The sequence below is a fragment of the Streptomyces sp. NPDC111744 genome (assembly GCF_055634995.1).
Window position 1 is genome coordinate 427,942 of sequence record NZ_JBVKCG010000003.1, and the last position, 210,650, is coordinate 638,591.

The following is a 210,650-nucleotide window of genomic DNA, read 5'->3' on the forward strand; positions in this document are numbered from 1 at the left end:
CGGCTGGAGTTGTGGCGCAAGGGCCCGGTGACCGATCTGCTGGCGCTGGCGCCCGACCCGCATACCCTGCGGGTTCTCGCGGAGCTCAACTCCTAGATCGTCAGCAGAAGACGGCGAACGGGTCCAGGGTGACTCCCCGGGCCCGGCGGTCACGCGTTCCCGGATCATGCCCTGGGTCGCTCCCCCCGCCACCGAGTCCGAGCCGGCCCTTGAGCCCGGTACTGGTGGCCATGCCGCGGGAGCCGAGGCCGAGCGGGGCGCGGCAGGGAAATTGGCGCCGGGGTCTTCGGCCGGGCTCCGGCCGAGCGAGCCGAACACCGGGCGAACGGCACTCAGACACTCCGGCGCCGAACCCGAACCACCTTTCTCAGTGGGTGAGTTGAGACGTCGCGGGCACCTGGTTGGTGACCGGGGCCCCTGCGCTCTTCCCCGCGTCCTTCACGTTGTTGATGACGTCGTTGAACGAAGCGGCCGCGTTGCCGTCGCCCTTGCGGAGCTTGGACGGCAGGTCCTTGAGCCCGTCGATGCCGGACGAGAGCGGCGCGACGGCCTTGGACAGCAGCGGATCGCCCTGGGCGTTCCGTTTGGCGGCCTGGAGCCGGTTGTAGGCGAAGGTGCCCGCGAGAGCGGCCTTGGTCAGGGCGGAGGCGCGGCCGTGGGCGCCCTTCTTGAACTTGCCGGCCTTCCAGGGCTTCACGATCCACTGGTAGGTGGCACCGGCCGCGAGGGACGCGTTGGTGACGAACCGCGTCTTCGCGAACTTCTGCCGTTCGGCGGACGTACTCGGACTGGGCGTGTCGGCCACGGGCACCGCGGCCATGCCGGTGTCGGTGGACTTGCTCTGAGTGCTGCTGCATGCGGTCACACCGGCGACGAGTGCGCAGCAGAGGGTCAGCGCGACGACAAGGCGCCGTATCGGTACGGGCACGGGGTCCTCCCGTGTGTCTCGATGTCCTCCCCGAGCGGGTGCTTCCTCCTGCAGCGTCACCCAGATGGCGGCGCTGCGCCACTCCGGGGGAACCCCGTTCAGGTTTCAAGGACCGATCGGCGGCAACACGCAGGGTATGTCCCCTGAATCCCGTCACGGTGCCAATCAGGCCGGCACGGTCGTCGCGGTCGTCGCCGACATCATGGCCCTGATACTGGGCCTCTGGATACTGATGTACCTGCTGGACGCGAACCGGGCGAACAGCCTGGTCCAGTTCGTCCACGACGCGGCCACCTGGCTGGCCGGCTGGTCACACGACCTGTTCACGTTCAACGACGCGTGGGCGAGGGTGGTGGCAGGGTACGGCCTGGCGGCCGTCGTCTACCTGTTCATCGGCCACGCGATCGCCAACCGGATGCACCGCCACTGAAAACACCTGCCGGTCGGCTCCCCGGACGGGGCGCCGACCGGCAGGGTCCCTTCAGGCGCAGCAGTCCACCTCAAGCCCAGAGGGGAGATGCTCTCCCCCGAACACCGCACAGGTGGCGTCATGCCCACCCAGCGCGGCCACCGCCAGCAGCAGCGACCCCGCCGTCCACGTGGTCAGCTCCCGCGGCCAGATCGCGTCGTCCTCGAAGACGTAACCGGTCCAGTACAGCCCCGACTCCGCGTCCCGCAGATGCTGGATGGACTGAAGGACCTCCAACGCCCGGTCGGACTCCCCCACCGCCCAAAGCGCCAGGGCGAGTTCGGCCGACTCCCCGCCCGTCACCCACGGGTTGGGTACGACACAACGCACGCCGAACCCGGGCACGACGAACCGCTCCCAGTCCTTCTCGATCCGCGCACCCGCCTCCGCGCCCGTCAACGCCCCGCCCAGCACCGGGTAGTACCAGTCCATCGAGTAGCGGTCCTTGTCGAGGAACCGCTCCGGGTGGCGTCGTATCGCATGGCGCAGCGCACCCACCGCCAACTCCCAGTCGGGTTGCGGCTCTTCCCGCTGCTCGGCGATGGCGAGCGCGCAGCGCAGTGCGTGGTGGATCGACGAACTCCCGGTCAGCAGCGCGTCGTCGGTGGCCGTTCCGTCGTCCTCGCGCCGCCAGCCGATCTCGCCGCCCGGCTGCTGCAACCGCAGCACCCACTCGACGGCCGCGTACACGGCGGGCCACATCCGGTCGAGGAAGGTGTCGTCGCCGGTGGAGAGGTAGTGGTGCCAGACGCCTACGGCTATGTAGGCGACGAAGTTGGACTCGCGGGCGCGGTCGGTGACGTCGTCGTGCGTGCCGTCGGCGTAGGCCGCGTACCAGGAGCCGTCCTCGTTCTGGTGATCGGCGAGCCAGTTGTAGGCCCGCTCGGCGGCGGTGTGCTCCCCGGCCGCGTCCAGCGCCATCGCGGCCTCGGTGTGGTCCCAGGGGTCGAGGTGGTGACCCCGGAACCACGGGATCGCGCCGTCCTCCCGCTGTACGGCGAGGATGCCGCGGACGGTCGCGGCGGCCTGCTCGGCGGTGAGGACCCCGGGCAGGACGAGGTGTTCTGTCCGGGGGGTGGTCACTTGGCGGCCACCTCGGTGTTCGTGTCGTCCCCGGTCCGGGGCAGGTGCGGCTTGGTGGCGTAGACGACGAAGCTCTTGCCCATGACCGGGTTCAGCGCCTGCTCGGCGACGCGCGTGGCCAGCGGCTTCTTCATGATGTCCCAGACGAGCAGCTTGTGGTACGCCCGTACCGGCAGCGCCTTGTCGTTGTCGACGCCGAACGCGCACTTCAGCCACCAGTACGGCGAGTGCAGCGCGTGCGCGTGATGCGTGCCGTACGGCCGCAGACCGGCTTCCCTGATCTTCCCGATCAGCTCGTCGGCCTTGTAGATGCGGATGTGCCCGCCCTCGACCTCGTGATAGGCGTCGGAGAGGGTCCAGCAGACCTTCTCGGGGCCGTAGCGCGGCACGGTGACGGCTATCCGCCCGCCGGGCCTGAGTACGCGCACCATCTCGGCGAGCACGCCCTTGTCGTCGGGGATGTGCTCCATGACCTCGGAGATGATGACGACGTCGAAGGACTCGTCGGGGAAGGGAAGGGCCAGCGCGTCGCCCTCCATGGCGGTGGCGGTCGCCCCGGCCGGGGCCTCACCGGCCTCCTCCATCGCCGCGAACCACTTGGCGACCTCGCGGATCTCCTCGCCGTTCTGGTCGAGGGCCACGACCTGGGCGCCACGCCGGTAGCACTCGAAGGCGTGGCGGCCGGCCCCGCAGCCGAGGTCCAGGACGCGATCGCCCGGGGCGAGCGGGAACCGGGAGAAGTCGACGGTCAGCACGTGGCCCTGCCTTCGGAATTGACAACCTCTGAAGAGACAAAGTCTGGTGACACGACCTCGGAGTCGGCGGAGCGGCCGGGATACGGGGTCGTGGGGCGGGGCTCCGGTCGGCTCGTGGAGGTGGCGATCGCCTCGCGGTACCGGGTCACCGTGCCCTCCGCGGCGCGGGCCCAGGTGAAGTGCCGTAGTACGCGCTCTCGGCCGGCCCGGCCGAGCCGTAGCCGCAGCTCCGGGTCGCCCAGGAGTCGGCTCAGGCCGGCGGCCAGCGCGTCGGCGTCGCCCGGCGGCACGGCCAGGCAGGTCTCGCCGTCCCGTCCGGCGACCTCGGGAATCGCGCCGCCCGTCGTCGCGAGCAGCGGGGTGCCGGTCGCCATCGCCTCGGCGGCGGGCAGCGAGAAGCCCTCGTAGAGCGACGGTACGCAGGCGACCTCGGCGGAACGGACCAGGTCGACGAGTTCGGCGTCGGAGATGCCCTTCACGAACTCGACGGCGCCGCTGACGCCGTACCGCTGCATGGCCTGCGCGACGGGCCCCTCGGCGGGCCGCTTGCCGACGACGACGAGGTGGGCGGCGGGGTGCTCGGTCCGTACCTTGGCGAGGGCCTCGACGAGGAAGACCAGCCCCTTCAGGGGGACGTCCGCGCTGGAGGTGGTGACGATCCGGCCGGGCACCTGCGGTACGGCGGGATTCGGCGCGAAGAGGTCGGTGTCGGCGCCGATGTGGACCACATGGACGCGGTCCTCACGTACGCCGAGATGGTCGACGATCTCCTGGCGGGAGGTGCCCGAGACGGTGAGCACGGAGGGCAGCCGGCGGGCGACCCGCTTCTGCATCCGGGTGAAGGCGTACCAGCGCCGAACGGAGAAGCGCCGCTTCCACCCCTCGGCCGCGTCCAGCTCCAACTGCCGGTCGACGGTGATGGGGTGGTGGATGGTGGTGACGAGTGGCGCGCCGATGTCCCCCAGCAGGCCGTATCCCAGCGTCTGGTTGTCGTGGACGACGTCGAACTCCCCGGCGCGGGCGCGCAGATGGCGGCGGGCGCGGAGCGAGAAGGTCAGCGGTTCGGGAAAGCCGCCGGTCCACATGGTGGCCACTTCGAGCGCGTCGACCCAGTCCCGGTACTCGTCACGCCCGGGCGTCCGGAAGGGGTCCGGGGAGCGGTACAGATCGAGGCTCGGCAGCTCGGTGAGGCTGAGCCGGGAGTAGCCCTCGTCGAGGACGGGGTACGGCTGTGAGCCGATCACCTCGACACGGTGACCGAGCCGGGCCAGCTCGCGGGAGAGGTGCCGTACGTAGACGCCCTGGCCGCCGCAGAACGGGTTCCCTTTATAGGTGAGGAGCGCGATGTCGAGCGGTCGCTCTCCCCCACGCTCGGCTGCGCTCCCGCGGGAGGGGCCCCCACCGGCGGCGGGTTCCTGGTCGGCACCCGCCCGCCTGGCCTCAGCGGTCACTCCAGGCCCCCTTCTCCCTGCACTTTCCCGCGAGGTTACGCCGGGACGCTAATCTAGAACAAGTTTCAGACTTGATCGTTCAAGAGGCTCTGAATCTACCGGCAGGTAGGGGCGGAGTGAGCAGTGGATCAGGTGATTCGCGCCACGACGCGACCCCTGCCATGCTGTCTGATCACTCGCCCTGAGTCTGCCCTCACCGAATGTCACGGACGGGACCCATGCCTGCGGAAGCCAAGGTGGACATCGGCGCCAGATCGGCCACCCCGCCGCTCACCGAGCGGCAGGAGGCCCGGCGCCGCCGGATCCTGCACGCGAGCGCCCAGCTGGCCAGCCGGGGCGGTTTCGACGCGGTGCAGATGCGTGAGGTGGCCGAGTCCTCCCAGGTGGCCCTGGGCACCCTCTACCGCTACTTCCCGTCCAAGGTCCATCTGCTGGTCGCGACCATGCAGGACCAGCTGGAGCACATGCACGGCACACTGCGCAAGAAGCCCCCGGCGGGCGAGACGGCGTCGGAGCGGGTCGCGGAGACCCTGATGCGGGCCTTCCGGGCCCTGCAGCGCGAGCCGCACCTGGCCGACGCGATGGTCCGCGCCCTCACCTTCGCCGACCGCAGCGTCTCCCCCGAGGTGGACCAGGTCTCCCGCCAGACGACGGCGATCATCCTGGACGCGATGGGCCTGACCGACCCGACCCCCGCCCAGCTCTCCGCCGTCCGCGTCATCGAGCACACCTGGCACTCGGCCCTGATCACCTGGCTCTCGGGCCGTGCCTCCATCGCCCAGGTGAAGATCGACATCGAGACGGTGTGCCGACTGATCGATCTGACGGAGCCGGGCGAGCGGCGGTAAGCGAGCCCCATCAAGCAGGTGTTGGCATGCGAAGACCTACGAGACGGGTTCCCTTCGCCGGTATTGCCCGGATCAGGTGATAGGGGTCGTCGTCCGGCTTTGCTACTGCCTTTCGACCTCTCAGCCCGACCGTCGACGTCGGCACTGGCGGATGCTTCTGCATCTGCGTCACGCCTGAGTCGGCTACTACGCTCGGACTCCCTCACTCGCCTCGTAGGCTGATTCCAGGATAGAACGCGCGGAGCGGAAGACAACACCCCAATGGTGGATTTTTTCGGCTTTTTCTGATACGCGGCATCTGCGAGCCGCTCGGACCGTCTGCCGCCCCTCTGGACCCACGGGGGACCCCGGTCCCCGGGCCCTACCCCACCGCCCCCAGCCCGCTCCAGCTCCGCCCGATCGCGGTCTCCCCCGCCCACCGCTCCAGCAGCCGCCGGGCCTCCGTCTCCGGAGCCGCCAGGGACACCCGCTGGGCCCCGGCGTGGACCTTGCGCGACTGTTCGTGGGTGCCCTCGCTGCAGCAGGAGCAGAGCATCTGCAGGCTGCTCGCGGGCTCCGCGCCGAAGTCGTGCTCGACGAACAGGGCGATCAGCGCGTCCAGGTCGGCGGTCTCGCCGGCGTTCACCGTCACCTCCAGGGTCGGCAGCTCGGAGGCCCGGAAGAGGAGCAACTCGTCGAAGACGGGGAACTCGTGGCCGTCGACCACCCGGCGTCCCGTGGGCTCGCCGTCGTGCACGACGATCTCCCCGAACCGCCGCCCCGCCGTCACCGGCACGTTCATCACCCTGCCGCGCGTCGGGCACAACCGGTCGATCCACACGACCTCCCGCTCGCCACCGGTGTCCAGCCGCACGCAGGCCACCCCGAACCGGCCGTCGATCTCCCCCTCCCCCTCCGGAAGGTCGATGCCGAAGCCGGCCCAGGCGTCCCGGGCGGTGGCCCAGTCGCCCTGGATGGTGGCCGCGATACCGAGGTTCCAGAACGCCGGGTCGCCCGCACCGCGCGGAGCACGGGCGGCGGCCTCGCGGCCCAGGGCGCAGGCCTTGGCCCAGTTGCGCAGGAACTTGTGGGCGAGCGCGGCGTCGTACCACCACACCGCGCTCCGCTCCTCGTCCGGGAACCGCGCGAGAACCTGTTCGAAGAGCCCGGCCGCGGTCAGCCACTCCTCGGCCTCCCACGCCTCGTAGGCTTCGTTGATCAGGCCCTTGGCCTCGGACTTGCGCACGTTCCCCACCCTGGTCGGCCCGCCGGACCGCAGGAGCGTATCCCAGGGCACCGACAGGCCAACGCCAGGTCACCGGCAGGCCGGCGACAAGCCGGCGCCAAGTCACCGGATCGGCCGCCGGGGTCGAGGAGCCTCTGGCGAGGCCCCCGCGCGAGATTGGAGAATCTCCTCATGGCACTCATCCACAACACCACCCTCAAGCCCACCAAGGTGGAACTCATCGCCGCCTGGCTCCCCACCCGCCCCTGGTACCGGGGCCCCGCAGCACCGGAGTTGGTGAAGGCCGGCGGGTTCCGGCTCGACGATCCGGAGGGCGAGGTCGGGATCGAGTTCATGGTCGTCTCCGAGGGCTCGGACACGTACCTCGTACCGCTCACCTATCGCGGCGCTCCGCTGGACGGCGCCGAGCACGCGCTCGTCGGCACCATGGAGCACGGTGTGCTCGGTACCCGCTGGGCCTACGACGGCTGCCACGACCCGGTGCTGACGGCCGGGTTGGCGGCCCTGATCGAGGGGCGTGCCGCGGCGCAGGCGCAGAGCATCACCGACACCCCGGACCGGGAGGTCGCCCGTGGGTACGCCGGAACGGGCCCGCTCCCCGGCCTCGGTGCCCCCGTCGACACCGACGAGAGCACCGAGTTCGCCGTAGCGGACGAGGGCCTGGTGCTGCGGCTGCGGCGCGTACTGACCCCCGGGTCGCTGCCGCCCGCCGACGCGGCCGGGCATGTCACCGGAGCCTGGCAGCAGCCGGACGGCACCCGCGCCAGGGGGTTGTTCGCCGCTCTCCAGCCCCGATAGTCCTCGGGCGAGGGTTACTCCTCGGGTTACTCCTCGGGCGGGAAGACGGGTTCCCCACTGCCCAGCAAGGTGATCGTGATCGCCTCCACCGGGCAGTTCTCCGCCGCGTCGAGGATCCTGCCGTTGGCGTCCGCCTCCGGGTCCACGGGGTGGGACTGCATGGCGGAGTCGAGACGGAAGGCCCCGGTGGCGCGGTTGACGCACTGCGCCGAGCCGATGCAGATCGAACGGTCGACCTCGACGTGCCAGCGGTCACCCGCCCCCACGCTCGAATACGCTCGCGCGGGAGGTACCCCCATCTCTCACGCCTCCCAGCCGGCCGGGAGGTGGATCATCTTGTGTTCGAGGAACTCGCTGTAGCCCTCGGGCCCGAACTCCCGCCCCAGACCGGAGTTCTTGTAGCCGCCGAACGGCCCGAGCATGTCGAGGCTGAAGGTGTTGACGGAGTAGGTGCCCGTACGGACCTGACGCGCGACCTCGATGCCGTGCTCCACGTCCGCCGTCCACACGCTTCCGCTCAGCCCGTAGTCCGAGTCGTTCGCGATCTTCAGGGCCTCGGACTCGTCGCCGTAGGGGAGGAGGCAGATCACCGGACCGAAGATCTCCTCCCTGGCTATCCGCATGGAGTTGTCGACGTCGCCGAAGAGGGTCGGTTCGACGTACCAGCCCTTGTCCAGACCCGCCGGACGGCCGCCGCCCGTGAGGATCTTCGCGCCCTCCTCCTGCCCGATCCGGATGTAGTCCAGATTCCGTTGCTGCTGGCGGCGGGCGACGAGGGGGCCCACCTGGGTGGCCGGGTCGAGCGGGTCGCCGACCTTCAGGGCGCTCGCCGCGGCCGCGAAGGCGTCGGCGAACTCTTCGTAGCGGGAGCGCGGGACGAGGATGCGGGTCTGGGCGACGCACGCCTGGCCGTTGTTCATCCAGGCCGCGGGGACGATCCCGGCGACGGAGGCGGCCACGTCCGCGTCCGGCAGCACGACCGCCGCCGACTTGCCGCCGAGTTCCAGGGTCACGCGGGTGAGGTTCCGTGCGGCGACCTCCATCACCCGCTTGCCGGCCGCGACCGAACCGGTGAAGGAGACCTTGTCGACACCCGGATGCGAGACCAGGTACTCACTCACCTCGCGGTCCGCCGGGAGGATGGACAGGACGCCGTCCGGCAGTCCGGCCTCTTTGGTGATCTCCCCCAGGATGTACGCGTCCAGCGGCGACTCCGGGGACGGTTTGAGCACCACCGTGCAACCGGCGAGCAGCGCGGGGGCGAGCTTGGCGGCGGCGACGAACTGCGGCACGTTCCACGGCACCACGGCCGCCACGACCCCGACCGGCTCCCGCCGCAACAGGATCTTCCCCAGCACCCCGTCGCGCGTCTGCTCGTACGTGAAGTCGCGTGCCACCCTGATCGCCGCGTCCCACACCATCATCGCGCCGAGCGCCTGCGCGAGAACGCTCCACGAGTACGGCGAACCGTTCTCGGAGGAGATCACCCGGGCGATCTCCTCATGCCGTACGGCGATCGCGTCCTTGATCCGCGTGACGACCTCGACCCGCTCGTCAAGGCTCATACGCGGCCAGGGGCCCTCGTCGAAGGCCCGCCGCGCGACCCCGACCGCCCGGTCCACATCCTCGCGCGAGGCATGCGGCACCCGCCCGAAGACCTCCTCGGTATGCGGCGAGACCACCTCGATGACGTCTTTGCCCAGAGGGTCGGTCAACTCCCCGCCGATGAAAAGCTGCCCATGTTCCAGGAACTCGGTCATGGCGCCCCGCCACCCTTCCTGACGATGTTTCAGAACTGATACCAGTTCTAGTTGAACTAAGCCAGGGATGGGACCGAATAGGCCCCCACCAGCGGTTTTCCCGCTGGTTGGGGGGTGCCGTTACCCCGCGTGGGCCGTCTGTGGGCCGTCATGGCCTCCACGGGCCGCCCGGTACCTGCCGTCGAAGTGCCTGAGCGCGTGCACGCCGTCCCCGCGGGACTCCGCGGTCCGCTTGGTCGTGCGCCCTACTGCGGTGCCTGGAAGCCGCCGATCTGCTCCTCGAGCAGTTCGGCCAGCCGCAGCGGGGTGCGGTCCTCGAACAGCGGACCGATGAGCTGCACTCCCACCGGCAGACCCTCGGGGGACCGCCCCGCCGGTATGGCGGTGGCCGGCAGGCCGGGCATGGTGGCCAGACCGGCCCAGACGAGCTGGTCGAAGTACGGGTACTCGTCGCCGTCGATGTCGATCCGGCGTTCCAGCGGATCGGGGTTGTGGTCGTGCGGGAACGCGGGAGTGGGCGTGATCGGGCACACCACGGCGTCGAACTCGGCGAACAGTTGCCGCCAGCCGTGGCGGTGCAGTTCGCGGCGGTCGTTCGCTTGGAGCCAGTCGCGGTGGCTGAACACCATGGCGCGCAGCCGTGCCGCGTCGAGACTCCGGTCGTCCGCGCTCAGTCCGGCGGCGCGGGTCCGCAGCCGATCGTACGGTTCGACGGGAAAACGTGCGACGGAGCCCGAAACCAGCAACTGGCTGTAGAGCGTCCCGGCCTCGGTCAGATCGGGTAGCAGCGGACTGTGCCGTTCGACGTGGGCGCCGCCGTCGACAAGCGCGTCGGCGACTCGGTTCACGCCCGCCCGCACCGCCGACCCGGTTGGAATGAGCGGATGTTCGTCGAGGATCAAGACCCGGAAGTCGCGGAGCCGTTCGTGGCGCGCGGGCGGCAACCTCAAGTGGTGCGCCACGCCGAGCGTCAACGGATCCGGTCCGGCCATGACGTCGAGCAGGAGCGTGAGGTCGCGGGCGGTGCGCGCCATCGGACCGACGACGGCGAGGTCGAGGTCGACCGGCAAGGCCGGTGCGGACGGCGGGACCATACCGCGGTTGGCCGCCAGCCCGAGTGTCGGCTTGTGTGCGTAGACACCACAGAAATGCGCGGGGTGCGCAGTGAACCGGCGAGGTCGGAGCCGATGGACAGCGCGCCGAATCCGCACGCCAGGGCCGCCGCTGATCCTCCGGAGGATCCGCCCGGCGTGCGGCCGTGGTCCCACGGGTTGTTGGTGGTGCCGTGGATTTCGTTGAAGCTCTGGATATCTTGCAGCCCCAAGGGCACATTGGTCTTGCCGAGCACCACCGCGCCTGCGGCCTTGAGCCGCGAAACCTGTACCGCGTCCTCGGTCGGCACATAGTCCCGGTGGTGCGGCATGCCCCAGGTCGTGGGCAGCCCGGCGATGTTGTAGGAATCCTTGACCGTCACCGGGATGCCGAGCAGCGGCCGGTCCTCACCGCGGGCCCGCGCCCGGTCGGCACCGCGCGCGGCGGCCCGTGCACGGTCGAAGTCCGGCACACAGATCGCGTTGATCGCCTTGTCCTCCCGCTCGATACGGGCGATCGCCTCGTCGGTCAATTCAGCCGAGGTCACTTCACCGGCACGCAAGGCAGCCGCGAGTTCTTCGGCCGTCCGAAAATTCCACTCCATGAATCGGACGGTACGGGTCTCTGTGAGAGGTCACGAAATGCCGTTTCGCGCAACGGATGGACGCCTCTTGCCAAAGCCGATTCTTCCGCCGATGGCGATGGCGATGCCCGTCCAGCCCGCTCGTGACATGCCGATCTTGCATGACCTGGGCGTTCTTGGCTGTCTCACGTCTCAAAGCCGTGGCATTTCTTCGCGAGGGCGAGGTCGAGATCAGGCGACTTGCCCGTGTCGGCCGAGCACACCACGCTGAGCCCCGAGCACGAGGACCACCGGCGAGCCCAGATCGCGCACCGATGAGTTTCCTGCGCCGCGCCGGTCTGTACGCCGGACACCCACGGACGGAAGCTGGGCCATGCGGAAACTGATCTACGGCATGAACCTGACCCTGGACGGCTACATCGCCGCGGCCGGCGACGACATCGGCTGGAGCGGACGGCCGAGCCACGAGCTGTTCCAGTGGTGGCTCGACCACGAGCAGGCGAGTGGCCTGTCGCTGTACGGGCGCAAGCTGTGGGAGACGATGAGCTCCTACTGGCCGACCGGCGACCAGCAGCCGGGCGCCACCGGGGCGGAGATCGAGTTCGCGCGGAACTGGCGGGACACGCCGAAGGTGGTGTTCTCCTCGACGATCGACAAGGTCGACTGGAACACCCGCCTGGTCACCGGCGACGCGATCGCCGAGATCACCCGGCTCAAGGCCGAGGACGGCGGCCCGATGAACATCGGCGGCGCAACGCTCGCCGGGGCGGCCATGCGCGCCGGGCTGATCGACGAGTACGCGATCGCCGCCCATCCGGTCCTGGTGGGCGGGGGCACGCCGTTCTTCACCGCGCTGGACAGCTGGGTGAACCTGAACCTGGTGGAGACGCGGACGATTCCCGGCGGCGTGGTCCTGACCAGGTACGAGACGAGGCGCTGAGCAGCAGCACCCGACACGCTTCAGTCTCACGGTGATGTCGTGTACGGCATCGGTACGACACGGCCCGTGAGATTACGACATCAGCGGCGAGACCCTACACTGATGCTGCTCGGGGCCTGCTGCGGAGGTCTGCCATGCCCCGAACCATCTGGTCAGGTGCCATCTCGTTCGGCCTGGTGACCGTTCCTTGCAACGTGGTCAGTGCCACGGAGGATCACAGCGTGCGCTTCCACCAGTACCACTTGGCGGACATGGGCCGGGTGCGGGTGCGGAAGTACTGCGAGATCGAGGAGCGTGAGGTCTCCCCCGAGGAGATCGGCAAGGGCTACGAGGTGACCAAGGACCAGGTCATCCCGATCACCGACGAGGAGCTGCGGAACCTGCCGCTGCCGACCGCGAAGGCGATCGAGATCGAGGGCTTCGTGTCGCTGGAGTCCATCGACCCCCTTTACATCAGTGCCGGTCACTACCTCCAGCCGAAAGGGGCGGTCGCGGCCAAGCCGTACCGGTTGCTGGTCGAGGCCCTGGGGCGCTCGTCGCGGGTGGGCATCGTCAAGTTCGCCTGGTCCGGCCGTGAGCGGCTCGGCATGCTCCGGGTGCGGGACGACGTGATCGTTCTGCATCAGCTGTTGTGGCCGGACGAGATCCGCAGCCCCGACGAGATCACCCCGCCGCCCGTGGAGGTCCACGAGGACGAGGTGCGCGGAGCGCTCGCCCTGATGGACACCCTGACCCGCGACGACCTCGAAGGGCCCGAGTTCCGGGACACGTACACCGAGGCGCTGGAGGAGATCATCGAGGCGAAGCGGGAGCACAAGCCGCTTCCGGAGGCGCCGGAGCCGCAGAAGCCGGCGAAGGTGCTCGACCTGATGGCCGCGCTGAACGAGTCCGTGCAGCAGGCGAAGGCCTCCCGCGGCGAGACGACCGGGGAGGCAGACGTGCACGAGATGCCGAAGAAGAAGGCGGCCGCGAAGAAGCAGCCGGCGAAGAAGGCCACGGCGAAGAAGACGACCCGGCGGCCGCGGAGCGCCTGAGGTGCCCGGCCCCGGAACGTGCGGATCCCCCGCTCAAGCGAGATCACGGGCGAGAACAGGTCCGGCAGCGACGGCTCTGTCCGCGCCCACTGCAGGTCAGTCAACGCAGGCCACGCCGGCGATCAGATGATCTGAAAGAAACGGCGAACCGTCAGTCCTTGGTGAGCGCGAACCTCGCCTGCTCGGCCTGAGGCCAGGGACCGGGGTCACCTCTCCCGCTCCTTGCGGATCCGGCGCAGCCGGGGCCCACACCCGGGAGAACGTCGTCCGTGGTCATGGCTGGTGTTGCGGTTTCGGCAACGCCGTTTGTCATTCCAGCAGCGTCGTCGCCGTGCGGGGGCGGGCCGCCGGGGGTACGGTCGCCGGAGCGTGTCCGACCGCCGGGCACGGAAACCGGGACCGTGGCGACAGCAGGACCCAGGGAGACGATGTGGACGCTCCAAGGCGGCAGGCAGCGTTGCCGGTCCCCGGGTCCGGGACCGCGCGCAGGCGGTTCCTCGGGCTGTGCGCGGGCGTCGGGCTGGGGGCTGCGGCCGCCTGCGACAAGACGGCCCCGGCCCACCGGTCCACCGGCCCCGCCAACCGGCTGCCCGAGGCGGAGCGGGACCGGCCGGGGACCGACGACTGGCGCATCGGCTCCCTCGGCGCGCTGGACGCGATCGCCGGCTACACCGACCGGGTGAGCGTGACACCGGGCGAGGAGGTCGGTCTGGCCGTCTCCACCACGGCCGCCGCCTTCCGGGTCTCGGCGCTGCGCGTCGGCTGGTACGGCGGGAAGCGGGCCCGCCGCGTCTGGTGGTCGCCGCGCATACCGGGCCGCGCCCAGCGGCCCCCCGGGGTCGTTCCCGGTACCCGCACCGTGCACGCCGACTGGCGGCGCACGCTCACCATGGACACCACCGACTGGCCGGAGGGCGCCTATCTGCTCCGGCTGGAGGCCGAGAGCGGCCACCAGCGGTACGTGCCGCTGATCGTGCGCTCCGCCCACGGCGCGGGCCGTACCGTCCTGCTGCACGCCCCGGCGACCTGGCAGGCATACAACAGGTGGGGTGGGCTCAGCCTCTACGCCGGCGCCGACGGCAGCTACGCCGGCCGCTCGCTGGCCGTCACCTTCGACCGCCCCTACGACCAGAACGGCGCGGAGAAGTTCCTGGTGTACGAGTGGGCGGCGGTCGTACTGGCCGAGCGGCTGGGCATACCGCTCGCCTACACCACCGGGACGGACGTGCACGCCGACCCCGGCGTGCTGGCCGGAGCCGCCGCCGTCGTCTGTCTGGGCCACGACGAGTACTGGACGCCCGAGCAGCGCCGGCACGTCACGGCCGCCCGCGACGCCGGCGCCAACATCGCCTTCCTCGGCGCCAACACCTGCTTCCGGCGGATCCGGGTGGAGGCCTCGGACACCGGCCCCGGCCGTACCGTCGTCTGCTACAAGTCCGCCTACACCGCCGACCCCTGTTTCCCCTCCCGGCCCGCCCTGGTCACCACGGACTTCCGCGCGGCCCCGGGTGCCGACCCGGAGTCCTCGCTCACCGGCGTGCTGTACGAGGGCTACCCCGTGGACGCCCCCTATGTCGTCACAGCGCCTGACCACTGGCTGTACGAGGGCACCGGAGTCCGCGCCGGCGAGCGCTTCGACCATCTCGTGGGCGTCGAGTACGACCGAGTCGTCCCCGGCGCCACCGCTCCCGGCCCGCTGGAGATCACGGCCCACTCCCCCCTCGTGTGCACCGGCCGGCGCAGCCACAGCGACTCGGCGTACTACACCGTGGCAAGCGGGGCCGGGGTCTTCGCGACCGGCACCATGCGCTGGGTGGAGGCCCTGATGGCGGCCACCGGCGACGGCAGCCGGCACCACGGCATGAACGCCGCCACCCGTGCCTTCGTGACCCGCACCACGGAGAACCTGCTGCGCGCCTTCGCCGAGGGCCCGGCGGCCCACCAGCGCCCGGCGCCACGCCCCAACACCCGCCAGGTGTACGGAACCGACTCGGCGTGACCCCGGCGCCAACGCCGTCCGGGTGTCGCGGGGCAGCACCCGTAGCACCATGGCTGCGTGCTGCCGACCCGGCGACCAACAACGACTCCCCCGCTGGTCGGACCGTCCCCCAAGTGAACTTCTCCGCGGACCATCCGATGTGAAACCAGTTCTAGTTATAGTGAGCGACGGCCGTGCGGCGGTGCGGGGGCGGAGGGCGCGGAATGATGGACGGACAGGGCGGGCAGGAGCGGTCGGCGGCGGTGCCGCCCGTGGTGAACGTGCACGACCACGGCGGGGGCGTGCGGTCCGTCGAGGTTCCCATCCCGGACAATCCCCTTGGGTACACGCTGGTGTACGTCGTGGACACGGATCGCGGGCCGGTGCTGGTCGATACCGGGTGGGACGATCCCGGGTCGTGGGACGTGCTGGTTGCGGGGCTGGACGCGTGCGGTACCGGCGTCGGTGAGGTGCACGGGGTCGTCATCACTCACCATCACCCCGATCACCACGGGCTGTCGGGACGGGTGCGGGACACCTCCGGGGCCTGGATTGCCATGCACGCCGCCGACGCGGCCATCGTGCGGCGGGCCCGGGAGACCCGGCCCGAGCGCTGGTTCACCTACATGGCGGCGAAGCTGACGGCCGCCGGTGCGCCCGAGGAACATGTGGCGCCGCTGCGGGGCGGACCCCGGCGACGAAACTCCCCGCCGGGTCTGTCCCCCGCCCTTCCCGACCGCGAGATCCTCCCCGGCGAGCTGCTCGACCTGCCTGGTCGCCGGCTGCGTGCCGTCTGGACGCCGGGACACACGCCCGGCCATGTCTGCCTGCACCTGGAGGAGGACCACCCGGCCCGACTCCCCGGGCGTGGGCGGCTGTTCTCCGGCGACCATCTCCTCCCTGGGATCACCCCGCACGTCGGCCTGTACGAGGACCCCGACGACGCGACCGTCACCGACCCCCTCGGCGACTACCTCGACTCCCTGGAACGCATCGGCCGCCTCGCCCCCGCCGAGGTCCTCCCGGCCCACCAGCACACCTTCACCGACGCACCGGCACGGGTACGGGAGCTTCTGGCCCACCACGAGGAACGCCTCACCGCCCTTCTCTCCCTCCTCCGGCAGCCCCTCACCCTGTGGGAGTTGGCCGTACGGATGGAGTGGAACCGGCCCTGGGAGCAGATCCCCTACGGATCGAGGAACATCGCCGTCTCGGAGGCGGAGGCGCATCTACGGCGCCTGGTGAAACTGGGGCTCGTGGAGCCGGTGGCGGGGAGTGAACCGGTGACGTACGCGGCGGTGTAGTAAGGAGCGCATGGACTCCTTGGAGCGGCTTCTCGCCGAACGTGCCTGCGAGCGTCTCGTCGTCGACTTCGTCCGTCGGCTGGATCTCGGCGAACCGTCCTCCGTCGCCGGGTTGTTCACCGAGGACGGGTGGTGGGAGTGGCCGCCGCCGGGAGACGGGCGGCGGGTGGAAGGGCGGGATGCGCTGGCCGTGTACTTCGGGTCCAGGCCGGCGGATCGGCTCTCCCGCCGGGTCATGTCCAACATCCTGGTCACGGTGAGCGGTCCGGAGACGGCGACGGCGACGTCGTACTTCCAGACGTATCGTGTCGACGGTTACCAGGGGGGCATGGTCCCGGCCGGGCCGCCCGCCCAGATCGGCCACTACGAGGACACGTTCCGCAGAGTCGACGGCCGGTGGCTGCTGGCCTCCCGCTCCCTTGTTCTGCCGTTCGCCGGCTGAATTCGGTTGCGCTGCGCGCCGTCCCGCGAACCACCCGCCCGCCGCCACTGCCTTGTCGACGTACGCGGTGAGGAGGCGTTCCATCGGTGTCGGCGGTTCCGGGGCCGCCCCGGGGTAGTACGCGTCCTGTACACCGGTCAGCGGGGCATGGGCGTCACCAAGGTCCCCCTGGACAAACGGCGTTGACCGGTCGGTCAGCCGAACCTTCCCCGTCACCAGACATGACAATGGTCACTGCCGGATTGTGCAGTAATCGTTGACATATGACGGTTCGCCGGGAAAGGATCCGGAAAGGATCACGTCACCAGGCCACGGTCGCACCGACCCGCCCCGGGTGCCGTCTGTGGGGGAGCGGCGTCGGGGGCGACCAGCCGCCCCGCCTCCTCCCGGAAGGTGAGGCGAACCGATGTCACAGCCCGTCCTGCTCCTCGGCGCCGGTCGCCGGCGGGCCTACGACGAGTTCGTGCTGACCCGTGTCGCCGCGGCCCGTCCGGTGGTGCTGGTGGACGCGGCACCGCCTGCCTGGGCACGACCGAGCCTGGCCGGCCATCTCGCGGCGGACCCCGGCAAGGACGGGGCGACGGCATCGGCGGTGGCGCGGTTCGCGGCCCGGCACCGGGTCCGCGGTGTGCTGACCCACTCGGGCGAGTACACGGTCGCCGCCGCCAAAATCGCCGGGCAGTTGGGGCTGCCCGGTCCCTCCCTCGCCGCGGCCGCCGCCTGTGCCGACCCGGCCGCGCTGCGCACCCTGCCGGCCGCCGGCACGGTCCCCGTCGACGACCCCGGCACGCCCCGGGTCTGCGCCGAGACCGTCGTCCTGGACGGCGAGATCCGCATCGTCGCCATCACCCGTACGACCCTGGGCCCGGCGCCCGCCCGGCAGCCGCTCCGGCACACCGTGCACGCCCATGACGGCCTGCTGCACAACCGTTTCCTGCGCCTGGCCGTCGACCGCACCGTGCACGCCCTCGGTCTCACCCGGGGTGTGCTGCACATCGGGTTACGGCTCACCGACCGCGGCCCCCGGGTCACCGACGTCACCCCGTGTCTGCCGGGCGATCTGATCCCGCTCCTCGTCAAAAGGGCCACCGGCGTGGACCTCGCCCAGGCCGCCGCCGCGCTGGCCACCGGCGAGGTGCCGGACACCACGCCCACCCGGCAGCGGGCGGCCTCGATCCGGTTCGCCTACCCGGCCGCCACCGGCCGCCTCGACCACCTGGACCTCTCCCCCGACGCGGCCCACGAGCCCGGCGCCGACCGCATGATCCTCACCCAGCACGCCGGCAACCACGTCACCGCCGGGCCGCACGCGACCGTCGACGACCGGCTGGCGCTCTGGGTGGCCGTCGGCGAGGATCCCGCCGACTGCGACGACGCCCTGCGCCGCATGGGCCGCCACCTGTCCGCGGGCATCGCCCCGGTCGCGACAGCGGCCTAAGGCACGTGGGTCCGTATCAACTTCTCCGCCGCACCGAGCAGTTCGACCTCCCGGCGGCTCATCGTCGGATTGGCCGCCCGCCGCCGCAGGGCCTCCGCCAGCCCCTCCTCCGTCAGTTCGCCCGGATCGGCCAGCAGGGCAGTGAGCAGTTCGCGGGCCAACGGCATCTCCCCCACCGCGACCTGGGCGAGGATCACCGCGGACATGGCCCAGTCGAGGCCGGGCGGCCCGTCCTCGGCGTTGGACCAGTCGATGCCCCGCGGACCCTCGGGGGTCATCTCCCCCAACTCTCAACTTCGTTCGAGCCGGGGCCCCCATCGTTGTCCGGATGCAGGTCGAGGTGCAGGACGCGAGAGCCGGGGTCGGCCGGGTCCCGCCCGGGCACCGTGTGCAGCCGCCGTAGCAGCGAGGCGAGCAACTCACCGCCCTCCGCCGCGCCCATCTCGCCCGCCAGGAGTGCCGCCGGCATGGTCGGCCCGGACAGCCGTTCCATCACCAGGTCGGTACGGGACCCGGAGGTCCGCACCCGGGGCACCGGATACCCGTGCTCCCGTACGTACGTCATCACCGCGCCCTCGGCGGCCGTGTCCCCCCAGCCGTCCCGGTCACGGCGCAGCACCCACGCCTCGTCGGTCTCGTACACATCGGCCGAACGCCCCGAGCCGAGCAGTCTCCCCGTCATGGCATGACCATAACCAGCGGCTACGATCCACAGCCGCCCCTCAGCCTCGATCCGGCGGCCGGTAAAGTAGCCGGGTCGTCATCACCCGTACGGGGGAAAGCCGGTGCAAACCCGGCGCTGACCCCTCCCCACTTCTCGGCTTCGCTCGAACCGGGGAGACACCTGTCCGTGAACCGTCCCAGCAGTGACGGTGAGCCGGACCGCCCCGTGCGGGACGTTGATCGGCTCATGTGCGCCGGCACCCGCCGTCGCACGGCACCGTCGAGGTTCACGGAGCCGAGCCGCCGGGGTGACCCGTGCCGCCCGGCTCCCCCGCAGGGAGAGGCACCCGCCGATCATGACCGTCCTCCGCCGCAGCGCCGCGGTGCTGGCCGCCACCGCCGTCATCGGCGCCGCCACGCCGGCCATGACCGCGCTGGCCGCCGACGACCCGTCCCCGTCCGCTTCGACGGTGCTCCCGTCGGGCCTGTTCGGCAGCACGGACCCCAAGTTCGACGGCGTCTGGCGCCAGTCGCTCGCCCTGCTCGCCCAGCACACGGTGGGGGTGACCCCGGCCGTGAAGGCGGTGGACTGGCTGGCCGGGCAGCAGTGCGCGAACGGCTCGTACGCGATGTTCCGTGCCGAGCCGACAGCGGCCTGTGACACCAAGCTGACGGTCGACACGAACAGCACGGCGGCAGCCGTCCAGGCGCTGACGGCGCTCGGCGGCCACGACGACGCCGTCGGCAAGGCGGTGACGTGGCTGAAGTCGCAGCAGAACAAGGACGGCGGCTGGGGCTACACCCCCGGCTCGCCCAGCGACACGAACTCCACCGGCGTGGTGATCGGCGCGCTCACGGCGGCCGGCGAGAGCCCGGACAAGGCGACGGGCGAGCTCCTCGCCAAGTGGTCCATCCGCTGCCGCGAGGACGGTGGCGGCGCCCTCGCCTACCAGCCGGACAAGAAGGGGAAGCTGGCCGCCAACGCGGACGCGACGGCCGCCGGGGTGCTCGGCGCCCTCGGCAAGGGGTTCGTGACGACGGCCGGGAAGGCCCCGGCGGACAACCCCGTCTGCGCCGACTCCGACAAGGCGCTGACGCGAGCGGACGTGGCCCGAAACGGCGCCGCTTATCTGGCGCGGGCGATGGACGACCAGGGGCACCTCGTCTCCACGCTCGCCGGTGCCACGCCCCAGCCGGACTACGGCAACACCGCCGACGCGGTCGTGGCCCTGGCCGCGCAGGGCTGGACCAAGCCGGCGCAAAAGCCCTACACCTGGCTTGAGACCCATGCCGTGCAGTGGGCGAAGCAGAGCGGGCCCGCGGCCTACGCCGAGCTGATCTTCGCCGCGCATGCGATGGGCGCGGACCCGCGCGACTTCGGCGGTACGAACCTGGTGACGGCCCTCAACGCGACGGGCCCGGCGCCCGAGGCTGCCGCCAAGCACAGAGAGGAGAAGAAGTCGTCGGGGACCAGCGTCTGGTGGATCGTCGGCGCGGGGCTCGTCGCCGGCATCGGCATCGGCTTCCTGTTCAGCGGGCGCCGGAAGCAGCGGCAGCCGTGACCGCGGCCCGCCGTGCGGCGCTGCTGCTCATGGCCACGCTGACCTTGCTGGCGACCGCCGCGCCGGCGGAGGCCGCCGGTTACCGCTACTGGTCCTTCTGGGAGCGGGACGGCTCGCGGTGGACGTACGCCACCCAGGGCCCCTCCACGGCGCAGCCGGACGACGGCGCGGTCGAGGGGTTCCGGTTCGCGCTGAGCGAGGACTCGGGGGATGCGTCGCAGCCGCGCGGGACGGCGGCCTTCGGGACGATCTGCGCCGACACGGCCGCGGTCCGGGGGAAGAAGCGGGTGGGGCTGGTCATCGACTTCGGTACGACGGCGGACGCGCCGTCCGCGGAGCAGCCGCCGGTGCGGCGGACAGCCTGTGCGGTGGTCTCGGAGGACGCCACGACGGCGGAGGCGCTGGCGACGGTGGCGAAGCCGTTGCGGTACGACACGAACGCCTTGTTGTGCGCGATCGAGGGGTATCCCGAGAAGGGGTGCGGGGAGAAGGTGGCGGCGGGCGGTACGTCGGGCGGCGGGCCGTCGGTGGGGCTGCTGGCCGGGGTGGGGGTGGTCGTGGTGGTGGCCGCGGGAGCCTTCTGGCAGGCTCGGCGGCGGAAGAATGGGTGACCGCCGCTCCCTCCACCCCGGCGCCTGGTGGCTCTGGTCTCTCTCCCTCGGTGTCGCCGCATCGCGCACCACGAACCCCCTCCTCCTCGCCCTTCTCATCGCGGTCACCGCCTACGTCGTGGCCGCCTGCCGGAGCCGGACGCAGGGGTCCCGTTCCTACTCCGCCTTCGCCAAGCTCGCCCTCGCCGTCCTTCTCGTCCGGCTCGCCTTCACCGTGCTCCTCGGCTCCCCCGTCCCCGGCTCGCACACCCTCGTCACCCTCCCCGAAGTCCCGCTCCCCCACTGGGCGCAGGGCATCCGGCTCGGTGGCAGGGTAACCGCCGAGGCGCTGGCCTTCGCCCTCTACGACGGCCTCAAGATCGCCACTCTGCTGATCTGTGTCGGCGCCGCGAACGCGCTCGCCGATCCGGCCCGACTCCTCAAGTCGCTGCCCGGAGCACTGTACGAGCTGGGCGTGGCCGTGGTCGTCGCCCTCACCTTCGCGCCGAACCTGATCGCCGACGTCCAGCGGCTGCGCGCCGCCCGCCGGCTGCGTGGCCGCCCCGACTCCGGTGTCCGGGGTCTGCTCCAGGTCGGACTGCCGGTACTGGAGGGCGCGTTGGAGCGCTCGGTCGCCCTCGCCGCCGCGATGGACGCGCGCGGTTACGGCCGCAGCGCCGAGGTGCCGGACCGGGTCCGTCGTACGACGGCTTCGCTGACCCTTGGCGGGCTGCTCGGGGTGTGCGCGGGAACGTACGGGCTGCTCACCGCCGAGGGCGGCGCCTATGGGCTGCCCCTGCTGCTGGCCGGGGTGGTCGCCGCGCTGGCCGGGCTGCGGCTCGGGGGCCGCCGTTCGCTGCGCACCCGTTACCGGCCGGACGCGTGGGACGCGCGGGCCTGGATGGTGTCCGGGTCGGGCGTGGCCGTCGCCGGGCTGCTGGCGCTCGCCGCGGTCCGGGATCCGGACGCCCTGCATCCCGGGGTCGTACCGCTGGTCGCCCCCACGCTTCCGTTGTGGCCCGCGGCCGCCGTGCTGCTCGGTCTGCTGCCCGCCCTTGCCTTGCCGAATGTGCCGAAGGAGCCGTCATGATCCGTTTCGAGGACGTCTCCGTGACGTACGAGGGCGCGGCCGGACCGGCCGTCCAGGGCATCGACTTCGAGGTGCCGGAGGGCGAACTCGTCCTCCTCGTGGGCCCGTCCGGCACCGGCAAGTCGACGATCCTCAACTCCGTCAGCGGACTGGTGCCGCACTTCACCGGCGGCACACTGCGCGGCCGGGTCACCGTCGCGGGGCGGGACACGCGGACGCACAAGCCGCGTGAACTCGCCGATGTCGTCGGCACGGTGGGGCAGGATCCGCTCGCCCACTTCGTGACCGGCACGGTGGAGGACGAACTCGCCTACGGGATGGAGTCGTTGGGGATCGCCCCGGCGGTGATGCGGCGGCGAGTGGAGGAGACCCTCGATCTGCTCGGGCTCGACGCGCTGCGGGACCGGGCGATCGGCACGCTCTCGGGCGGGCAGCGGCAGCGGGTCGCGATCGGGTCGGTGCTCACCCCGCATCCCGGGGTGCTGGTTCTCGACGAGCCGACCTCCGCCCTCGACCCGGCCGCCGCCGAGGAGGTGCTGGCCGTGCTCCAGCGGCTGGTGCACGATCTCGGGACCACGGTGTTCCTGGCCGAGCACCGGCTGGAGCGGGTGGTGCAGTACGCCGACCGGGTCGTGCTGCTCCCGGAGCCGGGGGCCGCGCCGGTGTGCGGCACCCCCGCCGAGGTGATGGCCGTGTCACCGGTGTGTCCGCCGGTGGTGGAGCTGGGGCGGCTGGCCGGGTGGTCACCGCTGCCGATGACCGTGCGGGACGCCCGGCGACAGGCGGGCGGACTGCGGGAACGGCTCGCCGGGCGGCCCCCGGTCCGACGGTCTGTCGCCACCCTCGCCGCTCCCCCCGCCGGGCACGCCCCGGAGCAGCGGCCCACCGCCACCCCCGCCGCTTCCCGCGCCGGGCGGGCCGACACCCAGCGGCCCGCCGCCGCCCCCACCACGCCCCGCGCCGGGCGAACCGAAATCCGACGGGCCGCTGCCACGCCGACCACCCCCGCCAACCCCCTCGCCGAGGTCCGCTCCCTCGGTGTCCGCCGGGGCCGGGTGGACGCGCTGTGCGGCGTCGATCTCAGCGTCACGGCCGGCGAGACCGTCGCCCTCATGGGCCGCAACGGCGCCGGGAAGTCCACCCTGCTCAACGCCCTGGTCGGGCTGGTCGAGCCGGGCTCGGGGACGGTCCGGGTCGGCGGCGCGGTGCCGCATCGCACGCGCCCGCGTGACCTCGTACGCCTCGTCGGTCTGGTCCCGCAGGAACCCCGTGACCTGCTCTACGCGGACACGGTCGGCGCCGAGTGCGCGGCCGCCGACCGGGACGCGGGGGCTGCCCCGGGGACCTGCCGTGACCTGGTGTCCGGGCTGCTCCCCGGGATCGCCGACGACACGCATCCCCGCGATCTCTCCGAGGGACAGCGGCTGGCGCTGGCGCTGGCCGTCGTACTGACCGCCCGGCCGCCGCTGCTCCTGCTGGACGAGCCGACCCGGGGCCTCGACTACGCGGCGAAGGCCCGGCTGGTCGGCATACTGCGCGGGCTCGCCGCCGACGGGCACACGATCGTGCTGGCCACGCACGACGTGGAACTGGCCGCCGAGATCGCCCACCGGGTCGTACTGCTCGCGGAGGGCGAGGTGATCGCAGACGGGCCGACGGACGACATCGTCGTGTCCTCGCCGTCCTTCGCGCCGCAGGTGACGAAGGTCCTCGCGCCACAGCGCTGGCTGACCGTGGCCCAGGTGCGGGAGGCGCTGGCATGACCGGCCCGGTGCGGCTCGGCCCCCGCTCCCTGGCCGCCCTCCTCCTCGTCAGTGCCGTCGGCGTGGTCGCCGTCGGCTGGCCCTTCCTCGCCCCGCCCTCCTCCCGGATCGGCTCGCACGCCCAGGACGCGCCCTGGCTCTTCGCGGGCCTGCTGCTCCTGCTGGTCGCCGTGCTCGGGGCGACCACCTCCGAGTCGGGGCTCGGTCCGAAGGCCGTCGCCATGCTCGGCGTGCTGGCCGCGACCGGGGCGGCGCTGCGGCCGATCGGTGCGGGCACCGCCGGGATCGAGCCGATGTTCTTCCTGATGGTGCTGAGCGGGCGGGTACTGGGGCCCGGCTTCGGCTTCACCCTCGGCTCGCTCACCATGTTCGCGTCGGCGCTGCTCACGGGCGGGGTGGGGCCGTGGCTGCCGTTCCAGATGCTGGCGATGGGCTGGTTCACGATGGGCGCCGGGCTGCTGCCGGGCGCCGGGCGGCTGCGCGGGCGCGGCGAGCTGGCGCTGTTGGCGGGCTACGGCTTTCTGGCCGCGTTCGCCTACGGCATGGTCGTGGACCTGGCCGGCTGGCCGCTGCTGGCCGGCAACGCCTCGAACATCGCCTTCGACCCGCACGCCGGGGCCGCCGCCAATCTGGCCCGGTTCCTGGCCTACAGCCTGGCCACCGCCATGGGCTGGAACCTGGGCCGCGCCCTGTGCACCGTCGTCCTCACCCTCGTCCTCGGGCCGGCCCTGCTGCGGGCGCTGCGCCGCGCGACCAGGAGGGCCGCTTTCGAGACCGCGGTCACATTCGACGGTCCCGGGGCGTGAGACGCCGTACGCATCCGGTGACGCCTCCGGTGAAGCACCCCACATGACGCAGATCACCTACGACCCAGGACAGTAGACAGACTTTCCCTAAATGTCCGCTTCGCCAGGGCTCTGACCTGCACATTGAGAGCCACGTCACACAACGGGCCAACACCGCCTATGCGACCACAACTAGTAAAAGGGGTGATTGCGGACGTGTTTCCGGCCTGCTTCTCTGGACGACGTCGCCAGGCACCACCGGCCCCCAGCGGGTCACGGAGCCGACGCACACGGCCACCGACCACGGGTGGTTCCGGAGCACGGCGACTCCCTGTCCCCGAAGAACGAGGTTCTCCGTGTCCGTGTCCGTCATCCGCCGCATCGCCTCCCCGAAGAAGGTCCTCACCGCCGCCGCCGTGGCCGCCGCCACCGCCGGTATGGCGCTGAGCGCGGCGCCCGCCCAGGCCGCCACCACCTCGGCCTCCTCCGCTCAGGCGATCGCGCACAAGATGATCCCGGACGCCGCGCAGTTCAACGCGTTCAGCAAGATCGTCTCGCATGAGAGCGGCTGGAACCCCAGCGCCACCAACAGCTCCTCCGGCGCCTACGGCCTGGTCCAGGCCCTGCCGGGCGCGAAGATGGCGTCCGCCGGTTCCGACTGGAAGACCAACCCGGCCACCCAGATCAAGTGGGGTCTGGACTACATGAACTCCCGCTACGGCAGCCCGACGGCCGCCTGGAGCTTCTGGCAGGCCAACGGCTGGTACTGAGCCGGCCGACCCGCTCCCCCTGAACCTCGGCACCCTCGCCCCCTCCTCCCGGGCGAGGGTGCCGACGTATGTCCGGACGTGGTGGACTGGGGCCCCAGAGATCCCAGAGACCCCGCGCAGGCCCCGGAGGCCCCGGAGGCCCCGGAGGCCCCGGAGGCCCGGACCCACCGGGTTCTGGACCCACCGAGCCACCTGGTCCGGCGCGACACCCGGAGGAGCGATGCCCACGGCGACACCCGCCCGCGATCCCGAGACCCGCGGTGTGCGGATGGTCTTCGTCCTGCTGGCCCTGACCGTGGTGAGCGGCCTGATCGACGCCGTCAGCTATCTCGGCCTGGGCCATGTCTTCACCGCGAACATGACCGGCAACGTGGTGGTCCTGGGCTTCGCGGCCGCCGGGGCGCCTGGCTTCTCCGTCCCCCACTCGGCGACCTCCCTGGCCGCCTTCCTGCTGGGCGCGGCAGTGGGCGGCCGGGTCGCGGCCCGGTTCGGCGGCGGCTCCCGCAGGCGGTGGGTGCGGGTGACCCTGGCGGCGGAGGCCGTCCTGTTGGCCGTGTCGGCCGTGGTGGCCTTCGCCCGGCCCGGCGCAACGGCCACCACGTACATCCTGATCGCGCTGACCGCCTTCGCGATGGGCCTGCGCAACGCCAACGTCCGCAAGCTGGGTGTCCCCGACCTGACCGCCACCACGGTCCTGACCACGACCCTGACCGGCCTCGTCTCCGAGTCCCGCCTCGGCGACGCCACCAACCCCCGCTCCCCGCGCCGCGCGGCCGCGGTCCTCGCGCTGATCGCCGGCGCGGTCCTGGGCGCCTGGCTGGTCCTCCACATCGACCTCGGCTTCCCCCTGCTCATCGCGGCGGCGGTCTCCGGGGTACTGATGGTGGTGGCGTCCGGACGGGAGTGACCGGAGTGACCGGAGTGACTGGAGACCGGAGTGACCGGACCGGAGTGCGCGGTACCGGCGTCTCGGGGGAGGCAGGAACGGGGCGTGGGAAGGGGGTGCTCCTGCCTCCCTCGAGGCGGGCCGGCGGCGCCGGGAGCCGTCGGCCCGGGTCGGGGGCCTACGACGTGGTGACCTGGAGGTGCTTCACGCCGTTGATCCACGCGGAGCGCAGCCGGTCCGGGTCGCTGACCAGGCGCAGGCTCGGCATCGCGTCGGCTATCGCGTTGAAGATCAGGTCGATCTCCAGGACGGCCAGCGACTTGCCCAGGCAGTAGTGGGGGCCGCCGCCTCCGAAGCCGAGGTGGGGGTTGGGGTCGCGGGTGATGTCGAAGGTGTCGGGGTCGGTGAAGACGTCGGGGTCGTGGTTGGCCGAGGCGTAGAAGACGCCGACCCGGTCGCCCTTGCGGATCAGCTTGCCGCCCAGCTCGGTGTCCTGGGTGGCCGTGCGCTGGAAGGAGTTGACCGGGGTGGCCCAGCGGACGATCTCCTCGGCGGCGGTCGACGGGCGCTCGCGCTTGTAGAGGTCCCAGGCCCCGGGATGGGTGAGGAAGGCGTGCATGCCGTGGGTGATGGCGTTGCGGGTGGTCTCGTTGCCGGCCACCGCGAGCATCAGCACGAAGAAGCCGAACTCGTCGGAATTCAGGTTGCCCTCGTCCTCGGCCGCCACCAGCGTGGAGACGATGTCCTGCGCCGGGCACTGCTTGCGGTCGGCGGCCATGTTCATCGCGTAGGCGATCAGCTCGGTGGCCGACTCGGCGCCCACCTCCTCGGTGATCGCGTACTCGGGGTCGTCGTAGGAGATCATCTTGTTGGACCAGTCGAAGATCTTGGCCCGGTCGTCCTGGGGGATGCCGATCAGTTCGGCGATCGCCTGGAGGGGGAGCTCGCAGGCGACCTCGGTGACGAAGTCGAAGGGTCCCGAGTGGGCGCGGGCGGATGCGACGATCGCCCCGGCCCGGTCGCGCAGCCGCTCCTCCAGGGCGCGGATGGAGCGTGGGGTGAAGCCGCGCTGGATGATCTGGCGGACCCGGGTGTGCTCGGGCGGGTCCATGTTCAGCAGGATCAGCCGCTGGGCGTCGATCGCGTCCCGCGGTATGTGCTCGGTGAAGCGGATGATCGCGGTGTTGAGCCAGGACGAGAAGATCTCGGGGTGGGTGGAGACGTACTTGACGTCCGCGTGCCGGGTGACGGCCCAGTAGCCGTCGTCCGCGAAGCCGGCCGTGCCGTGGGGCTGTTCGATCCAGCGGACCGGTTCGGCCCGGCGCAGCTCGGCGAACTCCGGGAGCGGCACGCGGTGATGGAGCAGATCGGGGTCGGTGAGGTCGAACCCGTCGGGCAGCGCGGGACAGGGCATGGCGACTCACTCCCACCGTGTACGAACCTGGATACGTATGCCTTGCGACTGTCTTACGACAGCCTTCTGACGGGCCGTCAGAAACGGCCGGTTGCCGTGAAGGTAGTAACGGGTTCTACAAGTCGCAAGGGGCACGGTCACTCCAATTGCATGCATCCCTCTTGCGGTTGTGGACGGGCTGTCAGCAGACTGCACACAGAACTAGTACGCGTTCTAGTTCTGCGTGGCGGGCCGGGCCGGGACGCCCCTGCGCCGCGCGGGTGACCGAGGAGAGGACCGAGCCCCCATGGCCGCGGAACCCGTGATCGTCGAAGCCGTACGCACCCCCATCGGCAGGCGCGGTGGCGCGCTCGCCAATCTCCATCCCGCCTATCTCCTGGGCGAGACCTACCGTGAACTCCTCGGCCGCACCGGCATCCCCGCCGACTGCGTCGAGCAGATCGTCGGCGGCACGGTGACCCACGCCGGCGAGCAGTCCATGAACCCCGCGCGTACGGCCTGGCTGACCGTGGGGCTGCCGTACGAGACGGCGGCCACGACCGTCGACTGCCAGTGCGGCTCCTCGCAGCAGGCCTCGCACATGACCGCGAACATGATCGCCGCCGGGGTCATCGACGTCGGGATCAGCTGCGGGGTCGAGGCGATGTCGCGAGTGCCGCTGGGCTCCGGCTCCAAGCACGGGCCGGGCAAGCCCTTCCCCGACGAGTGGAACGTCGATCTGCCCAACCAGTTCGAGGCCGCCGAGCGCATCGCCCGCCACCGGGGCCTGACCAGGGAGAACGTCGACTCGCTCGGGCTGCTCTCGCAGGAGCGGGCGGCGCACGCCTGGGCCGAGGAGCGCTTCAAGCGGGAGACCTTCGCCGTGCAGGTGCCGACGACAGAGGAGGAGCAGCACGCCGGTCAGGGCATGTGGCGTCTTGTCGACAAGGACGAGGGCCTGCGGGACACGTCCATGGAGGCGCTGTCCGGCCTGAAGCCGGTGATGCCGACGGCGATCCACACCGCGGGCAACTCGTCCCAGATCTCGGACGGCGCGGCGGCCATCATGTGGGCGTCGAAGCGGATGGCCCGCGCCCTGAAGCTCCGCCCCCGGGCCCGGATCGTCGCGCAGGCCCTGGTCGGCGCCGACCCGCACTTCCACCTCGACGGCCCGATCGACGCGACCCGGGCCGTGCTCGGCAAGGCGGGCATGACCCTGAGGGACATCGACCTGGTCGAGATCAACGAGGCGTTCGCGTCGGTGGTGCTGAGCTGGGCCCAGGTCTTCGAGCAGGACCTGGACAAGGTCAACGTCAACGGCGGCGCGATCGCCCTGGGCCATCCGGTGGGAGCCACGGGCGCCCGCCTCATCACCACGGCCCTGCACGAACTGGAGCGCACGGACAAGGAGTTCGCCCTGGTGACCATGTGCGCGGGCGGCGGCCTGGCCACCGGGACGATCATCCAACGGCTCTAGCTAGGACTCTGACAATTCCCGTCTGCCTCGCGACGCCGTGCACGCTCCCCCAGCCTTCGGCCGGGGGGACCCCAGAGCACGCGCCTGACGCCGCGAGGCCGCCCTCCGGGCGACGACGGGAATTGCCAGACAGGCCCTCGGCCTGCCCGCAGGGGCGGTGCGGCGTCAGCCCGGCGCCGGTACCGCCTCCCGGTCCATGTCGTTGACCGCCGCCGCCTTGACCATCCGGGCCCGCGGGCCCTGCAGCAGATACCCCACCCCGAAGCCCGCGCCGACCACCGCCGCGCCGCCCACCGCGTCCAGGACCCAGTGGTTGCCGGTGACGATGATCGCCGAGACCGTGAAGAGGGGGTGGAGCAGGCCGAGTGCCTTCATCCACCGCTTCGGGGCGACGACGGCGATCACGATCCCGCACCACAGCGACCAGCCGAAGTGCAGCGAGGGCATCGCCGCGTACTGGTTGGTCAGCTGGGTGAGGGTGCCGTAGTCCGGCTTGGCGAAGTCCTGCGGACCGTGGACCGTGTCGATGACACCGAGGCCCGGCAGCAACCGCGGCGGCGCCAGCGGGTAGAGCCAGAAGCCGATCAGGGCCAAGGCGGTGGCGAAGCCGAGGGCGGTGCGCGCCCAGCGGTAGTCGACCGGGCGGCGGACGCAGAGCACCGCGAGGACGGTCAGCGGGGCGACGAAGTGGAAGGACTCGTAGTAGAAGTCGAAGAAGTCCTGCAGCCAGCCGATGCCGTACACGGCGTGGTTGGCCCAGTGCTCGATGTCGAGGTGCAGGAACCGCTCGATGTCGAGGATCTGGTGCCCGTGGTGCTCGGCCCGGGCCCGCCCGGAGGTGCCGTTCCCGTCCCCGGCGGCGGCCAGCCGGATCTGCTGGTAGGCGAAGTAGACGAGCCGTATCGCGAGCAGTTCGAGGAAGAGGTTCGGCCGGGTCAGCACCCGGCGCAGCGAGGGGGTCAGCGGCACCCGGCGGAAGCGGGCCGGCACCGGCTCCGCGTAGTTCGTCGGGATGGGCCGGGCGAACTCCGGTGCGGTACGGGACAGGAAGGGTACGACCGTGGCCGCGGCCAGGGCGGCCAGCAGGACGGCGTTGTCACGCACGGGGACGAAGAGGGACTGGTTCGGCAGCAGTGCTTTGGCGGGCAACGTCATCACCAGGACCACCACTACCGGCCACACCGACCGGTCGGCGGCGCGCCGCCCGGCCCGCCCGACCACCGCGAGCAGCACCCACAACAGCTGGTGCTGCCAGGCGGCCGGTGACACCGCCACCACCGCGCAGCCGGTGATCGCGACCGCGAGCAGCAGCTGCCCGTCCCGGGCGTAGCGCACCGCGCGGCGCAGCGCGAGCACGGCCACGGTCGCGGCGAGCGCCAGGAACAGGACTATCTCCAGCGGGCCGCTCAGCCCGAACCGCAGCAGGGCGCCGTGCAGCGACTGGTTGGCGAGCGCGTCGGCCTTGCCGCCGAGGCCGACGCCGGCCATGTGGTGGACCCAGTAGGTGTACGAGTCGTGCGGCATCGCCGCCCAGGCCAGCGCCGTGCACGCGGCGAAGGTGACGCCGGTGGCGATCGCGGCCCGGCGACGGCCGGTGAACCACAGCAGCGGGGCGAACAGCAGCACGGCCGGCTGGAGGGCGGCGGCCAGGCCTATGCAGAGCCCGCCGGCCCGCTCCCCGCGCACGGCGAAGCAGCCGAGCAGGACGAGGAGCACCGGGATGATGCTGGTCTGGCCGAGCCAGAGGGTGTTGCGGACCGGCAGCGAGAGCATCAGCAGGCTGATGGCGACCGGGGCGGCCAGCAGCGCGGTACGGCGGCTCACCGGCTGGGGCAGCGCCCGGGCGGCGACCAGGCCGAGAGCGACCACCAGCAGCAGCGTGCCGAAGGTCCAGCCCCAGCCGAGAGCCTGCTCGGCGGCCCTGGTGAGCGGCTTGAGCACCAGCCCGCCGAACGGCGAACCGGTGAACCGCGTCGAGTCGTAGAGCGAGCCCTTGACGTGCAGCACGCCCTCAGGGCCGACCCAGGTCTCCAGATCCGTCAGCCGCTCCCCGCTCGGGGTGCCGAGGACGGCGGCCATCTGCCGTACGGCGAGGATCGCGGCCACCGCCCACAGGCCGAGCCGGGCCATCCTGAACCGTGTTCCTGGCTCCGCTCCCGCTGCCCCGAACGCGCCCCCCGGTCTTGCACTGTGCTCCACGTTCGCCACGCCCCGTCGGCCTCCCGCCCCGCTCGTCCGCTCTGAGAACCCTGAGAACCCTGAGAACCCTATGAGGCTCCCACCCCCTTCGGACAGAGACGCAGGCAACCCCTTCTTCACCTGACGTCCGCCCATGTTTTGTCCGGAAGACGGCAGTGCGCAGGGGGTGCGGTTGCCTCGATCGGGCGCGACAAGGATCACAGTGCGCGGCCCGCATACAACCGTGGGAGCGGGCATACGTCCCTGCACACACCGCATTTAGCTGCACAGTGCACGGATGCGTGTACGCGACGTAACGGGCCCGGATTCTCCTATCGTCGCTTTTCGACCCGTCCGGCGCCGCACGGGCCGCGCCCCTGTCCCCGTCGAAAGGTAGGCGAGCCCCGTTTTGGCGACAGCCACAGCCGTCAACCCGTCCGTCAAGATCCCCGGCCCCCGCACGGCCACCCGACCGCCGACCGTCACCGACCCGGCACTGGTCAAGCGCGCCGTGAAGGCGGCCGCGCTCGGCAACGCCATGGAGTGGTTCGACTTCGGCGTCTACAGCTACATCGCGGTGACCCTGGGCAAGGTCTTCTTCCCGTCCGGCAACCCGACCGCCCAACTGCTGTCGACGTTCGGCGCCTTCGCCGCGGCCTTCCTGGTCCGCCCGCTCGGCGGCATGGTCTTCGGCCCGCTCGGCGACCGGGTGGGCCGCCAGAAGGTCCTCGCCATCACCATGATCATGATGGCGGCCGGCACCTTCGCGATCGGCCTGATCCCCTCGTACGCGACGATCGGCGTCGGCGCCCCGATCCTGCTCCTCGCCGCCCGCCTGGTCCAGGGCTTCTCGACCGGCGGCGAGTACGCGGGCGCGTCCACGTTCATCGCCGAGTACGCGCCGGACAAGAAACGCGGCTTCTTCGGCAGCTGGCTGGAGTTCGGCACGCTGGCCGGCTACATCGGCGGCGCGGGCCTGGTCACCCTGATGACGGCCCTGCTCTCCGACGGTGACCTCACCTCCTGGGGCTGGCGCATCCCGTTCCTGATCGCGGGACCGATGGGCATCATCGGCCTCTACCTGCGGATGCGTCTGGAGGAGACCCCCGCGTTCGCCGCGGAGGTCGAGAAGTCCGAGCGGTCCCGCCCGAAGGTCCCGCTGCGCGAGATGATCACCGGCCAGTGGAAGGCCCTGCTCCTGTGCATGGCCCTGGTCCTGGTCTTCAACGTCACGGACTACATGCTTCTGTCCTACATGCCGAGCTATCTGACGAGCGAGCTGAAGTACGACGAGACGCACGGCCTGCTGGTGGTCCTCGCCGTCATGGCCCTGATGATGATCGTCCAGCCGTTCGCCGGCGCACTGACCGACCGCGTCGGCCGCCGCCCGGTGATCGCCGCGGGCTGCGCTGGCTTCCTGTTCCTCTCCGTCCCGGCCGTGCTGCTGATCCGCCAGGGCAGCCTGCTGGCCGTCGGCCTCGGCATGGGCGCCCTGGGCCTCCTCCTGGTCTGCTTCACGGCGGCGATGCCGGCGGCCCTCCCGGCCCTCTTCCCGACCCGGGTCCGCTACGGCTCCCTGTCGATCGGCTTCAACGTCTCGGTGTCCCTGTTCGGCGGCACGACCCCGCTGGTGGTGACGGCCCTGATCGGAGCGACCGGCAACATGATGATGCCCGCGTACTACATGATGGCGGCCGCGGTCATCGGCGGCTTCGCGGCCTGGCGCATGACAGAGACAGCAGGCAAGCCGCTGCCGGGCTCGGCTCCTTCGGTGGAGGGCTCCAGCTGAGGCACTGTCCGGAAGAGGTCACGGAACCCTGCCCTCCGCTATACCGTCTGTAGTCCTGATCCACAGACGGTCGGAGGGCATCGGTTCATGGTCGGGCGCGGACGCGTACTCACGGTCCTCCTCCTTCTCGCCGGCATCCAGCTCGGCCGGCTCTCCGCTCCCGCCTTCGCGTGCGCCTGTGGCGCCCTCGTCCCCGGCGACCAGCGACAGGTCACCGTCGGCCGGGAGGAGTCGGTCCTGCGCTGGGACGGCACCCGCGAACAGATCGTGATGCGCCTGACGGTCGACGGCGACGCCGACCGCGCCGCCTGGATCATGCCCGTCCCGCACCGCGCCACCGTCGCCCTCGCCGACCCGGCCCTCTTCGACCAGCTGCACACCCTCACCGCCCCGGTGCGGCGCACCCGGTACCACTTCTGGCCCCAGAACGGCGACTGGCCCCTCACCACCGGCGGCAGCACCACCACCGGCCCGCCCGACGGCGCCGCGAGAGCCCCCCGCGTCGGCGTGGTCGGCCGCCAGCGGCTCGGCCCGTTCGACGTGGCCCAGCTGACCGCCACCGACCCCGGCGCCCTGGACGGCTGGCTGCGCAGCAACGGCTTCCCCCTCCCGCCCCGCCTGGACACCGCGCTACGGCCGTACGTCGAGCAGCGCTGGGAGTACGTCGCGGTCAGGCTCGCCCCCGAGACCGCGGGCTCCGCGCTGAACGGCGCCCTCGACCCGCTGCACCTCGCCTTCGCCAGCGAACAGCCGGTCTACCCGATGCGGCTGTCCGAGCTCGCGGCCACCCCGCAGTCGCTGGGCCTGTACGTGCTCGCCGGACACCGCATGGAGCCACGCGCGGCGATCGGCGGCGAGCGCCCGAGGGTCGTCTACGCCGGCCGTCTCAGCCGTCCGACCGGCGAACTCCGCGAGCTCGCCGCCGGCACCCCGTACCTGACGGCGATCGGCCAGGAGTTCCCGTACCCGTCCCGGATCTCCGACGACCACGTGCTGCACCGGGCATCCTCGGACACCCCCTTCCAGCAGGTCGTCTACGAGGACCGGCTGCGCGAGGCGGCCGGGATCCCGCTGTGGCTGCTGACGGTCGGCGCCGCGCTGCTGCTGGTCGTGACGGTCACCTCCCTGGCGGCCGTACGACGCTCCCGCCGCCCCGCCGTACCGCCACCGCCGGTGCCGCCACCGCCCCCTGTGCCGCCTCAGTAGTGCTAAGCAGGTAACTGTCAGTGGACGGTTACCGGATTTCCGAAAGGCAGCGGACGCATGAGCGGCTCTCAGCTCTGGGACGACGTCGACTTCTACTTCACAAGCCATCTCTCACCGGACGACGAGGCGCTCCAGGCGGCCCTGCGCGAGAGCGAGGCCAGCGGCCTCCCGCACGTCAGCGTGACCGCCAACCAGGGCAAGCTGCTCCAGCTCCTCGCGCAGATCCAGGAAGCCCGGAACATCCTGGAGATCGGCACCCTCGGCGGCTACAGCACCATCTGGCTGGCCCGCGCCCTGCCCGCCGACGGCAGGCTCATCTCGCTGGAGTACAGCGCCCGGCACGCCGAGGTCGCGGTCCGCAACATCGCCCGCGCCGGCCTGGAGAAGCTCGTCGAGGTGCGGGTCGGCCCCGCCCTGGAGTCGCTGCCCAAGCTCGCCGACGAGAACCCGGCCCCCTTCGACCTGGTCTTCATCGACGCCGACAAGGCGAACAACCCGCACTACGTGGAGTGGGCGCTGCGGCTCACCCGCACGGGCAGCCTGATCGTCGTCGACAACGTGGTGCGCGGCGGCCGGGTCGTCGAGGCCGGGAACAGCGAACCGGACGTGGTGGGCACCCGCGCCGCGATCGAGCTGATCGCCGCCCACCCGAGGCTGAGCGGCACGGCGATCCAGACGGTCGGCAGCAAGGGCTACGACGGCTTCGCCCTGGCCCGGGTGCTCGACTGAGGGGTGCTGCTCAAGCCTCGTGGTAGAAGCCCACGTTGACGCTGCGCGGGGCGGTGCGGTCCCGGACGACGATCTCGCCGGAGCCGCCCCGGGGCAGCGCGACCGTGCCGCCGTACCCGATGGCCTGGGCGTACTCACCGACGGTCAGCAGTACCTCGGCGGACGGTTCGGCCTGGGAGCCGCGCAGCCAGGTGACCTGCCAGCCGCCCTCGGGCCCGCACAGGAACTCCAGGTGCACCCGGGAGACGAACAGCCAGTCGTCGGGCGTGGTGAGCCGGCAGACGGCGGCATCGCGGCCCACTCGCAGCACGGCGCCCGGTTCGCTGGGCGCGTCGGCCATGACCATTCCGGCCGTCTCGCCCGCGTTCCCGGACACGGAGGCCATGGTGAGTTCGAGCACGTGCGTTCCCCCTGCGCGGTTCCTGAATCGTTCCTGGATCTCCGGCGCATGATAAAACGCCCGGCGGCGCGGCGTCCGGCACAATGAAGTCATGACCGAGCGAAAGCCACCCGGGGTGCCGTTCGAGTCCTGGGTCGACAAGCAGATCCGTGATGCGCAGCGGCGCGGTGACTTCGATCAACTCGCGGGCGCGGGCGAGCCGTTGCCGGCGGACCTGGACACGTCGTACGACGAACTGTGGTGGATCAAGCGGAAGTTGGCCCGGGAGGGCCTGGCGGTGCTGCCTCCGGCCCTCGCGCTGCGCAAGGAGGCCGAGGACGCCCTGGCGGCCGCCTACGCGGCCGCCTCGGAGCGGATCGTCCGCAAGATCATCACAGAGGTCAACGTGAAGATCCGGGACATGATGTTCAAGCCGCCGCCCGGGCCCCCGCTGGGCAAGAAGCCGTACGACGTCGAGGAGGTCGTACGCGAGTGGCGGGAGCGCCGGGCGGCGGCCGGGGCGGGACCGGACTCAGATGTGTAGCAGCCGGTCCGCCAGTTCGCGGTAGTCGCGCAGGGCCAGCCGGAGCTGTTCCGTGTCGGCCGCGCCGGGGTGGTCCCCTTCGGTGGCCTGCCAGCTGCCGCGCAGGGTACGGCGGCGCCGCTCGACGGCGTCGGTGAGGCGGGCACTGAGCTCCTCGACGGCCCGGTCGGCCTCCTCCACGGCCGCGCGCGGCTCGTCGACGAAACCGGTGACCGCGTGCTGCAGGCGCCGCTCCAGCTGGCCGCACTCCTCGGTGGGCATCAGCCGGTCGCCGTCCGGCGTCAGCCGGCCGTCGCGTCCCGCGTCCCTCTCGTGGCCCGGCCCGTCGCCGGCCACCAGCACCGACTGCCCGGGCGCCTCCCGGTCTTCCGGACGCTCCGCTGCGATGCCCTGCTCCGCTGCGACGTCCTCCTGCCCGGGGGTGACCCCGCCGACGGAGGCGTCGCCCCAGTCGGCCGTCCGCTCCTCGCGTCCCGGCGTCGCTTCGCCGCCGGGATATATGTCGCCGCGCCCCGGCTCGCGGCCTGTTCCTGTCCTCGCGTCGGTCATGTCGGTCAGCTCTCCTTCGGGCGGCTCCGGTCGGCGGACCAGGGCAGATGGCCGCCGGTGTCGGCACCGACACCGGCGCGGTGGCGGCCGGCGCCGCCGGCCGACGGGGTCACCAGGTCGTCGAAGAGGGAGCGGGCCTCGATCATGGCCGTGCGCATCTCCTCGGTACCCGCCCGGCTCTGCGAGGCCCCGCCCATGGGCTCCTGGGCGACGCGGTGGAGGCGGCGGTAGCCGTCCACGTGGTCCGCGTGGTGCACCGACAGTGCGGCGACCTGGTCCTCGTACTCGGCACCGGCCGGGAAACCACGGGCGGCCGCCACTTCGGCGAGCAGCCGGTCGATCTCGGTCACGGACTGCTGGGGCGAGTCGACGAAATGTTCCTGTGCGGTCGTCCAGCGGGCCGCGTAGCGTTCGCGCTCCGCCGGCTCCAGCGGCCGCTCGTGCAGGTCGCCGTGGCGCTGCACCCGCTCGGTGAGCTCCTGCTCGGCCGCCTTTGTGTCGCCGCCGTGCTGGGCCACGACCCGCTCGTACTCGGGCCCGAAGCGCCGCTTCAGGCCGTGCGGGCTGCTGCTCCTGGAGCGCAAGGCCGCCAACACGGCCGCGACGACGACCACGGCGGCCACGATCACAATCGCGATGATCAAGCCTGTGGACATGGTTGCCTTCCGGTGTCTCGGCCCGACGGGCCGGCTCGTCCTCCGGGTGACCCGCATGGCGCACCGCAAACAGCCCCGAAACATGCCCCCCGAACCGGGCCCACCCGAAATCCGGTTGCCCGACCCACCCGGGCCCGTCCGAAACTACGGTCCATGACCTCCTGGACGATCACCCCGGAAGACCCCGACTCGCCGGTCGCCGCCGCCCTGTGGCGGGCGTACTACACCGAGGTCAGCGACCGCTGGTACCTGCGCCACGAGGGCCGGCGCACCGACCCGGCCGAGCTGGAACGGGAGATCGCCGCCCGGCAGGGATCCGAACTCGCACCGCCCACCGGGCGGTTGCTGGTCGCGCGGTACGACGGTGCGCCGGCCGGCAGCGCGGGCGTACGGCTCCTGGACGCGGCGACCGCCGAGCTGACCCGGGTCTTCGTACACGGGGGACTGCGCGGCCGGGGCGGCGCGGCCCTGCTCGTCGCCGCCGCCGAGGACACGGCTCGCGCGCTCGGGGCCGGGCGGATCGTCCTGGACACCCGCACCGACCTCGTGGAGGCGCGTGCCCTGTACGCACGGCTCGGCTACACCGAGACCGAACCGCACAACGACGACATCCACGCCGAGCACTGGTTCCGCAAGGAACTCGTCAACTGATCCGCCGGGGCGCCGAGTGCTGCGGCTGCTCGCGTTCGGTGCCGCACAACTCGTCGGTCAGCTCCCGCACCAGGCGGTCCAGGTCGGTGGGCCGGTCCGGGCCCCACCAGTCGCCGAGCAGGTCGGCCAGCGACTCCTCGCGGGCCCCGGCGAGCCGGTCGGCGATCACGCGGCCCTGCTCGGTCAGGGTCAGGTCGAGGCCCAGGCGGTCGGCGAGGTGCCGCTCCTCCAGCTGGCGGGCGCCCTCCAGGACGACGGCCATCGGGACGGGGCCGCGCTCGGCGAGCCGGCCCGGCTCCACCGAGCCGTACCTGCGGATCCGCAGCAGCAGCCAGCCGGCCGCGGGCAGCAGGTCCACCCCGGCCCGCTCGTTGGTCTTCCGGTAGATCTCCCGGCGGCCCTCGCGGGTGCCGAGCAGCGACAGGGCCCGGCAGCACTCGTCGTACGACGACCGCTGCACCGGGTTGGGCGGGATGGTCTCCGACGCGTCCGGTGCGGTGACCGAGCCGCGCAGCCGGTCCTCCTTGAGGAACCAGGCGAGGACGAAGCCGAGAGCGGCCACCGGAGCGGCGTACAGGAAGACGTCGGTGATCGAGGACGCGTACGCGTGCAGGGCCGCAGGCCGCAGCGCGGGCGGCAGTCCGGCGATGCCGCGCGGGTCCGCCTTGAGGGCGCCCGGAGTGACACCGGGCGGCAGGCGGACGCCATGGAAGGCGCCGGCCAGCTTGTCGGCGAGGCGGCTCGCGAAGACGGAGCCGAAGATGGCCACGCCGAAGGAGGCACCGATGGAGCGGAAGAAGGTCGCGCCGGAGGTGGCGACGCCGAGATCCTCGTAGGCGACGGAGTTCTGCACGATCAGCACCAGCACCTGCATGACCAGTCCGAGGCCCAGGCCGAAGACGAAGAAGTAGCTGCTCATCTCGAGCGTCGAACTGTGTTCGTCGAGCCGGTGGAGCAGCAGCAGCCCGAAGGCGGTGACGGCGGTGCCGGCGACCGGGAAGACCTTCCAGCGACCGGTGCGGCTGACGATCTGGCCGGAGAGGGTGGAGGACAGCAGCAGGCCGATCACCATCGGCAGCATGTGCACACCCGACAGGGTCGGCGAGATGCCCTGCACGACCTGGAGGAAGGTCGGCAGATAGGTCATGGCGCCGAACATCGCGAAGCCGACGATGAAGCTGATCACGGCGGCGAGCGAGAAGGTGCGGATACCGAAGAGCTTCAGCGGGAGCACGGGTTCGGCGGCCCGCCGCTCGACGGCCACGAAGGCGAAGGCCAGCAGCACCCCGAGCACCGCGAGCCCGATGATCTGCGGCGACCCCCAGCGCCATGTCGTCCCGCCCAGCGAGGCCACCAGCACCAGGCAGGTGGCGACGGCGGCGATCAGGAACGTGCCGGGATAGTCGATGCGGTGGCGGGCGGTCCTGCGCGGTGTGCGCAGCGCGGCGGCGATCACGACGAGGGCGACCACGCCGACGGGCAGGTTGACGTAGAACACCCAGCGCCAGCTCAGATGCTCGGTCAGCACCCCGCCGAGCAGCGGCCCGAGCACGCTGGTCGCGCCGAAGACGGCTCCGAACAGCCCCTGGTAGCGCCCCCGTTCGCGCGGCGGCACGATGTCCCCGACGATCGCCATCGACAGCACCAACAGCCCGCCGCCGCCCAGCCCCTGCAACGCGCGGAAGCCGATCAGCTCGCCCATGTTCTGGGCCATCCCGCACAGGGCCGACCCGACGAGAAAGATCACGATCGCCGTCTGGAAGAGCCGCTTGCGCCCGTACTGGTCGCCGAGCTTGCCCCACAGCGGGGTGGCGGCCGTGGAGGCCAGCAGATAGGCGGTGACCACCCACGACAGATGCTCAAGCCCGCCCAGGTCACTGACGATCGTCGGCAGCGCGGTCGACACGATGGTCTGGTCCAGCGCGGCCAGCAGCAGGCCGAGCAGCAGCGCACCGATCGGTACGAGCACATTGCCGGGTACGTGCTCCGCGTCCTTCGCCTGGGTGTACGTCATGTCCAGGGCCATGGAGACCTCCCGGGTGCTTTCAGCCATCTTCCATGGTGGAGGCTGTCACCCGGTATGGCCCGTCGAGCCCCCTTCGTACCCCCTGGGACAAGGGGATCCGGCGAACGTACGTGTGGACGCCCCGCATAATCTGTGGAGTTCGTGAGGGTTCGTGAAGGGAGGGACGAACGCCGTGAAGGATACGACCGGCCCTCACCGGTGCCCGGAGTGCGGGACACCGAGGGGTGCGGACAACACGCCCTCCTGCGACTGCACCCGGCGGGCGTCCGACGCGCTGCGCGAGGCGCGTACGGTCGAACAGGCGGCCGCGGAGGACTTCGACCCGCTGCGGATACGGCCGTACGTCGATCTCTCCGCGGCCGGTACGGGGGCCGACGGCGCGAAGACCGAGCCGTTGCCGGCGGTCGAGCCCGCGACCGTGCCGGTGCGGGCGGTACCGGAGCCGGCGGGCGCCGCCCCGGAGCCCGACGGCGCGTCCGAGACCTCCCCCGACCAGGACGAACCCCGCCGACGCCGCCCTCGGTGGATCCTGGTCCTCTCGGCCGCCGGGGCGGTGATCGGGATCCTCGCGGTGGCCGGTTTCGCCGGCGGACTGTTCGCCCATGTGACGCCGACGCGGGACGGGGCGGCGCCGGCGGACGTCCGCGAGAGCGTTCCCGACGTGACACCGAGCACGGGGTCGCCTGCGGCGGCGGTGGCCTCGGCGGGAGCCCCGACGTCGGCCGTGCCGTCCGCGTCCGCCGACGCGAGCGCGTCGCCCACGGCCTCCCCCTCACGGACGGTGAGCGCGAGCCCGTCCGTCACCGCGTCCCGCTCGGCCACGCCGACCCGGTCGGCGTCGGCGACCGGCACGGCCGCCTCCGCCCGGCCCACCTCGGCACCGGTCCTCCGCCCCGGCGACAGCGGTGCCGAGGTGACGGAGCTCCAGCAGCGGCTGGCGCAGCTGAGGCTCTACTCGGGCAGGGCGGACGGTCACTACGACCAGAGGACCGAGGACGCGGTGCGGACGTACCAACTGGCGCGCGGGATCCTGACCGACGAGTCGGGGGTGTACGGGACGGCTACGCGAGCGGCGCTGGAGTCGGAGACGACCGAACCGTAGGAGCCCGTCTCGGTTGTGGGCGAGTGCGGGCCGGTGGGGGCTGGTCGCGCAGTTCCCCGCGCCCCTTGCGGGGCGCTTCGGCCGCCGCTCCTTCTCAGCCGCGGGCAGTCGTGCCGCTGGGGCGGCACGGGTGGGCGCGGGCGGCGCCCTGCGAGCGCCGGTAAGCGTCCACACCCCCAGTCTCAGCCGAGGTGCACCCGGAGTGAACCGTCCCCCAGCGCCTCCACCCGTACCCCCGTCAGGTCCCTTACCACCGCATCCGGCCCGTGCACGGCCGCCCGGGCCCCGACACCCACCACCCGCATCCCCGCCGCGCGCCCCGCCGCGATACCCGCGCCCGAGTCCTCGAACACCACACAGTCCACCGGAGCGACCCCCAGCTCGGCCGCCCCCTTCAGAAAGCCCTCGGGGTCGGGCTTGCTCGCGCCGACCGACTCCGCCGTGATCCGCACCGCCGGCAGCGGCAGACCGGCCGCGCCCATCCGTGCCGTCGACAGCGGCACGTCCGCCGAGGTCACCAGGGCGTGCGGCAGCCCGCTCAGCGAGGCGAGGAAGGCCGCGGCACCCGGGACCTCCACCACACCGTCCATGTCGGCGGTCTCCTCGGCCAGCATCCGCGCGTTGTCCGCCAGATTCTGCTGCATCGGCCGGTCCGGCAGCAGCACCGCCATGGAGGCGTGCCCCTGGCGGCCGTGGACGACCTTCATGACCTCGTCGCCGTCCAGCCCGTGCCGCTCGGACCAGCGCCGCCAGATGCGTTCGACGACGGCGTCGGAGTTGACGAGGGTGCCGTCCATGTCGAGCAGGAGGGCGCGGGCGGTGAGGACGGTGGCCGTCATCGGGCAGCTCCTAGGCAGGCCGGGCAAAGCAAAACAGAGCGGCCCCGCCCGCCGGTCAGGGAAAACGGGCGGGAGCCACTTTGTTTCTCCACGGTACAAAACGGGGACGCCATTCCGCCACCGCCTTCGCCGAGCGTTCACCGAGTCTTCAGCCGGCATGGACGGCGCTCACCGGGGCGCGTCCGGCTCAGCCCGCGATCGCCGCCCACAGGCTCCACGCGCCCAGCACCAGCATCAGCACGGCCGCGATCTGCGTGATCAGCCGAAGCGGCACCCTCTTCATCAGCGCCTTGCCGCCGACGATGCCGAGTCCGGCCACCGCCCACAGGCCGAGCACCGCGCCGAGGCCGACGGAGAGCGGGTCGTCGTACCGCGCCGCGAGGTTCGCCGTCATGATCTGCGTGAGGTCACCGAACTCGGCGACCAGGATGAGCATGAACCCGGTGCCGGCGACCTTCCAGAAGGACTGGTCGGCGGGTTTGCGGATCTCCCCTTCCTCCTCGTCCTTCTTCAGCAGGAGCACGGCCGCGCCACCGAGGAAGAGCACGCCGGTCAGGGCGTGCACGATCTGCTGCGGCAGCAGGGTCAGCACACTGCCGGCCGCGACGGCGAGCACGACATGCAGGAGGAAGGCCGCCGCGACGCCGGCGAAGACGTAGGACGCCCGGTAGCGCGTGCCCAGGACGAGGCCGGCGAGCGCGGTCTTGTCGGGCAGTTCGGCGAGGAAGATGACGCCGAAGACGAGCGCCGTGACGGTGATGCTGATCAAGGGTCCTCAATCGGTCGGGGCCACCCCACCGAGAGTGCTGCACTTCGCGCGGTACACACGACACCTCGGCACGGCAGCACACATGGTCCAACCGCGCCGCAGGGACGGCACAGGTGTGCACTGCTTGGCCGAAGGTCTCGCTGACGGTCCCTCGATCGAGCCGATCGAGGTCCGCCTCCGGGCGCCGGCTCAGACGGGCTGAGCAGTATGTCGACGGTCCGGCGAAGAGCTACTCCCCTTCAACGCCGCCCACGGTACGTGACCACCGCGCCGAAACCCAAGGCCGAAAGTCCCGCCTGTGAGTCATGTCGCACACCTTGTGGTGTCATGTACACGCCATTAACTTCTTACCGCACGCTTACCCATCGGCAACACGAGGCCGCGAGCATTCCCTCGCCCGCGCTCCAACACCCCACCCCCACAAGGGAGTTCGCATGGCTCGCAGCTCAACTTTCTACGCGCGTCGACGTGCCAGCATACTCGCGGCACTCACCGCGCTGATAGCCTCCGCCGCACTGTTCAACTCCCCGACCGCCTCCGCCGCCCTTCCCACCCCGGTCAGCGGCGCCACCGCCCGCAGCTACCTCGCCTCGCTCACCGTGGCCACCGAGAACCGCACCGGCTACGCGCGCGACCTGTTCCCGACCTGGGACACCATCAGCGGCACCTGCAACACCCGTGAGTGGATCCTCAAGCGCGACGGTTCGAACGTCGCCACCAACTCCGCCTGCACCGCCACCAGCGGCAGCTGGTACTCCCCGTACGACGGCGCCACCTGGACCGCCGCCTCCGACGTCGACATCGACCACCTGGTATCCGCACCTACGGCGTAACGAGGTCTGGATCACAGCACTTCAGCCTGTGGGCGACATGCCGCTCACGGACGCAAAGCATCCCAAGCCCCCGCCGAGCGCACGAACAGAGTGCAGGCCTCACGTCCGGGTGACCGATCGACAACCGTTCGATCATCACGAATTTACGTTCTAGATCTACCCGCGTAGTCGTTCGAAAGTGTGTCATGGACACGACCTTGGTGATCCCCGCCGAGCCTCATGTCCCAGGAGACACTCATGCGCCCCATCGCCCGAATACCGGCCGCGGCCGGCTCGGCTCTGGCTCTGACGTTCAGCGGCCTCATCCTCGGTTTCAGTGCCGGTACGGCCCAGGCCAGCACCTGCTCCCAGTCCTATCTGCCGCTGCCTGACCCGACGTGCACGCCGGGTGTGTACAACCCCGACGTCACCCAGTCGACGATCAACTCCACGATTTGTGTGTCCGGCTGGACGGCGACCGTCCGCCCGCCCACCTCCTACACCAATCCACTCAAGGTGCAGGGCATCGCGGACTACGGCTACTCGAACACCTCCACCTCCGCCTACGAGGAAGACCACTTCATCCCTCTGGAACTCGGTGGCTCCCCGCGCGACCCCAAGAACCTGTGGCCGGAGCCGTACTCGGGCACGAAGACGGCCACGACGAAGGACGGCGTCGAGACCAAGCTCAAGAACGCGGTCTGTGACGGGAGGATCACCTTGTCCGCCGCGCGTACCGCTATGAAGAACAACTGGACCACGGCACTCAGCGTGACCGGCATCGGTTGATACCGAACTGGCCGGTGACGCCCGTCTGTAGTGAGCGTCACCGGTCGGTGCTGGCCACCCGCACGCACCGGCACCGAGTCCTACCGCGTCATTCATACCGGGGCCCAAGCCGAACGCATCACGGTCGGCTGGCCAGAGCGGTGTGCCGGGCTCTCATTCCCTCAACGGTGAGGCGTCGGCCAGCGCTCGCTTGACCTCAGCCGCAGGGAAGGGAGTGCGCTTGCTCTCCGTAAGCAGTCGGTGATGGAAGTCGTCCAGGACGATTGCGTGCGGAGCGTGACGGTCGATGATCGCGACGATATCGGGCGGAACGTCGGCGGGTTGACGGCCCTCGACCCATTCACGCAGGAAGGCCCCGTGTTCGGTGCCACCACGCACGTCGTCGGGCAGGTGGTGGCGGAGCAGGTGGTTCGGCGCGTAGGAGCGGTCGTACACGAGGTGATCAGCGAGGAAATCGCGCTCCGCCGCTGAGAGTTCGAAATCGCGGCTCAAAGCGAGCCCGAAGTCCGCGAAGTACACCCGTTGGCCGTCGGTCAGCAGATTGGCGAAGTGCGCGTCAAAGTGGACCAGTCCGCGCGCGCTCATGAACTCTGTCCCCCGCACCAGCGCATTCTCGACCCATCGATAGGGCGACTCGTCTCCCGGCTCCGGTGGGGCCGCCTCACGGCTGTCGCCGAGCCACTCGGCGAGCGTCTGTGGCACATGCTCCAGGAAGAGCACAAGGCTGAAGGAGGACCTTCCGATGGCCTCCAGCCGACGGCGCACGGCCGACGAGCCCTCCCAATGCGCAACGGCCCCCTCAACGCCGCCGAGCCCGTCCATGAAGCCGACAGGGGGACTGTCCGGCAATACCCGCCAGTGATACAGCAGCGGGAAACCTGCGTACTCGTTCTTCAGTGCCCAGCCTGTCGTCATGAGGTGCGCGGCCAGCTCGCGCCAGGCACCGAACCCCGCCGAGCCAGCCCCGTATTGGTAGAAAAGAGGAAGATCGAAGATGTTCGCGGTCGATCGTGCGTGCTCCGGCTGCAACTCGAGGTCCGTCAGCGGGATCCGCTTGACGAAGACGCGTATCCCCTCGACTTCCATCTCCGCCGACCTGCCTCCGACACCGGAGCCGAGGCTCGGCGCGGCGGACACCGCATCCTCAAGCCGGCGGTCGCTCAACAGGGACAGCCAAGCTCCCACCTCCGCGTAAGCAGAGACTCGCGCGGCATGCAGTGACTCGGTCGCATCCATCGGCGGCTCCGGCCCGACGTCGAAACTGACTTCTGTTGATCATGCCAGGGCGGTGAAGGCGGCTCCCGGTGTCGTCGCCAGGTGACTTCCTCAAACCTCTGCATCCAGGGGGTGCTGGCGCCTGCTCAATCGCCTTCGTACCTCGCCAGGCGCCTTCGGAGTTCCAGGTTCTCGCCCTGGGCGACCTCCAGAGCCCTGCTCAGCCTTGCCACCTCCTCTCGGTGCGTCTGCTGTTGCCGCGTGATGCGGACGCTCAGCGCTCTCACGGCGGCCGACGTCGACGAGTCGCCCAGCGTGTCCGTGGGCGCCGCCGAGGTCGGCGCGACCTTGTCACGGTGCTCTTCGATCCGGCTGCGTAGCTCCGGGCTCCGATAGAGGAAGTCCGTGCTCACTCCGGCCTGGCGGGCCACTGCGGTGAAGCTGACGGGCTTACCCGCCCCGACCAGCGCGACGAGAGCGGTGCGGGCCCGTTCCTCGGCTTCCTGGGTTCGGGCGCGGGTGGCCTGACGGAGGTGTTCGGGCAGCGGCGTCATGCGGTTGGCTCCTGCTGTGAGAGGGCGGACGGTGGTTCGGGGCGGTCGGCCGTGCCCGCGCCGCGAACCGCGCGGAGGCGGCCGCCCTCGTGGACGCTGACCTGGTCGAGCGCGACAAGGACCTGGGTGAGGGCCCGGGTTTCGGCAAGGCGGCCGGCGAGCCAGATGTTGTCCTCGCCCATCGGCTCGCCGTGGCGGGCGGTGAACTGCGTCTGGCGGCGGGCGATCAGCGCTTCGGTCTGGCTGAGCTGGTGTTGGAGTTCGTCGCGGTGGCTGGCGTCGGTGACGAACTTGTCGCAGGTCAGGCAGGCGTTGCCCTTGGCGCAGACCTGCCGGGGCGGCAGCATGCACCAGCCGTTGGGCAGTACGCGGTCCGCGCGCTGGTCCAGGTGGAGGAGGTCGTAGAGGTCGCTGGGATCCACCTCGGCGGTCCGGCCGTCGGCCGTCACCTTCTTGTAGCGAAGGAACTCGCGCTCGGCCGTGACCGCGAGGGTCTTGGCGTAGTGCATGGTCATGGCCGGTGTGACGTGTCCGAGGTAGCGCATGACGACGTGGATCGGGACACCGGCGTTGATCAGGTCGGTTGCCCGGGTGTGCCGGAATGTGTGGGTCTTTGAGACCTTGACGGGGCGGCCGACGCTGTCGGTGATGGCCAGCTTCCCGGTCAGAGCGCCGAGTCGGCTGTGGAACGTCGCCGAGGCGTACGGCCTCCTCCCAAGCGGGTTGTTCTTGATCTGGAGGAAGAGATAGCGCGGATCCGTTCCCGCTGGGGCGCCCTGGGCAGTGATGAACTCGCGGGCCCACTCCTGCTGGAGGCGGATGATGTCGACGATCTCCTGGTCGACCGGGATCGTCGGCGGATCCCCGCCGGTGATCTTCGTCTGCTGATAGGCCAGCCGGGCCACAAAGCCGTCCGGCTCCCTGTCCTGCTGCTTGCTCGTCTTCAGGAGGGGCAGCAGCGGCTCGAAGTCCATCATCAGGACCTCGTTCATGCGTCGGCCCGTCCGGATCAGCAGCATGAGCGCATGGAAGGCCTGCCGGTCGTCCAGCCCGCCCTCGGACTTGAGGGCCGCGAGCGCTCCGGAACCTGCGGCGATCTTGCTGATCACCTCGTCCTCCAGGGCCATGTCGTCCGGTGGCTGGTTGGTGAGGCGCGGTTTGTCCTCCAGCCGGAAGAGCACGGAGTAGTGCATCTCGAGGGTGCCCCAGCGTCGGTCACCGAGCACCGAGACGGCCTCGGCGCGGTTGTCGTACATCCAGCGGTAGAACGCCTCGATGGTCACCAATGTGCTGCGGCGGCTGTTCTTCGACAACCTGCCGCCCTTGTTCGGCCCGGTCATCGTGATGTGGTTGTTGAGGGAGTCCACGAAGCCGCGCAGCCAGGGCCGGAGTTGTTCGGGGGAGTCAACGAGCTGGGGGCCGGGGCAGCCGGCCTGGTCGATGTACCACTGGAACCACTTCAGATGGTCGAGGCGGCTCTTCACCGACGACCACACGTACCGCTCCGTCGTGAGCTGCACCGACAGCCACCACTTCGCGGCCTCGCGGAACCAGTCCGTCGTGAGCTGGCTGAAGTTGGCGACGGCCCGGCCCCAGGGCTCATGCTCGCGCTGCGGGATGCGCCGGTCCAGACCGGGGTTCCAGACGTCCAACCGCCACCACTCACCGTCGTGGTAAGCGTGCGCCAAGCGGTCCTGAAGGTGCTTGACGCTGTGCAGCACGTGCGTGACGAGCCTCCTGTTCCTCGACGGATCGGTCCGCATGACCGCCCGCTGCACTTCACGCGCCCACTCCTCGTGGGAGAGCGCTGTCAGCGACCTCGCGGACCGTGCCTGCGGTCCGCCGTGCTCGATCGCAAGAACGAGTCCCCGCCTGAGTTCTTGGAACCGCTCGGTGGTGATGGCGTACCCCTCGGCCACCTGCTGATGGATGCACCAGACCAGCTCCCAGATCATGGGCTCGGGCAAGCCCTGAAAACTGACCGCCTGGCTGAACCAGCCCTTCTCCCGATCGATCGTCTGCTTACGGAAGGCGGTGCCGTAGTCCTCGGGCATGTTGGTCGAGTCGAAGTGGTCCTGCCGGTGTTCGTCCGGCAGGCTGTCCCACAGCCGTCTGGCCTTCTCCTCGCTGAAGAGCCGGGCCACGGACAGGCGCGGATCGCGCTTTTCCTGCCGCTTGCGCTCCGGAGTCCGCGGGGACGGCACCGCCACCGCGTCGGCCACGGCCCGGACGGTCGGCTCAGCCTTCATGGCGGCTCCCCCAAGCTTGCGTGATCTTCTGCCAGTCCGCGCACGCGCGCAGTTCGGCGTCCTCGGTCACATGGGCATACGTGTTGATCGTGGTCTGGATGTCCGCGTGGCCGAGCCTCCGGCTGACCACGTGCATCGGCACGCCGGACAGCAGCAGGGCAGTGGCGTGGGTGTGCCGGTACCAGTGCGGGGTCATGTCCGGCGGCAGGCCGGGTACGTCCTTCTTCCGCGCGGCCAAGTGCTTGTAGACGCTCTCCGGCCGGAGCGGGGCGAACCGGCGCCCGCGGTGCAGGTTGCAGAAGATGTACGCGTTGTCCCAGTCGTCCAGCTCGACGTCGGCCCCGGCCTCGCACAGCGCCCAGACCCAGTCGCCGTAGAGGCGGTCCAGGTCGGAGCCGACGAAGACACGGCGGTGGCCGCTCTTGGCCCGCAGGCCGTGCGGGTGGTCCTCCCGGTGCACGACCTCGACCTGTGCGGTCGTGCCCGTGCCGGTCTTCCAGTCCCGGTGCCTCAGGCCCAGAGCCTCACCGAGCCGCAGCCCGGTCTCCTCCAACAAGGTCCACAGCAGCCGGTACCGCAGCTCGCCCGACCAGACCGCACCTGCCGTGTCCCAGGACGCCTCCGTCTCACGGATCGCTGCCATCTGGTCGGGAAGCAGCACCGGCACCGGTTTCACCCGTACCCGGACCTTGACCACGCTCGAGCGCCGCCCGGTCCTGCGCGCCACGTGTTCCAGGAAGGGCAGATAGCTGCCCGACCTGGCCTGCACCGTCTCGTACAGCCTGCCCGCGACCTCGACCCCGCGAGCGGCGTGATAACGGTAGAACCCCATGACCGCGCGGGCCCGGCTCGCCACCGTGGCGTCCGCCGCCCTGGTCCGCTCGTGGAGCGACACGACGTCCTCACCCACACGTCCTTGGCGCAACTGTCCTACGAATGTGCCGACTTCAGTCACACCGACCGCGTCCCACGGCTGCGTCCTCCGCTCCAGGAAGGTCCACCACAGGGCGAGCCCCCGTGCGTAGCTCTTGAGGGTGTTGGGCGAGCAGTCCCTCGATCTCAGGTACTCCAGGTACTGCTCGACTGGCTCCGCGACTCGGAAGTCCTCACCGAGGACCGTCCACGTCACGCCATCGCCCATAGCCACCCGCTGTGTGCTGGCCACCGCGCCCCTCCGTCATCACCGTCAGCGGCACCTCACCGCTGTACCGGATAACGCAACGCCCACAGAGAAGACACGGAGCACACCGCTCATCTCAGCCCCGTCAGCGGCACCAAAACCAAGGTACGGATAACACCTGGTCCCGCTCGCCGAGGCCTGGGACTCCGGCGCCTCCAAGTGGACCACCGCCCAGCGCGAGGCCTTCGCCAACGACGTCACCCGCCCGCAACTCCTCGCCGTCACGGACAACGTCAACCAGTCCAAGGGCGACCAGGACCCGGCCACCTGGGTGCCGTCACTCACGTCCTACCGCTGCACCTACGTCCGCGCCTGGGTCCAGGTGAAGTACTACTACGGCCTCTCGGTCGACTCCGCCGAGAAGAGCGCGCTCACCAGCTACCTCTCCGGCTGCTGACCCACCCGGCGGACAGGCCGGCAGCCAGAAGGTCCCGCTTCCCCCGCATTCCGGCCACGCTCCGCTCTCTTTCCGCTCTCTTTCGCGCGTCGGAACCTCCCGGCTGACCTCCGTCGTTCCGTACCGTACGGGGCGACGGAGGCGAACCGACCGAGAAAGAGGGCGGGCGAACGTGGCCGGACTGCGCCTGGGACCACTGCTGAGGTACACCGACGGCTCGTCGGCGACCGTCTGGGTCGAGACGAGCCGTCCGTGTACGGCCGAGGTGCGCTGCCCGGACGGCGCCGGCGGCACCACACGCACCTTCCAGGTGGCGGGCCACCACTACGCCCTGGTCCCGGTCACCGGGCTGACACCGGGGACCTCGACGTCGTACGACGTCCTCCTGGACGGCACGCGGGTGTGGCCGTTGCCGGAATCCCGATTTCCGCCGTCGGTGATCCGCCTCCCCGCCGAGGACGACGAGCTGCGGGTGACCTTCGGCTCCTGCCGCTGGGCCGCTCCCCCGGCCGACGGCCAGGACCCGGTCGGCCCCGACGCCCTGGACAGCCTGGCCGCGCATGTCGCCGCCGGCGGTGAACGGCCGGACGTACTGCTCCTGTTGGGCGACCAGGTGTACGCCGACGAGACCTCGGAGGAGACCCGGCGCTGGCTGGCCGCCCGCCGCGACCTGTCGGACCCGCCCGGCGCAGAGGTCGCGGACTACGAGGAGTACACCCGCCTCTACTACGAGTCCTGGCTCGATCCCGAGGTGCGCTGGCTGCTGTCCACCGTGCCCAGTTACATGATCTTCGACGACCACGACGTCATAGACGACTGGAACACCTCCGCCGCCTGGCTGGCCGACGTACGGGCCACGCCCTGGTGGCAGGAGCGGCTGCTCAGCGGGCTGATGTCGTACTGGGTGCACCAGCACCTGGGGAACCTCTCCCCGGCCGAACTGGCCGCCGACCCGCTCTATACGGCCGTACGCGACTCCCCCGACGGCACCGACGAGTTGCGCGCCTTCGCCGCCAAGGCCGACGCCGACCCCGCCTCGGTGCGCTGGAGTTACCGGCGCGACTTCGGGCGGGTGCGGCTGCTGATGGTGGACAGCCGGGCGGCGCGGGTGCTGGACGAGGGGAACCGGTCCATGCTCGGACCCGGCGAGGCCGAGTGGCTGCGCGAACAGGCTTTGGCCGACCGGGAGTCGTACGACCATCTCCTGGTCGGCACCTCGCTGCCCTGGCTGCTGCCGCACCTCGTACACGACCTGGAGACCTGGGACGCGGCGCTGTGCCGGGGCGAACGAGGCACCCGCTGGGCCGAGTTCGGGGAGCGGCTGCGCCGCGGGGCCGACCTGGAGCACTGGGCGGCCTTCCCCACCTCCTTCGCCGAACTGGCCGGCCTGATCGCCCGCACCGGCTCGGGCCCCGAGGCACCCGCGTCGATCTGTGTGCTCTCCGGGGACGTCCATCACGCCTACGTCGCCGAGCCCGCGTGGCCGGCCGACACCGCACCCGCCTCTCGTGTGCTGCAACTCACCTGCTCGCCCGTCCACAACTCCGTGCCGCCGACGATCCGGGCCGGCTTCCGGTTCGGCTGGAGCGCCCTGGCCCGGCTCCTCGGGCGGCGGCTCACCCGGCACGGACGCTGTGCGCAACCGCCGGTGACCTGGCGGAAGAGGGGCGGCCCCTGGTTCGGCAACCACCTCATGACGCTGACCCTGCATGGCCGTTCGGCCCGGCTGCGGCTGGAACGGGCCCGGCGGAACGGAACCCTGAAGACCGTGGAGGAGTCCACCCTCACCACCTCATGAGGGACCTCTGAGGCTAATGGGGCGCACGTTGGCTTCTGTTAATCGCGACGGCATGATGAGGCGGACCGTCCGCTTCCTGACGCTGTGCGGGCGGTGTCCCTGCCAAGCGCCCCACACGCCCGGGAGTCATGTCCTTGTCCGCCTCGCCCCAGGAATCCGCCCCGGTCGCCGTCGCCCTGGTCGGCGCCGGACCGCGCGGCACCAGCGTCCTGGAACGCCTCTGCGCCTCCGCACCCGAGCTGCTGCCCCCGGGATCGCGCCTCACCGTCCATGTGATCGACCCGGCGCCGCCGGGCCCGGGCCGGGTCTGGCGTACGACGCAGTCCGCGGAGCTGCTGATGAACACCGTGGCGAGCCAGGTCACCCTGTTCACCGACGACAGCGTGGAGTGCTCGGGCCCGGTCCGGCACGGCCCCAGCCTGCACGAGTGGGCGGCCGGCGAGCTGGACCCCGACGACTACCCGACCCGCGCCCACTACGGCCGCTACCTGGAGTGGGTGTTCGCGAGGACGGTCGCCCAGGCACCGGAGGCGGTCCGGATCGAAACGCATCACGCCCGTGCCGTACGGCTCGCCGACGACCCCGACGACCCCGACGGCCTCGATGGGCGCCAGACCCTCACCCTCGACGACGGCCGCACCCTGCCCGGCCTGGCGGCGGTGGTGCTGGCCCAGGGCCACCTCCCGGCGACGGCGACCCCCGAGGACCGCCGCCACCTGGCACACGCCGCCCGGCACGGCCTGCGCCACATACCGCCCGGCAACCCGGCCGACGTCGACCTCACCCCGATCGCCCCCGGCGAACCGGTGCTGCTGCGCGGCCTCGGCCTCAACTTCTTCGACCACCTGGCCCTGCTCACCACCGGCCGGGGCGGCCGTTTCACCCGCACACCGGCCGGCGGCCTGCGCTACACGCCCTCGGGCCGCGAGCCCCGCCTCTACGCGGGCTCCCGGCGGGGCGTCCCGTACCAGGCGCGCGGCGACAACGCCAAGGGCCCGTACGGTCGTCACACCCCGCTGCTGCTCACCCCCGAGGTGATCGCGGGCCTGCGCAAACGCGCGGACTCCGGCGAGGCCCCCGACTTCCTGGCGGAGGTCTGGCCGCTGGTGGCGAAGGAGGTGGAGACGGTCTACTACACGGCACTGACCGGAGACCCGGACCTCACCGAGCGCTTCCTCGCGGCCGACGGCCGGCGCGCGGAGACCGCCGTACTCGACGGGGCCGGCGTCCCGGAGGCGGACCGCTGGTCCTGGGAGCGCCTCCAGCACCCGTACGGAGAGCGGGAGTTCGAGGATGCGACGGACTGGCGCGACTGGCTCCTGCGCCACCTCCGCGAGGACGCGGCCCAGGCCGCCCTCGGCAATGTGCGCGGCCCGCTCAAGGCGGCCCTGGACGTGCTGCGCGACCTGCGCAACGAGATACGGCTGGTCGTCGACCACGGCGGCCTGACCGGCGCCTCCCGGAGGGCCCACCTGGACGGCTGGTACACCCCGCTCAACGCGTTCCTGTCCATCGGCCCGCCCCGCCGACGCGTCGAGGAGCTGGCCGCGCTGCTGGAGGCGGGCGTGGTGGAGGTGCTGGGCCCCGGTCTGGAGGTGGCCCGGGGTGACGGCGCGTGGGTGGCGCGCTCCCCGAAGGTACCCGGCTCGGCGGTCAGGGTGACCACGCTCATAGAGGCCCGCCTCCCGGACCCTGACCTGCGCCGCACCGCCGACGAACTGCTGGCCGGGCTGCTGCAGGAGGGCGCGTGCCGCCCGCACACGGTGGACGGCCACGAGACCGGCGGCCTGGACGTGACACCGCGCCCGTACCGGCTGATCGACCGCCAGGGCATCCCGCACCCGAGGCGGTTCGCCTTCGGAGTGCCCACGGAGGGCGTGCACTGGGTGACCGCGGCGGGGGCCCGACCGGGCGTGGACTCGGTGACACTCTCGGACGCCGACGCGATCGCACGGGCGGTCCTCCGGACGACCACGACCGGGACCGGGGAGCAGCCGGAGGCGGCGCGGGGTGCCGAGCGGGACACGCCCGTGGCCGCTTAATCCTTTGCTTATTTCGCAAACCCCCCGTGAAACTCCTGTCACACCCCCCGCGTACGCTGTATGGCTGTCGTCGGGGGGCGCAACCGGACAATCACGGGGGAACCGTCGTGTGGGAAAGCATGGAGTCACTGGAGGCCGGGCCATGGGTATACGCCATGGTGGCCCTCTCCGTGCTGCTTGATGTGTTCCTGCCGATGCTGCCCAGTGGCGTGCTGGTCATCACCGCGGCCACCGCAGCCTCGGCGGGTACCGGGGCGGCTCCCGGGCAGGTCCCGCACGTCGTACCCGACATCCTCGCGCTGACTTTCTGCGCCGCCGCCGCGTCGGTCCTCGGCGACCTGGTCGCCTACCGGCTGGCCTCGCGCGGCGGGGCCCGCCTGGACCGCGCGATCGCCCGCTCCCGACGGCTGAGCAGCGCGCAGGAACGTCTCGGCGACGCCCTGACCCGGGGTGGCGGCGCGCTGGTCGTGCTGGCCCGCTTCGCGCCGGCCGGCCGCTCGATCGTCTCCCTCGGCGCCGGGGCGACCCACCGCCGCGTCCGCGACTTCCTCCCCTGGTCCGCGCTGGCGGGCCTCAGCTGGGCGGTCTACAGCGTCGCCCTCGGCTACCTGGGCGCCCAGTGGCTGGGCGCGACCTGGCTGGCGGCGGCGGTGTCGGTGGTGGCGCTGTTCGGGGCGGGGGCGGGAGCGGGGTTCCTGATGCGAAGACGCCAGCCGGCGTAGTCCCGGACGCGGACTCACCCGGCGGCTTCGCGCACGGCCTGTCCACGCACCTCCAGTCCCCCGAGCAGCTCGGCGGTGGCCGCCGCCACCGCCTCCACCGCCCGCTCGAACACCTCCCGGTTGTGCGCGGCCGGCGCCCGGAACCCGGACACCTTCCGTACGTACTGCAACGCGGCAGCACGGATCTCTTCCTCGGTGGCCTCCTCGGCCAGCTGAGGCGGACGCAGGGTCTTGATGCTCCGGCACATGCCGCCAGTCTCCCGCAGTCCCCTTACCTCCTGCGAGGATCGTCCTGTGGCGGCCACCGCTCCCGGGGCCGACCGACGAGAGGACAGCCCCATGACGAACACCAATGAGCTCCCGGACAGGCCGGAACACGCGCCCGGTCCCCGGCTCACCGTCGCCGTTCTCGGTCCCGGTGGCGTGGGCGGCCTGCTCGCGGCCCTGCTCTCCCGCTCCGGCCACCGCGTGCTGTGCCTGGCCGGCGAGGAGACGGCCCACACCCTCCGCAGCAACGGAATCCACGTCCGCAGCACCGTGTTCGGCGACTTCACCGCCCCCGTGGACGCCGACACGGCCCTGCGCGAACCGGTCGACGCCTGCCTGATCACCGTCAAGGCCACCGCCCTGGACGCGGCCCTCACCCGGATCCCGCCCACGGCCCTCGGCGACGCCCTCCTCGTACCGTTCCTCAACGGCGTGGAGCACCCCGCCCTGCTGCGCGCCCGCTACGCCCCCGAACGCCTGGCCCCCTCGGTGATCCGCGTCGAGTCGACCCGCACGGCCCCCGGCCTGGTCGAGCACACCAGCCCCTTCGTGGAGATCGACCTGGCCGGCGCCAAGGTCCCCCGTCCCCGCCTGGAGGCCCTGGCCTGGGCCCTCACCGCGGCCGGCCCGGTCACCCGCGTCCTGGACGACGAGACCGCGGCCCTGTGGGCGAAGATGTCGTTCCTCGCGCCCTTCGCCCTGCTCACCACCCGATACGGCCTCCCCCTCGGCGAGGCCCGCACCCGGCACCGGGAGGAACTGGCCTCGCTCGTCGCGGAGACTTCCGCGGTCAGCCGCGCCTGCGGCGCCCCGGTCGACCCGGCGCAGGCCCTGGCCCGGTACGACGCCTTCCCGCCCGCCGCCAAGTCCTCGATGCAACGTGACGCGGAGGCGGGCCGCCCCCTCGAACTCGACGCGATCGGGGGCGGGTTGCTGCGGGCGGCGGACCGTCACGGCGTACCCGTGCCGGTGACGGCCCGTATCGTGCGGGAGTTGCGCGAAGCCGGACACTGAGCGCTCGGCTGTAAGCGCCGTGGTGTGCCGTCCTCCGGCCGCGGCGCCGTCGTGGCCGGCCGCTCCCCCGCTCTCGGCTTCGCTTGAGCGGGAGGACCTTCGTCGCGGCGGAGCCGCGTACCGATGCCGCCCCGCACCCCTGCGTGGCGCACCGAACCGCGGCCGGCTTCGCCCGGCCCGCTCAGCCGCAGTCCCGCCCGGGGGTCCGGGCGGCGGCGATGAAAGAAGCCATCTTCTCGCGGCTCTTGACCCCCGGCGCGGTCTCGACGCTGCTGGAGACGTCCACGCCGTAGGGGCCGAAGGCCTCGATGACAGCGGCCACGTTGTGTTCGTCGAGGCCGCCGGCGATGACGACCTTCCCGGGCACGTCCGCGACCCAGGCGGGGATGTCGGCGAACACGCCGCTGCCCGCGCTGGCGTCGTAGAAGAAGTACTGCAGGGCCTCCGGCCGCTCGGGCGGGGTACCGGAGGCGAGGGCGAGGTTCGGGACGTCGGCGCTCTCGTAGATCTGGACGGTGTCGACCTGCCCGGCAACTCCGGCCGTCTCGGCGTACGTCAGGGCCACGGCGAAGACCGGGATCCGTCCGCGGGCGTACCCGGCGAGTTCCACGGCCCGCTCGGGCGGGCAGTACCGCTTGCTCTTCGGGGTCACGACGATCCCGATCGCGTCGTACCGCAACTCGACGGCCCAGTCGATCTGCTGCTCCTGGGTGAGCCCGCACACCTTCACGAACGTCGACTGCCGTTGCCCGCTCATCCGTCCCCCGCTCCGTTCTCCCGTCCAGCGGGAACGTGATCGTGCCGTCGCCCCCCAGGCTCTCATTGCGGGCCGGGGCCGCCACGGGAGCCCTGACGGATCACGGTCCGTCTCCCCCGGTCTCGCCGCCTCCCGGGGGCACCCTCGGTGTGCGGCGCAGACCTGCGTTCGCGCCGTGCGAACCCCCAAGCCGACAGGTCATCAGACCGCCGTTCCCCGTGCGTTCGCCGACGCCGGCAACCGAATCAACCTGCCGCCGAGCACCTCGACTTGACGCGTGTGCTCCAGCCGCACCACAGGGGTGCGGCCGGCGCCATGGAGTGCCGGACGAGCGGACCGTGACAGCGCTCGGCATCCGGTACGTGAGGTCATCACGGGGTCATCCGGGGCGCATGGGTCCGGGGGCGGCTGTCGCGGTACGGTGTGCGGCAGTCGATCGCCCGTTCTCTGATCGCTGACCCACGAGGGGGTTTCATGAATCACCGCCGCCTGCGCCACCGCCGCAGAATGATCGCCGTAGCGGTCGGCTCGGCGGGTGCGCTGGCCGTTGTACTGGGTGTGGGGCTGACGTCGGCGATGGCCACCGGGACGACGTCCGCCAAGCCTGCGCCCACCGCGTCCTCGGGCGCCCCGAGCACGCCCTGGGCTCCCGAGAACGACGAGGCGCCGCTGGGCCGCCACAAGGCCCTGCAGCCCAAGACCCTCGCGGCCGGCCGCACGGCCTCGAGCGGTCTGCAGCTCAAGATGCCCGCACCGTCGGGGAAGTACAGCGTGGGCATGGTCGGCCTGCACCTCGTCGACAAGTCCCGTACGGATCCGTACGTGGGCGGGACTCGCGAGTTGATGGTGTCGCTCTGGTATCCGGCCACCTCGACGTCCGGGCACTATCAGGCGCCGTGGATGCCGTCGGTCTCCGGCGCCCACTTCCTCGCCACGCGCGGGCTGTCGTCGCAGCTGGTGACCCTGCCGACCACGGCGGGTCATGTGCTCGCCCCGGTGAACACCAAGCTCGGCAAGCTGCCCGTCCTGCTGTACTCGACCGGGCTGCACTCGGACCGTGCGATGGGCACCGCGCTCGTCCAGGATCTCGCCAGTCGCGGCTACCTCGTCGTCACCGTCGACCACACCCACGACGCCAACGAGGTGCAGTTCCCGAAGAGCCGGCTCGAGGTCAACAGTATGCCGGCGGGCGCCCACTCCTCCGACACGCTCAAGGTGCGCGCGGCCGACATCAAGTTCGTCATCAACCAGCTCAACACGCTCAGCACGGGCGGCAACCCGGACGCCGGCAAGGCCACGCTCCCCTCCGGGCTGACGAAGTCGGTCGACATGTCGCGCATCGGGATGTTCGGCTGGTCGCTGGGCGGCGCGGCGGTCGACACCGCCATGCAGCTCGACAGCCGTATCGACGCCGGCGCCAACCTGGACGGCCAGTTCTTCGGGACAGCTCCGAGCAAGGACCTGAAGCGCCCCTTCATGCTCTTCAGCTCCGGCGGCCACAACCGCAACAACGACTCGTCGTGGCGCACGCTGTGGTCGCACCTGAAGGGATACAAGGTCGACATCAAGCTCAAGGGCGCGGCGCACCTGTCCTTCAGCGACAACGAGTGGATGATCCCCCAGGAGGCGCGCCTGCTCGGGCTGTCGCAGGCGCAGATCCAGCAGCAGTACGGCACGATCGACCCGGACCGCGCGGTCGCGGTCCAGCGCGTCTATCTGGCGGCCTTCTTCGACCAGGAGCTGCGCAAGCAGCACAGCACCCTGCTCGACGGGTCCAACAGCAAGTACCCGGAGATCTCTTTCGTCCCCTGACCGAACAGCCGGCCGGACAGCTGACCGGACATCCGAAGGGCGGGTCCTGCTCGTGGGTCCGCCCTTCGGCTCGCCGTGGGCCCGCATGTGTCGGCCGTCGTATCCGGCGGCCCGGTTCACACGTACGAAACAGGCGTGAAAGCGTGATGGTTATGTAATCGCATGACGCTAGAGTGTTCGGCCTGTAGAACATTCGGGCGCCCGGCGCCAATTGACAAAGGATCTCCTGCCCTGCCCTCCGCCCCTCGGGCGCCGCGCCGACACCGCACCCGCCGCCGCGCCGATATGCCGATGCTTGGCGGGGTGCGCCCGCCGATCGCCTCACTCGTCGTACTCCTGCTGGTGGTCGCCGCCCTGACCATGATCGGCCTCGACGGCATCCGTGCCGCGGGTGTGCCGCAGGCCGTGGCGGACGGGGAGCAGCAGATCGCCGCCGACACCGCGCTGTCGATGCGCACCACGATCGACGCCGAGGCGAGCACTGTACGCCGTACGGCCAAGGCGTACCCGGCGACGAGCGCGTCGACCCCCGCGACCACGCTCAAAGCACTGACTTCTGCCAGGAAGGGGATCCTGGGCAGTGCGCTGCTCGACCCCAAGACCGGCAAACTGCTGGCGGCCGGCGGCAAGACGGTGCAGCTGGCCGGGGTGGACGTCGCCAGGACGGCATCCGGGCACGGGGCGATCCCGCCCCGGCTGGTGACGTCGGACGGCGGGCGGCAACTGCTGTACTTCGCCAAGGTCACGCTGCCCGCGCAGCAGGCGGACGCCAACCAGGACCAGAACCAGGTCCCGAGCGGGCCCGAACGGCAGTGGCTGCTGGTGGTCTCCGAGGCGCTCCCCGCCCCCACGGCGTACGGCGACGGGCGCACCGCCGAGGTGCTGGACGCGAGCGGCACCGCGCTCGCCACCACGTCCCACGGCACGGCTTCGCCGGCCGCCGGCGACAGCGGTCTGCCCTCGGCGGCGGCCCGCGCGGCGAAGGGGTCGGGGCTTGTCACCGACGCCTCGGGAAGCCTGCTGGGCGCCGCCACGGGCAACCGGCGCACGGTGGCCGGCTGGGCCGAGGTCGCTTCGACGACCGGTCCGGGCTACACCGACGGCCTCGGTCTGGTGGTGCTCACCTTCCGCGCTGTGCCCACCACGACCACCGCCGCCGACTACTCGGGCTTCGCGCTCCAGGCCGCGGGGGCGCTGGTCGTGCTCGCGCTGCTGCTCGGGCTGGCTCTGCACTTCTTCCTGCAGCGGCCGCTGCTGTGGCTCTACCTGTCCGCCGGCCGCCTGGCCCGGGGCGCGACCGAGGACGGGCCGACCGCGTGGGAGGAACTGTCCCGGCCGGTGCCGGTGAACGGCTTCGGGGAACTGGCCCGGATCGGGCGGGCACTGGAGTCGCTGCGCCGGCAGCTGCTCGGCGAGAGCGGCCCGCAGGAGTTCCCGGTCCGGCGCGGACCGGGCTACCGGGCGCTGGCCGCGGTCGGCGTGCTGGTGCTGGCCTGCTGGGCGGCGCCGATGATCTTCGTGCTGAACCGGGCGGACGCCGCGACCGCGGTGCCGGCTTCGGTCCTCGCCGTCCAGCAGACACGCACCGAGATCGCGTCGAACCGGGTCCGGCAGTCCCTCGACCACTTGTACACCGACCTGAGTGACGCGGCCGCAACTCTGCCGGGCAGCAACCGGGCCGCCCAGACCGGGGTTCTGCGGCGCACCCTCGCCGACCACAAGCAGTTCCGCTCGCTGTATCTCCTGGACCGCTCGGGCGGTATCACGCTGCGCGTGGGCGGGTCACCGCTGCGCACCATCGTCCACGTGCCCGGCGGCAGCGGGATCACCACCGTCAACACCTCGGGCCGGATCCCGGCGATCGCCGCCTACACCCAGGTCCGGGCCGTCAAGGGCAAGTCCCCGGCGGCCGGCGTGGTCCTGTTCGGCGAGATCGACGTGAAGGCACTCAACTCCATTCTGTCCAGACCGAAACTGGGCAGCGTCTGGGTGACGGACCGCGACGACAAGGTGCTGGCGGCGAACGTGGGCTACCGCGCCTTCCAGTCGCTGCCCGACTCCGGTCTGAGCCGTCTCGCCCGCGCCACCCAGGGCGCCCCGGGGACCGCGGGCACCGCGACCTCGCAGGTGCTCCACACGTCCTCCGGTCCATCGGTCGACGGTGCCGCGCCGCTGGCGCAGAGCGGTCCGACGGCCCGCCTCGGCTGGCACGTGGTGACCGCGGAACCCGCGGCAGCGCTCCAGATTCCCGCGGTGCAGGCCGAGCAGCGCACCATGCTCGCGGGGATCCTCGGCCTCACCCTGGGCGCTGCCTGCCTGGGCTGGCTGCATGTCGTAGTGGTCCGGCCGCTGCGCTCGGTCGCGGTGCTCGTCGAGCGGCTCGCCGGCGGAGACCGCCGCACCGTGCTGCACCCGGTCAACCACGACGAGATCGGCTCGGTCACCCGCAGCCTGGAACTGATGCGCCAGGCCCTGGCGGAACGCGACCGAGCGGCCAGATCCGGCCAGGCCGCCGGGCCCTCCCCGTCCCTGCATCAGACCACCCTCCAGCGGTAGAAGGACGGAATCGGCGTGCTTTTCCTCTATGTCATAGTCCTGCTGTGCTGCGCCGGGCTGTGGGTCGCCGGAATCGTGGAGCAGCAGCGGCACTTCGCCTCGCTGGAGCAGATACCGACGCGGGTGCTGGTCAACGGCATCCGCGGCAAGAGTTCGATCACCCGGCTGTGCGCGGGCGCGCTGCGCGGCGGCGGCCTGGTCACGGTGGCCAAGACCACCGGCACCGCGGCCCGGTTCATCCATCCCGATGCCACCGAGGAGCCGATCTACCGCAAGTTCGGGCTGTCCAACATCGTCGAGCAGATCGGCATCGTGCGGCGGGCGGCGACCTACCGGCCGGACGCGCTGGTGATCGAGTGCATGGCGGTGATGCCCGCGCTGCAGGAGATCAACCAGGAGAAGCTGATCCGTTCCACGATCGGCGTGCTCTGCAACGTCCGCGAGGACCATCTGGAGGAGATGGGACCGACCCTGGACGACGTCGCCCGCTCGCTCTCCCGCTCGATGCCGGTGGGCGGGGTGTGCGTGACGGCGGAGAAGGACCGGCTGCACATCCTCCAGGAGGAGGCCGACAAGCGGAACTGCCGTCTGATCGCGGTCGATCCCGAGTCGGTGACCGACGCCGAGCTGCGCGGCTTCAGCTGGTTCACCTTCAAGGAGAACGTGGCGATCGCGCTGGCCGTCGCCGAACTGCTCGGCGTGGAACGGCAGACCGCGATGCAGGGCATGTGGGACGCGCCGCCCGACCCGGGCGTACTGTCGGTGGAACGTTACGTCACCCCCGAGGGCAAGCAACTGCGGTTCGCCAACGTCTTCGCGGCCAACGACCCGGAGTCCACGCTCATGAACGTCCAGCAGCTGGAGGATCTGGGCGCCATCAGACGGCCTCTCAACGTGGTCATCAACTGCCGCCCGGACCGGGTGGAGCGCAACGGCCAGATGGGCGCGATCGTCCCCGACCTCGCCGCCGAGACGGTGTTCCTGATCGGCCACCCGACCAAGAGCGCCCGCGATGCGATTCCGGCCGCATTCACCGGCCGGGTGGTGGATCTCGGCGGCGACCGCCGGGATCCCGAGGAGGTGACCGAGGCGATCCTGGCGGAACTCGCCCCGGCCTCCTCGATGGTGGCGATCGGCAACATCCACGGCCAGGGCGAGCTGTTCCTGGAATGCCTCGCCGGGCTGCCGCTGGACGACTCCGAGGATCCGCTCGACGCCGTTCCCCAGGGCGACGGCCTGGACCAGGAGACCATGCAGATCGCGTTGGTCCGGCCGCAGGTCGCGATGGGCCGGCCGCCCGAGCCGGAGCCGTACAGCTGGGTGGCACCGCTGGAGACGACCCACAGCTTCCACATCCCGAATCAGCGGGAACTCGCCCGCCAGTTCGCCGCCCGCCACGGCCGGCCCGACAGCCAGAGCGCCACAGAGGACCCGCGCTACTCCTACGATCAGCCCCAGTCCACGAGGAACCCGTGATCCCCGCCAACCTCACCGCACAGACCGCCGCACTCGGGATCGCCCTCGGGCTGGTCTTCTCGCTCGTCTGCTATCTGACCACCAATCTCTCCCCCGGAGGGATGATCACCCCCGGCTGGATCGCCCTCACGCTCGTCACCGACGTGCAGATGGCCGGGCTGATGGTCGGTGTAGCGGCGCTCACGTACTTCATGACGAGGCTGCTGCAGCGCACCGTGATTCTCTACGGCAAGCGGCTGTTCGCCGCCGTGGTGCTGAGCGCGGTGCTGATACAGACCACCGTGATGCTCGCCCTCAGCCACGAGTTCCCGCTGCTGTACACGTCACAGACCCTTGGCTTCATCGTCCCCGGTCTGGTCTCCTACCAGATGGTCCGTCAGCCGATGGCGGCCACGGTCATCTCGACCACGGCCGTGACGCTGGCCACGTACGTGGTGCTGGTCTCCGGTCTGCTGATCGGCGTCCTGCCCACCGGGTGACCTGCCCGCCACCCTCACACCCCGCACTCCCAGGAGGATCGGCCATGCACTCCCACTCCGCCGGCAGAGGCAGCCGCCCGACTCGCCGCGCTCTGCTCGGGACGATCGCGGGCGTGGCGGCCGCCGGGGTGACGGGCGGGTACGTCTGGAACCGCCTCGGGCACGGCAGCAGCAGCGACGACGGCGGCGGCGGCACGGCCGCCGACGGCACGGGCACCGGTTCGAGCGCCGGGAAGCGGACCTTCGAGCGGCTGTCCGCCCCCGACCGCACCGTGGTCCGTGCCGCCGACGGCGGCACGCTCGCCACGTTCACCGACGGAGCCCGTACGGCCGTGCTCACCGGGCGCACCCGCAGCTTCAGCGAGCCGCGGACCACCGAGGCCAAGGTGACCACGGACGCCTGGGTGCGGGTGCTGCCGCACACATGGCAGCAGGGAATGGAGAAGTCCGCCTGGTTCGAGGGCTGGTTCGGCAAGGCGCTCGGCGACACCAGCCCGGACGTCTTCGCGGTGGCGTTCCAGTACAGCAGCGCCGGGGCGCCCGACAAGCACAACGCCGACGGCGTGCGCTACGCGGGCACCGCGCACTTCGGCCCGCGCAATTCCGCGGTCAACAACCCGTTGGACTTCGCCTACCACGACGAACAGTCCGACTTCTACGACTATCTGGGCATTCCCTGGACCTTCCCGGACGGCACGCGCGTGCAGCCGGAGCAAGCACGCTACGGCGACGTCGACTGCTCCGGCTTCCAGCGTCTGGTGTGGGGCTATCGCATGGGCATCCCCCTGCACAACACCAACACCGACACCAAGGGCACCGGTCTGCCGCGCCGCGCCTTCGCCATCGCCGCCTACGGTCCCGGCCGCCTGGTGATCCCCCACACCGGCAAGGAGCAGGCCACCGACCTGGACACCCTGCAACCCGGCGATCTGGTCTTTTTCGCCATCATCAAGGACCGCCCGGACTTCATCGACCACTGCGGCATGTACATGGGCCTCGACGACCAGGGCCGGCACCGCTTCTACTCCAGCCGCTCCGCCGCCAACGGCCCCACCCTGGGCGACCTGTCGGGCCACTCGCTGCTGGACGGCACCGACTTCTACGCCCGCGGCTTCCGATCGGCCCGCCGCCTGTGATCCCACCGCCAGTGCACCACAGCTCCACCTGACCTGCTGATCCGAGGACCACTGCCATGACCGCCATCCCCGCCGCCCGGCCCACCGGAGCGCACCGAGGCCGCCGGGCGGCGAACCGCCGATCCGGCCTGCCGGAAGACGCCCCGCGCTGGGAGCGCCCGGCGCTCGCCGCGGTGCTGGCCGTCGCCACGATGCTGTACTCCTGGGGCATCGGGCACGCCGCGCTCCACCCCTTCTACGGTGCGGCGACACGGTCGATGGCCGGCAGTTGGCGGGCCTTCTTCTTCGGCGGGCTCGACGTCAGCGGTTCGATCAGCATCGACAAGCTGCCCGGCGCCTTGTGGCCCAACGCCGTCTCCGTCTGGATCTTCGGCCCGCACACCTGGGCGGCCGCTCTTCCGCAGGTCGTCGAGGGCGTGCTCACCGTATGGCTGTTGCACCGGATCGTACGGGCCTGGGCCGGTCCGTTCGCCGCGCTGATCGCCGCGCTGACGCTCACCCTCACCCCGATCACCGTGGTCCTCAACCGGGCCACCATCCCGGACACCGCGCTCACTCTGCTCCTGGTGGCGGCCGCCGGAGCGCTGCAGAAGGCGGTGCGCACCGAGCGGCTGCTGCCGCTGATCACCTGCGGGACCTGGGTCGGGCTCGCTTTCCAGGCGAAGATGCTGCAGGCGTGGGTGGTGCTGCCGGTCTTCGCCGCGGTGTACCAAGTCGTCGCGCCCGGCACGCCGTTGAAGCGGGCTCTGCGGGTCCTGCTGGGCGGTGCGGTCGCGCTGGCGGTCTCCTGCTTCTGGGTGCTGATCGCGTGGGCGACACCGGCCGCCGGCCGCCCGTACCTCGACGGGACATCCGCCAACAACCCGTTCGCCCTGGTCTTCGGCTACAACGGCCTGAGCCGCTTCAGCAGCGACTCCACCGCGTTCGGTGCCGTCGCGGGCACCGCCACCAGCCGCACCACCGGCAACACCGGCTGGGACATGCTGATCAACCACACGATCGGCCCCCAGGTCGCCTGGTTCCTGCCGCTCGCCGTGCTCGCCACGGTCCTGGGCGTCGTCTGGCGCACCGGGCAACCGCGAACCGACATGCCGCGCGCGGGATTTCTGATGTGGGGCGGCTGGCTGGCCGTGCATGCCGTGGTCTTCGGCGCCTCCAACGGCAACCACGCCTACTACACGGCCGTCATCGCCCCGGCGCTCGCCGCGCTGGCCGGCGGCGGGATCGCGCTCTTCCGATCGGAGTACGAGTCGGCGCACGAGGCGGAGTACCAGACGGCCGGCCGCCGGCACATGGCGCTGCCGGCGGCGATCGCGCTGACGCCGGCGTGGGCGCTGGTGCTCGACTGGCCTACCCGGTTCCTCTCCTGGCTGCTGCCGATCGCCGTGATGCTCGCGCTGTTGGGTGTGGTGGGCCTGTGGACCCGCGGGCCTCGCACCTCCCCACGGATGGTCCACGCAGCCCTCGCCGCCGGGATCGCAGCCGCCCTGGTCCTACCGACGGGCTGGGCCGTCTCCAGCCTCGACCCGCTCTATGCGGGCGCCGCGACCTCACCGATGGCCGGTCCGGTCGGCACCGCGTACTACGGCAGCGTCCGGCAGCACCACGCTCCGCGGAGAATAGGACTCGGCCGGCCCAGCGCCCGCGACACCGCCCTGCTCGACTACCTCACCGCGCACCGCCACGGCGAGAAGTACCTGCTCGCCACCCAGGCCGCCTACGCCGCCGAGCCGCTGCTGCGCGCGAAGTCCGAACCCGTCCTCGTCATGGGCGGCTTCACCGGCAACACCCCCTTCCCCACCACCCAGCAGCTCGGCAGCCTCGTCACCGCCCACCGGCTGCGCTATGCGCTGCTCACCACCCAGCGCCCCACCACTGCCGCCACCACCTGGGTGAAGGCCCACTGCACCCGCGTCCCGCCCACCGCCTACGGCCGCCACACCGGCGGCACCTTCACCCTCTACGACTGCAAGCCCCAGAAGTGAGACCGCCGGGCCCGTGCCCGGAGCAGCCACTCAATCCCTGCCGACCCGCAGAGCTCGCGGGGCCCGCCTGAGCCGGACGCGGTCAGCACTGCACGTCCGGTTCTGAGGGCGCACTGCACGTCCGGTTCTTAGGGGTGCCGGGGATCAGCGCTGGTCCCCGGCCACCCGACCACGCTCGAACACATGAACCCCACGGACGAACTCGCCACTCAAATTCGAACAGGCGTACCATTGCCGGGTGGCTGCGACCTATGACTTTCCGAGTGACCTCCTCGCCGGTCAGGAGGAGCTGCATCAGGTCCGGGCCGAGCTGTCGGCCCTGCTGAAGCGGCTCCCCTGGTCGGTCGAGCCGCTGGAGGGATTCAGTGACGACGGCGGCTGGCGCAAGGTGGAGCGCCCCGCCTCCCCGGGCTGGACCGAGGACGAACAGGCCGAGGTGGAGAAGCTGCGCCGCCGCGAACACGAACTCGCGGTGTTCGTCAGCGGCCACCGCTTCTGGGCGGAGACAACGGCACCGGACCGCATGGACGCCCGAAGCCGCCTCAAGCACGCACACGAGGAGGGCTGAGAACACGAGAGGACCCCGGCCGATCCGGCCGGGGTCCTCCTCGAGTGGGCGCGGACGGTTTCGAACCGCCGACATCCTGCTTGTAAGGCAGGCGCTCTACCCCTGAGCTACGCACCCGAGACGAGTCGACAGCCTACATCGTCCCGGCCTCACTCCGGCAATTCCGTTTTCCGGACCGGGTGGCGGCAGCTATTCCCCTGGGGTGCCCCCGCTCTGGCGGAGTCGAGAGTCGAACCATTGCCTCCCGGCGGACGAAGTGATCACGCGAACCGCGAACTGACCGACCCGTGTGTTCGTCTTTCCTGGGTGGGAGAATGTCAGCACCGCCAGCACACAGGGGCGCACTGCGGCACGGGAGAGGGAGAAGTGACGGCGACATCGGCGACTTCGGCGGCATCCGAGCAGTCGTATTCGCGTCCCGTACGGGCCCGGCGCTCCCCGCTCCGGGATGTCCTCGGCCTGATGAGTGTGCCGTTGCTGGCCGTGCTCGTGGTGCCCGGGGCGTTCGCCGGTGGCGGTACCCGGCGGTGGTTCGGGGGGCGGGCCGAGAGTCAGCGGGCCGAGGCCCAGGCGGCCAAGGACGCCGCGGCCGCCGCCTTCTACGAACTGGACACCGCACAGCGGGACCTGCGGATCTCCATAGAGACCATCTCCGCCGTCGACGACTCGCCGGCCGCCCGTCGTGCCGTCTCCGACTTCGAGGCGCTGGGGCGGCGGATCGACGAGGTGAGCAACCGGTACATCGAGGCCATCGACGCCTACGACCTGGACCGGGACGATCTGGAGGCCGCCGCCGCGTCGCGGGCCCGGGGGGAGATCACCCGCGCCAAGGACGAGCTCGTCGACGTCAAGCGGGACCTGGACCGGTTCGGGGAGTCGCTCGGGCCGCTGCTCGGCAAGGCCGAGACGCAGCTGGCACGGCTCGCGCCCGCCGTGGAGCGGGCCCGGCAGGCGCTGCTGGCGGCCAGCAACGCGCTCGATGCCGTACGGAAGACCCAGATCAGGGCCGACGATCTGGCGGCCCGGCTGGCCGTGCTCGCGCCCGAGCTGACCAAGCTCAATCAGGGCGCCGGACAGCATGGTGTGCAGACGACGCTGGAGCGGGCCGGGCGGGTGCAGCGGGAGGCCGAGGCCATCCGGGTCGAGGCCGAGCGGCTGCCGGAGAGGGCCGCCGAGATCGATCACCGGCTGGTGAGCCTGCGGACCCGTGCGCAGGCGCTGACCACCCGGGCCGGGCAGGTGGATCCGGTCCTCAGTGAGCTGCGCCGACGGTTCTCGGCCGCCTGCTGGCAGGATCTCCAGCAGGTGCCCGAGCAGGCCGAGCAGAACGTACGGCAGGCCGAGCTGAAGCTGAGGGATGCGCAGGCCGCGCGGGACGCGCAGAAGTGGGCGGATGCCACCTCGCTGCTCTCCACCGTGCGGGCGCTGCTCAACGGTACGGACGAGGCGGTGTCCGCCGCCGGTGACCGGCTGAGCCGGCTCAACGCCGTACAGAAGGATCCGCGGGCGGAGGTCGAGCGGACCCGGTTCGCGATCCGGGACGCGCAGCGGCTGGCGATGGCCGGGCGGACCAGCCCGGATCCGCGGCACGCGCGGCCGCTGGACGACGCGGTGGCGCGGCTGGAGCGGGCGGCCGGGTCGCTGGAGGGGCGTCATCCCGACTACTGGCACTTCCTGACGGAGACGGAAGCGGTACGGCAGTCGGTCGCGCGGGTGGTCGCGCAGATCAGGGAGGACCGGGGCACCGGCCACTGAGGCGTTTGCCGAGGAGCCGTCCCGGGCGGATATTGGGTAGGACCCGCATTCGATACCAGGAGGCGGAGATGGCCTCACATGTCACGCACTCGGGGACGCGGCGGAAGAAGATCGACTTCGACGAGGCGCTGCCCGTCGACCACCGCCTGAACAAGGTCTACCGGATCGGAGCGGGCCTGATGGGCCTGTTCCTGCTGGCCTTCGGCATCCTCGGGCTCACCGACAACATCGGTTTCTTCGACACCGGCGGGAACACCGCGATCGGCCTGAACACGAACGGCGCGCTGAGCGTGCTGTCGATCTGCGTCGGGCTGCTGCTCTTCGTCGGCATGGTGATCGGCGGGAACTTCGCCTCCACGCTGAACATGGTGCTCGGCGTGCTGTTCATCCTGAACGGCTTCCTGTTCCTGGGCCTGCTCGGCACCGACTCGGACTTCCTGGCCTTCAAGATCCAGAACGTACTGTTCAGCTTCGTGGTGGGCCTCGTGCTGATGGTGTTCGGGATGTACGGCAGGGTCAGCACGAACCTTCCGCACGACAACCCGTACTGGCGGGCCCGCCACCCCGAGGCGGAGCAGCGGGCCGCGACCACCGGTGATCAGGTGCGGTAGGCGTAGTAGTACGCGTTCGGTGGCGTCGCGTCGGTGTGTCCGGGCGCAGGCGGCGCCCAAGATCACGGAAGTTCTGAGGTGCAGTGGTGCGCATCACTCCCCCGTCGCTCCCGTTAGCCTGTCCCCATGCCCCGTTACGAGTACCGCTGCCGCACCTGCGGCGACACCTTCGAACTGTCCCGCCCGATGGCCGAGTCGTCCGCTCCGGCAGCGTGCCCTCAAGGGCATGAAGACACGGTAAAGCTCTTGTCGACGGTGGCGGTGGGAGGCACGGCGTCCGCGCCCGCCGCCGGCTCCACCGGGGGCTCCGGAGGGGGCTGTTGCGGCGGCGGCTGCTGCGGCTAGCCCTCCGTACGGACCGTCTTCAGGAATTCCCGCAGGATTCGTTCCCCGGCGAGCACTCCGCGCTCCGGCAACGCGACGACGGCCGGCCCGGTCCATCCGGCGTCGGCCAGCTCCCCGTGCCCCGGCCGCCAGCCACGGTCCGCGGCCAGCAGCAGGTCGGCGTCGAGCAGCGAGTCCCCGGCGGCCAGCGTCAGCTCGGCCCCGGTCCGCCGTGCGATCTCCCGCATCGCCGCGCTCTTCGTCAGCGGTTTCGGCACGGCGTAGATCTTCCGCCCCTGCAAGGACACCGTCCAGCCACGGTTCTCGGCCCACACCGCGAGGCTCTTCACCCACTCCTCGGGCAGCAGCTCCCGCTCCACGACCAGGTAGGCGAACAGGTCCTCGGCGACCCGGAGCTTGCGCAGCCACACCGGATCGGCGTGCTCCATCAGATACGCCCGCACCTCGTCCAGCGGCGCGCACTCGCCGGCCAGCCGCGCCAGCACGTGCCCGTGCCAGTCCCCGTCGGACACCCCGTCGACCAGCAGATGCCCGCCGTTGGCACAGATGGCGTACCGCGGCGCGGGCCCCGGCAGACTGATCCGCTCGTACTGCTTACGGGTCCGCGTGGTCGTCGGCACGAAGACGGCCGCGTCCCCGAGGTCGGTGAGCAACCGCGCGGACGTCTCGGTCATGTACGACAGCGGCTTGCTCTCGTGCACCTCCACACAGAGCAGCCGGGGCGCCCGCGCGTCCGGCATGGTCAGCGCCAGGGCACCCGCCGAGTAGATGAGCGTGCGGTCGAGATCGCTCGTCACCAGCACCGCCATCAGACGTCCACCGCCCTGCCGTCGGCGCCGGTCGCCCCGCGCGTGTACTTGGGATGGATCAACCCGACACAGGTGTAGGGCAGTTCGCCGACCTCCTCCACCGGCACACCTCTCTGCTCGGCCAGCAGCCGCACATGGTCCAGGTCGGCGCCCGCCCCGGCCCGCGCCAGGATCTTCCAGGGCACCCGGCGCAGCAGCACCCGGGTGGTCTCCCCCACGCCCGGCTTGACCAGGTTCACGTCGTGGATTCCGTACTCCTCGCTGATCCGCTCGACGGCCGCCCAGCCCTCCCAGCTCGGCGTCCGGTCGGCGACGGCCAGCTCCTTCACGGCCTCGTCCACCGCGTCCACGACCTCATCGAACCGGGCCGCGATCGCGTCCAGGAAGGCCACCGACACATCGGCCCCGGCCAGCTCGCGGTAGAACTTCGCGCCGTGGAAGTCGTCAGGACCCACGAGGTCGGACCGCAGCACGGTCCGTGAGATCAGCCCGGAGACGGTCGAGTTGAGGCAGGCGGACGGGATCAGGAAGTCCTCCCGGGTGCCGTACGTCCGCACGCACGAGCCGGGGTCCGCGAGCACGGCGATCTCCGGGTCGAACCCGGAGACGCCCTCCCCCTCCTCGAACTCCTCGACCGCGTCGGCGAGTTCCCGGGTGATCGCGCCCTTCCCGGTCCAGCCGTCCACGAACACGACGTCACGCGGATCGTGATGGGCCGCCAGCCAGCGCAGCGCGTTCGCGTCGATACCGCGGCCGCGCACGATCGACACGGCGTAGTGCGGCAGCTCGACGCCGTACCGGAACCGCGCCCAGCGCCGCATCAGCACACCCACCGGGGTCCCGGCGCGCGCCAGCGAGACCAGCACCGGCCGGGGCGACCGCTCGGCCATCACGGTCTCCGTCACCACCCCGACCGCCTGCGCGATCCGGGCGGCAGAGGTCTCCAGGGCCGCGTGGAAGAGCGCCTGGTACTGCTCGCTCGGCTGGTACTCCACCGGCAGCGACTCGGCGTAGTGCGCGCCGCCGCTCTGGATCGCCTCCTCGCGCTCCTCGGTCGGCGCCTCCAGCGTGACGTCCGAGAGGTCCTGGAGCAGCCAGCCGACGTCCTCCGGCGGGTACGAGGAGAAGGCGGGGCCGCGGAGGGGCTCGGGCAGCATGGCGGGGCTCTCTTCGGTCAGCGCGGGGACGTACGACGGTACAACCGCGAGCAGGACATGCGGGGCGTGCGCGCCGAGCCGGGCCAACAGGCCGTCGGGCGCGTGCAGTTCGTGGGTGTCGCCGGCCGAGTCGACAAAGACGACCACGGCGTCGAAGCCGGCGTCGGCCACGTTGTACGCGTAGCGCTCGCCGGGGCCGTCGGCGGGGTTGTCGTGGGCCGGGAAGACGAGGCGGCTGCGGATGGCGTAACCGGGGTCGTCGACGGCCAGGACGGGTGAACGGGTGGTGGTGGAGTACCGCACCTCGGCGGTGACGAGGGCCTCCAGTTCGCGGGCGACCCGGAGGGGGGCGTACATCAGCTCCTCGAAGCCGAGCGTGAGCACGCGGCGGGCGTCGGAAGGCAGGGCCTCGGCGAGGCGCGCGGCCATGGTGGGAAGCGCCGTTTCGAGGCGTATTCGGTGGGCGGGGGTGAAGCCGTGGCGGCCGCCGTCGGGGAGGCCCCGGGGCCAGTGCAGGTCGATGTGGGTGACGTGGGAGGTGGTGCGGTTGTCGTTCGGGTGCGGGCCGGTGGGGGCCGGTCGCGCGGTTCCCCGCGCCCCTGGGGGGTTGCACCTGGCGTCGGCTTCGGGGGCAACGCCCTGAAGCGCCTCGTACCGCGCCACCAGTTCCTGCCCCTTCTCCAGCACCCCCTCCGGCAGCCGTACCGTCCCAGAAGCCGACGCCACCAGGTCCACCCGCGCGTCGATCTCCCCGGCGAACGACGTCAGTCGCCCCGCGTCCGCCGCCGAGCGCATATCCACCAGAGCCACCACGACATAACGTTTCCGCGGATAGCGGGCGTGCAGATCCCTGATCGTGTTCAGGATCGTGTTGCCCGTGGAGAACTCGTCGTCCACCAGGACCAGCGGGCCGTCGCCGGCCAGCAGCGCGCGGTTCTCCGGGAGCAGCAGATGCGAGGTCGCGTGGGAGTGGGACTCCTCGAAGCCGCCTGCCGGGGCGATGCCGGGCACGGGGCGGCGGGTGGAGTGCAGGTAGGGGGCGAGGCCGACGCCGTCCGCGACGGAGTGGCCCAGGCCGGTGGCCGTCTCCGCGTAGCCCACCACCACCGCCCGGGCCGCCTCCTCGTCACCGAGGAGTTCACGTACCCGGCGGCCGAGGGCGAACCCGTGGCCGTACACCACCGACGGCGACTGGGGCACATGCTTGCCCAGCACGTTGGAGACCAGGAGGTGGGCCCGCTTGGGGTTGCGGCGCAGGGCGAGTCCGAGGAGGGCCCGCAGACCGTCGTCGCCCACGAGTTCGACGCCGAGCCGGTCGGCGACCCAGCTGCCGGACCAGTCCCCGTTGTTCAGTGCGATGTTCATGCGCTTCCTGTGTCGTCCCCTGGGCCCGTCAGCCGGGGATTCCGGCGGCGAGCAGCTCCACGAAGCCGATGTCCTCGTTGGCCACGCCGAACACCTCGGCCCGCAGCATGGTCCGCTCGGCCCAGGCGCGGTGCGGCTTCACCTCGTTCATCTTGTTCGTGTACGCGGAGCGAAGTACACCCCCGCCGCCCCGTTCCGGCCGCAGGATGTCCTGGGCGTCGGAGAACTCCTCGTGACTGACGACCGACAGCGCGTGCACGGGGATGACATGCGAGGGGTGGATGCAGGTCTTGCCGAGCAGCCCGTTGGCCTGGTCCAGGGAGATCTCTCTCAGCAGGCCGTCCATGGCGTGCTCGATGAGCCGGTCGCGCAGCTCCACTGCCTGCCCCTGCAGGAAGGGGCTGGAGCGCAGCATCGGCTTGAACATGCGCTCCGGCACCCGGAAGTACTCCCACACCGGCCCGGTCACCGTGAACCCGGTGCCGTCGGCCCGCCCCAGCATGTTCACCACGTCGGCGATGACGGAGGCGATGATCTGCACGTCGTAGGCGGTCATGTCGGGCGCCCGCCGCAGCCCGTACGACGAGCAGAAGTCGGTGACCCCGAGGCGCAGCGCCAGCACCTTGTCGCGGTACTTGTCGACGGCGCGGGCGATGCCCTCCAGGGCGTCCACGCGCGTCTCGCGGTACATCAGCTCGGGCGTCTCCAGGACGGGCATCCCGAACAGCCGGCGGCCGCTGCGCGCCTCGGCGCCGTCCAGGGCCTGCAGGAAGGGGATGCCGCGCTCCTCGGTGAACTTCGGGAACACGAACCCGGACAGCAGCGACACGCTGCCACCGAGCCGTCGTACGAGATCGGGGATCTGGTCGGGCTCGCGCACCCGGATGAAGAGCAGCGGAAGCGCCGCGCCCTCCCGCTCCCGCGCGGCCAGGACGGCGAACTGGCGTACGAGGTTCTCCTCGCCCGCCACCACGTCCTCGTCGCCGATGGAGTCCTCCAGGCACAGCACCATCGAGACCACGCCGAGTCCCGCCTGCTTGACGATGTCGTCGGCGAGCCGCGCCCGGGTGGCCGGGCTGTACAGCGTGGCGCCCAGGGCCGCGGAGAGCAGCCGGGCCGGGGAGTCGGCGGTGAACTCGCACGGCTCCTGGTGGAAGAGGCGCTGGCGCACCTCAGGTGCGATGTGCCCGAAATGACGCATAGAACTCCCCCGTGGCGTGGGCCTAGCCTGTGTAATTGGTAAAGGGTGGCCGGTAATAGTACGTACAAAGCCATGTCGAAGGTTCCCGCCGGGCATGAATTCCAGGTAACCCGCCTGTGTCGGTCGCGAAGCCCCCCGCGTTGTCGTGACCAGGACCGAGAGGGCAGGATGACCGCATGACGCACGCGATGCTGAAGGGGTCGAACGTCCCGCTGGAAGCCACCACGGTCCGGGCGGTGCTGCGCTGGACCCCGGGGCAGGGAGTCCCGGACGTCGATGCCTCGGCGCTGCTCCTCGGCCCCGACGGACGTGTGCGCTCCGACGAGGACTTCGTCTTCTACAACCAGCCCCGGCACCCCTCCGGGAAGGTCTGGCGGCTCGGCAAGAAACGGGTGGCCGAAGGCCTCACCGACACGATCCAGACAGATCTCTCCGGTGTCGAGTCCAATGTCGGCCGAATCCTCCTGGTCGCATCGGCGGACGGCGTCCCGTTCGAACACGTACCCGCCCTGCGCATCCTTCTGTACGACGCCTCTGCCCCCGACGCCGAGCCGCTGGCCCACTTCGACATCAAGCCCGAGACCGGCGCCGAGACGGCCCTGATCTGCGGCGAGCTGTACCGCAGGGGCGAGGGCTGGAAGTTCCGTGCGCTGGGCGAGGGCTACAGCAACGGCCTCAAGGGCCTGGCGACCGACTTCGGCATCTCGGTGGACGAGTCGGAGACAATGGAGGAGGCCGCGGCCTCCCAGCCCCTGCCGCCCGAGCAGCCTGCATCGGTCCCGACCCAGCCGGCGTACGGCTACCCCCAGCCGACCTCACCGGTCTACGGCCACCCCGAGCCCGCGTACACCCAGCAGCAGCCCCCGTCGGGCTACGGCTATCCCCCACCGGCCCCGATCCCGGTGGCGACGGTTCCGAACGCGGATTTCCGTCTGCCGCCACAGGGCCCGCAGTTCATCGGGCGGTGACCGGGGGTTGAGGAACATCGGAACGAAAACCGGCGCTAAGCCCCTGGAGGGCTTGAGAGCGCTTTGACCTGGGGTTCGGCGGGGGCGGAGCCTTCGGCAGTCGTGTTGATCACTGACTGTCTGGAGGTCCGGGGTGCCGGTCGAGTTTCTGACGGATGAGCAAGCCGCGAAGTACGCGGCGTATGACGGGGCGCCGTCCCGTACGGAGTTGGAGCGGTTCTTCTTCCTGGACGATGCGGACCGGGCGCTGATCGAGCCGAAGCGGCGGGCACACAACCGGCTCGGGTTCGCGGTGCAGATGACCACGGTGCGGTTCCTCGGGGTGTTCCTGGACGATCCGGCCGACGTGCCGGCGGAGGTGGTCGACTACCTCGCCGAGCAGCTCGGCATCGAGGACGCGTCGGCGCTGAAGGCGTACGGCGAGCGGGAGAACACCCGGCTCGACCACGTCCGTGAGCTGCGGCGGGTCCTGGAGTACACGGAGTTCGCCGAGGCAGAGGCGGAGCTGCGGGCGTGGGTGGACGCGCGGGCCTGGACGACCGGGGAGGGGCCCAAGGCCCTGTTCGACGCGGCGGCGGGGTGGCTGCGTGAGCGGCGGGTGCTGCTGCCCGGGGTGACGACGCTGGCCCGGCTGGTGGCCGCGGTGAGGGAGGCGGCGAACCAGAGGCTGTGGGACACCCTCTACGGGCTGCTGAGCACCGGTCAGCGTGCGGTGCTGGACTCCCTGCTGACGGTGCCGCCGGGCGCCCGGGTGTCGGAGCTGGACCGGCTGCGCCGGGGTCCGGTGCGGATCTCCGGGCCGCAGATGAAGTGGGCGTTGGAGCGGGCGGAGGAGATCGCGGCTTTCGGGATGAGCGAGGTGGACGTGTCCGCGATACCGCCGCGGCGGCTGGCGGAGCTGTCGCGGTACGGGATCGACGGAAAGGCGTCGCTGCTACGGCGGCACGGTAACTCCCGGCGCCTGGCCACGCTGCTGGCCACTGCGGTTTACCTGACGTCCCGGGCGGTCGATGACGCCCTGGACCTGCTGGAGGTGCTGATCGCGACGAAGCTGCTGGCCAGGGCGGAACGGGAGACGGCGAAGGAGAAGCTGAAGACCCTGCCGCGAGTGGAGCGGGCGTCGGCGAAGCTGGCCGCCGCGTTCCAGATCGTGTTCGACACCACCAGCGAGCAGGTCGACACCGACACCGGGGAGATCAGCCCGCCAGAGGTGGAGACGCTGGAGGCGATGTGGGAGCGGATCGAGCAGGTGGTACCCCGGCACGAGCTGGCGGCGGCCATCGCCGCGCTGTTCGAGCTGACCCCGCCGCTCGACTCGGACGCCGACGAGGCATGGCGGGCCCAGCTGGTCACCCGGTTCGGCACCGTACGGCCGTTCCTGAAGCTCCTGGTGACGGTGGTCGACTTCGGCGCCACCCCGGAGGGCCTGCCGGTCCTGAAGGCGTTGAAGTCGCTGCCGGACCTGATGGGACGCAAGAAGGTCGGCCCCGCCGAGATCGACACCGGCCTGCTCACCGGGTCCTGGCGGCGCCTGGTGCTGTCCGCGCCGCACCTGGAGCCGGGCACGGTCGACTGGAAGGCGTACACGTTCTGCGTGCTGGAGCAGGTGCACCGGATGCTGCGAAGCAAGCAGGTGTTCGCGAAGAACTCCTCCAAGTGGGGCGATCCCCGCGCGAAATTGCTGGACGGGTACGCATGGGTGCAGGCCAAGCCGACCGTGCTCGCCTCGCTCAACCTGCCCGCCGAGGCGGGGGAGCACCTGGCGGCACGGGCCGCGCTGCTGGACGGCACCTACCGCGAGGTCGCCGCGCGGGTGCCGGCGAACTCCCAGATCGTGTTCGACGACGACGGCCGCCTGCACTTCGCCGCCCTGGAACCGGAGCCTGAACCCGCCTCCCTGCGCCAGCTGCGGGAGGCGGTGGAGGCGATGCTGCCCCGGGTCGACCTGCCGGAGGCCCTGCTGGAGGTGTTCTTGTGGACCGGCGCCGACCAGGCGTTCACCTCGGTCACCGGCGGCGAGGCGAGGCTGAAGGACCTGCACGTGACGATCGCCGCGCTGCTGGTCGCGCACAGCTGCAACGTCGGCTACACCCCGGTCATCGGAGCTGCGAACGCGCTGAAGTACGGGCGCCTGTCCCATGTCGACCAGACGTATCTACGGCTGGCGACGTACCGGGCCGCGAACGCCACGCTGATCGAATACCAGGCGGCCATCCCGCTCGCGCAGGCGTGGGGCGGCGGCCTGGTCGCCTCCGTGGACGGCATGCGGTTCGTCGTCCCCGTGCCGTCGGTGTACGCGCGGCCGAACCCGAAGTACTTCGGGCGCCGGGGCGGGGCGACCTGGCTGAACATGATCAACGACCAGGCGGCGGGGCTGGGCGGGAAGGTGGTGGCCGGCACCCCGCGCGACTCGCTGTACGCGCTGGACGTCCTCTACGACCGCGACGGCGGCAAGCGTCCCGAAATGATCGTCACGGACACTGCGAGCTACAGCGACATTGTCTTCGGGCTGCTCACCTTGGCGGGGTTCGCGTACGCGCCGCAGCTCGCTGACCTGCCGGATCAGAAGATGTGGCGCATCGACCGCGCCGCCGACTACGGCGCCTTCCAGGACGCGGCCCGCGGCCGGGTCGACCTCGCCAGGATCGAACGTCACTGGGAGGACATCCTTCGGATCATCGGCTCCATCCACACCGGCGCCGTGCGCGCGTACGACGTGATCCGGATGCTGTCCCGCGACGGCCGACCCACCCCGCTCGGCGACGCGATCGCCCACTACGGGCGGATCGCCAAGACCCTGCACATCCTGCGCCTGGCCGACGAGCCCGGCTACCGGCGGCAGATCAAGAGCCAGGCGAACCTCCAGGAGGGCCGCCACTCCCTCGCCCGGAAGATCTTCCATGGCCGGTCCGGGCAGCTCTACCAGCGCTACCAGGACGGCATGGAAGACCAGATCGGCGCCCTGGGCCTGGTCCTCAACGCACTCGTGCTGTTCAACACGCGGTACATGGACGCCGCGGTGAACCAGCTGCGTGCGGACGGCTTCGACGTCCGTGACGAGGACGTGGCCCGCCTCTCCCCGTTCGTGCGGCATCACATCAACATGCTCGGCCGGTACTCCTTCCAGCTTCCCGACCTGCCCGGCGGCCTGCGTCCGCTGCGCGATCCGGATGCCACCGACGAGGAATGACCCGGTCCCGCGCCGCCGGATGGGAGGACCCTGGAGCTACGGCCAGGAGGTACGTCCGACGATGCGCATAACGAGATCTCCGACAGAGCCTGGAATTCCCCAGCCCGGGGGCTGAGCAACATGGGGCTCCGCAGGTGGCCACAGGCGGGGCGGAGCGGTTCTTCGGGCCGGTGTCGCCCGTCAGGGCTGCCGGGTCGACGGTGTGCTGGTGGATTGCGTGTCCTGCTCCTGTCTGGTCGTGGCGGACCAGCTGGCGAGCAGCTTCAGGCCGTCCTCGGCGGCGGTTTTGGGGGGCGCGCTGTAGACGACAACGCTCAGGCCGCTTTCGTCCGGCAGGCTCATGGTCTCCTGATCGAGTTCCAGTTCGCCGACGAGCGGATGGTTGAGGCGTTTGGTGCTCTCGCGGAAGACATGGACGTCGTGGGAGCCCCACATCACGCGGAAGGTGTCGCTGCGGGTGGACAGTTCACCGATCAGGTTCGACAGCTCCCGGTCGTAGGGGCTTTTCCCCGCCTCGACGCGTAGCGCGCCCACGGCGAAGCGGGCCATGCGCTCCCAGTCGGTGTAGAACCGCCTGGCTGCGGGGTTGAGGAACGCGAACCGGGCGACGTTCGCCCCGCAGGTCGCATCGGCGTACATCTCCGAGTAGAGGGCCCGGCCCAGCGGGTTGGCGGCCAGCGTGTCGAGGCGGTTGTTCATCACGTACGCCGGCATCCCCGGCATGCCTTCGATGATCCGCGCCACGCCCGGCCGTACCGTCGGCCGGGCTTCCCGCTGCCGGGCCCGCGCCTTAGGCGCCGGTCCGGCGGCGCGGGCGAGGTCGTACAGGTACATGCGCTCGGTGTCGTCGAGCCGCAGGGCCTGGGCGAGGGCGTCCAGCACGCTGTCGGAGACACCTCTGAGGTTGCCGCGCTCCAGGCGCGTGTAGTACTCGACGCTCACCCCGGCGAGCGTGGCGACCTCGCCCCTGCGCAGTCCGGGCACCTGCCGCCGACCGTAGGTCGGCAGACCCGCCTGCTCGGGGGTGATCCTCTCGCGTCGGGAGCGGAGGAATGCGCTGACTGCGTCCCGGTTGTCCATGCCGACCAGGGTAGGCAGGCCGCGCGAGGGGTGGGGGGCCCTGCCAGTACCCCTCGCAGCAGAGACTCCCCCGTCACGGCCGTCTGCCGTTGCATGGTGCGTGCCCCGATTCCCGGGGCCCGACCGGTGCGAGGACGTAGGCGCCCCTGGCCGGCCGACCTTTCCAGTACCGGAACAAACCTGAAGGGCACGCGAGATGAGTAACCAGATCGAGACGGTGACGGAGAGCCCCGCGGATGTCGTGCGAGGGCTGTATGACGCGCTGGGCAGGGGCGATGTGCCGGGTGTCCTGGCCAAGCTCGACCCGGAGGTGATCGTCGATGAGCCGAACCAGCTCCCTTACGGCGGCGTGCACCAGGGCCGGGAGGTGTTCGTGCAGTCGATCCTGGGCGCGATGATGGGCTACGCCAACGTTGCCATCACCGCTGCCGAGGTGTTCGAAGGTCCGGCCGGCGTCATCGGAACGCTCACCGGAACGCTTACGGCCCACACCACCGGTGAGGAGTTCCCGCTGACCATGGTCGAGATCCACCAGGTCGAGGACGGCACGGTGCGCAAGATCGACGTCTACACCAAGAACCCCCACGAGCTCGCCGCGTTCTACGCGCGCGCCGAGGCGGGCACCCGCTGACGACAGCATCCCGTCACGAGTACGGCCGAGTTGCCTCACGGCAGCGCAAGCAACTCGGCCGACTCATGCCCAGGCCCAGGCCGTCGCATCGATGACCCCTGTCCGCATCAGCGACACCGCGACCAGCCACGCGCACCACACAGCGAAGGACACACCATGACCACCACCTGGTTCATCACCGGCACCTCCTCAGGCTTCGGGCGACTGCTCACCGAACACCTGCTGGCCCGTGGCGACCGCGTCGCCGCCACGCTCCGCCGGCCCGAGGCTCTCGACGACCTCCGCGCCGAGCACGGCGACCGGCTCTGGACCGCCCAGCTCGATGTCACCGACACCGAGCAAGTGCGTCGCGTCGTCACCGAGGCGTTCAAGACCCTCGGCACGATCGACGTCGTCGTCAACAACGCCGGTTACGGCGTCCTCGCCTCCGTCGAGGAGGCATCCGACGAACAGATCCGGCGCGTCATCGACACCAACCTGCTCGGCTCGATCCAGGTCATCCGTGCCGCCCTCCCGCACCTGCGCGCCCAGGGCCGAGGCCGCATCCTGCAGGTGTCCACCGCGGGCGGTCAGACCACCTACCCCAGCCTCGGCTACTACCACGCCTCCAAGTGGGGCATCGAGGGGTTCTGCGAGACCGTCGCCCACGAGATCGCGCCGTTCGGCCTGGCCCTGACCATCATCGAGCCGGGCGCGACCCCCACCGGCTTCGGCAGCTCGCTCGACATCGCACCGCCCCTGCCCGAGTACGAGAACACCCCCGCGGCCGACACCCGGCAGGCGTTCCTCGGCGGCCACTTCCCGGTGCCCAACAGCGCGGAGAAGCTCACGGACGCGATGATCGACCTCATCGACTCCGGCGCGACCCCGCTCCGCCTCCCGCTCGGCCCCGACACCTACGAAGACGTCCACGCTGCCCTCACCGGCCGGCTCGCCGAACACGAGGCTCATCGCGACATCGCCCACTCGGTGGCGGCCACAACCGCCCGGTGACCGAGACCAGGCGTCAGTCGCCGCCGACGACGAGTGACTAAAGCGGGTTCGCCGTACTCAGCGATGTATGCCGCGCGGTTCTCCGCGATGATCGCCCGGCCGCCCTCTGCGGTGAGGTGGTCGACCGAGGAGACGGCCGGCACTTGCCGCCCGTCGACGTTGGACGTGATCAGTGCGATCCGGCGGGCCAGTTCGGCGACGACGCTGGGAGCCGACTCGACCGGCGCGGACCCCGGAGGACCTTGGCCGACTGTGCCCCTGGCGGCGTGGGCGCTCAGAGCGGCGGCGAACGGCGGTACGCGTCTGGCCGTGGTGTGGTTCCACGGTAGGGCACACCGCTGACAGCAGGGTCAGCGGCGCGCGTCGCCGGGGGCAAGCAGGCTGGTCAGCTCCGAGATCGCCTCGGGAGACGGCTTGAAGTAGCGGCGGACGTTCTCCGGCTTCTTGTGCCGGGACTTCGCCATCAGCATCAGCAGGGAGGCGCCCTGCTCACCGAGGTGGGTCAGGGCGGAATGGCGGTACTCGTGCAGGTCCCAGCCGGTTCCCGGCCCGCGTACGGCGGTGTGCTCGTCCAGCAGCGCGCGGGCCTGGCCGTAGGAGAGCCGGGCCAGGCCGGTGTCCGGGCACACGTCGCGCGGGCTAACGACCTTCCCCGGGCCGGGGCGGCGGTGGGTGACGAACACCGGACCCCGGGTACGGCCGCGCAGTAGCCGGGGCAGGAGCCGGGCGGTGCCGGCGTCCCAGTAGACGGTCTCCAGTACGAAGTCCTCGCGCGCCTGGCCCCGGCGGCGGGCCTTGCTCCGGGCGCCCTTGGCCTTCACGGGACAGCGGCGCGCGGCGAGGTCCAGGTCCTCGATGTTCACCCCGAGGATCTCCTCCGCGCGGGCGGCGGTCTCGTAGAGCATCCGCCACAACGTCTTCTCCCGCAGGTGGACCTCGCGCCGGGCGATGAGCCGGTCCACGGCCATCTTCGAGCGGGCCGGGGTCTCGGAGTCCGGCACCGCCAACCGCTTCGTCCAGGCCGGGACCGCCGGGCCGTCGTAGCCGTACTCCGCGCACCAGCCCAGCCACGACAGCACCGCCGCCCGGCGGGCGTTCCAGGTGTTGACCGCCGCGGTGCCCCACAGCAGTTCCAGGGCCTCGCCGATCTCGTCGTCCGCGACCGACCCCAGCGGGCGGCCCTCCCCGATCCGCTCGGCCGTCTTGCCGACGCCGGTCGCGTAGCTGCGGACCGTGTTCGGGTTCCGGAGCGAGTCGAGGAAGGCATCCGCCACCGCACGGACGGTCAACGCCTTCCCGGCCGGCAGTTGCACGACGGTGGGCACCGCTTCCCCCTTGCTACAGATAACAGGGCCGCTTCACGCGCGGCCCGGAGAGCATCACCGCAGCTCACGAACCATGCTCCCGCAGATAATAGAGCGTTATCTGTGGGACGACTTCAGCCGGGCCCGGTCGCCGACGCTCCGTCAGTCGCTCACCAGGGCCGACGGATCCTTAGCGCCGGTTTTCGTTCCGATGTTCCTCAACCCCCTGACCGGATGCACCCGGCGACCTATCGCTCGGCCGTCTTGTAACCCCGCCCCCACTGCAGCCCCCACCCGTACAACCGATCCAGCTCCCCCTGGAACCCGTAGACGAACTTCACCTCACGCCGGACGACCAGCTCGCCCTTCACGTTCTCGATCATCACGACCGCGCACGACCGGGCCTGCGGATGCCGCTCGTCCAGGCCTATCTCGATCCGCGGCCCGTTGCTCGGGTACAGCGTGACGATCGCGTGGGTGCGGTCAAACGCCGGTGTCTGGTCGTAGATGTACACGAACACCAGCAGCCGCTTGATGTCATCCCGATGATCAAGGTTGACGTACATCGTCTCACCGGACGCGGACCCGAACCGGTCGTCGCCGCTGAGCTTGACGTACGGCGGTGCGTTCACGTCCCCGAGCAGGCCACCGAGCGGCTGTACGACGCCCTTGCTCCCGTCGGTGAGCTCATACAGCGCACCGAGATCGAGGTCGACGTTGACCATGCTCTGCCCGTGCCCGAGCACCTCCGGCGGCTTGAGCGCCTTGAAGGGGTGCCGGAACAGACTTGTCCGCTGTTCGCCGTCGAAGTCGGACGTCCGCATCCGCCAGGCGAGGTTGATGCGCAGGTTGCCGGTGGCCGCGCCCTGCTTCGTCAGGGACACCTGCTGGTGCCGCTTGGTGAGTTCGATGGAGTTGGACGCGGCACTGCCCGAGTCGAACTCGGCCGCCCTTCCGCCCAGCAGCCCGTCGAAGAAACCCATTCCCGCCCCCAGAGACTTGTGTCAACGCCTCGGGGCGGCCGACCGTGTCGGCCGCCCCGAACAGAGCGTTCCTCGCCAGGAAGGGTGTCACACCCTCCGTTTTCGGCCCGGTGAGCCGGTTCAGACGGCGGACGAGACCTCAGCCTTCTCGTCCGTCCCCGCTTTTCCCTCGGCCGCCGCCAGCCGATGGTTGCGTCGCACGGAGGACCAGAACGACCAGGCGATCAGGACGACGCCGACGAGACCGGTGATGACCTCGTTGATCTGGTACTGGATGGTGACCATCAGGATGACCGCCAGCGCGCCGATCGCGTAGTGGGCGCCGTGCTCCAGGTAGACGTAGTCGTCGAGGGTGCCCTGCCGGACCAGGTAGACCGTGAGCGACCGGACGTACATCGCGCCGATGCCGAGACCGAGGGCCATGAGCACGATGTCGTTGGTGATGGCGAACGCGCCGATCACGCCGTCGAAGGAGAAGGACGCGTCCAGGACCTCCAGGTAGAGGAACATGAAGAACGCGGCCTGGCCGGCGAGTACGACCGCCGACTTCTTCTTGCCGGTGCGCTCGGCCTCTTCCTCCTCCTCGTGCTCGCGCTCCTCCTCGGCTTCGAGCCGGTCCTCGAAGAAGCCGGAGAGGCCGCCGACGATCATGTACGTGATCAGGCCGGCGATGCCGGCGATCAGGACCGTCTGCGCCTTGTCGGCATGGCCGCCGCCGTGCTGGTGGGCGTGGGTGGCGAAGGTGAAGGAGGTGATCAGCAGGACGATCAGGGCGATGCAGACCGCCAGCATGTCGACCTTGCCGAGCTTGGCCAGCGGGCGCTCGATCCAGCGCAGCCACTGGATGTCCCGGTCCTCGAAGATGAAGTCGAGGAAGATCATCAGCAGGAACATGCCGCCGAAGGCGGCGATCGCCGGGTGGGCGTCGGTGACCAGTTGCTGGTAGCGGTCCTTGTTGTTGAGCGCGAGGTCGACGGCCTGGATGGGGCCCATCTTGGCGGTGACCGCGACGATCACGACGGGGAAGACCAGCCGCATGCCGAAGACCGCGATGAGAACGCCGACCGTGAGGAAGATCTTCTGCCAGAAGGCGGTCATCTTCTTCAGGATTCCGGCGTTGACGACCGCGTTGTCGAACGACAGGGAGATCTCGAGGACGGCGAGGATCGCCACGATGCCGAAGGCCTCCCACCCCCCGTAGAAGACCGCGGCGACCAGGCCGAGCGCGGTGATCGCGAACGACCAGCCGAAGGTTTTCAGAAGCACTGGCTACCCAATCATGGTGTGGTACGGGTCTCTCCCGCGCCGTACTCGGCTTTACTCACTGTTGACCACGAAGTCTAGAGGGCACCGGTGTCCTACGGCTCGCGCGGGCCCCACATCCGGCTGTGACGGGTGCTACGAGACGTTCACACCGAAGTCGAGTGCGATACCCCGCAGCCCGGACGCGTAGCCCTGACCGACGGCCCGGAACTTCCATTCGCCCTGGTACCGGTAGAGCTCGCCGAAGATCATGGCGGTCTCGGTGGAGGCGTCCTCGGACAGGTCGTAGCGGGCGAGCTCCTGGCCGTCGGCCTGGTTGACCACCCGGATGAACGCGTTGGAGACCTGGCCGAAGGTCTGGCCGCGCTCGTCGGCCATGTGGATGGAGACCGGGAAGATGATCTTGTCGCAGTCGGCCGGCACCTTCGGCAGGTCGACCAGAATCGACTCGTCGTCTCCCTCGCCCTCGCCGGTGAGGTTGTCACCGGTGTGCTCGACCGAGCCGTCGGGGCTCTTGAGCTGGTTGTAGAAGACGAACCACTCGTCGCCCATCACCCGCCCGTCCTTGCACAGCAGTGCGCTGGCGTCCAGGTCGAAGGGGGCGCCGGTGGTGGAGCGGGCGTCCCACCCCAGTCCGATCATGACGTTGGTGAGGTTCGGTGCGGCCTTGGAGAGGGAGACATTGCCTCCCTTGGCGAGCGTGACGCCCATGATGCTGGTCCTCCCCTGGTGGTACTTCTCCGGATGTCCTGCGCGTCCGGCGCCGACCGTAAACGGTGCGGCGCCGGACAGAGCGGACTTTCGAACGGCCCGAACTCAGACGTCCGGGACGTTCGGACGGTTCAGACGTTGACGCCGAAGTCCTGGGCGATGCCGCGCAGGCCGGAGGCGTAGCCCTGGCCGATGGCACGGAACTTCCACTCCGCGCCGTTGCGGTACAGCTCGCCGAAGACCATCGCGGTCTCGGTCGAGGCGTCCTCGGACAGGTCGTAGCGGGCGATCTCGGCGCCGCCTGCCTGGTTCACCACGCGGATGAACGCGTTGCGGACCTGGCCGAAGGACTGCTGGCGGTTGTCGGCGTCGTAGATCGACACCGGGAAGACGATCTTGTCGACGTCGGCGGGGACCGTGGCCAGGTTGACCTTGATCTGCTCGTCGTCGCCCTCGCCCTCGCCGGTGAGGTTGTCGCCGGTGTGCTCGACCGAGCCGTCGGGGCTCTTGAGGTTGTTGAAGAAGACGAAGTTCTGGTCGCTGCCGACCTTGCCCGCCGAGTTCAGCAGCAGTGCGCTGGCGTCCAGGTCGAAGTCGGAGCCGGTCGTGGTGCGCACGTCCCACCCCAGACCGACGATGACGGCGGTCAGGCCCGGGGCCTCCTTCGTCAGCGATACGTTGCCGCCCTTGCTGAGGCTGACTCCCACGAGTCCTCCCTTGTGGTGTCCAGGGGCGGGAAGCCCCCGTCGTGCTTCGGATACCGGATCAACGATTCGATCCTAGTGACGGGTTCCCGCCCCCCGCAGGCCCTGGACCCCGAAGAATTACCGGGTGTCGGCCGTGTCGGCCCCTAGGGGATCGACGAGCGGGTCCGCGAAGCGGTCTACAGGGCGTCGAGCGCCTTCACGTAGTCGTTCAGGTCGCGGGCGTCCGGCAGTCCGTTGACCACGGTCCACCGCACGACGCCCTCCTTGTCGATGACGAAGGTGCCACGGACCGCGCAGCCCTTGGCGTCGTCGAAGACGCCGTAGGCGCGTGAGGTCTCGCCGTGCGGCCAGAAGTCGCTGAGCAGCGGGTACTCCAGGCCCTCCTGCTCGGCGAAGACGCGCAGGGTGTGGATGGAGTCGTTGGAGACGGCGAGCAGCCGGGTCTCGCGGTCCTCGAACTTCGGCAGGTTGTCGCGCAGCTCGCACAGCTCACCGGTGCACACGCCCGTGAAGGCGAACGGGTAGAAGAGCAGGACCACGTTCTTCTCGCCGCGGAGGTCGGACAGCTTCACGGTCCGGCCGTGGTTGTCCTTGAGCTCGAAATCGGGCGCCTTGTCGCCGACCTGGATCGCCATCGCTGCATCCCTTCGTAAGGGGCTGTTCGGGTGAGGACACCCTATGCGGCGGCTCTTGCGCGGCGATCACGGCAGGCCGACGGACGGGCCGGGACATGGTCCGTCCGTCGGCCGGGGCTCAGCGCTTCTTGGCGGCACCCTTCGGCGTCAGCAGCCGGCTGCCGTTCCAGTCCTTGCCCACGCTGACACTCTTGGTCTGCGAGAGGCCGGCGGTCGTGGCCGCCTCGCCGATGTCGCTCGGCTCGACATAGCCGTCACGGCCCGTCTTCGGGGTCAGCAGCAGGATCCAGCCGCCTTCCTCCATGTACGTGACGGCATCCACCAGCGCGTCCGTCAGGTCGCCGTCGTCCTCACGGAACCACAGCACCACGGCGTCAGCCACGTCGTCGTAGTCCTCGTCCACCAACTCGGTGCCGATGGTGTCTTCGATGGACTCGCGGAGTTCCTGGTCGACGTCGTCGTCGTAGCCGATCTCCTGGACCACCTGGTCTGGCTGGAACCCCAGCCTGACGGCAGGGGTGGTCCGCTCCTCCGCGTGGTCCGCGGTCGCGCTCACGGGTTGCCTCCTGATCATGTCTTGTTGATTAACTTCAGCCACGCGCGTGCGCGAAGCATTGGCCGTAGTCCACACGGGCGGGACGGATCGCGCAAGTACCCGGCCGTTCAGACCGCCGAAACGGTGACGATCCCGGCCGTGTCGCCGCAACTCCCGGCACCGTATCGCAGACAGGTGTGGCTCACACCACTCCCTTTTGCCCGCTATGTTCCTTTCAGAATCATCCTCACATACGGCGGTCGAACGAGTTTGCCAAGCCTGTCACACCCCGGGCGTATCGTTGCGTTTTGGCCGTGACCGAGTTACCTCGCGGTAGAGATGACGTGCGCTGCCCCGGGGTGGACGATGGACAGCGGTGCAGGGAAACGCAGGGAATTGCAGGGAATCAGTGCCCCTCTGACAGGTAAGGAACAGCGTGGCTTCCGGATCCGATCGCAACCCGATCATCATTGGCGGCCTTCCGAGTCAGGTTCCTGACTTCGACCCCGAGGAAACCCAGGAGTGGCTCGACTCGCTCGACGCCGCCGTGGACGAGCGCGGCCGGGAACGGGCCCGTTATCTGATGCTCCGCCTGATCGAGCGCGCCCGCGAGCGGCGGGTGGCCGTACCCGAGATGCGCAGCACGGACTACGTCAACACGATCCCCACCCGCGCGGAGCCGTTCTTCCCGGGCAACGAGGAGATCGAGCGCAAGGTCCTCAACGCGACCCGCTGGAACGCGGCCGTGATGGTCTCCCGCGCGCAGCGTCCGGGTATCGGTGTCGGCGGCCACATCGCCACCTTCGCGTCCTCCGCGTCCCTCTACGACGTCGGCTTCAACCACTTCTTCCGCGGTAAGGACGACGGCCTCGGCGGCGACCAGGTCTTCTTCCAGGGGCACGCCTCCCCCGGTATCTACGCGCGCGCGTTCCTGCTGGACCGGCTCAGCGAGGAGCAACTGGACGGCTTCCGCCAGGAGAAGTCGAAATACCCGAACGGCCTCTCCAGCTACCCCCACCCGCGCTCGATGCCGGACTTCTGGGAGTTCCCGACGGTGTCGATGGGCCTCGGCCCGATCGGCGCGATCTACCAGGCGCGGATGAACCGCTACATGCAGGCGCGCGGGATCGCCGACACCTCGAAGTCGCACGTCTGGGCGTTCCTCGGCGACGGCGAGATGGACGAGCCCGAGTCGCTCGGCCAGCTGTCCATCGCCGCACGTGAGGGCCTGGACAACCTGACCTTCGTCGTCAACTGCAACCTCCAGCGGCTCGACGGCCCGGTGCGCGGCAACGGCAAGATCATCCAGGAGCTGGAGTCGGTCTTCCGGGGCGCCGGCTGGAACGTGATCAAGCTGGTCTGGGACCGCACCTGGGACCCGCTGCTCGCCCAGGACCGCGACGGTGTGCTGGTCAACAAGATGAACACGACTCCGGACGGGCAGTTCCAGACCTACGCCACCGAGTCCGGCGCCTACATCCGCGACCACTTCTTCGGCGACGACCAGCGGCTGCGCGCGATGGTCGAGCACATGAGCGACGACCAGATCCTGCACCTGGGCCGCGGCGGCCACGACCACCGCAAGATCTACGCGGCGTTCAAGGCGGCCACCGAGCACAAGGGCCAGCCGACGGTCATCCTGGCCAAGACGATCAAGGGCTGGACGCTGGGCCCGAACTTCGAGGGCCGCAACGCCACGCACCAGATGAAGAAGCTGACGGTCACCGACCTCAAGGGGTTCCGGGACCGCCTGCACCTGCCGATCTCCGACCGGGAGCTGGAGTCCGGCCTGCCGCCGTACTACCACCCTGGCCGGAACTCGGAGGAGATCCAGTACATGCACGACCGGCGCAAGGGGCTCGGCGGATACGTCCCGACCCGCGTCGTACGCTCCCAGCCGCTCGCGCTGCCGGACGAAAAGACGTACGCGACCGTGAAGAAGGGCACCGGCCAGCAGTCCATCGCCACCACCATGGCGTTTGTACGACTGCTCAAGGACCTCATGCGGGACAAGGAGCTCGGCCGCCGCTTCGTACTGATCGCGCCGGACGAGTACCGCACCTTCGGCATGGACTCCTTCTTCCCGAGCGCGAAGATCTACAATCCGCTGGGCCAGCAGTACGAGGCGGTCGACCGCGACCTGCTGCTCGCCTACAAGGAGTCGCCGACCGGCCAGATGCTGCACGACGGCATCTCCGAGGCCGGCTGCACCGCCTCCCTGATCGCGGCGGGCTCGGCCTACGCCACCCACGGCGAGCCGCTCATCCCGGTCTATGTCTTCTACTCGATGTTCGGTTTCCAGCGCACCGGCGACCAGTTCTGGCAGATGGCCGACCAGTTGGCGCGCGGTTTCGTACTGGGCGCGACCGCCGGCCGTACGACCCTGACCGGTGAGGGCCTCCAGCACGCCGACGGCCACTCCCAGCTGCTCGCCTCGACGAACCCGGGATGCGTGGCCTACGACCCGGCGTACGGGTACGAGATCGCCCGCATCGTCCAGGACGGCCTGCGCCGCATGTACGGCGGCGACGCCGAGCACCCGCACGGCGAGGACGTCTTCTACTACCTGACCGTCTACAACGAGCCGATCCAGCACCCGGCCGAGCCCGCCGACGTGGACGTCGAGGGCATCCTCAAGGGCATCCACCGGATCAGCACGGGCACGGGCGGCACCGTCCCCGCGCAGATCATGGCGTCCGGTGTCGCGGTCCCCTGGGCGATCGAGGCCCAGCAAATCCTCGCCGCGGACTGGAACGTGAAGGCCGACGTCTGGTCGGCCACCTCCTGGAACGAGCTGCGGCGCGAGGCCGTGGCCTGCGAGCAGCAGAACCTCCTCCACCCCGAGGAGGAGCAGCGCACCCCGTGGGTGACGCAGAAGCTGAGCGGCGCCGAGGGTCCGTTCGTGGCCGTGTCCGACTGGATGCGATCGGTTCCGGACCAGATCGCGCGCTGGGTGCCGGGCACGTACCAGTCGCTGGGCGCCGACGGCTTCGGCTTCGCCGACACGCGCGGCGCGGCGCGGCGGTTCTTCCACATCGACGCGCAGTCGATCGTGGTCGCGGTGCTGACCGAGCTGGCCCGCGAGGGCAGGCTCGACCGCTCGGTGCTCAAGCAGGCCATCGACCGGTACCAGCTGCTGGACGTGACGGCGGCGCATCCGGGCGTGGCGGGCGGCGACGCGTAGCCGCTGCGCTCGGCCTCGGCCGGGGCAGGCCCGCGCCCTTCGGGGCGCGGGTGATGCCTACGATGCCCACATGGAGCGACAGTCAGCCCAGGCGCGTTGGGAGCAGCTCACCCAACGGCCTCTGCTGGTACTCGCGGTGGCCTTCGCCGTCGCCTATGCGCTGCCGATCGTGGACAGTTCCGCGGGACATGTCCTCACCGCCGTGTGCACGGTGGCGGAGTGGGTGGTGTGGGGGGCGTTCGCCGCGGACTACCTCGTGCGGCTTGTTCTGGCTCCCCGGCACAAGGAGTTCGCGCGGACGCACTGGATAGACCTGTGCGCGGTGGTGCTGCCGCTGCTCCAGCCGCTGCGGCTGCTACGGCTCGTCGCGACGCTGACGCTGGTGGGGCGGCGAGCGCGGATGGCCTCGCAGATCCAGCTGACGACGTACGTGGTGGGCGCGGTCGTCGGACTGCTGATGTTCGGGTCGCTCGCCGTGCTCTCGGTGGAGCGGGACTCTCCCAACGGGAACATCCGCACGCTGGGTGACGCGCTGTGGTGGTCGTTCACGACGATGACCACGGTGGGGTACGGCGACCACGCACCGACGACCGGGCTGGGCCGGATGATCGCGGTCGGCCTGATGCTGTCCGGGATCGCCCTGCTGGGTGTGGTGACGGCGAACATCGCGGCGTGGTTCATCGCGCGGTTCGAGAAGGACGATGTGGAGGAACGGCGGCAGACCGAGGCGATCGCCTTGCTGACGGAGGAGGTGCGGGCACTCAGGGCCGAGGTCGCTTCCTTGCGGGAGGGGGTGGGGGCTGCGGCCGGCCTACGCTCACCGGCGCTGGCCGGGTGCCGCTGCGCCCACCCGTGCCGCCTGGGGGTCCCCCCAGGCCTTTCGGGCTCCGGGGGAGGCACGACTGCCCGCAGCTAGGTAGGGGCGCGACCGGCCCCCACCGGTCCGCAGCTACATCACCGATACGCCTGCCAGCCAGAACAAGGCCAGCAGCGTGTCGATCGCCCCCAGCACCACCGCCACCAGCGCCGGTATCGAGTGGTTGGGCGACCACCTGCGGCCCATCGACAGCCAGCCGCACACCAGCGCCGCCGGCCCCAGCACGATCCCGAGGGCGAAGAAGCCGACCACGGCGAATATCGTGCCGATGATCCCCAGCGTCCCGCGGTCCAGCCCGTTCCGTGGACCTGTACGGCCACGTGAACGGGGGTACCCGCGTGTTCGTTGCCCGAAGCTCGCCATCATCAACTCCCTGGTCTTCATGGACTGTTCGGGTGTGATGACCGGGTACCCCTGTTCCGCGTCCGCAGACCTGCCCGCGCGCTGCCCCCCTCCAGCAGCGCGCCGCGGCCCGGGTGTCCCCCCATGCCCTGCGGAGGACTTGACCCACTGTGACCTGCGGCGCGTGCCAAGAGCGAGGAATCTTTAGCGGAGTCACCCTGATAGGCGAACTCCGCCACAGGAAACCGGACATATCGGCCCGGCGCGTTGCGCGGGACGCGTTGCGCTAGATGTGTCCGACGCCCGCCCCGCCGTCCGCGTTCTCGCCGCGCTTGGTGAGCAGCGCGACCAGGATCGCGACCGCCGCCACACCCGCCGCGACCAACGAGGCGAGACTCATACCGGAGATGAACGTGTCGTGGGCGACACCGGAGATCTTCGCGGCGATCTCCGCGGGCGTGCCCTTGGCGACCGGCGCGACACCGACCTGGACCGCCTCGGAAGCCTGCGCGAGCTGTGCGTCGGTGAGCTTCGGCAGACCCGCGTCGGCCCAGTTGCCCGGCAGGGCGCTGTCGACCTTGGAGGCCATCACGGCGCCCAGGACGGCAGTACCGAGGCTGCCGCCGATCTGCATCGCGGCCTGCTGGAGACCGCCGGCCACGCCGGACAGCTCCATCGCGGCGTTGCCGACGATGACCTCGGTGGCGCCGACCATGACCGGCGCGAGGCCGAGACCGAGCAGGGCGAACCAGATGGACATCGCCCCGCTGCCGGTGTCCGCCTTGAGGGTGGACATGCCGTACATGGCGATCGCGGTGGCCGCCATGCCGCCGGCCAGCGGGATCCGTGGGCCGAGCTTGGTGATCGCGGCGCCGGCCAGCGGGGAGCCGACGATCATCATGCCGGTGAGCGGGAGGAGGTGGAGGCCGGCGTCGACCGGGTCCATGCCGTGCACGTTCTGCAAGTAGAACGTCACGAAGAACAGGCCGCCCATGAAGGCGATGGCCATCAGGACCATGAGCACGACGCCCGCCGAGAGCGGGACGGAGCGGAACAGTCCCAGCGGGATGAGCGGCTCCTTGACCCTCGTCTCCCAGAATGAGAAGAGGGCGAAGCCCAGCACCGACGCGGCGATGAACGTCCACGTCATGCCGTCGCCCCAGCCCCAGCTCGGCGCCTTGATGAGCGCCCAGATCAGGCAGAACATCGCGCCGGAGAGCAGGGCGATGCCGAGCAGGTCGAAGGAGCGCGGGGCGTTCTCGGCGCGGTGGTCGCGCAGGATCAGGACGCCCAGGACCAGGGCGAGCAGGCCGACCGGCACGTTGATGAAGAACACCGACTGCCAGCTGACGTGCTGCACCAGCACGCCGCCGAGGATCGGGCCGCCCGCGGTGGAGGCGCCGATGACCATGCCCCAGATGCCGATCGCCATGTTGAGCTTCTCGGCCGGGAAGGTGGCGCGGAGCAGGCCGAGCGCGGCCGGCATCAGCAGGGCGCCGAACAGGCCCTGGAAGACGCGGAAGGTGACGACCAGGCCGATACTGTCGGACAGGCCGATGGCGCCCGAGGCGGCGGCGAAGCCGACGACGCCGATCAGGAAGGTCTGCCGGTGGCCGAAGCGGTCGCCGAGCTTGCCCGCGGTGATCAGGGAGACCGCGAGGGCGAGGAAGTAGCCATTGGTGATCCACTGCACCTGGGCGAAGGTGGCGCCGAGGTCTTTCTGGATCGCCGGGTTGGCGATGGCCACGATGGTGCCGTCGAGGGCGACCATCATGACCCCGACGGCGACGGTGATCAGGGTGAACCAGGGGTGGCCGCGCAGGCCGGAGGCCGGCGGCTGTTCCGGCAGGGCTGTAGGTGCTGCGTCCCCCGACCCCGCCGTGTCGATCGTGGTCTGACTAGTCATACGTTTAAGGCTAGTGACAGCCACTGACAGTTGACAAACGAATTCACTAGTCAGTAACTGTCAGGCATGGAAACGCTGCGCGAACGCAAGAAACAGCGCACCCGGGACGCGCTGCTGCGAAACGCACTGGAACTGTTCGCGACCCAGGGCTACGAGCACACCACGGTGGACGAGATCGTCGAGTCCGTCGATGTCTCGCAGCGCACCTTCTTCCGCTACTTCGCCAGCAAGGAGGACGTGGCCTTCTTCGTGCCACGGCTCACCGAGGCGCACTACGTCGAGGCGGTGCGCCGGCGCCCGGCCGAGGAGACCCCGCTGGAGGCGCTGCGCCGGTCCGTCATGGACAGCTGGGACACCATCGAGGAGGCCATCGAGCGGTACGTCCCGGTCGAACTGCTCATGCGCACGTACAAGATGATCGAGGCGACCCCGATCCTGCACGCCGCCCATCTGCGACGCCAGTCGGAGACGGAGGAGGAGATCGCCCGGATCGTCGCCGAGCGGGAGGGGGTCGACCCGGACACCGACCCCCGGCCCCGGCTCGTGGTCGCCGTGTTCGGCGCGGTCATCCGGGTGACCGAGCGGCACTGGTCGGTCGGCGACGACTTCAGCGTCACGGCGATGCGCGAGCTCACCGCGTCATACCTCGATCAGGTGGGACCGGCGCTCACCGGCAACTGGCGCGAGAGCCACGGCAGCTGAGACGGGCCGCACGAGCCGGGATCGGCCACGCATTTGCCGAAACGTGATAACTGTCACTCAGTTACCGCGAGACCCCTTCGTTCTCCTAGTGTGTCCTCCCAGTGACTTCCTTCGACACCTCCCCGCCACTGAACGTCTGGCGCGCGCTCCTCGCCCTGGCCGTGGTGTTCGTGATGCTCGCGACCACCGGCTGGACGGCCATGCGCACGCACCGCGAGACCACCGCCCTGCAGACCTCCCTCGACAAGTGGGAGCACGGCAGCGTCCATGGTCTCCACCTGCCGGACCCGGAGGCGTCCCCCGCACTGCTCACCCGTTTCTTCGCCGCGCTCACCGTGCAGGAGGGCGACCGGCTCGTCCACCGCTACCCGCTCGCGCTCGGCAACATGAACGGCGCCCCGGCCGCCCTGCGCTACCGGGCCAACCACATCGCCCTCGACCAGCAGCGCGCCATCGAGAAGAAACGTATGCACGACCCACGGCTCTCCACGGCCGGGCAGCAGGACGCCGGCCGCCGTATGCACCGCTACGAGGCGCTGATGGCGAAGGGCCGGCAGATCCTCGCCTTCGATCCGGACGGCAGCGGCCGGGTCGCCGAGGTGTTCGGCGACCTCACCACGGCCCAGCGGATCTCCGTCGTCGTCCCCGGTGTCGACACCGACCTGCTCACCTTCCAGCGGACCAGCCGCCGGTACACCGCGCCGGTCGGCATGGCCGACGCGCTGTACAAGGCGGAGCGCACGGCGAGCCCCTCGACCCGTACGGCGGTGATCGCCTGGGCCGACTACACCTCGCCCGACGGCCTCGGCGTGGGCGCGGCGACCGGGACGGCCGCCGAGCAGGGCGCCGTACGCCTCAACGCGCTGCTGCGCGCGCTGCCCGGCGAGGCGCCGGTGTCGATGTTCTGCCACAGCTACGGCTCGGTGGTCTGCGGGGTGGCCGCGCACGGCATGCCGGACCGGGTGTCCGACATAGCGGTGGCCGCCAGCCCCGGGATGCGGGTCGAAAGGGCCTCGCACCTGGGCACTTCGGCCCGGGTGTGGGCGATGCGGGACGCCACCGACTGGATCCAGGACGTCCCCTATATGGAGCTCGGCGGACTGGGCCACGGTGCCGACCCCGTCTCCTCCTCCTTCGGGGCGCGGGTGCTGTCGGCGCACGACGCTCAGGGACACGCCGGCTACTTCCAGCCGGGCACCGACAGCTTGCGCAACCTCGCGGACATCGGGGTTGGCGCGTACGGCGCGGTGACGTGCGCCCACGACGATGACGGGTGCCGGGCGGGTTTGTCCGGCACGTCGATGGCCGGACGCGCGTAGAGACAGCAGGAAGTGCGGTATGCGCGGGGATGGGACTGAGAAGCACGTGCCGCATACGATGAGCCGCATGGGTGACGTACTGGCCGGATTTCATGCCGCCTGGGAGTTCGAGTCCGACTCCGTGCTCATCCGCTACGAACGGGGGATTCGAACACCCAAGCTCTTCCAGACGCTGGGTGAACGCCGGGTGCCGTTCGCCGCGCTCGCGGGGGTGACGCTCACTCCCGGCAAACGCGGCACGGTCGTACTGAGGGCCGAACCACGCCCGGGCGCCGATCCCCTGATGGACGCGGCGGCCGGACAGTTGAAGGACGGCAGCGACCCCTACCGGCTCGTACTCCCGGCCGAGCGGGAGACCCTCGCCGAGTACTACGCCGACGAACTGCGGCCGCTGCTCACCGAGTCCGGGTCCGGCCCGGCCGAAAAGTTTCTGGTGGCCGCCCCCGAGGCGCCCCGGCAGTTCAAGGCGTACGACGGCAAGGCGAGCTTCGACGGCCGGGCCGTGCACTTCCGGTGGTCGTGGACGGGTGCCTCGACGGCCAAGTGGAAAGCCGGCGACCAGCGCTTCGCGGTCGCCGACCTGGGGGGTGTGGAGTGGCGGTCCCCGGAGGTCTTCGAGGGGCATCTACGGCTGCTGCGCCGCGCGGACCTCACGGGAGCGGCATCGGCGGTACCGGCCGACCAGGATCCCACGACCGTGGTGTTCGGGCTCGGGTACGGGCCGGTGCACGAGTCGTTGCCGTTCGCCGCGGCGGTCCTGGAGGCGGTACGGGCGAAGGGCGGGTCCGCGCTGCCGACGTCGGCTGGGCGGCGGGACCCCGCCGACATCGCGGAGCGGATTCGCCATCTGGGCGAACTGCACCAGGCGGGGCTGGTCACCGACGAGGAGTTCGCCGCGAAGAAGGCGGAGTTGCTGGCGGAGCTGTGAGGGCGTCTCAGCTCCCGCCCGTCTCGTAGAAACTGATCTTCCGGTCCAGCACCGACAGCGTGTCGTGCAGCTCGGCGATGCGGGCCAGGACGTCCCTTCGCGTCTGCTCCAGCAGCTCCCGGCGCTCCGGGTAGGTGCCGTCGCCCTCCCGCACCAGCTCCGCGTACCGGACCATGTCCGCCACCGGCATCCCGGTCAGCCGGAGCTTGGTCACGAAGTCCAGCCAGTCCAGGTCGCTGTTGCTGTAGCGGCGCTGGCCGGTGTGGGAGCGGTCGATGTGGGACATCAGGCCGATCCGCTCGTACCAGCGCAGGGTGTGGGCGGTCAGTCCGGTGAAGGCGACGACCTCGCTGATCGTGTAGTGGTCCTGGCCCTCGGGGCGCGGATGCCGGCGGGGCGGGGCGGAACAGATGTCGGCGGGCGCGCGGTCGGACTGCTGAGTGGGGGCCGCGGTCGAGGTCTGCATCACCGTCATGAGCCAACGCTATGACCTTGGAGTGCGCTCGAAGCAAGCAAGACGGTAAGAAATCCGCGCGACGGCGGCGACGGTCGGTGACTACCGTGCGCGAGTATGAGTCTCGTACGCCGCGCCAGGCCCGAGGACGCACCGGAAGTGCTGCGTCTGCGCCAGGTCATGATCGACGCACTGCCGGGTGGGGACGCCTCCACCCACTGGCACGCCCTGGCGCTGCCGGGGCTCCGGGAGAAGCTGGGCGAGCCGGACGGGGACTTCGCCGCGTTCGTCGTCGACCACCCGGACCGGCCGGAGGCGCTGGCGGCGCTGGTGGCCGGGACGGTCGACTACCGGATCGGCAAGGCCGGCAATCCGCGCGGGCGCGGCGGGTACGTCTTCAGTGTGGCCACCGACCCGGACGCGCGTCGCCGCGGGTACGCGCGCGCGTGCATGGCGGAACTCCTTGCCTGGTTCCGCGAGCGGGGCGCCGGGCAGGTCATGCTGACCGCGTCCGCCGAGGCCGAGCCCCTCTACGCCTCGCTCGGCTTCGTCCACAAGCCGGACCCCACGATGACCCTGACGCTCTGAACCGCTTAGGGTCGTCGGCATGTCCTTGCAGAGCCTTGCGTTGATCGAGAACTGGCCGGTTCCCACCGCCGCGGCGGGTGCCGTACGGGCCGACGGGACGGTTTTGGGCAGCCACGGTCCGGCCGGGCGGAGCTTCCCGCTGGCCTCCGTGACCAAGCCGCTCGTCGCGTACGCGGTGCTCGTCGCGTACGAGGAGGGGGCGGTCGAGCTCGACGAGCCGGCCGGGCCCGAGGGATCGACGGTACGGCATCTGCTCGCGCACACCTCGGGGCTGGCCTTCGACGAACACCGGGTGACGGCGCCGCCCGGGGAGCGGCGGCTGTACTCCAACGCCGGGTTCGAGGTGCTCGGGGACCATGTCGCCAAGGCGACCGAGATTCCGTTCGCCGAGTATCTGCGGCAGGCGGTGCTTGAGCCGCTGGGCATGACGTCGACACACCTCGAAGGGTCACCGGCGAAGGACGGGGTGTCCTCGGTCTCCGACCTGCTCCGCTTCGCGGCGGAACTGCAGGCACCGAGGCTGCTGGACCCGCGGACGGTGGCGGAGGCGACGCTGACCGTCCAATACCCCGGCACGAAGGGCGTGTTGCCGGGGTACGGCCACCAGAACCCGAACGACTGGGGGCTCGGCTTCGAGATCCGCGACGGCAAGTCCCCGCACTGGACGGGTGCTTCGTCTTCGCCACGGACGTTCGGTCACTTCGGGCAGTCGGGAACGTTCTTGTGGATCGACCCCGATGCGGGGGTGGCGTGCGCCGCGCTGACGGACCGGGCGTTCGGGCCCTGGGCGGTAGAGGCGTGGCCGGCGTTCACGGATGCGGTACTGACGGAGCGACGAGGCTGAGGCCGGGGGGAGGGGACGCTCACCGGCGCTGGCCGGGTGCCGCCTGCGCCCACCCGTGCCGCCTGGGGGTTCCCCCAGGCCTTTCGGGCTCTGGGGGAGGCACGACTTGCCCGCAGCTGGGGAGCTGAGGCGACTGCAGCGCCCCTTCAGGGGCGCGGGGAACTGCGCGACCAGCCCCCACCGGCCCCGCAGCCGAAGTGCTACTCGGCCATCTCCCACAGCAGCAACTCGGCCCTTGTCACCCCCTCCGCCTCCAGATCCTTCGCCGCCGTCACCCGCACCGAATCCCCCGCGCCCAACTCCACCCCGGCGACCCGCACTTTCCCCCGCACCACGTGCACATACACATACGCCCCGTCCGGCACCGCCGTCCGCTCCCCCGCCCCCAGCCGGCGGATGTGCAGCATCGCGGCGGCCTCCGGGACGGCGTACGGCGTGGAGTCGGCGATGCCGCGGACGATCTCGTACGACGGTTCGCCGCCGGGGTTCACCGGGGCCAGCCACATCTGGACGAACACCAGCGGCTCCGCCCCGTCGTTGCGCTCGACGTGGCGGACGCCCCCCGCCGAGCTGAGGCGCTGGACGTCCCCCCGGCGGACCGCCGTCTCGTTGCCCTCCGAGTCGCGGTGGGTCAGCTCGCCCTCGACCACCCAGGTCACGATCTCGGTGTGGCTGTGCGGATGCTCGTCGAAGCCGGCGCCGGGTGCGAGCCGCTCCTCGTTGCACGCGATGATCGCGCCGAAGCGGAGGTTGTCGGGGTCGTAGTGCGGGCCGAAGGAGAAGGCGTGGCGGGACTCGATTCCGTTCGCCTGGTCTCCGCCGGGGTAGCACTCGGCCGCGCGCCGTACGTCCATCACGGAACCACCGTAGACCGCAGTCGGCCCCCGGCGGCGCATGCTCCCGTCCGGATAAGGCAGTCTTGTCCCCGTGCCCGAACCCGTAACGCGCAAGTCCGACCCCTCGGCTCATGCAGTCCACCAGCACTCCGCGACCCTGAAGCGGCTGGAGAAGTCGTCCGGCAGTCTTGCCGCCCAGGCCATCGCACGGATGGACGAGACCCTGCCGTGGTACCGGGCCATGCCTCCGGAGAACCGCTCCTGGATCGGGCTTGTCGCCCAGGCGGGTATCGCGGCCTTCACCGAGTGGTTCCGGCATCCCGACGCGCCGCAGGCCATCTCCACCGATGTCTTCGGGACCGCCCCGCGTGAGCTGACCCGGGCGATCACGCTGCGGCAGACCGTGGAGATGGTGCGGACGACCATCGAGGTCATGGAGAGCGCCATCGACGAGGTGGCGGCCCCCGGCGACGAGGGGGTCCTGCGGGAGGCGCTGCTCGTCTACGCCCGGGAGATCGCCTTCGCCACCGCCCAGGTGTACGCCCAGGCCGCCGAGGCACGCGGTGCCTGGGACGCCCGGCTGGAGTCGCTGGTCGTCAACGCGGTGCTGAGCGGCGAGGCGGACGAGGGGGCGGTGAGCCGGGCTGCCGCGCTGGGCTGGAACTCGCCCGAGCATGTGTGTGTCGTGCTCGGCACCGCGCCCGACGGGGACAGTGAGCTGACCGTCGAGGCCATCCGGCGGGCCGCCCGGCACGCCAAGTTGCAGGTCCTCACCGGGGTGCTCGGGGACCGGCTCGTCGTCATCGCGGGCGGCAGCGACAACCCGCTGGCCGTCGCCAAGTCGCTGATCGGCCCCTATGCCGCAGGGCCTGTGGTCGCGGGGCCCGTCGTACCCGATCTGCTGGCCGCCACCCGGTCCGCGCAGGCCGCCGCCGCGGGGCTCAAGGCCTGTTCCGCCTGGCAGGACGCACCGCGCCCGGTACTGGCGGACGATCTGCTTCCGGAGCGCGCCATGGCGGGCGATCCGGGCGCGCGCGAGCAGTTGGTGGAGGAGATCTACAGACCGCTGGAAGAAGCGGGCTCGGCGCTCCTGGAAACGCTGAGCGTCTATCTGGAACAGGCGAGCAGCCTGGAGGGCGCCGCCCGGATGCTCTTCGTCCACCCGAACACCGTGCGCTACCGGCTTCGACGTGTGACTGACGTCACCGGATGGTCGCCATCCGATGTACGATCCGCCTTCACGCTGCGGATCGCACTGATCCTGGGGCGTCTGGTCGATGGAGATCTCCAGCCATAGGATTTTGTCGGGGGTCCACAAAACCCCCTCCTGTTCTTCGTCCCTGTCCCCACGGGCGGCCGTGGGGTTCCCCAAGAGAGAGTGTGAGAGTGCTCGTACTCGTCGCTCCCGGCCAGGGCGCCCAGACCCCTGGCTTCCTGACCCCCTGGCTCGAACTCCCCGGTGCCCAGGACCGTTTGCGTGAATGGTCCGACGCCATCGGGCTCGATCTGGTGCACTACGGCACGAACGCCGACGCGGACGAGATCCGGGACACCGCGATCGCACAGCCGCTGCTCGTCGCCGCCGGGATCCTCTCCGGCGCGGCACTCGGTGCCATGACGGACATCGCGCCGGGCGCGGTCGCGGGGCACAGCGTCGGCGAGATCACCGCCGCCGCCTTCGCGGGCGTCCTGGACGACACCGACGCGCTACGCCTCGTACGCAGGCGCGGTATGGCGATGGCCGAGGCCGCCGCGATCACCGAGACCGGAATGTCGGCGCTGCTCGGCGGCGACCCGGACGTCTCGGTCGCACACCTGGAGAAGCTGGGCCTGACCCCGGCGAACATCAACGGCGCCGGCCAGATCGTGGCCGCCGGCACCCTGGAGCAGCTCGCCGCGCTGAACGAGGACAAGCCCGAGGGCGTCCGCAAGGTCGTCGCCCTCAAGGTCGCCGGCGCCTTCCACACGCGCCACATGGCCCCCGCGGTCGACAAGCTGGCCGAGGCCGCCAAGGAGCTCGTCCCCGCCGATCCGAAGCTCACCTACGTCTCCAACAGGGACGGGCGGGCCGTCGCCGGCGGCGACGAGATCGTGGAGCGTCTGGTCGGGCAGGTCGCCAACCCGGTCCGCTGGGACCTGTGCATGGAGACCTTCAAGGAGCTCGGCGTGACCGCCCTCCTGGAGGTGTGCCCCGGCGGCACCCTGACCGGCCTGGCCAAGCGCGCGCTGCCCGGCGTGAAGACGCTGGCCCTGAAGACCCCCGACGACCTCGACGCGGCCCGCGAGCTCATCGCCGAGCACAGCTGAATTAGGAGCCCACAGCGATGTCGAAGATCAAGCCCAGCAAGGGTGCCCCGTACGCGCGCATCCTCGGCGTCGGCGGCTACCGCCCGACCCGCGTGGTGCCCAACGAGGTGATCCTGGAGACGATCGACTCGTCCGACGAGTGGATCCGGTCGCGCTCCGGCATCGAGACCCGGCACTGGGCGGGCCCCGAGGAGACGGTCGCCGCGATGTCGATCGAGGCCTCCGGCAAGGCGATCGCGGACGCGGGCATCGACGCCGAGCAGATCGGCGCCGTCGTCGTCTCGACGGTCTCGCACTTCAGCCAGACCCCGGCCGTGGCGACCGAGATCGCCGACAGGCTGGGCACCGACAGGGCGGCCGCCTTCGACATCTCCGCCGGCTGCGCGGGCTTCGGCTACGGCCTGACGCTCGCCAAGGGCATGGTGGTGGAGGGTTCCGCCGAGTACGTGCTCGTCATCGGCGTGGAGCGGCTCAGCGACCTGACCGACCTGGAGGACCGGGCCACGGCCTTCCTGTTCGGCGACGGCGCGGGCGCGGTCGTGGTCGGCCCCTCGAAGGAGCCGGGGATCGGCCCGACGGTGTGGGGCTCCGAGGGTGACAAGTCGGAGACCATCAAGCAGACCGTCCCGTGGGACCGCTTCCGGTCCGGTGACGTGTCGGAGCTTCCGCTGGACAGCCAGGGCAACGTCAAGTTCCCGGCGATCACGCAGGAGGGCCAGGCGGTGTTCCGCTGGGCCGTGTTCGAGATGGCGAAGGTCGCTCAGCAGGCGCTGGACGCGGCCGGAATCAGCGCGGACGACCTGGACGTCTTCATCCCGCACCAGGCCAATGTGCGGATCATCGACTCGATGGTGAAGACTCTCAAGCTGCCGGAGCACGTCACGGTCGCCCGTGACATCCGCACCACCGGCAACACCTCGGCCGCCTCGATCCCGCTCGCGATGGAGCGGCTCCTGGCGACCGGCGAGGCGAAGAGCGGCGACACCGCGCTCGTCATCGGGTTCGGGGCGGGTCTCGTCTACGCCGCCACTGTCGTTACCCTCCCCTAGGCACTCCGTGCCGGATCATGCATCCGGTGCCGGAAACGCCGCCAGCAACACCGCAGCAACCGTCTGGAACATCTAAGAAGGAGCGCCTGACATGGCCGCCACTGAGAAGGAGATCGTCGACGGTCTCGCCGAGATCGTGAACGAGATCGCCGGGATCCCCGCGGAGGACGTCCAGCTGGACAAGTCCTTCACCGACGACCTGGACGTCGACTCGCTGTCCATGGTCGAGGTCGTCGTCGCCGCCGAAGAGCGCTTCGACGTCAAGATCCCGGACGAGGACGTCAAGAACCTGAAGACCGTCGGGGACGCCACCAACTACATCCTCAAGCACCAGGCCTGAGTTCCTCGCCGGGTCTCGGGCGGCACGCCCGGGTTCCCGGCCGGTTCCCAGGCTGCGAGGCCCCGCCACCCGGCGGTGGCGCCGTCGAATCCCGTATCCGTTGGAGAAAGAATTCCCGTGAGCCCGACCAATCGCACCGTGGTCGTCACCGGTATCGGCGCAACCACACCGCTGGGTGGCGACGCAGCTTCGTTCTGGGAGGCCCTGGTCGCCGGCAAGTCCGGTGTCCGCCTCCTGGAGCAGGACTGGGCGGCCGAGCTGCCCGTCCGTATCGCGGCGCAGATCGCCGTCGAACCGGGCGAGATCATCCCGCGCCCGCAGGCCCGCAAGCTGGACCGGTCCGCGCAGTTCGCGCTGATCGCCGCCCAGGAGGCCTGGAAGGACGCCGGTTTCACCGCCAAGGCCGGTGAGGACTCGTCCGCCGACCCCGACCGGGTCGGCGCCGTCATCGCCTCCGGCATCGGCGGTGTGACGACCCTGCTCGACCAGTACGACGTGCTCAAGGAGAAGGGCGTACGCCGAGTCTCCCCGCACACCGTGCCGATGCTGATGCCCAACTCGCCGGCCGCCAACGTCGGTATCGAGCTGGGTGCGCGGGCCGGTGTGCACACGCCCGTGTCGGCCTGCGCCTCCGGCGCCGAGGCCATCGGGTACGCCATCGAGATGATCCGCACCGGTCGTGCGGACATCGTCGTGGCCGGCGGCACCGAGGCGGCGATCCATCCGCTGCCGATCGTCGCGTTCGGCAACATGATGGCGATGTCCAAGAACAACGACGACCCCGAGGGCGCGTCGCGTCCCTACGACTCAGGCCGTGACGGCTTCGTCCTCGGTGAGGGCGCGGGCGCGATCGTCCTGGAGTCCGAGGAGCACGCGAAGGCGCGCGGGGCCCGGATCTACGCCGAGGCGCTCGGCCAGGGCATCTCGGCCGACGCGCACCACATCACGCAGCCGGAGCCCTCGGGCAACGGCATCGCGCACGCGCTGCAGAACCTGCTCGACAACACGGATCTGAAGCCGGCCGAGATCGTGCACGTCAACGCTCACGCGACGTCGACGCCGCAGGGTGACGTGGCCGAGATCAAGGCGCTGCGGAAGGTGTTCGGCGACGACGTCGACCACATGGCCATCTCGGCGACCAAGTCGATGACGGGTCACCTGCTGGGCGGCGCCGGTGGCATCGAGACCGTCGCGTCGATCCTGGCGCTGGTGAACCGTACGGCTCCGCCGACCATCAACCTGGACGACCTCGACCCCGAGGTCAACGCGGATGTGGTCCGGGGTGAGGCGCGTCAGCTGCCCGAGGGGCGGATCGCCGTGCTGAACGATTCGTTCGGGTTCGGTGGGCACAACGTCGTACTCGCGTTCAGGACGATCTGAGAGACGCCGTTTCAAGGCCTGTGGCCCGGACTCCTTGCTGGAGTCCGGGCCACAGTGCGTTTCGTTCTCGGCTGACCGCCGGTGGGGGCTCAAACCACCTGATGCAGCCAGCGGACCGGGGCGCCCTCCCCCGCGTATCTGAAGGGCTCCAGTTCGTCGTCCCACGGCTTGCCCAGCAGCTTGGCGATCTCGGCCTCCAGGTCGGTCTCGCCGCGCTGTGAGCGGGTCATCGCGGCCCTCAGGCGGTCCTCCGGGATCAGGATGTCGCCGTGGATTCCGGTGACCGCGTGGAAGATGCCGAGATCGGGGGTGCAGCTGTAGCGCTCGCCCTCGGCCTTCGCGCAGGGCTCGGCCGTGACCTCGAAGCGCAGCAGGTGCCAGCCGCGCAGTGCGGAGGCGAGTTTGGAGGCCGTGCCGACCTCGCCCTGCCAGGAGAACTCGGAGCGCCAGGTGCCGGGGGCCGCCGGCTGCCGGATCCAGTCGAGGTTGACGCGCGTGCCGAGCACCCCGGCGACGGCCCACTCGACGTGCGGGCACAGCGCGCGCGGCGCGGAGTGCACGTACAGAACTCCACGTGTCGTCACCGGAACCTCCGGGCAGAGCGGGACATCTTGCTGGCTGGCTGGCGGCAGTGGCACGACGGCCGCGTTGATGGCGAGGCTACCGTGCGGCGGCGCAAGGAGTGTGACGTACCGTCGGTCCCACTGCCAGGAAACCCCTGCCATTCACCCAGGGGGACGCTTGTACGGGGGTGGACCGTTGCAGGGCGGGGGGTGGGAACTTCCGTGCGTTGTTATGGAGGGGGACGAGTCAGCCGACGGAGAGGACCAGCAGGGTATGCGGAAGCAGCGACGCCGGCGTTCGCGTGCCCTGATCGGTGTCGTCGCCGCGACCGCCGCGCTGGGACTGGCCGGGTGCGATGTGATCGGCGGTTCTTCCTCGGCGACACACGACGCGAGGACGCGTGCCTCGCGGGCCGTGCAGGTGTGGGACCGCAGTCCGGCCTCGATCGCGGCCGTCGGCGACTCCATCACCCGCGGCTTCGACGCGTGCACGGTGCTCTCGGACTGCCCGGAGGTGTCCTGGGCGACCGGCACCAGCGACCAGGTGGACAGCCTGGCGGTACGGCTGCTGGGGCGGGCGAGGGCGGCCGACCACAGCTGGAACTACGCGGTGACCGGCGCCCGGATGGCCGACCTCGCCGGGCAGATGGCCGACGCGGTCGTACGCAGGCCGCAGTTGGTGACGGTGATGGCGGGTGCGAACGACGCCTGTCGTACGTCAGTACGGGCGATGACCTCGGTGGCCGCCTTCCGCACCCAGTTCGAGGACGCGATGGGCACCCTGCGCAAGGCGCTGCCGAAGACGCAGGTGTACGTGTCGAGCGTGCCGAATCTGAAGCGGCTGTGGTCCCAGGGGCGGACCAACCCGCTGGGCAAGCAGATCTGGAAGCTGGGCATCTGCCCTTCCATGCTGGGCGACGCCGACGATCTGACCAGTGTGGCGACCCTGCGCCGGGACAAGGTGCAGCAGCGGGTCGAGGAGTACAACAAGGTGCTGGCGGAGGTCTGCGCCAAGGACCGGCGGTGCCGTTTCGACGGCGGGGCGGTGTACGAGTACCGCTTCGGCACGGATCAGTTGAGTCACTGGGACTGGTTCCACCCGAGCACCGACGGCCAGTCGAAGCTCGCCGCGATCGCCTACCGGACCATCACGGCGGCGGACCCGGTGGACTAGACCCTTGGCTTAGGGTTTCCCTCATGAGCGAACTCTTCGGCACACTTTCCGACGGCACCGAGGTGCACCGCTGGACGCTGGAGCGCGCGGGGACCCGGGTGGGGATCCTGTCGTACGGCGGGATCGTGCAGTCGGTGGAGGTCCCGGACCGGGACGGGCGGACGGCGGACGTGGTGCTGGGGTTCGCCGGCCTGGACGGTTACCTGGAGCACCCGGGCCCGTACTTCGGTGCCCTGGTCGGCCGGTACGCCAACCGGATCGCGCACGCCCGCTTCCCGCTGGACGGCGTGACCTACGCCCTGGAGCCGAACAACGGGCCCAACTCCCTGCACGGCGGCGCCGAGGGCTTCGACAAGCGGGTGTGGGAGGCCGAGGGCGTCGAGCACGGGGTGCGGCTGACGCGGGTGAGCCCGTACGGGGAGGAGGGCTTCCCCGGGCGGCTGGCGGTCACGGTGACGTACACACTGGACGCGTCAGGGGCACTGCGCATCTCCTACGAGGCGGTCACCGACGCGCCGACCGTGGTGAACCTCACCAACCACAGCTACTTCAATCTCGCGGGCTCCGGGAACGCGGGCGGCCATGAACTCCGGATCGCCGCCTCCCGGTACACGCCCGTCGACGGCGACCTCATCCCGACCGGGGTCCTGGCGGACGTCTCCGGGTCCCGTTTCGACTTCCGTACGGCCCGCAAGGTGGGCTCCGGCTACGACCACAACCTGGTCCTCGACAAGGGCGTCACGCAAACCCCGGCCGAGATCGCCGAGCTGCACGACCCGGCCTCCGGCCGCACCCTCACCGTGGCCACCACCGAACCCGGCGTCCAGCTCTACACGGCCGAGCACCTGAGCGGCCCGTTCGCCCCGGGCGACGGCATCGCCCTGGAGACCCAGCACTTCCCCGACTCCCCCAACCGCCCGGAGTTCCCGAGCACCCGCCTCGACCCGGGCACGGTGTACCGCTCGGAGACGGTGTACGGCTTCGGGGTACGGGACTGACCGGGACAGCCGCAAGCCCCGGTCCAGGGGTCAGGTCCCGGACCGGGGCTGCTCAAGGGGGACTCATCCCGCACCCGACCATAGCCGCGGCTGTGAGACGACGGCCGGTGATCGAGCCCCCCACAGCGTTCCCGTACGAACCCTTCACAAACCCCCGCGAGCCGCCCCGCATCCCGCCCCCTCGGCTCAGCCGGCCACCGCCGCCACGACTTCCACCTCCACCATCGCCTCCGGCCGGAACAGCCGGGACACCTCGAAGGTCATGCTCGTCGGCGGGGTACCGGTGAGGAACTCCCGGCGTACGGTGCCGTACTCGGCCAGTCGCTGTACGTGGCCGTCCCTGCGCCAGGGTTTCCGGCCTCGGGTGGCCCATGTCGTCGCCGAGTGGACGGCCAAGCAGGGGTACGTCGCCGCCGGGCTCGGGGTGGCCCTGGTCCCGGCACTGGCCGCGGCCGCCGTCCGCCCGGACATCGTGCTGTGGCCGGTGCGCGACGAGGGCGCCCCGGCGCGGGCGACGTTCGTGGCCGTGCTGCGGGAGGTGGCGCGGTCGCTCCCCCTGGCGTGGACCACACCGCGCCCCACGCGCGATACTGCGGCCCGAACGGCACCACGCACCCCACTGCGACGGAAGGCCAACTCTCTTGAATTCGCTGCGCGTTCGGATCGGTGTTCTTGGAATCGCCCTGATCGCCGGGGCACTTGTCCCCACCGCCGCGCATGCGGCGACCGTCCCCTCCCCCACCGTCGAGGAGCAACGGCTCGACCGGGCCGTGCCGCAGGAGATACTCCGGCGGTCAGGATTCGACGCCGTGGCACCGGAGTTCGCGCGGGCACTCGGCGGCGCGCGGTCGTATGCGCAGGCCCGGCGGATCGTCGTACGGGACGGGTCCGCGCTGTGGCGGCGGGCCGTGGACCGGGCGCAGGGGCGGGGGCCGGTCTCCGGTGATCTCAGCCGGGACGACGACCGGCCGTTGTACTGGGCGCGCCTCGGGATGACCCGGGAAGTGCGCACCTGGGAGCCGGGGTTCGGGCTGAACGAGCGGCAACGGGCTTCCCTGCTGGACGCGCTGGAGCGGACCTCGCGGGGGCAGACCGACATCCGGTATCCCGGCAAGGGCGTTCGGCGGATCCTCGTCACCGGGTTCGACCCGTTCACGCTCGACCGGGACATCCGGATCTCCAATCCGTCCGGGGCGAGTGCGCTGGCCCTCGACGGCACGGTCGTACAGACCGAGGAGGGGCCCGCGCGGGTCGAGACGGCCGTCTTCCCGGTGCGCTGGGACGACTTCGCGCAGGGCACCGTGGAGCGGGCGCTGCGGCCGTATCTGCCGAAGGTGGACCTGTTCACGACCGTGAGCCAGGGGCGGGTCGGACGGTTCGACGTGGAGCGGACCAACGGGGCCTGGCGGGGCGGGTTCCCCGACAACGACAACGTCAGCCGGACGGAGACCGTCCCGGTCACCGACCAGGCCTCACAGCCGCAGTGGACGACCACGACCCTGCCGTACACCGCGATCGTGGCGGCGCGCACGGGGCGTTTCCCGGTGTACGACCACACCGAGGTCACCGAGATTCCGGCGGGGGGCGGCGATCCCGTCGTACGGGCGGACGGCCCGACTCCCGGGTCGACGGCCCGGGCCGGGGGCGGCGGTGACTATCTGTCCAACGAGATCGCCTACCGCGCCACCCTGCTGCGCGACCGGCTCGGGCTGCACGACACCCTGCCCGGCGGGCATGTGCACACGCCGGTGCTGGAGTTCGGGGCCGGGAACACCACCGAGGTGACCGACCCTGAGTTCGTGCGGAACCGGGTCGACATCATCGACCAGGTCCGGGCGATCGTGAGCGTGGCGGCGGACGCGGGTTTCAGGAAGTGACCCGCCGGTCCTGATCCGGGTCGGGGTCCTTCTGTGCCGTCTCCTCGCCCAGCAGGTCGCGGGCGAGGAGCGTGGCGCCCGCGACCGCGCCCGGCATCAGGAACACCGCGACGAACGGGACCAGGAAGGCGAGGCCGAGCGGGGTGCCGAAGCCCCACACCAGGGTCTTGCGGGAGCGCAGCAGGGCGAGCCGGGCGCGCAGGTCGACGCCCCGGCGCTGGAGGGCGACGGCGGCGAGTTCCTCGGTGAGGAAGAAGCCGGTCACGAAGAAGCCGAGGACCGGTACGACGGTCTGCCCGACGAAGGGGAGAAAGCCGAGGGCGAAGAGCAGCAGGCCCCAGAGACCGGCCCGGGCCAGGACGCGCAGGCTGTCGCGGGCCGAGATCCACAGCTCGCGCCAGAACGGCAGCCCGGACTCGGGAGCGGTCCCGTCGGGCGAGACGTCCTCGTCGACCTTCTCGGAGAGGTTCTCGTAGAAGGGCTGGCCGATCAGCAGGGTGACGGCGGTGAAGGTGAGGACGGCGAGGAGAAGGCCGAGGGCGAACAGCACGGCGGTGAGGAAGCCGCGGAAGAGGCCGAGCCATGGGCTGGACCAGTCGTCGGCGAACGGGGTGGCCCAGGCGACGAAGTCCTCTCCCCATATCGCGAGGGCGACCAGCGCCGCCGCGTAGAGGACGAGGGTGATCAGGGCGGGCAGCAGACCGAAGCCGTGCTGCTTGCCGTGCCGGCCGACCCACCGCTGGCCCTTGAGGAGATATCCGAAACCCACCCCGAGATCACGCATGGCGAAGACCCTACCGGGGTGGCCCGGGGGCACAGTGGGGGGCATGAACGCAGCCAGAACAGGCGAGAACAGCGGTGAGAACGTCCTCGGGCGGGGGCGGGTGGCCACCCGGCTGCCGGCCAGGGACCTGGAGCGGGCCCGGCGGTTCTACGCCGAGGTGCTCGGACTCGAAGCCGTCGACGAACGGCCCGGCGGGCTGCTGTACCGGTGCGGCGGCACCGACTTCGCCGTGTTCCGGTCGACGGGCGCCTCCCCCAGCACCTTCACGCAGATCTGAGCAAGACCTTCTGGTCGCTGTTGAGTCGAATGGCTACATCTCGCCGTACCGATCTCAGGAACGGGCAGCGGAGGTACCCGCGCCGCGTAGGGCGTTGTTCACAATGGGAGCTGCCCGCGGCGGCTCGGCTGAGGAGAGCGGATGACGCAGGAGATCACCGTCCGGGGCACGGTCGCGGAGGGCTTCGAGGCGGTGCGCGAGGAGTTCGCCGCCTTCGTCGCCGGCGAACCGGCCGATTACGAGGGACAGTTGTGTGCGTATGTGCACGGTCGGCGGGTCGTCGACCTGTGGGCGGGCGAGGTGGCCGACGGGGACTGCCTCTACGGCGTGTTCTCGTCCACCAAGGGCGCCGCGCACCTGGTCGTGGCGACGCTGGTGCAGGACGGCACGCTGGAGCTGGACCGTAAGGTCACCTACTACTGGCCGGAGTTCGCCGCGGAGGGCAAGGGCACGCTGACCCTGCGGGACCTGGTCGCGCACCGGGCGGGTCTGATCGGCACCGACACCGGGTTCAGCCCACAGGAGCTGACGGACGACCGGGCGATGGCCGAACGCCTCGCCGACCAGCGGCCGTTCTGGCGCCCGGGCACGGCCTTCGGCTACCACGCGCTCGTCATCGGCGCGCTCACCGGCGAAGTCGTACGGCGGGCGACGGGCCGTACCCTCCAGGACGTGTACGAGGAACGGGTCAGGGCGCCGTACGGCCTGGACTTCTTCCTGGGCCTGCCGGCCGCGCACGAGCCCCGCTTCCGCACCACCCGGCCCATGCTCCCCACCCCCCGGCAGCAGGCGCTGCTCGACTCGGCCCCGTCCGGTCCGCGGACGCTCGCCGGGATCGCCTTCAACGAGCACGCGGCCGTGCCCGTGGACCTGGCGGCCCTGCCGAACGACCCGCTGGTCCGCGCCAAGGGCCCGGCGTCGTTCGGCGGGGTGGCGTCGGCGCGCGGCCTGGCCGGGATGTACGCGGTGCTGCTCAGCGAGGTCGGCGGCAAGGCCCCACTGCTGAAGGAGGACACGGTGGCGGAGTTCGGCCAGTTCCACTCGGTGGGCTACGACCTGGTGGCGCGCACCCACAAGTCGTACGGCCTGGGCTTCCAGGCGACGGCGGACACCTGGTACCCGTTCCTGGGCGCGGGCGCGATCGGCCACAGCGGCGCGGCGGGCTCCCAGGCGTTCACGGACCCGCGGAGCGGGGTCGCCTACGGCTATACGAGGCGACGGTTCGCGTTCCCGGGCGGGGCGGCACCGGAGAACGACCGGTTGGCGCTGGCCGTGCACAGGGCAGCGGCTCGGACGCGCTGAACGCAGCCCGCCCAGGACGGGAGACCGCACCCCACGTCCAAGGGTGCGGCCTCCCGACAGCGCAACGAGAGCCGTCAGACCAGCGTCACGCTGATGTTCCCGCGAGTCGCCTTCGAGTACGGGCAGACCCCGTGCGCCTGCTCGACAAGGTCACGGGCAACGCCCGCCTCGACGCCCGGAATCTCCGCGGAGATCTCCACGACGAGACCGAACCCGTCCGCGTTCTTCCCGAGCCCCACCCTGGCGGTGACCCTGGACCCGGAGACATCGACCCCGGCCTGCCGGGCGACGACCCCCAGGGCCCCCTGGAAGCACGCGCTGTACCCGGCGGCAAACAGTTGCTCCGGGTTGGTCCCGGCGCCGCTGCCGCCCATCTCCTTCGGCGGGTTCACGACGACGTCGAGCCGGCCGTCGTCCGTGGCGACCCGGCCGTCGCGGCCGTTCTCGGCCGTGGCGACGGCGGTGTAGAGGACGTCGGACTGCTGTATCGGCATGCGGTTTCTTCCTCCTCGGTCCGCCGCGATTCGCGCCCACGATCGACGGCGGTTTCGGAAAGAAGTTACCGCATACCGGAAAACGTAAACAGTCTCCCGGTCGACCGCCTTACAGCTTGACGATCATCTTCCCGGTGTTGTCGCCCCGCAGCACCCCGAGGAACGCCTCCAGGTTGTTCTCGATGCCCTCGACCACGGTCTCGCGGTACTTCAGCTGCCCGGAGGCGACCCACGGGCCGACCTCGGTGACGAACTGCGGCTGCAGGTCGTAGTGGTCGCCGACCAGGAAGCCCTCGATCCGGCCGCGGGTCTGGATGAGGCGGGAGAGGTTCTTCGGGCCGGGGACGGGCTCGGTGCTGTTGTAGACGGAGATCATGCCGCAGACGGCGATGCGGCCGTCCCGGTTCAGCCGGCCGATGGCCGCCTCCAGGTGGTCGCCGCCGACATTGTCGAAGTAGACGTCGACACCGTCGGGCGCGGCCGCCCGCAGCTGCTCGCCGACCGGGCCGTTCTTGTAGTTGAAGGCCGCGTCGAAGCCGTACTCCTCGACCAGCAGCTTGACCTTCTCGTCGGAGCCGGCCGAGCCGATCACCCGCGAGGCGCCCTTGAGCCTGGCGATCTGGCCGACCTGGCTGCCGACCGCGCCGGCCGCGCCGGACACGAAGACCGAGTCGCCCTCCTTGAAGGAGGCGGTGCGCAGCAGGCCCGCGTAGGCGGTGAGACCGGTCATGCCGAGGACGCCGAGGTACGTCGACAGGGGCGCCGCCTCCGCGTCGACCTTGACGGCGTTCTTCGCGTCCATGACCGCGTACTCGCGCCAGCCGAAGAAGTGCAGGACGTGGTCGCCGACCGCGATGCCCTCGGCATTGGACTCGACGACCTCGCCGACCGCGCCGCCCTGCATGACCTTGCCCAGCTCGAAGGGGGCGGCGTACGACTTGGCGGCACTCATCCGGCCGCGCATGTACGGGTCGACGGAGAGGTACTCGTTCCGTACCAGCACCTGCCCCTCACCCGGCGTCGGAACCTCCGCCTCGACGAGGGCGAAGTCCTCGGGCTTCGGCCAGCCGACGGGACGGCTGACGAGGTGCCACTCGCGGTTGATCATGACATGCGCCTTTCCTAACTACTTCAGTACCTGAAACAACCATGCCGCTGAATATTTCAGGATGTCAAGTAACGGGGGTATTCTGGGGCGCATGTCGTCCTCACAGTCCAGTCCAGCGAAGACCCAGCGCCCCGACGCCCTGACCCTGGAGGTCGTCGAGCTGATCGGGGACGTCGTGGCCCGTTTCTACGCGGACTACGAGGAGGCGGCGGGGGAACACACACTCACCGGGGCGCAGGCGCGCCTGCTCAGCCTGCTCTCGCTGGAGCCCCTGCCGATGCGGAAGCTGGCACAGAAGCTGAAGTGCGAGCCGTCGAACGTGACGGGGATCGTGGACCGGCTGGAGGCGCGGGGGCTCGTTGAGCGCCGGCCCGATCCGGCCGACCGCCGGGTGAAGCTGGCCGCGGCGACGGACGAGGGCCGCCGGGTCGCCCGCGACCTGCGCGACGGGTTGCGCTTCGCGCGCGAGCCGCTGGCGGGGCTGTCGGACGCGGAGCGGCTGTCCCTGCGGGATCTGCTGCGGCGGATGCTGGACGCGTAGAGGGGCCGGCACCCGGCCGGGCCGGCCCCCTCGGGTCGTTACGCGAACTGGCCGGGCCGGTAGTCGCCCGCCGGCTGCTGGAAGATGACGTTCAGCCGGTTGAAGGCGTTGATCGCGGCGATCGTCGCCACCAGCGCGACGAGTTCCTCTTCGGTGTAGTGCTTGGCCGCGTTCTCCCACACCTCGTCGGGGACCCCGCCCGCCGCGTCGGCGATCCGGGTGCCCTGCTCGGCCAGCTCCAGCGCCGCGCGCTCGGCCTCGGTGAAGACGGTGGCCTCGCGCCAGGCACCGACCATGTGGAGACGCTGCTGGGTCTCCCCCGCGGCGGCCGCGTCCTTGGTGTGCATGTCGAGGCAGAAACCGCAGCCGTTGATCTGGCTGGCGCGGATCTTCACGAGCTCCAGGGTGGAGTCCGGGATCGACGTGTCGTGGGCGACCTTGCCCGCGCCGGCGAAGTGCTTGATCAGCTTGTTGGCGGTGGGGCTGGCGAAGAGGTTCAGACGGGCTTCCATGGTGTGTGCCTCCGTTGGGGTTCAGCGGGTTACACACCTATGACGGAACGGGTTCGGCGGATGTGACACGTTTGCTGGATTTGCTTTGGCAGTGCGCCGCGCCTACGAGCACCACCACAGGAACCTCGTGCACGTGTGGCTCTGCGACGGGCTCGGGGTGGGGTCCGATGTCGTCGGATCGGCCGTCGGCGGCGATGCCGCCGTGGACGTCGGTGCCGCCGTCGGCGAGTTCGTCGACGTGCCCGTGCCCGTCGTGGCCGGCTGGGCCGAGGTGTCCTTCGGGGACGCGGACGGGGAGCCGGACGCCTTGTCCTTCGACGCGGAGGGGGACGGGGAGGCGGACGGGTCGGCCGAGGCGGAGCTCGCCGTGCCGGTCGCGCCGGACGTGTCGTCCAGCGGCTGGGCCGTCGTACCCGGGGACGACGTCGAGGTACCGCCGTCGGCGGTGTCGCCGCCCGCGGAGGCCGGGCCCGGGCTCGTGAACGGTATGGCGTCCGTGCCGAGTTCGGCGAGGCTCAGGCCGCCCGCCGCGAGGACGCACGCCGCGCTCACGAGCAGGATTCTGCGGCGCCGCCGGCGATGGGCCGCGGCCTTGCGGTCGCGACGGCTCCCGTCGGCCCCGGAAGGCTCCTCGACGCCCTCGGAAAGGCTCTCGGCGGCTCGTCCCCGGCTCCGGCCGCCATGTCCGCGCGCCGCCCGTCGCCGCTCCGCCCGGCCACCCGCCAAGGGCTCGTCGCCCTCGTCGCCGTAGCCGTCGCCACCCTCACCGTCGTAGTCACCGGCGCCGCCGTGCCCGTCGTCGGCGAACTCCGTCTCCATGTAGGGCGTTTCGCCGTGCGTGGCCAGGTCGGGAGCGGTCGCTTCCGGCGCGGACGCGCGTAGCGATTCGACCTGAGCGCCGCACCCCGGGCAGGCAAGGGCGCCATTGAGGTGCCGTCGGCACGGGTGGCAGTAATCCATGACGCGGGAAGACTAAGTTCCCCACCGGTCACTTACCAGGCGCCTCTGTGAAGGTTCTGTGCGGGACTGAAAGAGCTATCGAAAGCCTTGCCGAAACCGTTACCTGTTCGACCCATTGACACCCACACCGCCCGATCCTTACTGTCACGCCAGCATTTCGAACGTGTGACGAAATCTCGAACAGCTGAGGGGCAACTGCCGTGCGCATCACCGGAATCAGCACGCACGTGGTCGGGACGCCGTGGCGCAACCTGACGTACGTCCAGGTGCACACCGACGAGGGGATCACCGGAGTCGGCGAGACCCGGATGCTCGGTCACACCGACGCGCTGATCGGCTATCTGCGGGAGGCCGAGGCCAACCACATTCTCGGTTCCGACCCGTTCGCAGTGGAAGACCTCGTACGCCGGATGAAGTACGGCGACTACGGCCGGGCCGGCGAGATCGTGATGTCGGGGATCGCCGTCGTGGAAATGGCCTGCTGGGACATCAAGGGCAAGGCGCTGGGCGTGCCCGTCTGGCAGCTGCTCGGCGGGAAGGTCACCGACAGGGTCAAGGCGTACGCCAACGGCTGGTACACGACCGAGCGAACGCCGGAGGCGTACCACAAGGCCGCCCAGGGGGTGATCGAGCGCGGGTACAAGGCGCTGAAGATCGACCCGTTCGGCACCGGGCACTTCGAGCTCGACCACGAGCAGACGCTGTACTCCGTGTCGCTGATCGAGGCCGTCCGGGACGCCATCGGCCCGGACGCCGAGCTCATGCTGGAGATGCACGGGCGGTTCTCGCCCGCCACGGCGGTACGGCTCGCGCGCGAACTGGCGCCCTTCAAGCCGGCCTGGCTGGAGGAGCCCGTCCCGCCGGAGAACCTCAAGGCGCTGGAGAAGGTCGCCGCCAAGGTGGACATCCCGGTCGCCACCGGTGAGCGCATCCACGACCGCATCGAGTTCCGTGAGCTCTTCGAGAGCCAGGCCGTGGACATCATCCAGCCGGATGTCGGCCATGTCGGCGGCATCTGGGAGACGCGGAAACTGGCCGCCACCGCCGAGACGCACTATGTGCTGGTCGCGCCGCACAACGTCGGCGGGTCCGTGCTGACCGCCGCCTCCCTCCAGGTCGGGTTCACCTCCCCGAACTTCAAGATCCTGGAGCACTTCAACGACTTCGCCGACGCCGAGATCAAGAAGGTGGTCAGGGGGGCGCCGGAGGTCGTCGACGGGTACTTCGAGCTGTCCGACGCGCCCGGTCTCGGGGTCGAGTTCGACGCCGACGCCGCCGCGGAGTTCCCGCAGCAGCAGGCCCGCTTCGACCTCTGGGCCGACGGCTGGGAGCAGCGCAGGCCCAAGGGGACCAAGTGAGCTCCCAGGTCGTCGTCGAGGCACCGGGCAGCCACCGGGTCGAGGAGCACACGCCCCGCAAGCCCGGTGCCAGCGAGGCGCTGGTCGCCGTGCACGCGGTCGGGATTTGCGGAAGCGACCGCGAGGTGTACCAGGGGAACCGGCCGGAGGGGTACGTCCGTTACCCGCTGACTCCGGGCCACGAGTGGTCGGGAACGGTCCGTGCGGTGGGCGCCGGAGTCCCCGGGAGTCTGGTCGGCCGGAAGGTCGTCGGCGAGGGGTTCCGGAACTGCCAGGTGTGCGACCGGTGCCACGCCGGCGAGACCACCCTGTGCACCGACGGCTACGAGGAGACCGGCTTCACCCAGCCGGGGGCCATGGCCGCCACCCTCACCCTGCCGGCCCGGCTGCTGCACCCCCTGCCGGACGACGCGGATCTGACCGCCGCCGCCCTCCTCGAACCCGCCGCCTGTATCGCGGCGGCCGCGCTGAAGGGCAACGCGCAGCCGGGCGAGCGGGTCGCGGTGGTCGGCACCGGGACGCTCGGGATGTTCGCCGTGCAGTTCCTGAAGGCGATCTCGCCGAGCGAGCTGCTCGTGGTGGGGACGCGGAACGACCGGGAGGCCCTGTCCCGGCAGTTCGGGGCGACCGGCTTCCGTACCAAGGACCAGGCTCTTCCCGACGACTTCGACGTGGTCATCGAGACCGCCGGCTCGGCGTCCGCCGCACGCACCGCCGCCGCCCTGCTCCGCCGCGGCGGGCGGCTGGTCCTGACGGGTATCCCGGCCGCCGGTGCCGAGGGTCTGGACCCGACCGATCTCGTCGTACGGCAGCTGGAGGTGCACACCGTCTTCGGGGCGCCGCCGGACGCCTGGGCGCACACGGTGCGGGTCTTCGGGGCGGGGCTCCTCGATCCGCTGCCGCTGGTCACGCACGAGCTGCCGCTGACCGAGTTCCCGCAGGCCATCGAGCTGGTGGGGGCCGGTGATCCAAAGGTGGGCAAGGTGCTGCTCCGCCCCTAGTCGTACGCCGGCCGCGGCGTGACCTGACCTCGCCGTGGCCGGCGTACCACCAAGCCTGATCTGTACCCCGAGCCGCGAACCTTGTCCGATATATCGAACACAAAGGACAGCTTGTGACGACCGACGCTTCCGTTACGGCGGCCCGCCGACCCGGTGAGCAGGCACTCACCGCCCTCGGTATGGGTGCGCCCGCCCTCGACCCCGCCGACGCCTCCGCCCACAGCTTCCCGGGCGGCGGCAAGTGGCGCACCGAGATCCCCTCCTGCGAGGGTCCCGAGGCGCTGGCCGTCGTGCTCAAGGAGTCCTCGCGGCTGGACGTCCCGATCCACCGGATCAGCCAGGGCAGCGGTGTGTGGATGCTCACCGACGCCGAGATCACCGAGATGGTCGAGGCGACCGGCGAACGTGACATCGAACTCTGCCTGTTCACCGGCCCGCGTGGCACCTGGGACATCGGCGGCTCCGTCCGCTCCGACTCGCGGGGGGCCGGACTGCGCGCGCGGGGCCACGACGCCGTCGCCGGATGTGTCGAAGACGCGGTACGGGCCACGGAGCTGGGCGTCAAGTGCCTGCTCGTCGCCGACGAGGGCGTGCTGTGGACACTGCACCGGGCCCGGCAGGCCGGCATCATCCCGGCCGACACCACCCTGAAGGTGTCCGCGCTGGTCGGGCCGGTCAACCCGGCCTCGTACTCCGTCTTCGAGCACCTCGGCGCCGACTCCGTCAACGTGCCGAGCGATCTGACGCTCGATCACCTCACCGAGATCCGCCGGGTGTCCGGCGCTCCCATGGACATGTACATCGAGGCCCCCGACGACCTCGGCGGCTACATCCGGATGTACGAGGTCGCCGAGCTGATCCGGCGCGGCGCACCGATCTACCTGAAGTTCGGTCTGTCCAAGGCTCCCGGCATCTACCCGTGGGGCACCCATCTGCGGGACGTGACCCTGGACACCGCCCGGGAGCGGGTGCGGCGCGGCCGGCTCGCCCTCGACCTGCTCGCCCGGCACGGCGCGGACGGCGACATGGCGCCGCTCGGCTCCCGGCTGCCGGGGTCCTTGAACCGGTTCCCCACCGAAGGTGCCGCTGGATGACCGATGGGGGCTGCAGATCCGCCGTGGCTGGTCGCGCAGTTCCCCGCGCCCCTTCGGGGCGCTTCAACCGACCTCGCTCAAACATCTCAACGACGAGACGAACAAGGACTGATCACCATGCGCACTCGTAGAAGCGCCCTCACCCTCATAGCCGGAGCCGCCTCCCTCGCCCTCACTCTGTCCGCCTGCGGGCAGAGCGGTACGGGTGGCAGCAAGGCGGACACGGGCAGTGCCAAGGGCGGCACCATCGGTATCGCCATGCCCACCAAGTCCTCCGAGCGCTGGATCGCCGACGGCAACAACGTCGTCAAGAACCTGAAGGCGAAGGGCTACAAGACCAAGCTGGTCTACGGCGAGGACAACCCCGACCAGCAGGTCTCGCAGATCGAGAACCTGATCACGCAGGGCGTCAAGGGCCTGATCATCGCGGCCATCGACAACAAGTCGCTGAACAACGTGCTGCAGCAGGCCGCCGACGCCAAGATCCCGGTGATCGCCTACGACCGTCTGATCCTCGGCACGAAGAACGTCGACTACTACGCGTCCTTCGACAACACCAAGGTCGGCGAGCTTCAGGCCAGTTACATCGTCGACAAGCTGGGGCTGAAGAACGGCAAGGGCCCGTTCAACATCGAGCTGTTCGCCGGATCGAACGACGACAACAACACCAAGTACTTCTTCAACGGCGCGATGAGCGTGCTGAAGCCGTACATCGACAGCAAGAAGCTCGTCGTCAAGTCCGGCCAGACCAACCTCACCCAGGTGACCACCCTGCGCTGGGACGGCGCCACCGCCCAGAAGCGCATGGAGGACATCCTCACCTCCACGTACTCCAGCGCCAAGGTCGACGCCGTCCTGTCGCCGTACGACGGCATCTCCATCGGCATCATCGCCGCGCTGAAGTCGGACGGCTACGGCTCCTCCAGCAAGCCGCTGCCGGTGATCACCGGTCAGGACGCGGAGTTGGCCTCGGTGAAGTCGATCATCGCCGGTGAGCAGACGCAGACCGTCTACAAGGACACCCGCAAGCTCGCCGACGTCGCCTCGACCATGATCGACGACGTCCTCAACGGCAAGACACCGCAGACCAACGACACCAAGACGTACGACAACGGCACCAAGGTCGTCCCGGCCATGCTGCTGCAGCCGGTGAGCGTGGACAAGACCAACTACACCAAGGAACTGGTCGACACGGGCTACTACAAGGCCAGCGAGCTCAAGTAGTCCCACCCGGTGAACAAGCCGGTCATTCCAACGGACTGAACGGCCATTCCTACGGATTGGAAGGGCACGACCATGGCGGGACCCGTCCTGGAAATGCGCTCGATCGTCAAGACCTTTCCCGGTGTGAAGGCGCTGTCGGACGTCACGCTGACCGTCCGTCAGGGCGAGGTCCATGCCATCTGCGGTGAGAACGGCGCCGGAAAGTCCACCTTGATGAAGGTGCTCTCCGGCGTTCATCCGCACGGCACGTACGAGGGCGACATCCTCTTCGAGGGTGAGGTCTGTACGTTCCGGGACATCCGGGCGAGCGAGCAGCACGGCATCGTGATCATCCATCAGGAACTGGCGCTGGTGCCGTTCCTGTCGATCGCGGAGAACATCTTCCTCGGCAACGAGCACGCCTCGCGGGGGCTCATCAACTGGAAGGAGACCCTGCGGCACGCCACCGAGCTGCTGCGCCGGGTGGGTCTGACCGACCACCCGGAGACCCGGATCGCCGACATCGGCGTGGGCAAGCAGCAGCTGGTGGAGATCGCCAAGGCGCTGTCGAAGAAGGTGAAGCTGCTGATCCTCGACGAGCCGACCGCGGCTCTGAACGACGAGGACAGCGGCAAACTCCTGGATCTGATCCTGGAGTTGAAGAACCAGGGCATCACCTCGATCATCATCTCCCACAAGCTGAACGAGATCCGCCGGGTCGCCGACTCGGTGACCATCCTGCGCGACGGCCAATCCATCGAGACCCTCGACGTCAAGGCGCCCGGGACCACCGAGGACCGGATCATCTCGGGCATGGTCGGCCGCGACCTGGACCACCGCTTCCCCGAGCGCACTCCGTACGAGGGTGAGGCGGACGCGGCTCCCGCGCTGGAGATCCGCAACTGGACCGTCCATCATCCGATCGACCAGCAGCGCAAGGTCGTTGACGATGTGTCGATCAACGTGCGTCGTGGGGAGATCGTCGGCATCGCGGGCCTGATGGGCGCCGGGCGCACCGAGATGGCGATGAGCGTCTTCGGGCGCAGCTACGGCCGGCACGCGGGCGGCACGGTCTTCAAGGACGGCAGGGAGATACGTACGAAGACCGTCGCGGAGGCGGTCGGGCACGGCATCGCGTACGTCACCGAGGACCGCAAGCACTACGGCCTCAACCTCATCGACACCATCAACCGGAACATCTCGCTCACGGCCCTGGACAAGGTGGCCAGGCGCGGGATCGTCGACGAGCACGAGGAGCGGCAGGTCGCCGAGGGCTTCCGCGAGTCCATGAACATCAAGGCGCCGACCGTCTTCGAGCCGGTGGGCAAGCTGTCCGGCGGCAACCAGCAGAAGGTCGTCCTCAGCAAGTGGATCTTCGCGGGTCCCGAGGTGCTGATCCTGGACGAGCCGACGCGCGGGATCGATGTCGGCGCCAAGTACGAGATCTACACGGTCATCGACCAGTTGGCCGCGCAGGGCAAGGCGGTCGTCTTCATCTCCTCCGAGCTGCCGGAGCTGCTCGGTATGTGCGACCGCATCTACACCATGGCCGCCGGGCGGCTGACGGGCGAGGTCCCGCGGGCCGAGGCCACGCAGGAAGTGCTGATGCGTCAGATGACGAAGGACAAAGAGGTAACGCGATGAGCACCGATGTGACGGACAAGGTCCCGGCCGCGGCGCCGCCCGGCAAGAGCGGGGGCCCGGGCTCCGGCGAGGGCCTGCTGCAGCTGATGTGGGGCGGGCTGCGCCGCAACATGCGGCAGTACGGCATGCTGATCGCGCTCGGCCTGATCGTGATCCTCTTCCAGGTGTGGACCGGCGGCGACCTGCTGCTGCCGCGCAACGTCTCCAACCTGGTGCTCCAGAACAGCTACATCCTGATCCTGGCGATCGGCATGATGCTGGTGATCATCGCGGGCCATATCGACCTGTCGGTCGGCTCGTTGACGGCGTTCGTGGGAGCGTTCGCGGCCGTGCTGACGGTGCAGCACAGTGTGGCGTGGCCGGTCGCCCTCGTACTGTCGCTGCTGGTGGGCGCGGTCGCCGGGGCCTTGCAAGGCTTCCTGATCGCGTATCTGGGCATACCCTCGTTCATCGTGACCCTGGCGGGCATGCTGCTCTTCCGCGGTCTGACGGAGATCTTCCTTCAGGGCCAGACCCTCGGCCCGTTCCCCGACGGTCTGCAGAAGCTCGGCAACGGCTTCCTGCCCGAGGTCGGCCCGGACACCAACTACCACAACCTCACCCTGCTGCTGGGCATCGTGCTGCTGGCCTTCGTGGTCTACCAGGAGATCCGGGACCGCAAGCGCGAGCAGGAGTTCTCGCTGGAGGTACTGCCGCGCAACGCGTTCCTGCTGAAGCTGGTCGCCATCGCCGTCGCGATCCTCGCGGTCACCATGCTGCTCGCCAGCTACCAGGGCGCGCCGATCATCCTGATCGTCCTCGGTGTGCTGGTGGTCGGCTACGGCTACGTCATGCGCAACGCGGTCTTCGGCCGGCACATCTACGCGATCGGCGGCAACCTGCCGGCGGCCAAGCTGTCCGGCGTCAAGGACAAGAAGGTCACCTTCCTTGTCTTCCTGAACATGGGCGTGCTCGCGGCCCTGGCCGGTCTGGTGGTAGCGGCCCGGCTCAACGCGGCGTCTCCGAAGGCGGGCCTGAACTTCGAACTCGAGGCCATCGCCTCGTCGTTCATCGGTGGCGCGTCCATGAGCGGCGGTGTGGGTACCGTCCTCGGCGCGATCATCGGTGGTCTCGTCCTCGGCGTGCTGAACAACGGCATGAACCTCCTCAGCGTCGGCACCGACTGGCAACAGGTCATCAAGGGCCTGGCCCTGCTGGCCGCGGTCGGCTTCGATGTGTGGAACAAGCGCAAGTCCGGTTCGTAAGTCAGCCAGGGCCCCGCCGGAAGGCGGGGCCCCTCCCTTATGCAGGAGCCGCATATGGAACTGAACAGACGTACGGTCATTGCCGGCGCGGCGGCCGCGGGGCTCGCCGCCACCACCCTCGGCACGGGCAGTGCCGAGGCCGCCACCGGTTCGGGAGGCAGGAAGCCGGTGAAGGAGTCCTTCGGGAAGCTCGCGGACGGCACCAGGATCTATCGCTGGTCCCTGGAGAACGGCGGCACCCGGCTGAAGGTCCTCAACTGGGGCGGTGTCGTCCAGACCCTGGAGATCCCGGACCGGCGCGGCCACTACGCCAACGTGGTCAACGGGTTCGACAACATCGCCGACTACGTTGCCAGTTCGCCGTACTTCGGCGCGCTGATCGGCCGCTACGGCAACCGGATCGGCAAGGGTCAGTTCACCCTGGACGGCAAGAGCTACCAGCTCTCCGTCAACGACGGTGTGAACAGCCTGCACGGCGGCACCCAGGGCTTCGACAAGCACGTCTGGGACGTCGAGCCGTTCACCAGGGGCTCGGACGTCGGCCTCGTCCTGCACTACACCAGCGTCGACGGGGAGATGGGCTACCCGGGCACCCTCAAGGCGACGGTGACGTACACCCTCACCAAGCACGGCGAGTGGATCATCGACTACCGGGCCACCACCGACAAGGCCACGGTCGTCAACCTCACCAGCCATGTGTACTGGAACCTGGCCGGCGAGGGCAGCGGCACCATCGAGGACCACGAGCTGACGATCGCCGCGGGCCGGTACACGCCGACCGACTCGGGGCTGATCCCGACCGGTGAGCTGGCCACCGTCCACGGCACGCCCTTCGACTTCCGCGAGACGAAGACGATCGGGCGGGACATCCGGGCCGGGCACGCGCAGCAGGTGCAGGCCAAGGGGTACGACCACAACTGGGTCCTCGACAAGGGGATCACCGCGAAGCCGGAGCACATCGCGACGCTGCGGGAGCCTCGGTCGGGGCGCACCCTGAAGATCGCGACCGATCAGCCGGGGCTGCAGTTCTACTCCGGGAACTTCCTGGACGGGACGCTGACGGGGACGGGTGGGCGCACCTACCGGCAGGGGGACGCGCTGTGCCTGGAGACCCAGCACTTCCCTGACTCGCCGAACCACGCCGACTTCCCGTCGACGGTGCTGCGTCCTGGGCAGACCTACAAGACCCGGACGATTCACAGCTTCGGGGCCTGAGACAGCGTGGGCGCGACCGGTAAGGGGCTGGTCGCGCCCACGCTCACGCTTCTTTCACATCCGTTGAACAGCGCCACGTGAGACTCCGTACTCAAGGGCGGCCCGTGCTCCCCCGCGCGGGCCACCCAAGACGACGGGCCCGGTCGTCCCCACCGGGCCCGCCTCATACGGAGGTTAAATGGCCGGCAACGTCACCTCGTTGTTCCGCAGCGGCGCGCACAGCCCGTCGATGGCGGCGCTGACCCGTGAGGGGGGCGAGGGGGCCGGTCCCGTTGACTTCTGTATTCCCTGCAACCCGTACTTCCCCACCCCGGCGATGATGGAAACGATGGCGGCCCGGCTGAAGGACATCATCACGTTCTACCCAAGCAGCGCCGACACCATCACCGCCGAGCTGTGCCAGCTCCTCCAGCTCCCGCCGCAGGCCGTGGCCATGGGCAACGGCTCCACCGAGCTGATCACCTGGATCGACCACCTGCTGGTCCGCGAGTCCCTCGCCATCCCCGTCCCCACCTTCGGCCGCTGGACCGACCAGCCGATGGAGACCGGCAAGCGCGTCGACATGTTCCCGCTCCAGGAGTCCAACGGCTTCGCCCTGGACCTCGCGCAGTACGCCGAGTTCATCCGCAAGCGGGGCACCAGGGTCGCCGTCATCTGCAATCCCAACAACCCCGACGGCGGCTTCATCCACAAGCAGGCGCTGGTCCAGTTCATGGACGCCATGGCCGACCTGGACCTGATCGTCATCGACGAGTCGTTCCTGGAGTTCGCCGACGCAGAGGCCGAGCCCAGCGTCGTCCAGGAGGCGATGCTCCGGCCGAACGTCGTCGTGCTGCGCAGCCTCGGCAAGAACTTCGGTCTGCACGGCATCCGCTTCGGCTACATGGTCGCCAACCCCGCGCTGGCCGGCAAGGTCCGCTCGATGCTGCCGAAGTGGAACCTCAACGCGTTCGCCGAGTACGTGGTGTTCTCGCTGAAGGAGCACGGCGCCGAGTACGCGCAGAGCCTGCACCAGGTCCGCAAGGACCGCCTGGAGATGGCCAGCCAGCTCTCCACCCTGCCCGGTCTGACCGTCTACCCCTCACAGGGCAACTTCCTCTTCGTACGGCTTCCCGTCGGTGCCGAGGGCACGGTGGTCCGGGACCGGATGCTCAGCGAGCACCGCATCCTGGTCCGCGAGTGCGGCAACAAGATCGGTTCGTCCAGTCGCTTCCTGAGGCTCGTGGTACGCCCCGAGGTGGACGTGCGTCGCCTGGTGTCCGCCATGGAGCAGGTGCTCTACGGGTCCAGGAGGGGAGCCGCCGTGCCCGAACTGGGCAATGGGACCAGCTACAGCTCGGGTACGGCGGCGGTGGACCGGCTGGTGAGCGAGACCAACGGGGCGGGCATGCAGCTCGCTCAGGCCGTCGGCGCGGGGCCCGTCCCGGGTCTCGCCGCCGCTCCCGCCGCCGGCGTCGGCATGCCGCTCCCCGTCGCCGGTCCGCCGGCCGGGATGCCGATGCCGGCGGCCGCCGGGATGCAGATGCAGCAGCCGATGGGGATGGCGCCGGTGACGCCCATGGCACCGCCGCCGATGACGCCGCCCGCGCCGCCGATGCCGGCGCCCATGCCCATGCAGATGCCTCCGGCGGCTGGGCCGACTCCCCCCGGGGTTCCGGCGCGGGGTGGCCTTACGGCCGCGCAGGTGCGGGGTGCTACCGCCCCCGCCCCCGCCCCCGCCCAGGCGCCGGGGTTGTCTCCGGCGGCTGCGACCGGCTGGCCGAACGCGCAGAGTTGGCCCAACGCGGCGGGGATGGGGCAGGCGGGTTAGGCGCCGCAGGAGGTACGGTGCGTGGCCGGTGCGGCGCCGTCGTGGCTGGTCACGCCCACGCGGCGGTAGCCGCACATCGATACGGCCCCGCGCTCCTCACCGGGCTTCGACCCGGTGGCGCGTCGCCGTCCTGTCCTGGCCGGCGCGTGGCCACCCTGGGACCGGCGGACTGGTGACATTCGTCAGTCAGCGCACTGCTGGTGCCCGCGCAGTGCATGAACGCGCGGCCGCAGACTCGCTCTGTTGCGGGATCGGTCCGGTTCTCGTCAACGCGCATAACGCACGGTGCCCGTCCGCATGATGCGGACGGGCACCGGATGGAGCGCCGGGCAGGCCTTGCACCTGCATCTCCCCACAGGAAGCGGGGCGTCTTTCCTTGGACCACCAACGCAGTACCAGCCACCGGAAGTACGGCGACCGGCTCTGAGACGATCATATCGTATTCGGCGCGTCCGCCAGCTCCTCGTCGAGCCCGCGGACGAGGCCGCGCAGGACAGGCCCGTACTCGGGGTGGGCGAGGGCGAAGGCCATCTGGGCGACGAGGTAGTCGGCCGGGTTGCCGGTGTCGTACCAGCGGCCCTGGATGACCTGCCCGTACACGGCCCGGCTGGCGGCGTAGGCGTTGATGGCGTCGGTCAGGTACACCTCACCGGTCCGGTGCTCGTACCAGCGGCGGGTCTGCTCCCGCAGCTCGTCGACGATGCCGGGGGTGATGACATAACCGCCGATGGCCGCGTACGGGGACGGCGCGTCGGCCGGCGCGGGCTTCTCGACCAGGCCGGTGATGCGCAGCTGGCCGTCACCGAGGTCCTCCTTGACGATGGGCACGCCGTAGCGCTGGGAGTCGGCGGGGTCCATCGGCAGCAGGGCCAGCACCGGGCAGCCGGTCTGCTCGTAGGCGCGGATCAGCTGCTGGGAGCGGGGAACGTCGGCGACGAACACGTCGTCCGGCCAGAGCACCAGGACGGGCTCGTCGCCGAAGGAGCGGGCGGCGTTCAGCACGGGCGTGCCGTTGCCGTACGGGCCGTGCTGGTCGAGGTAGGTGATGTGACCGCGGCGGGCCAGCTCGGCGACCTCCTCGACGGCGTCCGCGTAGGCGGTCTTCCCGTCGGCGCGCAGCTGCTCCACGAGCCCGGGGTTGGGCCGGAAGTGGTCCTGGATCAGGCTCTTGCCGCCCGAGACGACGATGGTGATGTCGGTGATGCCGGAGTCCACCAGTTCCCGCACGGTGTGCTCGATCACCGGTTTGTCGCCGACCGGGAGCATTTCCTTCGGCGTGGCCTTCGTCAGCGGCAGCAGACGGGAGCCGAGTCCGGCGGCGGGGATCACGGCCCTGCGGATCGTCGGGGGCATCAGGTCTCTCTCGGTCGGACGGCACGGGGTACGCCGACGCTACCAACGGGCCCCGCGCCCCTGGGAAACACCGGCCGGACGAAAGCCGTCGTCCGGATGCCGTGGAGGTGAAGCCCAGCTGAAAAGGGAGGGCGGGTTCAGGGGGGTGTGAGGGTGTCGAGTTGTGCGGCGAGGTCGGGGTGGGTGGTGGTCAGGTGGGGGCGGGTGTCGCCGAGGGGGCCGATGAGCTCGGCGGGGTCGTCGTGGGCGAGGGCCGCGTGGAGCCGGCTGAGCGGGTTGCGGGCCGTGACGGGCAGGTCGGTGAGGGCGGTGATCTGGCCGGCGATGCGGCGCAGGTCGGCTGCGTTCTCGCGGGCCCAGTTCGCGGTGGTGCGTTCGGCGGCGCGGCGTTCGCGGGTGGCCTGGACGCGCTGCTCGCCGGTGGTTCCGGCGGGCCCGGGGCGGCCGCGCAGGTAGCGGCGTTCGGCGGCCTGGCGGCTGGCGACGCCGAGAGGGTGGGCGAGGTCGGCCCAGCTGGCTCCCGCGTCGCGGGCGGTTTCGATCAGGCCGGTCTCCCATCCGGCGAGCTGCTCGCGCACCTGCCGCAGCAGCATGAGGGAGGCCAGCGCCTGCTCCGGCCCGGGGCCGGGCGCGTCGGGGCTGTCCGGAGCCTCTCGCCGGGCGTCGCGCAGGGCGTCGTCTATGGCGTGCAGGGCCGCCGCGGCGGCGAGGAACGACGCCGGGCTGTAGTCGTTCGTACTGGTCGTGGACGGCTGGTCGGCGGCGGCCACGGGCACCTCCCTCGTGCTGTCATCACGTCGACGACATTGTGTTTGTCATCCATTGGATGACATGTTACAACGGTGTCAGTGAGGCGCATTGGCAGCAACTGCCTGAACCTGCTGGAGGTGTTTTCACCATGTTGATGCGCACTGACCCCTTCCGTGAGCTGGACCGGCTCGCTCAGCAGCTGATGGGTCCGGGCACCTGGTCCCGCCCGTCGGCGATGCCGATGGACGCCTACCGCGAGGGCGACGAGTACGTGGTGGCCTTCGACCTCCCGGGCGTCGCCGCGGACGCGATCGACATCGACGTCGAGCGGAACATGCTCACCGTCAAGGCCGAGCGGCGGCCGGTCTCGAAGGCCGACGACGTCCAGATGGAACTGTCCGAGCGGCCGCTGGGTGTCTTCTCCCGCCAGCTCGTGCTCGCCGACACCCTGGACACCGAGCACATCAAGGCCGACTACGACGCGGGCGTGCTCACCCTGCGCATCCCGATCGCCGAGCGCGCCAAGCCGCGCAAGATCTCCATCGGCGTCGGATCCGGCCGCAAGGAGATCTCCGGCTGACACCGGCCGGACGCGTGCGGAGGGCGGGCATCCGATCTCCCCCTCATCCCGCTCTCCGCACCCCGTGGACAGTCCGAAGAAGAAGGGGCGACGGCCGAGATGACCCTGCGACACGAAGCGTTCCTCGGCCACGTGAAGGAACGCGGCGAGTACGGCAGTCCGACGGAAGCGGAGCGCGCGGCCCGTGTGGTGCTCGCCCTGCTCGGCGCGCACCTGGTCGGCGGCGTCCGCGCCCAGTTGGCGGCGCGCCTGCCCGAGGAGTTCGCCCTGATCCTGCTCAACCCGTTGCAGAGCGCCGAGCCGCTGTCCCCGGAGCGGTTCGTCCGCGCAACCGCCGCGTGGATCGAAGGCGCCACCGAGCAGACCGCGGCCTGGGACGTCAGCGCCGTGCTGTCCACCGTCGCCGACGCCGCCGGCGAGGACCTGCTCGGCCAGATCCTGCTCCAGCTCCCCGCCGGCTACGACCTGCTCTTCGGCCGCCCCCAGCCCACCTGACCATCACGCACTCCGGTGCCCGAACACCGGCCACAGCAAGAAAGGCAACCACCCCCGTGATCTCCGACCGGCACGCACCGCGCCAGCAGTCGTACGGGACGGCGTACGAGCAGATGCTGGAGAAGGTCCGCTACGAGGGCGCCTACTCCACCCGAGAGCGAGCCGACGAAGTCGTTCGCCTGGTCCTTGCCGGACTGGGGCGCCAGCTGACCGGCGAGGAACGCGTCGACCTGGCCGGCTGCCTGCCCCTGGAAGCCGCACGCGTACTGACCGCGCAGATCCCCAGCACCCAGCCGCTGACCGGCTGGGCCTTCGTCAAGGACCTCGCCGCCCGAACCGGCGCCTCCCTGGCCACCACCCGCTGGGACACCGGCTCCGTCTTCTCCGCCGTCGCCGCCTACGCCGGCCCCACCCTGATCACCCGCGTCCTCCACCAGCTCCCCAACGGCTACGCCCTGCTGTTCGGCCGAGCCGAACTCACCTCGGCCGCGTAGACGGCGACGTGCGCGCTCGGGGGCGGGCGCGACGACCGGTGCGCGTCGCCGTCCGCCCTGCGCCCGCACAGCAACTCACCTGTCTCAATAGGCGACTTGACGGTGGCTCACATTGCCCAACTGACAGCTCGCCGACAGGATCCCTCCCTACGGTGCCGTGTCCATGACAGACACCTCAGATGCCGCCCGCTCCGTCGGGCGCCGAACCGTGCTCGTCGCCACCGGGACGACCGCCGCCGCCCTGGCCGTAGGTGCGGCGCTCTCGACCGAGGCCCCCGCGGCAACCGCCGCCCCTCGCCTCCAACCGGCCGCCGCCGCGGCGGTCTGCACCCTCACGGAGGAGATGACCGAAGGCCCCTACTACCTCGACGGGGCGCTGGTCCGCACCGACATCACCGAGGGCAAGCCGGGCATCGCGCTCAAGCTCGCCCTCACGGTCGTCAACTCCGCCTGCACCGTCATCCCCAACGTCCTGGTGGAACTCTGGCACTGCGACGCGCTCGGCGAGTACTCCGGGTACGTCGGCAACAACGGCCACAACGAGGCCGACGACGGCACCTTCCTGCGCGGCGGCGTGCTCACCAACTCCAGCGGCGTCGCCAACATCACCACCATCTACCCGGGCTGGTACCGGGGCCGCTGCATCCACATCCACGTGAAGGTCCACACGGGCGTCACCCTGACCTCCGACGGCTCCTTCACCGGCGGCAGTACGGTGCACACGGGCCAGCTCTTCATCAACGAGACCATCACCACGGCCGTCGCCAAGGTCTCGCCCTACTCGACCAACACGGTCACCCGCACCACCCTGGCCCAGGACTCCATCTACGACGACGGCGGCGCCTCCTCCGGCCTCATGACCGTCACCGGCTCCACCACCGCCGGCTACACCGGCACGCTCACCCTCGGCGTCACCAGCTAGCCCTCAGGGTCTGCGCCGAAAAGGCAGGTCCACCTCGGCCCGTACGGTCTTGCCCGGTGCGTCGGCGCAGTCCCTGCTCAGCAGCTCCCACCGATGGCCGGCGCGTCCACCAGCACGAGCCCGCGCCCGCCGTCGTCCAGCGGCCCCGGCGGCCGTACGACGCCGGGTGCGGGCGGCCGCCGTTCGGCCCGGGTGTCCGTGACCTCGACCCGCACGCTCCCCGTCACCAGCGAGACCCGCAGCTCGAAGTAGCCTCCGGGACTCCAGGGCCCTGTTGGAGCGGATGCGAGGAGCGCTATGAGCACGTCCGAACTGACTGGTTCAAAAGCAGCTACAGCAGCGGCAGCGATGACCGGCGGGGTCAGAGCTCGTCCAGTACCGCACGGATCACGTGCCGGGCGTTGTGGGCCATCGCGGGGTTGGTGTCCCGGTAGTACGGCAGCGCGATCAGTGCCTGGGAGAGGGTGCGGGCCCGGCCGCGGAGCCAGGTGGGGTCGTCCACGGCCAGTGCCTCGCGGAACGCTTTTCTGCCCTCGGGCGGCAGCAGGTTCCACGCCGGGAACAGGTCGCAGGCCGGGTCGCCCGCCCCCGCGCACCCGAAGTCGATGACGGACGCCAGCCTGCCGCCGGCGACCAGCAGGTTGCCCGGCATCAGGTCGGCGTGCAGCCAAACCGGCGGCCCGTCGCCGTCCGGGGCCCGCAGCGCCTCCTCCCACACGGCGGCCACGGCATCGCAGTCGACGTCCTCCTGCGGGATCCCGCGCAGTTCCTCGATCGCCGCCCGGGTCTCCGCGTCGAGCGAGGAGAGCGGCCCGCCCCGGTGGGCCCGCGGCGCGTCCGGCAGGGTGATGCTACGCATCGCTGTCACGAACGCGGCCAGATCCTCGGCCAGCGGCACGGGCGCGCTCAGGGCGCCCGGTTCGGGAAGCTCCCCCGGAAGCCACCGGTAGACCGACCACGGCCACGGATACCCCTGGGCCGGTTCCCCGGCGCCGAGCACCTCGGGGATGCGGACGGGCAGGTGGGGTGCGAGGCGGGGCAGCCACGCCCGCTCCCTCGACACGTCCTCGGCCCCGCCCTCCACCAGCGGGAGCCGCACGACCATGTCGTCGCCGAGCCGGTACATGGCGTTGACGGTGCCGCCGGAGGGCCAGCGCCGCACCGCCGACCCCGCCCACCGCGGGAACTGCCCGGCGATCAACCGTCGTACAAGGCCGTCGTCGATGGGGTGCGTACCGGGATGCGGCTGTCCTGCACTCATGCGCGTCATCGGACCACCGGGCGCCGACGGGCGTCAAACGCCTTTCCGGTTTCCGGGACGTGACGCGCGGTGGCCACATCGACGGCCGACGATAGAATCGTGCCATGTCCGAGATCGACTTCCTGAAGACCCGGCCCCACCGGGTCGTCGTGCTCGCCCTCGACGGTGTCTACCCCTTCGAGCTGGGCATCCCGAACCGGGTCTTCCCGTGCGTCCCGGGTGCCTACGAGGTGGTGACCTGCGCGGCGACGGACGACCGTACGGTGGCGACCAGCGCCGACTTCACGGTCACCCTCGGGCACGGGCCGGAGGCGCTGGAGAGCGCGGACACCGTGGTCGTACCGCCGTACGACATGGCGCGGATCTCGGACGAGCTGCCCGCGCCGGTGGCCGCCGCGCTCGCGCGGATCCGGCCCGGCGCCCGGATCGTCTCCATCTGCACGGGGGCGTTCACGCTCGCGGCGGCGGGGCTGCTCGACGGGCGGCCCGCGACGACGCACTGGGCGCTGGCCGACCGGTTCCGGCGGATGTTTCCCCATGTCCTCCTGGATCCCGAGGTGCTCTTCATCGACGACGGTGACGTCCTGACCTCCGCGGGCGCCGCCTCCGGTGTCGACGTCTGCCTGCACATCGTCCGCTCCGACCACGGCAGCGCGGTCGCCAACAGCGTGGCCCGGCAGTGTGTCGTACCGCCGTGGCGGGACGGCGGCCAGGCGCAGTACATCGAGCAGCCGGTGCCGGACGAGAGCGCCACCGGGACCGCGGCCACCCGCACCTGGGCCCTGGAGAACCTCGAACGGCCGCTGGCCCTGCGCGAGTTGGCGGAGCACGCCCGGATGAGCCAGCGCACCTTCGCCCGCCGCTTCCAGGACGAGACCGGTGTCAGCCCCGGCCGCTGGCTCATCCAGCAGCGGGTGCACCGGGCCCGCCACCTGCTGGAGACCAGCGACCTGGCGATCGACCGCATCGCCGCGGAGGTCGGCTTCGCCACCGGCACGTCCCTGCGGCAGCACCTGCACGCGGCGATCGGGGTGTCCCCGCAGGCGTACCGGAACACGTTCCGGGCGACGGCGACGGCCCGGGGCTGAGCCCCCCCTGCTTGTCAGGGCGTCCCCGTCACCGCGAGGCGGTGTCGAGCATCCGGTGGGCCTCCATGCGGCAGGCGTGGACCCGGTGGCCGGCGTCGGCGTGCGGGACGTCCGCCGTGGCGGCGAGAGCGAGGGCGAGTTCGGCGCGGCCCTGGCCGAGTCGGCTGCGGGCGGCGATCTCGCCCGGCCGGGCATCCGCACCGAGGCGCTGCTGCTGTGGATGACGGTCGCCCCCGGCGGCCTTGAGGAGACCGGCCGGCGGCTGAGCCGCCATCCACAGGTGCGGTTCGCCTCGGCGACCACCGGCTCGGCCAGCCTGCCGGTGGCCGTCGCGGCGACCGACCTCGACGCGCTCTACGTCTTCCTGAGCGAGACCGTCGGCGCCCTCGGCCACGTCACGACGATCGAGGTCACGCCGACCTGACGGGAGTCCAGCGGACCGGCCTGGTCCGCCCGGTGAGCCTGTGACTCACGCGGCCGCCCGTGACCGCTACTTGGGGCAGTCCTTCCAGGCCAGGTGGTACACGGTGCTGATGTCACCGTCGGTGGAGTCCATGGTCATGAAGCTGACCTTGCCGGGGTTCGCGCTCCCCGCGGCCACCCGCAGCTCCGTGTTGATGTTGAAGTTGCGCTGGACTCCGCAGGGCGCCCAGACCAGTTGGGCCCAGTCGGTGGTGTCGTTGGCCTGCCAGTTGTCGTCGTAGGGGCCCTTGAAGGGGTGGCTCGTGGCGGCCGTGTTGGACGAGCCCTGGAAGTAGTACGAGGCACGCTGGGTACCGGTGGCGCCCTGCTGGAGGGAGGCGAAGCCGCGGTAGTCGGCGCTGGCGATGGCGTACGTGAAGCCCTGCGGCACATGAACGACCAGGTTGAGCTGGCAGTTGCGCCTGAAGGCGGTGGGGTCGGAGTTGCCGCCGGCCTGGGCGAGGTAGTCGCTGTAGGTGACGGTGAAGGCCTCGTTGTCCTGGGAGACGGCGACGGCGGTGGTGCCCTGCGGGCAGCCGGAGCCGTTCACCGTGGCGACGTTGATCACGATCTTGTCCGGCGGCGGGTCGTCGAAGACGGGTGACGACGAGGCCTTGGCCTGAGCGGGCAACCCGGCGGTGAGCAGCGCGGTGAGCGCTCCGCCGAGCAGGAGTCCACGTCTCATGGTCTCTCCAGTTCGGTGATCGAGTGGGGGGTGACACCCTCGGCCGCAGGACCCTCACGCCCTTCATGGTTCGATGCGGTTCACCTTTGAAGGACCTGTGAGTTTCCTGTGAAGACCGGGGCGCTCGCATCGTAGGAACCCCCGCGCCGACCGGTCAGGGCGAACTCCGGCCATTCACAACACCGGATTTCACAGCCCGTCACGAGCACCCTCCAGGGGTCCCCTAGGGGTTCTCCCATGCCGCCGGCTCCGCGGCCAGCGCCCGTACCGGCTCCGGCAGGGCGTCCGCCGCGATGTCCGCCACGGTGACGCCTTCGAGGATCCTGCGGACGTTCGCGCGGAGCGCGATCCACAGGGGCAGGAGCGGCTGGGCGGTGCCGGTGTAGGCCAGACCCGTCGGGCGTTCGCCGCGTACCGAGACGATCGGGCCGTCCACCGCCCGGATGAGGTCGGCCACGGTGATCGCGGACGCGTCGCGGGCCAGCCGGTAGCCGCCGCCCCCGCCGCGCCGGCTGTCGACGATCCCGGCGCGCCGGAGGTCCCCCAGAATGCCCTCCAGGAATTTGTGCGGGATGTCCTGCGCCCCGGCGATCTCCTCCGCCTTGACCGGGCCGTCGTCCTGCCGTACGGCGAGCTCCAGGACCGCCCGTACCGCGTAATCCGCTCGTGCCGAGATCCTCATGCATCCATTGTGGGGCGTACTCCCGTGGACAATGGCCGCACCCGCGCCCCGTAAGATCGCCCGGGAGGATCCCTTGGCACTCAGCAGACGTACTTTCAGTGCCCTCGCAGGCTCGGCCGCGCTCGGTTTCGCCCTGGGCGGCAGCGGCGGGCCCGGGGCGCCCTCGGCGTACGCGGCGCGCACCGTGCCGACCGGCCCGGCCCCCGCCCCGCCCAGCGCCGACGGGCGGCGGCACGCGATCGGCTACGACCACCACTCCCTCGTCATCGACGGCCGGCGGCTCGTCGTCTGGTCCGGCGAACTGCACCCCTTCCGGCTGCCGAGCCCGTCGCTGTGGCGGGACGTGCTGGAGAAGATGCGGGCGCACGGCTACAACACCGTCAGCATCTACGTGGCGTGGAACTACCACTCCCCCGCGCCCGGCACGTTCGACTTCACCGGCGTCCGCGACCTGGACCTGTTCCTGCGCACGGCCGCCGAGACCGGGCTGTACGTCATCCTCCGCCCCGGCCCCTACATCAACGCCGAGGTCGACGCCGGCGGCTTCCCCGGCTGGCTCACCGCCACACGGGGTTCGGCCCGCACCACCGACCCGAGCTACCTCGGGCACGTCGACGCGTGGCTGACGGCCGTCAACCGCATCGTGCGCCGCCACCAGCACACGGACGGCGGCGGGACCGTCCTGCTCTACCAGATCGAGAACGAGTACGACGGCCATGTCGCCGACCCGGCCGGCCCCGCCTACATGTCCCACCTGTACAAGAAGGTGCGGGCGGACGGCATCGACGTCCCCCTCTTCCACAACGACAAGGGCCGCAACGGCTACTGGATCCCCGGCTCCTTCGACACCGGCGGCGAGACCGGGAAGTGGCTGTACGGCTTCGACGGCTACCCGGCCCCCACCCAGACCCCGCCGGACTGGGGCGACTTCGGGACCGGCGGCCTCAAGGGCGGCGCGACCGCCAGCCCCCGTACGCCCGGGTTCGTGCCGGAGTTCGGGGGTGGCTGGTTCGATCCGTGGGGCGGGGTCGAGTTCGGCGGCAAGGGGTACGCCGAGTCCCGGCGCACCCGGGACGCCGCCTACGAACGCCGCTTCTACCTCACCAACCTCGCCAACGGCCTCACCCTCCACAACGTCTACATGACCTACGGCGGCACCACCTGGGGCTGGCTGCCGGCGCCGGTCGTCTACACGTCGTACGACTACGGGGCGGCCATCGACGAGGCCCGCAACGTCACGGCGAAGATCGCGCCGATGCACCAGCTCGGCCACCTCCTCCAACGCGTCCCCGACTTCGCCAAGCTGGAGCGCGCGGCGGACGTCCGCGCGGACGGGCTGAAGACGTACCACCTCACCAACCCGGACACCCAGGCGCATGTGTACGTGCTGCGCAACGACGGCGCGGACGAGGTGACGTCCACGCTGAAGACCCGCAAGCGGGACGGGGGCGACGACATCGAGGTCACCGTCCCGGCCCGCGACGCCCGGCTCATCACCACCGGGCTCTCCCTCGGCAAACGCAAGCTGCGGTACGCCACCGCCCAGCCGATGGCCGTGTTCACCGCCGGCCGGCAGGACATCGCCGTGTTCACCGGCCCGTACGGCGAGATGGCGCACCTGGTCCTCGAGTGCCCGACCGAGCCGTATGTCACCCGCCTCGACCCCGAGGCGGCCTGGGTCTACGACCAGGGCGTCCTGCATGTCACCGCGCCGCTCGGCCAGGGCGGGCTCACCCGGGTCCTGGTCCAGCGCGGCGAGAGCGACACCCCGCTGCTCCTGCTCTTCGCCGACGACGCGACCTCGGTACGGCTGTTCCCGTACGACACCCCGTCCGGCACCCTGCTGGTCTACGGCCCGGCGCTGCTTCGCCACGCCAAGATCAGTGGCGGGACCGTGCAGCTCACCGGGGACACGGTCGCGGAGAGCGGCCTGGAGGTGTGGGGGCCACGCGGGATCACCTCGGTCACCTGGAACGGGCGGCCGGTACGGACCCGGGTGGGCCTCTCGGAGAGCCTGGTCGCCGAGTCGGACCTGGCGGGGGCGCCGAAGCCGGCGCTGCCGGTCCTTGCCGACTGGCGCCGGAAGGCCGAGAACCCCGAAGCGGCGGTGCGCTTCGACGACTCCTCGTGGGTGGCCGCGGACAAGAAGACGTCGTTCAGTACGACGCCCGTCCCGGACGGGCAGCCGGTGCTGTTCGCCGACGACTACGGCTTCCACTACGGGGACGTCTGGTACCGGGCCCGGGTGGACGGCGGCTTCGAGGACCTGGAGTCCATCTCCCTCGCCTACAGCACGGGCACCCAGGGCATGCTGATGGCCTGGCTGGACGGGAAGCCGCTCGGTTCGCACCGGATGCCGGTACCAGACACCAAGACGGTCCGGCAGGGCAGTTGGGCGGCCACGGCCGAGTTCTCCGTCGCCGGGTTGAAGAAGAGGCAGCGCAAGCAACGGCAGCATGTGCTGTCCGTGCTGGTACGGCGGATGCAGCACGACATGGACGGCCGGTCCCTGGACACCCACAAGGTGGCGCGTGGACTGACCGCCGTGACGTTCAAGGGGGCTTCCCCGAAGGTGAGTTGGCGGATCCAGGGGGCCGGCGCCCCGGATCCGGTGCGGGGGCCGCTGAACAACGGCGGGCTCTACGGGGAGCGGGAGGGCTGGCATCTGCCCGGCTTCGCCGACGCGGAGTGGGAGCGGGTCGAACTTCCGCGCGCGGACAGGGGGATGGGCGTCACCTGGTACCGGACCGGCTTCCGGCTGGCCGTACCGGACGGCGTCGACGCGTCGGTGGGGCTGGTGCTGGAGGACGATCCGGCGCGGGCCTATCGGGTGCAGATCTTTCTGAACGGCTGGAACCTGGGGCAGTACATCAACGATGTGGGGCCGCAGCACACGTTCGTGCTGCCTAACGGGATTCTGCGGACTCGGGGCGGTAACTCCTTGGCTCTGGCCGTGCTTTCGGATGGAACGAGTGAGGTCGGGCCGGGGGCGGTACGGCTTGAGTTGCTGGGGAGTGCGGCCGGAGGAGTGCCGGTGGTGGGGGTGGACTCCCCCGGCCGTTAGGTGGCCCGTTACGCCAGGCGGATCACGTTCCAGGACAGGGGTTCCAGAGCGGCGGTGAGGGTGCCGTCGTTCAGAGCCGTGCCCTCGGCCCGGTGAGGGGCCACCCGGTCCGGTTCCTCCAGTGTGTTGCGGGCGTTGGGGTCCTTGTCCGACAGGACGCTGTGTTCGGTCACCCGGGTCAGGTCCAGCCCGCTCAGGGCGATTTCGAGGGGCAGCGGCTCTGTCTGGCTGCGGTTGACGGCGAAGACCGTGACCGTGCCGTCGTCGGCCCCGACCGCCGTCGCGTGCAGCAGGCTCGTCTCGCCGTACTTCTTCGTCTCGTACGTCGGTGAGTCCACGCGCACGTCCAGGACCTGGCCCCGGCCGTACCGCGACGCCTGGGCGAAGGGGAAGAACGTCGTCTGGCGCCAGGCGGGGCCGCCGGGCTCGGTCATGATCGGGGCGATGACGTTGACCAGCTGGGCCAGGCAGGCCACCGTGACGCGGTCGGCGTGCCGGAGCAGGGCGATGAGGAGGGAGCCGAAGACCACCGCGTCCAGGACGCTGTAGTTGTCCTCCAGGAGACGGGGGGCCTGCGGCCAGTCGGACGGGTCGTGGTCCTCGGCGTGCTCCTCCCAGCGGGACGTGTACCAGACGTTCCACTCGTCGAAGGAGAGGTTGATCCTCTTCCTGGACTTCAGGCGGGCGCCGATGTGGTCGCAGGTGGCGACCACGTTCTCGATGAACGACTCCATGTCGACCGCCGAGGCGAGGAAGGAGTCGAGATCGCCGTCCTGCGGCTCGTAGTAGGCGTGCAGGGAGATGTAGTCGACGAGGTCGTAGGCCTCGGCCAGGACCGTGGCCTCCCACTGGGCGAACGTCGGCATCGACTGGCTGGACGAGCCGCAGGCGACCAGTTCCACGGAGGGGTCGATCTGGCGCATGGCGCGGGCGGTCTCGGCGGCGATACGGCCGTACTCCTCGGCCGTCTTGTGGCCTGTCTGCCAGGGGCCGTCCATCTCGTTGCCCAGGCACCAGAGCCTGATGCCGAAGGGGTCCTTGTCGCCGTGGGCGGCACGGAGGTCGGAGAGGGCGGTCCCGGCGGGGTGGTTGGCGTACTCCTGGAGTTCCAGGGCCTCGGCGACACCCCTGGTGCCGAGGTTCAGCGCCATCATGGGCTCGGCCTGGGGGCCTGCCTTCTTGAGGAAGGCGATGTACTCGGAGAGGCCGAACTGGTTGGTCTCGGTGGAGTGCCAGGCGAGGTCGAGGCGGCGGGGGCGCTCCGCTGCCGGGCCGACGGAGTCTTCCCACTTGTAGCCCGAGACGAAGTTGCCGCCGGGATAGCGGAGGGTGGTGACGCCCAGTTCGCGGACGAGGTCGAGGACGTCTGCGCGGAGGCCGGCGTCGTCTGCTGTGGGGTGCGTCGGTTCGTAGATGCCGGTGTAGACGCAGCGGCCGAGGTGTTCGACGAACGAGCCGAAGACGCGGGGGTTGACTTCTCCGATGGTGAAGGCGGGGTCGAGGGTGAAGCGGGCGGTGCGCAATGTTCGCCTTTCGGGGTGGGTGGTTGATCGATCGTCGGCGGGTGCGGGTGGTCTGTGGCTGGTCGCGCCCACGCGGCGGAGCCGCACATGGACACAGCCCCGCGCCCCTGAAGGGGCGCCGGCCAGCCGTCTCCCGTCCAGCTCAGCGCGTTCAGCCCCAGCTTCGGGGTGCCGTTGTCGGTCGCGTCGTAGTAGTGGTAGGCCAGCCGGGTTCTGCCGTGGGTGTGGAACGTGGATTCGCCGCCGGGGCCTGTGTAGCGGCCGTGGTGGAGGATCGACGCGCCTTCTGCCGCGTAGGGGGCGTCCGGGCGGGTGGCCAGGTGGGTGACCGTGGCTCCGGGGATCGTCTTGCCGGTTCCGGGGTCGAGTCGCACCATGCGAATGCCCGCCGTGCCCCCCAGTAGTTGCCTGCGACTGAGGCCAGGTCGTCCCATTGCCTGCCCTTGCTTTCGAGACTTTCGACGAACTTCTTCGGTATGGCTTGTTCGGTGTGTTGTTCGACATATCGACTTGCGCCCGTAACTTCGAACGGGACCGTAAAATCGAAGCGCTTCCGCGTCAATGGGTCCGGCGGGACTTTCCTGCACCCGCGGTGGTTCCGAGGTGAACCACCGTCGTTGGATCGCATGACGCGGACACATCCGGACGCGTAATCTCGGACCGGCCGACGCAGCGCGGTGACCGCCGTGGGGCGGTGCGAAGGGGGAGCGATGGACTTGGCCGGCGCGCCGCACCGGTGGGCCCGGATCGCCGCGAGGCTGCGGCACTCCCGGCCGGGCGCACAGATGCGCGTCCTCGCCGCCGACCTCACCGCCGCCGTCCGCGCCCGGCCCCGACAGCCCGCCGGAGTCGGCGAGTTGTGCCGGGCGCTGTGCGAGGAGATGACCGCACTGCGCACCGGGCGGCCGGTGGAGCTGCGGTTCGAGCGGTTCCCGGACGAGATCGAGGTCACCGGACTGTGGGTGGAGTTCCACGACTTCGACCTGGTCATCGTCGAGGAGCGGGCCGAGGCCGTGCAGCAACTGGTCATCCTCGGGCACGAGTTGTGGCATCTGCACACCGGCCACCGCCATCAGCACGGGGTCGGCCCGGAGGCGGCACGCGCGCTGGCCGGCCGGCCCGGCTGGCGGGACATGGCGTTGACGGCGGCCGCGCGCAACGGCTCCCGGGAGGCCGACGAGGCCGAGGCCGACGACTTCGGGTACCGGCTGGCGACCGCCTTCCGGCCCTACCTCGAGCGGCCGCGCCGGTCCCCGTCCGACCCCGTCCAGCGGACCCTCGGCTACCGCGGGCGCGGCGGAGCGGCGCGGTGACCGTCACCGGCCCGTCAGGACTCCTCAGCCAGTTCCACATCTCCTTCTGGATCCCCGCCGCGGTGCTGACCACCGCCCTGGTGATCAAGCTGCCCACCATCATCCGGCTGTGGCGGGATCCGCTGCTGCGCGCGGTCGGCGGACTGCTGCTGCTCGGCTGCGCCGTGTTCGTGTTCTGCATCCCCTCGACGATCGCCGCCGTGAACCGGTGGGCCGGCGTGCCCAACATCGCGGCGCCCTGGTGCTATTCGCTGCTCACCGCGGTCAGCGCCGCCTGCCTGCTGCTGATCATCGCCTGGCGCGACAGCCTGTCCGACCGCTCCGCGGCCACCCGGCGCGCGATCCGCTGGGTGATCTCCGCCTACTGCGGGGTGATCGCCGCCCTGTGGCTGCTGTTCGCGCTCGCCGACACGCCCGTGGAGCGGCTGCGGGACCTGGACACGTACTACGCCACCACCCCGTTCATGGGCGAGGAGATCCTGCTCTACCTCGTCGCCCACACCGTGGCCTGCCTCATCACCTCGTGGCTGATCTGGAACTGGGTGTGCACGGAGGGCCTCGACGCCTGGCTGCGCTGGGGGCTGAAGCTGCTCGGCGTCGGCTACGGCCTGAACCAGATCTTCGACGCGGCCAAGCTGACCGCGGTCGCCGCCCGCTGGGCCGGCGCGGACCTGGACTGGCTCAGCACCGACCTGGCCCCGCCCGTCGCCGCCCTCGCCGCCATCAACATCGCCGCCGGCTTCATCCTGCCCCACGCCGGCCAGTACCTGCACGACCGCTGGCGGGTCCGGCAAGCCCACCGCGAACTGCGGCCGCTGTACCGGCTGACCCGGACCGTGCAGGGCGACGGCATCCCCTTCACGCTGCACGCCACGCCCGAGCTGCGGCTGACGAGGCGCGAGACCTTCATCCGGGACGTACTCCTGCCCCTGACCCGGCGCATCGACGCCGACCTCGCCCGGCGCTCCTACGACGCCGCGCTCGGCCTCGGCCACCGGCCCGAACGAGCCCGGGCGCTTGCCTCCGCGGTCAGCATCCTGGACGCCCTCGACACGCGGGGGCGTACGCCCGACCCGTCCGACGGCCCGGACGCCACCCGCCTCCTCCAGGAGATCGGGGCGCTGTCCCGGGCCCTGCGGCATCCGGAGGAGATCGAGGCGGTACGGGCGCGGGCGGCGGTACGGGCGGAGAGCGTTGCCGTACCTGAGTGACGGCGGCTGCCGGTGACCACAGCCGTGCCGGCCCCTACCCCGCGAACGCCGGTTGGGCCACGCCCTTACCCGCCCCCGGAATCACCAACAGAGAGCCCGCCGTCGGATGCGGACGCTCCAGCCCCACCCGCGCCGTCGTGACATACAGGTCGGTCAGATCGGCGCCGCCGAACGCACAGGCCGTCGTACGCGACGCCGGAAGGGTGATCACCCGGTCCAGCTCGCCGTCAGGCGTGTAGCGGCGCACCGCTCCCCCGTCCCACAGCGCCACCCACACACAGCCGTCCGCGTCGACCGTCAGACCGTCGGGAAAGCCGGCACCCTCCTCGATGGTCACCAGCGGGCGGCGGTTGACGGGGAGTTCGCCGTCGTAGTCGAAGACGTCCACCCGGCACGTCGGCGTGTCGACGTAGTACACGCGGGTGCCGTCCGGGCTCCAGCCCGTCCCGTTGCTGACCGTGACATCCGGGAGCAGGGTCGTGACCGAGCCGTCGGCGGCCACCCGGGACAGTGTGCCGCCGCCCGGCGTCTCGTCGTAGCGCATCGTGCCCGCCCACAGGGAGCCGTCCGGGGCCACCGCCGCGTCGTTGGCGCGGCGGCCGGGGACCGGCTCGTGGTGGAGCCAGTGGAACGTGTCGTCGGGGTCGAGGAGGCCGACGCCGTCGCGGAGGTTGAGGACCAGGCCGCCGTTCGCGCGGGGCTTGACCGCGCCGATGTGCTGCTCCGCGGTGCGGATCGTACGGTGGCCCGTGGCCGGGTCGTAGGTGTGGATCCGCGCGCCCAGGACGTCGATCCAGATGAGGCGGCCGGTCGCCGCGTCCCATGTCGGGCCCTCGCCGAGCGTCGCCTCCGCCGCCACCGCGACCTCGTACGCCGTGTATGCCGTCATGCGAGGCTCCGGTGGCCGAGGCGCTCGGAGAGTTCGGCGGCGCCCTTGGCCGCGAGCTGCTCCAGCTCGCCGCGGCGCTCGTCGCTCCAGCGGATCATCGGGACCGAGATGGACAGCGCCGCGACGACCTGGCCGGTACGGTCGCGGACCGGCGCGGCGACGCAGGAGACGTCCGGATTGGACTCGCGGCTCTCCACGGCGATACCGCGCGCGCGGATCGTGGTGAGGGCCTCGCGCAGCGCGTCCGGCTCGGTGATGCTGTTCGGGGTCATCGCGACGAGGTCGGCGTCGTCCGGGATGCGCGCGCTCAGCTCCTGATCCGGCAGCGAGGCCAGCAGCATCTTGCCGACCGAGGTGCAGTGGGCGGGGAGCCGGCGGCCGGCGGCGGAGACCATGCGGACCGCGTGCGTGGAGTCGACCTTGGCGATGTAGATGACGTCGGTGCCCTCGAGGATCGCCACATGGACGGTCTCGTCACAGGTCTCGGCGACGGACCGGGCGACCTGCTGGCCCTCGGCGGCGAGGTCGAGCTGCTCGGCGTACCGGCTGCCGAGCTGGTACGGGCGCACCCCGAGCCGGTATCGTCCGGGCTGTCCGGGTACGGGCACGATGTACGACCGGGCGGAGAGCGTGGTCACCAGTTCGTGCACGGTGGTGCGCGGCAGCTGGAGTCTGCGCACTATGTCGGGGGCGGAGAGAGTCCCGTCCCCGTCGAGGAAGAGCTCAAGAATGTCGAGAGCCCGGGTCACGGCAGGCACGAGGCGTCCCACGTCCGGCCCCCTCCCTTGGGTCTAAGCGCCAGATATCGTCCGAGCTGCGAGAGCCGTTCGAGATATCAACAGGCGATCGGCATGACGAACACAGGCTAGCCATCGAGGATTGCCCGGGCAATGGCCGGGAACCAGCCGGTCACAACGATGTGCACCGCATGTGCACCATGGGTGGCATGCAACTGGACTTCCAGCTGGTGCTGCTGCGCCGTATGGCCGACCACAACCCGGACCTGGTCGAGGACGCCCGGCGTGCACTGGGCGCGTCGATCGCGGACATGCGCGAGGCCAACAAGCGTTGGCAGGCGATGGTCCGCTCGCCCCGTTCCCGCGCCGCGGCCGCTCGCTACCGCTCGGTCCTCGGGCCGCCCGACTCCGAGACCAAACGCACCGTCGGCGACCTGGAGTGCATGGCCTGGCAGTGGCCCCTCCCCCTCTGGCCCACCCTCCGCTTCGAGGTGCTGGTCGGCCCCGGGGGCGCGGTCTGGAACGAGTGGCTGGTCCGCGCCCCCGGCGCCCCATCCCCCAAGCTGGAGACCCTCGACGACCTCACCCCCTGGTCCTGCACGGTCGACGAGGCCGCCCGCGTCTTCGCCCCCGCCCGCCCGCTGGAGGGCACGGCCCCGACCCGCTGGGGCCTGACCTTCAAGGTGCCGGACGGCCGTCAGGTGGTCGCCGAGTTCACCTGGGGCCTGCTGCAGCGCACGGCGGTCATCGACCAGCCGCGCTGAGGATCGCCGCCACCACGGCATCCACCGACCCCGGGTGCAGGAACAGGAACAGGTTCGGCTCGACCAGCTCCAGCTCCATCACCTGCGGCCGCCCGTCCGCCCCGTCGACCAGGTCCACCCGGGCGTACAGCAGCTCGGGCGCCTCCGGTACCGCGGCCAACGCACGCTCCGCGACGGCGAGTTCGGCCGGGGTCGGGTCCCACCGCTCCAGGTCGGGATGGGCGACCTTGTCCGCGTCGAACGCCGTACCCGGGGCGAGGACGGCCCGCTTGCGGCTGGCGTGCAGCAACCGCCCGCCGAAGAACTGCAGCGCCCGCTCACCGCTGACGTCGATCCCGCAGACGTAGGGCTGGACCATCGCGGTCAGCCCCTCCTCGTGCATCCGGGCCAGGTGCCGTACGGCCGTCTCGTGCTCGTCGGGTGTGTAGCGGGCGGCGAACCGGGCGCCGGCGCCGAAGGTGGGCTTGACGACGAAGTCGCCGTCCGACGGCAGCTCGACCGGATCGCCCGGCGCGAGATACCGGGTCGGCACGACGGGCACACCGTCCGCCGCGAGATCTCCGAGATACCGCTTGTCCGTGTTCCAGCGGACCACGGCGGCCGGATTCGCGATCCGGGTCACCTTCCCCACCCGCTCCACCCACTGCACGAACTCCTCCGTGCGCCAGCTGTAGTCCCAGGTGGAGCGGATGACGACCAGGTCGAAGGCGCCCCACTCCACGTCGGGATCGTCCCAGGGACGGGCGACGGCATCCGCCCCCGCGACGGCCAGCGCACGCAGCAGCACCGGCAGCTCCTGGTCCTTGCTCGGTTCCGCGCCGGGATCGTAGGTGGCGAGGGCTGTTCGGGGCACGGCGGGCTCCCTTGACATGTCCTGGTGACGGCTGGCTTCCCTTCCACCGCAGGCTAGCCATCCGCACCGGCCGTACCGCAACCGCGTCCGCCCTGTTGACCTTCACCTTCGGTGAAGCCCCAGCATCGGTGGCAGACGTCGAGGAACACGAGGTACGGCATGAAGTGGCTGACCATCGGCGCCTTCGCGAAGGCCTGCCGGCTGTCGCCGAAGGCCCTGCGGCTGTACGACGAGCTGGACCTGCTGAGGCCCGCCCGGGTCGACCCGGACACCGGCTACCGGTACTACGCGGCCGAGCAGCTCGAACCTGCCCGGCTGGTGGCCTGGCTACGGCGGCTGGGGATGCCGTTGGCGCTGATCCGCGAGGTGTGCGGGTTGCCGGCCGACCGGGCCGCTCGGGAGATCCGGGCGTACTGGGCCCGGGTCGAGGCGGAGACCGCCGTACGACGGGACCTGGCCGCGTTCCTCGTCGACCACCTGTCCGGAGAGTCGAGAAGGGAAACGACGAAGATGCTGGAGTTGCGTTACGCCACCCACTCGGACCGGGGGCATGTCCGGCCGGCCAACCAGGACACCGTGTACGCGGGGCCCCGGTTGCTGGCCGTCGCCGACGGATGCGGGGAGGGCGGGGCCCAGGCCAGTGCCGCCGCCGTGGCGGCACTGAAGTCCCTGGAGGACGCGGAGCTTTCGACGGGGAACGTGCTGAACCTCCTTGAGGACGCGGTGCGTTGCGCGGACGAGGCGGTGCGGGGCGTGGCGGAGGGGAGGACGGACGTCGGTACGACCCTCACCGCGCTGCTGTGGACCGGGTCCCGGCTGGCCCTGGTGCACATCGGGGACTCGCGGGCGTATCTGCTGCGGGACGGGGAGCTGTTCCGGATCACGCACGACCACAGTGTGGTGCAGTCGCTGATCGACGAGGGCCGACTGACACCGGAGGAGGCCGAAAGCCACCCGCAGCGGATGCTGCTGGCCAAGGCGCTGTCGGGAGGTGAGCCGGCCGCGCCGGATCTGAAGCTGCACGAGGCTCGGGACGGCGACCGGTATCTGCTGTGCTCGGACGGGCTGACCAGGGTGGTTTCCGACGCACGGATCCGGGAGTTGGTGCGGGGTGGGCGCGAGTTGGCGGATGTGGTGCGGGGATTGGTCGACGAGGCGAATTCAGTGGGCGGTCCTGACAACGTGAGCGTCGTCGTCGCCGAGGTCGTGCTCCCCGCCCGCCCGCAGGTCCCGGTCGGACAAGGGGCTGCGGAAGGGCCCCTCGTTCGATGAAAGTCGGGCATGACCGAACTCGGCACCGACGCCCACGCCGACCTCCCCGGACTCCCGCCCCTCGTCCGGCGGGCCGTCGACGCCGCCCGTGCCCGGGGCTTCCCCTGCTCCTGTCCGCCCGAGCAGGGGCGACTGTTGCAGGTGCCCGCCGGTGGGGTGTCCGGGCGGATCGGGGAGACCGGGACGGGGTTGGGAGTCGGCCTGGCCTGGCTGGCCTCCGGCGCCCGGACAGGTGTGCGGCTCTTCAGTGTCGAGCGGGACGCGGAGCGGGCCCGTGTGGCCGCCGGGGTCTTCGAGGCGCACCCCGAGGTGACGGTGGTCCATGGCGACTGGCGGGACATCGAGGCCTACGGACCGTTCGACCTGCTGGTCCTCGACGGCGGCGGCCAGGGCAAGGCACCCGGCGATCACCCCGCAGCCGTGGAGCACCTCCTCACCCCCGGCGGCACGGTCGTCATCGACGACTTCACCCCGACACCCGAGTGGCCGCCCCTGCACGAGGGCAACCCGGACCGGCCCCGTCTGCACTGGCTGGAACACCCCGGCCTGCGGGCGACGGAGATCCGGCTCGCCCCCGACCTGAGCACGGTCGTCGCGACACTGAGGGCGGCCCGGCTGTGATCAGGGCCGGTGGCCGGAGTGCGGGTGGGATGGCCTCCGAGCGCGATGCCTGGTGTAGGAAGGGGCTGTCGAGGTTCCGACCGGTGAGGAGTCGTCGCGTGTCCCTTCTGTTTCCGGCCCTGGTGGACGGTCCGGGCGAGCGCAGCGAGATGGGGGTCCCCCCGGACGAAGTCTGGGGGAGGGTCGCCCTGCGGTTCGGCGAACGGTCGTTGACGTACCGGCAGCTCGCCGCCGCCGCGGGCGCCCTCGCCGGCCGTGTCCGGAACGCCGACCGGATCGCCGTGTGGGCGACCCCGGAACTGGAGACGGCCGTCGCCGTCGTCGGCACCCTGCTCGCCGGCCGGGCCGCCGTGCCGCTCAACCCCAAGTCGGGCGACAAGGAACTCGCGCACATCCTCTCCGACAGCGCGCCGGCCGCGGTACTGGCCGCCCCGGGGACCGAGCTCCCCGCGGCCGTCGCCGGCCTGCCGCGTATCGACGTCGACGTGCGGGCCGTCGGCCCGGTCCCCGAGGACCGCGCCACCGAGGCCGACCCGGCCCTCGTCGTCTACACCTCCGGCACCACCGGCCCGCCCAAGGGCGCCGTCATCCCGCGCCGGGCGCTCGCCGCGACCCTGGACGCGCTCGCCGACGCCTGGCAGTGGACGGGGGACGACGTGCTGGTGCACGGGCTGCCGTTGTTCCATGTGCACGGGCTGGTGCTGGGGATCCTCGGGCCGCTGCGGCGCGGCGGCTCTGTCCGGCACCTCGGGCGGTTCGACACCGCCGGCGTGACCCGCGAGCTGACCGACGGCGCGACCATGCTGTTCGGCGTCCCGACCATGTACCACCGCATCGCCGAGGCCCTGCCCACCGACCCCGGGCTGGCGAAGGCCCTCGGCCGGGCCCGGCTGCTGGTCTCCGGCTCGGCCGCGCTGCCCGTCCACGACCACGAGCGGATCGCGGCCGCCACCGGGCGGCGGGTCATCGAGCGGTACGGCATGACGGAGACACTGATGAACACCAGTGTGCGCGCGGACGGTCAGGCCCGGGCGGGGACCGTGGGGGTGCCGCTGCCGGGTGTGGAGCTGCGGCTGGTGGAGGAGGACGGGACACCGATCGCTACGTTCGACGGGGAGACCGTCGGGGAGATCCAGGTGCGTGGCCCGAACCTGTTCACCGAGTACCTCAACCGGCCCGACGCCACCGCCGCCGCCTTCACCGCCGACGGCTGGTTCCGGACCGGCGACATGGCCGTGCGCGAACCGGACGGCTACGTGCGGATCGTCGGCCGCAAGGCCACCGACCTGATCAAGAGCGGCGGTTACAAGATCGGGGCCGGTGAGATCGAGAACGCGCTCCTGGAGTATCCGGGGGTGCGGGAGGCCGCCGTCACCGGGGAGCCGGACGCGGACCTGGGCGAGCGGATCGTCGCCTGGATCGTCCCGGCGGATCCGCAGTCCCCGCCGGGGGAGCGGGAGTTGGCGGACCATGTCGCCGCTCGGCTCGCCCCGCACAAGCGCCCGCGTGTCGTCCGTTACCTGGACGCCCTCCCCCGCAACGACATGGGGAAGATCATGAAGCGGGCCCTGGGTGTCTGAGAACTGGCCGGTACGGCTCTCCGCCCGGCAGTTCCTCGACCTCGTCGCCGACCCCGGCACCTTCACCGAACTCCCCTACCCGCCACGGGAGTCCCGGCCCGACGGGCCCCTCGGCTGGGAGGGCTACGACGCCTCGCGCGCCCGCGCCGCCGAGCGCACCGGCGAGGCGGAGTCCGTCGTCGTCGGCACCGCGCGTGTCGAGGGCACGGCGGCCGTGCTGATCGTGTTCGAGTTCGGGTTCCTCGGCGGCTCGCTGGGCGAGCGGACCGGGGATCGGCTGGAGGCGGCGTACGCACATGCCCGCGCCCACCGGCTCCCGGTCGTCCCGCTGGTCGCCACCGGCGGCAGCCGGATGCAGGAGGGCATGCTCGCCCTGTCCCAACTCCAGCGGGTGGCCCGGCAGTCGGCGCTCACCCGGGAGGCGGGGCTGGCGCAGATCGCGGTCCTGCGTGATCCGACGACCGGCGGCGGCTGGGCCACCCTGGGCGCCGGTGCCGATGTGATCCTGGCGCTGCCCGGGGCGCAGGTGGGCTTCGCGGGCTCCCGGGTTCGCCCGCCGGACGCGGACCCGGCGGCGTACACGGCCCAGGCACAGCTCACGGCGGGGGCGGCGGACGCCGTGGTGCCGCTGGAAGAGCTGAAGGCGTCGCTCGGGCTGTGGCTGCGGCTGCTGACCGCACCGTCCACCACCCCCGTCGACCCGCCGGCCGCCCTCGGTGACACCGGACTGCCCGCCACCGGCTGGCAGGCCGTCCAACGCGCCCGCGCTCCGCGACGCCCCCGCGCCCACGCCTACCTGGACGCCTGCTTCGGTGACCGCCGGGCCGTCCTCGTCGGCGACCGGTGCGGCGGCGCGGATCCGGGCGGAATGCTGTGCGGGTTCGGCGAGCGGGACGGCCGTACCGTCGCCTTCGCCGCGCAGACGGGCGCGGCGACCCGTCCCGCCGGGTACCGGACCGCCACCCGTCTGATACGGCTCGCCGACCGGCTCGGGATCCCCGTACTGACCCTCGTCGACACCCCGGGCGCCGCCAATGACGCCGAGGCTGAACGGCAGGGTGCGGGCGCGGCGATCGCGGAGCTGTTCGGCGCGGTGGCGGCGGCCCGGACACCGATCACCACCCTGGTCATCGGTGAGGGCGGCTCGGGCGGGGCGCTTGCGCTGGCCGCACCCGGCAACACCTGGGCCACGCCCGGCAGTTACTTCTCCGTCATCGCCCCGGAACTGGCAGCGGCGATCCTCAAACGGCCCCCGCAGCAGGTCGAGGCCACCGCCGACGAGCTGCGGATCCGGCCGCAGGACCTGGTGGAGCTGGGGGTGATCCGAGGCGTAGTGGGTCACCCCCAGCGCCGAGTCACTTCACTCCCACCGCCCGGACGATCTCCTGGCTGACCGAGCCGCCCCGGTCGTCGCTCGCCGAGGCGCGCAGCGAGACGTACGCGGCGTCGCGCGGCACCGCGAGCACACCGCGCCCGGCGTGGGTGAGGGCGAACAGGGCGCCGGTCTCGGCGGACAGGGTGTTCACGGCCTGGGCCATCGGATCGGTGCCGTCGCCGGCCTCGGTCGAGCCGAGGCTCATGGAGATCACCCTGGCGTGCACGTCCCGGGCCGCCCACTCCATGCCCGCGATGATCTGCGACTCGCTGCCCGATCCCTGGTCGCTGAGCACCTTGCCGACGGCCAGCGTGGCCCCGGGCGCGACGCCCTTCTCCCTGGCGTCGGAGGCGGCTCCGCTGCCGCCGACGGTGGAGGTGGTGTGGGTGCCGTGGCCGTTGCGGTCGGCGATGTCCTCGCCGTCGACGAAGCTCCTGGTGGCGCTGACCCGGCCGGCCAGGTCGGGGTGGGTGAGGTCGGCGCCGGTGTCGAGGACGGCGACGGTGACGCCCTTGCCGGTGTAGCCGGCGTCCCAGGCGGCTGCCGTGCCGATCTGTGCGTTGCTGTCGGCCATGGTGGCCTTGACGCGTCCGTCGAGCCAGACCCTGCCGAGGCTCTTGTGCGCGGTGAAGGTCCGCCAGAAGGCGCGCGCCCCTTGCCGGCGTCGACGGCGGCCCCGCGCAGACTGGGCAGCGTCCGGGTCCGCTCGGCGCCGCGTACGGCGGTGGCCCCCTTGCGGTAGGTCACGATCAGCGGCAGGGCGTCGCCCCTGGCATCGGTGAGCCCCTGCCGGATCAGCCCGCTGACGTCGAACAGCCGCCGGTCCAGGGTGCCTTGACGCAGATAGGGCCGGGCTTCGTCGGGTACGACGGTGATGTCACCGTCGTCCACCTGGGTGCGGACGGCACCGGTGGCGCCGGCCGGGCGCTGCACGGTGACCGTCTTCTTGCCCTGTCCCACGTCGGTGACGGTGACCTTGTCGCCGGTGACCAGGGTGACGGTGGTGACGCTCGCGGACGAGCCGGCAGCTGCGGCTGCCGTGGCTGTCGCCGTCGCCGTCGCCGTCGTCGGGAGCAGGCCGATCACGAGGCCCGCGGACAGGAGGGTCGCCCCGCGCCCGATGGTTCGTCGTCTTCTCATCCACGCCTCTTCTCGAAGGGTGCGATCAGGTGCGCCGAGTGCTTCGAAGAGTGTCACGGTGCTTGTGTTGCACGGGTGTTGAGCGGTGCTGGCGGGAAGGCGCCCGGGCGGGTTTCCGCCATGGCCCCGGGACAAGGGGCCTCGCCTTCGGCGACAATGGACCGGTTACGGGGTCGATGACGCGGGGGAGGCCATGGCGCCATGGCGAGAATGATGGAGTTCGAGACCGAGGACGGTGCTGTCGTCCTCGTCGAGTCGGCCGACGGCGTCCCCGGCAGCCGTCCGGTGTCCCGCGACGGCGGTACGGGACCGGCGGCGCAGGCGGCCCGCTCCTTCGAGGGTGCCCTGGACGGGGTGCGGGCGGCCGCCCAGTCCGCGCTGCGGGTCTTCCGGGACGGCACGCTGCGGCCCGACTCGGTGGAGCTGGAGTTCGGGGTGAAACTGACCGCGGAGGCGGGCGCCGTGATCGCCAAGGGCGCGGCCGAGGGCCAGTTGGTCGTACGGCTGAGCTGGGCCTCCGGAGCTGCCGACGCGACATGAGCCGCGCTGCCTGGCACGCCCGGATCGAGTGCGGGGGCACGGTGTCCGGGGCGGGCTTCCTCGTCGCCCCCCGCACGGTGCTGACCTGCGCGCATGTCGTCCAGGACCGGGAGTGGGCGCCGCTGACGGTGAGCTTCCCGAACCGCCGCGACCTGGGCGAGCTGACCGCGACCGTGGCCGTGCACGGCGGCTGGGCGGGCGGCTGGACCGACCCGGGCGACCTCGCCGTACTCGAACTGGACCGTGAGGTGCCGCTACGGCCTGCCCGGTTCGCGCCGCCGGGGGCGGAGCAGGACGGGGCGCACCTGGTCGCATACGGCTTCCCGGAGGGCTACGGCGAAGGTGTACAGGCCCGCTACCGTGCCGTGTCCCGGACGCTGATCGCCGACGAGTGGCTGCAGTTGGAAGCCGCCTCGGCGCACGGGCAGCCGCTGGCGGGCGGGTTCAGCGGAGCGGCCCTGGCACTGCCGGACGACCGGGTGGTCGGGATGGTCGTGCAGGCCTCCGACGAGGCAGGCGTCCGGATCGGGCGGATGCTGCCGACGGAGGTCATGGCCCGCTACTGGTACGACCTGGGCGCACTGGTCCCGGCGCCCGAGGCCGACACCCCGGCCGCGACAGGGCGGCTGCACACGCTGGTGCGGCGGGCCGAGGACACCGGCCTGAACTGCCGTCCCGAGCAGCTCTACCGGGACGCGGCGGGCCCCTTCGCCCCGGACCCGCCCGCGGAGGGGTTCGCCTCACTGCGGGAGGCAGCCGCGTTCGTGCAGTGGCAGGTGGACGACCCGGAGGCGGTGCCGAGATTCGCCGACCGGCTGCGGGCGCTGCTGGAGCCACGGCCGTCGGCGGTTGCCCGGGCAACCGCCTGGGCGCCCATCGTCGTTGAGCTGGAGCGCAGCGGCGAGGGCCAGGAGCAGGTCACGGTACGGGTGTCGGCATACCGGGAGGGGCAGCGCCGGCCGGTGGCCGTGGAGCGGCTGCCGCGCGGTGACGTACGGGCCTACGTCCAGCAGTGCGTCGACGACGCCTTCGGCCATCTCGCGCAGGACGCCGAAGCGTTGCTCACCTTCGTACTGCCCCGTGAGTGGCTGAACGAGCCGGTCGCGCACTGGGAGTGCGGCCCCGAGGACTCCACCCCGCTCGGCTGTGCGCATCCGCTGGTCGTGACCGACCGCTCCCGGCACCGCAGCGCGCGGCTGCGCCACCAGCTGGCCGGCAAGTGGCGGACCCTGGATCGAAGTCCGGGCACGGCGGTACTGCACCGCGTCGACTGCGGCAGTGCCGAGCGCCCCCTCAGCCTGCGCAAGCGCCTGCGGGAAGAGGACGCCGCCCTGGCCGGTTTCGGCGCCCCGCCTGCCGCGGCCCCCGACCACTTCGAGACCGGGGTGAACGTGCCGGTCCCGGTGCTGCTGTGGCCGCGCACCGGCTGCGCGAACACCGACCACCCCGGCCCGTGCGCGGGCAGCGCCTTCCTCGACGCCCTGAGCCCGTATGTCGCCGATGTCCCGCCGGCCGAACTCCCGCTCCGTATATGGCACTTGCGGGAAGAGGCGGCGGCCGCCGACCCTGACGGCCACTGGGCGAAAGACGTACAGCTCCTCTGGGACGACCCCCGCTGCTACCCCGAACCGCACGCCAGCCTGCACACCCCCGTCGCCTGACCACGCCGCCACCAACGGAGAAGGACCCCATGCCCCTGTGGCCCGTCTACACCGGTACGAAGGAACCGCACAACGGCATCACCGAGCTGCCCGCGCCCCCGCCCTGGCGGGCCTTCGACGGCGGCCCGGAACTGGCGACCCCAGCCGACGCCGACGACACCTCGGCCACCTCCCCGGACCGCACCCACCGCGCCGCGACCTACCAGGCGACCCCGCGCACGGTCCAGCTCGTCAACGCCGCCCTCTATCTGCGCCGCCCACTGCTGGTCACCGGCCCGCCCGGCACCGGCAAGTCCTCCCTCGCCTACGCGGTCGCCCGCGAGCTTCGCCTGGGCCCGGTCCTGCGCTGGAACATCACCAGCCGCAGCACCCTCCACGACGGCCTCTACCAGTACGACCCGCTCTCCCGCCTCTACGCGGCCCGCCAGTCCGCCACGGCCCTCGAACCAGGCACCCCGGTCGCCGAGTCCGGCATCGAGGACCATCTGCGCCTCGGCCCCCTCGGCACCGCGCTCCTCCCCTACGGCCGCCCCCGCGCCCTGCTCATCGACGAGATCGACAAGAGCGATCTCGACCTGCCCAACGACCTCCTCAACGTCCTGGAGGAGGGCCAGTACGAGATCCCGGAACTGGTCCGCGCCGCCCGGCACTCCCCCACCGCCGAGGTGATGGTCGACGGCACCGACGAACGCGTGCGCGTGGAACGCGGCCGGGTGCGCTGCCGGGCCTTCCCGTTCGTCGTCCTCACCAGCAACGGCGAACGCGAGTTCCCGCCGGCCTTCCTGCGCCGCTGTGTCACGCTCCGGCTCCGCCAGCCCGACGACCGGCAGCTCGCCGGCATCGTCCGCGCCCACCTCGGCGAGCCGGACGCCTACGCCGAGTCGCTGATCACCCGGTTCCTGTCCCGGGTCGGCGGCGGCGACCTCGCCACCGACCAGCTCCTCAACGCGATCTACCTGGCCCGCTCCTCCGACCTGAGCGCCGAGTCGCTGGACGAACTGGCGGAACAGCTGATGCCGTACCTCGGCGAGTCCACGCGGACAGATGCCTTCTGACCACCGGGCTCCGCTCGCCCGCCTCGCCGACCTGCTGGCGCAGGCGGGGGACGGCGCGCGTCCGACGCCACGGGAACTGGCCGAGCTGCTGTGGCTGGCGGGGTGGATGAGCCGGGAGGAGGGAGAGCCGGCGAGTCCGCCGGGTGAGGCGGTCGTACGAGGGGAACCGCAGCCCGAGGAGCCAGCCGCCGCGCCGCCCGAGCCGTGCCCCGAGCCGGCGGAGCCCCCGCCCGCGGGGAGAGCGGAGGAGCCCGCCCGCACCCCGCTCCACCTGCCCTCCCCCACCCCGTCCCGCGGCCCGTACGCCTCCCTCCTGGCGCCCGCGCCGCCCATGCTGCGCCATCCGCTGGCCCTGCAGCGCTCCCTGCGCCCCCTCAAACGCCATACGGACGCCCCGTCCGGCCACCGTCTCGACGAACCCGCCACCGCCGACCGCATCGCCCGCCTCGGCGCGGCCCCCGAGTGGTGGCTCCCCGTCCTGCTCCCCGCGCGCGAACGTTGGCTGCGGCTGAACCTGGTGTACGACGACGGTCCGACGATGCCGGTGTGGCGGCCGTTGCTCCGCGAACTGCACACGGCACTGGCCCAGGCAGGTGTGTTCCGGACCGTGGCGGTGTACCGGGCGGCCGCGGACGGTGCGGTGAGCGGCGCGGGGCTGCCCAGCGAGGGGCGCACGGTCACGCTCCTGATCAGCGACTGCATGGGCCCGCAGTGGCGATCGGGCGAGGCAGGAGCGCGGTGGTACGGCACGCTGCGGCGGTGGGCACGGCAGATGCCGCTGGCGGTGCTCCAGCCGCTCCCCGAACACCTCTGGCGCGACACGGCGTTGCCAGCCACTCCAGGTCTGTTGTCGGCGCCGTTCCCGGCGGCACCGACGTCGGCGCTGACCTTCACGCCGTACGAGGGGGGAGCGCCGGACGGGTCGCCGGTACTGCCGGTGCTGGAGGCAGCCGGGCCGCGGTGGCTGGCGAACTGGGCTGGGCTGGTGGCGTCGGCGGGCGGGACCCGGTTCCCCGGCGCGGCGGCGCCGTTGGACGCCGGCGTGCGGGGCGACTCCCGTACGAACGTGTCCCGCCTCCCCGCCGAGGAACTGGTCCTGCGGTTCCGGGCGACCGCGTCCCGCGAGGCATTCCGGCTGGCGGGCCATCTCGCGGTCGGCCGTCCCGATCTGCCGATCATGCGGCTGGTGCAGCGGGCGGTGGAGCCGGATCCGCGGCCGCAGCATCTGGCGGAGGTGATTCTGAGCGGGGTGCTGGTGGCGGTGCCGGGGCCGCCGGGGTCGTACGCGTTCCGGCCGGGCGTGCGGGAGCTGCTGCTGCGCAGCCTGCCGCGGGCGGCGCGGAGCGGTACGAGCGAACTGCTGGCCCGGGTGGGCGGGTTGATCGAGGAGCGGGCGGGATCGGCGCCCGGGGAGTTCCGGGCGGTGGCTCCGGTGGCGGGCGGAACCTCCCCGGGAGGCGACGGCGAGGCGTTCGCGACAGTACGGGCGGAAAGCGTGCGGCGCCTGGCGGGGGGTGAGGCCGGGGCGGTCCCGGTGCCGCGTGGCCTCGGTGTGCGGTACCGGTTGCGGGGGCGGCGGCAATTCCTGCCGACCGGTTCCATGTGGCTGGCGGAGGCACGAGAGACGGGCCGGAAGGTGGCCCTGCGGCTGTACCGGCCGTTCTCCGACCCGGCACGCCGCGAGGCGTTCCTGCGGGACGCGGAGCGGCTGCGGGGGGCCGGTCACCGCAACCTCGTCGGCGTCAGTGATTTCGGTATCGAGGACGGCACTCCGTACCTCGTCATGGAGTACGTGGACGGAATCCAGCTCCACAACCTCGCGGCACCGAACGGCTACCGGCTGCCCGCGCCCCTGCTGGCGCTGATCGGCTGGCAGCTCGCCCAGGCCGTGGGCGCCCTCCACGAGGCGGGGGTCACACACGGCGATCTCGGCATGTCCCGGGTCATCCTCCTGCCCGACGGCACCGTCAAACTCAGCGGTTTCGTGCCGGGCCGGACCGCCGGGGCGAAGGGGCGGGCGGCGGATCTGTCGGCACTGTGCCAGGTGATGCTGCTCCTGGCCGCAGGCACCTCACGACTGGCGCCCCCGTTCGAACCGGCCCGGCTCCAGCACCTCCCTGTGTCACTGCGGGGCCGGTACGCGCAGGCCCTCACCCTGCTCATGTCCACCTCACCGCAGCAGCAGGCGGCCGGCCGGGAGCATCTCACGGACGGTCAGATGCTGCTCCAGGCCCGGGACGAGTACGACGAACCTCGCTCCTACCAGGTCCTCGGCCCACTCGCCGTCGAAACCGTCCACGGCGCGAGGGACTTCACCCCGACCGAGAGCGCCGCCTTGGCCATGCTGCTGCTGCGGCACGGCCGTGAGGTGCCCCGCGAATCCCTGCGGACGGGTCTGTGGAGCCGGCACGACGAACCGGCGGACGCCACGGCGATCGTGGACCATACGATGGCGCGGCTGCGCGAGATCCTGGGCCCCGGGGTACTGGCGACACTCCCCGACGGCTACGCCCTGCACACCAGCGCCGACCTCCTGGACCTGGTCCGCTTCGAGAATCTGGAGGGGACGGCCACCGCCCAGGCCGCCCACGGCAACCTCCAAGGGGCACGCGCCAGCCTGAGCGAGGCCCTTGGCCTGTGGCACGGCACGAGCCCCCTCGCGGACGTCCCCGGCCCCGCCGCCCGCACCGCCCGCACCCGGCTCCAGCAACTCCGCCTGGCCCTGCACCGCAAGCTCGCCGAACTCGACCTGGACCTAGGCGAGTTCGAGCGAGCGGCCCTCCATCTCACCGATCTTCTGCGGGCGTACCCCTCCCGTGAGGACTTCCGCCGGCTCCTCCTGACCGCCCTGCAACGCCTGGGCCGTACGGACGAAGCCCTTGAGGTGTACGAGGAGTACGAGCTCGCCGGCGGCAACAACCCCGAACTCCGCGCCATAGGACACGAGTTGCGCGCGGAGTTCTACGAGCCGGATGACGGGGGCGAGTACGAGAGCCCCGACCTGGAGACCCAGGCCCCCGACGAGCCGGTGGGCTCCTTCCCCACCGAGGAGTCGCTGCCGTCGATCTTCGCGATCGAGGAGGAGGCGACGGCCGGCCAGGAGGCGCCGCTGCCGCAGAACGTCGTACCCGAGAGTCTGTTCGCGGTGGAGGATCCGCTCGCGGAGGAGGATCCCCCCTACGAAATCCGGAGCGACTACGACGAGTACGAGGAGGCCATCAAAGACTTCGACCTCCAGGAGCCACCTCCCACCTACCGGACCGCCATCTCCTGCCAGTTGGCGGACACGCCCTACGACGCGGACACCGTCGCGGCACTCGGCCGTGCGACCACCCGGCTGCTGGTGGCGAGCGGGCTGACCCCGGACGACTACGAACTCTCCGCGCACAACAACGGCTGCTCGGTACTGACCGCGCCGGATGTCTCCGTGCTGCCGCTGCTCTCCACCCTTTCGCTGCGGTACGGAGACGAACTGGTGATGCTGGGCGGGCGAAGATGCCTGGTGACCTTCTCATGCCTCTTCGAGGACGGCTCTGTGGAGGCCCCGGATCCGACCGCGGTGCGCGAGATGCTGGATGCCTCCGACGACACACGGGGCATCGTCGCCGTTCCCCAGACGCTGCGGGACGAGTGGGAGGACGACCCTGACCGCGGTTCCACGCTGTGGCCCCTGCGCCGCCGCGCCGCCGCGGGCTGGTACCTTCCCGGCCCGCTGCCGCGCTCGGCCTACGATGGCAGCCATCCGCCACCGCCCGTTGTCGGGCCTTTTCCTCTGCCCACCGGAGGCGTGTTCCCAGAACCGTCGGGAGAGACCCGGGCAGTGGTGTACCAGGGCCCCGGCGGCGACGAGCTCAGCCTCACCAGGACTCCCGAGACCACCGGGTACTACGAGGTGGATCTCACTGAACGCACGCTGGAGCTTGACGTGTCCGGCGAGACTTTCCGTGCTGTCGGTAGGGCGCGGTGGCGCATCACCGACATGCTTTCGGTAGTAGCGCTCGGCATCCTCAAGACCGTGCCCGAGGCCATCGTGAACACCGTGCGGGGGCGACTGCAACATCTGTCGGAAAACTATCCGCACACCTACCTTGCACAGGCCCAGGCCCAGTTGGGCGACGGACCGGGGCAGAGCGCCCTGCGCGGTGTCACCATCCGCTGGGACCTCCTGCTCAGGGCGGCTCAGGATTCGTATCCCACCCGGTCGACCCGGTACGACAGGTCGGAAACTGACAACGCCCTACGGGCTTCGGACGCCGTTCTGTTCGGTTTCGACTACACGCTGACCCGTCTCAACCCGAGCGGCACGCGGGAACCCGTCCACCTGCTGGCGCACATGCACCCGGGTGCCAACCCCGACGCCACGCATCCGCTCAACGTCCTCCACGCCTTCGAGCAGCACGAAGCAGCCGCCGAGATGCGCGCGCAACTGGCGGCCTGGGAGCTGGCAGCCGTAAGGAAGTCGCTCCCCGTGCCCGATGCCGACCTCCTGATCCGGACCCTTGCCGACAAGGGACTGAGGCTGGCAGTCGTCACCGACTGCGCTCCGGACACGGCGACCGCGTATCTGCGCCGACGCGGACTGCTGGACTGTCTGCACGGAGGCGTCCACGGGCGCGACGGACAGCACTCCCCTCTGATGCCCGACCCGCACATCGTCGAGCAGGCCCTGGCACACCTCGGCGTGCGCCCCTCGAAATGCCTGATGGTCGGCGTCACCGAAGCCGAGCGGGTGGCGGCCCGGCAAGCCGACGTCCCGTTCTTCCACGTCGGCGGCGAACCCGGCCTCCGCCCCCTGCTGGAAGCCGCCCGCACCCTGTAACCGGGAAACCCCCCATTCAGCCGCGCCCCGCCCGGCCCCCTCCCGAAGGCGCGCCGTCGGAATCCCCCGGAGGATGCGAAGCAGGCCGCCGACCGGCGGTACCACCCCGTACGGCCCGCGCACTCGGGAGGATCTGCCGTGACCGTCAGTCTGGAGCAGTTGCGCCGCTGCCATTTCGCCGTCGATCTGGGAGCCGCCCGCACCCGGGTGTACGTGAAGGGCATGGGCCTGGTCGTCGACCAGCCTTCCGTGGCCGCCGTGAACACCAATACCGGCGCCCTGATCGCCGTCGGCGAGTTCGCGGAGAAGATGACGGGCCGGACGCCCGACTACATCCGCGTCGTACGCCCCATCTCCGGCGGTACCGTCGTCGACATCGAGATGGCCCAGCGGATGCTGCGTCATCTCCTCGGCGACAAGATCCGCCGCTCCCTGCGCCGCAAGCCCCGGCTGCGTGCGGCGGCCTGCACCCCGCACGACGCCGACCCGCTGGCCCAGCGGGCGACCATCGAGACGCTGGTGGGGCTGGGGGCGAGGAGGGTGGAGCTGGTCGACACGCTGATCGCCGCCGCGGTGGGGTGCGGGATGCCGGTGGAGCGGCCCGAGGCGACCATGATCCTGGTCTGCGGGGCCGCCGCGACGCAGGTCGCGGTCCTCTCCCTCGGGTCGATCGTGTGCGCGGAGCGGCTGCCCGTCGGCGGCGAGGCCGTGGACCACGCGATCGTGCAGCATCTGCGGCACGAGCACGCGCTGATGCTGCCGAGCCAGTCGGTACGGCCCCTGCAGCTCGCCCTGTCCGGGAACGGCCTCACCCCGCACGGCCCGGCCTCCACCGAGATCCACGGGCGGGACGTGGCCACCGGCCTCGCCCGCAGCGTGCAGGTCGACACCGCCGCCGTACGCGATGCCATCCAGACGCCGCTCACCGGGGTTCTGGACGGGATCGGCAAGGTGCTGCGGGACTGCCCGCCGGACCTGGTCGCCGATCTGGCCGACCGCGGGATCATGATGGTCGGCGGCTCGGCGCTGCTCCCCGGTTTCGACCAGTTGCTGCGGCAGGCCACCGGTATGCCGGTGCACATCGCGGAGCGGCCGGACGTGTGCGTCGTCCAGGGCATCGGGGCGATGCTGGAGGGCCGCATCGAGCCACTGGTGCTGGATCCGCTGGCCGCCTAGCCACTACCGGCGGGCCGAGCCGGCCCGGTCGTCAACTTCCCAGCCGCAGCAGGCATCTGATCGTCGTCCCGGCCGTCCCCGTGTGCACGCGCACCAGGTCCGCCACCAGGTTCACCAGCAGCAGCCCCCGCCCGCCCCGCTGGTCCCTGGTCGCGGGACGGCGCCCTGCCAGCGGGTCGGCCAGGTGGCCCTTGTCCGCCACCTCGCACACCACGTACTCCCCCTCCGCCCACACCCACAGGGTGCCCGAACCACCGCCGTGCACCACGCTGTTGGTGGTCAGCTCGGCGGTGATCAGGGCGAGGTCGTGCAGGCGGGTGCCGGTGAGGCCGAGGCGGGCCGCCTCACCCGTGGCGAGGTGGCGGGCGGTGGAGAGGGAGCCGGCGTCGAAGGCGAAGGCGACGGAGGGGGCGGGCGGCAGCGGCCGGTTGTAGCGGGCGAAGACGGCCTCGGGACCGTAGGCGGCGCTGGTGTGGGGTTCGGGCGAGCCGGGTCCGCGGTACACCGGGTGGGTGGCGTGGGCGTCGGCCACGGCACGGGAATCCAGGCGGGCGGTGTCGTACGGGCACAGGACGGTCATCCCACGGTCCCGGAACGCCGCGTTGACCAGGGCCTCCAGCTGGACGCAGGCCGGGTACTCGGCGGCGGTACGGCCGGGCCAGACCGATTCGGCGACGATGCGGACCCGGCGGTCGGGCGGCTGGGCGTCGGCGAAGGCGTGCAGCACGCCGGGGAGGATCCGGCCGGGGTTGAGGCCGGCCTCCCCCATGTCGAAGAAGCGCACGAGGTCGGCGTCATCACCCAGCGCGTCGCGGACGAGCCGGAGGTGCTCGCCGGGCACGGCGACGGCCACCGGTTCTCCGGCGGCCAGCGCGCCCTGGACGAAGGGCACCGTCCCGGCCAGGTACTCGTCCTCGTCGCCGTGGAGGAGGGCGGAGTGGACGAAGGGCCCGGACGGTGCGTCGTTCATGAGGACGGCACCTCGTGCGGTGCCCTCTCCGGGTTGGTCACGGCGCCTCCCTGCTGCCGGTTGGTACGGCTGCCCGGTGGACGCCTACCCAAACCGGCCCGCCCGCCGCGGGCGGAACTCGCAGGAGCGGCCGGTACGCGGCTTCCCCGCGCACCGGGCTCCGTACGACGATCCCGGCAGCCGCCAAGTGCCTGACAGGCTCGCGCGGGGCACCCCGGTCGCCCTGGGGACATCCCCGGCCGAAGGCTGGGGGGACGTCGCCGAGCGACGACAACGCCGCAGACGCGCGTGGCGCACCCCGCGTCTGCGGCATGATCCGCCGGGCAGACCCTAGTACGGCAGGATCCGCCCGGAAGGCGTCCTGCGGTCGATCTCCTGTCCGCGGGGAGCGGGCCGACGAACTACGCGTACGCGGATCCGACCGTCCATGACGCCCTCCTCCTGCCGAGCCCTGACCCGGGCCTGCCGTCCGGTAGGAGGGCTCTGCCCCGCGACCGGCACCTCCAAGCCTCATGAACGCCGCGAGTTGACAAACCGGCGCTCCCCTCCCCTCGTCCGTTCGACCTGTCGGACATCGTTCGAAAACTCTTGACGCGGCCATGCCCATCGTTTGACACTCTCGCAACGCGAGGTCATCTCCACGTAACGACAAGGGATTTGGCAGGGAGCCGCCCCATGACGCACACCGCACCCCCGCGCGGACGCGCGAGACGCTGGGCAGGCTCGCTCGCAGGACCGGCCGTCGCCTCGATGCTGCTCGCGCTCCTCGGACCCACGCCTGCGGCGCACGCCGACGACAGCCTCTCCGGGAGCAGCCTCACCGACGGCCTCGCCCTCTGGTACCCCCTCGACCAGGCCACCGGAGCCACCGCCACCACGGTCCCCGACGCCTCCGGCCACGGCCTCGACGGCACGGTCAACGGCACCGCCGACTGGTCGGACCCCGGTCAGGGCCTCGGCTTCAACGGCTCCGACACGTACGTCAAGGTCCCGGACGACGTCCTGAAGGGCATGGACTCGATCACCGTCTGTCTGGACGTGCGGATCGACTCGGCCCAGTCCACCCCGTACTTCCTCTACGGCTTCGGCAACTCCAGCGGCAGCAGCGGCAACGGCTACCTCTTCACCACCGGCAACTCCTTGCGCACCTCCGTCGCCACCGGCAACTGGTCCACCGAGCAGACCACAAAACCGGCCGACTCCCACAACCTCACCCGCTCGGTGTGGAAGCACATCGCCTACACCCAGACCGGCACCACGGGCGTGCTCTACGAGGACGGTGTCGAGGTCGGCCGCAACACCTCCGTCACCATCACCCCGGGTTCCATCGGGTCCGGCAGCACCCTCGCCAACTACATCGGCAGGTCCGTGTACTCGGGCGACCAGCTCTTCAAGGGCCGTATCCGCGACTTCCGCGTATACGACCGCGCGCTCGCCGAGGACGAGGTCGAGCAACTCGCCCTGCCTGTCGACACCCGGGGCGTCGCCGACGACAAGGCGTCACTGAGCCTCGGTGACACCGGTGCGGTGACCGCCGACCTCGATCTGCCGAGGACCGGCACGGCCGGCGGCTCGGTCGTCAGCTGGTCCAGCGACCACCCCGACGTCGTCTCCGACAGCGGCAAGGTGACCCGGCCCGCCGCCGGCTCCCCCGACGCCCACGCCACCCTCACCGCGACCCTCACCAAGGGCACGGTCACCGACACCAGGACCTTCGACGTCACCGTCCTCGCCGACTTCGACGACGCCACCGCCGCCCGGCACGCCGCGGAAGCCCTCACCGTCCACAACGTCGACGACGTTCGCGGCAACCTCACCCTGCCGGCCACCGGTTCCTACGGCACGACCGTCGGCTGGTCCTCGGCCGACCCGGCGGTCATCGCCTCCGACGGAGTGGTCCACCGGCCCGCGCACGGTGCCGGCGGGACGAGCGTCGACCTGACCGCCACCGTCAGCAGAGGGACGGCCACCACGACCCGCACCTTCACCGCGCACGTCCCAGAACTCCCCGCCCGGGAGGCCCTCAAGGGCTATGTGTTCAGCTACTTCACCGGCGAGGGCACCGCCGACGGCGAGCAGCTCTACGCCGCCCTCAGCAAGGGCAACGACCCGTTGAACTGGCGGGAGTTGAACGACGGCAAGCCGGTCCTCACCTCCACGCTCGGCGAGAAGGGCCTGCGCGACCCGTTCATCATCCGCTCCCCGGAGGGCGACAAGTTCTACCAGATCGCCACCGACCTCAGGATCTACGGCAACGGCGACTGGGACGCCGCCCAGCGCACCGGCAGCAGATCCATCATGGTCTGGGAGTCCACCGACCTCGTCCACTGGACGAACCAGCGACTGGTGAAGGTCTCACCGGACAGCGCAGGCAACACCTGGGCGCCCGAGGCGTTCTACGACGCGAAACTCGGCGAGTACGTGGTCTTCTGGGCGTCGAAGCTGTACGGCGACGAGGCACACTCCGGCGACACCTACAACCGCATGATGTACGCCACCACCCGTGACTTCTACACCTTCAGCGAGCCCAAGGTGTGGATCGACCGCGGCTGGTCGGTCATCGACTCCACGATGATCCAGGACAACGGCACCTACTACCGGCTCTCCAAGGACGAGCGGAACAACACCTCCTCCACGCCCGACAGCAAGTTCGTCTTCGAGGAGAAGAGCGACTCGGTTCTCGGCAGCGACTGGACGGCGGTCGCGGCGGGCATCGGCAAGGGGGCGATGAGCGCGGCCGAGGGTCCGCTGGTGTTCAAGTCGAACACGGAGGCCAAGTGGTACGCGTTCCTCGATGAGTTCGGGGGGCGCGGCTACATCCCCTTCGAGACCACCGACCTCGACTCCGGCGTCTGGACGCCGGTCACCGACTACGACCTGCCGTCGAAACCGCGCCATGGCACGGTCCTGCCGGTCACCCAGGCCGAGTACGACCGGCTGCTGCGCGCCTACCAGCCCGACCAGCTGGTGGAGAGCGTCGAGAGCGTGAAGGCGAGCACCCGTGTCGGTCAGGCTCCCGTCCTGCCGGCCACCGTCATCGCCGGCTACGCAGACGGTGTCGACCGGCCGGTTGCCGTCACCTGGGACGACGTCCCGGCCTCGGCGTACGCACAACCCGGCACCTTCACCGTCACCGGCAGCATCCCGGACGGCACCGCGATCCCGGTGCGGGCCGAGGTCACGGTGTCGGAGGAGGGCGACCCCGACGTTCCGGCGGACCTGCTGCTGCACTACGACTTCGACGAGACGGGGGGCGCCATCGCCCACGACTCCAGCGGGCACGGCTATCACGGCACCTATGTGCGTACGCCCGCCTTCGGGACGGGCGTCAAGGGCGGATCCTTCAAGATGTCGGGGGACGCGACGAGTTCGCCGTACGTCAGGATCCCGAACGGTGTGCTGAAGGACGCGGACAGTGTCACCGTGTCGACATACGCGAAGTGGAAGGGCGGCGACAGCTTCCAGTGGCTGTTCGGACTCGGCCCGGACAGCGACAAGTACCTCTTCGCCACACCCTCCAACGGCGGTTCAAGCCTCTACTCGGCGATCACCAAGGCCAGTTGGTCGGCGGAGTCCAAGCTGACGGCCGGCTCACGGCTCACCCCGGGCCGGTGGCGACATGTCACCGTCACCCTCGACGGCTCCACCGGCACGATGATCCTCTACGTCGACGGCGTCGAGGCGGCCCGTACGACCACGACCATCAAGCCGTCCGAGCTGTACGACGCGGGCAAGGACCACAGCGGCTACATCGGCCGCTCCCTGTACTCGGCCGACCCGTACTTCGGCGGCGAGGTCGACGACTTCCGTATCTACGACCGGGCGCTGTCCCCCGCCGAGGTGATGGAGCTCAGCGGCAACACGGCGGGCATCGCGCAGGTCTCCCACTCCGCCCTGAAGGTCGACGCGATCATCGACGACGCCGACGGCAAGGTCACTCTCCCCATGCGGGAGGGCACCGATCTCACCGCGCTCGCACCGGAGTTCACCCTCGCCCGCGGCGCCGCCATCAGCCCGGCCTCCGGGAGCGTGCAGGACTTCAGCAAACCGGTGACCTACGAGGTGACCGGCTCCGACGGCACCCGGCGCACCTGGACGGTCTCGGCGCTCGTGATGAAGAGCCCGGTGCTGCCGGGGCTGAACGCCGACCCGAACATCGTCCGCTTCGGCGACACCTTCTACCTCTACCCGACGACCGACGGCTACGACGGCTGGAGCGGTACGAAGTTCAAGGCGTACTCGTCGACCGACCTCGTCCACTGGACGGACCACGGCGTCATCCTCGACCTGGGCCCGGACGTCGACTGGGCGGACAGCAGGGCCTGGGCACCGACGATCGCCGAGAAGGACGGGAAGTACTACTTCTACTTCTGCGCCGACGCGAACATCGGCGTCGCGGTGGCCGACTCACCGACCGGCCCCTTCAAGGACGCGCTGGGCAGGCCCCTCCTCAAGGCCGGTGACTTCAGCGGCCAGATGATCGACCCGGCGGTCTTCACGGACGACGACGGCCGGTCGTACCTCTACTTCGGCAACGGCCACGCGTACGTCGTCCCCCTGAACGCCGACATGACGTCCATCGACACCTCGAAGGTCCAGGACATCACCCCGGGCGGCTACAACGAGGGCTCGTTCGTGACCAAGCGGGCCGGCACCTACTACTTCATGTGGTCGGAGAACGACACCCGCGACGAGAACTACCGTGTCGCCTACGCCACCGGCCCCTCCCCCACCGGGCCCTGGACCAGGCGCGGGGTGATCCTCTCCAAGGACCTCTCCCAGGGCATCAGGGGCACCGGCCACCACAGTGTCGTACACGTGCCGAACACCGACGACTGGTACATCGCCTACCACCGCTTCGCCGTCCCCGGCGGCGACGGCACCCATCGCGAAACCACCATCGACAAAATGGAGTTCGATGCGGAAGGGCTGATCAAGCCCGTCGTGCCGACCCTGACGAGTATCGACCCGGTGACCGTCGTCCACGCGGGCCCGGACACGACCGGCACCGAGGGCGACGCGATCCCGCTCGACGGCGCGGTGTCGGGCGCCGGTCCCGCCAGGTGGACCCCGGAGAGCGGCGCGCCGTGCACCATCGCCGCCCCCGCCGCTGCCCGCACCACCGTCACCTGCACCGACAACGGCACCTACGCCCTCACCCTGACGGGCGGCCGCAGCACCGACACCACGACGGTGACGGTCACCAACGCCGCTCCGGTGATCACCCACGCCCGAGGCCACGGTGCGAGGCGGGTGGTCGTCACCGCCGCCTTCACCGACCGGGGCGCCTCCGACACCCACACCTGCACCGTCGACTGGAAGGACGGCGGCCGCCCGACGAAGGGCAGGGTCACCGGGACCACCTGCCGTGCCGAGCATGTGTACCGGAGGCCGGGCAGCCATCGGCCGGTGCTCACCGTCGCCGACGACGACGGGGGCACGGTCACCGTGACGGTCCCCGTCGGACCGCGGCACTCGGCGCGACCACGGTCCCAGAACACGTAGATCACAGGCACTCGAACGCACCCGCGACCGCCCGCCCGCTGACGGAGCCTATTTGTGCGCCGTCGCGGTGGGCCGGGGCTCCCTGCCCTCCGCACGCAGAGGACTCCGGTCGGGACGGGGCCGGGCCGCCGTCACGGTCCCCTTCTCCGGGTGGTGGCGGGGCACGACGTCCTGAGGGAAGGTCAGCTGGGCGTTCATCCACTGCAGGGCGGCGGGCATCTCCCGTACCCAGGTGGGGAAGTTGTGACTGCCGCTCTCGGGCAGGATCGAGACGGCCCGCATGGGCGCCTTGACGGCCTTGAGGAAGGCCTCGGTCTCCGGGTAGCCCTTCTCGCCGTGCTTGCTGTTGGCGACCAGGACCGAGACCTGGGGGACGGGAAGGTGCTTCAGCCGCCACATCAGGTCGTGGCCGTCGATCCGGGCCCGGCGGCCGGGACCACTGCCGAAGAGGTTGCCGGTCGTGGGGTCGTCCTTGACCTTGTAGTCGGGCGACAGAGCGGCTGCCGCGGTGTAGACGCCGGGGTCGCGCATGGTGAGCTGGAGGGCGCAACTGCCGCCCGAGGAGTACCCCATGACGCCCCAGGAGTTCGCGTCGTGGCCGGCCCGGTAGACGGACCTGATCGCGTCCGGGAGGTCCTTGGCCAGGAACGTCTCGGCCTGCGGTCCGCCGGGGACGTCCACGCACTCGGTGTCGCGCGGCGGGGCGACGGTGGGCCGGATCATCACCACGATCGTCGGCTGCATCTGCCCCTTGCGCTGCAGCTCGCCGGCGGTCTGCGAGACCCGCAGGTGCTGGGCGAGGTTGAAGATGCTGCCCGGGTAGCCGCTGAGCGCGACGATCACCGGGAAGCGCATGCGGTGGTACGCCTTCTGGAAGTACTGCGGCGGCAGATAGACGAAGGCCGGATCGACCACGCCGGTGCGCCGGCCGATGATCTTCACCGACTCCACCCGGCCGGTGGCCGCGGCGGGCCCGTCCGGCAGCCCGCTGACCCGGCTCAACTGCTGGTCACCCGCGGGCTGCACGAGCGACGCCCCGCGGACGCTGCTTATGCCGTTGACCGAGCCGCCGCCGTTCCCGCCGGCCGCCTGCGTCACGCCGACCGGAGCGGTGTCGACGTTGCCGAACAGCTCGTTCCATGAGCCGAAGAACTGGTACGAGGAGTTCACCGCGCACGCGAACGCCGCGACGATCGTCACCTGCGTCACCCCGATGCCCCCGAGCCGCCCCAGCACGTGCCACAGTCCCGGCTTGGCGAACCGCGGCCACAGCCAGACCAGCAGCGCCACACACAGGGCGGCCAGCGCCGCCAGCGCGTATACGGTCGTTCGACTGGTCAAACCCATGTCACTCAGTCCCTGTTTTCCCTGCCCGTGCCTCGTTGCTTCCGCACAGGAGGAGGGCGGAAGAGCCTTCCGCGTTCCGTAACGAGGGATTCAGGAAGAAGACATGACCTGTTACGCCATGTCGGGCAGGGGGCCGCCGCCCAGAGGTGACCGACGTCATTGACACGACGAATCACCGGAGGTTGTCATGAACACATGCTTCTGACCGGGCGCCGTACGCTGCTCGACGGCGCCCGGGTCCAGGCGGCGGCACGCCCCGGGGTGCTCTTCCACGGTCCGGCCGGCATCGGCAAGTCCACGCTCGTGGCGGCTCTCACCGCCGCCCTGACCGCCGACACTCCGGCGGCCGGCACCGTGTACTCGGCGCGGTCGAGCGCCGGGCGCGTCGCCGGAACGCGGCCCGCGAGGCGCTCACCGAGGCCCTGGAGACGGCGACCCGGATCGGCGCGGCTCCGCTCGCGGCACGGGCCCGGGACGAGCTCGCCCGGCTGGCAGCCGGGGAGCGCGGTGGCGAGGCGGGCGCCGGCGGGCCCGAACTCACGCCCGCGGAGGCCAGGATCGCCGAACTGGTCGGCGGCGGGGCCACCAACAGGGAGGTCGCCGCGGAGCTGTTCATCAGTGTCAAGACGGTGGAAGGGGCCCTGTCCCGGGTCTACCGCAAGTTCGGCGTCCGCTCACGCACCGCGCTGGCGCATGCCATGGCGGTCGCCGTCATCGCGTCCGGAGCGGCGGTGGACGCGGGCGACGACGACCAACCCGGTTCCGTCGCAGAGACGATGACGATCAGTCAGCCCACGCGCGTCCGCACCTCCCGCACCTTCGACACCCGCAGTTAACACGCAACGCAAGGGTTACCCCGCTTATGGGGGTGGGCCAGCAGTTCCTACGGTGATCCCGTTCCCCTCGCGGGACACCCTCCCCACCCCCCACCCCCCCACCGGAGGACTTCAGTGAAGTCACGCCTGAAACTGCTCGGTCTGGTCGCCGCACCGGCCCTGATCACGGCGGTCGTCCCCGCCGCCTACGCGTCCGACGCCCCGCACACGGCCCGCGCCGCCGTCGCCGGGGACGTCCTGCCCGGCCTGCAGCACAACGCGTCCCGCACGGGCAAGGTCGCGGCCGGCAAGCGGATATCGGTGGCGATCAGCCTGACTCCCAGAGGCGGTGAGGCACTACGGCTTCCACGGACTGTCCTACGCATGGTGCCTGGAACGGACCGCCGAGGTGCTGCAACGGCCTGCCGACGGCCTCCAGGCCGTGCTCGTCCATCTGGGCGGCGGCTGTTCCGCGTGCGCCGTTCGCGACGGCCGCAGCATGGACACCACCATGGGCCTCACCCCGCTGGAGGGGCTCGTGATGAGCCGCCGCAGCGGCAGCGTCGATCCCGGGGCCCTGCTGTGGCTCCAGCGCCGCCACGGTCTGACCGCTCGCGAGGTGGAGGAGGATCTCCACCGGCGGTCCGGTCTCCTCGGCCTGTCCGGCATGTCCGGGGACACCCGGGACCTGGTGCGGGCGCGCAGGCTGGGGGACAGGGCCGCCGAGGCGGCGCTCGCCGTTTTCGTGCACGGCTGCCGGCGCGGCATCGCCGCCATGGCGGCCTCGCTGGACCGCCTCGACGTGCTGGCCTTCACCGGCGAGATCGGCGTGGACCAGCCCGAGGTACGCGAGGAGGTGTGCGCGGGGCTCCGGGTCCTCGGCGTGCGGGGCCGGCTGGCCGTTCCGCCGCTGAAGGAGCTGTTCGAGGAGGGTGTGCGCAGGATCGACGGCCCGGGCGCAGACGTGCCCGTGGTCGTCGTCGCGACCGGTGAGCCGCAGCAGATCGCCGTCGAGACCCGGCGCGTCCTCGAGTCGAGGGACGTGTGGTCCGGCGGCGTCGCACGGCCCGGCGCGTTGTGAAGGCCCCGTCCTGGGGCTCGGCGACCACCCGCGGCTTGTCCTGGCAGGTGGAATGCGGGCAGCCGTATTCGTCCTGGCATGCGCAGGCGGCCCATGGCACCCCCTGCGACCCTTGACCGGGTGATCGCTTGTCGATGAGCCGATGAGCCGAGGAGGAGGCGAGAGACATGACCGTCATGGGGGTGTCCGCATTCGAACGGTTCTTCCGCGCGGCCGCGAGCCTCGACGTGGACAAGAACGACCTGAAGCGTTACAGCGAATTCGTGGACGACAAGCTCTACGATCTCCTGACCGTCGCGCAGGCCGCGGCCAAGGCGAACGACCGGGACACCGTCGAACCGTGGGACCTGCCGATCACCAAGGGGCTCCAGGAGAGCATCCACCGGTTCCGGCGGCTGGACCAGGAGGTCGAACTCAAGCCCATCCTCGAGCAGCTGGCCAAGCACCCCCCGCTCGACCGGGCGCCGACCGAGGAGACCGAGGCGCGATACCCGGAGATCCTCGGCGGGCTGAGCGTGGCTCTCGCCGAGACGTTCAGGGTCGTCTTCCCGGACCTCAAGAACCCTCAGACCAGCCACTGGGAGACCGTCACGAAGGTCTTCGACCTACTGCTGTAGCTTTCGGGGCGGCGTCCCCGTACTGCGGTAGGTGGAGATGCCCAGGGCGAGCATCCAGTAGCTGAGGATCGCGCCCATCAGGGCGGTGGTGCCCCAGCCGTTCGCCGCGTAGAAGTGCGCGGGAGTGTCGCCGAAGAACAGGGACGGCACGAAGGCCAGGTTGCACCCTGCCAGGGCGAAGGCGGAGCGGCCGGTCCAGCGCGGCAGCAGGTTCGTACGGGAGATGCCGTAGCCCACCGCGGTCAGGAAAAGGGCGAGCAGGAGGCGGCCGACCGACCCGTAGAGGATGTAGGTGCCGCTGACCGTGACGGTCGGGTCGATCGGGTGGTCGGCGGCGATGACCGCGCCGGCTTCCAGCCCGCTGGAGACCAGGGTGATCGTCGCGTAGACCAGTCCGGTGGCGAAGGCCATGGTGCCGACCCATTCGTAGGCGGGGTTCGCCACCTTGACCAGTTCGCGGAAGGCCGTCGCGAACACGATCATGCATGCCAGCGCGACGATTCCGATCAGCAGCCTGGCCAGGACGTTCGAGTCCGGCGGCGGGCCGGAGTAGATGAAGTACAGAGGTACTTCGACGATGAAGAGGGCTGCGGTGACGATGGCGGCGAGGCCTGTCAGGCGCCTGGCGATGGTCTCGTTCACGGGTGTCCCCCCCCGGGGTTCGTGTGGTGAGTTCCTCGTTGCTTCTTCGCCGACGACATGGATCCTGCCGCCCGCGGCGCTCCTCGTCGCTGGGCCTGGACACCGGATGAGGGGTGGCCCTGCCGCCACCCCTCGCGTGCGTGCCGGCGGTCGTCCCCGTGGTCACCCGAGGGCGTTCCAGAACGCACAGTGGTGTCGGGTCCGCACCGTGCGGGTGGGGACGATGTGGTCAGGCGCCAGGGAGAGCACGGTCTGCCGGGGCCAGTGCGGCGACGACGGGCCGTTCGGGTCGGCGGTGCGGGCGAAGCGGGTCCAGTAGTCGATCATGGTGTCGGCCAGCCGGTGCTGGGCCGCGGTCAGGTCACGGGGGCGGCCGCCCAGGTCGAACAGGTAGGGCAGTTCGCTCGCGTGCGGTGCGCCGAGCGGGAACGGCGGGGTGCCCGCGGTGAGCGGCGGGGCGTGCTCGTCGGCGAACTCGTAGCGCCATACGGGCACATGGGCGGCGAGCAGGCCGTCGGTGCGCGCCGTCGGGCAGGCGAAGTCGGCGTCGCCGATGACCGCACCGAACACGGGACCCCCGTCGGTGCGGTGCACCGGGTACTCGCGGACGATCGCCTTCGCCTGCCCCGAGGACTGCCCCGAGGAGGGGAAGAAGGCGGCCACTACGTCCGGCCAGGTGTCGGGGGTGACGGGGTTGCCGGCCTGGATGATCCCGGCGGCCCAGCCGTTGCCCTCGTCGTGGTTGTTGCCGATGAGCACGGGGACATGGTGGAAGTGGCCGGCGGCGATCGCCGCCGCGGGGTCGACCGGCAGCAACGGCGTGGTGTGGGCGGGCTGTTGATCGGCGTCCTGGGCCGCGAGCAGACGGGAGACGTCCACGCGCCGCAGGCAGGCCAGGACGTCGCGGGCGGCGCCGCAGCCGGCCTTCGCCGCGAGGTCCGTGCCCGCGGCGCGCGCCGTGGACAGGGGGACGGAGGACGGCGCGAACGGCCGGTCGGGGCGGCCCGTGCAGGGTCCGCTCTCGATGATCGCCCGGTCGAAGAGCCCCGCGGCGGCGGGTGAGGCGAGCTGGGCGCAGACGCTGTAGCCGCCCGCCGACTCGCCGGCCAGCGTCACGTTGTGCGTGTCACCGCCGAAAGCGCCGATCCCGGCACGGACCCAGCGCAGCGCGGCCTGCTGGTCGGCCAGGCCGAAGGTGCCGGAGCCGGGCAGCCCGCTGTGCGCGAGGAAACCGAGCGCTCCCAGGCGGTAGTTGACGGTGACGACCACGACATCGCCGCGGACGGCCATGCGGTGGGCGTCGTACGAGCTGCCCGCGCCGGTGGTGAAGCCGCCGCCGTGCAGCCACACGATCACCGGCCGGGGGCGAGCCGGTCCCGCGCCGTCGGGGGTCGTGACGTTCAGGTGGAGGCAGTCCTCGTCGGTGCTGCCGCCGGGCACCTCGCCGGCCGGCTGCGGGCAGGCGCTCGCGGGCCGGGTCGCGTCCCGCACCCCGGACCAGGGGGTGGCGCGGTGGGGCGGCGCCCAGCGCAGCCTGCCTACCGGGGGCGCCGCGTAGGGGATGCCCTCGAAGGTGCGGTAGCCGTCGTGAGCGGCGCCCCGCACCGGGCCGTCGTGGGTGAGCACCGTCGTGGCGGCGGTGGGCCGGGCGGGCTCCGTCGTGCGCACCGTCGTGGCGGCGGTGGGCCGAGCGGGCTCCGTCGTGCGTACCGTCGTGGCGGTGGGCCGGGCGGGCTCCGTCGGTGGCACCTCGGACCAGGCCGTCGCGAGGGCAGCGGTCAGGGCACAGGCCAGGGTGGTGGCCAGGAGGCGGTGGGTGGTCATCTTCTCCCCGTTCGGTCAGCTGCCGCCCATGCCGCCCTGTGCGGCGATCATGGTCGTCGGCAGAGCGCGTACAGCTGTCTCCAGGCCGGGCGCGAGGGCGGCAAGGCGCCTGGTGCAGGCGTCGACACGGGCCCGGAAGGTCTTCTGGTCCTGCCGTGACAGGACCGAGCGGATGCCGCCCGCCGCGGCCAGCGCCAGCAGCGCGGCGTCGGCGGCGGGGATCTCCCGCACGGGTCCGTCCCCGTGCAGCGCCGTGGAGACGCGGGCGCGGAGTGCGGCGGGCACGGCGCGGTCCGTCACGGTCACCCGCCGGGTACCGAAGCGGGTGTGGGGCGCCTTCACGGTGAGAAGGCCCTCCGCGGCGAGCCGGTCCTCCACCTCGGTCAGGGTCCGCTTGCGGTGGCGGCGCACGAGAGCCTTCCAGCCGTGCCCGGCGGCGTCGCGCAGAACGCCGTCCAGGACGGGGTCGCCGGTCGGTTCCGTGCCGGACACGGTGACCGTGCCGCCGTCCTCCCCCAGCCGGCCGCGCAACGCGAGGTCGATCAGGGCGGCGGCACGGACCAGCAACTCCGTCCGGGAGCGGTCGTAGGGGCCTTCGGCCGCTTCGTCGTGGGCGAGCAGGTACAGGAGGCAGGCCAGGTCGTCGGTCATACCTCGACGCTATGGCCGGGTACCCGGGCCACGGATCGGCCGCAGGAGTGGACCGGCGCTGGGAACACGGGAGGACCGCGGCCCGGCCTCATCCTTGAGGAGGAGGCGGTGGCGTCAGGGGCGGCGCGGCCGCACCAGACCGTGGTCGTAGGCGGCGACGACGGCCTGGACGCGGTCGCGCAGGCCCAGTTTGCGCAGCACCGCGGTGACATGGTTCTTGACGGTGGCTTCCGACAGGCCGAGCCGCTGGGCGATCTCCGCGTTCGACAGCGCCTGCCCGATCAGGGTGAGCACCTCCCGCTCCCGGCCGGAGAGGTCCCTGAGGGAGGGCGGCGGCGCCGGGTCGGGGGTGGTGCGCAGGAAGCGGTCGAGGACGCGGCTCAGCACGGTCGGCGCCAGCAGCGCGTCGCCGCGCGCGGTGAGGCGGATGGCGTCGACGAGTTCGGTGGGGCGGATGTCCTTCAGCAGGAAGCCGCTCGCTCCGGCCCGCAGGGCGGCGACCACGTGCGTGTCCACGTCCCAGGTCGTCAGCACGAGCACCCGGGTTCGGCTGCCGCACTCCGCGATCTGCCGGGTCGCCTCGATGCCGTCGACGACGGGCATGCGTACGTCCATCAGCACGACGTCGGGCGCCAGTTCCCGCGTCAGCCGCACCGCCTCCTGACCGTCGGACGCCTCACCGACCACCTCGAGGTCGTCCCGGGCGTCGATGATCATGCGGAATCCGGTACGGACCAGTTCCTGGTCGTCGGCCACCACCATGCGCAGCGTCATGACACGCCCTCCACCGGCAGCCGCGCCGCCACCTCGAACCCACCTTGGGGCAGCGGCCCGGCGCGCAGAGTGCCGCCCACGAGCCGCGCCCGCTCCTTCATCCCCACCAGACCGCGCCCCGCTCCCGCCGAGGCCGAACGCCCCTGCGTCGTAGGCCCGTTGTCGACAACCGTCACCCTCACGCACTCCCCTTCGGCCGTCACGCGCACACTCACCTCGGTGGCACCGGCCGCATGGCGCAGCGTGTTGGTGAGGGCCTCCTGGATGATCCGGTACGCCGCCAGGTCCACCGCGGCCGGCAGTCCGTCGGTGGCGCCCTCGCGGTGCACGTGCACGGTCATCCCGGTCGCGCGCACGGTGTCGGCCAGTTCGTCAAGCCCGGCGAGCGAGGGCCCGGGCTCCCGCTGTTCCCCGGCCCCCTCCTCTCCCGTATCGGACCCGAACGCCCGCAGCAGCAGGCGCAGTTCACCGAGTGCCGACCGTGCGCCCGTCTCGATGGCCCGCAACGCCTGACGGGCCTGTTCGGGCCGCTGGGTGAAAACGTCATCGGCTGCGCCCGCCTGAACGACCATCACCGACAGGGTGTGCGCCACGACGTCGTGCACCTCCCGCGCGATCCGCGCACGCTCCTCCACCACGGCCCGGCGCGTCTCCGCCCTCGTCCGCGCCTGCTGCGCCCTGCGCCACTGCCCCGCGGTCCACGCCAGGACCACCGTCAGCAGATAGACCGTCAGCCCCGCGACACCGCCCGCCCCGAACGCCAACGGCGCCGGCAGGCACATCGCCACGAGCGCCCGCACCGAGACCCGCCGCGGCCTGGTGGCCGACAGCACGCACAGGGCGGACTGCGCCGCGAGCAGCGCCCCCGTCAAGGTCACCGCGGGCAGCAGCGCCCACACCGCGAGCCCTGTCGCCGCGTTCGCGGCCAGTACGGCGACCGGGGCGCGCGCCTGCCACCTCAGGGCGCAGGCCTGCGCGAGGACCAGGGCCACGGCCACGGGCAGTCGCCGGCCGTGCTCCGTGCCGGCGACGAGTACCGAGGTGCCGAGGACACCGAGCACCAGGCCGGCCGTCCCCCACCACAGCGCGCGCTCCACCCGGGGCGACAGCTCAGCCCGGGCCTCATCGGCGAGGGAGTCGTCCGGCTGTCTGCTGGTGCGGGCCACGTTGCGACCCTATCCAGTGGCGCGGGCCAGGACGTTTCGAAACCGGCGGCCGCCACGCAGCCCTGCCCTGCAAGGGTGAGGACAACCGCCGAGCGCGAAAGCCGGTGAACGCACGCGCGGTCGCCCGCCCGTTCGCTGCCCCGGTGACTGCCGTCCGGGTCTTACGGCGTCTCACCGTCGCAAGACCCGGAGACAGCAACGGTCAGGGGCTGTCCTCCCCGCCCTCGGTACCGCCGTTGGCCAGCCACCGCGCGTAGGCGATCGCGGCCAGACGGGCCGAGAAGGCGTTGTCGCGTGCGGTGGCGGTCGTGATGGCGGCGGCACCGGCCGCCGCGGCGAGGCCCGCTGCGTGCCCTGCGTGGTGCTCGCCAGCCATGAGTGGGTCATCGGTCCGGCCGGCTGGGTCGGCCCGAGAAGGGGCACGTCCGGCGTCGATGCGTCGCGGAGCGGGGACGGGAGCATGCCTCGTACACGCCCGCACCACGGGCGGGACCCGGCCGACCGGACATCCGTGCGGGACGTGCGGGACGTGCGTCAGGACGCCGACACCCTCCTGCGCCCTACATGGCCATGTCATGTCAATCCACCCCGTCCGCCCTCTCTTCGTCGAGACCAACGACACCCCTCCCTCCCGTGCCGCACCGCGGGGCATGCTGGTAGTAGTACGGGCGTTCAGGCGAGGAGTTGCCGATGCGGTGGTGGGCCGGGGTGTGGGTGGTCGCCGGGGTTGCCGTGCTGGCCGCATGCGGCTCGTCGGCGCGCGGGGGCGGCGCGGGAGGGTCCCGGAGCCTCTCGTCCGAGCCGTCGGCCGGTGTATCCGCAAGCGCGTCGGCAAGTGCGCCCCGGGGCGGTCCGTCCGCCTCCCCCACTGCCTCCGTATCGCCGGTGGGCTGCGCCGCCGGTCACACCGACGTCACTGTCACCCCCGACGGCGCCCCCGAGCAGCGGCTGTGCGTCCGGCCCGGGACGGTGGTCTCCCTCGTCCTGCGGCCCCGTACGGACGACAGGCGGTGGACGGCGCTCCACAGCTCGGCGCCCGCCTTCGTACTGCCGTCCGGGTGGCGGGTGGACGCGGACGGCACCGCCCACGCCACCCTGCGGTGCGCGAGCGTACGGCCGGGAGCCGCCGACGTCGGCGTGACGGCGAAGGCTCCGGACGTGGCGGGAGCGGCGCGCCCGGCGTTCACCCTGCACGTGAGCGTGGTCCCGTACCCGACGCAGGGGTGACCCCGGCCCAAGGCCGGGGTCACCCCTGCGTCACCGACACCTATGGCTCAGCGGCAGTCGCGCACCTTGATGCGGTAGATGCCACGGCCGTGGGTGGCCGCGTACAGGGTGCCGCCGTCAGGGCTGAGCTTCAGCTGGAGCACGGCGACGGCCGGAAGGTTGCCGACGCGCTGCCACGTCGTGCGGCCCGGCGCCCGGTAGACGACGCCCAGGTCGGTCGCGACGGCGAGGCCGCCGTTCGGCGTGACGACGGCGGAGTCGGCCGGCACGTCGGGGAGGTTCTTCGAGATGTCCTTCCAGGTGGTGCCGCCGTCCTTGGACTCGAAGACGTGGCCGACACCGGCGCCGGGGCCTTCGGTCCAGTGCCGGGAGAAGCCGCTGACCTCCAGGTACACGTGGTCGGAGTTCTTCGGGTCGATGGCGAAGCCGCTGAGGTAGCGGTTGGGCACCGTCCCGTCCACCGGCAGGGCGATGTCGTGCCAGCCGGTGCCGTCCGCGTTCCCGACGGAGATGCCGCGGGCGAAGCCCTGGTTGTTGCAGGGACCGCACCAGGCCGCGTACACCTTGCCGCCCGAGGCCGCGACGGCCGTCGCGGTACGGCCGGCGCCCAGGTCGTACACGCTCTTCCACTCGTCGCCGCTGCGGATGGCGTAGCCGTGGGTCTGCACCCACACATGGCGGCCGCCCGCGACCCAGGTCGCGCTGTCCTTCATGTCGGCGGCCAGCGGGGCGATGAAGCGGGCCTCGCCGGTGGCGTTGTCGGCCGGGGCGACGTTGTACGACGTGATCTTGCTGGGATCGCTCACCCAGGAGCCGTCGTTGACGGCGCAGTTCTGGGTCACCTGGATCGCGAGGTAGACGTACTCCTCCGCGATGTTGCAGCCGTTGGCAGGGTCGGTGAGGGTGTCGCCGCCGTCACCGCCGAAGTTGGAGCCCATCACCTTGTCGTTGCCGCGCAGAATGGACTGGCCGTTGTCCTGCAGACCGCCGGTGACGGAGACGCCGCCGTAGGTGAGGTCCTTGCCGACGCCGACCGAGTAGTACTGGAGGGTGTCGATGGTGCCGTCGTTGAGGGAGGTCCAGTCGGTGGCGTGGCCGGAGGGGTCCTGGGCGCCGTTGACCGGGCGCTTGTAGGCGCCGCCGTCGTTGCCGACGTACACGTAGCTCTTGCCGTGGTAGCTGCCGATCGCGACGCCGTGCTGGTCGGAGTGGGTGGTCTGGTTGCAGTCGCCGGTCTGCTTGGCGGGGTCGATGCTCCAGCAGGAGAAGCCGAAGTTCCAGTACGGGCCGACGGTCGACCAGCTGCTGCCGCCGTCCTTGGTCTCGTAGACCTCCTCCAGGCCCGCGTACACGTGCTCCGGGTTCTTCGGGTCGACGGTCAGGAACTGGTTGTACCAGGCCTGCACACCCGGCATGTAACCGCTGGAGGTCAGCGCCGAGCCGTCGGCGGCCAGGCCCTTGTAGTCGGCGATCTTGGTCCAGGGCCCGGTGGGAGAGCCGGACTTGGAGACGTAGATGCCTTCCAGTCCGCTGTCCGGGTTGGTGTTGAGCTGTTCCGGCGACTGGTCGACGGCGTAGTAGCGGGAGCCGTCGGCGGAGCGGGCGAAGGTGACGTTGCCGACGTTGTCCGGGTCGGCCGGGAGGTCGCCCAGGCCGCCGGTGATCCGCGTCCAGGTGCCGTCGGAGCCCTTGGTGTAGAAGCCGTTGTAGTCGTCACCGCTGCGCCAGCCGACCGCGAGCACGACCTTGCTCGGGTCCTTCGGGTCGATCGCGATGTCGTTGGCGATGTTCTTGTACGCGGCCGACTCGTCGTCCGCTTTCGAACCGCCCGGCAGATACTCCGGGTTGGGCGCGAACTCCAGCTTCCAGGCGCCCTTCAGCCTCTTCGTCGAGTGGCTCCACACCCCTTCGCTGGTCGCCGCCCACACCTTGCCGCCGCCGAAGCGGAGCTCGTGGATCGTGGTCGACTCCAGCTCGTCGCCACCGACGCGACTGCGTGACGAGAACGTGCCGTGGTGCGGGTCGGACAGGACGTACACACCACTGCCGAGGTAGGCGTCCGCGTTGGTCGTCGCCTCACCGGTACCCAGCCACAGCCGCCCGGCCCCGTCCAGCGCGAGGGCGCCCGTGGACTGCGAGGACAGCCGGTCGCTGACGGGCTGCCAGTGCCCACCGCCGGTGCGCGAGCGCCACACGCCGCCGCCGGCACTGCCCGCGTACACGTACCCGTCGTCATCGGCGGCCATCGCCGCCATCCGGCCGGTGACGTTGCCCGAGCCGCCGCTGGAGTTGGAGTCGTAGTCGCGGTAGCGCGGGTCGTCGGAGTTGTACGGCAGGCCGGTGACATGGTCCCAGCTGCCGCCCGTGCCCGGCAGCCTGGTCAGGCTGGTCCAGGCGGCGCCGTACGCGCCCGGCGCGACGATGCCGGGCGAGGTGCGGGCCTCGGCGTACTGGTCCGCGCCCTCGGCGATCTCGTCGGCCTCGTTGCCGCCGTCGCCGCCCTCCCCCGCCGCCATGGGGCTGAGCGCGCCCACCGACTGTTCACGATCCCCGGCGACTTGCGCGAGAGCGCGCGCCCCGAAGGGGCTGCCGCTCGGTCCGGACGCGGCTCCCGCGGGTATCGCGACGAGAGCGGCGGACGCTGTGATGGCGCAGATCGTGAGCCATCGTCTCTTACGGGTTGGTGCTGACACCAAGGCCTCCTACACGGGCAGTCCGTACAGCCGTTGCAGGAGACCCGACCACGGACGAGGGAGAGTGTCCCGGCCTTGAGGAAATCTTTGTCCAGCACCTGTCACCTCGGCCCCCGCTCGCGTCTGCGCCCTCACCGCGGCTGCCCGACGCGCAGGGGAACGGCTCGGCGCCGGAGAGTCCGCCACGGCTGCGGAGGACCGCGCGGTGTACCGGCGGGTGAACACACCTGCACGCGACCCGTCCGGGCTTCACGCCGTATGAGATCGCCGAGCCGACCATGATCCGGGGTCCTGGTCGCGGCCGTCGAGCCGGGCTGCGACGACCCGGCCGTCCGCACCGGGATTGCCCGCTGTCCCATCCGCTCACCGACCCCGCGGCGCGCATCCTGGCGCCCTCCAGCGGGGTCCTCGCGCCCGGGTCGATCAGCTGGGGTGCACGGGCGCCGGCGGGTGCCTCACCCACCAGCCGCACGAACAATCCCCTGGCTCTTCGCCGCAGGCGACGTCGTCGACCACACCTGCCGGCAGGACGTCACCGCCGTCGGTGGCCCGGTCCCGCCGGCGGGACCGAACTGAGCTGTGCGCCGCCGGCGACCTGCCGACTCCAGTCGTTCGGCTCGCCCGAGGCCGCGGACGTCCCTCCTCCCTGGGGAAAACCGGACCTACTTGGCGAAGACCCGACCGCTCATTCCGGGTGTGTTCACACATGCGCCGTTTCCGGTACACAAGGCGCCACTGTGATGAGCCCGGCACCCGCAGCCCGCACCGAACACCCGGGAGACAACAGATGTCCAGACGTTACGTCAGGTCCGCAGCCGTCCTCGCCGCCGCCGGAGTCCTGACCGGGGTGACCGCCGCCCAGCCCGCCGCGTTCGCCGCCTCCCCTCACCGGGCCGCCGCCAGGCATGTCCTGCTGGTCTCCGTGGACGGGCTGCACCAGTCGGACCTGGCCTGGTACATCGCCAGACACCCGAAGTCCGCGCTGGCCCGGCTGGTCGGCGGCGGTGTGGAGTACACCCACGCCAGGACCACCACGCCGTCCGACTCCTTCCCCGGCATGGTCGCCCAGGCGACCGGCGGCACTCCCGGCACCACGGGCATCTACTACGACGACACCTACAACGCCGCGCTCCTCCCGGCGGGAACCACCAGTTGCAAGGGCGTCAAGCCCGGGGTCGAGGTGGACCTCACGGAGGACCTGGACAAGAACCAGGCCTCCATCGACGCCGGTCAGGGCCTCGCGGGCCTGCCGGACAGCATCCTGTCGATGACCGGCCACCCGGCGAGCCTGATCAACGCGTCGAAGCTGCCGGTCGACCCGAAGACCTGCGAGCCGGTGTACCCGCACTCGTATCTCAAGGTGAACACGGTCTTCGAGGTGGCCCGCCAGGCGGGTCTGCGTACCGCCTGGTCGGACAAGCACGCCGCCTACGAGATCCTCAGCGGCCCCTCGGGCACCGGCGTCCAGGACCTGTTCACCCCGGAGATCAACAGCGACGCCCTCGGCTACGCCGCCGGCAACGACTGGACCACGGACAACAAGGCCACCGAGCAGTACGACGGCTACAAGGTGAAGGCCGTCCTCAACGAGATCGACGGCTACGACCACAGCCGCTCCCACAAGGTCGGCACCCCGGCGATCTTCGGCCTCAACTTCCAGTCGGTCTCCACCGCGCAGAAGCTGCCCGCCTCCGACGGCCTCAAGGGCGGCTACACCGCCAAGAACGTCCCGGGCCCGCTGCTGGTGAAGAACCTGGACTTCGTCAACACGGAGATCGGCGCCCTGACCGCCGAGATCCGCAAGCGGCACCTGTCCGGCAGCACCACCGTCATCCTCTCCGCCAAGCACGGCCAGTCGCCCACGGACCCCGCCGCGCTCACCCGCGTCGACGACGGCCCGCTGCTGGACGGCCTCAACGCCGCCTGGAAGAAGCTCCACCCCGGCGCCGCCGACCTGGTGACGCACGCGGTGGACGACGACGCCATGCTGCTCTGGCTCTCCGACCGCTCCGCGGCCGCCACCGCCTTCGCCAAGACGTACCTGCTCGCGCAGAACGGCACCGGCACCGACATCAACGCCAAGCCCAAGGCCTACACCCGCAGCGGGCTCAGCAAGGTCTACGCCGGCCAGGCCGCCGCCGACTACTTCCACGTCAAGGCCGGCGACGCCCGGGTCCCGGACCTCCTCGGTGTAGCGCAGTACGGCGTCGTCTACACCGGCGGCACCAAGAAGATCGCCGAGCACGGCGGCGGCCACTCCGACGACCTCGCCGTTCCTCTCGTCGTGTCCGGCGCCTCCGTCCCGGACGGCGTGCGCGACTCCGCGAGTGTGCAGACCAAGCAGATCGCACCGACGATCCTGAGCCTGCTCGGTCTGAACCCCCGCTCCCTGCAGGCCGTGCGCGAGGAACACACCACCGTGCTTCCGGTCCGCTGACCCGTTCGGTGCGCCCCGGCCGCGTAGGCCCGGGGCGCACCGGCCGCAGGCTCAGCCGTTCGGGCCGGCCGGGGTCGTGGTCGTCTTGAAGCCCTCGGTCTTGTTGGCCTGGATGGCGAAGTCGTTGGTGAACGTCTTGCTGAGGTCCACCGACCCCTTCACGTTGCCGACCAGCTTCTCCGTCGCCAGGGAGGTCTTCGGACCACCGGCCGGCATGAGACCGTCCGGGAGGAACTGGCCCTTGTCCTGGTTCAGGGCCGAGACGTAGTCGGCCTTGGTCACCAGCTGGTTCGACACGAACGACGCCGGCAGCTTGTTCGCGATGTCGGCCGCGCTGTGCGTGTTGATCCAGTGCATGGTGGCGACGAGCGCGTCGACGACCTTCTGCACCGTGTCCTTGTGCGAGTCCACCCAGTCGGTGCGGGCGAGCACACTGGCAGCAGGGTAGGCACCGCCCATCGCCGCCACGGCGCCGCCCGTGGTGGCCAGGTCGATCGCGGACGTACCGACACCCTTCTTCTGGATCGCGGCCACCGTCGGCTGCGTCGTCATCACGCAGTCGACCTTGCCGTTCTGCAGCGCGGCGATGGCGGTGGAGCCCGCACCGACCCCGATCCGGTGGAACTGGCTGGTGTTCACGCCCTGCTTGGCGCCCAGGAACTGGGTGAGGGTGTCGGTGCCCGACCCCAGGTCGGTGACGCCGAGGGTCTTTCCCTTGAAGTCGGCGGCCGAGTGGACCCCCGATTTCTTGGTGCACATCTCGCGCTCGCCCGGCGCGCCGGAGAGCTGCACGACGTCCTCGACGGCCTTGCCCTTCGCCTGGAACTCGATCGTGTGGTTGTACCAGGCGCCCGCCATGTCCACCTGTCCCGAGGCCATGGCTTCCTCGGCGCCGACACCGCCGTCCTGCTCGCTGCTCAGCTGGACGTCGACGCCGTACTTCTTGTAGTAGCCCAGGTTCTGGGCGAGCTGGTACGGCAGGTAGATCTGCTTGTCGATGCCGCCGACCATGAGCTTGACGGTCGGCGTGGAGCCCGAACCACCGCTCGAGGCCGAGGAGTTGCCTGAACAGGCACTGGTGGCACCGAGGGCGAGAACGGTGAGGACGGACGCGGCGACGGCGACGGGTCGTCTGGACATGACTGATCACATTCCTTTGCTGAGGGTGTTGCGAAGAAGGGGGTAAGCGCGGTGCTGTCAGAGGGAGTTCGCCTCGGACGGGGCCGGCGGGCGCCAGGACAACAGCCGGTGCTCGAGCTTGCCGATCAGCCACTCGGCGCCGAGCACGATGACCGAGATGACGAGCATCGTGGCGAACACGCCGTTGGGGTCGAAGTTGTTCTGCGCGGTCTTGATGACCAGGCCGAGGCCGCTCTGTGCGCCGAGGACCTCACCGACCAGCGCGCCGACGATGGCGAAGCCGAAGGCGCTGTGCAGGCTGGCGATGATCCAGGTGAGCGCGGAGGGCACGGTGACATGGCGGATGATCTGCAGTTGCGAGGCGCCGAGGACCTTGGTGTTGGCGAGGATGTTGCGGTCGACCTCGCGGACGCCCTGGAAGGCGTTGAAGAAGACGATGAAGAACACCAGCACCGCGGCGAGCAGGATCTTCGGCAGCACGCCGATGCCGAACGCGACGATGAAGATCGAGCCGAGGACGATACGCGGGATCGCGTTGACCATCTTGATGTAGGGGCCGAGCACGTCGGCGAGGAAGCGGCTCTGGCCCAGCGCGACGCCGACGACCACTCCGCTGACGGCCCCGAGGGCGAAGCCGACCAGCGCCTCCTGGATCGTTGTCCAGATGTTCGAGTAGAAGGACCCGAACTCGGTGCCGTGCTGGAAGAGGTCGACCAGCCGCTTGGCGATGCCGGACGGCTGCCCGAAGAAGAACGGGTCGACGATCCCCCAGGTGGTGAACGCCTGCCAGCCCCCGATGACGAGGGCCGCGAGGCCGATACGGCCCGCCCACACCAGCAACGTGCGCCGCCGGGCGGCGCGCCTGGCGGCGGCCGCGGTCGAGGACTGTGCGCCGTCCTCGACCAGGGCGGGGGAAACAGCGGACGTCGTACTCATGCCGTACCTCCTGCGGTGCGTGCGTAGGCGCGCTCCACCTCCTCGCGCAGGCAGTCCCAGATCTTGTGCTGGAGTTCGATGAAGCGGGGCTGGAAGCGGATCTCCTGGACCGAGCCGCGCGGGCGCGGCAGGTCGATGTCGAAGACCGCCTTGACCGAGCCGGGGCTGGACGTCATGACGACGACCCGGTCGGCGAGCGCCACGGCCTCGTCGAGGTCGTGGGTGATGAAGATGACCGACGGACGGATCTGCTCCCACAGGCCGAGGAGTTCGGTCGACATGATCGCCTTGGTCTGTACGTCCAGGGCGCCGAACGGCTCGTCCATGATGAGGATCTTGGGTTCGTTGATCAGCGCCGCGGCCATCGCCACGCGCTTGCGCATGCCGCCGGAGAGCTGGTGCGGGTAGCGGTCCTCGAATCCCGTCAGGCCCACCCGGCGCAGCCAGTCGCGTGCCGAGGCCTGGGCCTGCTGCTTGGGCACCTTGCGGAAGACAGGGCCCATCAGGACGTTGCCGAGGACCGTCTTCCAGGGCAGCAGCGCGTCGGTCTGGAACATGAAGCTGACGCCGTCGGTGACGCCGTCCACCTCACGGCCGCCGACCCTGACCGAGCCCTCGCTGGGCCGGTCGAGCCCGGACACCATGCTCAGCGTCGTCGACTTGCCACAGCCGGTCGGGCCGACCACCGCGCAGAACTGGCCAGGTTCCACGGTGAACGAAACGTCCCGCAGTGCCGTGAACACCTTGCCCGCAGGAGTCAGAAACCGTTTGGTGAGTCCTGAGATCTCGACTCGCGCGCTGTCCTGGCCGTCGGCCGTCTCGGCGACGTGGCCCGTCGCGACGTCGTTTCGCGAAGCCATCTGAGGCTGTCTCCTTCCCCGATTCGGAGGTCCTCGGAGGTCGAGGAAGGCAGACGCTAGAGGCCTCGCCGTGTTACGTCGCCGTTTCAGACGTATCCCGCGTTAGCCGCGTTATCAGGGGTTCTGCGCGTTCTGCTCAGCGGACCGGGGGGTGGGCAGGACGTCCGCGGTAGGACACAATCACGCCATCACGGGTACGGCGAAGGGGCCGTGCCCGGCCGTACGACAAGGGCGAAGTCACCTGTGATGCCCATCCGTATCCGGATCGGCCGCGGCGGGAAGGGGAGGCTCTCCGCGCGGATCCTGGCCAACCAGCTCGTCATCCTGGCCCTCACCGGAGCCATCGGCTTCGTACTGTTCGCGTTCGCGCAGCGGGCCGAGATCGACCGTGCCTACGAGCAGCGGGCACTGGACATCGCGCAGACCACTGCCGCCGATCCGCAGATCCGGCAGGCCATGGCGCAAGGGGCCGACGACGGCATCGTGCAGACCGTCGCCGAACGGATACGGAAGGCATCGGGGGCGTCGTACGTGGTCGTGATCGACCTGCACGGCGTCCGCCACTCGCATCCGGTCCCGGCGCTGATCGGCGAGCCGGTGGACGATCCCATCGTGGTCCTCGACGGCCGTCCCCACGTCGGCTCCGACCAGGGCGCGACCGGGCGGTCCGCCAACGGCAAGGCTCCGCTGAAAGGGCCCACGGGCACGCTGGTCGGCGAGGTCTCGGCCGGCATCCCCGAACACGATGTGCTCGGCGAGCTGTGGCGGGAGCTGCCCACCTTCGGCCTGTACAGCGCGATCGCCGTCGCACTCGGCTCGGCTGCCGCGTTCCTGCTGGCCACGCAACTGAAGCGGTCGACTTTCGGGCTGGAACTGGAGGAGATCGCCGGACTGTTCCAGGATCGCGAGGCCATGCTCCACGGCATCCGGGAGGGCGTGATCGCCTTCGCTCCCGACGGCCGGATCACCGTGGTCAACGACGAGGCCCGCAATCTGCTCGGCCTCGGTACGGCGCTCGGCAGCCGACTCGAGGAGGTGTTGCCGGAGGGGCGGCTGCGCCGCGCCCTGGACGGCACCCTGACCGGCGCAGACCTCAGTGTGCTGACCGACGACCACTGCCTGGTGGTCAACCGGATGCCGGTGACGCTGCACGGCCGTGAGCTGGGCGCGGTGGTCACCGTACGCGACCGCACCGAGCTGATCGGGCTGCTGCGCGAACTGGACTCGGTGCGCGGGCTGACCGATGCCCTGCGCGCGCAGCAACACGAGTTCACCAACCGCATGCACACGGTGGCCGGGCTGCTGGACATCGGCGACCACGACGCCGCCTTCGAGTACGCCGTGGAGTCGGCCGGCGCCGACCAGGCGCTGACCGAGTCCGTACGCGAACGGATCGGCAACGCACTGCTCGTGGGGCTGATCGTCGCCAAGACCACGGTGGCCGCGGAACGCGGGGTACGGATGGTGCTCAGTGACGACTCCGCGCTCGGCGAGGACCCGCCGCATCTGCGCCGGCTGCTGACCATCGTCGGCAACCTGCTGGACAACGCGATCGACGCGGCGTCCGGGGGACCGCCCCCGGCGGGTGGCCGGGAGGTGCTGCTCTCGCTGGTGGAGGCCGTCGACCTGGTGATGGTGCGGGTCGCGGACAGCGGCCCGGGGATTCCGCCGGGCGCCACCGAGTCGATCTTCGAGGACGGCTGGTCGACCCGGCCCGACCGGGGCACCGCCCGGCGCGGGCTGGGGCTTGCCCTCGTCCACCGGCTGACCCAGCGGCACGGCGGGACGATCACGGTCACCGAGGGGCCGGGAGCGGTCTTCACCGTCGTTCTGCCGCTGCCGGACGCCACCCCCGTGCCACGGTACGCACAGCTCACGACGGCCTCGCCGACCGGAGGTGACGCCGGATGATCCGGATCCTGGTGGTGGACGACGACTTCCGGGTCAGCCACATCCACTGCGACTACGCGTCCCGTATCGAGGACTTCGAGGTGGTCGGCCGGGCGTCGACCGTGGCCGAGACACTGGACGCGGTGCGCACCCTCCACCCCGACCTGCTGCTGCTCGACATATTCCTGCCGGACGGCAGCGGACTCGACGTGCTGCGGCAGCTCAGCTCGGACGAGGGCGGCGCCCGCCCCGACGCGCTCATGATCACCGCCGACCGGGACATCACCTCGGTACGGACCGCGATGAAGCTCGGCGCCGTGGGCTACCTGGTCAAGCCGTTCGGCTCCGCCGACCTGGCCGAGCGTCTCACCGCCTACCGCGAACTCCAGTACCGCACAGCCGCGTTGGGCCTTGCCCCGCGGACCGACCAGGCCGACGTGGACGCCCTCTTCAGCGCCGCCCGGCCACCGGTCGTCCCCCGGGTCCCGGCCAAGGGGCACTCCGCACCGACCCTCGCCCTCCTGCACCAGGCCCTGCGCACCGCCCAGGACGCCCTGTCCGCCGCCCAGGCCGCCGAACTCACCGGCGTCTCCCGCGCAACGGCTCAGCGTTATCTCTCCTACCTCGTACGGGAGGGCATGGTCCGGCTCGAACTCCGCTACGGCGCCACCGGCCGTCCCGAACACCGCTACAGGATCACCCGATGACCCGGGCGCCGAGCCCACCTGACGGGGGCAGCTCGCCGGGCGAGCGGTTGAGCACCGCCAGGTTCACGCGTACGGTCCGCACACGCGTCCCCGGCCGGCCTCACACCGAGAACTCGCGTATCACCGTGTTGCGGAACACCGCACTGCCGCCGATCGTGAACATCGCGAGCCGGGTGTCCAGCAGGTACGGGAACACCTGGCTGGTGTGCACGTAGCGGCCGTCGTCGACGAACATCTCCACGGACGTGCGGTCCACCAGGATGCGCAGCTTCACCGTGCCGGCGGACGGGTCGAACGGGGTGTGGCTCTCCTGCCATTTGCCGGACGTGTCGGCGTTCACCGTGTTGCGTCGGTTGAGGAAGGCGTAGTCGGCGTAGATTCCGGCGTCGATGTGCCGACCGCCGTCCGGGGAGCGCCTCAGCTGAAGGCCGGCACCGGTGAGTTGGGACCAGGCGATCTCGGTCGTCACCTCGTAGGAGATGCCGGTGTAGTCGAGCACCTTCGTGCCGTCCACGGTCACGTCGCCCAGGTTCACGGTGCGGGAGACATGCGAGTCGAGGCCGGCGACGGGCTGGGAGGCGAGGTAGTAGGTGCCGTCGGACGCCTTCTTGAGGGTGACCTCGCGGACGACGGAGTCGGTGCCGTTGAAGCCGTCGCAGTCGATGGTGGGGGTGGTGTTGACGTAGTCCCAGTCGTTCACCCAGCCGATCGCGTACCGGGCGGTCGCGTCCACCGCGCCGCTCGCGTCCCGCTTCTCGAAGGTGACGGCCGCGTACCAGTCCCAGCCGTGGTCGAGCCACTGCGGGTCGCTCGCGTCAGCGGTGAACGCGCTGCCGTCGAAGGCACCCGTCCAGTAGGCGTACGTGTTGGGCAGCCCCGAGCCCTTGCCGTTGGCGCTCGCGCCGAGCACCCACTTGACGGTGCCGTCGCCGGCGGTGATGCGGAACAGGTCGGGGCACTCCAGGACGCCGATGCCGTCGTGGACGAAACCGTCCACGTAGGTCCAGGACTTGAGGTCGTCGGAGTGGTAGAAACCGATCTTGTCGTTCTCGGCGAGGGCCATCACCCAGCGGTCCCGGTCCTCGTCGCGGATCACCTTGGGGTCGCGGAAGTCGGCGACGCCCGGGTTGGGCAGGACGGGGTCGGTCCCGTAGTTGCCGAAGGTGACACCGCCATCGGTCGAGTAGTACAGGAACTGCTCCTGATGGTCGGTGCCGCCGCCGGGGGACATGGTGACGATGACGACGACCGCGCCGGCGCCGAATCCGGCCGTGTTGCCGGTGTCGACCACCGCCGAACCCGACCAGAGGTCGCCGCCTGGCGTGGTGTCCTTGGGCACGGCGACCCCGCGGTCGGTGAAGGAGACCAGGTCCTTGGTGGTGGCCAGGCGCCACGCGGTGCCGACGACACCGGTGAAGTAGTCGGCGTTGTAGAGGTAGTAGTAGTGGTACTCGCCGTCGATCCAGACGGGCCGCTGCGGGTCGTTCTTCCACTGGTCGGGAACCGTGAAGTGGTACGCGGCGCGGTAACTCGCGCCGCTCGCCGCAGCCTTGACCTTGTTCTTGTCCTTGGTCGTGGCTTCGGGCTGCGGGGCGGCCGTGGCCGTGGCCGTTCCGGCGGACAGCAGTGCGGCGGCGGTGCCCGCCGCCGATCCCGCGAACAGTGATCTCCTGGAAATCCCCGATGTTCCGGGCATGACGCATCGTTCCTCTCCTGGCGGCCCGTGCGGGCCCGTGGCGGCTCGTCACGCACGCGAGTGCGGCTCACAACGCGGAGGGCGTGAAAAAGCGGCTCGCGTGAACGAGGACTGTAGACCTAACTCGTTAAAGGTCAAGCGTTCCCGACCCTTGACAGGCCTGTTGCCCGGTTCCCATCATCTGGGGCATCACCCCTGAACTAACACGAGTTAGGCCCGTTTGATGACTGACTCGCACCTTCCCCGCCGCAGGCTGCTGCGGTACGGCGCTTACGGGGCGGGCGCAGCCGCCCTGGCCGCGACCGCCGCGAGCTGGGACCGGCTCACCGGAGCGGACGTCCCCGGCCGCGACGACGGCTCCCTTGTCGTCGCCACCCTCGGCTCCGCCTTCGACCCGGCCACCGTCGATGCCCTCACCAAGGGCTTTTGCCGTCTCCACCCCGGCATCCCGCTGCGGGTGAACGCGGTACAGGCCGTCGACTGGTCGGATTTCTTCGCGAAGATCCTCACCCAGATCGCCGCGGGCAGCGCGCCCGACCTGGTGTATGTGGCCACCGAGGGCGTGCAGCTGTTCGCCCGGCGGCTCGGCGTGCCACTGGACCGCTGGGTGCGGCGGGACGCGGCGGACCTGCGTGAGTACTTCGCCGACGTCCACCCCTCGCTGGTGGAGTCGATGATGTACGAGGGGAACCTCTATCAGCTGCCGATGGAGTTCAACGCCGCCGACATGTACCTCAACAAGCAGGTACTCGAGCGGGCGGGCGCGGGTTTCCCGTCGGCCGACTGGAGCCGCGACGACTTCACCGCGCTGCTGCGGGAGATGAAGCGTGCCGGCGATGCGCACTTCACGCCGTACTTCTGGACCAACCGGCTGTGGGGCGGCGTGGTGCCCTGGCTCTTCGCAAACGACACGAACCTGCTCCAGGAGTCCAAGGCACCCGGCGGCTCCTGGCTGTGGGACACCTTCTACCCGGCCGCCGACCGGCAGGGGCGCGGCGGGGGCTTTCGCTGGACGACCCCGCAGGCCACCGCCGACCGGGTCGAGGAGGCGTACGACTATCTCGCCTCCCTCGTCCAGGAAAACCTGTGCACCCGGCCCGAGGGCGGCAACGGCAGCAATCTGGTCGGCGTGTTCTCCACCGGCCGCGTCGGCGTCACGCCGGCGGGCGGCTTCTGGGCAGGTGGCCTGCATCTGGCCGGCATGCGGGCCGCCGACTACGACGTGCAGTACTTCCCGCGCTGGCGTACCCAGCGCCACCAGTTCGGCGCGGCGGGCTACGCGCTGCTGCGCACCTCGAAGAAGCAGGAAGCCGCCTGGGAGTTCATCAAGTACGCGGCCCGCAAGGACACCATGACCCGGCTGTTCCGCGGCAACCAGACCACACCGGCCCGGCGCTCGATGCTCAACGCCGCCCGCTACGCCGCGAGCGGCCCGGCGCACTGGCAGGTCTTCTACGACACCCTCGACCGGTTTCCCGACACCGGCCCGATCCCCGCGCCGCCGCAGGTCGCCGAGGTGACCGACGTCCTGCTCAAGTACACCGGCACCGCGCTGGCCTCGCCGCGTGCGGTGCGCCCCGCGCTGCGCCGGATGCAGGGCGACCTGGAGCAGGCCATGGAGCGTGAGGTATGACGAACACCCAGGTCCCGGCCGCACGTCCACGGCCCGCCGTGCCACCCGCCGTCGCCGTGCGGCCCTCCGTCCGCGACCGCGGCGCGCGGCTGCTGTCCGTCCTGTTCCTGACGCCCACGATCGTCGGCATCGTCGTCTTCACGGTCGTGCCGATCATCGGGTCCATCGTGCTGAGCCTGTTCCACTGGAACGTGATCGACCCGCCGCGCTTCGCCGGCGGCGCCAACTACCGTACGGCGTTCACGGACTCGACCGTCCTGGTCTCCTTCCGCAACACACTCCTCTTCATGGTCCTCGCGGTCGCGCTGCAACTGCTGATCGCGCTGGCGCTGGCGCTCGCGCTGAACGGGCGGATGCCGGTGTGGCTGCGTTCGGTGTTCCGTTCGGCGTTCTTCTTTCCGCTGGTGCTGTCCGCCGCATCGATCTCGGTGGTGATGAAGTACCTGTTCAACCAGGACTTCGGGGTGGTGAACTGGCTGATCGGCCTGGTCGGCGTCGCGCCCGTGCCCTGGCTGACCTCGGAGCACGCGGCGATGGCCACGGTGATCCTGGTCTACGTCTGGCAGCAGTTCGGTTTCTCGTTCCTGCTGTTCGTCGGCGGTCTGAACAACATCCCCAAGGAGATCCACGAGGCCGCCGCCCTCGACGGCGCGACCGGCCTGCGCAAGCACCTCGGCATCACGCTGCCGCTGCTGTCGCCGACGCTGCTCGTCGCGTCGGTGGTCGGCATCATCAATGCCCTGCAGGTCTTCGAACAGCCCTACGTCCTCACCGACGGCGGACCCGGCGACGCCACCCGCACCGTGGTGATGGTGATCTACGAAAGGGCGTTCGAGCAGCTCGACTTCGGCGAGGCATCCGCGGTGGGCGTGCTGCTCTTCGCCCTGATCATGGCGGTCACCGCCCTCCAGTTCCGGCTCAGCCGGCGTTTCGTCCACTACCAGTGAGCCGGTGAGCCGCATGAGCCAAGCAACCATGACCCTGAGCCGCGTACGCTACTCGCTCGCCCCCTGGACCCGGATCGCCGGACTGACCGTGTGCGCCCTGCTGACGCTCGGCCCGGTCATCTGGACCGTCTCCACCTCCCTGCGCACTCCGGCCCAGTCCTTCGACCTGCCCCCGCAGATCATCCCGACGCACCCTACGACCGCGGCCTACCGCGGAGTCTTCGAGCGGATCGACGTGTGGCTGCTCGCCCTGAACTCCACGCTGGTGACGGCGCTGATCGCCCTCGGCCAGATGATCACGGCAGGTCTCGCCGGATACGCCTTCGCGCGCCTGCAGTTCCGCTTCAAGAAGCCGCTGTTCGGCCTGGTCCTGGCGACGATGATGGTGCCGTTGCAGGTCACCATCGTGCCCGTGTTCCTGGTGCTGAAGTCGATGGGCCTCACCGACACGCTCCTCGGCCTGATCATTCCGGCCTTCCCGACCGCGTTCGGCACGTTCCTGATGCGCCAGTACTTCCTCGGCATGCCGAAGGACCTGGGTGAGGCGGCCATGCTGGACGGCGCGGGCCCCTGGCGGATCTTCCGCTCGGTGTACGCACCGCTGGCCACACCCGGCCTGGCGATCGTCGGCGTGCTGGCCTTCAACTACCACTGGAACGAGTTCTTCCGCCCGCTGATCCTGGAGACCTCCAGCCAGAACTACACGCTTCCGCTGGGTCTGGTCTCGCTGCAGGGCAACCTCGGCACCGGGTCGATCTCGGTGGTCCTGGCCGGAGTCGTGCTGTCGATGCTGCCTGCCCTCGCCGTGTTCGTCGTCGGCCAGCGCCCACTGCGCGAGGGCATCACCTCGGCAGGAGTCAACCGGTGAGCCACGACCCCCACGCACCCCGGTTCCGGATCAGTCCGGCCGCGGGCTGGATCAACGACCCCAACGGCCCGTTCCGCTGGCGCGAACGCCGACACCTCTTCTACCAGTACAACCCGGACGCCCCGGTCCACGCCGACATCCACTGGGGCCACGCCTCCAGCCGCGACCTCGTCCACTGGGAACACCACCCGGTCGCCCTCACGCCGACGCCCGGCGGCCCCGACGAGGCCGGCTGCTGGTCGGGCTGCGTGATCGACGAAGCCGGCACACCGACCGCCGTATACACGGGAATCGACCGTGCCCACGCCGGACTCGGCACCATCTGCCTGGCGCGGGCGGCGGACCCGGACGACGAGCGGCTGACCGAGTGGAAGCCGCTGCCGACGCCCGTAGTGGCCGGGCCGCCGCCGGGACTGGACGTGGTGATGTTCCGCGACCCGTTCGTCTTCCGCCACGCGGACAGGCGCTGGGCCCTGGTCGGGGCCGGGCACGCCGACGGCACGCCGTCGGTCCTGCTCTACGACTGCGACGACCTGACCGACTGGCGGTTCGCCGGTGTGCTGCTGGACGGCAAGGACCCGGTGGCCGTCGCCGCGTTCGGCGAAAAGGCGGTGGGCTGGGAGTGCCCGCACCTGTACGAGACAGCGGGCGGCGACCACGTACTTCTGGTGTCCCTGTGGGACGGAGATCCCTGCTCGACCGGATACCTGACCGGCCGTCTGCAAAGGGACGGCCAGGGAACGCTGACGTTCGTGACGCGCGCCGGCGGCCGGCTCGACCAGGGGCGGGACTTCTACGCTCCGGCCGTGCTCCAGGAACCGGGCCGCACACTGCTGTGGGGCTGGTCGTGGGAGGCCCGCCCGCAAGACGAGGTGCACCGGGCGGGATGGGCAGGCGTACTCACCGCGCCACGGGTCGTCGACGTCCACCCCGACGGCTCGTTGCGCGTCCGTCCGGCCCCGGAACTCGACCTGCTCCGCCCGGCCGAGCCGTTCGTCGTCGCGCCGGGCCGGGTTCCGCTTCCACACACGTACGACCTGACGATCACCGCATGCGGACCGACCACGGTGAGCCTGCTCCGGGACCCGTCGGGCCGGGAGCTGACCCTCCGGGCGGACCCCGCCGGCGGAACCGTCCTCCTCGACCGCGGTGCCTGGCCCCGCACCGGCAGGGAAGGCTCCGCCCCGATCACCGTGCACGTGCCGAAGGCGCCGGAACTCGCGCTCCGGCTGCTCGTCGACGGCTCGCTCCTCGAACTCTTCGTCGCGGAACGGGCCATGGTCACCGAGCGCGTCTACCGGCGCCCTGGCGACATCGCCGAGCTTGTGGTCGACGGGCCGGGTGCCCGGGTCACCGGGTGGGCGCCGGACCCACAGAGGCGCGGCTGACCACGGGGCAGGCCAGGCGCCGGGCGGTCGCGGGCGGCGTCCACCGGGTGCCCGGGTCACCGGGTGGGCGCCGGACCCACAGAGGCGCGGCTGACCACGGGGCAGGCCAGGCGCCGGGCGGTCGCGGGCGGCGTCCGGCCGGTGTCTATGGCGTCCAGGAGCAGCCGGGCCGCCGCCTCGCCCATCGCCCGGTGCGGCAGCGCGACCGAGGTGAGGGGCGGGGTGAGAAACGCGGCCATGTGCTCCTGGTCGTCGTAACCGACCACCGACAGATCGGCGGGGACGTCGAGCCCAAGCCGGGTCGCGGCGTGCAGGACACCCGCCGCGACCCGGTCGTTGTAGCACAGGACGCCGGTGGGGCGGCGATCCGGCTCGACCCCGTCGAGCAGGCGGAGCGTCCCTGTGTATCCCGCGGAGATCTCCCCGCCGCCGCGCACGATCCACTGCTCGGGCACGGTGACGCCCTCGGCGCGCAGTGCGTCCCGGAAGCCGCGGGTACGTTCGGCCGAAGCGATGTCGTCCAGGCCGCCGATCACGGCGAGCCGGCGGTGGCCCGCGTCGAGCAGCAGGCGGGCCGCGGTACGGCCGCCGGCGCGTTCCGCCGGGACCACGGCGGGCAGGGAGTCGTCCTCGGGCAGGCAGTTGGCGAGCACGGAGTGGGTGCGGTGCAGTCCCTCGGGGACCCGGACCCGGCGCAGTGACATGGCCGCGTAGATGATGCCGTCCACGCGCCGGTCGAGGAGTTCGGCGACGGCCGCGTCCTCCTTGGCCGGGTCGCCGCCGGAGTCGACGGTGAGGACGAGATGGTCGCTTTCCCAGGCCGTCTCCATGGCGCCGCGCAGCAGCCGACCGGCGAACGGTGAGGACGCGATCTCATCGGTGACCAGCCCGATCACGGCCGTACGGCGACGGCGCAGACCGCGGGCGACGGGATCGGGGCGGTAGCCCAGCTGTGCAGCGGCTTGCCGGATGCGTTCCTGGGTGGCGGGCGACAGGTTGCCCTCGGCCCGGCCGTTGAACACGAAGGACACCGCGGTGTGCGACACACCGGCGAGCCGGGCGACGTCCCGAGACGTGGGGCGCCCGGTGCCCGTGCTCCTGCTGTCCTCAGCACCGCCCACGCCGTCCGCCGCCCTCGCCCAGCCCGTCCCTGTCGATCTGCGTCCACCCTATCCGCGGGGAACGCCACGGCACACGGGAGACCTACGAGGCCCTGAGGGCAGTCCTGACCGTCCGACTCGATCACGTGATTCCACGGAAGGCGAGGACGGTTACGGGTCAGGGCAGTCAGTGGAATTGGCCAGGCAGGTCCCCAGCCACACGGCTGCTCACCCCCACCCGGTCCCTTCGGCCTCAATCCGGCCCCAACACCTGGACTGCCGCCCCGAGGGTCGCCATAGCTGGACTCCGTACGTCTTGCAGCTCAGCTGGAGCGAGACGGGCACCGAGCCCGTGGCCGGCGCAGTCACCTTGACGAGGGTGCCGTCCACGCCCTGAGCCTCGGGGGGCGGCGCGGTCGAAGACGCCGACCTGCCAGGTGCCGCTGGGGGCGGGGCGTCGGGGGCCGGGCCCAGCCTGACCGGGAGGGGGCCGGCGGGCACGTAGTCGGTCTGCGTGGCGGTGGCCGAGCTACCGGTGCGCAGGGCGGTCTGCTGGCCGGTGGTGCCGGTGCCGAAGCTGACCGGGGCGGTGCCGGACGGGGCCGGGGTGGTGGTGCCGGACGGCGCCTCGTCTGGTCGGTGGGCTGGTCCGTGCGGATGCTGTCGAGGCCGGGGTCCCGGGTGGTGCCGGCGACCGCCGAGTCGTCGGCGAGCTTCACCAGCGTACTCACGCTGGTCACGGGCGGCAGTCTGCGAAGCAGATCGTCCGTTGCCCGACCGGGCAGCCACAGCTCGGGCCGCTTGATCACACGGTGTCCGCCTGGACGCTCGGGGGGGGGGAACGGGCCTCAGGAACCAGTGCAGTTCCGGCCTGAATCCGTGGGCCAGGTATGGGTGCGCGCGGCGAGGGCGAAGGGGGCTTTGCGCCATTGTGAGGCGTTCAGTGCAGGTGAGGCAATCGCGATTCAGCCAAGCCTGCGCCGAGTACCTCCCCCACCTTGTCATCGAACTAGTGTTCCCTTGTTGTCGGATCGACCGACCGGCATCAACGGAAGGGAACACCATGCGCACAGCAAGACCCCTGTCCGTAATGAGTGTTGGCCTGGCCACGGCCGCTGTTCTGGGTTTCAGTACGTCGGCCTCGGCGGTAACGCCGGACGCCTCGGACAACTCGAACCCCTCAGTTGGGCACGTGATGGTGGACGGACACCGCGTGGTGACGGGGACCACCATCGGGGAGTGGGGCAGGACGACGAAGGGTGAGCTGTACTCCTTCACCTACAAGGCCGGTGAGGCCAAACCCGCCGGGTCCGCTGCTCCGGCTGCGGCGAGCTGCTCGGTGTACATATCCGATGTCTCCTTCCACGGGGCCGGTGCCGGGGCGTGGTTCCAGTGGGAGACCTCGCAGGCGTGCAGCGGCTCGTTCGGCTCGCAGAAGCTGCAGACGCAGATGTGGCGCAGCTCGTGGAGCGGGCCGCGCGGCTACAACGACTGGCACGGCACGGGGCTGACCTCGAACAGCTTCATCGACTACGGGTGGTCGACGGACTGTGACGACGGGGGCGGCACCTACACCTATTACCCTGTGATGCAGGGCTACGCCAGCGGGATCGGCTGGGGCCCGAAGACCCGCTCCAACAACGATCTACGCAAAGGATGCGGGACCAGGTCTCCGAATCCGTAGGAGAGACGCATGGTCGAGCAACCCCCCACGCGGTACTCGCCCGAAGGCACGCCCCTGGGGCGCACCGCGGACAACATCAGATTCAGCACCAGCTACTCCGCTGAGACCCCACGGGCCCGCAAGCTGTGGTGGAGAATCAGGGACGTTCTTCGGCGGCCGGTGAAGAACAGCAGCTAGAGCCACTGGTCATGCGAGCACCAAGCGCTGGGCCCTCTCCACAGGAACACCTCGTGGAGAGGGCCCAGTTCCGTCGGGAGAGATTCGGAGACCTCCTTCAGGACAGGCGCTGATCGTGGCGCAGAACAGCCAGGACGATCACCGCGGTCTTCCCGGGTGGCAGGATTCGCCACCGGGACCGGATCGCACGGCTACCGTCCGCCGGTGGCCTGACGGCCCGGCGTCACTTCAGGTGCCGGGCGAAGAACTGGGCCGCGGCGTCCCCCGCGAACTGCGGGACGCCGGTGTGCCCACCCATATTGGCGTGCAGCGTCTTCTCCTTGGAGCCGAAGGCGTCGAACAGGTCCTCCCGGTGAACCTATGCGGTCACGGCACTAGGGCGCGTATCGAGTCGTGATCAAACTGTCTACTTCGCCCGCCGCCTGTGCGACTCGCGTGAGAGCATCCGTCCATGAGCAGCGACCTGGAAGTGAGTGCTCTGGCGATCAACGTCACGATCCCGCAGGCGCTCCGCTGGACGGACACTCGACGTGGTGAAGAGTTTCAACTGACCACGCTCAACATCCGGCTTCTCCGGGACGGTCACCTCGCCGCGAAAGCCTATGGCCGACCAGTCGGCGGTGGTCGGAGCGCATATGTCTCCTTCCCGGTCCCCGACGAACCAGAACTGGCGGCCCTGGTTGTCGACGCGGCCAGCCGCGCCGGGACGTTGTGGGCCGCCCATCGCGGTCTCGGCTGAGCCTGGTTCGGCGCGAGGGCAGACGGTGGCAGTTCCGGACTCCGCTCTCGCGGCGGGGTCTGGTCCGGTAGATCTTCTTGTGTGACGCGAGTGCAACTGACGGACGCAGAGCGGGAGTTCACCGGGCCGCATCTGCCGGTCGGCGAGTGCGGCCCCTGCCCCGAGCGGCTCCGGGAGCAGTTCGAGGGTGTGGTCTGGCGGTTCAGGACCGGCGGGCAGTGGCGGGAGACGCCGCAGGAGTTCGGCGCCTGGTCGACCGTGCACAACCGCTTCCGGCAGTGGCGTGATGCCGGCGTCTTCGAGGCCCTGCTGGAGGGCCTGATCGCGGAAGCCGCGAAGCGGGGCGAGGTGGACCTGTCCCTGGTCAGTATCGACTCCACCACCGTGCGGGCCCACCACGATGCCGCCGGGATACACCTGGGCGAGGACGTCATCACCCAGCGCCGAGCCCGCCGCGGGCGTGCAGGTCCAGCGGGCCACCGACGCCTACCGTGCCGCGGTCCATGAGCTGTTCACAGAACTGGCTACCCGGGCAGACGTGCGGGATCCCGAGATGCTCGCCGTCCAGCTGCACACGCTGTTCCACGGCGCCGGTGTCGTTGTCAGCAGCAGCAGCCGGCGCAGCACGCTGATCGCCGCCACACGGGCCGCCGCCGAAACGCTGATCGCCGCCGCCTGACGTCGCCAACCGAAGGTCATTGGGTGCAGATCTTTCGAGGTTTGGCCCACTGCGATTTCGTACGGATTGAGTCCATCGTTGTCACGGAGCCGTCGCGGCCGACCTTCCTGCCTGTCTCCCACAGCACCCGTTCGGTCCTGACGGCTCCGTATGGCCGGGCGTCACTGACGCGACGCCGCAGGTCGCGCTCGTGCCAGACACCCTCAAAAAATTCGACTGCCTGCTCGAAGTGCCGTTCCTTGCCCCGGCGCGACACAGTGTCGCCGCCCTCGCCATGGGTGCCGTCGCGCAGGTCCCCGAAGTGGCGCAGCAGGGCCGCGATGTGCGGCGGCCCCGTCTTTGGCCGTGTGGTGGTCATGGTGTCTCCTTCCGTCGTTGCAGTTGCTCGCGCAGCGCCGTGCCGAGCCAGCGCCGCAGCCCCGAGTTCCCCGCACCGGCACCGTCGGCGGCGAGGAAGGCCGCGTGCGGGGTGTCGGGGAAGGTCTTCAGCCGTACGGCGTTGCCCGCCTCGCGCAGCAGCCGGGCGTACTCCGCGACGTCATCGCGGACGGGATCGAGCTCGCCGACCGCGAGTACGGCCGGAGCCACGCCGCCCAGCCGCTCTGCCGCCAGGGGGGTGCTGTACAGCGGGATCCCGCCGCGTACGGCGGTTTCCACCCCGCCGCGATACGTCTCCCAGGCCAGCCGGAGATCCTCCGCCGCGGGGAAGGCGCCCCGCTCGCTGGTGTAAGAGGCGGCGGCGCAGTCGGGGTCCAGTGGCGGGTACGCCAGCACCTGGGCGGCGAGCGGCTGGTCGCGGTCGCGGCGGGCGAGGGCCGCGCAGGCGGCGATGGTGCCGCCTGCGCTGTCGCCCCCGACCGCCAGCGGCTCGCCGTCCGCCGCCTGTTCCCCGGCCCAGAACAGCGTGGTCAGCACGTCCTCCAGCTGGGCGGGGTGCCGATAGCCGGGGGCCAGTCGGTAGCCGGTGCTGACCACCGTGCACCCCGAGGTCCTCGCGAGGTCCATGACGGGCCCGTGCCAGTGCTCGACCGACCCTGCCTGCCAGCTGCCGCCGTGCGCCCAGACCAGCCAGCCGTACGACCGCGGTCCGGGCCGGTAGATCCGAACCGGTATGCGATGGGTCCCCGCCTCGAGCCAGACCGGCCGCCACTGCACCTCACCGGACCGCCGGCCGTCCGGACGTACGGCCCTGTCCTTGTCCGGAGCGGCCAGGCCGGCGCGGGGTTCGTACCGTCGTGAGTTACTGCGCACTCGACCGCGCACCACGCAGGAACACGGCGCTGGTGAGGGCGCCGAAGACAACGAGGGCGGCGTTGACCGCGATGGCCGTCTTCAGTCCGCCGAGGATGGCCGAGGCTCCCGTGCCGGTCATCGCGGCGGTGGCGATGGCGCTCATGATCGGCGTGCCCATGGTGATGCCGATCTGCTGGGTCATGGTCGCGAGCCCGGTGGCCAGGCCCTGTTCGTGGTCGGCGAGACCGGAGGTGGCGGTGACCATGAAGCCGACGATGACGAGCATGTTGCCCACACCGCCGACGAAGGTGGCGACCAGCAGCAGCCACATCCAGGAGCGGTCGTCGCCGAGGCCGAGCAGGGCGGCCGTGAACACGGCCTGCAGGATGCCGCCGGTGATCAGCGTCTGCTTGGTGCCGATCTTACCGATGACCTTCGGGGCGGCCGAGCCGCCGACGACCGTTCCGATGCCCAGCACGCCGAAGGACAGACCGGCTGCCAGCGGGGAGAAGCCGAGCGCCTCCTGGAGGTAGAGGGTCAACAGGAAGACCAGGGAGGTCTCCGTGAGGAAAGCGATCAGACCGGCGACGTTGCCCCAGGCCACCGAACGCTTGCCGAGCACGCTGAGCGGTACCAGCGGGGCGCTCACCTTGCGCTCGACTGCCCAGAACACGATCAGCAACAGCACGCCGGCCGCCAGCGACAGCAGGGCGTTCGCGGAGCCCCAGCCGTGCTCACCGGCCTGTGTGAGGCCGAAGACGATGGCCAGCAGACCGAGGGTGACGCTGATGGCGCCGGGAACGTCCAGCTTCGGGCGCTCGTCGGGTCGGGACTCCTTGATGACCGTCGGGGCGACGATCAGGACTGCGAGGGCGACGGGCACATTGATGAAGAACGCCCAGCGCCAGGACAGCAGGTCGGTCAGCAGACCGCCGAGGATCGCTCCGGTGGTGAACCCGGCGGACATCAGAGCCCCGTTGAGGCCGAGCGCCTTCTCCCGCAGCGGGCCCTCCGGGAACGAGGTCGTCATGAGCGAGAGGCCGGCCGGGGTCACCGCCGCGGTCGCGAGCCCCTGGAACACACGGGCCGTGATCAGCACCTCCGGGTTCTGCGCCAGACCGCCCACCAGCGACGCCGCGCCCAGCACCACCAGACCGCCGAGGAAGAGCCTGCGACGGCCGAACAGGTCCGCGACCCGGCCGAACAGCAGGGTGAAGCCCGCCGCGCACAGGGCGAACGCGGTGCCGATCCATTGCAGATGCGCCAGAGAGAATCCCAGGCCTTCGCCGATCACCGGCAGCGCCACGTTCAGGATGGAGAAGTCCACCGCCAGCATGAACTGGGCCGCGAGCAGCAGCACCAGCACCAGCCGCAGACGCGGGGTGAGGACGGCCGGGGCCGTTCCTACGGCCGTACCGGCCGTGTCCGAATCAGTGACGGACATGACGTCGAGTCCCTTTCGTTCGAGCTTCGCCGGTGTGTCTGTCGTGCACACCGTCGGGAAAGAGACTCGTCTCGGCCCGGGGACCCAGCCAGCACCCTGTCTCGCACAGTCAGCGCAAGGGTGGTCATCACATGACCACCCTTATGGCTCACGCCTGGCCCGGCGGGCGGGCATCATGAAGGGGAGTGAACGGGAGGCATCGATGCACGCTCCGTCCGAACTGGGAGACTTCCTCAGGTCCCGCCGTGCCGCACTGCGCCCGGAGGACGTCGGCATCACCCCGCATCCGACCCGCCGCCGGGTCAGCGGTCTGCGCCGCGAGGAGCTGGCCATGCTCGCCGGGGTCAGCATCACCCACTACACCCGTCTCGAACAGGGCCGTGCCCTCAGCGCCTCGGACTCCGTGCTGGACGCGATCGCGCGCACCCTGCGGCTGACCGACGACGAGACCGCGCACCTGAAGGACCTGGCCCGACCCAACGCCACCGCGGCCCGCCCCACCACACCCCGCGCGGAGCAGGCCAGCCCCTCGGCACGGCAACTGCTGGCGGCCATGTCGGAGGTGCCGGCGCTGGTCCTGGACCGCCGCAACGACGTACTGGCCTGGAACCGGCTGGGGCACGCACTGCTCGCCGCGCATCTGCCCGCGGACAGCCCCGAGACGCCGGCCACCCGGCCCAACGTGACGCGGATGCTGTTCCTGGATGACCGCTACCGCGCGCTGTACACCGACTGGCACGACGAGGCGCAGCTCGCGGTCGCCTCGCTGCGGCTGATCGCCGGCCGCCACCCCGACGACCGCCGGCTGACCGAACTGGTCGGCCAACTCACCGTTCAGTGCGATGAGTTCGCCTCCCGCTGGGCCCGCCATCCGGTGCGCACCTGTACCTCGGGAGTGAAGCAGCTGCGTCACCCGTTGGTCGGCACGATGGACCTGAGCTTCGAGAACCTCGTCATCCCCGGCTCGTCCGGCCAGCGCCTGATCGCCTATACGGCCGAACCGGGCTCACCTTCCGAGGCGGCTCTGCGCCTGCTGGGCAGCGCAGCCGCACCTGAGGTCGAGACCACCTGCGCGGCGCTGTGAGGCCAGATCGCTCCGACCGGCCGGGAGAGGTACATCGCCTCCCGGCCGGTGTCTTTTCAGGCGCCGCGCTGCCCGGCCAGATACGGCAGGGACGGATACCCGTAGTCTGCCAGGCGCAGATGGGCGTACGCCGCCGACGCCATGGTCATGTGATGGTGCCAGGCGGGGAAGGAACGGCCGGCGAAGTCCAGCAGCTCGTAGCGACCGTCCATGCAGTCCGCCGTGACGGTGGAACTGACGTAGAGGCGGGTCAGCTCGAGAAGCTCGTCCAAGCGGTGGTGAGTGAGGTTGGTGAACCAGATCCGAGAGCCCGGCCGTCCGTCCGCGGCGAGCTCGGTGAACAACCTGTACGGCCGCTGATCACCGCCACCCTGCTGCGGCTTCCGAACAGGCTGCCGCACCAGCGTGGACAGGATCTGGGCCTGCCGGAAGCTTCCGTCGGAACCCGTGACGGCTGCGGTGTGCTGGCTCCAGGTACGCCGCGCGTCCGGACCGACCGGACGGCCGCCGACCACGAGCCCGGACCTTGGACGGGGGCCGTCGTGTGGAGTCCTCTGCAAGCGGTTGTGCAAACGTTGATCCGACACCTTGCCCTCGCTGGCGAACATCAGCCGGGGATTGACAGCGACGATGAAGTCGCGCCCCGTGCCGACCAGAAGGGCCGTCAGCTCCACGAGGTCGGTTGCGTCGCTCATGTCGGCCACTACCGGCACGTCCGGTGAAGAGGTGCTACCGACATGGTCGGTCAGCAGGTCCACCATGTGCCTCCACTGCGGACGGAAACTCTCGGTCTCGGGTATGCGGGCACGCTGGCGCAGTCCAGGGTCGTCAGTCCATTGCCGTGGAAGCACGAGTCGCCAGTCGACAGGAAAATTGGCCCCCAGGCAGGACAGGAAGAGGCCAACTGCGAGCTGGCAGTTGATGGTTCGCCCACAAGAGAGGTCGAATCGCTGATGCACACCCACGGACTGATCGCCGCGCTTGGGCAGGATGACGGGTGTGATGGTCAGAGCCCGCACAGAAGACCGCTCCTCGATCCACCGTGTCAGAGCGTCACGAGCCTGTCCCCACTCCCATGGACTGCTGTTGATGAACTGCTGCAGCGAGTACCACACCGTGGCGAGCCGGACACCGACTCCGCCACCCGCCGCATCGACTTCCTGCCGTCGGTGAGCAGCAGCCCTTTCAGATAAGTCTGGGCCCATCGGCGCTGATCGGCTCGTGGTAGGTACCCGAAGACCCGCTTCGCGAAGGTGTCAACGGACTGGGCGCCCGGTCCTGCCAGTACCTGCTGTGCGCGCGAAAAATGCATGGCAAGCGTTCCCCCTTACGCCCAGGATCTTGGTGCCGTTCGCGGTGCCGGCAGCGCTCGCGCACTTGCCGAGGATCCGCAGGGTGTCGCCGGTCGTCCGCCACTGCTGGGCACGGGAGTTGTTGCACCGGTAGAGCTGGACGGGGTTGGCGTCGGCGGTGGAACCGTTGGCGTCGTCCAGGCACTTGCCGGACAGGCCGACGACCGCTCCGAGGCCGTCACCGAAGCCCTTGACCTCGGTGACCTTGTCCCTCGGCGTTCCAGGCGAGGTTCTGCGTGCCGCCGGGCAGTGTCCTGGTCTCGGCGTTGCCGACCGCTGTGCAGGTGTAGCTCGACGCGGTGCCCGGCAGGGGTGACCTTGGTCAGGGTGTGCGGCTGCGCGAGCGTGCCGCCGGCGTCCTGGGTGCCGTAGCCGTAGACGCTTCACACGAACGGTTGCGGCCCCCACTTTGGAATATACAAAAGATCTTGTATCTTGATATACTTCATCTGATACACTCAAGTGGAGGAGGCCACCATGAGTCGGACGGTCATTGATCTCGACGACGAGGCACTGGAAGCAGCTGCCAGAGAGCTCGGCACCTCTACCAAACGCGACACCATCAACACCGCGCTGCGGGAAGTCACGGCCCGCTACCGGCGTTTGCGAGCACTCGACGAGGCCCGCGAACTGGTGGCCGAGGGCGCTCTGGACATCGACCTACTGCTGGACAAGAGCGCATACCGCCCCACGAGCGCGGGCGCGGCAACCGACGACCGCGACACCGAGGCGCACGAGTGACAGTCGCCGACTACCTCATCGACACCTCCGCCCTTGCCCGCGTCCTGCTCCGCCACAACACGGCCGAATGGGACGACAGGATCGCCGCCGGCCTCGTCGCGATCTGCGACCTCACCGAACTGGAAGTCCTCTACTCGGCCCGTTCGGCCACGGACCGCGCCCGCTTGAAGTCGGCACTCGACGCCCACTACGCCTGGTGCCCCATGCCCGACGGTGTCTACCGCCGCTCCCGCGTCATCCAGGAACAGTTGACCGCCAAGGGAGAACACCGCAGCGCGGGCCCCGTGGACCTCCTGGTGGCTGCAGCCGCGGAAGAAGCGGGACTCACTCTGCTCCACTACGACCGCGACTTCGAAACCATCGCCCGCACGACAGGGCAGCCGGTCCGCACGATCGACCTCAGGCAGTAAAGCTCGCGCGGTGCCGACGGGCACCGCGCTTCTGACCGATCCGGCCGCCTGGCGGTCAGTCCGCTGTGGCCTGGGCCGTCTCCCGACACCCAGGGGTCACCGGGCGACACCACTTCCGGATCCTCGCGTCCAGCCAGCGTCCAGAATTCGACGTCCAGACACTCGCACAGCCCACCCACGACGCCATCCTCCTGCCGCAGGCCGATACGTCTATGCAGGTCAGAGGGACCTCAACTAACGGTGATGGCAGCGGAGTCGAACTCACGAGCAGCGGATTCAGCCCCGTGGACCAACGCCCTGAACCCGCACCCCAGATGAGACGTTTCCGCAGGTCACATGGGTGCACAGTGGGGCGGGTGGGACTCGAACCCACGGCCGACGGATTATGAGTCCTTTGAGGATCTTGGCGGTTCTTGCCGATCAACGCTCATCCTTGACGTTTTTGCAGTTCAGATGCGGTTATCCATGTTGGGGCTAGTCAGCCTTTGTCGGTCTGTTCCTGTCCTTGCGGCCTCAACTCCACCTCAATGAGGCCCGACAGGATCGCGCCGAAGGCATGGAGGACGATCGCGCCAGCTCAAGGGCGGCCTTCGAACCCGCCCGGAGCGGATTTTCATTCCGCAGCGGTTGCGGTACCGCGTCCAGGACAACCATGTATGGGCCTGTTCATGCAGCTGGCAGCCAGAGGCGGCGGACCTGGTGTAGGCCGAATGCCGAGCGAGCCCCGGACGCATGGTCCGGGGCTCGTCGTGTGCGGTGGCGGTGCAGCGCGTGGCCTCACATCTCGGGTTCGCCCGCGGGGTCCAAGGCGTAGGTGACTCTTTCTCCGACCCGCACCGCAGCATCGATCATTTTCTGGCGTTCGTCCCCCGCGTAGAGGTCGGCGCAGGCGCTGATCGCCGGGTACAGCTCCGAGAGGAGGAGGGCGGCTGATTTCGGAATGACCTCGGCCGTGCGCCACTGCTGCCCGAGCCGGTCGATCTGCCTGCACAGCTCGTCCAGCGCGAGCCGATCGAACCCATCGTTCAGGCGCAAGGGAACGATGAATCCGTCAGCCGCTTCGCTCAGTCGCGACACGAGTTCCTCATCCACTGGATCATTCCTCATCTTCGACCATTCCGATTATGGCGTTCGGGTTTATGTATCTCTCGACCAGAGCCTCTTGTGATGATTGCGCGTTTGTGTTCGCAGACCATCCTCGCAGGTACCTTGCCCTGTTTTCCGCGGTGGTGAGGTCGACCAGCCGCGCCTCGACTTTGTCGCCGTCGATGATAGCGACCCGTTGTCCGGGCTGGCGCCACTTCTTGATCACATCCCAGCTCTTCGTCACCGAAATCCACTGGGTCCTTACCCGACTCCCCTGACCGATCTGCACGTTGATGGTGTAGTCGCCGTCGACGTTCTTGGCGAACAATCCCTCTGCCGGATCCTCGTCGGGACGCAGATTTCTGTACCAGATTCCGGCAGCTGCCACCGAGGTGCCACCACGCACAACGTCTTTGAGTGACTCTCCCGACGAGTCCGACGAAGACATCGGGAAATACCCGAAGTCGGTTGAGTTGTGAGCATCGGGTCGGCTCTTGGGGCAGGCTCCGGGGGCCTCGTCGCAGAAGACCTGCCAGAACGTCTCACTCGCCAGGTGGATTCCGTTACGGGCGTCCCACATGTCGTTGGAGTCCGTCATCCGGTTCTGCCTGTCCACCATGTGGAGTGCGTCGAGCCATGCGCGTTTCGCCTCCGCGCCGAACTGGCGCGGCGGGATCGGCGCGATCGTGACCGGATCGCTCGCCGGGGCACTGCCGGTGCCACCGCCGCTGCCGCATTTGTGCGTGTCGCAGTAGTGGCTGGAGCCCTTGTACTTCTTCGACCCCGGGTCGTTTTCCTCGTGATAGGTGCCGTACGTGCCGTTACTGCCGGAGCAGTAGTGAGCCAGCCCGCAGCTTTCCAGGCCCGTGGGGTCGCTCTGAGTCAACGGGCTGTTGTCGGCGTAGGTGTAGCCGTTGAGGGATTGGCTGTCGCTTGTGTCGAGTTCCGGGTCGACGCTGAGGAAACGGCCGATCGTCGGGTCGTATTCGCGGGCGCCGACGTAGGTAAGGCTGCTGGAAGAGTCGGCGGACTTACCGAGGAAGGTCTTGTCGTCGGGCCAGGTGCCGGTGCCGCCCGTGCGGGAGGCGCCGAAGGGGGTGGTGTATCGCTTCGTGACCGCCTGGCTGGCGGCGTCGAGGGCCAGGCTGCTGGTGCCGTGCTGGTCGGATGCGAGCCAGGAGAGGTTCTCGGTGCCGTTCTTGTTGGTGCGCAGAGCGATGACCTGGCCGCCGGCGTTGTAGTACCGCTGGGCCCAGTACTTGGCGGTCGAGGTGGAGGCGTCGAGGTGGACCTCTGTGCCGTCGTCGAGGTAGAGGACGGTCTCTCCGCCGGCGTTCCGGCGGATCAGGAGAGTGCCGTCGGCGTCGTAGACGTGACTGGTGGTGCTCTTCGTGGTGCCGGTGCTGGATTTCTCGGTGAGGGTGTCGAGTTGGCCCTCGGGGCTCCAGGTGAGGCTCTGGGTGTCGGTGCCGTTGGGGCGGCCGGTGGTATTGCCGGTCGCGTCGTATGCGTACGTGGCGGTCACACCCGTGCACGAAGTGGCCGCGGTGGTGGCGGTCAGGCCGTGCGGGTGAGCGGTGTCGCCGTAGCAGTACGTCCTGGTGGTGTCACCGGCGGCGGTGTGGCTGGTCTCCGTGGAGCGCAGGCCTCCGTCGGTGTAACTGTACGAGGTCCAGTACGGGGCGGCGCCGCCGAGGTTCGCGGTGGTACGGCCGGAGGCGGAGCAGTCGGCGGTGGACGGGGTCCAGGCCTCGGTCAGGCGTTGATGACCGTCGTAGGCGAAGCACTGGTCATCGGCCTTGCCGGTGCCGCCGAGAGTGGTGGGGTCGGTGATGGAGGTGACGTTGCCCGCGTCGTCGTAGCCGTAGTTCAGTTCCTGCAGTTCGTAGTTGTGGGTCTGGTCGGTGACGGCCGACTGCTTGAGCCGGTCGGTGCCTTCCTCCCAGGTGTTGGTGATGTAGGCCTTCTTGGTGCCCTCGGCCGCCGAGGTGCCCAGGGTGAACTGCTGGGGCTGGCCGATTTCGGAGTAGGCGGCGCCGAGCAGGTAGCCGCTGAGGCCGGCGACGTCAGTGGGCAGACCGGCACTGTCGTAGTGGGTGACGACCTTCTCTGCGGCCAGGCCTGCGGCGGCTGGTTCGGAGATGTACTGCTGGGTGCCGTCGAGGTTGTAGTACGTCGAGAGGCTCAGCGTGGAGGCGACGGCGCCGGAGGCGACCAGGGCGTCGGTTGAGGGCAGGACCAACTGAGTGGTGGTCGGCCGGTACAGGCTGTCGTAGGCGGTGACCTTGCGGGTGTAGGCGGTGCCGGTCGCTCCTCCGACGTAGCTGGTGGACGAGTCCAGCTGCCCCTTGGCCAGGGTGTCGTAGGCCCAGTGGGCGAGCTTGTTGCCGTCGGTTTTGGACGTCTGCCACTGGTCGGTCTTGCGGCCGAGTTCGTCGTAGCCGTACAGGAGGGTGGTTTTGCGGGAGTCGGTGGTGGTGGCGACCTGGTCCAGGTCGGTGTATGACGTGGTGCTCGTGCCCTTGTCCGGGTCTGTCGCCGAGGCCTGACGGCCGAACAGGTCGTACGTGTAGGACCACTGGGTGCCATCGGGGCCGGTGACGACGTCCGGCTTGGAGTCACGGGTGTAGGTGTACTTCGTGGAGGTGTAGGCGGTGCCGACGCCCGAGCCATAGGCGGTGTCGGCCGGGTCGGTACCGGAGTATTCACGCTGCTCGGTGGTGCGGCCGAAGACGTCGGTGATGGTGCGGGCCGCGGATCCGCCGGCCAGGGCGGTGGTGGCGGTGGAATCTCCGGTGTACGTCGTCGAAGTGGACCGCTTTTTGACGCCGTAGACGTAGAAGCTGCTGTTGGTCGGGCGTTCGGCTCCGTCGAAGACGGTGTCGGTCTGCTTCGGCGCGCCACCGTATTGGGCACGGGCGTAGCTGCCGGAGGGAGTGGCGGTGGAGTCGAAGACGTCCGCGTAGGTCTCGTAGGCCAGGCTGCGGCTGTCGTAGCGGACGTCGGTCAGCAGCCGGCCGCCGTTCGCGGTCGGGGACTGGGTCTGCAGCGGTCTCAGCAGCGAGTCGTAGATCGTGTAGCTGGTGTTGTAGACGCCTTCGCCGAGGATGCTGGAGGTGGAGACCCAGGACGGGGCGTTGTCGGTGACCGAGTAGGCGTAGGTGTAGTTGGCGCCGTATCCGGCGGCCCGCAGGTGGTTGGGCAGCCAGACGGCGGTAACCCGGCCCAATGCGTCATACGTCGACTCGGTCAGCTTCGTGTTGACGTCGTAGGCCTTGACGGGAGTGCCGCGGGCGTAGTCGAGGTAGGTGTAGGACTTCTGAGTCTTCGCGTTGGTGACCGTGATCTTGGTCAGCGGCCCCGTCGTCGTCGGGGTGTAGACGGTGGTCGTCGGGTTGCCCAGCGCGTCGGTCACGCTCAGGGGCCGGCCCAGGGTGTCGTACGTGGTCTTGTCGACGGTCTGCCAGGAGGTCGGGTACCGCTCGCCATTGGTGGCCGTGGCGGGGTAGGCCGAGGCACGTCCGGTCCAGTTCGCGTCCCCCAGGGTTGGGGTCTGCGAGGCGGTCCAGGCGGTGGCGGTGGCGGAGTCGTAGACCGTGGCCGCATCGGACAGCACGTCCCCGCGGGCGCTTGACGAGGCTGGCAGGCTCAGGTCGGTCTCGGCGGTGGAGCAGGCGCGGCCGACGACACGGGTGCGGGAGATTAGGGAGTTGATGCCAAGGCTGTCGTTGCGGGCGTACCAGGTGCGGGTGCAGGTCTCGTCGCCGGTGAGGGCCCTGTCTCCGGCGTCGTAGACGGTGGCGGGCATGCCGTAGCTGTCAAAACTGGTGGTCAGGCTGCGGGTGCGCCAGTCGGAAGCGGCGGTCAGGTAGGTCGAGGTCTGCGTCTTGTAGGTGCGGACGAAGTAGGCCTCGACGCTGGCGTACGACTTCTGCTGGCTGGCCGTGCGGCTGGACCAGGGGTCGTTGACGGTGACGGTGACCGGGGTGGACCCGTTGTAGGTGATCTGCTCGCGGGTGAAGCCCGAGAAGCGGTCGCTGTCCGTCTGATCGGCCACGCTCAGGCCGGTGAAGCCGATGCCCGGGGCGGAGACCGAGCGGGTCGTGCCGTCCTTCTGCTTGTCACCGTCCATGCCTTGCAGATACAGCGACACGGTCTTGGACTGGGTTTCGCTGGAGGCGCCCTTCAGCGTGGTGACGGTGCGGTAGCCGCGCCAGTCGGACCAGGTGCGCTCCTTGGCCGGGGTGAACGGGTCGTTGTTGTAGTGCCAGGCCGGCCCGGAGTAGGTGTAGTGGTTCTCCATCGTCTCGCCCAGACCGGTGGGGTCGGAGGTGACGACGTCGGTGACCCGGTACTTGTTGAACCAGTCCAGCGTCGCCTCGGTGGCGCCGTTGACGTGCCAGTAGACCGGGTAGCAGCTCAGCGTGTCGTTGTCCTCGGACGACGGCATGTGCGAGCCGCGTACGCACTCCGGACTGGACAGCGTCACCGTGGTGATGGCGCCGGCCTCGGAGGTGACGGTCTGGATGCGGGGCCGGTTCAGCGGCAGGACGTTGTCCGTGGAGGAATCGACCCGGTTCGGCCGCATCTGGTAGGTGAACGTGACCGGGTCCAGAGAGATCGCGGTGCCGTTCTTGCCCGTGTGCCTGATGCTTTTGAGGACCAGGGTCTGGTCGGTGCTGTTGCCGATGTCGCCCGGGTCCAGGAACTGCTGGGTCAGCGCCCAGGAGTCGACGTCCGTGTAGGCGCTGGAGGCGGCTGACCAGGCGTGGGTGTCGATGCTCGTCAGGCGCTTGCGGGTGAAGAACGCCGGGCCGGTGGCCTTGCAGTCCGCGCCGGAGGTGCAGAGGGAGTCGTACGGGACGTCGGGCCAGCTGGAGGCGGTGGAGGAGGTCAGCGAGGAGCAGTCGGCGGCGGTGCACCGCTCGTCATAGCCGAAGGTGACCTCGTCCGAGGCAGTTCCGGTGAACAGGGTGTCCTTGTTCTGCCCGTAGAGGATCTTGGTGAGGTAGCCGCCCCGCGTGTACTGGGCGGTGCCGGTGGACGCTCCGTTCTTTCCGTAGTAGTTGGTCTCCGTGGTGTACCAGTACGACATCGCGTTGCCGTGCAGATCCACGACGTAGTCCAGATTCCAGCGCCAGGCCTGGGTGACGGCCCGGCCGGCGAAGGCGGAGCCCTGGTCGTAGCCGGGCTCGCCGGAGTTGTTGCCGAACACCGGCACGGTCCAGACGGAGTTGGTGCGCTGGGTGTCCGCTCCGGGCAGCTTGTTCAGGCCGAAGACGTACTTCGTGCCATCGCCGGTGGTGACGGTCCAGTACTCGCCGTCGTTGTCGCCGTTGTCGGCGCCGGTGGAGTGGGTGACAGTGGAGGCGTCGTCGTCCTTCAGGTGCCAGACGCCGGTGGTGTCGTCCTTTACCAATTCGGTGGACTTGCCGTTCAGCACGAGCGAGGCGTTGTCGTACTTCCAGCACTCGTCATACTTGCCGCTCTCGCCGTCGTCGTCGCACGAGGCGTAGGACCGTTCGACATAGGAGGACGCCACGTCGCCGAAGCCCTCACCGACGAGCGTTCCCTGGTTGTTCGTCGAAGCCGTCCTGCCGTCCACGCTCCCCGAGTCGTACGACAACGACAGCTGCGGCGAAGGTCCCGCAGCGGCCGGCGGAGCAGTCAGAGGGTAGGACCAGGTGAAGCCGCCCGAAGCACTGCCTGCTTCCCAACTGGAGGAGGCCGAGAGGGGGCTGGCCGCGTAGTTGCCGGCACCGGAGGCCGATTCCCCCGATGAGGTGGCGGTCACAGCCAGCACGGTGGCCGACGTTGTGCCAGCGGCCATCAGGGACGTGCGCGAGGCCCGCGCAGTGCAATCGTCAAGACCTGTGGATGCGAAGTCCGAAGTCGATGCGTCTCCTCCGGTTCCGACCCGGTGATGGGGCGTGAGCCGGGTTCGGAAGCTCG

At 70.7% G+C, this 210,650-nt stretch carries 178 protein-coding genes, 1 tRNA gene and 10 pseudogenes (1 of these 189 running past the window's edge); 110 read left to right on the forward strand and 79 right to left on the reverse strand.

Features of this window, described 5'->3' with window-relative positions:
• Nucleotides 1-96 carry the 3' portion of an LLM class F420-dependent oxidoreductase gene (locus tag ACZ7OO_RS09185; protein WP_471503048.1) on the forward strand. It extends 915 nt beyond the left edge of the window, so only the last 96 of its 1,011 coding nucleotides appear in the window; the start codon falls outside the window, past its left edge; the stop codon is at nucleotides 94-96.
• A gap of 271 nt (nucleotides 97-367) precedes the next feature.
• On the opposite strand, the gene ACZ7OO_RS09190 is transcribed toward ACZ7OO_RS09185, so the two are convergent.
• Nucleotides 368-928, reverse strand: a complete 561-nt coding sequence (locus ACZ7OO_RS09190; RefSeq protein WP_471503050.1) for a hypothetical protein — start codon at nucleotides 926-928, stop codon at nucleotides 368-370.
• Between the two features lie 136 nt (nucleotides 929-1,064).
• Between ACZ7OO_RS09190 and ACZ7OO_RS09195 the strand changes: the two genes are divergently transcribed.
• Nucleotides 1,065-1,358, forward strand: a complete 294-nt coding sequence (locus tag ACZ7OO_RS09195; RefSeq protein ID WP_471503414.1) for a hypothetical protein — start codon at nucleotides 1,065-1,067, stop codon at nucleotides 1,356-1,358.
• A gap of 51 nt (nucleotides 1,359-1,409) precedes the next feature.
• Here the strand turns inward: ACZ7OO_RS09195 and ACZ7OO_RS09200 are convergent, their stop codons facing one another.
• From ACZ7OO_RS09200 to ACZ7OO_RS09210, 3 genes are read right to left on the reverse strand one after another with little or no spacing between them, the layout of a single operon-like run.
• On the reverse strand, nucleotides 1,410-2,480 hold the full coding sequence (locus ACZ7OO_RS09200; protein ID WP_471503052.1) for a prenyltransferase/squalene oxidase repeat-containing protein: 1,071 nt from the start codon (nucleotides 2,478-2,480) through the stop codon (nucleotides 1,410-1,412).
• Nucleotides 2,477-3,235, reverse strand: a complete 759-nt coding sequence (locus tag ACZ7OO_RS09205; RefSeq protein ID WP_471503054.1) for a class I SAM-dependent methyltransferase — start codon at nucleotides 3,233-3,235, stop codon at nucleotides 2,477-2,479. The genes ACZ7OO_RS09200 and ACZ7OO_RS09205 overlap by 4 nt, the downstream gene beginning before the upstream one ends.
• A complete protein-coding gene (locus ACZ7OO_RS09210; RefSeq protein WP_471503055.1) occupies nucleotides 3,229-4,686 on the reverse strand; it encodes a glycosyltransferase family 4 protein in 1,458 nt (485 codons plus the stop codon). Before ACZ7OO_RS09210 ends, ACZ7OO_RS09205 begins: the two co-directional genes overlap by 7 nt.
• 218 nt (nucleotides 4,687-4,904) lie before the next feature.
• Between ACZ7OO_RS09210 and ACZ7OO_RS09215 the strand changes: the two genes are divergently transcribed.
• Nucleotides 4,905-5,534, forward strand: a complete 630-nt coding sequence (locus ACZ7OO_RS09215) for a TetR family transcriptional regulator (RefSeq protein ID WP_471503057.1) — start codon at nucleotides 4,905-4,907, stop codon at nucleotides 5,532-5,534.
• A 361-nt stretch (nucleotides 5,535-5,895) separates the two neighbouring features.
• Here the strand turns inward: ACZ7OO_RS09215 and ACZ7OO_RS09220 are convergent, their stop codons facing one another.
• Nucleotides 5,896-6,759 (reverse strand): tetratricopeptide repeat protein, encoded by an 864-nt coding sequence (locus tag ACZ7OO_RS09220; RefSeq protein WP_471503059.1) that lies wholly within the window; start codon nucleotides 6,757-6,759, stop codon nucleotides 5,896-5,898.
• Between the two features lie 171 nt (nucleotides 6,760-6,930).
• Between ACZ7OO_RS09220 and ACZ7OO_RS09225 the strand changes: the two genes are divergently transcribed.
• A complete protein-coding gene (locus ACZ7OO_RS09225) occupies nucleotides 6,931-7,557 on the forward strand; it encodes a maltokinase N-terminal cap-like domain-containing protein (RefSeq protein WP_471503061.1) in 627 nt (208 codons plus the stop codon).
• 26 nt (nucleotides 7,558-7,583) lie between these two features.
• On the opposite strand, the gene ACZ7OO_RS09230 is transcribed toward ACZ7OO_RS09225, so the two are convergent.
• The 3 genes and pseudogenes from ACZ7OO_RS09230 to ACZ7OO_RS09240 all read right to left on the reverse strand — a co-directional run bounded on the left by ACZ7OO_RS09230 (nucleotide 7,584) and on the right by ACZ7OO_RS09240 (nucleotide 11,013).
• Nucleotides 7,584-7,856, reverse strand: coding sequence for a ferredoxin (locus tag ACZ7OO_RS09230; protein ID WP_471503063.1), 273 nt, complete (start codon nucleotides 7,854-7,856; stop codon nucleotides 7,584-7,586).
• Nucleotides 7,857-7,859: 3 nt separating this feature from the next.
• Nucleotides 7,860-9,317 (reverse strand): aldehyde dehydrogenase, encoded by a 1,458-nt coding sequence (locus ACZ7OO_RS09235; RefSeq protein WP_471503065.1) that lies wholly within the window; start codon nucleotides 9,315-9,317, stop codon nucleotides 7,860-7,862.
• 245 nt (nucleotides 9,318-9,562) lie between these two features.
• A pseudogene (locus ACZ7OO_RS09240) lies at nucleotides 9,563-11,013 on the reverse strand (amidase).
• 352 nt (nucleotides 11,014-11,365) lie between these two features.
• On the opposite strand from ACZ7OO_RS09240, the gene ACZ7OO_RS09245 reads away from it, so the two are divergent.
• The 6 genes from ACZ7OO_RS09245 (at nucleotide 11,366) to ACZ7OO_RS09270 (ending at nucleotide 18,128) form a co-directional block, all read left to right on the forward strand.
• The gene (locus tag ACZ7OO_RS09245; protein WP_471503067.1) at nucleotides 11,366-11,932 is read left to right on the forward strand and encodes a dihydrofolate reductase family protein; all 567 of its coding nucleotides are present in this window, start codon (nucleotides 11,366-11,368) and stop codon (nucleotides 11,930-11,932) included.
• Between the two features lie 134 nt (nucleotides 11,933-12,066).
• Nucleotides 12,067-12,966: a non-homologous end joining protein Ku gene (gene ku / locus ACZ7OO_RS09250; RefSeq protein WP_471503069.1), complete on the forward strand. Its 900-nt coding sequence runs from the start codon at nucleotides 12,067-12,069 to the stop codon at nucleotides 12,964-12,966.
• Between the two features lie 430 nt (nucleotides 12,967-13,396).
• Nucleotides 13,397-14,965 (forward strand): N,N-dimethylformamidase beta subunit family domain-containing protein, encoded by a 1,569-nt coding sequence (locus tag ACZ7OO_RS09255; RefSeq protein ID WP_471503071.1) that lies wholly within the window; start codon nucleotides 13,397-13,399, stop codon nucleotides 14,963-14,965.
• A gap of 251 nt (nucleotides 14,966-15,216) precedes the next feature.
• Entirely contained in the window at nucleotides 15,217-16,248 is a 1,032-nt protein-coding gene (locus tag ACZ7OO_RS09260) for an MBL fold metallo-hydrolase (RefSeq protein WP_471503416.1), read from the forward strand.
• Nucleotides 16,249-16,258: 10 nt separating this feature from the next.
• Nucleotides 16,259-16,690 (forward strand): nuclear transport factor 2 family protein, encoded by a 432-nt coding sequence (locus tag ACZ7OO_RS09265; RefSeq protein WP_352218609.1) that lies wholly within the window; start codon nucleotides 16,259-16,261, stop codon nucleotides 16,688-16,690.
• Nucleotides 16,691-17,096: 406 nt separating this feature from the next.
• A complete protein-coding gene (locus ACZ7OO_RS09270) occupies nucleotides 17,097-18,128 on the forward strand; it encodes a hypothetical protein (protein ID WP_471503073.1) in 1,032 nt (343 codons plus the stop codon).
• Here the strand turns inward: ACZ7OO_RS09270 and ACZ7OO_RS09275 are convergent.
• Nucleotides 18,125-18,810, reverse strand: a pseudogene (locus ACZ7OO_RS09275) (phosphotransferase). The gene ACZ7OO_RS09270 and the pseudogene ACZ7OO_RS09275 sit on opposite strands and share 4 nt — an antisense overlap.
• A 337-nt stretch (nucleotides 18,811-19,147) precedes the next feature.
• Here ACZ7OO_RS09275 and ACZ7OO_RS09280 point away from each other — a divergent pair.
• The 7 genes from ACZ7OO_RS09280 (at nucleotide 19,148) to ACZ7OO_RS09310 (ending at nucleotide 26,258) form a co-directional block, all read left to right on the forward strand.
• Nucleotides 19,148-20,353, forward strand: a complete 1,206-nt coding sequence (locus ACZ7OO_RS09280) for a prenyltransferase/squalene oxidase repeat-containing protein (protein ID WP_471503075.1) — start codon at nucleotides 19,148-19,150, stop codon at nucleotides 20,351-20,353.
• On the forward strand, nucleotides 20,350-20,964 hold the full coding sequence (locus ACZ7OO_RS09285) for an SCO2322 family protein (RefSeq protein ID WP_471503077.1): 615 nt from the start codon (nucleotides 20,350-20,352) through the stop codon (nucleotides 20,962-20,964). Before ACZ7OO_RS09280 ends, ACZ7OO_RS09285 begins: the two co-directional genes overlap by 4 nt.
• Complete coding sequence (locus tag ACZ7OO_RS09290) at nucleotides 20,957-22,033, forward strand: energy-coupling factor transporter transmembrane component T (protein WP_471503079.1); 1,077 nt, start codon at nucleotides 20,957-20,959, stop codon at nucleotides 22,031-22,033. Before ACZ7OO_RS09285 ends, ACZ7OO_RS09290 begins: the two co-directional genes overlap by 8 nt.
• Entirely contained in the window at nucleotides 22,030-23,796 is a 1,767-nt protein-coding gene (locus tag ACZ7OO_RS09295; RefSeq protein ID WP_471503081.1) for an ABC transporter ATP-binding protein, read from the forward strand. Before ACZ7OO_RS09290 ends, ACZ7OO_RS09295 begins: the two co-directional genes overlap by 4 nt.
• The gene (locus ACZ7OO_RS09300) at nucleotides 23,793-24,602 is read left to right on the forward strand and encodes an ECF transporter S component (RefSeq protein WP_471503083.1); all 810 of its coding nucleotides are present in this window, start codon (nucleotides 23,793-23,795) and stop codon (nucleotides 24,600-24,602) included. The genes ACZ7OO_RS09295 and ACZ7OO_RS09300 overlap by 4 nt, the downstream gene beginning before the upstream one ends.
• Nucleotides 24,603-24,937: 335 nt before the next feature.
• On the forward strand, nucleotides 24,938-25,351 hold the full coding sequence (locus tag ACZ7OO_RS09305) for an aggregation-promoting factor C-terminal-like domain-containing protein (protein WP_471503085.1): 414 nt from the start codon (nucleotides 24,938-24,940) through the stop codon (nucleotides 25,349-25,351).
• 220 nt (nucleotides 25,352-25,571) lie between these two features.
• Complete coding sequence (locus tag ACZ7OO_RS09310) at nucleotides 25,572-26,258, forward strand: YoaK family protein (RefSeq protein ID WP_471503087.1); 687 nt, start codon at nucleotides 25,572-25,574, stop codon at nucleotides 26,256-26,258.
• A gap of 157 nt (nucleotides 26,259-26,415) precedes the next feature.
• On the opposite strand, the gene ACZ7OO_RS09315 is transcribed toward ACZ7OO_RS09310, so the two are convergent.
• Nucleotides 26,416-27,651 carry a cytochrome P450 gene (locus tag ACZ7OO_RS09315; RefSeq protein WP_471503089.1) on the reverse strand — a complete coding sequence of 412 codons (1,236 nt, stop codon included), beginning with the start codon at nucleotides 27,649-27,651 and terminating at the stop codon, nucleotides 26,416-26,418.
• 286 nt (nucleotides 27,652-27,937) lie between these two features.
• On the opposite strand from ACZ7OO_RS09315, the gene ACZ7OO_RS09320 reads away from it, so the two are divergent.
• Nucleotides 27,938-29,107 carry a steroid 3-ketoacyl-CoA thiolase gene (locus ACZ7OO_RS09320; protein WP_471503091.1) on the forward strand — a complete coding sequence of 390 codons (1,170 nt, stop codon included), beginning with the start codon at nucleotides 27,938-27,940 and terminating at the stop codon, nucleotides 29,105-29,107.
• A gap of 165 nt (nucleotides 29,108-29,272) precedes the next feature.
• On the opposite strand, the gene ACZ7OO_RS09325 is transcribed toward ACZ7OO_RS09320, so the two are convergent.
• Nucleotides 29,273-31,315: a bifunctional glycosyltransferase 87/phosphatase PAP2 family protein gene (locus tag ACZ7OO_RS09325; protein WP_471503093.1), complete on the reverse strand. Its 2,043-nt coding sequence runs from the start codon at nucleotides 31,313-31,315 to the stop codon at nucleotides 29,273-29,275.
• 379 nt (nucleotides 31,316-31,694) lie between these two features.
• Between ACZ7OO_RS09325 and proP the strand changes: the two genes are divergently transcribed.
• The 3 genes from proP (at nucleotide 31,695) to ACZ7OO_RS09340 (ending at nucleotide 35,009) form a co-directional block, all read left to right on the forward strand.
• Nucleotides 31,695-33,074, forward strand: a complete 1,380-nt coding sequence (gene proP, locus ACZ7OO_RS09330; RefSeq protein ID WP_471503095.1) for a glycine betaine/L-proline transporter ProP — start codon at nucleotides 31,695-31,697, stop codon at nucleotides 33,072-33,074.
• Nucleotides 33,075-33,161: 87 nt separating this feature from the next.
• Nucleotides 33,162-34,280 carry a DUF2330 domain-containing protein gene (locus ACZ7OO_RS09335; protein WP_471503097.1) on the forward strand — a complete coding sequence of 373 codons (1,119 nt, stop codon included), beginning with the start codon at nucleotides 33,162-33,164 and terminating at the stop codon, nucleotides 34,278-34,280.
• A 57-nt stretch (nucleotides 34,281-34,337) separates the two neighbouring features.
• The gene (locus ACZ7OO_RS09340) at nucleotides 34,338-35,009 is read left to right on the forward strand and encodes an O-methyltransferase (RefSeq protein ID WP_471503099.1); all 672 of its coding nucleotides are present in this window, start codon (nucleotides 34,338-34,340) and stop codon (nucleotides 35,007-35,009) included.
• A 10-nt stretch (nucleotides 35,010-35,019) separates the two neighbouring features.
• Here the strand turns inward: ACZ7OO_RS09340 and ACZ7OO_RS09345 are convergent, their stop codons facing one another.
• Nucleotides 35,020-35,409, reverse strand: coding sequence for a hypothetical protein (locus tag ACZ7OO_RS09345; RefSeq protein ID WP_471503101.1), 390 nt, complete (start codon nucleotides 35,407-35,409; stop codon nucleotides 35,020-35,022).
• Between the two features lie 91 nt (nucleotides 35,410-35,500).
• On the opposite strand from ACZ7OO_RS09345, the gene ACZ7OO_RS09350 reads away from it, so the two are divergent.
• Nucleotides 35,501-35,932, forward strand: coding sequence for a DnaJ family domain-containing protein (locus ACZ7OO_RS09350; protein WP_352218624.1), 432 nt, complete (start codon nucleotides 35,501-35,503; stop codon nucleotides 35,930-35,932).
• On the opposite strand, the gene ACZ7OO_RS09355 is transcribed toward ACZ7OO_RS09350, so the two are convergent.
• Nucleotides 35,921-36,481 carry a hypothetical protein gene (locus tag ACZ7OO_RS09355; protein ID WP_471503103.1) on the reverse strand — a complete coding sequence of 187 codons (561 nt, stop codon included), beginning with the start codon at nucleotides 36,479-36,481 and terminating at the stop codon, nucleotides 35,921-35,923. The two genes, ACZ7OO_RS09350 and ACZ7OO_RS09355, sit on opposite strands and share 12 nt — an antisense overlap.
• Before the next feature lie 5 nt (nucleotides 36,482-36,486).
• Nucleotides 36,487-37,137, reverse strand: coding sequence for a hypothetical protein (locus ACZ7OO_RS09360; RefSeq protein ID WP_471503105.1), 651 nt, complete (start codon nucleotides 37,135-37,137; stop codon nucleotides 36,487-36,489).
• A 153-nt stretch (nucleotides 37,138-37,290) separates the two neighbouring features.
• Between ACZ7OO_RS09360 and ACZ7OO_RS09365 the strand changes: the two genes are divergently transcribed.
• Nucleotides 37,291-37,788 carry a GNAT family N-acetyltransferase gene (locus tag ACZ7OO_RS09365; RefSeq protein ID WP_471503107.1) on the forward strand — a complete coding sequence of 166 codons (498 nt, stop codon included), beginning with the start codon at nucleotides 37,291-37,293 and terminating at the stop codon, nucleotides 37,786-37,788.
• Here ACZ7OO_RS09365 and ACZ7OO_RS09370 read toward each other — a convergent pair.
• Nucleotides 37,781-39,814: an MDR family MFS transporter gene (locus ACZ7OO_RS09370; protein ID WP_471503418.1), complete on the reverse strand. Its 2,034-nt coding sequence runs from the start codon at nucleotides 39,812-39,814 to the stop codon at nucleotides 37,781-37,783. The genes ACZ7OO_RS09365 and ACZ7OO_RS09370 overlap by 8 nt on opposite strands.
• Before the next feature lie 172 nt (nucleotides 39,815-39,986).
• On the opposite strand from ACZ7OO_RS09370, the gene ACZ7OO_RS09375 reads away from it, so the two are divergent.
• Nucleotides 39,987-40,916, forward strand: coding sequence for a peptidoglycan-binding domain-containing protein (locus tag ACZ7OO_RS09375; protein WP_471503109.1), 930 nt, complete (start codon nucleotides 39,987-39,989; stop codon nucleotides 40,914-40,916).
• Nucleotides 40,917-41,098: 182 nt separating this feature from the next.
• On the opposite strand, the gene ACZ7OO_RS09380 is transcribed toward ACZ7OO_RS09375, so the two are convergent.
• The gene (locus tag ACZ7OO_RS09380; RefSeq protein WP_471503111.1) at nucleotides 41,099-41,755 is read right to left on the reverse strand and encodes an HAD-IA family hydrolase; all 657 of its coding nucleotides are present in this window, start codon (nucleotides 41,753-41,755) and stop codon (nucleotides 41,099-41,101) included.
• Nucleotides 41,756-41,942: 187 nt separating this feature from the next.
• Complete coding sequence (locus tag ACZ7OO_RS09385) at nucleotides 41,943-42,524, reverse strand: TMEM165/GDT1 family protein (RefSeq protein WP_471503113.1); 582 nt, start codon at nucleotides 42,522-42,524, stop codon at nucleotides 41,943-41,945.
• 434 nt (nucleotides 42,525-42,958) lie between these two features.
• Here ACZ7OO_RS09385 and ACZ7OO_RS09390 point away from each other — a divergent pair.
• A pseudogene (locus tag ACZ7OO_RS09390) lies at nucleotides 42,959-43,339 on the forward strand (hypothetical protein); the annotation flags it as partial.
• A 255-nt stretch (nucleotides 43,340-43,594) separates the two neighbouring features.
• Complete coding sequence (locus ACZ7OO_RS09395; RefSeq protein ID WP_389140930.1) at nucleotides 43,595-44,125, forward strand: hypothetical protein; 531 nt, start codon at nucleotides 43,595-43,597, stop codon at nucleotides 44,123-44,125.
• Between the two features lie 153 nt (nucleotides 44,126-44,278).
• Here the strand turns inward: ACZ7OO_RS09395 and ACZ7OO_RS09400 are convergent, their stop codons facing one another.
• The 4 genes from ACZ7OO_RS09400 to ACZ7OO_RS09415 form a co-directional block, all read right to left on the reverse strand.
• Nucleotides 44,279-45,361, reverse strand: coding sequence for a protein kinase family protein (locus ACZ7OO_RS09400; RefSeq protein WP_471503115.1), 1,083 nt, complete (start codon nucleotides 45,359-45,361; stop codon nucleotides 44,279-44,281).
• A 125-nt stretch (nucleotides 45,362-45,486) separates the two neighbouring features.
• Complete coding sequence (locus tag ACZ7OO_RS09405) at nucleotides 45,487-45,894, reverse strand: DUF6262 family protein (RefSeq protein ID WP_471503117.1); 408 nt, start codon at nucleotides 45,892-45,894, stop codon at nucleotides 45,487-45,489.
• Nucleotides 45,891-48,143: a tyrosine-type recombinase/integrase gene (locus ACZ7OO_RS09410; RefSeq protein ID WP_471503119.1), complete on the reverse strand. Its 2,253-nt coding sequence runs from the start codon at nucleotides 48,141-48,143 to the stop codon at nucleotides 45,891-45,893. The genes ACZ7OO_RS09405 and ACZ7OO_RS09410 overlap by 4 nt, the downstream gene beginning before the upstream one ends.
• On the reverse strand, nucleotides 48,133-49,308 hold the full coding sequence (locus tag ACZ7OO_RS09415) for a tyrosine-type recombinase/integrase (RefSeq protein WP_471503121.1): 1,176 nt from the start codon (nucleotides 49,306-49,308) through the stop codon (nucleotides 48,133-48,135). The genes ACZ7OO_RS09410 and ACZ7OO_RS09415 overlap by 11 nt, the downstream gene beginning before the upstream one ends.
• Before the next feature lie 130 nt (nucleotides 49,309-49,438).
• Here ACZ7OO_RS09415 and ACZ7OO_RS09420 point away from each other — a divergent pair.
• The 4 genes and pseudogenes from ACZ7OO_RS09420 to ACZ7OO_RS09435 form a co-directional block, all read left to right on the forward strand.
• Nucleotides 49,439-49,720: pseudogene (locus tag ACZ7OO_RS09420) on the forward strand (GmrSD restriction endonuclease domain-containing protein); the annotation flags it as partial.
• 172 nt (nucleotides 49,721-49,892) lie between these two features.
• Nucleotides 49,893-51,518 carry an alkaline phosphatase D family protein gene (locus ACZ7OO_RS09425; protein WP_471503123.1) on the forward strand — a complete coding sequence of 542 codons (1,626 nt, stop codon included), beginning with the start codon at nucleotides 49,893-49,895 and terminating at the stop codon, nucleotides 51,516-51,518.
• A 128-nt stretch (nucleotides 51,519-51,646) separates the two neighbouring features.
• Nucleotides 51,647-53,560 (forward strand): FAD/NAD(P)-binding protein, encoded by a 1,914-nt coding sequence (locus ACZ7OO_RS09430; protein WP_471503125.1) that lies wholly within the window; start codon nucleotides 51,647-51,649, stop codon nucleotides 53,558-53,560.
• Nucleotides 53,561-53,679: 119 nt separating this feature from the next.
• Nucleotides 53,680-54,282, forward strand: coding sequence for a DedA family protein (locus tag ACZ7OO_RS09435; protein WP_471503127.1), 603 nt, complete (start codon nucleotides 53,680-53,682; stop codon nucleotides 54,280-54,282).
• 14 nt (nucleotides 54,283-54,296) lie between these two features.
• Here the strand turns inward: ACZ7OO_RS09435 and ACZ7OO_RS09440 are convergent, their stop codons facing one another.
• Nucleotides 54,297-54,530, reverse strand: coding sequence for a DUF2277 domain-containing protein (locus ACZ7OO_RS09440; RefSeq protein ID WP_384472557.1), 234 nt, complete (start codon nucleotides 54,528-54,530; stop codon nucleotides 54,297-54,299).
• A 91-nt stretch (nucleotides 54,531-54,621) separates the two neighbouring features.
• Between ACZ7OO_RS09440 and ACZ7OO_RS09445 the strand changes: the two genes are divergently transcribed.
• Nucleotides 54,622-55,563 (forward strand): ketopantoate reductase family protein, encoded by a 942-nt coding sequence (locus tag ACZ7OO_RS09445; protein ID WP_471503129.1) that lies wholly within the window; start codon nucleotides 54,622-54,624, stop codon nucleotides 55,561-55,563.
• A 181-nt stretch (nucleotides 55,564-55,744) separates the two neighbouring features.
• Here ACZ7OO_RS09445 and ACZ7OO_RS09450 read toward each other — a convergent pair whose 3' ends face one another.
• Nucleotides 55,745-56,320, reverse strand: a complete 576-nt coding sequence (locus ACZ7OO_RS09450; protein ID WP_471503131.1) for a phosphoribosylanthranilate isomerase — start codon at nucleotides 56,318-56,320, stop codon at nucleotides 55,745-55,747.
• Nucleotides 56,321-56,794: 474 nt separating this feature from the next.
• Here ACZ7OO_RS09450 and ACZ7OO_RS09455 point away from each other — a divergent pair, with 474 nt between their 5' ends.
• The 7 genes from ACZ7OO_RS09455 to ACZ7OO_RS09485 all read left to right on the forward strand — a co-directional run bounded on the left by ACZ7OO_RS09455 (nucleotide 56,795) and on the right by ACZ7OO_RS09485 (nucleotide 66,332).
• Nucleotides 56,795-58,132 (forward strand): alpha/beta hydrolase family protein, encoded by a 1,338-nt coding sequence (locus ACZ7OO_RS09455; RefSeq protein ID WP_471503133.1) that lies wholly within the window; start codon nucleotides 56,795-56,797, stop codon nucleotides 58,130-58,132.
• A gap of 303 nt (nucleotides 58,133-58,435) precedes the next feature.
• The gene (locus ACZ7OO_RS09460; RefSeq protein WP_471503135.1) at nucleotides 58,436-60,688 is read left to right on the forward strand and encodes a cache domain-containing protein; all 2,253 of its coding nucleotides are present in this window, start codon (nucleotides 58,436-58,438) and stop codon (nucleotides 60,686-60,688) included.
• 15 nt (nucleotides 60,689-60,703) lie between these two features.
• Nucleotides 60,704-62,164 carry a poly-gamma-glutamate synthase PgsB gene (gene pgsB, locus ACZ7OO_RS09465; RefSeq protein WP_471503137.1) on the forward strand — a complete coding sequence of 487 codons (1,461 nt, stop codon included), beginning with the start codon at nucleotides 60,704-60,706 and terminating at the stop codon, nucleotides 62,162-62,164.
• Nucleotides 62,161-62,643, forward strand: a complete 483-nt coding sequence (locus ACZ7OO_RS09470; protein ID WP_471503139.1) for a poly-gamma-glutamate biosynthesis protein PgsC/CapC — start codon at nucleotides 62,161-62,163, stop codon at nucleotides 62,641-62,643. The genes pgsB and ACZ7OO_RS09470 overlap by 4 nt, the downstream gene beginning before the upstream one ends.
• 44 nt (nucleotides 62,644-62,687) lie before the next feature.
• Entirely contained in the window at nucleotides 62,688-63,779 is a 1,092-nt protein-coding gene (locus ACZ7OO_RS09475) for an NlpC/P60 family protein (protein WP_471503141.1), read from the forward strand.
• A gap of 56 nt (nucleotides 63,780-63,835) precedes the next feature.
• Complete coding sequence (locus ACZ7OO_RS09480) at nucleotides 63,836-65,764, forward strand: ArnT family glycosyltransferase (protein WP_471503143.1); 1,929 nt, start codon at nucleotides 63,836-63,838, stop codon at nucleotides 65,762-65,764.
• A gap of 238 nt (nucleotides 65,765-66,002) precedes the next feature.
• Nucleotides 66,003-66,332 carry a hypothetical protein gene (locus ACZ7OO_RS09485; RefSeq protein ID WP_471503145.1) on the forward strand — a complete coding sequence of 110 codons (330 nt, stop codon included), beginning with the start codon at nucleotides 66,003-66,005 and terminating at the stop codon, nucleotides 66,330-66,332.
• Nucleotides 66,333-66,377: 45 nt separating this feature from the next.
• Here ACZ7OO_RS09485 and ACZ7OO_RS09490 read toward each other — a convergent pair.
• Nucleotides 66,378-66,449, reverse strand: a tRNA-Val gene (locus ACZ7OO_RS09490).
• A gap of 345 nt (nucleotides 66,450-66,794) precedes the next feature.
• Between ACZ7OO_RS09490 and ACZ7OO_RS09495 the strand changes: the two genes are divergently transcribed.
• From ACZ7OO_RS09495 to ACZ7OO_RS09505, 3 genes are all read left to right on the forward strand, one after another.
• Nucleotides 66,795-68,087, forward strand: coding sequence for a hypothetical protein (locus ACZ7OO_RS09495; RefSeq protein ID WP_471503147.1), 1,293 nt, complete (start codon nucleotides 66,795-66,797; stop codon nucleotides 68,085-68,087).
• Nucleotides 68,088-68,155: 68 nt separating this feature from the next.
• The gene (locus ACZ7OO_RS09500; RefSeq protein WP_471503149.1) at nucleotides 68,156-68,698 is read left to right on the forward strand and encodes a DUF4383 domain-containing protein; all 543 of its coding nucleotides are present in this window, start codon (nucleotides 68,156-68,158) and stop codon (nucleotides 68,696-68,698) included.
• Between the two features lie 126 nt (nucleotides 68,699-68,824).
• Nucleotides 68,825-69,043: an FmdB family zinc ribbon protein gene (locus tag ACZ7OO_RS09505; RefSeq protein ID WP_471503151.1), complete on the forward strand. Its 219-nt coding sequence runs from the start codon at nucleotides 68,825-68,827 to the stop codon at nucleotides 69,041-69,043.
• Here the strand turns inward: ACZ7OO_RS09505 and ACZ7OO_RS09510 are convergent.
• The 3 genes from ACZ7OO_RS09510 to ACZ7OO_RS09520 are packed head-to-tail and all read right to left on the reverse strand — an operon-like array spanning nucleotide 69,040 to nucleotide 73,575.
• Nucleotides 69,040-69,852: an HAD family hydrolase gene (locus tag ACZ7OO_RS09510; protein WP_471503153.1), complete on the reverse strand. Its 813-nt coding sequence runs from the start codon at nucleotides 69,850-69,852 to the stop codon at nucleotides 69,040-69,042. The genes ACZ7OO_RS09505 and ACZ7OO_RS09510 overlap by 4 nt on opposite strands.
• On the reverse strand, nucleotides 69,852-72,374 hold the full coding sequence (locus ACZ7OO_RS09515; RefSeq protein WP_471503155.1) for a phosphoribosyltransferase: 2,523 nt from the start codon (nucleotides 72,372-72,374) through the stop codon (nucleotides 69,852-69,854). The genes ACZ7OO_RS09510 and ACZ7OO_RS09515 overlap by 1 nt, the downstream gene beginning before the upstream one ends.
• 28 nt (nucleotides 72,375-72,402) lie before the next feature.
• Entirely contained in the window at nucleotides 72,403-73,575 is a 1,173-nt protein-coding gene (locus ACZ7OO_RS09520) for an HpcH/HpaI aldolase/citrate lyase family protein (protein ID WP_471503157.1), read from the reverse strand.
• Between the two features lie 176 nt (nucleotides 73,576-73,751).
• On the opposite strand from ACZ7OO_RS09520, the gene ACZ7OO_RS09525 reads away from it, so the two are divergent.
• Together ACZ7OO_RS09525 and ACZ7OO_RS09530 are read left to right on the forward strand one after the other, a co-directional pair.
• Nucleotides 73,752-74,543 carry a TerD family protein gene (locus ACZ7OO_RS09525; RefSeq protein WP_471503159.1) on the forward strand — a complete coding sequence of 264 codons (792 nt, stop codon included), beginning with the start codon at nucleotides 73,752-73,754 and terminating at the stop codon, nucleotides 74,541-74,543.
• Nucleotides 74,544-74,676: 133 nt separating this feature from the next.
• Nucleotides 74,677-77,733, forward strand: a complete 3,057-nt coding sequence (locus ACZ7OO_RS09530; protein WP_471503161.1) for a Tn3 family transposase — start codon at nucleotides 74,677-74,679, stop codon at nucleotides 77,731-77,733.
• 180 nt (nucleotides 77,734-77,913) lie between these two features.
• Here ACZ7OO_RS09530 and ACZ7OO_RS09535 read toward each other — a convergent pair whose 3' ends face one another.
• A complete protein-coding gene (locus ACZ7OO_RS09535; protein ID WP_471503163.1) occupies nucleotides 77,914-78,813 on the reverse strand; it encodes a helix-turn-helix transcriptional regulator in 900 nt (299 codons plus the stop codon).
• Between the two features lie 196 nt (nucleotides 78,814-79,009).
• On the opposite strand from ACZ7OO_RS09535, the gene ACZ7OO_RS09540 reads away from it, so the two are divergent.
• A complete protein-coding gene (locus ACZ7OO_RS09540; protein WP_471503165.1) occupies nucleotides 79,010-79,444 on the forward strand; it encodes a nuclear transport factor 2 family protein in 435 nt (144 codons plus the stop codon).
• Between the two features lie 156 nt (nucleotides 79,445-79,600).
• A complete protein-coding gene (locus ACZ7OO_RS09545; protein ID WP_471503167.1) occupies nucleotides 79,601-80,437 on the forward strand; it encodes an SDR family oxidoreductase in 837 nt (278 codons plus the stop codon).
• A 350-nt stretch (nucleotides 80,438-80,787) separates the two neighbouring features.
• Here the strand turns inward: ACZ7OO_RS09545 and ACZ7OO_RS09550 are convergent, their stop codons facing one another.
• From ACZ7OO_RS09550 to ACZ7OO_RS09580, 7 genes are all read right to left on the reverse strand, one after another.
• Nucleotides 80,788-81,762 (reverse strand): tyrosine-type recombinase/integrase, encoded by a 975-nt coding sequence (locus tag ACZ7OO_RS09550; protein ID WP_383908424.1) that lies wholly within the window; start codon nucleotides 81,760-81,762, stop codon nucleotides 80,788-80,790.
• A 227-nt stretch (nucleotides 81,763-81,989) separates the two neighbouring features.
• Nucleotides 81,990-82,724, reverse strand: a complete 735-nt coding sequence (locus ACZ7OO_RS09555; RefSeq protein WP_471503169.1) for a TerD family protein — start codon at nucleotides 82,722-82,724, stop codon at nucleotides 81,990-81,992.
• A 120-nt stretch (nucleotides 82,725-82,844) separates the two neighbouring features.
• Nucleotides 82,845-83,990, reverse strand: a complete 1,146-nt coding sequence (locus ACZ7OO_RS09560; protein ID WP_471503171.1) for a DUF475 domain-containing protein — start codon at nucleotides 83,988-83,990, stop codon at nucleotides 82,845-82,847.
• A 132-nt stretch (nucleotides 83,991-84,122) separates the two neighbouring features.
• Entirely contained in the window at nucleotides 84,123-84,698 is a 576-nt protein-coding gene (locus tag ACZ7OO_RS09565; protein WP_352218651.1) for a TerD family protein, read from the reverse strand.
• Between the two features lie 131 nt (nucleotides 84,699-84,829).
• Nucleotides 84,830-85,405, reverse strand: coding sequence for a TerD family protein (locus ACZ7OO_RS09570; RefSeq protein WP_471503174.1), 576 nt, complete (start codon nucleotides 85,403-85,405; stop codon nucleotides 84,830-84,832).
• 176 nt (nucleotides 85,406-85,581) lie between these two features.
• Nucleotides 85,582-86,040 carry a peroxiredoxin gene (locus ACZ7OO_RS09575; protein ID WP_471503176.1) on the reverse strand — a complete coding sequence of 153 codons (459 nt, stop codon included), beginning with the start codon at nucleotides 86,038-86,040 and terminating at the stop codon, nucleotides 85,582-85,584.
• A 118-nt stretch (nucleotides 86,041-86,158) separates the two neighbouring features.
• Nucleotides 86,159-86,596, reverse strand: coding sequence for a DUF3052 domain-containing protein (locus ACZ7OO_RS09580; RefSeq protein ID WP_351692127.1), 438 nt, complete (start codon nucleotides 86,594-86,596; stop codon nucleotides 86,159-86,161).
• A 415-nt stretch (nucleotides 86,597-87,011) separates the two neighbouring features.
• Here ACZ7OO_RS09580 and aceE point away from each other — a divergent pair, with 415 nt between their 5' ends.
• Both aceE and ACZ7OO_RS09590 read left to right on the forward strand, forming a co-directional pair.
• Nucleotides 87,012-89,759, forward strand: a complete 2,748-nt coding sequence (gene aceE / locus ACZ7OO_RS09585) for a pyruvate dehydrogenase (acetyl-transferring), homodimeric type (RefSeq protein ID WP_471503178.1) — start codon at nucleotides 87,012-87,014, stop codon at nucleotides 89,757-89,759.
• Nucleotides 89,760-89,829: 70 nt separating this feature from the next.
• On the forward strand, nucleotides 89,830-90,675 hold the full coding sequence (locus ACZ7OO_RS09590; protein ID WP_471503181.1) for a potassium channel family protein: 846 nt from the start codon (nucleotides 89,830-89,832) through the stop codon (nucleotides 90,673-90,675).
• Between the two features lie 33 nt (nucleotides 90,676-90,708).
• Here ACZ7OO_RS09590 and ACZ7OO_RS09595 read toward each other — a convergent pair whose 3' ends face one another.
• Both ACZ7OO_RS09595 and ACZ7OO_RS09600 read right to left on the reverse strand, forming a co-directional pair.
• Nucleotides 90,709-90,999 (reverse strand): small hydrophobic protein, encoded by a 291-nt coding sequence (locus ACZ7OO_RS09595; RefSeq protein ID WP_471503420.1) that lies wholly within the window; start codon nucleotides 90,997-90,999, stop codon nucleotides 90,709-90,711.
• A 265-nt stretch (nucleotides 91,000-91,264) separates the two neighbouring features.
• On the reverse strand, nucleotides 91,265-92,884 hold the full coding sequence (locus ACZ7OO_RS09600; protein WP_471503183.1) for an MFS transporter: 1,620 nt from the start codon (nucleotides 92,882-92,884) through the stop codon (nucleotides 91,265-91,267).
• A gap of 66 nt (nucleotides 92,885-92,950) precedes the next feature.
• Here ACZ7OO_RS09600 and ACZ7OO_RS09605 point away from each other — a divergent pair, with 66 nt between their 5' ends.
• The 3 genes from ACZ7OO_RS09605 to ACZ7OO_RS09615 all read left to right on the forward strand — a co-directional run bounded on the left by ACZ7OO_RS09605 (nucleotide 92,951) and on the right by ACZ7OO_RS09615 (nucleotide 95,833).
• The gene (locus ACZ7OO_RS09605) at nucleotides 92,951-93,586 is read left to right on the forward strand and encodes a TetR family transcriptional regulator (protein WP_471503185.1); all 636 of its coding nucleotides are present in this window, start codon (nucleotides 92,951-92,953) and stop codon (nucleotides 93,584-93,586) included.
• A 101-nt stretch (nucleotides 93,587-93,687) separates the two neighbouring features.
• Nucleotides 93,688-94,905 (forward strand): alpha/beta hydrolase, encoded by a 1,218-nt coding sequence (locus tag ACZ7OO_RS09610; RefSeq protein ID WP_471503187.1) that lies wholly within the window; start codon nucleotides 93,688-93,690, stop codon nucleotides 94,903-94,905.
• Nucleotides 94,906-94,972: 67 nt separating this feature from the next.
• Nucleotides 94,973-95,833 (forward strand): DUF4429 domain-containing protein, encoded by an 861-nt coding sequence (locus ACZ7OO_RS09615; protein ID WP_471503189.1) that lies wholly within the window; start codon nucleotides 94,973-94,975, stop codon nucleotides 95,831-95,833.
• Between the two features lie 7 nt (nucleotides 95,834-95,840).
• Here the strand turns inward: ACZ7OO_RS09615 and ACZ7OO_RS09620 are convergent, their stop codons facing one another.
• Nucleotides 95,841-96,308, reverse strand: coding sequence for a MerR family transcriptional regulator (locus tag ACZ7OO_RS09620; protein ID WP_471503191.1), 468 nt, complete (start codon nucleotides 96,306-96,308; stop codon nucleotides 95,841-95,843).
• A gap of 96 nt (nucleotides 96,309-96,404) precedes the next feature.
• Here ACZ7OO_RS09620 and ACZ7OO_RS09625 point away from each other — a divergent pair, with 96 nt between their 5' ends.
• A complete protein-coding gene (locus ACZ7OO_RS09625) occupies nucleotides 96,405-96,875 on the forward strand; it encodes a GNAT family N-acetyltransferase (protein WP_471503193.1) in 471 nt (156 codons plus the stop codon).
• Between the two features lie 19 nt (nucleotides 96,876-96,894).
• Entirely contained in the window at nucleotides 96,895-97,719 is an 825-nt protein-coding gene (locus ACZ7OO_RS09630) for a serine hydrolase domain-containing protein (RefSeq protein ID WP_471503195.1), read from the forward strand.
• Nucleotides 97,720-97,919: 200 nt separating this feature from the next.
• Here the strand turns inward: ACZ7OO_RS09630 and ACZ7OO_RS09635 are convergent, their stop codons facing one another.
• Nucleotides 97,920-98,573 (reverse strand): pirin family protein, encoded by a 654-nt coding sequence (locus ACZ7OO_RS09635; RefSeq protein WP_471503422.1) that lies wholly within the window; start codon nucleotides 98,571-98,573, stop codon nucleotides 97,920-97,922.
• A gap of 73 nt (nucleotides 98,574-98,646) precedes the next feature.
• On the opposite strand from ACZ7OO_RS09635, the gene ACZ7OO_RS09640 reads away from it, so the two are divergent.
• From ACZ7OO_RS09640 to fabF, 5 genes are all read left to right on the forward strand, one after another.
• Entirely contained in the window at nucleotides 98,647-99,852 is a 1,206-nt protein-coding gene (locus ACZ7OO_RS09640) for a PucR family transcriptional regulator (RefSeq protein WP_471503197.1), read from the forward strand.
• Nucleotides 99,853-99,941: 89 nt separating this feature from the next.
• Nucleotides 99,942-100,862 (forward strand): ACP S-malonyltransferase, encoded by a 921-nt coding sequence (locus tag ACZ7OO_RS09645; protein ID WP_471503199.1) that lies wholly within the window; start codon nucleotides 99,942-99,944, stop codon nucleotides 100,860-100,862.
• 17 nt (nucleotides 100,863-100,879) lie between these two features.
• Entirely contained in the window at nucleotides 100,880-101,911 is a 1,032-nt protein-coding gene (locus tag ACZ7OO_RS09650) for a beta-ketoacyl-ACP synthase 3 (protein ID WP_471503201.1), read from the forward strand.
• 91 nt (nucleotides 101,912-102,002) lie between these two features.
• Nucleotides 102,003-102,251 (forward strand): acyl carrier protein, encoded by a 249-nt coding sequence (locus ACZ7OO_RS09655; RefSeq protein ID WP_358919749.1) that lies wholly within the window; start codon nucleotides 102,003-102,005, stop codon nucleotides 102,249-102,251.
• A gap of 117 nt (nucleotides 102,252-102,368) precedes the next feature.
• Nucleotides 102,369-103,631 carry a beta-ketoacyl-ACP synthase II gene (gene fabF / locus ACZ7OO_RS09660; RefSeq protein WP_471503203.1) on the forward strand — a complete coding sequence of 421 codons (1,263 nt, stop codon included), beginning with the start codon at nucleotides 102,369-102,371 and terminating at the stop codon, nucleotides 103,629-103,631.
• A gap of 89 nt (nucleotides 103,632-103,720) precedes the next feature.
• Here fabF and ACZ7OO_RS09665 read toward each other — a convergent pair whose 3' ends face one another.
• A complete protein-coding gene (locus ACZ7OO_RS09665) occupies nucleotides 103,721-104,215 on the reverse strand; it encodes a DUF3145 domain-containing protein (protein ID WP_123977426.1) in 495 nt (164 codons plus the stop codon).
• A gap of 253 nt (nucleotides 104,216-104,468) precedes the next feature.
• Here ACZ7OO_RS09665 and ACZ7OO_RS09670 point away from each other — a divergent pair, with 253 nt between their 5' ends.
• The 4 genes and pseudogenes from ACZ7OO_RS09670 to ACZ7OO_RS09685 all read left to right on the forward strand — a co-directional run bounded on the left by ACZ7OO_RS09670 (nucleotide 104,469) and on the right by ACZ7OO_RS09685 (nucleotide 108,243).
• Nucleotides 104,469-105,368 (forward strand): SGNH/GDSL hydrolase family protein, encoded by a 900-nt coding sequence (locus ACZ7OO_RS09670; protein WP_471503205.1) that lies wholly within the window; start codon nucleotides 104,469-104,471, stop codon nucleotides 105,366-105,368.
• A 23-nt stretch (nucleotides 105,369-105,391) separates the two neighbouring features.
• The gene (locus tag ACZ7OO_RS09675; RefSeq protein ID WP_471503207.1) at nucleotides 105,392-106,366 is read left to right on the forward strand and encodes an aldose epimerase family protein; all 975 of its coding nucleotides are present in this window, start codon (nucleotides 105,392-105,394) and stop codon (nucleotides 106,364-106,366) included.
• 262 nt (nucleotides 106,367-106,628) lie between these two features.
• A pseudogene (locus ACZ7OO_RS09680) lies at nucleotides 106,629-106,862 on the forward strand (LysR substrate-binding domain-containing protein); the annotation flags it as partial.
• Between the two features lie 145 nt (nucleotides 106,863-107,007).
• Nucleotides 107,008-108,243, forward strand: a complete 1,236-nt coding sequence (locus ACZ7OO_RS09685) for a pyroglutamyl-peptidase I (protein ID WP_471503209.1) — start codon at nucleotides 107,008-107,010, stop codon at nucleotides 108,241-108,243.
• On the opposite strand, the gene ACZ7OO_RS09690 is transcribed toward ACZ7OO_RS09685, so the two are convergent.
• Nucleotides 108,233-109,027, reverse strand: a complete 795-nt coding sequence (locus ACZ7OO_RS09690) for an EI24 domain-containing protein (protein WP_471503211.1) — start codon at nucleotides 109,025-109,027, stop codon at nucleotides 108,233-108,235. The two genes, ACZ7OO_RS09685 and ACZ7OO_RS09690, sit on opposite strands and share 11 nt — an antisense overlap.
• A gap of 43 nt (nucleotides 109,028-109,070) precedes the next feature.
• Between ACZ7OO_RS09690 and ACZ7OO_RS09695 the strand changes: the two are divergent.
• Nucleotides 109,071-109,301: pseudogene (locus ACZ7OO_RS09695) on the forward strand (VOC family protein); the annotation flags it as partial.
• Between the two features lie 144 nt (nucleotides 109,302-109,445).
• Complete coding sequence (locus tag ACZ7OO_RS09700; RefSeq protein WP_471503213.1) at nucleotides 109,446-110,606, forward strand: serine hydrolase domain-containing protein; 1,161 nt, start codon at nucleotides 109,446-109,448, stop codon at nucleotides 110,604-110,606.
• Nucleotides 110,607-110,680: 74 nt separating this feature from the next.
• Here ACZ7OO_RS09700 and ACZ7OO_RS09705 read toward each other — a convergent pair whose 3' ends face one another.
• Both ACZ7OO_RS09705 and ACZ7OO_RS09710 read right to left on the reverse strand, forming a co-directional pair.
• On the reverse strand, nucleotides 110,681-111,100 hold the full coding sequence (locus tag ACZ7OO_RS09705; RefSeq protein WP_471503215.1) for an organic hydroperoxide resistance protein: 420 nt from the start codon (nucleotides 111,098-111,100) through the stop codon (nucleotides 110,681-110,683).
• 109 nt (nucleotides 111,101-111,209) lie between these two features.
• The gene (locus tag ACZ7OO_RS09710; protein WP_471503217.1) at nucleotides 111,210-112,208 is read right to left on the reverse strand and encodes an NADP-dependent oxidoreductase; all 999 of its coding nucleotides are present in this window, start codon (nucleotides 112,206-112,208) and stop codon (nucleotides 111,210-111,212) included.
• A 91-nt stretch (nucleotides 112,209-112,299) separates the two neighbouring features.
• Between ACZ7OO_RS09710 and ACZ7OO_RS09715 the strand changes: the two genes are divergently transcribed.
• Complete coding sequence (locus ACZ7OO_RS09715) at nucleotides 112,300-112,749, forward strand: MarR family winged helix-turn-helix transcriptional regulator (RefSeq protein ID WP_471503219.1); 450 nt, start codon at nucleotides 112,300-112,302, stop codon at nucleotides 112,747-112,749.
• A gap of 38 nt (nucleotides 112,750-112,787) precedes the next feature.
• Here the strand turns inward: ACZ7OO_RS09715 and ACZ7OO_RS09720 are convergent, their stop codons facing one another.
• Entirely contained in the window at nucleotides 112,788-113,261 is a 474-nt protein-coding gene (locus tag ACZ7OO_RS09720; protein WP_471503221.1) for a carboxymuconolactone decarboxylase family protein, read from the reverse strand.
• Nucleotides 113,262-113,363: 102 nt separating this feature from the next.
• Nucleotides 113,364-114,221 (reverse strand): SCO2400 family protein, encoded by an 858-nt coding sequence (locus ACZ7OO_RS09725; RefSeq protein ID WP_471503223.1) that lies wholly within the window; start codon nucleotides 114,219-114,221, stop codon nucleotides 113,364-113,366.
• A 200-nt stretch (nucleotides 114,222-114,421) separates the two neighbouring features.
• Here ACZ7OO_RS09725 and ACZ7OO_RS09730 point away from each other — a divergent pair, with 200 nt between their 5' ends.
• The 8 genes from ACZ7OO_RS09730 (at nucleotide 114,422) to ACZ7OO_RS09765 (ending at nucleotide 124,790) form a co-directional block, all read left to right on the forward strand.
• On the forward strand, nucleotides 114,422-115,579 hold the full coding sequence (locus ACZ7OO_RS09730; RefSeq protein WP_352218680.1) for a mandelate racemase/muconate lactonizing enzyme family protein: 1,158 nt from the start codon (nucleotides 114,422-114,424) through the stop codon (nucleotides 115,577-115,579).
• Nucleotides 115,576-116,580: a zinc-dependent alcohol dehydrogenase gene (locus ACZ7OO_RS09735; protein WP_471503225.1), complete on the forward strand. Its 1,005-nt coding sequence runs from the start codon at nucleotides 115,576-115,578 to the stop codon at nucleotides 116,578-116,580. Before ACZ7OO_RS09730 ends, ACZ7OO_RS09735 begins: the two co-directional genes overlap by 4 nt.
• 179 nt (nucleotides 116,581-116,759) lie before the next feature.
• Entirely contained in the window at nucleotides 116,760-117,674 is a 915-nt protein-coding gene (locus tag ACZ7OO_RS09740; RefSeq protein ID WP_471503424.1) for a hypothetical protein, read from the forward strand.
• A gap of 117 nt (nucleotides 117,675-117,791) precedes the next feature.
• Nucleotides 117,792-118,898: a multiple monosaccharide ABC transporter substrate-binding protein gene (gene chvE, locus ACZ7OO_RS09745; RefSeq protein WP_471503227.1), complete on the forward strand. Its 1,107-nt coding sequence runs from the start codon at nucleotides 117,792-117,794 to the stop codon at nucleotides 118,896-118,898.
• A gap of 72 nt (nucleotides 118,899-118,970) precedes the next feature.
• Nucleotides 118,971-120,521, forward strand: coding sequence for a multiple monosaccharide ABC transporter ATP-binding protein (mmsA, locus tag ACZ7OO_RS09750; RefSeq protein WP_471503229.1), 1,551 nt, complete (start codon nucleotides 118,971-118,973; stop codon nucleotides 120,519-120,521).
• On the forward strand, nucleotides 120,518-121,765 hold the full coding sequence (gene mmsB, locus ACZ7OO_RS09755; protein ID WP_471503231.1) for a multiple monosaccharide ABC transporter permease: 1,248 nt from the start codon (nucleotides 120,518-120,520) through the stop codon (nucleotides 121,763-121,765). Before mmsA ends, mmsB begins: the two co-directional genes overlap by 4 nt.
• Before the next feature lie 54 nt (nucleotides 121,766-121,819).
• Nucleotides 121,820-122,980: an aldose epimerase family protein gene (locus ACZ7OO_RS09760; protein WP_471503233.1), complete on the forward strand. Its 1,161-nt coding sequence runs from the start codon at nucleotides 121,820-121,822 to the stop codon at nucleotides 122,978-122,980.
• A 178-nt stretch (nucleotides 122,981-123,158) separates the two neighbouring features.
• Nucleotides 123,159-124,790, forward strand: coding sequence for a pyridoxal phosphate-dependent aminotransferase (locus ACZ7OO_RS09765; RefSeq protein ID WP_471503235.1), 1,632 nt, complete (start codon nucleotides 123,159-123,161; stop codon nucleotides 124,788-124,790).
• A 432-nt stretch (nucleotides 124,791-125,222) separates the two neighbouring features.
• Here ACZ7OO_RS09765 and ACZ7OO_RS09770 read toward each other — a convergent pair whose 3' ends face one another.
• On the reverse strand, nucleotides 125,223-126,143 hold the full coding sequence (locus ACZ7OO_RS09770) for a UTP--glucose-1-phosphate uridylyltransferase (protein ID WP_471503237.1): 921 nt from the start codon (nucleotides 126,141-126,143) through the stop codon (nucleotides 125,223-125,225).
• A 137-nt stretch (nucleotides 126,144-126,280) separates the two neighbouring features.
• Entirely contained in the window at nucleotides 126,281-126,913 is a 633-nt protein-coding gene (locus ACZ7OO_RS09775) for a type III effector protein (RefSeq protein WP_471503239.1), read from the reverse strand.
• 128 nt (nucleotides 126,914-127,041) lie between these two features.
• On the opposite strand from ACZ7OO_RS09775, the gene ACZ7OO_RS09780 reads away from it, so the two are divergent.
• From ACZ7OO_RS09780 to ACZ7OO_RS09795, 4 genes are all read left to right on the forward strand, one after another.
• Nucleotides 127,042-127,473, forward strand: a complete 432-nt coding sequence (locus ACZ7OO_RS09780) for an Hsp20/alpha crystallin family protein (RefSeq protein WP_471503241.1) — start codon at nucleotides 127,042-127,044, stop codon at nucleotides 127,471-127,473.
• 99 nt (nucleotides 127,474-127,572) lie between these two features.
• A complete protein-coding gene (locus ACZ7OO_RS09785; RefSeq protein ID WP_471503243.1) occupies nucleotides 127,573-127,968 on the forward strand; it encodes a DUF2267 domain-containing protein in 396 nt (131 codons plus the stop codon).
• A gap of 56 nt (nucleotides 127,969-128,024) precedes the next feature.
• Nucleotides 128,025-128,462 carry a DUF2267 domain-containing protein gene (locus tag ACZ7OO_RS09790; protein WP_471503245.1) on the forward strand — a complete coding sequence of 146 codons (438 nt, stop codon included), beginning with the start codon at nucleotides 128,025-128,027 and terminating at the stop codon, nucleotides 128,460-128,462.
• A gap of 163 nt (nucleotides 128,463-128,625) precedes the next feature.
• On the forward strand, nucleotides 128,626-129,384 hold the full coding sequence (locus tag ACZ7OO_RS09795) for an intradiol ring-cleavage dioxygenase (RefSeq protein WP_471503247.1): 759 nt from the start codon (nucleotides 128,626-128,628) through the stop codon (nucleotides 129,382-129,384).
• A 77-nt stretch (nucleotides 129,385-129,461) separates the two neighbouring features.
• Here ACZ7OO_RS09795 and ACZ7OO_RS09800 read toward each other — a convergent pair whose 3' ends face one another.
• A complete protein-coding gene (locus ACZ7OO_RS09800; protein ID WP_471503249.1) occupies nucleotides 129,462-129,689 on the reverse strand; it encodes an ATP-binding protein in 228 nt (75 codons plus the stop codon).
• A 56-nt stretch (nucleotides 129,690-129,745) separates the two neighbouring features.
• Nucleotides 129,746-130,645, reverse strand: coding sequence for an aminoglycoside phosphotransferase family protein (locus ACZ7OO_RS09805; protein ID WP_471503251.1), 900 nt, complete (start codon nucleotides 130,643-130,645; stop codon nucleotides 129,746-129,748).
• Nucleotides 130,646-130,749: 104 nt separating this feature from the next.
• Here ACZ7OO_RS09805 and ACZ7OO_RS09810 point away from each other — a divergent pair, with 104 nt between their 5' ends.
• Together ACZ7OO_RS09810 and ACZ7OO_RS09815 are read left to right on the forward strand one after the other, a co-directional pair.
• Nucleotides 130,750-131,733 carry a GlxA family transcriptional regulator gene (locus tag ACZ7OO_RS09810; protein ID WP_471503253.1) on the forward strand — a complete coding sequence of 328 codons (984 nt, stop codon included), beginning with the start codon at nucleotides 130,750-130,752 and terminating at the stop codon, nucleotides 131,731-131,733.
• Nucleotides 131,734-131,809: 76 nt separating this feature from the next.
• Nucleotides 131,810-132,157, forward strand: a complete 348-nt coding sequence (locus ACZ7OO_RS09815; RefSeq protein WP_471503255.1) for an Lrp/AsnC ligand binding domain-containing protein — start codon at nucleotides 131,810-131,812, stop codon at nucleotides 132,155-132,157.
• A gap of 66 nt (nucleotides 132,158-132,223) precedes the next feature.
• On the opposite strand, the gene ACZ7OO_RS09820 is transcribed toward ACZ7OO_RS09815, so the two are convergent.
• Together ACZ7OO_RS09820 and ACZ7OO_RS09825 are read right to left on the reverse strand one after the other, a co-directional pair.
• Nucleotides 132,224-132,880 carry a DUF4360 domain-containing protein gene (locus ACZ7OO_RS09820; protein WP_471503257.1) on the reverse strand — a complete coding sequence of 219 codons (657 nt, stop codon included), beginning with the start codon at nucleotides 132,878-132,880 and terminating at the stop codon, nucleotides 132,224-132,226.
• A gap of 223 nt (nucleotides 132,881-133,103) precedes the next feature.
• Entirely contained in the window at nucleotides 133,104-133,562 is a 459-nt protein-coding gene (locus ACZ7OO_RS09825; protein ID WP_352218698.1) for an RrF2 family transcriptional regulator, read from the reverse strand.
• 73 nt (nucleotides 133,563-133,635) lie between these two features.
• Between ACZ7OO_RS09825 and ACZ7OO_RS09830 the strand changes: the two genes are divergently transcribed.
• Complete coding sequence (locus ACZ7OO_RS09830; RefSeq protein WP_471503259.1) at nucleotides 133,636-136,626, forward strand: glycoside hydrolase family 35 protein; 2,991 nt, start codon at nucleotides 133,636-133,638, stop codon at nucleotides 136,624-136,626.
• 8 nt (nucleotides 136,627-136,634) lie between these two features.
• Here ACZ7OO_RS09830 and arfA read toward each other — a convergent pair whose 3' ends face one another.
• On the reverse strand, nucleotides 136,635-138,149 hold the full coding sequence (arfA, locus tag ACZ7OO_RS09835; protein WP_471503261.1) for an arabinosylfuranosidase ArfA: 1,515 nt from the start codon (nucleotides 138,147-138,149) through the stop codon (nucleotides 136,635-136,637).
• Between the two features lie 710 nt (nucleotides 138,150-138,859).
• Between arfA and ACZ7OO_RS09840 the strand changes: the two genes are divergently transcribed.
• Entirely contained in the window at nucleotides 138,860-139,462 is a 603-nt protein-coding gene (locus ACZ7OO_RS09840) for a toxin-antitoxin system, toxin component family protein (protein ID WP_471503263.1), read from the forward strand.
• Nucleotides 139,459-140,673: a DUF6545 domain-containing protein gene (locus ACZ7OO_RS09845; RefSeq protein ID WP_471503265.1), complete on the forward strand. Its 1,215-nt coding sequence runs from the start codon at nucleotides 139,459-139,461 to the stop codon at nucleotides 140,671-140,673. The genes ACZ7OO_RS09840 and ACZ7OO_RS09845 overlap by 4 nt, the downstream gene beginning before the upstream one ends.
• Before the next feature lie 34 nt (nucleotides 140,674-140,707).
• Here ACZ7OO_RS09845 and ACZ7OO_RS09850 read toward each other — a convergent pair whose 3' ends face one another.
• Together ACZ7OO_RS09850 and ACZ7OO_RS09855 are read right to left on the reverse strand one after the other, a co-directional pair.
• Complete coding sequence (locus ACZ7OO_RS09850) at nucleotides 140,708-141,562, reverse strand: SMP-30/gluconolactonase/LRE family protein (RefSeq protein WP_471503267.1); 855 nt, start codon at nucleotides 141,560-141,562, stop codon at nucleotides 140,708-140,710.
• Nucleotides 141,559-142,332 carry an IclR family transcriptional regulator gene (locus ACZ7OO_RS09855; protein ID WP_471503269.1) on the reverse strand — a complete coding sequence of 258 codons (774 nt, stop codon included), beginning with the start codon at nucleotides 142,330-142,332 and terminating at the stop codon, nucleotides 141,559-141,561. Before ACZ7OO_RS09855 ends, ACZ7OO_RS09850 begins: the two co-directional genes overlap by 4 nt.
• A 167-nt stretch (nucleotides 142,333-142,499) precedes the next feature.
• Here ACZ7OO_RS09855 and ACZ7OO_RS09860 point away from each other — a divergent pair, with 167 nt between their 5' ends.
• Nucleotides 142,500-143,063 carry a hypothetical protein gene (locus tag ACZ7OO_RS09860; RefSeq protein WP_471503271.1) on the forward strand — a complete coding sequence of 188 codons (564 nt, stop codon included), beginning with the start codon at nucleotides 142,500-142,502 and terminating at the stop codon, nucleotides 143,061-143,063.
• Here the strand turns inward: ACZ7OO_RS09860 and ACZ7OO_RS09865 are convergent.
• A complete protein-coding gene (locus tag ACZ7OO_RS09865) occupies nucleotides 143,044-143,916 on the reverse strand; it encodes an ATP-grasp domain-containing protein (protein ID WP_471503273.1) in 873 nt (290 codons plus the stop codon). The two genes, ACZ7OO_RS09860 and ACZ7OO_RS09865, sit on opposite strands and share 20 nt — an antisense overlap.
• Before the next feature lie 159 nt (nucleotides 143,917-144,075).
• On the opposite strand from ACZ7OO_RS09865, the gene ACZ7OO_RS09870 reads away from it, so the two are divergent.
• From ACZ7OO_RS09870 to ACZ7OO_RS09885, 4 genes are all read left to right on the forward strand, one after another.
• A complete protein-coding gene (locus tag ACZ7OO_RS09870; RefSeq protein ID WP_471503275.1) occupies nucleotides 144,076-145,188 on the forward strand; it encodes a MerR family transcriptional regulator in 1,113 nt (370 codons plus the stop codon).
• A gap of 9 nt (nucleotides 145,189-145,197) precedes the next feature.
• A complete protein-coding gene (locus ACZ7OO_RS09875; RefSeq protein ID WP_471503277.1) occupies nucleotides 145,198-145,809 on the forward strand; it encodes an O-methyltransferase in 612 nt (203 codons plus the stop codon).
• Nucleotides 145,810-145,907: 98 nt separating this feature from the next.
• On the forward strand, nucleotides 145,908-147,389 hold the full coding sequence (locus tag ACZ7OO_RS09880) for an acyl-CoA synthetase (protein ID WP_471503279.1): 1,482 nt from the start codon (nucleotides 145,908-145,910) through the stop codon (nucleotides 147,387-147,389).
• Nucleotides 147,382-148,782 (forward strand): carboxyl transferase domain-containing protein, encoded by a 1,401-nt coding sequence (locus tag ACZ7OO_RS09885; RefSeq protein ID WP_471503281.1) that lies wholly within the window; start codon nucleotides 147,382-147,384, stop codon nucleotides 148,780-148,782. The genes ACZ7OO_RS09880 and ACZ7OO_RS09885 overlap by 8 nt, the downstream gene beginning before the upstream one ends.
• A gap of 73 nt (nucleotides 148,783-148,855) precedes the next feature.
• On the opposite strand, the pseudogene ACZ7OO_RS09890 reads toward ACZ7OO_RS09885, so the two are convergent.
• Nucleotides 148,856-149,904 (reverse strand): annotated as a pseudogene (locus tag ACZ7OO_RS09890) (S8 family serine peptidase); the annotation flags it as partial.
• A gap of 201 nt (nucleotides 149,905-150,105) precedes the next feature.
• On the opposite strand from ACZ7OO_RS09890, the gene ACZ7OO_RS09895 reads away from it, so the two are divergent.
• The 5 genes from ACZ7OO_RS09895 to ACZ7OO_RS09915 all read left to right on the forward strand — a co-directional run bounded on the left by ACZ7OO_RS09895 (nucleotide 150,106) and on the right by ACZ7OO_RS09915 (nucleotide 159,155).
• A complete protein-coding gene (locus tag ACZ7OO_RS09895; protein ID WP_471503283.1) occupies nucleotides 150,106-150,444 on the forward strand; it encodes a CU044_2847 family protein in 339 nt (112 codons plus the stop codon).
• Entirely contained in the window at nucleotides 150,441-152,105 is a 1,665-nt protein-coding gene (locus ACZ7OO_RS09900; RefSeq protein ID WP_471503285.1) for a VMAP-C domain-containing protein, read from the forward strand. The genes ACZ7OO_RS09895 and ACZ7OO_RS09900 overlap by 4 nt, the downstream gene beginning before the upstream one ends.
• Before the next feature lie 29 nt (nucleotides 152,106-152,134).
• A complete protein-coding gene (locus ACZ7OO_RS09905; RefSeq protein WP_471503287.1) occupies nucleotides 152,135-153,160 on the forward strand; it encodes an AAA family ATPase in 1,026 nt (341 codons plus the stop codon).
• Nucleotides 153,150-157,979: an SAV_2336 N-terminal domain-related protein gene (locus ACZ7OO_RS09910; protein ID WP_471503289.1), complete on the forward strand. Its 4,830-nt coding sequence runs from the start codon at nucleotides 153,150-153,152 to the stop codon at nucleotides 157,977-157,979. The genes ACZ7OO_RS09905 and ACZ7OO_RS09910 overlap by 11 nt, the downstream gene beginning before the upstream one ends.
• Nucleotides 157,980-158,117: 138 nt before the next feature.
• Nucleotides 158,118-159,155, forward strand: a complete 1,038-nt coding sequence (locus ACZ7OO_RS09915; protein ID WP_471503291.1) for a rod shape-determining protein — start codon at nucleotides 158,118-158,120, stop codon at nucleotides 159,153-159,155.
• Nucleotides 159,156-159,186: 31 nt separating this feature from the next.
• Here the strand turns inward: ACZ7OO_RS09915 and ACZ7OO_RS09920 are convergent, their stop codons facing one another.
• The gene (locus ACZ7OO_RS09920; protein WP_471503293.1) at nucleotides 159,187-160,125 is read right to left on the reverse strand and encodes an anti-sigma factor RsbA family regulatory protein; all 939 of its coding nucleotides are present in this window, start codon (nucleotides 160,123-160,125) and stop codon (nucleotides 159,187-159,189) included.
• 675 nt (nucleotides 160,126-160,800) lie between these two features.
• On the opposite strand from ACZ7OO_RS09920, the gene ACZ7OO_RS09925 reads away from it, so the two are divergent.
• Nucleotides 160,801-165,630 carry a family 43 glycosylhydrolase gene (locus ACZ7OO_RS09925; protein ID WP_471503295.1) on the forward strand — a complete coding sequence of 1,610 codons (4,830 nt, stop codon included), beginning with the start codon at nucleotides 160,801-160,803 and terminating at the stop codon, nucleotides 165,628-165,630.
• A 48-nt stretch (nucleotides 165,631-165,678) separates the two neighbouring features.
• On the opposite strand, the gene ACZ7OO_RS09930 is transcribed toward ACZ7OO_RS09925, so the two are convergent.
• Nucleotides 165,679-166,977, reverse strand: coding sequence for an alpha/beta hydrolase (locus ACZ7OO_RS09930; RefSeq protein WP_471503297.1), 1,299 nt, complete (start codon nucleotides 166,975-166,977; stop codon nucleotides 165,679-165,681).
• A 488-nt stretch (nucleotides 166,978-167,465) separates the two neighbouring features.
• Here ACZ7OO_RS09930 and ACZ7OO_RS09935 point away from each other — a divergent pair, with 488 nt between their 5' ends.
• The 3 genes from ACZ7OO_RS09935 to ACZ7OO_RS09945 all read left to right on the forward strand — a co-directional run bounded on the left by ACZ7OO_RS09935 (nucleotide 167,466) and on the right by ACZ7OO_RS09945 (nucleotide 169,490).
• Nucleotides 167,466-167,813 carry a helix-turn-helix domain-containing protein gene (locus ACZ7OO_RS09935; RefSeq protein WP_471503426.1) on the forward strand — a complete coding sequence of 116 codons (348 nt, stop codon included), beginning with the start codon at nucleotides 167,466-167,468 and terminating at the stop codon, nucleotides 167,811-167,813.
• A gap of 328 nt (nucleotides 167,814-168,141) precedes the next feature.
• Nucleotides 168,142-168,873, forward strand: coding sequence for an acetate kinase (locus ACZ7OO_RS09940; protein WP_471503299.1), 732 nt, complete (start codon nucleotides 168,142-168,144; stop codon nucleotides 168,871-168,873).
• A gap of 167 nt (nucleotides 168,874-169,040) precedes the next feature.
• Complete coding sequence (locus tag ACZ7OO_RS09945; protein ID WP_471503301.1) at nucleotides 169,041-169,490, forward strand: DUF1931 family protein; 450 nt, start codon at nucleotides 169,041-169,043, stop codon at nucleotides 169,488-169,490.
• On the opposite strand, the gene ACZ7OO_RS09950 is transcribed toward ACZ7OO_RS09945, so the two are convergent.
• From ACZ7OO_RS09950 to ACZ7OO_RS09975, 6 genes are all read right to left on the reverse strand, one after another.
• Nucleotides 169,479-170,132 carry a hypothetical protein gene (locus tag ACZ7OO_RS09950; protein WP_471503303.1) on the reverse strand — a complete coding sequence of 218 codons (654 nt, stop codon included), beginning with the start codon at nucleotides 170,130-170,132 and terminating at the stop codon, nucleotides 169,479-169,481. The two genes, ACZ7OO_RS09945 and ACZ7OO_RS09950, sit on opposite strands and share 12 nt — an antisense overlap.
• Before the next feature lie 162 nt (nucleotides 170,133-170,294).
• Entirely contained in the window at nucleotides 170,295-171,956 is a 1,662-nt protein-coding gene (locus ACZ7OO_RS09955) for a carboxylesterase/lipase family protein (RefSeq protein WP_471503305.1), read from the reverse strand.
• Nucleotides 171,957-171,971: 15 nt separating this feature from the next.
• Nucleotides 171,972-172,607: a GOLPH3/VPS74 family protein gene (locus ACZ7OO_RS09960; RefSeq protein WP_471503307.1), complete on the reverse strand. Its 636-nt coding sequence runs from the start codon at nucleotides 172,605-172,607 to the stop codon at nucleotides 171,972-171,974.
• A 114-nt stretch (nucleotides 172,608-172,721) separates the two neighbouring features.
• Complete coding sequence (locus tag ACZ7OO_RS09965) at nucleotides 172,722-173,381, reverse strand: response regulator (protein WP_471503309.1); 660 nt, start codon at nucleotides 173,379-173,381, stop codon at nucleotides 172,722-172,724.
• On the reverse strand, nucleotides 173,378-174,547 hold the full coding sequence (locus ACZ7OO_RS09970) for a sensor histidine kinase (protein ID WP_471503311.1): 1,170 nt from the start codon (nucleotides 174,545-174,547) through the stop codon (nucleotides 173,378-173,380). The genes ACZ7OO_RS09965 and ACZ7OO_RS09970 overlap by 4 nt, the downstream gene beginning before the upstream one ends.
• Nucleotides 174,548-174,749: 202 nt before the next feature.
• Nucleotides 174,750-174,923 carry a hypothetical protein gene (locus ACZ7OO_RS09975; RefSeq protein ID WP_471503313.1) on the reverse strand — a complete coding sequence of 58 codons (174 nt, stop codon included), beginning with the start codon at nucleotides 174,921-174,923 and terminating at the stop codon, nucleotides 174,750-174,752.
• 509 nt (nucleotides 174,924-175,432) lie between these two features.
• Here ACZ7OO_RS09975 and ACZ7OO_RS09980 point away from each other — a divergent pair.
• Complete coding sequence (locus ACZ7OO_RS09980) at nucleotides 175,433-175,774, forward strand: acetyl-CoA synthetase (RefSeq protein ID WP_471503315.1); 342 nt, start codon at nucleotides 175,433-175,435, stop codon at nucleotides 175,772-175,774.
• 47 nt (nucleotides 175,775-175,821) lie between these two features.
• Here ACZ7OO_RS09980 and ACZ7OO_RS09985 read toward each other — a convergent pair whose 3' ends face one another.
• Nucleotides 175,822-178,467 (reverse strand): WD40/YVTN/BNR-like repeat-containing protein, encoded by a 2,646-nt coding sequence (locus ACZ7OO_RS09985; RefSeq protein ID WP_471503317.1) that lies wholly within the window; start codon nucleotides 178,465-178,467, stop codon nucleotides 175,822-175,824.
• A gap of 787 nt (nucleotides 178,468-179,254) precedes the next feature.
• Between ACZ7OO_RS09985 and ACZ7OO_RS09990 the strand changes: the two genes are divergently transcribed.
• Nucleotides 179,255-180,904, forward strand: a complete 1,650-nt coding sequence (locus ACZ7OO_RS09990; protein ID WP_471503319.1) for an alkaline phosphatase family protein — start codon at nucleotides 179,255-179,257, stop codon at nucleotides 180,902-180,904.
• Between the two features lie 51 nt (nucleotides 180,905-180,955).
• Here ACZ7OO_RS09990 and ACZ7OO_RS09995 read toward each other — a convergent pair whose 3' ends face one another.
• The 3 genes from ACZ7OO_RS09995 to ACZ7OO_RS10005 are packed head-to-tail and all read right to left on the reverse strand — an operon-like array spanning nucleotide 180,956 to nucleotide 183,840.
• On the reverse strand, nucleotides 180,956-182,044 hold the full coding sequence (locus ACZ7OO_RS09995; RefSeq protein WP_471503321.1) for an ABC transporter substrate-binding protein: 1,089 nt from the start codon (nucleotides 182,042-182,044) through the stop codon (nucleotides 180,956-180,958).
• Nucleotides 182,045-182,101: 57 nt separating this feature from the next.
• Entirely contained in the window at nucleotides 182,102-182,980 is an 879-nt protein-coding gene (locus tag ACZ7OO_RS10000) for an ABC transporter permease (protein ID WP_471503323.1), read from the reverse strand.
• Complete coding sequence (locus ACZ7OO_RS10005) at nucleotides 182,977-183,840, reverse strand: ABC transporter ATP-binding protein (protein ID WP_471503325.1); 864 nt, start codon at nucleotides 183,838-183,840, stop codon at nucleotides 182,977-182,979. Before ACZ7OO_RS10005 ends, ACZ7OO_RS10000 begins: the two co-directional genes overlap by 4 nt.
• Nucleotides 183,841-184,086: 246 nt before the next feature.
• Here ACZ7OO_RS10005 and ACZ7OO_RS10010 point away from each other — a divergent pair, with 246 nt between their 5' ends.
• Nucleotides 184,087-185,751 carry an ATP-binding protein gene (locus ACZ7OO_RS10010; RefSeq protein WP_471503327.1) on the forward strand — a complete coding sequence of 555 codons (1,665 nt, stop codon included), beginning with the start codon at nucleotides 184,087-184,089 and terminating at the stop codon, nucleotides 185,749-185,751.
• On the forward strand, nucleotides 185,748-186,437 hold the full coding sequence (locus ACZ7OO_RS10015; RefSeq protein ID WP_471503329.1) for a response regulator: 690 nt from the start codon (nucleotides 185,748-185,750) through the stop codon (nucleotides 186,435-186,437). Before ACZ7OO_RS10010 ends, ACZ7OO_RS10015 begins: the two co-directional genes overlap by 4 nt.
• 100 nt (nucleotides 186,438-186,537) lie before the next feature.
• On the opposite strand, the gene ACZ7OO_RS10020 is transcribed toward ACZ7OO_RS10015, so the two are convergent.
• Entirely contained in the window at nucleotides 186,538-188,133 is a 1,596-nt protein-coding gene (locus ACZ7OO_RS10020) for a glycoside hydrolase family 32 protein (RefSeq protein ID WP_471503331.1), read from the reverse strand.
• 223 nt (nucleotides 188,134-188,356) lie between these two features.
• Here ACZ7OO_RS10020 and ACZ7OO_RS10025 point away from each other — a divergent pair, with 223 nt between their 5' ends.
• The 4 genes from ACZ7OO_RS10025 to ACZ7OO_RS10040 are packed head-to-tail and all read left to right on the forward strand — an operon-like array spanning nucleotide 188,357 to nucleotide 192,969.
• Nucleotides 188,357-189,766: an extracellular solute-binding protein gene (locus ACZ7OO_RS10025; protein WP_471503333.1), complete on the forward strand. Its 1,410-nt coding sequence runs from the start codon at nucleotides 188,357-188,359 to the stop codon at nucleotides 189,764-189,766.
• Nucleotides 189,763-190,713, forward strand: coding sequence for a carbohydrate ABC transporter permease (locus ACZ7OO_RS10030; protein WP_471503335.1), 951 nt, complete (start codon nucleotides 189,763-189,765; stop codon nucleotides 190,711-190,713). The genes ACZ7OO_RS10025 and ACZ7OO_RS10030 overlap by 4 nt, the downstream gene beginning before the upstream one ends.
• Before the next feature lie 13 nt (nucleotides 190,714-190,726).
• Entirely contained in the window at nucleotides 190,727-191,581 is an 855-nt protein-coding gene (locus tag ACZ7OO_RS10035) for a carbohydrate ABC transporter permease (RefSeq protein WP_471503337.1), read from the forward strand.
• Nucleotides 191,578-192,969, forward strand: a complete 1,392-nt coding sequence (locus ACZ7OO_RS10040) for a glycoside hydrolase family 32 protein (protein WP_471503339.1) — start codon at nucleotides 191,578-191,580, stop codon at nucleotides 192,967-192,969. Before ACZ7OO_RS10035 ends, ACZ7OO_RS10040 begins: the two co-directional genes overlap by 4 nt.
• A gap of 56 nt (nucleotides 192,970-193,025) precedes the next feature.
• Here ACZ7OO_RS10040 and ACZ7OO_RS10045 read toward each other — a convergent pair whose 3' ends face one another.
• Nucleotides 193,026-194,090, reverse strand: a complete 1,065-nt coding sequence (locus ACZ7OO_RS10045) for a LacI family DNA-binding transcriptional regulator (RefSeq protein WP_471503341.1) — start codon at nucleotides 194,088-194,090, stop codon at nucleotides 193,026-193,028.
• Nucleotides 194,091-195,285: 1,195 nt separating this feature from the next.
• Between ACZ7OO_RS10045 and ACZ7OO_RS10050 the strand changes: the two genes are divergently transcribed.
• Entirely contained in the window at nucleotides 195,286-195,753 is a 468-nt protein-coding gene (locus ACZ7OO_RS10050) for a hypothetical protein (RefSeq protein ID WP_471503343.1), read from the forward strand.
• Nucleotides 195,754-196,153: 400 nt separating this feature from the next.
• Here the strand turns inward: ACZ7OO_RS10050 and ACZ7OO_RS10055 are convergent.
• A pseudogene (locus tag ACZ7OO_RS10055) lies at nucleotides 196,154-196,276 on the reverse strand (alpha/beta hydrolase); the annotation flags it as partial.
• Nucleotides 196,277-196,381: 105 nt separating this feature from the next.
• On the opposite strand from ACZ7OO_RS10055, the gene ACZ7OO_RS10060 reads away from it, so the two are divergent.
• The 3 genes and pseudogenes from ACZ7OO_RS10060 to ACZ7OO_RS10070 all read left to right on the forward strand — a co-directional run bounded on the left by ACZ7OO_RS10060 (nucleotide 196,382) and on the right by ACZ7OO_RS10070 (nucleotide 197,348).
• Entirely contained in the window at nucleotides 196,382-196,669 is a 288-nt protein-coding gene (locus ACZ7OO_RS10060) for a hypothetical protein (protein WP_471503345.1), read from the forward strand.
• A gap of 81 nt (nucleotides 196,670-196,750) precedes the next feature.
• Nucleotides 196,751-197,137 (forward strand): annotated as a pseudogene (locus ACZ7OO_RS10065) (transposase); the annotation flags it as partial.
• Nucleotides 197,138-197,207: 70 nt separating this feature from the next.
• Nucleotides 197,208-197,348: a hypothetical protein gene (locus ACZ7OO_RS10070; RefSeq protein WP_471503347.1), complete on the forward strand. Its 141-nt coding sequence runs from the start codon at nucleotides 197,208-197,210 to the stop codon at nucleotides 197,346-197,348.
• 16 nt (nucleotides 197,349-197,364) lie between these two features.
• On the opposite strand, the gene ACZ7OO_RS10075 is transcribed toward ACZ7OO_RS10070, so the two are convergent.
• From ACZ7OO_RS10075 to ACZ7OO_RS10085, 3 genes are read right to left on the reverse strand one after another with little or no spacing between them, the layout of a single operon-like run.
• A complete protein-coding gene (locus ACZ7OO_RS10075) occupies nucleotides 197,365-197,706 on the reverse strand; it encodes a hypothetical protein (RefSeq protein ID WP_471503349.1) in 342 nt (113 codons plus the stop codon).
• The gene (locus tag ACZ7OO_RS10080; protein WP_471503351.1) at nucleotides 197,703-198,599 is read right to left on the reverse strand and encodes an alpha/beta hydrolase; all 897 of its coding nucleotides are present in this window, start codon (nucleotides 198,597-198,599) and stop codon (nucleotides 197,703-197,705) included. The genes ACZ7OO_RS10075 and ACZ7OO_RS10080 overlap by 4 nt, the downstream gene beginning before the upstream one ends.
• On the reverse strand, nucleotides 198,589-200,025 hold the full coding sequence (locus ACZ7OO_RS10085) for an MFS transporter (RefSeq protein WP_471503353.1): 1,437 nt from the start codon (nucleotides 200,023-200,025) through the stop codon (nucleotides 198,589-198,591). The genes ACZ7OO_RS10080 and ACZ7OO_RS10085 overlap by 11 nt, the downstream gene beginning before the upstream one ends.
• 202 nt (nucleotides 200,026-200,227) lie before the next feature.
• Between ACZ7OO_RS10085 and ACZ7OO_RS10090 the strand changes: the two genes are divergently transcribed.
• Nucleotides 200,228-201,109, forward strand: a complete 882-nt coding sequence (locus ACZ7OO_RS10090) for a helix-turn-helix transcriptional regulator (protein WP_471503355.1) — start codon at nucleotides 200,228-200,230, stop codon at nucleotides 201,107-201,109.
• A gap of 56 nt (nucleotides 201,110-201,165) precedes the next feature.
• Here the strand turns inward: ACZ7OO_RS10090 and ACZ7OO_RS10095 are convergent, their stop codons facing one another.
• From ACZ7OO_RS10095 to ACZ7OO_RS10105, 3 genes are read right to left on the reverse strand one after another with little or no spacing between them, the layout of a single operon-like run.
• Nucleotides 201,166-202,224, reverse strand: a complete 1,059-nt coding sequence (locus ACZ7OO_RS10095) for an IS701 family transposase (protein ID WP_471503357.1) — start codon at nucleotides 202,222-202,224, stop codon at nucleotides 201,166-201,168.
• Nucleotides 202,155-202,421: a transposase gene (locus ACZ7OO_RS10100; protein ID WP_471503359.1), complete on the reverse strand. Its 267-nt coding sequence runs from the start codon at nucleotides 202,419-202,421 to the stop codon at nucleotides 202,155-202,157. The genes ACZ7OO_RS10095 and ACZ7OO_RS10100 overlap by 70 nt, the downstream gene beginning before the upstream one ends.
• Nucleotides 202,366-202,869 (reverse strand): ricin-type beta-trefoil lectin domain protein, encoded by a 504-nt coding sequence (locus ACZ7OO_RS10105; protein ID WP_471503361.1) that lies wholly within the window; start codon nucleotides 202,867-202,869, stop codon nucleotides 202,366-202,368. The genes ACZ7OO_RS10100 and ACZ7OO_RS10105 overlap by 56 nt, the downstream gene beginning before the upstream one ends.
• A gap of 69 nt (nucleotides 202,870-202,938) precedes the next feature.
• On the opposite strand from ACZ7OO_RS10105, the gene ACZ7OO_RS10110 reads away from it, so the two are divergent.
• Nucleotides 202,939-203,202 (forward strand): type II toxin-antitoxin system VapB family antitoxin, encoded by a 264-nt coding sequence (locus tag ACZ7OO_RS10110; protein ID WP_471503362.1) that lies wholly within the window; start codon nucleotides 202,939-202,941, stop codon nucleotides 203,200-203,202.
• The gene (locus tag ACZ7OO_RS10115) at nucleotides 203,199-203,612 is read left to right on the forward strand and encodes a PIN domain nuclease (protein ID WP_416986546.1); all 414 of its coding nucleotides are present in this window, start codon (nucleotides 203,199-203,201) and stop codon (nucleotides 203,610-203,612) included. Before ACZ7OO_RS10110 ends, ACZ7OO_RS10115 begins: the two co-directional genes overlap by 4 nt.
• Before the next feature lie 777 nt (nucleotides 203,613-204,389).
• On the opposite strand, the gene ACZ7OO_RS10120 is transcribed toward ACZ7OO_RS10115, so the two are convergent.
• Complete coding sequence (locus ACZ7OO_RS10120; protein WP_471503364.1) at nucleotides 204,390-204,704, reverse strand: hypothetical protein; 315 nt, start codon at nucleotides 204,702-204,704, stop codon at nucleotides 204,390-204,392.
• Nucleotides 204,705-205,545: 841 nt separating this feature from the next.
• Nucleotides 205,546-210,650 (reverse strand): annotated as a pseudogene (locus ACZ7OO_RS10125) (RHS repeat domain-containing protein); the annotation flags it as partial.

Excerpts from the sequence above, each read along its gene's own strand:
- ACZ7OO_RS09590 (WP_471503181.1), top strand. The coding sequence starts at position 89,830 with ATGGAGCGACAGTCAGCCCAGGCGCGTTGGGAGCAGCTCACCCAACGG.
- ACZ7OO_RS09320 (WP_471503091.1), top strand. The coding sequence starts at position 27,938 with ATGGCCGCGGAACCCGTGATCGTCGAAGCCGTACGCACCCCCATCGGC.
- ACZ7OO_RS09860 (WP_471503271.1), top strand. The coding sequence starts at position 142,500 with ATGGGTGGCATGCAACTGGACTTCCAGCTGGTGCTGCTGCGCCGTATG.
- ACZ7OO_RS09395 (WP_389140930.1), top strand. The coding sequence starts at position 43,595 with ATGCGCCCCATCGCCCGAATACCGGCCGCGGCCGGCTCGGCTCTGGCT.
- ACZ7OO_RS09605 (WP_471503185.1), top strand. The coding sequence starts at position 92,951 with ATGGAAACGCTGCGCGAACGCAAGAAACAGCGCACCCGGGACGCGCTG.
- ACZ7OO_RS09670 (WP_471503205.1), top strand. The coding sequence starts at position 104,469 with ATGCGGAAGCAGCGACGCCGGCGTTCGCGTGCCCTGATCGGTGTCGTC.
- ACZ7OO_RS10035 (WP_471503337.1), top strand. The coding sequence starts at position 190,727 with ATGAGCCAAGCAACCATGACCCTGAGCCGCGTACGCTACTCGCTCGCC.
- ACZ7OO_RS09575 (WP_471503176.1), bottom strand. The coding sequence starts at position 86,040 with ATGGCGATCCAGGTCGGCGACAAGGCGCCCGATTTCGAGCTCAAGGAC.
- ACZ7OO_RS09955 (WP_471503305.1), bottom strand. The coding sequence starts at position 171,956 with ATGACCACCCACCGCCTCCTGGCCACCACCCTGGCCTGTGCCCTGACC.
- ACZ7OO_RS09500 (WP_471503149.1), top strand. The coding sequence starts at position 68,156 with ATGGCCTCACATGTCACGCACTCGGGGACGCGGCGGAAGAAGATCGAC.
- ACZ7OO_RS09715 (WP_471503219.1), top strand. The coding sequence starts at position 112,300 with ATGTCGTCCTCACAGTCCAGTCCAGCGAAGACCCAGCGCCCCGACGCC.
- ACZ7OO_RS09525 (WP_471503159.1), top strand. The coding sequence starts at position 73,752 with ATGACGCACGCGATGCTGAAGGGGTCGAACGTCCCGCTGGAAGCCACC.
- ACZ7OO_RS09675 (WP_471503207.1), top strand. The coding sequence starts at position 105,392 with ATGAGCGAACTCTTCGGCACACTTTCCGACGGCACCGAGGTGCACCGC.
- ACZ7OO_RS09870 (WP_471503275.1), top strand. The coding sequence starts at position 144,076 with ATGAAGTGGCTGACCATCGGCGCCTTCGCGAAGGCCTGCCGGCTGTCG.
- ACZ7OO_RS09900 (WP_471503285.1), top strand. The coding sequence starts at position 150,441 with ATGAGCCGCGCTGCCTGGCACGCCCGGATCGAGTGCGGGGGCACGGTG.
- ACZ7OO_RS09270 (WP_471503073.1), top strand. The coding sequence starts at position 17,097 with ATGTCACAGCCCGTCCTGCTCCTCGGCGCCGGTCGCCGGCGGGCCTAC.
- ACZ7OO_RS09945 (WP_471503301.1), top strand. The coding sequence starts at position 169,041 with ATGACCGTCATGGGGGTGTCCGCATTCGAACGGTTCTTCCGCGCGGCC.
- ACZ7OO_RS09965 (WP_471503309.1), bottom strand. The coding sequence starts at position 173,381 with ATGACGCTGCGCATGGTGGTGGCCGACGACCAGGAACTGGTCCGTACC.
- ACZ7OO_RS09350 (WP_352218624.1), top strand. The coding sequence starts at position 35,501 with ATGACCGAGCGAAAGCCACCCGGGGTGCCGTTCGAGTCCTGGGTCGAC.
- ACZ7OO_RS09995 (WP_471503321.1), bottom strand. The coding sequence starts at position 182,044 with ATGTCCAGACGACCCGTCGCCGTCGCCGCGTCCGTCCTCACCGTTCTC.
- ACZ7OO_RS09625 (WP_471503193.1), top strand. The coding sequence starts at position 96,405 with ATGAGTCTCGTACGCCGCGCCAGGCCCGAGGACGCACCGGAAGTGCTG.
- ACZ7OO_RS09380 (WP_471503111.1), bottom strand. The coding sequence starts at position 41,755 with ATGACGGCCACCGTCCTCACCGCCCGCGCCCTCCTGCTCGACATGGAC.
- ACZ7OO_RS09310 (WP_471503087.1), top strand. The coding sequence starts at position 25,572 with ATGCCCACGGCGACACCCGCCCGCGATCCCGAGACCCGCGGTGTGCGG.
- ACZ7OO_RS09265 (WP_352218609.1), top strand. The coding sequence starts at position 16,259 with ATGGACTCCTTGGAGCGGCTTCTCGCCGAACGTGCCTGCGAGCGTCTC.
- ACZ7OO_RS09630 (WP_471503195.1), top strand. The coding sequence starts at position 96,895 with ATGTCCTTGCAGAGCCTTGCGTTGATCGAGAACTGGCCGGTTCCCACC.
- ACZ7OO_RS09600 (WP_471503183.1), bottom strand. The coding sequence starts at position 92,884 with ATGACTAGTCAGACCACGATCGACACGGCGGGGTCGGGGGACGCAGCA.
- mmsB (WP_471503231.1), top strand. The coding sequence starts at position 120,518 with ATGAGCACCGATGTGACGGACAAGGTCCCGGCCGCGGCGCCGCCCGGC.
- ACZ7OO_RS09690 (WP_471503211.1), bottom strand. The coding sequence starts at position 109,027 with ATGCGTGATCTCGGGGTGGGTTTCGGATATCTCCTCAAGGGCCAGCGG.
- ACZ7OO_RS09925 (WP_471503295.1), top strand. The coding sequence starts at position 160,801 with ATGACGCACACCGCACCCCCGCGCGGACGCGCGAGACGCTGGGCAGGC.
- ACZ7OO_RS09740 (WP_471503424.1), top strand. The coding sequence starts at position 116,760 with ATGGGTGCGCCCGCCCTCGACCCCGCCGACGCCTCCGCCCACAGCTTC.
- ACZ7OO_RS09335 (WP_471503097.1), top strand. The coding sequence starts at position 33,162 with ATGGTCGGGCGCGGACGCGTACTCACGGTCCTCCTCCTTCTCGCCGGC.
- ACZ7OO_RS09545 (WP_471503167.1), top strand. The coding sequence starts at position 79,601 with ATGACCACCACCTGGTTCATCACCGGCACCTCCTCAGGCTTCGGGCGA.
- ACZ7OO_RS09445 (WP_471503129.1), top strand. The coding sequence starts at position 54,622 with ATGACGAACACCAATGAGCTCCCGGACAGGCCGGAACACGCGCCCGGT.
- ACZ7OO_RS09235 (WP_471503065.1), bottom strand. The coding sequence starts at position 9,317 with ATGACCGAGTTCCTGGAACATGGGCAGCTTTTCATCGGCGGGGAGTTG.
- ACZ7OO_RS09910 (WP_471503289.1), top strand. The coding sequence starts at position 153,150 with ATGCCTTCTGACCACCGGGCTCCGCTCGCCCGCCTCGCCGACCTGCTG.
- ACZ7OO_RS10020 (WP_471503331.1), bottom strand. The coding sequence starts at position 188,133 with ATGCCCGGAACATCGGGGATTTCCAGGAGATCACTGTTCGCGGGATCG.
- ACZ7OO_RS09725 (WP_471503223.1), bottom strand. The coding sequence starts at position 114,221 with ATGGATTACTGCCACCCGTGCCGACGGCACCTCAATGGCGCCCTTGCC.
- ACZ7OO_RS10110 (WP_471503362.1), top strand. The coding sequence starts at position 202,939 with ATGAGTCGGACGGTCATTGATCTCGACGACGAGGCACTGGAAGCAGCT.
- ACZ7OO_RS09495 (WP_471503147.1), top strand. The coding sequence starts at position 66,795 with ATGAGTGTGCCGTTGCTGGCCGTGCTCGTGGTGCCCGGGGCGTTCGCC.
- ACZ7OO_RS09720 (WP_471503221.1), bottom strand. The coding sequence starts at position 113,261 with ATGGAAGCCCGTCTGAACCTCTTCGCCAGCCCCACCGCCAACAAGCTG.
- ACZ7OO_RS09365 (WP_471503107.1), top strand. The coding sequence starts at position 37,291 with ATGACCTCCTGGACGATCACCCCGGAAGACCCCGACTCGCCGGTCGCC.
- ACZ7OO_RS09515 (WP_471503155.1), bottom strand. The coding sequence starts at position 72,374 with ATGAACATCGCACTGAACAACGGGGACTGGTCCGGCAGCTGGGTCGCC.
- ACZ7OO_RS09520 (WP_471503157.1), bottom strand. The coding sequence starts at position 73,575 with ATGCGTCATTTCGGGCACATCGCACCTGAGGTGCGCCAGCGCCTCTTC.
- ACZ7OO_RS09410 (WP_471503119.1), bottom strand. The coding sequence starts at position 48,143 with ATGAAGGCTGAGCCGACCGTCCGGGCCGTGGCCGACGCGGTGGCGGTG.
- ACZ7OO_RS09785 (WP_471503243.1), top strand. The coding sequence starts at position 127,573 with ATGACCCTGCGACACGAAGCGTTCCTCGGCCACGTGAAGGAACGCGGC.
- ACZ7OO_RS09805 (WP_471503251.1), bottom strand. The coding sequence starts at position 130,645 with ATGAGTGCAGGACAGCCGCATCCCGGTACGCACCCCATCGACGACGGC.
- ACZ7OO_RS09370 (WP_471503418.1), bottom strand. The coding sequence starts at position 39,814 with ATGGCCCTGGACATGACGTACACCCAGGCGAAGGACGCGGAGCACGTA.
- ACZ7OO_RS09230 (WP_471503063.1), bottom strand. The coding sequence starts at position 7,856 with ATGGGGGTACCTCCCGCGCGAGCGTATTCGAGCGTGGGGGCGGGTGAC.
- ACZ7OO_RS09505 (WP_471503151.1), top strand. The coding sequence starts at position 68,825 with ATGCCCCGTTACGAGTACCGCTGCCGCACCTGCGGCGACACCTTCGAA.
- ACZ7OO_RS09225 (WP_471503061.1), top strand. The coding sequence starts at position 6,931 with ATGGCACTCATCCACAACACCACCCTCAAGCCCACCAAGGTGGAACTC.
- ACZ7OO_RS09780 (WP_471503241.1), top strand. The coding sequence starts at position 127,042 with ATGTTGATGCGCACTGACCCCTTCCGTGAGCTGGACCGGCTCGCTCAG.
- ACZ7OO_RS09795 (WP_471503247.1), top strand. The coding sequence starts at position 128,626 with ATGACAGACACCTCAGATGCCGCCCGCTCCGTCGGGCGCCGAACCGTG.
- ACZ7OO_RS09245 (WP_471503067.1), top strand. The coding sequence starts at position 11,366 with ATGCGGAAACTGATCTACGGCATGAACCTGACCCTGGACGGCTACATC.
- ACZ7OO_RS10005 (WP_471503325.1), bottom strand. The coding sequence starts at position 183,840 with ATGGCTTCGCGAAACGACGTCGCGACGGGCCACGTCGCCGAGACGGCC.
- ACZ7OO_RS09990 (WP_471503319.1), top strand. The coding sequence starts at position 179,255 with ATGTCCAGACGTTACGTCAGGTCCGCAGCCGTCCTCGCCGCCGCCGGA.
- ACZ7OO_RS09650 (WP_471503201.1), top strand. The coding sequence starts at position 100,880 with ATGTCGAAGATCAAGCCCAGCAAGGGTGCCCCGTACGCGCGCATCCTC.
- ACZ7OO_RS09595 (WP_471503420.1), bottom strand. The coding sequence starts at position 90,999 with ATGGCGAGCTTCGGGCAACGAACACGCGGGTACCCCCGTTCACGTGGC.
- ACZ7OO_RS09535 (WP_471503163.1), bottom strand. The coding sequence starts at position 78,813 with ATGGACAACCGGGACGCAGTCAGCGCATTCCTCCGCTCCCGACGCGAG.
- ACZ7OO_RS09295 (WP_471503081.1), top strand. The coding sequence starts at position 22,030 with ATGATCCGTTTCGAGGACGTCTCCGTGACGTACGAGGGCGCGGCCGGA.
- ACZ7OO_RS09705 (WP_471503215.1), bottom strand. The coding sequence starts at position 111,100 with ATGCCGATACAGCAGTCCGACGTCCTCTACACCGCCGTCGCCACGGCC.
- ACZ7OO_RS10075 (WP_471503349.1), bottom strand. The coding sequence starts at position 197,706 with ATGACCACCACACGGCCAAAGACGGGGCCGCCGCACATCGCGGCCCTG.
- ACZ7OO_RS09850 (WP_471503267.1), bottom strand. The coding sequence starts at position 141,562 with ATGACGGCATACACGGCGTACGAGGTCGCGGTGGCGGCGGAGGCGACG.
- ACZ7OO_RS09290 (WP_471503079.1), top strand. The coding sequence starts at position 20,957 with ATGGGTGACCGCCGCTCCCTCCACCCCGGCGCCTGGTGGCTCTGGTCT.
- ACZ7OO_RS09620 (WP_471503191.1), bottom strand. The coding sequence starts at position 96,308 with ATGACGGTGATGCAGACCTCGACCGCGGCCCCCACTCAGCAGTCCGAC.
- ku (WP_471503069.1), top strand. The coding sequence starts at position 12,067 with ATGCCCCGAACCATCTGGTCAGGTGCCATCTCGTTCGGCCTGGTGACC.
- ACZ7OO_RS09710 (WP_471503217.1), bottom strand. The coding sequence starts at position 112,208 with ATGATCAACCGCGAGTGGCACCTCGTCAGCCGTCCCGTCGGCTGGCCG.
- ACZ7OO_RS10010 (WP_471503327.1), top strand. The coding sequence starts at position 184,087 with ATGCCCATCCGTATCCGGATCGGCCGCGGCGGGAAGGGGAGGCTCTCC.
- ACZ7OO_RS09820 (WP_471503257.1), bottom strand. The coding sequence starts at position 132,880 with ATGAGACGTGGACTCCTGCTCGGCGGAGCGCTCACCGCGCTGCTCACC.
- ACZ7OO_RS09355 (WP_471503103.1), bottom strand. The coding sequence starts at position 36,481 with ATGACCGACGCGAGGACAGGAACAGGCCGCGAGCCGGGGCGCGGCGAC.
- ACZ7OO_RS10025 (WP_471503333.1), top strand. The coding sequence starts at position 188,357 with ATGACTGACTCGCACCTTCCCCGCCGCAGGCTGCTGCGGTACGGCGCT.
- ACZ7OO_RS09280 (WP_471503075.1), top strand. The coding sequence starts at position 19,148 with ATGACCGTCCTCCGCCGCAGCGCCGCGGTGCTGGCCGCCACCGCCGTC.
- ACZ7OO_RS09480 (WP_471503143.1), top strand. The coding sequence starts at position 63,836 with ATGACCGCCATCCCCGCCGCCCGGCCCACCGGAGCGCACCGAGGCCGC.
- ACZ7OO_RS09340 (WP_471503099.1), top strand. The coding sequence starts at position 34,338 with ATGAGCGGCTCTCAGCTCTGGGACGACGTCGACTTCTACTTCACAAGC.
- ACZ7OO_RS10085 (WP_471503353.1), bottom strand. The coding sequence starts at position 200,025 with ATGTCCGTCACTGATTCGGACACGGCCGGTACGGCCGTAGGAACGGCC.
- ACZ7OO_RS09360 (WP_471503105.1), bottom strand. The coding sequence starts at position 37,137 with ATGTCCACAGGCTTGATCATCGCGATTGTGATCGTGGCCGCCGTGGTC.
- ACZ7OO_RS09655 (WP_358919749.1), top strand. The coding sequence starts at position 102,003 with ATGGCCGCCACTGAGAAGGAGATCGTCGACGGTCTCGCCGAGATCGTG.
- ACZ7OO_RS10000 (WP_471503323.1), bottom strand. The coding sequence starts at position 182,980 with ATGAGTACGACGTCCGCTGTTTCCCCCGCCCTGGTCGAGGACGGCGCA.
- ACZ7OO_RS09195 (WP_471503414.1), top strand. The coding sequence starts at position 1,065 with ATGTCCCCTGAATCCCGTCACGGTGCCAATCAGGCCGGCACGGTCGTC.
- ACZ7OO_RS09920 (WP_471503293.1), bottom strand. The coding sequence starts at position 160,125 with ATGAACGACGCACCGTCCGGGCCCTTCGTCCACTCCGCCCTCCTCCAC.
- ACZ7OO_RS09615 (WP_471503189.1), top strand. The coding sequence starts at position 94,973 with ATGGGTGACGTACTGGCCGGATTTCATGCCGCCTGGGAGTTCGAGTCC.
- ACZ7OO_RS09540 (WP_471503165.1), top strand. The coding sequence starts at position 79,010 with ATGAGTAACCAGATCGAGACGGTGACGGAGAGCCCCGCGGATGTCGTG.
- ACZ7OO_RS09450 (WP_471503131.1), bottom strand. The coding sequence starts at position 56,320 with ATGAGCGGGCAACGGCAGTCGACGTTCGTGAAGGTGTGCGGGCTCACC.
- ACZ7OO_RS09440 (WP_384472557.1), bottom strand. The coding sequence starts at position 54,530 with ATGTGCCGGAGCATCAAGACCCTGCGTCCGCCTCAGCTGGCCGAGGAG.
- ACZ7OO_RS09825 (WP_352218698.1), bottom strand. The coding sequence starts at position 133,562 with ATGAGGATCTCGGCACGAGCGGATTACGCGGTACGGGCGGTCCTGGAG.
- ACZ7OO_RS09765 (WP_471503235.1), top strand. The coding sequence starts at position 123,159 with ATGGCCGGCAACGTCACCTCGTTGTTCCGCAGCGGCGCGCACAGCCCG.
- ACZ7OO_RS09875 (WP_471503277.1), top strand. The coding sequence starts at position 145,198 with ATGACCGAACTCGGCACCGACGCCCACGCCGACCTCCCCGGACTCCCG.
- ACZ7OO_RS09400 (WP_471503115.1), bottom strand. The coding sequence starts at position 45,361 with ATGGATGCGACCGAGTCACTGCATGCCGCGCGAGTCTCTGCTTACGCG.
- ACZ7OO_RS10100 (WP_471503359.1), bottom strand. The coding sequence starts at position 202,421 with ATGCATTTTTCGCGCGCACAGCAGGTACTGGCAGGACCGGGCGCCCAG.
- ACZ7OO_RS09635 (WP_471503422.1), bottom strand. The coding sequence starts at position 98,573 with ATGGACGTACGGCGCGCGGCCGAGTGCTACCCCGGCGGAGACCAGGCG.
- ACZ7OO_RS09975 (WP_471503313.1), bottom strand. The coding sequence starts at position 174,923 with ATGGCTGGCGAGCACCACGCAGGGCACGCAGCGGGCCTCGCCGCGGCG.
- ACZ7OO_RS09930 (WP_471503297.1), bottom strand. The coding sequence starts at position 166,977 with ATGGGTTTGACCAGTCGAACGACCGTATACGCGCTGGCGGCGCTGGCC.
- ACZ7OO_RS09760 (WP_471503233.1), top strand. The coding sequence starts at position 121,820 with ATGGAACTGAACAGACGTACGGTCATTGCCGGCGCGGCGGCCGCGGGG.
- ACZ7OO_RS09300 (WP_471503083.1), top strand. The coding sequence starts at position 23,793 with ATGACCGGCCCGGTGCGGCTCGGCCCCCGCTCCCTGGCCGCCCTCCTC.
- ACZ7OO_RS09405 (WP_471503117.1), bottom strand. The coding sequence starts at position 45,894 with ATGACGCCGCTGCCCGAACACCTCCGTCAGGCCACCCGCGCCCGAACC.
- ACZ7OO_RS09315 (WP_471503089.1), bottom strand. The coding sequence starts at position 27,651 with ATGCCCTGTCCCGCGCTGCCCGACGGGTTCGACCTCACCGACCCCGAT.
- ACZ7OO_RS09905 (WP_471503287.1), top strand. The coding sequence starts at position 152,135 with ATGCCCCTGTGGCCCGTCTACACCGGTACGAAGGAACCGCACAACGGC.
- ACZ7OO_RS09700 (WP_471503213.1), top strand. The coding sequence starts at position 109,446 with ATGACGCAGGAGATCACCGTCCGGGGCACGGTCGCGGAGGGCTTCGAG.
- ACZ7OO_RS10090 (WP_471503355.1), top strand. The coding sequence starts at position 200,228 with ATGCACGCTCCGTCCGAACTGGGAGACTTCCTCAGGTCCCGCCGTGCC.
- ACZ7OO_RS09475 (WP_471503141.1), top strand. The coding sequence starts at position 62,688 with ATGCACTCCCACTCCGCCGGCAGAGGCAGCCGCCCGACTCGCCGCGCT.
- ACZ7OO_RS09895 (WP_471503283.1), top strand. The coding sequence starts at position 150,106 with ATGGCGAGAATGATGGAGTTCGAGACCGAGGACGGTGCTGTCGTCCTC.
- ACZ7OO_RS09430 (WP_471503125.1), top strand. The coding sequence starts at position 51,647 with ATGTCCTTGTCCGCCTCGCCCCAGGAATCCGCCCCGGTCGCCGTCGCC.
- ACZ7OO_RS09435 (WP_471503127.1), top strand. The coding sequence starts at position 53,680 with ATGGAGTCACTGGAGGCCGGGCCATGGGTATACGCCATGGTGGCCCTC.
- ACZ7OO_RS09510 (WP_471503153.1), bottom strand. The coding sequence starts at position 69,852 with ATGGCGGTGCTGGTGACGAGCGATCTCGACCGCACGCTCATCTACTCG.
- ACZ7OO_RS10060 (WP_471503345.1), top strand. The coding sequence starts at position 196,382 with ATGAGCAGCGACCTGGAAGTGAGTGCTCTGGCGATCAACGTCACGATC.
- mmsA (WP_471503229.1), top strand. The coding sequence starts at position 118,971 with ATGGCGGGACCCGTCCTGGAAATGCGCTCGATCGTCAAGACCTTTCCC.
- ACZ7OO_RS10015 (WP_471503329.1), top strand. The coding sequence starts at position 185,748 with ATGATCCGGATCCTGGTGGTGGACGACGACTTCCGGGTCAGCCACATC.
- chvE (WP_471503227.1), top strand. The coding sequence starts at position 117,792 with ATGCGCACTCGTAGAAGCGCCCTCACCCTCATAGCCGGAGCCGCCTCC.
- ACZ7OO_RS09770 (WP_471503237.1), bottom strand. The coding sequence starts at position 126,143 with ATGCCCCCGACGATCCGCAGGGCCGTGATCCCCGCCGCCGGACTCGGC.
- ACZ7OO_RS09565 (WP_352218651.1), bottom strand. The coding sequence starts at position 84,698 with ATGGGCGTCACGCTCGCCAAGGGAGGCAATGTCTCCCTCTCCAAGGCC.
- ACZ7OO_RS09810 (WP_471503253.1), top strand. The coding sequence starts at position 130,750 with ATGTCCGAGATCGACTTCCTGAAGACCCGGCCCCACCGGGTCGTCGTG.
- ACZ7OO_RS09960 (WP_471503307.1), bottom strand. The coding sequence starts at position 172,607 with ATGACCGACGACCTGGCCTGCCTCCTGTACCTGCTCGCCCACGACGAA.
- ACZ7OO_RS09455 (WP_471503133.1), top strand. The coding sequence starts at position 56,795 with ATGAATCACCGCCGCCTGCGCCACCGCCGCAGAATGATCGCCGTAGCG.
- ACZ7OO_RS09840 (WP_471503263.1), top strand. The coding sequence starts at position 138,860 with ATGGACTTGGCCGGCGCGCCGCACCGGTGGGCCCGGATCGCCGCGAGG.
- ACZ7OO_RS09215 (WP_471503057.1), top strand. The coding sequence starts at position 4,905 with ATGCCTGCGGAAGCCAAGGTGGACATCGGCGCCAGATCGGCCACCCCG.
- ACZ7OO_RS09555 (WP_471503169.1), bottom strand. The coding sequence starts at position 82,724 with ATGGGTTTCTTCGACGGGCTGCTGGGCGGAAGGGCGGCCGAGTTCGAC.
- ACZ7OO_RS10030 (WP_471503335.1), top strand. The coding sequence starts at position 189,763 with ATGACGAACACCCAGGTCCCGGCCGCACGTCCACGGCCCGCCGTGCCA.